The sequence below is a fragment of the Vibrio sp. MMG023 genome (genome assembly GCF_021654215.1).
GTDB lineage: Bacteria > Pseudomonadota > Gammaproteobacteria > Enterobacterales > Vibrionaceae > Vibrio > Vibrio jasicida.
Map to the genome: position 1 here is coordinate 403701 of NZ_JAKFZP010000003.1, position 230686 is coordinate 634386.

General features: G+C 45.0%; 210 protein-coding genes, 1 tRNA gene, 1 pseudogene, 1 riboswitch and 1 other annotated feature (2 of these 214 only partly in view). Of the genes and pseudogenes, 141 read left to right on the forward strand and 71 right to left on the reverse strand.

All coding sequences use genetic code 11. The features are described 5' to 3' along the window. From L1076_RS11505 to L1076_RS11520, 4 genes are all read left to right on the forward strand, one after another. On the forward strand, nt 1-532 hold the 3' end of the coding sequence (locus L1076_RS11505; protein WP_237303629.1) for a hybrid sensor histidine kinase/response regulator. It extends 1889 nt beyond the left edge of the window; 532 of the gene's 2421 nt are visible here — the last part of the coding sequence; its start codon lies beyond the left edge, outside the window; its stop codon occupies nt 530-532. Nucleotides 533-972: 440 nt separating this feature from the next. Then, complete coding sequence (locus L1076_RS11510) at nt 973-1422, forward strand: L-alanine exporter AlaE (RefSeq protein ID WP_038875987.1); 450 nt, start codon at nt 973-975, stop codon at nt 1420-1422. A gap of 145 nt (nt 1423-1567) precedes the next feature. After that, nucleotides 1568-1655: transfer RNA gene (locus L1076_RS11515), tRNA-Ser, on the forward strand. 368 nt (nt 1656-2023) lie between these two features. Then, entirely contained in the window at nt 2024-2572 is a 549-nt protein-coding gene (locus L1076_RS11520; protein WP_050568809.1) for a transglutaminase-like cysteine peptidase, read from the forward strand. 60 nt (nt 2573-2632) lie between these two features. On the opposite strand, the gene L1076_RS11525 is transcribed toward L1076_RS11520, so the two are convergent. After that, nucleotides 2633-2989, reverse strand: a complete 357-nt coding sequence (locus L1076_RS11525; protein WP_038875989.1) for a hypothetical protein — start codon at nt 2987-2989, stop codon at nt 2633-2635. A 1092-nt stretch (nt 2990-4081) separates the two neighbouring features. Between L1076_RS11525 and L1076_RS11530 the strand changes: the two genes are divergently transcribed. From L1076_RS11530 to L1076_RS11545, 4 genes are all read left to right on the forward strand, one after another. After that, nucleotides 4082-5092, forward strand: coding sequence for an OmpA family protein (locus tag L1076_RS11530; RefSeq protein WP_237303630.1), 1011 nt, complete (start codon nt 4082-4084; stop codon nt 5090-5092). A 21-nt stretch (nt 5093-5113) separates the two neighbouring features. Next, nucleotides 5114-9292: a tandem-95 repeat protein gene (locus L1076_RS11535; protein ID WP_237303631.1), complete on the forward strand. Its 4179-nt coding sequence runs from the start codon at nt 5114-5116 to the stop codon at nt 9290-9292. Between the two features lie 187 nt (nt 9293-9479). Beyond that, a complete protein-coding gene (locus L1076_RS11540) occupies nt 9480-9617 on the forward strand; it encodes a hypothetical protein (RefSeq protein WP_237303632.1) in 138 nt (45 codons plus the stop codon). A 63-nt stretch (nt 9618-9680) separates the two neighbouring features. Beyond that, a complete protein-coding gene (locus L1076_RS11545) occupies nt 9681-10601 on the forward strand; it encodes a helix-turn-helix domain-containing protein (RefSeq protein ID WP_237303633.1) in 921 nt (306 codons plus the stop codon). A 91-nt stretch (nt 10602-10692) separates the two neighbouring features. Here L1076_RS11545 and L1076_RS11550 read toward each other — a convergent pair whose 3' ends face one another. Continuing rightward, entirely contained in the window at nt 10693-10977 is a 285-nt protein-coding gene (locus L1076_RS11550) for a ribbon-helix-helix domain-containing protein (protein ID WP_038876005.1), read from the reverse strand. Between the two features lie 486 nt (nt 10978-11463). Here L1076_RS11550 and L1076_RS11555 point away from each other — a divergent pair, with 486 nt between their 5' ends. The 3 genes from L1076_RS11555 (at nt 11464) to L1076_RS11565 (ending at nt 17780) form a co-directional block, all read left to right on the forward strand. Further along, nucleotides 11464-12657, forward strand: a complete 1194-nt coding sequence (locus tag L1076_RS11555) for a hypothetical protein (RefSeq protein ID WP_237303634.1) — start codon at nt 11464-11466, stop codon at nt 12655-12657. 70 nt (nt 12658-12727) lie between these two features. Beyond that, nucleotides 12728-16525 carry an RHS repeat domain-containing protein gene (locus tag L1076_RS11560; protein ID WP_237303635.1) on the forward strand — a complete coding sequence of 1266 codons (3798 nt, stop codon included), beginning with the start codon at nt 12728-12730 and terminating at the stop codon, nt 16523-16525. A 1-nt stretch (nt 16526) separates the two neighbouring features. Beyond that, nucleotides 16527-17780 carry an RHS repeat-associated core domain-containing protein gene (locus L1076_RS11565; RefSeq protein ID WP_237303636.1) on the forward strand — a complete coding sequence of 418 codons (1254 nt, stop codon included), beginning with the start codon at nt 16527-16529 and terminating at the stop codon, nt 17778-17780. 234 nt (nt 17781-18014) lie between these two features. Here the strand turns inward: L1076_RS11565 and exsE2 are convergent, their stop codons facing one another. Both exsE2 and L1076_RS11575 read right to left on the reverse strand, forming a co-directional pair. Continuing rightward, nucleotides 18015-18314 carry a T3SS regulon translocated regulator ExsE2 gene (exsE2, locus tag L1076_RS11570; RefSeq protein ID WP_237303637.1) on the reverse strand — a complete coding sequence of 100 codons (300 nt, stop codon included), beginning with the start codon at nt 18312-18314 and terminating at the stop codon, nt 18015-18017. A 7-nt stretch (nt 18315-18321) separates the two neighbouring features. Beyond that, a complete protein-coding gene (locus tag L1076_RS11575) occupies nt 18322-18768 on the reverse strand; it encodes a CesT family type III secretion system chaperone (protein WP_005537110.1) in 447 nt (148 codons plus the stop codon). A 358-nt stretch (nt 18769-19126) separates the two neighbouring features. Between L1076_RS11575 and L1076_RS11580 the strand changes: the two genes are divergently transcribed. From L1076_RS11580 to L1076_RS11665, 18 genes are all read left to right on the forward strand, one after another. Further along, nucleotides 19127-19534, forward strand: a complete 408-nt coding sequence (locus L1076_RS11580; RefSeq protein ID WP_237303638.1) for a YscW family type III secretion system pilotin — start codon at nt 19127-19129, stop codon at nt 19532-19534. A gap of 600 nt (nt 19535-20134) precedes the next feature. After that, a complete protein-coding gene (locus L1076_RS11585; RefSeq protein WP_061034974.1) occupies nt 20135-20995 on the forward strand; it encodes an AraC family transcriptional regulator in 861 nt (286 codons plus the stop codon). A 143-nt stretch (nt 20996-21138) separates the two neighbouring features. Then, nucleotides 21139-22119, forward strand: coding sequence for a T3SS regulon anti-activator ExsD domain-containing protein (locus tag L1076_RS11590; RefSeq protein ID WP_275424155.1), 981 nt, complete (start codon nt 21139-21141; stop codon nt 22117-22119). A 12-nt stretch (nt 22120-22131) separates the two neighbouring features. After that, nucleotides 22132-22560: a YscB family type III secretion system chaperone gene (locus tag L1076_RS11595; RefSeq protein ID WP_038866855.1), complete on the forward strand. Its 429-nt coding sequence runs from the start codon at nt 22132-22134 to the stop codon at nt 22558-22560. Continuing rightward, nucleotides 22560-24431 carry a type III secretion system outer membrane ring subunit SctC gene (gene sctC, locus L1076_RS11600; RefSeq protein ID WP_237303640.1) on the forward strand — a complete coding sequence of 624 codons (1872 nt, stop codon included), beginning with the start codon at nt 22560-22562 and terminating at the stop codon, nt 24429-24431. Before L1076_RS11595 ends, sctC begins: the two co-directional genes overlap by 1 nt. A 5-nt stretch (nt 24432-24436) precedes the next feature. Continuing rightward, nucleotides 24437-25738, forward strand: a complete 1302-nt coding sequence (gene sctD / locus L1076_RS11605; RefSeq protein ID WP_237303641.1) for a type III secretion system inner membrane ring subunit SctD — start codon at nt 24437-24439, stop codon at nt 25736-25738. Further along, nucleotides 25725-25931 (forward strand): EscE/YscE/SsaE family type III secretion system needle protein co-chaperone, encoded by a 207-nt coding sequence (locus L1076_RS11610; RefSeq protein WP_039975158.1) that lies wholly within the window; start codon nt 25725-25727, stop codon nt 25929-25931. Before sctD ends, L1076_RS11610 begins: the two co-directional genes overlap by 14 nt. 16 nt (nt 25932-25947) lie before the next feature. Continuing rightward, nucleotides 25948-26196 carry a type III secretion system needle filament subunit SctF gene (gene sctF, locus L1076_RS11615; RefSeq protein ID WP_005426103.1) on the forward strand — a complete coding sequence of 83 codons (249 nt, stop codon included), beginning with the start codon at nt 25948-25950 and terminating at the stop codon, nt 26194-26196. Between the two features lie 3 nt (nt 26197-26199). Beyond that, nucleotides 26200-26556, forward strand: a complete 357-nt coding sequence (locus tag L1076_RS11620) for a YscG family type III secretion system chaperone (RefSeq protein WP_038876023.1) — start codon at nt 26200-26202, stop codon at nt 26554-26556. Next, nucleotides 26556-27218: a YopR family T3SS polymerization control protein gene (locus tag L1076_RS11625; protein WP_237303642.1), complete on the forward strand. Its 663-nt coding sequence runs from the start codon at nt 26556-26558 to the stop codon at nt 27216-27218. Before L1076_RS11620 ends, L1076_RS11625 begins: the two co-directional genes overlap by 1 nt. An 8-nt stretch (nt 27219-27226) precedes the next feature. Then, complete coding sequence (gene sctI, locus L1076_RS11630; protein WP_005426285.1) at nt 27227-27571, forward strand: type III secretion system inner rod subunit SctI; 345 nt, start codon at nt 27227-27229, stop codon at nt 27569-27571. Between the two features lie 17 nt (nt 27572-27588). Further along, entirely contained in the window at nt 27589-28335 is a 747-nt protein-coding gene (sctJ, locus tag L1076_RS11635) for a type III secretion inner membrane ring lipoprotein SctJ (RefSeq protein WP_029388702.1), read from the forward strand. Next, the gene (vscK, locus tag L1076_RS11640) at nt 28328-28993 is read left to right on the forward strand and encodes a SctK family type III secretion system sorting platform protein VscK (protein WP_038866862.1); all 666 of its coding nucleotides are present in this window, start codon (nt 28328-28330) and stop codon (nt 28991-28993) included. Before sctJ ends, vscK begins: the two co-directional genes overlap by 8 nt. Continuing rightward, nucleotides 28972-29607 (forward strand): HrpE/YscL family type III secretion apparatus protein, encoded by a 636-nt coding sequence (locus tag L1076_RS11645; RefSeq protein ID WP_095759923.1) that lies wholly within the window; start codon nt 28972-28974, stop codon nt 29605-29607. Before vscK ends, L1076_RS11645 begins: the two co-directional genes overlap by 22 nt. 209 nt (nt 29608-29816) lie before the next feature. Continuing rightward, nucleotides 29817-30248, forward strand: a complete 432-nt coding sequence (locus L1076_RS11650) for a CesT family type III secretion system chaperone (RefSeq protein ID WP_237303643.1) — start codon at nt 29817-29819, stop codon at nt 30246-30248. A 3-nt stretch (nt 30249-30251) separates the two neighbouring features. Then, entirely contained in the window at nt 30252-31412 is a 1161-nt protein-coding gene (locus tag L1076_RS11655; protein ID WP_237303771.1) for a VopS family T3SS effector adenosine monophosphate-protein transferase, read from the forward strand. Nucleotides 31413-31756: 344 nt separating this feature from the next. Beyond that, a complete protein-coding gene (locus L1076_RS11660) occupies nt 31757-32215 on the forward strand; it encodes a CesT family type III secretion system chaperone (protein ID WP_237303644.1) in 459 nt (152 codons plus the stop codon). 11 nt (nt 32216-32226) lie between these two features. Continuing rightward, nucleotides 32227-33705 carry a cation transporter gene (locus tag L1076_RS11665; protein ID WP_104034910.1) on the forward strand — a complete coding sequence of 493 codons (1479 nt, stop codon included), beginning with the start codon at nt 32227-32229 and terminating at the stop codon, nt 33703-33705. 153 nt (nt 33706-33858) lie between these two features. Here L1076_RS11665 and sctU read toward each other — a convergent pair whose 3' ends face one another. The 8 genes from sctU to vscN are packed head-to-tail and all read right to left on the reverse strand — an operon-like array spanning nt 33859 to nt 40731. Beyond that, entirely contained in the window at nt 33859-34899 is a 1041-nt protein-coding gene (gene sctU / locus L1076_RS11670; RefSeq protein ID WP_237303645.1) for a type III secretion system export apparatus subunit SctU, read from the reverse strand. An 18-nt stretch (nt 34900-34917) separates the two neighbouring features. Next, nucleotides 34918-35700 carry a type III secretion system export apparatus subunit SctT gene (gene sctT / locus L1076_RS11675; RefSeq protein ID WP_045424042.1) on the reverse strand — a complete coding sequence of 261 codons (783 nt, stop codon included), beginning with the start codon at nt 35698-35700 and terminating at the stop codon, nt 34918-34920. Then, nucleotides 35697-35963: a SctS family type III secretion system export apparatus subunit VscS gene (vscS, locus tag L1076_RS11680; RefSeq protein WP_005426136.1), complete on the reverse strand. Its 267-nt coding sequence runs from the start codon at nt 35961-35963 to the stop codon at nt 35697-35699. The genes sctT and vscS overlap by 4 nt, the downstream gene beginning before the upstream one ends. Before the next feature lie 13 nt (nt 35964-35976). Then, nucleotides 35977-36627, reverse strand: a complete 651-nt coding sequence (gene vscR, locus L1076_RS11685) for a SctR family type III secretion system export apparatus subunit VscR (protein WP_038866882.1) — start codon at nt 36625-36627, stop codon at nt 35977-35979. Then, nucleotides 36624-37589, reverse strand: a complete 966-nt coding sequence (gene sctQ / locus L1076_RS11690; RefSeq protein ID WP_237303772.1) for a type III secretion system cytoplasmic ring protein SctQ — start codon at nt 37587-37589, stop codon at nt 36624-36626. The genes vscR and sctQ overlap by 4 nt, the downstream gene beginning before the upstream one ends. Then, on the reverse strand, nt 37589-38941 hold the full coding sequence (locus tag L1076_RS11695; RefSeq protein ID WP_237303646.1) for a type III secretion system needle length determinant: 1353 nt from the start codon (nt 38939-38941) through the stop codon (nt 37589-37591). The genes sctQ and L1076_RS11695 overlap by 1 nt, the downstream gene beginning before the upstream one ends. Nucleotides 38942-38950: 9 nt before the next feature. Further along, nucleotides 38951-39412: a YscO family type III secretion system apparatus protein gene (locus tag L1076_RS11700; RefSeq protein ID WP_237303647.1), complete on the reverse strand. Its 462-nt coding sequence runs from the start codon at nt 39410-39412 to the stop codon at nt 38951-38953. Next, nucleotides 39409-40731, reverse strand: coding sequence for a SctN family type III secretion system ATPase VscN (gene vscN / locus L1076_RS11705; protein ID WP_038875771.1), 1323 nt, complete (start codon nt 40729-40731; stop codon nt 39409-39411). Before vscN ends, L1076_RS11700 begins: the two co-directional genes overlap by 4 nt. A 186-nt stretch (nt 40732-40917) precedes the next feature. Between vscN and sctW the strand changes: the two genes are divergently transcribed. Genes sctW through vopD form a run of 12 tightly spaced genes read left to right on the forward strand, consistent with a single transcriptional unit; the run spans nt 40918 to nt 50578 of the window. After that, a complete protein-coding gene (gene sctW, locus L1076_RS11710) occupies nt 40918-41811 on the forward strand; it encodes a type III secretion system gatekeeper subunit SctW (RefSeq protein WP_237303648.1) in 894 nt (297 codons plus the stop codon). Next, a complete protein-coding gene (locus tag L1076_RS11715) occupies nt 41792-42076 on the forward strand; it encodes a TyeA family type III secretion system gatekeeper subunit (RefSeq protein WP_005426113.1) in 285 nt (94 codons plus the stop codon). The genes sctW and L1076_RS11715 overlap by 20 nt, the downstream gene beginning before the upstream one ends. Further along, the gene (sycN, locus tag L1076_RS11720; protein ID WP_038875764.1) at nt 42063-42437 is read left to right on the forward strand and encodes a type III secretion chaperone SycN; all 375 of its coding nucleotides are present in this window, start codon (nt 42063-42065) and stop codon (nt 42435-42437) included. The genes L1076_RS11715 and sycN overlap by 14 nt, the downstream gene beginning before the upstream one ends. Continuing rightward, on the forward strand, nt 42434-42811 hold the full coding sequence (vscX, locus tag L1076_RS11725; RefSeq protein WP_038875761.1) for a type III secretion system protein VscX: 378 nt from the start codon (nt 42434-42436) through the stop codon (nt 42809-42811). The genes sycN and vscX overlap by 4 nt, the downstream gene beginning before the upstream one ends. 5 nt (nt 42812-42816) lie before the next feature. Further along, a complete protein-coding gene (gene vscY / locus L1076_RS11730) occupies nt 42817-43155 on the forward strand; it encodes a type III secretion system chaperone VscY (RefSeq protein ID WP_237303649.1) in 339 nt (112 codons plus the stop codon). Further along, nucleotides 43139-45265: a SctV family type III secretion system export apparatus subunit VcrD gene (vcrD, locus tag L1076_RS11735; RefSeq protein ID WP_343231848.1), complete on the forward strand. Its 2127-nt coding sequence runs from the start codon at nt 43139-43141 to the stop codon at nt 45263-45265. The genes vscY and vcrD overlap by 17 nt, the downstream gene beginning before the upstream one ends. Next, a complete protein-coding gene (locus tag L1076_RS11740; RefSeq protein WP_038866895.1) occupies nt 45265-45678 on the forward strand; it encodes an LcrR family type III secretion system chaperone in 414 nt (137 codons plus the stop codon). Before vcrD ends, L1076_RS11740 begins: the two co-directional genes overlap by 1 nt. A gap of 60 nt (nt 45679-45738) precedes the next feature. After that, nucleotides 45739-46029 (forward strand): LcrG family type III secretion system chaperone, encoded by a 291-nt coding sequence (locus L1076_RS11745; RefSeq protein ID WP_005426293.1) that lies wholly within the window; start codon nt 45739-45741, stop codon nt 46027-46029. 10 nt (nt 46030-46039) lie between these two features. Then, nucleotides 46040-47857 carry a virulence-associated V antigen gene (locus L1076_RS11750; RefSeq protein WP_237303651.1) on the forward strand — a complete coding sequence of 606 codons (1818 nt, stop codon included), beginning with the start codon at nt 46040-46042 and terminating at the stop codon, nt 47855-47857. Between the two features lie 12 nt (nt 47858-47869). Continuing rightward, nucleotides 47870-48361: a SycD/LcrH family type III secretion system chaperone VcrH gene (gene vcrH, locus L1076_RS11755; protein ID WP_005426175.1), complete on the forward strand. Its 492-nt coding sequence runs from the start codon at nt 47870-47872 to the stop codon at nt 48359-48361. A 3-nt stretch (nt 48362-48364) separates the two neighbouring features. Next, nucleotides 48365-49564 (forward strand): type III secretion system translocon subunit VopB, encoded by a 1200-nt coding sequence (gene vopB / locus L1076_RS11760; RefSeq protein ID WP_237303652.1) that lies wholly within the window; start codon nt 48365-48367, stop codon nt 49562-49564. A gap of 9 nt (nt 49565-49573) precedes the next feature. Continuing rightward, on the forward strand, nt 49574-50578 hold the full coding sequence (vopD, locus tag L1076_RS11765; protein WP_237303653.1) for a type III secretion system translocon subunit VopD: 1005 nt from the start codon (nt 49574-49576) through the stop codon (nt 50576-50578). A 63-nt stretch (nt 50579-50641) separates the two neighbouring features. On the opposite strand, the gene L1076_RS11770 is transcribed toward vopD, so the two are convergent. Next, nucleotides 50642-51013, reverse strand: coding sequence for a zf-TFIIB domain-containing protein (locus L1076_RS11770; protein WP_005528920.1), 372 nt, complete (start codon nt 51011-51013; stop codon nt 50642-50644). A 381-nt stretch (nt 51014-51394) separates the two neighbouring features. On the opposite strand from L1076_RS11770, the gene L1076_RS11775 reads away from it, so the two are divergent. The 8 genes from L1076_RS11775 to L1076_RS11810 all read left to right on the forward strand — a co-directional run bounded on the left by L1076_RS11775 (nt 51395) and on the right by L1076_RS11810 (nt 60199). After that, on the forward strand, nt 51395-52159 hold the full coding sequence (locus L1076_RS11775; protein WP_054755798.1) for a nitrilase-related carbon-nitrogen hydrolase: 765 nt from the start codon (nt 51395-51397) through the stop codon (nt 52157-52159). Nucleotides 52160-52189: 30 nt separating this feature from the next. Next, nucleotides 52190-52633, forward strand: coding sequence for a DUF3291 domain-containing protein (locus L1076_RS11780; RefSeq protein WP_054755800.1), 444 nt, complete (start codon nt 52190-52192; stop codon nt 52631-52633). An 882-nt stretch (nt 52634-53515) separates the two neighbouring features. Beyond that, on the forward strand, nt 53516-53755 hold the full coding sequence (locus tag L1076_RS11785; RefSeq protein ID WP_054755804.1) for a hypothetical protein: 240 nt from the start codon (nt 53516-53518) through the stop codon (nt 53753-53755). Nucleotides 53756-53939: 184 nt separating this feature from the next. Further along, a complete protein-coding gene (locus L1076_RS11790; RefSeq protein ID WP_009707066.1) occupies nt 53940-55487 on the forward strand; it encodes an arylsulfatase in 1548 nt (515 codons plus the stop codon). A 385-nt stretch (nt 55488-55872) separates the two neighbouring features. Beyond that, the gene (locus L1076_RS11795) at nt 55873-56388 is read left to right on the forward strand and encodes a hypothetical protein (protein WP_054755808.1); all 516 of its coding nucleotides are present in this window, start codon (nt 55873-55875) and stop codon (nt 56386-56388) included. A 349-nt stretch (nt 56389-56737) separates the two neighbouring features. After that, on the forward strand, nt 56738-58231 hold the full coding sequence (gene ascF, locus L1076_RS11800; RefSeq protein WP_237303655.1) for a PTS cellobiose/arbutin/salicin transporter subunit IIBC: 1494 nt from the start codon (nt 56738-56740) through the stop codon (nt 58229-58231). A gap of 63 nt (nt 58232-58294) precedes the next feature. Next, nucleotides 58295-59722, forward strand: coding sequence for a 6-phospho-beta-glucosidase (locus L1076_RS11805; protein ID WP_054755810.1), 1428 nt, complete (start codon nt 58295-58297; stop codon nt 59720-59722). 141 nt (nt 59723-59863) lie between these two features. After that, nucleotides 59864-60199 carry a zinc ribbon domain-containing protein YjdM gene (locus tag L1076_RS11810; protein ID WP_005426222.1) on the forward strand — a complete coding sequence of 112 codons (336 nt, stop codon included), beginning with the start codon at nt 59864-59866 and terminating at the stop codon, nt 60197-60199. A gap of 75 nt (nt 60200-60274) precedes the next feature. On the opposite strand, the gene L1076_RS11815 is transcribed toward L1076_RS11810, so the two are convergent. Continuing rightward, a complete protein-coding gene (locus L1076_RS11815) occupies nt 60275-60961 on the reverse strand; it encodes a cyclic nucleotide-binding domain-containing protein (protein WP_054755812.1) in 687 nt (228 codons plus the stop codon). 212 nt (nt 60962-61173) lie between these two features. On the opposite strand from L1076_RS11815, the gene L1076_RS11820 reads away from it, so the two are divergent. Beyond that, nucleotides 61174-61980 carry a class I SAM-dependent methyltransferase gene (locus L1076_RS11820; RefSeq protein ID WP_054755813.1) on the forward strand — a complete coding sequence of 269 codons (807 nt, stop codon included), beginning with the start codon at nt 61174-61176 and terminating at the stop codon, nt 61978-61980. A 3-nt stretch (nt 61981-61983) separates the two neighbouring features. Continuing rightward, a complete protein-coding gene (locus tag L1076_RS11825) occupies nt 61984-62307 on the forward strand; it encodes a cupin domain-containing protein (RefSeq protein ID WP_009698239.1) in 324 nt (107 codons plus the stop codon). A gap of 80 nt (nt 62308-62387) precedes the next feature. Here the strand turns inward: L1076_RS11825 and L1076_RS11830 are convergent, their stop codons facing one another. Together L1076_RS11830 and L1076_RS11835 are read right to left on the reverse strand one after the other, a co-directional pair. Further along, the gene (locus tag L1076_RS11830; protein ID WP_054755815.1) at nt 62388-63257 is read right to left on the reverse strand and encodes a nickel transporter; all 870 of its coding nucleotides are present in this window, start codon (nt 63255-63257) and stop codon (nt 62388-62390) included. Next, on the reverse strand, nt 63257-63922 hold the full coding sequence (locus L1076_RS11835; protein ID WP_237303656.1) for a DUF1007 family protein: 666 nt from the start codon (nt 63920-63922) through the stop codon (nt 63257-63259). Before L1076_RS11835 ends, L1076_RS11830 begins: the two co-directional genes overlap by 1 nt. 259 nt (nt 63923-64181) lie before the next feature. Between L1076_RS11835 and L1076_RS11840 the strand changes: the two genes are divergently transcribed. The 13 genes from L1076_RS11840 (at nt 64182) to L1076_RS11900 (ending at nt 78618) form a co-directional block, all read left to right on the forward strand. Continuing rightward, nucleotides 64182-64478 (forward strand): DUF2607 family protein, encoded by a 297-nt coding sequence (locus L1076_RS11840; protein WP_275424157.1) that lies wholly within the window; start codon nt 64182-64184, stop codon nt 64476-64478. Nucleotides 64479-64758: 280 nt separating this feature from the next. Next, entirely contained in the window at nt 64759-66345 is a 1587-nt protein-coding gene (gene nikA / locus L1076_RS11845; RefSeq protein ID WP_237303658.1) for a nickel ABC transporter substrate-binding protein, read from the forward strand. Nucleotides 66346-66453: 108 nt separating this feature from the next. Next, a complete protein-coding gene (gene opp1B, locus L1076_RS11850; protein ID WP_038866927.1) occupies nt 66454-67398 on the forward strand; it encodes a nickel/cobalt ABC transporter permease in 945 nt (314 codons plus the stop codon). Further along, nucleotides 67395-68219: a nickel/cobalt ABC transporter permease gene (gene opp1C, locus L1076_RS11855; protein WP_038866929.1), complete on the forward strand. Its 825-nt coding sequence runs from the start codon at nt 67395-67397 to the stop codon at nt 68217-68219. Before opp1B ends, opp1C begins: the two co-directional genes overlap by 4 nt. Next, a complete protein-coding gene (locus L1076_RS11860; RefSeq protein ID WP_237303659.1) occupies nt 68216-69022 on the forward strand; it encodes an ABC transporter ATP-binding protein in 807 nt (268 codons plus the stop codon). The genes opp1C and L1076_RS11860 overlap by 4 nt, the downstream gene beginning before the upstream one ends. After that, entirely contained in the window at nt 69022-69804 is a 783-nt protein-coding gene (locus tag L1076_RS11865; RefSeq protein WP_237303660.1) for a dipeptide/oligopeptide/nickel ABC transporter ATP-binding protein, read from the forward strand. Before L1076_RS11860 ends, L1076_RS11865 begins: the two co-directional genes overlap by 1 nt. Further along, complete coding sequence (locus L1076_RS11870) at nt 69801-71105, forward strand: MATE family efflux transporter (RefSeq protein ID WP_045453154.1); 1305 nt, start codon at nt 69801-69803, stop codon at nt 71103-71105. The genes L1076_RS11865 and L1076_RS11870 overlap by 4 nt, the downstream gene beginning before the upstream one ends. A gap of 172 nt (nt 71106-71277) precedes the next feature. Beyond that, nucleotides 71278-72039 carry an ATP-binding cassette domain-containing protein gene (locus tag L1076_RS11875; RefSeq protein ID WP_009707060.1) on the forward strand — a complete coding sequence of 254 codons (762 nt, stop codon included), beginning with the start codon at nt 71278-71280 and terminating at the stop codon, nt 72037-72039. A 20-nt stretch (nt 72040-72059) separates the two neighbouring features. Beyond that, nucleotides 72060-72908, forward strand: coding sequence for a dipeptide/oligopeptide/nickel ABC transporter ATP-binding protein (locus tag L1076_RS11880; protein ID WP_009698234.1), 849 nt, complete (start codon nt 72060-72062; stop codon nt 72906-72908). Continuing rightward, nucleotides 72898-74412, forward strand: a complete 1515-nt coding sequence (locus L1076_RS11885; RefSeq protein WP_237303661.1) for an ABC transporter substrate-binding protein — start codon at nt 72898-72900, stop codon at nt 74410-74412. The genes L1076_RS11880 and L1076_RS11885 overlap by 11 nt, the downstream gene beginning before the upstream one ends. Before the next feature lie 46 nt (nt 74413-74458). Further along, nucleotides 74459-76168, forward strand: a complete 1710-nt coding sequence (locus L1076_RS11890) for an ABC transporter permease subunit (protein ID WP_237303662.1) — start codon at nt 74459-74461, stop codon at nt 76166-76168. Between the two features lie 164 nt (nt 76169-76332). Continuing rightward, entirely contained in the window at nt 76333-76800 is a 468-nt protein-coding gene (locus L1076_RS11895) for a hypothetical protein (protein ID WP_054755825.1), read from the forward strand. Between the two features lie 180 nt (nt 76801-76980). Then, nucleotides 76981-78618, forward strand: a complete 1638-nt coding sequence (locus L1076_RS11900) for a methyl-accepting chemotaxis protein (protein WP_039975126.1) — start codon at nt 76981-76983, stop codon at nt 78616-78618. 91 nt (nt 78619-78709) lie between these two features. Here the strand turns inward: L1076_RS11900 and L1076_RS11905 are convergent, their stop codons facing one another. Together L1076_RS11905 and L1076_RS11910 are read right to left on the reverse strand one after the other, a co-directional pair. Next, nucleotides 78710-79042, reverse strand: coding sequence for a hypothetical protein (locus L1076_RS11905; protein WP_227742632.1), 333 nt, complete (start codon nt 79040-79042; stop codon nt 78710-78712). A gap of 43 nt (nt 79043-79085) precedes the next feature. After that, nucleotides 79086-79730, reverse strand: a complete 645-nt coding sequence (locus L1076_RS11910; RefSeq protein ID WP_054755827.1) for a winged helix-turn-helix domain-containing protein — start codon at nt 79728-79730, stop codon at nt 79086-79088. Between the two features lie 497 nt (nt 79731-80227). On the opposite strand from L1076_RS11910, the gene L1076_RS11915 reads away from it, so the two are divergent. The 3 genes from L1076_RS11915 (at nt 80228) to L1076_RS11925 (ending at nt 85137) form a co-directional block, all read left to right on the forward strand. Next, nucleotides 80228-81364, forward strand: a complete 1137-nt coding sequence (locus tag L1076_RS11915; protein WP_039975123.1) for an efflux RND transporter periplasmic adaptor subunit — start codon at nt 80228-80230, stop codon at nt 81362-81364. A gap of 2 nt (nt 81365-81366) precedes the next feature. Continuing rightward, entirely contained in the window at nt 81367-84528 is a 3162-nt protein-coding gene (locus L1076_RS11920; RefSeq protein WP_061034948.1) for an efflux RND transporter permease subunit, read from the forward strand. Nucleotides 84529-84684: 156 nt separating this feature from the next. Then, nucleotides 84685-85137, forward strand: a complete 453-nt coding sequence (locus L1076_RS11925; protein ID WP_005437051.1) for a MarR family transcriptional regulator — start codon at nt 84685-84687, stop codon at nt 85135-85137. Between the two features lie 28 nt (nt 85138-85165). On the opposite strand, the gene L1076_RS11930 is transcribed toward L1076_RS11925, so the two are convergent. Then, nucleotides 85166-85912: an FCD domain-containing protein gene (locus tag L1076_RS11930; RefSeq protein WP_237303663.1), complete on the reverse strand. Its 747-nt coding sequence runs from the start codon at nt 85910-85912 to the stop codon at nt 85166-85168. Nucleotides 85913-86150: 238 nt separating this feature from the next. Between L1076_RS11930 and L1076_RS11935 the strand changes: the two genes are divergently transcribed. From L1076_RS11935 to L1076_RS11945, 3 genes are all read left to right on the forward strand, one after another. Continuing rightward, complete coding sequence (locus L1076_RS11935; RefSeq protein WP_237303664.1) at nt 86151-87398, forward strand: M20 family metallo-hydrolase; 1248 nt, start codon at nt 86151-86153, stop codon at nt 87396-87398. A 133-nt stretch (nt 87399-87531) separates the two neighbouring features. Further along, nucleotides 87532-88923 carry a TIGR00366 family protein gene (locus L1076_RS11940; protein ID WP_237303665.1) on the forward strand — a complete coding sequence of 464 codons (1392 nt, stop codon included), beginning with the start codon at nt 87532-87534 and terminating at the stop codon, nt 88921-88923. Nucleotides 88924-88944: 21 nt separating this feature from the next. Continuing rightward, a complete protein-coding gene (locus tag L1076_RS11945; protein WP_237303666.1) occupies nt 88945-89646 on the forward strand; it encodes a DUF1028 domain-containing protein in 702 nt (233 codons plus the stop codon). Nucleotides 89647-89710: 64 nt separating this feature from the next. On the opposite strand, the gene L1076_RS11950 is transcribed toward L1076_RS11945, so the two are convergent. The 5 genes from L1076_RS11950 to L1076_RS11970 all read right to left on the reverse strand — a co-directional run bounded on the left by L1076_RS11950 (nt 89711) and on the right by L1076_RS11970 (nt 97402). Beyond that, nucleotides 89711-90520, reverse strand: coding sequence for a fumarylacetoacetate hydrolase family protein (locus L1076_RS11950; RefSeq protein WP_237303667.1), 810 nt, complete (start codon nt 90518-90520; stop codon nt 89711-89713). 87 nt (nt 90521-90607) lie between these two features. Continuing rightward, the gene (locus L1076_RS11955; RefSeq protein ID WP_186174716.1) at nt 90608-91564 is read right to left on the reverse strand and encodes an AEC family transporter; all 957 of its coding nucleotides are present in this window, start codon (nt 91562-91564) and stop codon (nt 90608-90610) included. A 179-nt stretch (nt 91565-91743) separates the two neighbouring features. Beyond that, entirely contained in the window at nt 91744-93360 is a 1617-nt protein-coding gene (locus L1076_RS11960; protein WP_237303668.1) for a polysaccharide lyase 6 family protein, read from the reverse strand. A gap of 58 nt (nt 93361-93418) precedes the next feature. Then, the gene (locus tag L1076_RS11965) at nt 93419-95206 is read right to left on the reverse strand and encodes a transporter (RefSeq protein WP_063344570.1); all 1788 of its coding nucleotides are present in this window, start codon (nt 95204-95206) and stop codon (nt 93419-93421) included. Nucleotides 95207-95620: 414 nt separating this feature from the next. Continuing rightward, nucleotides 95621-97402 carry a transporter gene (locus L1076_RS11970; protein WP_237303669.1) on the reverse strand — a complete coding sequence of 594 codons (1782 nt, stop codon included), beginning with the start codon at nt 97400-97402 and terminating at the stop codon, nt 95621-95623. A gap of 1403 nt (nt 97403-98805) precedes the next feature. Here L1076_RS11970 and L1076_RS11975 point away from each other — a divergent pair. From L1076_RS11975 to L1076_RS11985, 3 genes are all read left to right on the forward strand, one after another. Continuing rightward, on the forward strand, nt 98806-100065 hold the full coding sequence (locus L1076_RS11975) for an alginate lyase family protein (RefSeq protein ID WP_237303670.1): 1260 nt from the start codon (nt 98806-98808) through the stop codon (nt 100063-100065). A 71-nt stretch (nt 100066-100136) separates the two neighbouring features. Continuing rightward, nucleotides 100137-100853: an oligogalacturonate-specific porin KdgM family protein gene (locus tag L1076_RS11980; RefSeq protein WP_020195684.1), complete on the forward strand. Its 717-nt coding sequence runs from the start codon at nt 100137-100139 to the stop codon at nt 100851-100853. A 154-nt stretch (nt 100854-101007) separates the two neighbouring features. After that, entirely contained in the window at nt 101008-102456 is a 1449-nt protein-coding gene (locus tag L1076_RS11985) for a lytic transglycosylase F (RefSeq protein ID WP_237303671.1), read from the forward strand. 104 nt (nt 102457-102560) lie between these two features. Here the strand turns inward: L1076_RS11985 and L1076_RS11990 are convergent, their stop codons facing one another. The 4 genes from L1076_RS11990 to L1076_RS12005 form a co-directional block, all read right to left on the reverse strand. After that, the gene (locus tag L1076_RS11990; RefSeq protein WP_042605038.1) at nt 102561-103445 is read right to left on the reverse strand and encodes a DMT family transporter; all 885 of its coding nucleotides are present in this window, start codon (nt 103443-103445) and stop codon (nt 102561-102563) included. Between the two features lie 18 nt (nt 103446-103463). Then, nucleotides 103464-104180 (reverse strand): 3'-5' exonuclease, encoded by a 717-nt coding sequence (locus L1076_RS11995; RefSeq protein ID WP_041055069.1) that lies wholly within the window; start codon nt 104178-104180, stop codon nt 103464-103466. Then, the gene (locus tag L1076_RS12000) at nt 104180-106042 is read right to left on the reverse strand and encodes a putative nucleotidyltransferase substrate binding domain-containing protein (RefSeq protein WP_038866979.1); all 1863 of its coding nucleotides are present in this window, start codon (nt 106040-106042) and stop codon (nt 104180-104182) included. The genes L1076_RS11995 and L1076_RS12000 overlap by 1 nt, the downstream gene beginning before the upstream one ends. A 173-nt stretch (nt 106043-106215) precedes the next feature. Next, nucleotides 106216-106935 (reverse strand): FadR/GntR family transcriptional regulator, encoded by a 720-nt coding sequence (locus tag L1076_RS12005; RefSeq protein ID WP_038866981.1) that lies wholly within the window; start codon nt 106933-106935, stop codon nt 106216-106218. Between the two features lie 367 nt (nt 106936-107302). On the opposite strand from L1076_RS12005, the gene L1076_RS12010 reads away from it, so the two are divergent. From L1076_RS12010 to L1076_RS12025, 4 genes are all read left to right on the forward strand, one after another. After that, nucleotides 107303-108079: an SDR family NAD(P)-dependent oxidoreductase gene (locus L1076_RS12010; protein ID WP_005437107.1), complete on the forward strand. Its 777-nt coding sequence runs from the start codon at nt 107303-107305 to the stop codon at nt 108077-108079. 119 nt (nt 108080-108198) lie between these two features. Continuing rightward, on the forward strand, nt 108199-108915 hold the full coding sequence (locus L1076_RS12015; RefSeq protein ID WP_005437108.1) for a FadR/GntR family transcriptional regulator: 717 nt from the start codon (nt 108199-108201) through the stop codon (nt 108913-108915). A gap of 114 nt (nt 108916-109029) precedes the next feature. Then, a complete protein-coding gene (locus tag L1076_RS12020) occupies nt 109030-110388 on the forward strand; it encodes an MATE family efflux transporter (RefSeq protein ID WP_275424158.1) in 1359 nt (452 codons plus the stop codon). Nucleotides 110389-110648: 260 nt separating this feature from the next. After that, the gene (locus tag L1076_RS12025) at nt 110649-111719 is read left to right on the forward strand and encodes a polysaccharide lyase family 7 protein (protein ID WP_042605032.1); all 1071 of its coding nucleotides are present in this window, start codon (nt 110649-110651) and stop codon (nt 111717-111719) included. 472 nt (nt 111720-112191) lie between these two features. Here the strand turns inward: L1076_RS12025 and L1076_RS12030 are convergent, their stop codons facing one another. Continuing rightward, nucleotides 112192-114357: a heparinase II/III family protein gene (locus tag L1076_RS12030; RefSeq protein WP_237303673.1), complete on the reverse strand. Its 2166-nt coding sequence runs from the start codon at nt 114355-114357 to the stop codon at nt 112192-112194. 2 nt (nt 114358-114359) lie between these two features. Beyond that, a complete protein-coding gene (locus L1076_RS12035; protein WP_237303674.1) occupies nt 114360-116525 on the reverse strand; it encodes a heparinase II/III family protein in 2166 nt (721 codons plus the stop codon). Nucleotides 116526-116945: 420 nt separating this feature from the next. Here L1076_RS12035 and L1076_RS12040 point away from each other — a divergent pair, with 420 nt between their 5' ends. The 4 genes from L1076_RS12040 to L1076_RS12055 all read left to right on the forward strand — a co-directional run bounded on the left by L1076_RS12040 (nt 116946) and on the right by L1076_RS12055 (nt 121489). After that, on the forward strand, nt 116946-117281 hold the full coding sequence (locus L1076_RS12040; RefSeq protein WP_005450851.1) for a cupin domain-containing protein: 336 nt from the start codon (nt 116946-116948) through the stop codon (nt 117279-117281). Nucleotides 117282-117315: 34 nt separating this feature from the next. Beyond that, nucleotides 117316-118248 (forward strand): sugar kinase, encoded by a 933-nt coding sequence (locus L1076_RS12045; RefSeq protein ID WP_054755842.1) that lies wholly within the window; start codon nt 117316-117318, stop codon nt 118246-118248. Between the two features lie 78 nt (nt 118249-118326). Beyond that, nucleotides 118327-118950, forward strand: a complete 624-nt coding sequence (locus L1076_RS12050) for a bifunctional 4-hydroxy-2-oxoglutarate aldolase/2-dehydro-3-deoxy-phosphogluconate aldolase (protein WP_005388506.1) — start codon at nt 118327-118329, stop codon at nt 118948-118950. A 781-nt stretch (nt 118951-119731) separates the two neighbouring features. Further along, nucleotides 119732-121489, forward strand: coding sequence for a sodium:solute symporter family protein (locus L1076_RS12055; protein ID WP_038866999.1), 1758 nt, complete (start codon nt 119732-119734; stop codon nt 121487-121489). A 154-nt stretch (nt 121490-121643) separates the two neighbouring features. Here L1076_RS12055 and L1076_RS12060 read toward each other — a convergent pair. The 3 genes and pseudogenes from L1076_RS12060 to katG form a co-directional block, all read right to left on the reverse strand. Then, nucleotides 121644-122458, reverse strand: a pseudogene (locus L1076_RS12060) (alpha/beta hydrolase fold domain-containing protein). A 102-nt stretch (nt 122459-122560) separates the two neighbouring features. Then, nucleotides 122561-123451 (reverse strand): NAD(P)-dependent oxidoreductase, encoded by an 891-nt coding sequence (locus L1076_RS12065; protein WP_258071394.1) that lies wholly within the window; start codon nt 123449-123451, stop codon nt 122561-122563. A 357-nt stretch (nt 123452-123808) separates the two neighbouring features. Then, nucleotides 123809-125989 (reverse strand): catalase/peroxidase HPI, encoded by a 2181-nt coding sequence (katG, locus tag L1076_RS12070; RefSeq protein ID WP_237303675.1) that lies wholly within the window; start codon nt 125987-125989, stop codon nt 123809-123811. Between the two features lie 799 nt (nt 125990-126788). Here katG and trpS point away from each other — a divergent pair. After that, the gene (gene trpS, locus L1076_RS12075) at nt 126789-127811 is read left to right on the forward strand and encodes a tryptophan--tRNA ligase (RefSeq protein WP_237303676.1); all 1023 of its coding nucleotides are present in this window, start codon (nt 126789-126791) and stop codon (nt 127809-127811) included. A gap of 194 nt (nt 127812-128005) precedes the next feature. Then, nucleotides 128006-128560 carry a hypothetical protein gene (locus L1076_RS12080; RefSeq protein WP_038867161.1) on the forward strand — a complete coding sequence of 185 codons (555 nt, stop codon included), beginning with the start codon at nt 128006-128008 and terminating at the stop codon, nt 128558-128560. Nucleotides 128561-129074: 514 nt separating this feature from the next. Here L1076_RS12080 and L1076_RS12085 read toward each other — a convergent pair. Together L1076_RS12085 and L1076_RS12090 are read right to left on the reverse strand one after the other, a co-directional pair. Continuing rightward, nucleotides 129075-130034 carry a chromosome partitioning protein ParA gene (locus L1076_RS12085; RefSeq protein ID WP_237303677.1) on the reverse strand — a complete coding sequence of 320 codons (960 nt, stop codon included), beginning with the start codon at nt 130032-130034 and terminating at the stop codon, nt 129075-129077. Beyond that, nucleotides 130031-131359 carry a sphingomyelin phosphodiesterase gene (locus L1076_RS12090; protein WP_237303678.1) on the reverse strand — a complete coding sequence of 443 codons (1329 nt, stop codon included), beginning with the start codon at nt 131357-131359 and terminating at the stop codon, nt 130031-130033. Before L1076_RS12090 ends, L1076_RS12085 begins: the two co-directional genes overlap by 4 nt. 340 nt (nt 131360-131699) lie before the next feature. Here L1076_RS12090 and L1076_RS12095 point away from each other — a divergent pair, with 340 nt between their 5' ends. The 4 genes from L1076_RS12095 to L1076_RS12110 all read left to right on the forward strand — a co-directional run bounded on the left by L1076_RS12095 (nt 131700) and on the right by L1076_RS12110 (nt 136866). Further along, a complete protein-coding gene (locus tag L1076_RS12095) occupies nt 131700-132557 on the forward strand; it encodes a YDG/SRA domain-containing protein (protein WP_237303679.1) in 858 nt (285 codons plus the stop codon). A gap of 16 nt (nt 132558-132573) precedes the next feature. After that, complete coding sequence (locus tag L1076_RS12100) at nt 132574-133788, forward strand: DUF3644 domain-containing protein (RefSeq protein WP_038867023.1); 1215 nt, start codon at nt 132574-132576, stop codon at nt 133786-133788. Nucleotides 133789-133841: 53 nt separating this feature from the next. Continuing rightward, nucleotides 133842-134180: an aldehyde-activating protein gene (locus L1076_RS12105; RefSeq protein WP_038875638.1), complete on the forward strand. Its 339-nt coding sequence runs from the start codon at nt 133842-133844 to the stop codon at nt 134178-134180. 247 nt (nt 134181-134427) lie between these two features. After that, a complete protein-coding gene (locus tag L1076_RS12110) occupies nt 134428-136866 on the forward strand; it encodes a M9 family metallopeptidase (RefSeq protein ID WP_237303680.1) in 2439 nt (812 codons plus the stop codon). Nucleotides 136867-136954: 88 nt separating this feature from the next. On the opposite strand, the gene L1076_RS12115 is transcribed toward L1076_RS12110, so the two are convergent. From L1076_RS12115 to L1076_RS12135, 5 genes are all read right to left on the reverse strand, one after another. Further along, nucleotides 136955-138445 (reverse strand): tripartite tricarboxylate transporter permease, encoded by a 1491-nt coding sequence (locus L1076_RS12115; protein ID WP_038875634.1) that lies wholly within the window; start codon nt 138443-138445, stop codon nt 136955-136957. A 9-nt stretch (nt 138446-138454) separates the two neighbouring features. Then, complete coding sequence (locus L1076_RS12120) at nt 138455-138868, reverse strand: tripartite tricarboxylate transporter TctB family protein (RefSeq protein ID WP_054756138.1); 414 nt, start codon at nt 138866-138868, stop codon at nt 138455-138457. A 159-nt stretch (nt 138869-139027) separates the two neighbouring features. After that, a complete protein-coding gene (locus L1076_RS12125; RefSeq protein WP_042601880.1) occupies nt 139028-139954 on the reverse strand; it encodes a tripartite tricarboxylate transporter substrate binding protein in 927 nt (308 codons plus the stop codon). 22 nt (nt 139955-139976) lie between these two features. Continuing rightward, entirely contained in the window at nt 139977-140450 is a 474-nt protein-coding gene (locus tag L1076_RS12130) for a hypothetical protein (protein ID WP_343231849.1), read from the reverse strand. A 313-nt stretch (nt 140451-140763) separates the two neighbouring features. After that, on the reverse strand, nt 140764-142107 hold the full coding sequence (locus L1076_RS12135; RefSeq protein ID WP_237303682.1) for a polysaccharide lyase family 7 protein: 1344 nt from the start codon (nt 142105-142107) through the stop codon (nt 140764-140766). Nucleotides 142108-142661: 554 nt separating this feature from the next. On the opposite strand from L1076_RS12135, the gene L1076_RS12140 reads away from it, so the two are divergent. Both L1076_RS12140 and L1076_RS12145 read left to right on the forward strand, forming a co-directional pair. After that, nucleotides 142662-142919, forward strand: a complete 258-nt coding sequence (locus tag L1076_RS12140) for a hypothetical protein (protein WP_038867037.1) — start codon at nt 142662-142664, stop codon at nt 142917-142919. Between the two features lie 158 nt (nt 142920-143077). Then, nucleotides 143078-144106, forward strand: a complete 1029-nt coding sequence (locus L1076_RS12145; RefSeq protein ID WP_042601874.1) for a metal-dependent hydrolase — start codon at nt 143078-143080, stop codon at nt 144104-144106. A gap of 128 nt (nt 144107-144234) precedes the next feature. On the opposite strand, the gene L1076_RS12150 is transcribed toward L1076_RS12145, so the two are convergent. Continuing rightward, complete coding sequence (locus tag L1076_RS12150) at nt 144235-145014, reverse strand: tRNA isopentenyl-2-thiomethyl-A-37 hydroxylase MiaE (RefSeq protein ID WP_237303683.1); 780 nt, start codon at nt 145012-145014, stop codon at nt 144235-144237. Between the two features lie 123 nt (nt 145015-145137). Then, a complete protein-coding gene (locus L1076_RS12155; RefSeq protein WP_038867041.1) occupies nt 145138-145902 on the reverse strand; it encodes a hypothetical protein in 765 nt (254 codons plus the stop codon). A gap of 354 nt (nt 145903-146256) precedes the next feature. Between L1076_RS12155 and cysB the strand changes: the two genes are divergently transcribed. Continuing rightward, entirely contained in the window at nt 146257-147231 is a 975-nt protein-coding gene (gene cysB, locus L1076_RS12160; protein WP_038867045.1) for an HTH-type transcriptional regulator CysB, read from the forward strand. A 53-nt stretch (nt 147232-147284) separates the two neighbouring features. Continuing rightward, a complete protein-coding gene (locus L1076_RS12165; protein ID WP_237303684.1) occupies nt 147285-148481 on the forward strand; it encodes a methyltransferase in 1197 nt (398 codons plus the stop codon). 93 nt (nt 148482-148574) lie between these two features. Here L1076_RS12165 and ald read toward each other — a convergent pair whose 3' ends face one another. Further along, complete coding sequence (gene ald, locus L1076_RS12170; protein WP_038867050.1) at nt 148575-149699, reverse strand: alanine dehydrogenase; 1125 nt, start codon at nt 149697-149699, stop codon at nt 148575-148577. 156 nt (nt 149700-149855) lie between these two features. Between ald and lrp the strand changes: the two genes are divergently transcribed. The 8 genes from lrp (at nt 149856) to L1076_RS12210 (ending at nt 159004) form a co-directional block, all read left to right on the forward strand. Continuing rightward, nucleotides 149856-150350 carry a leucine-responsive transcriptional regulator Lrp gene (lrp, locus tag L1076_RS12175; protein WP_009842652.1) on the forward strand — a complete coding sequence of 165 codons (495 nt, stop codon included), beginning with the start codon at nt 149856-149858 and terminating at the stop codon, nt 150348-150350. Between the two features lie 151 nt (nt 150351-150501). Further along, complete coding sequence (locus L1076_RS12180; RefSeq protein WP_237303685.1) at nt 150502-153771, forward strand: DNA translocase FtsK 4TM domain-containing protein; 3270 nt, start codon at nt 150502-150504, stop codon at nt 153769-153771. 74 nt (nt 153772-153845) lie between these two features. Continuing rightward, nucleotides 153846-154472, forward strand: coding sequence for an outer membrane lipoprotein chaperone LolA (gene lolA, locus L1076_RS12185; protein ID WP_039975081.1), 627 nt, complete (start codon nt 153846-153848; stop codon nt 154470-154472). Nucleotides 154473-154538: 66 nt separating this feature from the next. After that, entirely contained in the window at nt 154539-155828 is a 1290-nt protein-coding gene (locus L1076_RS12190) for a replication-associated recombination protein A (RefSeq protein WP_239032711.1), read from the forward strand. A gap of 91 nt (nt 155829-155919) precedes the next feature. Continuing rightward, nucleotides 155920-157227, forward strand: a complete 1308-nt coding sequence (serS, locus tag L1076_RS12195; protein ID WP_042605009.1) for a serine--tRNA ligase — start codon at nt 155920-155922, stop codon at nt 157225-157227. A 366-nt stretch (nt 157228-157593) separates the two neighbouring features. Continuing rightward, on the forward strand, nt 157594-158166 hold the full coding sequence (locus L1076_RS12200; RefSeq protein WP_237303686.1) for an ATPase: 573 nt from the start codon (nt 157594-157596) through the stop codon (nt 158164-158166). Beyond that, nucleotides 158160-158600: a hypothetical protein gene (locus L1076_RS12205; RefSeq protein WP_237303687.1), complete on the forward strand. Its 441-nt coding sequence runs from the start codon at nt 158160-158162 to the stop codon at nt 158598-158600. The genes L1076_RS12200 and L1076_RS12205 overlap by 7 nt, the downstream gene beginning before the upstream one ends. A gap of 137 nt (nt 158601-158737) precedes the next feature. Continuing rightward, complete coding sequence (locus L1076_RS12210) at nt 158738-159004, forward strand: DksA/TraR family C4-type zinc finger protein (RefSeq protein ID WP_005437185.1); 267 nt, start codon at nt 158738-158740, stop codon at nt 159002-159004. A gap of 104 nt (nt 159005-159108) precedes the next feature. On the opposite strand, the gene bioA is transcribed toward L1076_RS12210, so the two are convergent. Then, nucleotides 159109-160386 (reverse strand): adenosylmethionine--8-amino-7-oxononanoate transaminase, encoded by a 1278-nt coding sequence (bioA, locus tag L1076_RS12215; RefSeq protein ID WP_237303688.1) that lies wholly within the window; start codon nt 160384-160386, stop codon nt 159109-159111. A gap of 130 nt (nt 160387-160516) precedes the next feature. Between bioA and bioB the strand changes: the two genes are divergently transcribed. The 4 genes from bioB to bioD are packed head-to-tail and all read left to right on the forward strand — an operon-like array spanning nt 160517 to nt 164193. Further along, nucleotides 160517-161569 carry a biotin synthase BioB gene (gene bioB / locus L1076_RS12220; protein WP_038867063.1) on the forward strand — a complete coding sequence of 351 codons (1053 nt, stop codon included), beginning with the start codon at nt 160517-160519 and terminating at the stop codon, nt 161567-161569. Continuing rightward, nucleotides 161556-162707: an 8-amino-7-oxononanoate synthase gene (bioF, locus tag L1076_RS12225; RefSeq protein ID WP_237303689.1), complete on the forward strand. Its 1152-nt coding sequence runs from the start codon at nt 161556-161558 to the stop codon at nt 162705-162707. Before bioB ends, bioF begins: the two co-directional genes overlap by 14 nt. After that, entirely contained in the window at nt 162707-163513 is an 807-nt protein-coding gene (gene bioC / locus L1076_RS12230) for a malonyl-ACP O-methyltransferase BioC (protein WP_237303690.1), read from the forward strand. Before bioF ends, bioC begins: the two co-directional genes overlap by 1 nt. Beyond that, nucleotides 163510-164193, forward strand: a complete 684-nt coding sequence (gene bioD, locus L1076_RS12235) for a dethiobiotin synthase (protein WP_038867069.1) — start codon at nt 163510-163512, stop codon at nt 164191-164193. Before bioC ends, bioD begins: the two co-directional genes overlap by 4 nt. Nucleotides 164194-164286: 93 nt before the next feature. Here bioD and L1076_RS12240 read toward each other — a convergent pair whose 3' ends face one another. Continuing rightward, nucleotides 164287-164454, reverse strand: coding sequence for a hypothetical protein (locus tag L1076_RS12240; protein ID WP_095759866.1), 168 nt, complete (start codon nt 164452-164454; stop codon nt 164287-164289). Nucleotides 164455-164843: 389 nt separating this feature from the next. On the opposite strand from L1076_RS12240, the gene htpX reads away from it, so the two are divergent. The 9 genes from htpX (at nt 164844) to L1076_RS12285 (ending at nt 172069) form a co-directional block, all read left to right on the forward strand. Then, nucleotides 164844-165713 carry a protease HtpX gene (gene htpX / locus L1076_RS12245; RefSeq protein WP_038867070.1) on the forward strand — a complete coding sequence of 290 codons (870 nt, stop codon included), beginning with the start codon at nt 164844-164846 and terminating at the stop codon, nt 165711-165713. A 222-nt stretch (nt 165714-165935) separates the two neighbouring features. Further along, entirely contained in the window at nt 165936-166355 is a 420-nt protein-coding gene (locus tag L1076_RS12250) for a nuclear transport factor 2 family protein (protein WP_038867072.1), read from the forward strand. Continuing rightward, nucleotides 166352-167077 carry an SDR family oxidoreductase gene (locus L1076_RS12255; protein WP_042605002.1) on the forward strand — a complete coding sequence of 242 codons (726 nt, stop codon included), beginning with the start codon at nt 166352-166354 and terminating at the stop codon, nt 167075-167077. The genes L1076_RS12250 and L1076_RS12255 overlap by 4 nt, the downstream gene beginning before the upstream one ends. A 12-nt stretch (nt 167078-167089) precedes the next feature. Next, complete coding sequence (locus L1076_RS12260; RefSeq protein WP_237303691.1) at nt 167090-168400, forward strand: NAD(P)/FAD-dependent oxidoreductase; 1311 nt, start codon at nt 167090-167092, stop codon at nt 168398-168400. Between the two features lies 1 nt (nt 168401). After that, nucleotides 168402-169220, forward strand: coding sequence for a DUF1365 family protein (locus L1076_RS12265; protein ID WP_038867076.1), 819 nt, complete (start codon nt 168402-168404; stop codon nt 169218-169220). Continuing rightward, nucleotides 169214-170470, forward strand: a complete 1257-nt coding sequence (locus tag L1076_RS12270) for a cyclopropane-fatty-acyl-phospholipid synthase family protein (RefSeq protein ID WP_186174682.1) — start codon at nt 169214-169216, stop codon at nt 170468-170470. The genes L1076_RS12265 and L1076_RS12270 overlap by 7 nt, the downstream gene beginning before the upstream one ends. A 6-nt stretch (nt 170471-170476) precedes the next feature. Further along, nucleotides 170477-170989 carry a DUF2878 domain-containing protein gene (locus tag L1076_RS12275; RefSeq protein WP_237303692.1) on the forward strand — a complete coding sequence of 171 codons (513 nt, stop codon included), beginning with the start codon at nt 170477-170479 and terminating at the stop codon, nt 170987-170989. Then, on the forward strand, nt 170949-171533 hold the full coding sequence (locus tag L1076_RS12280; RefSeq protein ID WP_237303693.1) for a chalcone isomerase family protein: 585 nt from the start codon (nt 170949-170951) through the stop codon (nt 171531-171533). Before L1076_RS12275 ends, L1076_RS12280 begins: the two co-directional genes overlap by 41 nt. Nucleotides 171534-171550: 17 nt before the next feature. Then, nucleotides 171551-172069, forward strand: a complete 519-nt coding sequence (locus tag L1076_RS12285; protein ID WP_038867167.1) for a DUF3833 domain-containing protein — start codon at nt 171551-171553, stop codon at nt 172067-172069. A 248-nt stretch (nt 172070-172317) separates the two neighbouring features. On the opposite strand, the gene purB is transcribed toward L1076_RS12285, so the two are convergent. The 3 genes from purB to mnmA all read right to left on the reverse strand — a co-directional run bounded on the left by purB (nt 172318) and on the right by mnmA (nt 175612). Beyond that, complete coding sequence (purB, locus tag L1076_RS12290) at nt 172318-173688, reverse strand: adenylosuccinate lyase (protein WP_038867096.1); 1371 nt, start codon at nt 173686-173688, stop codon at nt 172318-172320. A 153-nt stretch (nt 173689-173841) separates the two neighbouring features. Further along, on the reverse strand, nt 173842-174459 hold the full coding sequence (gene hflD / locus L1076_RS12295; RefSeq protein WP_038867098.1) for a high frequency lysogenization protein HflD: 618 nt from the start codon (nt 174457-174459) through the stop codon (nt 173842-173844). 10 nt (nt 174460-174469) lie between these two features. Next, on the reverse strand, nt 174470-175612 hold the full coding sequence (gene mnmA, locus L1076_RS12300; protein ID WP_038867100.1) for a tRNA 2-thiouridine(34) synthase MnmA: 1143 nt from the start codon (nt 175610-175612) through the stop codon (nt 174470-174472). A gap of 190 nt (nt 175613-175802) precedes the next feature. Here mnmA and L1076_RS12305 point away from each other — a divergent pair, with 190 nt between their 5' ends. Beyond that, on the forward strand, nt 175803-176072 hold the full coding sequence (locus L1076_RS12305) for a hypothetical protein (protein WP_038867102.1): 270 nt from the start codon (nt 175803-175805) through the stop codon (nt 176070-176072). A gap of 116 nt (nt 176073-176188) precedes the next feature. Then, nucleotides 176189-177493, forward strand: a complete 1305-nt coding sequence (locus tag L1076_RS12310; protein ID WP_038881454.1) for an inosine/guanosine kinase — start codon at nt 176189-176191, stop codon at nt 177491-177493. A 133-nt stretch (nt 177494-177626) separates the two neighbouring features. Here the strand turns inward: L1076_RS12310 and L1076_RS12315 are convergent, their stop codons facing one another. Continuing rightward, a complete protein-coding gene (locus L1076_RS12315; protein ID WP_038867108.1) occupies nt 177627-178034 on the reverse strand; it encodes an H-NS family nucleoid-associated regulatory protein in 408 nt (135 codons plus the stop codon). A gap of 599 nt (nt 178035-178633) precedes the next feature. After that, a riboswitch (Lysine riboswitch) is annotated at nt 178634-178814 on the forward strand. 109 nt (nt 178815-178923) lie between these two features. Between L1076_RS12315 and tet(35) the strand changes: the two genes are divergently transcribed. The 9 genes from tet(35) to hisIE all read left to right on the forward strand — a co-directional run bounded on the left by tet(35) (nt 178924) and on the right by hisIE (nt 188086). After that, nucleotides 178924-180525: a tetracycline efflux Na+/H+ antiporter family transporter Tet(35) gene (gene tet(35) / locus L1076_RS12320; RefSeq protein ID WP_038881452.1), complete on the forward strand. Its 1602-nt coding sequence runs from the start codon at nt 178924-178926 to the stop codon at nt 180523-180525. A gap of 180 nt (nt 180526-180705) precedes the next feature. Next, nucleotides 180706-180844: a sequence feature (His leader region), on the forward strand. A 53-nt stretch (nt 180845-180897) separates the two neighbouring features. Next, nucleotides 180898-181794 carry an ATP phosphoribosyltransferase gene (hisG, locus tag L1076_RS12325; RefSeq protein WP_038867112.1) on the forward strand — a complete coding sequence of 299 codons (897 nt, stop codon included), beginning with the start codon at nt 180898-180900 and terminating at the stop codon, nt 181792-181794. Nucleotides 181795-181799: 5 nt separating this feature from the next. Continuing rightward, nucleotides 181800-183110, forward strand: coding sequence for a histidinol dehydrogenase (hisD, locus tag L1076_RS12330; RefSeq protein ID WP_038881450.1), 1311 nt, complete (start codon nt 181800-181802; stop codon nt 183108-183110). 12 nt (nt 183111-183122) lie between these two features. Then, nucleotides 183123-184163, forward strand: a complete 1041-nt coding sequence (gene hisC / locus L1076_RS12335) for a histidinol-phosphate transaminase (protein WP_237303694.1) — start codon at nt 183123-183125, stop codon at nt 184161-184163. A 71-nt stretch (nt 184164-184234) separates the two neighbouring features. Continuing rightward, nucleotides 184235-185308, forward strand: coding sequence for a bifunctional histidinol-phosphatase/imidazoleglycerol-phosphate dehydratase HisB (gene hisB / locus L1076_RS12340; RefSeq protein ID WP_038867120.1), 1074 nt, complete (start codon nt 184235-184237; stop codon nt 185306-185308). 26 nt (nt 185309-185334) lie between these two features. Continuing rightward, complete coding sequence (hisH, locus tag L1076_RS12345; RefSeq protein WP_017821716.1) at nt 185335-185949, forward strand: imidazole glycerol phosphate synthase subunit HisH; 615 nt, start codon at nt 185335-185337, stop codon at nt 185947-185949. Nucleotides 185950-185961: 12 nt separating this feature from the next. Then, nucleotides 185962-186699 (forward strand): 1-(5-phosphoribosyl)-5-[(5-phosphoribosylamino)methylideneamino]imidazole-4-carboxamide isomerase, encoded by a 738-nt coding sequence (gene hisA, locus L1076_RS12350; RefSeq protein ID WP_042604995.1) that lies wholly within the window; start codon nt 185962-185964, stop codon nt 186697-186699. Further along, nucleotides 186681-187454, forward strand: a complete 774-nt coding sequence (gene hisF, locus L1076_RS12355; protein WP_004749837.1) for an imidazole glycerol phosphate synthase subunit HisF — start codon at nt 186681-186683, stop codon at nt 187452-187454. Before hisA ends, hisF begins: the two co-directional genes overlap by 19 nt. Beyond that, nucleotides 187451-188086, forward strand: a complete 636-nt coding sequence (gene hisIE / locus L1076_RS12360) for a bifunctional phosphoribosyl-AMP cyclohydrolase/phosphoribosyl-ATP diphosphatase HisIE (protein WP_038867126.1) — start codon at nt 187451-187453, stop codon at nt 188084-188086. The genes hisF and hisIE overlap by 4 nt, the downstream gene beginning before the upstream one ends. A gap of 281 nt (nt 188087-188367) precedes the next feature. Here hisIE and L1076_RS12365 read toward each other — a convergent pair whose 3' ends face one another. From L1076_RS12365 to L1076_RS12380, 4 genes are all read right to left on the reverse strand, one after another. Next, entirely contained in the window at nt 188368-188877 is a 510-nt protein-coding gene (locus L1076_RS12365) for a YchJ family protein (RefSeq protein ID WP_063344748.1), read from the reverse strand. A gap of 352 nt (nt 188878-189229) precedes the next feature. Beyond that, entirely contained in the window at nt 189230-190444 is a 1215-nt protein-coding gene (locus L1076_RS12370; RefSeq protein WP_237303695.1) for an EAL domain-containing protein, read from the reverse strand. Between the two features lie 99 nt (nt 190445-190543). Then, nucleotides 190544-191281, reverse strand: a complete 738-nt coding sequence (gene lpxH / locus L1076_RS12375) for a UDP-2,3-diacylglucosamine diphosphatase (protein ID WP_038881441.1) — start codon at nt 191279-191281, stop codon at nt 190544-190546. A gap of 58 nt (nt 191282-191339) precedes the next feature. Next, nucleotides 191340-191834 (reverse strand): peptidylprolyl isomerase, encoded by a 495-nt coding sequence (locus tag L1076_RS12380; protein ID WP_038867134.1) that lies wholly within the window; start codon nt 191832-191834, stop codon nt 191340-191342. A 204-nt stretch (nt 191835-192038) separates the two neighbouring features. Here L1076_RS12380 and cysS point away from each other — a divergent pair, with 204 nt between their 5' ends. Continuing rightward, nucleotides 192039-193421 (forward strand): cysteine--tRNA ligase, encoded by a 1383-nt coding sequence (cysS, locus tag L1076_RS12385; RefSeq protein WP_237303696.1) that lies wholly within the window; start codon nt 192039-192041, stop codon nt 193419-193421. 87 nt (nt 193422-193508) lie between these two features. Next, on the forward strand, nt 193509-194087 hold the full coding sequence (locus L1076_RS12390; RefSeq protein ID WP_038867139.1) for a thymidine kinase: 579 nt from the start codon (nt 193509-193511) through the stop codon (nt 194085-194087). 75 nt (nt 194088-194162) lie between these two features. On the opposite strand, the gene L1076_RS12395 is transcribed toward L1076_RS12390, so the two are convergent. Genes L1076_RS12395 through L1076_RS12405 form a run of 3 tightly spaced genes read right to left on the reverse strand, consistent with a single transcriptional unit; the run spans nt 194163 to nt 196529 of the window. Then, nucleotides 194163-194801 (reverse strand): YdcF family protein, encoded by a 639-nt coding sequence (locus L1076_RS12395; RefSeq protein ID WP_038881439.1) that lies wholly within the window; start codon nt 194799-194801, stop codon nt 194163-194165. Then, a complete protein-coding gene (locus L1076_RS12400) occupies nt 194798-195625 on the reverse strand; it encodes an NAD(P)H-binding protein (protein ID WP_237303697.1) in 828 nt (275 codons plus the stop codon). The genes L1076_RS12395 and L1076_RS12400 overlap by 4 nt, the downstream gene beginning before the upstream one ends. A gap of 28 nt (nt 195626-195653) precedes the next feature. Next, the gene (locus L1076_RS12405) at nt 195654-196529 is read right to left on the reverse strand and encodes a LysR family transcriptional regulator (protein WP_038867146.1); all 876 of its coding nucleotides are present in this window, start codon (nt 196527-196529) and stop codon (nt 195654-195656) included. Nucleotides 196530-196618: 89 nt separating this feature from the next. On the opposite strand from L1076_RS12405, the gene L1076_RS12410 reads away from it, so the two are divergent. Continuing rightward, nucleotides 196619-197044: a PACE efflux transporter gene (locus tag L1076_RS12410; RefSeq protein ID WP_038867149.1), complete on the forward strand. Its 426-nt coding sequence runs from the start codon at nt 196619-196621 to the stop codon at nt 197042-197044. An 82-nt stretch (nt 197045-197126) separates the two neighbouring features. On the opposite strand, the gene L1076_RS12415 is transcribed toward L1076_RS12410, so the two are convergent. Further along, nucleotides 197127-197363 carry a TIGR02647 family protein gene (locus tag L1076_RS12415; RefSeq protein ID WP_038873668.1) on the reverse strand — a complete coding sequence of 79 codons (237 nt, stop codon included), beginning with the start codon at nt 197361-197363 and terminating at the stop codon, nt 197127-197129. A gap of 299 nt (nt 197364-197662) precedes the next feature. Here L1076_RS12415 and focA point away from each other — a divergent pair, with 299 nt between their 5' ends. Then, on the forward strand, nt 197663-198523 hold the full coding sequence (gene focA / locus L1076_RS12420) for a formate transporter FocA (RefSeq protein WP_038873665.1): 861 nt from the start codon (nt 197663-197665) through the stop codon (nt 198521-198523). 58 nt (nt 198524-198581) lie between these two features. Here the strand turns inward: focA and L1076_RS12425 are convergent, their stop codons facing one another. After that, nucleotides 198582-198719 (reverse strand): hypothetical protein, encoded by a 138-nt coding sequence (locus L1076_RS12425; protein ID WP_102389571.1) that lies wholly within the window; start codon nt 198717-198719, stop codon nt 198582-198584. Between the two features lie 256 nt (nt 198720-198975). Then, nucleotides 198976-199770: an ABC transporter permease gene (locus tag L1076_RS12430; protein WP_237303698.1), complete on the reverse strand. Its 795-nt coding sequence runs from the start codon at nt 199768-199770 to the stop codon at nt 198976-198978. A gap of 464 nt (nt 199771-200234) precedes the next feature. Between L1076_RS12430 and torE the strand changes: the two genes are divergently transcribed. From torE to L1076_RS12450, 4 genes are all read left to right on the forward strand, one after another. Beyond that, on the forward strand, nt 200235-200414 hold the full coding sequence (gene torE / locus L1076_RS12435; RefSeq protein ID WP_005450728.1) for a trimethylamine N-oxide reductase system protein TorE: 180 nt from the start codon (nt 200235-200237) through the stop codon (nt 200412-200414). Nucleotides 200415-200464: 50 nt separating this feature from the next. Further along, entirely contained in the window at nt 200465-201649 is a 1185-nt protein-coding gene (gene torC / locus L1076_RS12440; RefSeq protein ID WP_038873660.1) for a pentaheme c-type cytochrome TorC, read from the forward strand. 25 nt (nt 201650-201674) lie between these two features. Further along, entirely contained in the window at nt 201675-204137 is a 2463-nt protein-coding gene (torA, locus tag L1076_RS12445) for a trimethylamine-N-oxide reductase TorA (RefSeq protein WP_038873657.1), read from the forward strand. A gap of 199 nt (nt 204138-204336) precedes the next feature. Then, nucleotides 204337-206076 carry an alpha-galactosidase gene (locus tag L1076_RS12450; protein WP_237303699.1) on the forward strand — a complete coding sequence of 580 codons (1740 nt, stop codon included), beginning with the start codon at nt 204337-204339 and terminating at the stop codon, nt 206074-206076. Nucleotides 206077-206149: 73 nt separating this feature from the next. Here the strand turns inward: L1076_RS12450 and L1076_RS12455 are convergent, their stop codons facing one another. Then, on the reverse strand, nt 206150-207364 hold the full coding sequence (locus tag L1076_RS12455; protein WP_237303700.1) for a putative manganese transporter: 1215 nt from the start codon (nt 207362-207364) through the stop codon (nt 206150-206152). Nucleotides 207365-207572: 208 nt separating this feature from the next. Here L1076_RS12455 and L1076_RS12460 point away from each other — a divergent pair, with 208 nt between their 5' ends. Together L1076_RS12460 and L1076_RS12465 are read left to right on the forward strand one after the other, a co-directional pair. Continuing rightward, the gene (locus L1076_RS12460) at nt 207573-208478 is read left to right on the forward strand and encodes a manganese-dependent inorganic pyrophosphatase (RefSeq protein WP_038873640.1); all 906 of its coding nucleotides are present in this window, start codon (nt 207573-207575) and stop codon (nt 208476-208478) included. Between the two features lie 77 nt (nt 208479-208555). Continuing rightward, nucleotides 208556-208945, forward strand: a complete 390-nt coding sequence (locus tag L1076_RS12465; protein WP_005437260.1) for a DUF2750 domain-containing protein — start codon at nt 208556-208558, stop codon at nt 208943-208945. Between the two features lie 94 nt (nt 208946-209039). Here the strand turns inward: L1076_RS12465 and L1076_RS12470 are convergent, their stop codons facing one another. The 6 genes from L1076_RS12470 to pspF form a co-directional block, all read right to left on the reverse strand. Next, the gene (locus L1076_RS12470; RefSeq protein ID WP_038873635.1) at nt 209040-209822 is read right to left on the reverse strand and encodes an ABC transporter ATP-binding protein; all 783 of its coding nucleotides are present in this window, start codon (nt 209820-209822) and stop codon (nt 209040-209042) included. Further along, entirely contained in the window at nt 209819-210814 is a 996-nt protein-coding gene (locus tag L1076_RS12475) for an oligopeptide/dipeptide ABC transporter ATP-binding protein (protein ID WP_038873632.1), read from the reverse strand. Before L1076_RS12475 ends, L1076_RS12470 begins: the two co-directional genes overlap by 4 nt. Beyond that, nucleotides 210814-211701 (reverse strand): ABC transporter permease subunit, encoded by an 888-nt coding sequence (locus tag L1076_RS12480; protein ID WP_237303701.1) that lies wholly within the window; start codon nt 211699-211701, stop codon nt 210814-210816. Before L1076_RS12480 ends, L1076_RS12475 begins: the two co-directional genes overlap by 1 nt. Beyond that, the gene (locus L1076_RS12485; RefSeq protein WP_038873626.1) at nt 211688-212650 is read right to left on the reverse strand and encodes an ABC transporter permease subunit; all 963 of its coding nucleotides are present in this window, start codon (nt 212648-212650) and stop codon (nt 211688-211690) included. Before L1076_RS12485 ends, L1076_RS12480 begins: the two co-directional genes overlap by 14 nt. Beyond that, nucleotides 212650-214269, reverse strand: coding sequence for an ABC transporter substrate-binding protein SapA (gene sapA / locus L1076_RS12490; RefSeq protein WP_038881421.1), 1620 nt, complete (start codon nt 214267-214269; stop codon nt 212650-212652). Before sapA ends, L1076_RS12485 begins: the two co-directional genes overlap by 1 nt. 308 nt (nt 214270-214577) lie before the next feature. Continuing rightward, on the reverse strand, nt 214578-215588 hold the full coding sequence (gene pspF, locus L1076_RS12495; protein WP_237303702.1) for a phage shock protein operon transcriptional activator: 1011 nt from the start codon (nt 215586-215588) through the stop codon (nt 214578-214580). A gap of 233 nt (nt 215589-215821) precedes the next feature. On the opposite strand from pspF, the gene pspA reads away from it, so the two are divergent. The 7 genes from pspA to L1076_RS12530 all read left to right on the forward strand — a co-directional run bounded on the left by pspA (nt 215822) and on the right by L1076_RS12530 (nt 223131). Continuing rightward, nucleotides 215822-216493: a phage shock protein PspA gene (pspA, locus tag L1076_RS12500; protein WP_038873620.1), complete on the forward strand. Its 672-nt coding sequence runs from the start codon at nt 215822-215824 to the stop codon at nt 216491-216493. A gap of 14 nt (nt 216494-216507) precedes the next feature. Continuing rightward, on the forward strand, nt 216508-216741 hold the full coding sequence (gene pspB, locus L1076_RS12505; protein WP_038873617.1) for an envelope stress response membrane protein PspB: 234 nt from the start codon (nt 216508-216510) through the stop codon (nt 216739-216741). Then, nucleotides 216734-217123, forward strand: a complete 390-nt coding sequence (gene pspC / locus L1076_RS12510; RefSeq protein WP_038873614.1) for an envelope stress response membrane protein PspC — start codon at nt 216734-216736, stop codon at nt 217121-217123. Before pspB ends, pspC begins: the two co-directional genes overlap by 8 nt. Before the next feature lie 156 nt (nt 217124-217279). Continuing rightward, complete coding sequence (locus tag L1076_RS12515; RefSeq protein WP_038873611.1) at nt 217280-218311, forward strand: efflux RND transporter periplasmic adaptor subunit; 1032 nt, start codon at nt 217280-217282, stop codon at nt 218309-218311. A gap of 1 nt (nt 218312) precedes the next feature. Then, nucleotides 218313-219398, forward strand: coding sequence for an efflux RND transporter periplasmic adaptor subunit (locus tag L1076_RS12520; protein WP_042601833.1), 1086 nt, complete (start codon nt 218313-218315; stop codon nt 219396-219398). Next, complete coding sequence (gene vmeI, locus L1076_RS12525; RefSeq protein ID WP_237303703.1) at nt 219395-222499, forward strand: efflux RND transporter permease subunit VmeI; 3105 nt, start codon at nt 219395-219397, stop codon at nt 222497-222499. The genes L1076_RS12520 and vmeI overlap by 4 nt, the downstream gene beginning before the upstream one ends. A gap of 71 nt (nt 222500-222570) precedes the next feature. Then, nucleotides 222571-223131, forward strand: a complete 561-nt coding sequence (locus L1076_RS12530; protein WP_237303704.1) for a DNA-3-methyladenine glycosylase I — start codon at nt 222571-222573, stop codon at nt 223129-223131. A 76-nt stretch (nt 223132-223207) separates the two neighbouring features. Here L1076_RS12530 and L1076_RS12535 read toward each other — a convergent pair whose 3' ends face one another. From L1076_RS12535 to cls, 5 genes are all read right to left on the reverse strand, one after another. Further along, complete coding sequence (locus tag L1076_RS12535; protein WP_237303705.1) at nt 223208-224794, reverse strand: SgrR family transcriptional regulator; 1587 nt, start codon at nt 224792-224794, stop codon at nt 223208-223210. Nucleotides 224795-225174: 380 nt separating this feature from the next. Then, entirely contained in the window at nt 225175-226026 is an 852-nt protein-coding gene (locus L1076_RS12540; protein ID WP_045407715.1) for a lipase secretion chaperone, read from the reverse strand. A 13-nt stretch (nt 226027-226039) separates the two neighbouring features. Then, nucleotides 226040-226942, reverse strand: coding sequence for a triacylglycerol lipase (locus L1076_RS12545; RefSeq protein WP_009705784.1), 903 nt, complete (start codon nt 226940-226942; stop codon nt 226040-226042). A 280-nt stretch (nt 226943-227222) separates the two neighbouring features. Then, entirely contained in the window at nt 227223-228428 is a 1206-nt protein-coding gene (locus L1076_RS12550) for a cystathionine beta-lyase (RefSeq protein WP_038881407.1), read from the reverse strand. Between the two features lie 194 nt (nt 228429-228622). Then, nucleotides 228623-230083: a cardiolipin synthase gene (gene cls / locus L1076_RS12555; protein WP_038873594.1), complete on the reverse strand. Its 1461-nt coding sequence runs from the start codon at nt 230081-230083 to the stop codon at nt 228623-228625. Between the two features lie 372 nt (nt 230084-230455). Here cls and L1076_RS12560 point away from each other — a divergent pair, with 372 nt between their 5' ends. Beyond that, nucleotides 230456-230686, forward strand: the 5' portion of a protein-coding gene (locus tag L1076_RS12560; protein WP_038873593.1) for a sodium-dependent transporter. 1197 nt of this gene lie beyond the right edge of the window; the window shows 231 of its 1428 coding nt (coding positions 1-231); its start codon is at nt 230456-230458; its stop codon lies off the right edge, out of view.

Consider the following 230686-nt stretch of genomic DNA (forward strand, 5'->3'; position numbering starts at 1 on the left):
ACAGCAAGCGGTCGAGCAGGTCGCCAAGCAAGAGTTCGATTTGGTCTTAATGGATAACCATATGCCAGTGCTCGATGGGGTAGGGGCAATCGCTGTGATTCGTTCTATGGACTCGCCTGCAAAATCTGTGTTGATCTTCGGTTGTACAGCCGATGTATTTAAAGAGACACAAGAGCGGATGCTCGATGTTGGTGCCAACCACATTATTGCTAAACCTATTGTTGAGTCTGAGTTGGATGATGCCTTGTATCGCCATTCTTCAATCCTCTACCAATATCAAAATAAGCAGGGAGACGAGCCAGCGAAGCCGCGTAATGTAGAGGCATTGCTTTTGAATTTTTACATGGCGTTAGATGATGGCAACTTAGAACAAGCGATGACAACGCTCGCTCATATTTTTGATAGTGTTCAACCGAGCGTCACGCAGGAGTTAAGAGGCGTGATCGAACGTATTGAAAGTCACTTGATCAACGCATTATCTCCTGAACAAGAAGACATCGATCAGCTCACCATTTTATTGGCAGATCAATAACCTCACTCATAAAGAGAAAGCCGCTTGAACAGAGGTTCGAGTTGCTTCTTCTGTCCTTGTCCATTCATAAAATCTCACAAACTTCGCATTTACTCTGAAAATCCTTCTCCAAGTAGCATAAGCCGATCTTTTTGAAATTCGCTTACCAGACATTCGTCTGGTTTTTTGTGTTTTAGCGCGAGCTAAGTCGTTCGTTGGTAAGTGAATTACGTTTTTTAACTTCATTTTAGGTCCTTTAGCGGTACCTTTTATTGTTTTTGGTGAAAGCTGCTACTTTTAGTCTTAAAGTTGGTTATTAATTTACAACTGAGATTTTAAAACGGAATCATAAACTGAAAATATTGTGTTCTAATAGCGCCATTAACTGCTATTTGGTTTTAAATGCAGTAAATCATTTTATAGATGTCGTTTTTAATAGTGTTTGATTTTAGAGGTTGTAAATGAAGTCTCGTGGACCATTTTGTATTCGTAACGCCGCAGCGGATACCTTTGCTATGGTGGTTTTTTGTTTTATCACAGGGATGATCATTGAGATTTTGATCTCGGGTATGACGTTCGAGCAGTCTTTGGCATCGCGTACGTTGTCTATTCCGGTCAACATCGCAATTGCATGGCCTTATGGCATGTTCCGTGACTGGGTATTGCGCCAAGGCAACAAGCTTTCACCTTCATCTTTCATGAAGAACGTATCTGACTTGATGGCCTACGTGCTATTCCAATCTCCGGTTTATGCGGGCATTCTGCTGGCTGTAGGCGCTTCTACTGACCAAATTATCACAGCAGTAGCGAGTAACGCAGTTGTGTCTTGTGGTATGGGTGTACTTTACGGTTACTTCCTTGACCAATGCCGCCGTTGGTTCCGAGTACCTGGCTACTATCAAGAAGCATAATTGCCCCTGTTTTATGCAATTTAGCTAGATAGTGAGCAAACAAACGCAAAAGGGCGCTTTTTTTTCGTGTTTAGCCTTGACCATCAGGCACATAATCATTAAATTAGCGCCTCGTTAGCCAATGATGCTAACCACAATTTGATTCGGTGAGTTGTCCGAGTGGCTGAAGGAGCACGCCTGGAAAGTGTGTATACGGCAACGTATCGAGAGTTCGAATCTCTCACTCACCGCCACATTCATAAAAAAAGACGTCTTAGGACGTCTTTTTTTGTATCAAATTTTACCTATCAACAAGGTCCATATCTCTCAATAAAATCCACTGCCTGAATCAATGGCGCGATAAAACACGGTTGATTAAAGTTCTTGCCTCAATTGATCGTATAGTAACAAGGTTTAGAGGAGAGGCATTAATTGTTAATTAATGTGGTCTTTCTCATAGCTTGGTTTCGTACCATTGGGTTTAAACAACATAAGCGTTCTCAAAAACTAATAAACAACTATAAAACTGGTAAAGCGTCATAGAGTTAAAGTTTAAGATTGCTTACGAGTTTATCTTCTACAATTAAAACTACGTGAACCTTGAGTGTTAAAGTTGAAGGTTATGATGATTGTCAGGTTTATTTTGGTTTTCTCTATATACTCTACAAACAGCGTTCTTTGCTTTGCGCAAGGCGTTGAAACGCTCATGTATACTCAGTCAACATACCAGAGAATTCAGTATGTTGAAGATGCAGTTCTCTGGGGAATCAGTGATTATTGGGCGACTCCGGTTGAGACATTAACAAAACAACAAGGGGATTGCGAAGATATCGCTATTGCTAAATACTTTTCGTTGTTAAACAAGCGTGTCCCTAAAGAAAAACTGAGATTAGTTTACGTGCTAAAAGGTGACTCCGTACATATGGTATTGGAATATTTCGAGGGTGACCTGATATATGTTCTTGACAGCAGATATGAGCAGATTTATTTGGCAGATAGGTATTATAAGGGGACACGATTAGCATCATTTAACCATGATTACTTATGGGTTAATGAACATGTGTTTAGAATTACTGAAATCACTTTGCATAAATGGTCAGAACTGTTAGATAAAATGGATTTCAGGCATCAAGCCAGATTTAAAGAGTTAGAAACGGAAGTTTTTAGATAGTGGGTTATATCACTATTAAATTGGATTATAAGCTTCCGTTTGAGCCACTTAACGGCAGACTCAAAATTGCTCTTCAAGGAAAATATCGCATACACGAATTGCTGTAGTCTTACAAAACATAGGCGATAGTAATGCAATCATTTCGGGTTTGTGGGTGCAAACGGTTTTAAGTGAGCCTAATTGAGCACTTTTTTCATGCTGGTGCCACTCTTTGATTTTCTGATAAACCTCTTTTTCAGAACTTATATTCTTTAGTGAATGCTCTAATATATTAAAAGCGTTCATTAATTTTCCTTCCAGAACAAAATTCTGATGTTTTCTAGTTTCTTTGAATAGGTAAACAGACGTTACCCACCCAGATAAGCTAAGAGAAAGCATTAACCACACAGATAAAGCGTTACTAAATTTCGTCTTCATATAAAGTCTTCTTGTTCATTTTTTGTGCGTACTGTTCACAAAATTTTACATATTCTCACCTTTTTGATTTTGATATCAATAGCGTTTGGTTATTTTTATGTCAGGTTAGTTTGAAAATATTATCAGAGTCTATTTTTTGCTTTTTACAAAATCTAGTTGTGATTTTATAACTTCATGTTTTTAAAGCATAAGGATGCGTTATTCATATATGAGATACATTAGTTTCTTAATTGTGAGATAGGTGTCTTAATGGTAGGTGAATGTTATTTTTCAAATTTGATTATTTACTCTAATTGAGGTTTGAGTAAAATTATTGTTAATTAAAGTCGGTAATAGAAAATAAATATAATTAAAACAAAGAGGTAGCTCAATATTATGTTTTTCGAAAGTACTAAAGGAAATTTCTTTTCATTGACAATGGTAATCATTAGCCTTTCTGGTTGGATTACTTCAGTGTACTTATATAACGATTTACTAAGGTATCAGTTACGAGTGTCTGAAGGGAAAATAATTAATGCTTACAACATCTTAGCCTCTGCTTTTAAGCGCTCGATTTCAGAAGATGAAATCTATTCGACGGTAAATGATTGGGTGCTTAAGGGGGACAGTGCTGAAGTCGGTTCTTTGACTACAATGTGTGATAACAATCCTTCCGTTTTGGTGAAAATGTCCCCTGCCTTTACAGAAACATCTATTCTAAGAGTGTGCAGCACTATCAAACGATAATGCACCTCATTATCAGTCTTAAAGTTAAGACTCGACCTAATTGAACCTTGTTTTTTTTATTTTTATTGATATTTTGCTTACTTTCTAATCTTAAAACTAACCAAGTTTTACGTTTCTAGATGTTAAGTAACAATTGCTACATAAAGAAAACTCTCTAACTCACTGTTATATAAGTTTAATTTCACCTTTCTTTCTTAGTTATTGCTAGTTTAGTTTTTTCTTATGTTTTTTTGTGAAGTAAGAAGCTAATTTGAAATAAAAACGCTTCTCTAACAGCATGTTGAGAATACTTTGCTATATTTTTTATAAGCATATCGGTGTACATACGATAAATCCATTTAAGTGAATGATGTATGGTAGATAAATATGAGAATGACCAATAGACATATTTTGTGTGTCTTAACTTTTGTTTCCACAAGCTTTCCATTGCAAGCATCCGAAAGTGATTCCCAGCAATATTGGTATGTTGGTGGAGGTGTTGGGATCGGTGATTATGGGGATGTAAAGAATAAAGATGCCTATGACAGTGCGACCTCTCGCTTTGCCGGGGATGCACACTTGGGGTTTGCTATAAACAAATACCTTTCTTCTGAACTTAGCTATCAGTACTTAGGAAGTGCGTATGCTAAGTACCCGCAAGGCGAGATCGATGGGGAGTTCCAACAACTTGTGTTGAGTGCCAAAGTTGGTTATCCATTGGATAGCGCTTTTTATCCATATGCACGAGTCGGTGGGGCGGCATGGTTTGGTGAAAGCCGCGGACTTAGAGAGGCGGATGAGCAAGGGTTTGCGCCAGTTATAGGTGCGGGCATCGAATATGCCTTTAGCTCTTCATTAGTGGCTCGGTTAGATTACCAGTACACGGATAGCCTCGGTGATGAGAACGTTGGTTACACTAACCACCATCTGTTGACAGTAGGCTTTGATTGGCGCTTTGGCTTTATAAAAGAGCAAACCGAGGCTGTTGTTGTAATGCCAATAGAAGAGATCGAGATAAAAGAAACAAAAACTTTTGTGTACTCTGAACAAAAACAGAACCACCTTTTTGCGTTTGATTCAAGCCGGTTAAATAACACTGCAGCATTTTCTGATGTTTTGGAATTTTTGGAGCAACACCCTGAAGTTAGTATTGTGATCGAAGGGCATACCGATAATGTTGGCTCTGAGCATTATAACCAACAACTGTCTGAAGACCGCGCTAATGCAGTTAAAGATTACTTAGTCTCTGAAGGAATAATTGAAACGAGAATTTCTACTCTTGGTAGAGGTGAAGAAAGTCCAGTTGCTAATAATGACACCTCGGACGGACGTGCGATGAACCGTCGTATTGAGATTACTATCCCTGATGTTGTTGTTTCTACAGAAACTGAAAGGTAAGAATTTAAAGTTGGAGAAAGTATGCCTAATAGGAAGTTTTTACCATTAATGGTAACCGTTTTAGCAACGATGGTGGTTGGCTGTGACGGAGACGATAAAAAAGACCAGTTTTTAGAACCTGAACAAAAAGTGACTCGTTTGGTTGCATTTCCTCAGGCTTTTGTCTTGAAAAAAGGTCAAGTTCAGAGCGTAAACATTTCGAATTCAGTGTTGGCTGAAAACGTACCTAACTGGAAGTTAACATCGCTAGATGACAAGAGCGAGTTGGGAGAAGTTTTATCCCAAGACGAGCGATCGTTTGACTATTCTGTCGAAAACGCCGGAGTAGGACACTTAAATTATACGGTTAGCGACAGAAATTTAACCTCAAGCTCACAAGTTGTGTTGGCTGTTAATGATGGAAGTACGGTTGGGAATAACCCACCAGTTGCCCAAAATATCACGTTAGAAACAAACGACGGCTCTAATGTTAGCGTGGACTTACGCAACTTTATTTCAGATGAAGATGGCGATACGTTACAAATAACGAGTCTTATCTCTGGAACGGGACGTTTCGTATTGGCTGAAGATGGTTACCAAGTAACCTTTACGCCAGGTGATTATGTTGGAATTGATCAAGCAGTCTATAGTGTTGATGATGGGAAAGGAGGCTACGCTTTAGCGTATATCATTGTAAATGCAGGTGACTCAACCAGCGCCAACACCCCACCGGAAGCGGAAGATCAAGCGGTAACAATGGATGTTGCAGATCAGGCGAATATTAACATCGATTTATCAGATTTGGTGAGCGATGCCGATGGTGATACTTTGGCTGTTGATAATCTATACAGCACCAACAACCGAGCAATATTATCCAGTAATAACAACGTAGTATATACGCCTGGAGATTTTCGTGGTGTCGATCAATTTACTTACAAAGTAACAGATGGACGCGGCGCGAATGCGCTTGCAACCATTACAGTGACGGTAGTTGATTCTGCAGTTCAACCAGAAGAACCAACACTCACAGCTTATCCTCAGACACTCAGTGTGGAACAAGGTGCCTCTGTGATTGTAAACGTCAGTCAATCTGTAACTTTCAATAATATTGATGGATGGGAACTGACGAGTGTTGAAGATGAAACGGGTTTGGGTGTGGTATCGGATGTCAACTCACCATCGTTCAACTATCAAGCACAAACTCCAGGTGTTGCTACCCTAAATTACAGAGTCAATGGTGGTGATTTAGAAAGCATGTCAACCATTATTGTCGTGATTAATGGACCTCCATCTCCGGACAATACACCACCAGTAGCCAAGAATATTGCGTTAACAACAACTAACGATACAAGTGTAAGCGTAAATCTGGCTGACCAAGTGTCCGATACTGATGGTGATGCATTAGTTATTAGTAGCTTGATTTCTGCTTCAGGTAGATTTTCATTGAATGGTGACACAGTTACGTTTACCCCAAATGGTTTTGTTGGCGTGGATCAAGCGTCTTACATTGTTGAAGATGGAAAGGGAGGGTTTGCTTCAGCTTATGTGGTTGTAAACTCGGAAGACTCAAATCCATTATCACCAAATTCACCGCCAGAAGCGCAAGATTATAGTTATGTATTGGATGCAAATGTTCTACCGACTTGGACGTTTGATCTAATAGATTTAAATCTTATTTCTGATGCGGATGGTGATCTATTAACCATTGAAAACATCTACAGCACCGATGGCAGAGCAGTTAAAGTTGGTGATACAGGAATAAGTTATTCTCCCGGTAGTTTCCGAGGGCTAGATCAATTCACCTATACGGTCGTTGATGGCAATGGAGGCACAGCGATTGGCTCAATAAATGTAGCTGTGAATGACTCAACACCAGATAACACAATTCCGACAGCAGGTGCTATTTCTACAACAATGTCAGACACTGAACTTTCGAAAACAATTTCAGTGTCTGGAAGCGTGTCAGATGCCGATGGAGACCCGTTAGAAATAGTTGACCTTATTGCATCTATTGGTGAGGTGAATGTAAATCCGGACAATCCGCTAGAGATAATCTATGAGCCAAATGGCTTTGTGGGTGAAGATAAGTTCGTATACGTGATCAGCGATGGCCAAGGTGGATTGGCAATGGCAACAGTAACGGTCACAGTTGTTCAAAGTAACCCTAACCCACCGGTAGCGAATATTGTACAAATAGAAACTACACCTGATTTAGCAAAAACGGTTGATCTATCTGCTTATATATCAGACAGCGAAACACCAACGTCTGAATTGTTGATTACCAATGTAACGTCAGCAACCTCACCCGCAGTAGTAACATTGAACGGACAATCAATCACGTATACTCCAAACGGATATATTGGTGTAGATACGTTAATATATAAAGTATCTGATGGGGAATTGACTGATACTGGTGATATTGTAATTATATCCTCACCAGACGCAGGCCATGACCTCAATGCCAATGACGTCAGTGTGACTACTGACGCCGGTGTAACCGTCGAGATTGACTTAAGTTCACAGATCAGTACATCTGACACAACTGCAGAACCACTAATACTCGTAAGTGCTGTTGGTGCATCTCTAGGTGACGTAGTTATTGATGATGCCAACAAGAAGCTGATCTACACGCCCAAGGTAGGAGACTATGGTAAGGATGTCTTTGTATACAATATTAAAGACAGTCATGAACCAGCTCATTTTGCACAAGGCTTAGTGTCTGTTGATATCTTACCACCACCTCTGCCCGAGATTACATCTCTAACTGTTTCAGGCATACCTACAATTGGCGGCGTGCTCAGTTCAAATGTGATTTGTACAACCTGTAATGCCTCACAGTATGAATATGAGTGGAGCATTGATGGATTGGTTGTTGCGACAACATCAACATATGCATATCAAGCTACAAACCCAGATTTGAGCATTCGCTTAGAGGTCACCGGACGAGACATTTATGGTCAAACGACTTCTGAGTACAGTGTTTACAGAGTTAGCGTCACAACAGAAATCTACTCAGCAAGTCGCTCTTTTGCAGCGCTAAAAAATGATGGCTCTGTAGTTACTTGGGGAACCGGTTTGGGGGCTGACAGTTCTGGTGTGGACTTATCTAGTGAAGTCGAGACGATATACTCAAACCAAACGGACTATGCTGCGCTGAAAAGTGATGGCTCTGTAGTTACGTGGGGAAGAGGGTTTACTGGTGGCGATAGCAGTAGCGTTAGCACTGAGCTTAGTGAGGGTGTAGTTAAAATATATGCAGCAGACTTTGCTTTCGTGGCGATAAAAAATGATGGTCAAGTTGTTACATGGGGTTCTGCCGATGATGGTGGCGATAGTAGTGGTGCTGACCTTACAGGTACCGTGTTGGACATAGCGTCGGTTTCTAGAGGCTTTGCCGCCTTGAAAGAAGATGACACCGTAGAGACATGGGGAAGAGCCTTACCAAACAGAACGAGTGGGGTTGATTACAATACGGGTGTTAAAGAAGTCTATGCCAATGGCGTAGGATTTGTAGGAATAAAATACGACGGAACCCTAAGCTATTGGGGGCAAGGGGATGGCATGACAACCTTCCTAACGTTGGATTTTTCTGCAGGAGTGAAAGACATAATGTCAACGAGCAACTCGTTTCTAACTCTTCTGGGCGACAACTCTGTTTTGGCGTGGGGCTCAAGCAGTCGAGCAGGTGTAATTCCAGCTACAGTTGATACTACCAATGTTAGAAGTGTATATTCAAACACCAATAAATTTGCTCTGTTAAGATGGGACAAAACCGTTTCTTCGTGGCAATTTTCTACTGAAGACACCTTTCCTCTGACATTGACAAATATCGAGACTGTTATTCCCACTAATAGTAACTCTGGTTTCTCTGCTATTGCTGGAGATGGCTCAGTTTATGCTTGGGGAAGCGATTTTACCGATGGACAGGTTTCTGGTGTGAGCCTCCTACCAGACGCAGTAATCAGAGCAACAAATGAGGCTTTTGCTGCGATAGACCAAAATGGAGATGTGGTTACCTGGGGTGACCGAAATAAAGGCGGGCAGGTACCTAACTCTGTAAACAATGAAGGTAATGGTATTCGAAGCCTTTATTCTAGCTTAGACTCATTTATGGTTATAAAAAATGATTGGAGTGTTGAAACATGGGGTACATTATCTGATGATCCCCCTGCATTAGCCCAACCATATATAGCGATAGTCGAAACATCTATTGCGCCTTAGAAAACTCACTCTTAAAAAAAGGAAGCTATTTAGCTTCCTTTTTTATTTTTAATAATTATCTTTATGACACTTTCTTTACACTACTCTTTCATGATTATTTCATATGCTTTTATTTTATGTATTAAGTTAAATTAATCCTTATTGATAATGATATTTAATTTAGTGGGTAATAAACAAGGATATAAAAATGAAAGATCTGGAATTTCATAGTAAAAATAAAAAATCCAAGAGAGTGCATAAAGAGGAGTTGAGTAAATATAAGGTAAGAAAACGAGTGGAAGAGATATTGGAAGATAGAAAGCTTAGAAAAGAATTTGAGTTATAAGGATAATAGATAGGTTAAATAAGATACTGTCATTAATTTCAAGTAAGTGGTCAAGGGATTAATATGGATTTTGGATATTATTTAAAACAACTTAGAGTAGCAGAAGGGCTTACACAAAGCGGCTTGGTGGCACGTTTAAATCTATCTGATCAAGAACTACAACATTTGGATTCAGTCACAATCAGTCGATGGGAACGAGGTATAACTAAACCAAGCATTTCTAAATCGATAAAAGTACTTAGAGTGCTTACTAATGATTTAACACCATACTTAACCAATTTGGAATATGATGAGAGTGACGATCTGCTAAGGGAAATAGCGAAAGAGAGATTCCATTCTTCAGAGTCGATGTTAACGAGTGCATCATATATGGAACGTTTACAAGAAGGATTACAAAAGAGTTATAAAATCGTTGATTTTTCTTGTAAAACAAGAAGTGTTAGTGCGGAGCTTAGAAATTTTTTAAGCAACGTAAACTTTGATGACACTAAAATTTCTGATATAGATGTTATAGAATATCAAAACAGTGGAAAATTATTTGCAAAAAAAATAATTGACTCGACGAGTAATCATATGGTGGGCCATTCTATTTCGTTTATCTTTGATCAAAAAGAAATAAAGAGCCATTTTTGTAGTCCTTACAAAACTATACCGTATTCAGCTTCAAAGAAATATAATGAAGTTGACAAGTTCGCAATATGTATTGTTAGCCGATTTGCCCTGTTTGAATCGGTATATTGGATTTTAAATAAGTTGGTGCCTGAATACATATCGTTGAGAGGGAATATACATGACGTCTATTTTTATGTTTTTGATAAGTGGTCAGTCGGTTACATGGCACATCTTGAAGCAGAGTTAGTTGCTTATGATGAGCTTGATAGCAATGGGTTGATTAAAGTGGGTAAAAGTAGATATAGGAATGGGTTATATCGAGTTGACTCTGCGAAATTTTTATCTAAGCAAGAAATATACAAACTTATTTAAAATAGAAAGAAACAAAAAAGTACTCACTAATATTTATAGTGAGTACCATATCAATTAATTATATTGCTATTTTAGTCATTGAAGCGAGTTTCTATGTCTTAACTTCTATTCTATCTTTATTTTCTATATAGATTACGCAGATTATCCTTAGTAAAGATGTAAAGTTAATAAATTCCATTCCTTCATCTAGAGCTTTAGCATAAATAAAAGATATGAGTTCTCCTCGGCTCAATCTCTCTTTTTCTGAAATCTCATCAAGAATTTCCCAATATTTGTTCTCAAGTCTTATACTGGTAGTTTGCCCCAAGATTCTCACCGAACGTGACCTTGTAGTATATATGTACTGCGGCTCGTCAAAGAAGGACTTTCCAACCATAATCAGCCCTCTGTTTATAATTTTAGCTTTAACTTAACTAATTAAAACTTACTTTATAGTTGTGTAACTTATAAATAGCACAAACAAAAGTTATTGTTAATTAAATTAGTAGTTAAGAGCATTTGATTGCTGTTTATGATTCGATAATGAGAGTTTCGTTCTCAAAAATCACTAGTATATATATATATTCTTGTCATCAAATTGATTGTCAATAATAAGTAAAATTAAACAATTTAATATATATTTGCTACCACTATTTATTACTGAGTAAAAATAAATATGTACTACCAACATAGATTAAACTAGCCGTAATCTACTTTCGTACATCAGCTTTATTAATCTATAAGTAAGGGAGGAGGCATAAATATTTTTAAAGAATAAATACGTTTAAAATTTGATTGTTATAAATGTAAAGCACTACTTTAATTGTTGTGTTTAAATTAATTTTATGAAATGACACATGCTGTCAATAGGAATAAGTATATTATGATTAAAAATATCCCACTGTTTTTTGTAGCTACGCTGCCGTTAATTTGTATAGCAAGTGAAGGACCACCGATAGCGGAAATAGAAAACATTCAAATAGAATGGAGTCATGGTGATGGTAAAATTTTTGCCAATAGTAGAATGCAAGCGGGGGCTTTAGTCTCCTTTGATATTCCAGATGGAAGTATTCTGAATAACGGATATCACGCTGCTTTTGGTTTAAGAGAGTATCAAACTTCAGCTAACCTTTCGCCAGAAGTTAAATTTTCATTAACAGAAAATAGATATTCTCATCTTATCACCAACAAGAAAAAAAATAAAATTCCAAAGAACGATAAGAGTGTCTCAATAGTTTATTTCAATGATGATGAGAAACTTCTATCATTAGAATTGAATAAAGAATCAGAACATCAAACCGTAGATTACTGGATTACCTCGAATAAGGAAAATAATACATACCAGCTATGCCCTGTTATTTATGCCATAAATGATGATGATCCGCTTGATATGTTTGAAATTGGTGATACGTGTACTGGTAGTGCACAAAATAAAGATCATGTAGAACTAGCTACAATAGCACCGATTAGATATACAGAAAGCGATTTTGATATACATAGTGAGGAACCTTATCATAAAAATTACGCCATTACGAAGCATAGAATGAAGTTCTTTTATGTTGATGAGTATTCTGAAAGGTCAAAAAATCTAGTGTACAAGGATACGCCGACATATACATCTAGTGATGGCTACGTGTCTGCATGGCAGTCCGATCCATCTTTGTTGGTTAACACTAATGAATCAACTTGGGATTCACTTACATATTTGCATTATCCAACCGATAAAACTAGCCAAGTTATAAAGCATTTGGATACGTCCAACTATTGGGTTTCACCTATATCACATCAAAGTACTACGTTATCAACGCCAGCTAAACGTTTGATTAATGTCGTTGGAGTATATTATTGGAATCATGGATTTATGGCTAAAGGTTACCTTTGTGTCGATAAGCCAAGTTATTATCGATGTGGCCATCCAACCACTGGTAGCTCGCTGTATCACTATAACTCTATGTCACGGTTTACTAAGAATACTGGATATGTGGACTTATATGATTACTGGGGGAATCGAGCTCCCTTTATTTATGAGAACGCGAATAAAGATTTTGATTCATTAAAAATTGGCTTGATAAAATAAAAACGTAAGCACTCAAATACGAGTGCTTTATTTCATGATTAGTATAATAAATGCGTGTTAAGGAAATAATATGTCTAACGTTACTAGTAATGCGACAAACTTCATCGATAGTACGAGTACAAATGTAGATCCTAGAACAGGTATGTTTAATGCTCACATTAATATCACTAAGTTGTTGTCATCTAAAACATCTGGAGCTCCCTATGATTTTTCTATTAGTTATAACTCATCATCAAACTTTGACTTAGGATTTGGTCGTGGTTGGGGGTATTCCTTAAGTTCTTTTGACCTGAAAAGCAAAAGATTGACCTTATCTTCAGGTCAAGTGTTTGAGATAAAGTGGGACGATACTCTAGGCGAATTCATTGCACCATATAGAAAACTAAAAGACATCAAGATACTATACCTTGAAAAAATTGATAATGAGCCGTCATCTATAGTCCTTCATTTCAAGGATGGAACGAGTGAATATATAAGCTATGAAGAAGGAATATTATATAAAAGAGTCTCTTCTAATGGTCTTGTTGTTAACTTTGAGTATGCGAATTCTTATCAACCTAATAGCTTTGGTCTTACTTTATGGAAAATTTCAGACGATAGTGGTCAATCAATTGAGATTGATTGGTGGACCAATGAATATAAAACAACAGTTACTCACAATAGTTTTGGTTCTGTTCTTAAAACTTGCTCGATATTAAAGATAGGCCGGGGAGATTGGAAAGGTCTTGGCTATATTTACTTCGAAGAAGAGCCCTATACTGAGTTTCAATACCGATGGATAGAAAGTTGTAACTATGAAGTTATTGAAAAGGTGATTCATGGTACAGGACTTCAAGAAGAAATTACTTATTTAGATAACGGTCATTCGTTACCAGATGGAGCCCCTATATCAAAGGTTCCTTTCGTTACAAAACATATTTTATATCCTGGTGAAAATCAAAATATTAAAAAAACTTTGTATTATTACTCTGACATGAACTACTTAGGGTTCGGCAGTGAGCAAAGTTGGCAAAGCGGAGAAGATACTCTTTTTGAAGCAAAAAGTGATTATAAGTATACAACTAAGGAAGTGATTAATGATACGATTCAAATAGAAAGAACCTTCAATAAATATCATTTAATGGATTTGGAATTACATACTTGTAATGAGAAATTGTTTAAGGAAGTTGTTTATTCCTATTTTGCAGATCTATCAAAAGGTATCGAATCACAGCCTGGGATATATACTCTAACTAAGAGTGAGATATTAAAGTTTTATAATGATGACAATGGCTATAAATCTTTTAAAACAGAATATGATTACGATGACTTTGGTAACCTACTAAAGCAAATAAATCCTGATGGTTCAATTATCGAACGTAAATATTACCCTAAAGAAGGTGATTCAGACTGTCCAGAAAACCCCCATGGCTTTGTAGCCCAGCTAAAAGAAGAATCTTTTATTCCAAGATCAAGTCAATTTAATATTAGGAGAAGAAATTTTACCTATACCAGTCTCCCTAGGCTAGACGATAACAGTAGATACTTTGTCCTTTTAGATAGTAGCAGTTCAAATTACAGTAAAATTACAACTAGAAATCATTACTTTGACAATAATGAAAATATTTATACGTATGGACGTGTTAAGACAGTAATCAAAACTTTTGAGGGTAAGGAAACATCATACAACTTTGATTATGAGTTTTATGATAACTCTTTAGAAATCAACCTAAACGTATCCAGCTTCGATGGGCTAAACTCAACATCAAGTAACACGATAGATTTACTTTATGGGAATTTGATAAAATCGATAGATAGTGTAGGCGCAGAAATTGTCTACCAATATGATCCATTGGGAATAAAGATTAGTGAGGTTTTTGCTCCAAATACAGACTATGAGGCAACCAGATCTTATAGTTATATAAGAGGAGAAAACCAAAATTCGGTTACAATAATAGAATCTATTGGTAATGTTATGGTTATAAATTTTAATAATGCCGGAAAACATGTTAATAGTTATTTGAATGGAAAAAGAGTTAACTCTATACGCTACGATGCTTTTGGTCAGGCAATAGAAGAAGATGATATAGACTATCTTTCAGACAAGATTATAACTCTTACAACTAAATACAATTATGATTCAAATCGTCAGATTAACAGAGTTGAACATCCAGATGGAAGAATAGAAAACATCGCGCAAGATATCCCTACCCTGACAAGCTTTACGGAAATCGTGGGCTTAGTTAAGGAAAAGGTAAGTTACAATATGTCTGGAAACCCAGTGTTCCGTGAAACTCAAGATATAAATGGTAAATCGGTCTTGAAGTCATCTTATAATTATGATGGCTATCAAAATATCATTTCTATAATCGACACAAATAATCGAGAGACACAATTTGAATATGATGATCTAGACCGTTTAGTCACGACAAAAAAAACAATTGATGGTGTCCTTGTAGCAGAAAGTCTAACTTACCCTACTTTTGTTGAAATGGATACACCAGCTACTATAGCACTAGATAAGAGTATTCTAGGGTCTAGAGCATTCGACGGATTTGGAAGGGTTACAACAGAAGACTCGGCTAAAGGACTACGTCATTGGACATATACGAACGGGAACCCTTTTCCAAATACGGAAATAACACCTACTGGTCAAGTATTATATCCTAAATATGACCTTTATTTGGGCGCTCAAACAAGCCTTGAAGTTGAGAGCGATGAGAAGTTAGCTAGACTATATCAATATGATAAGGCGATAGGAACTCTTAAATCTTCACAAAATATACATGGTGAACATACATTCACCTACGATTCATTTGGGCGAGTGACAAAAGAAGTTGTCACGTTAAATGATAATATCCCTCGTGAAGCAAAATATTCCTATTCACTCCTGGGGAAACTCGAAGAAAAATGGGATTTTTTTAATAATAAGACAGTTTATAAGTATGATGATCTTGGTAGGGTTAAAACTATCAGTCAAGAGATTTTAGGAAATAATTACTGTACGGAAATAACCTATGACCAGTTTAGTAGACCTTACTTTTATACTGTAAAGAATGGAAAAGAAACTTCTGCGACAGTTGAGGTTGTATTTGATTTTTTAGGCATGGAATTAAGTCGTTCTTTTGTGACAAGAGATTATTCAAAAACTATTTCGAATACTTTTAATAGTGATCAGCTTATTTCAAATCGTGTATTTACTGACTCAGAAGGTATCAATATTACTGAATATTATATGTATGATGATATGTTGAGATTGGTTAATTACCGTTGCTCTGGTAATAGTGCTCCAAAAGATGAGTACGGGAATGCGATATCAGAACAAATTTTTAAATATGATACTTATGGTAACATAACCCAGACTACTTCTACATTTGTTGACAAAACCTATAATCAGATGGATCTAATATATGATGAGAAAACCCCAAGTCGTTTAGTTAACATTGTTAACACCCATCAAAGTTATCCTGCCTCAATTGAATTTAATTACGACGCATCAGGTAATTTACTTAATGATGAGCAGGGTTTAAATTATGAATATAACGCCCTCGATCAAATATCTTCTATTACAAATAATAGTAGTACGCTATCGAATTATGGGCATGATGAGTTTGGTCAACTAGTTTCTCAAACAATTGAAGATATTCATACATACCTTTTGTATCAGCAGGGAGAGCTGCGGCATGAAATATCAGAGGGTACTCATACAATTTTGGAGAATGCGGGTTTAACGCTTCGTCGTTGTACCGTAGATAATCAAATTAAACAGGAAGACTTACTGCTACTCGACACCCAAGGTAGTGTTACTACCGAAGTTACAAAACATGAAGATGGCTCTTTGACAACTAAAAGCCACCTTTATACAGCTTATGGTGAAGAGGGAAGATAAAATGAAGAAGAATATATTTAATAAAGTACTGCCGATGATACCTTTGAGCCAAGAAAGGCGTTCATTCATGAAAAAATCTGCAGCTGTCAGTGCTTTAGCGCTGGGAGGTGGCGTGCTAGCACCTAGGCAAGTTCGAGCTCAAACTTCAAACCCCTTACTAGCAAGCTCTATAGGTTATACCGGTGAGCGGAGAGACCCCGTAACCGGATGCTATCATCTAGGAAATGGTTATAGAATGTACAATCCAAGGATTATGCGTTTTCATTCAGCAGATAGCGTTAGCCCATTCGGAAGAGGTGGTATAAATTCCTACGCTTATTGTCTTGGTGACCCAGTAAACAGGACAGATCCCAGTGGCCACTTTGCATTACTGAGTATAATAACTGGTGCTATTGTAGGTGCGGTTGTCGGTGCTACAATATCGGCTGCTGCTGAAGGTATCAGGTCTGCAACTTCTGGTCAAAGTTTTGACTGGAAGCAAGTAGGTATTGGGGCGGCATTAGGTCTTATTAGTGGTGGGTTTGGTACAGCTGCAAAAGGAGCTACGACTGGTGTTAAAGTGGGCTTAGCAATCGCAGATTCGATAACTTCAAGTGCTACAGAGTTTGGCCTGAATGTTGCGACGGGTATGCCTACTAAGCAAGCTGGTATTAGTGCTGGTGTTGGTGCTATCGTAGGGCTGGGAAGTTATGGTGTAGGACAGGGCACTACAAGATTTCGTAGATCAACCCAACGTCGTTTACCAATGAGAAGTAATACCAAGCACCCCATGAGTATAGAGGGACAGGGGGCCTACGGCCCTTGGCCTAGAGGATATACTGATAACTTTCGTGACACAGGCGAAGAAGCGATTTTATTGCACGGTGACCCAGATGGTAAAGTATATGTGGGAGAAAGAGCCTATAAAGACCCAGTCACTAATAAGTGGGAGACAGATTATAGTAATCTTACTGCTTTGACGGGGTCTCAACTCGCACAACACATGAAGAATAACGAAGGGATTGATTTGTATAAAGGTTTACCAACATCTCCCGTTCATTTGTTAAGCTGTTATGGAAAACTAGGAGCAGCTCAAGATTTAGCGACAGAGATAGGTCGACCTGTTATTGCTTATTCTAAGCAGCCTACGTGGACTCATAACCTGGACACTATAGAGTCTCCAGCGTTTTCTGTAGGAGCATCTTTTGGTAAGTGGGACCCTCGAGGTTGCTTTTGGGATAGGCATGGTGCTAAGCCAAGAAGATTCACCCCTTAGTTTCGTCATATCAAGAGTTTATTGAACTTTTACTCTTACCGTAAACCACCTGCGTGAGTGGGTGGTTGTTAGCATATATTTCTCCTAAGAGGCTGATATTGTTATAACTTCGTATAGTTTCTCTATATTTGGTTGTGTATGTTTGCTAATCACTGCTTTACATCTTTGCTTTAAGAAAGTAGCAATGCCCCGAAACCTCGGGGCTTTGCGTTTCTTGCAAAGTGAGGTCTACCCCTAGCGCATTGGCCTATTGGTCGCGATCACTTGGACCTTTCTATTCAACAGGCTTTGTGCTGTATTCGAGTCTTTTTCAAAGCTTAAAATCGCGTTGGAGAGCTCAGTATTGGCAAGCATAGAAAGCGTCTCGCCTAGCTCCAGTTTTGAGTTAGTACGGTTTTGCTCTCGCTCGTTTGGATTTATCTGCACCACGGTTCTGCCTAAAAAGTTTCCCTTCTTTACAGACTCAGTCTGGCTATTGCTCTCGACCCAATCGATAGATAACTGCTTTTGTGTTGGTTGGATGTCATTGGACATAGATTACCTAAACTCTTAAATCCGAGCTCTGAAGCTGAGAGGGCAAAGCTTCCATGGCGATGTGGGCGGATAACAAGTCTTCCCAAGATTCGCTCTGTGTGAGCAGCTCAGCCAGTGCATCTTCAAACAGTTCGTAGTCGAGTGATTCTGCGTGAAGCAGTCTATTTAAACAAAGCTTGTGCCTGTGGTTATCTAAGCTAAAAAACAATTGATGCTCAGACCAATGGTAGTTGAATGCGATAAAAGAACGGTAAAGATCAGAATTAACAATTTGTAGATCGACGATCTCAGCTTCTAATTGAAGCATCCCTGTCGTTGGGTGAAAAATCACATGCACTCTTAAGTTGTCATCAAAAGCTAAACCCAATTCGTCTTCAATCAACTGTAATTTAGGTAACCCTATTTGATGAGCAAATTTAAGTAAAACCTCATCTACGATTTGGCGCGCAGACATAGAAGTCATCCTTTTTAGAATTTTAAGGGTGAAGTTATGGCAAGTGAATTTCGATGTTTATCAAAATTGGTTGGATTTTTTTATATAAACGTTTTTTCTATAAGGTTAATAAAGAAAGTATTGATGGTGTTGCTTATATCATTAGTGCATATAAATTTCACTTATATAATATTTGATTATGTGCTTGGAACTAATGTCAAATTTTAAAACAAATCAAATCCAGTGTAATTAATGGTTTCTTATTTTTGAGAATTTATTTTTTGAGTCATTTATAAAATACAGGTTGATCTTTTATATATTTCTGTACCAGAATTGCGACTGTCATTTTTAATAAAAAGATAAGTAGATAGAGTACGCGGTGAAATCTAGAACGCTTATTGGGTTGCTAAGCCTGTTGTTTTTGAATGCTTGCACTCACAACAATTCCTCAAACGGCGGCTTTGCGAGCTCTTCCCAAGCTGTGCTGTATGGGTGGGTGGCTTTTGATGAGTATATTGCGCCCGTGAGTACATCGGTTGATATTGATGTGTGCCAAGTAACCACAGAACGGTGTATTACAGTCGCAAAGCAGACATATCAGGGGGTTCAGCTGCCTGTGCAGTACTCTTTTGTTATTGCGCCTATACAAGCAGGTAAGGGTGAAATGAAGATCCGCGCAGTGTTACGTTCTCAAGGAAAAATCATAGCCAGTAAAGAAGAAGGCTATATTTTTACGCAAGGCAGAGTACATAAGGACTTAAAACTAGAAGCTTACAATAATAACTAGAAAAGTAATCGTTTTCATTTTTTCTATTTTAATAAAAAATTAAGTTGAATGAAGCGAATAATTCAGCGCTTAAACCCTAATTATTATTGGGTTTAAGTCATCGGTTCAGTGCTTCTTTATATGAATATCAGTTGCACTTACTGCAATTTTTATGTTTATATCCCCCGCTTCTGAGAAGTTGGCTAGATAGAACGGTTTAAAAATAAACACTTCGTTTTTTGTGGAAATACCAATATTAATGAAAGTAGGCTTAAATATTAGTACTTTCATTTATTCTAATATAATAAGAGCTTTGGTTGTTTGAGTATCACTAGTTATAAGTTGAACTTTAGCAAAAGCTTATTAATTCTCGAGAATATCACATAACAATATCGAGACGTTTTTCCAAGATTATTTTTTGCTGCTACAGGCAGTTTTTGAGCTATTTATAATTTATTCGGGGAGTATGGTCGTGCTATCGCACCTATGCTCTTTTCTTTGCTTCTTTAATTGACATCGTTTTGATTACACATCCGCGTGTACGTTTTCGTATTGGGTGTGAGTCAGGCTATGGCATTTCTCTAGTGGGATTAGAGAAATTAGAATTATGAAGGGTAGAAAATGGATGTGTTAGGCCAACTAAACACAGAAAGGGTCAACTCGCTATCGCGAAAAATCCATAGTGCTTGCTACTATGAAAAATACGATGAAGTATTTCATTCTCGCCAGTCTCACATTGTTGTCGTTCACAATGGACAATTGAGAGTTCAGACGGGGGACTGCACGTTAGATGTGGTCGCTGGTTGTGGGGTGTATCTCTCTCAAGGGGATTACTTACTAGAATACACACCAGTAGATGGCCAATATACGGCGTCAGTGATCGAATTCGACAATGAACTTGTCAGTCAATTTTTGCAAAAGCACAGTGATTTACTGATGTCGTTACCAAAAGTTGAGAACGTTCAGTCTGGATTATTCCCGTTTACTTTCAATTTGTTGATAGAGCAGGCCTTATCAGGGATGAAGACGCTAGAAGAGCAGTCTTATCCTGACACCATCATGCGCTTAAAATACGAGGAAATGCTCATCTTATTGCTCCACGGTGAGCAAGGTGAGAACCTGTATGCGTTATTATCACAGCTGACCAACAAAACCTCAGACCGACTGCGTCGCTTTATGGAACTCCATTACCTGAAGGAGTGGAAGCTGACCGACTACGCTCAAGAGTTTGGCGCGAGCCTGACGACGTTTAAAGAGCTCTTTAATGAGCACTATGGCGTTTCTCCTAGAGCGTGGATCAGTGAGCGCCGTTTGCTGCATGCCCATAAGTTATTGCTTACCAGCAAAATGAGCATTGTCGACGTCGCAATGGAAGCGGGCTTTTCTAGCCAATCTTACTTTACGCAAAGCTACCGACGCCGTTTTGGAACGACACCAAGTCGTGTACGTTCTGGGGATGAACAAGTCGCTATTGCTAAGTGAAATGTCTGACGACTAAAATTTTCTGACTAATTTTGAAAGGCATCAACTGGCGTAAACTCTATTATGCTCAGCGTAACAACGAACAAAACTATTACCTCTACTTCCTTCTGGATTGTTCGAAGTAGATGCGGAGAACAACACCAATGAAAAAGCTGCATTGGCGACGCCGTTCGCTTTTTCCTAACAACATTGTGACGCAAAGGAAGGTCACTGTATTGCAGAGAGGCGCAAGATACGAAGGTTTAACCCAATCATCGCAAGTGCCCAATGTTGTTAATGTCAATCACCGACAACTTCTTAGTGAAGACGTTCTGAGTTCAGAACAATTGTCTTTGCTACAACGTTTGCTTGACCGCAATGTCGTTGATTGCTTATGTGCAAGCCAAGTGGTGAAAACCTATCAAAGGTTTGGTACCTCTTTAGACCGGTTTGCCATGCGCCTCTTTCTCGAGGTGGGTGGGCAACTGAGTGATAATCACGTGTTGAGCTCTTTTGAGCAAAGGCTGGATTACATTAACAGCCGATTAGGGTTTCGCTTCAATTTGGCGTCACCTAAAACGCTGATTCTTTCAATGTATTTAACCCTGAATGAATGGGTGAACCGAAAGACAGATCAGACGGTGTTACATGACACCATAAAGCTAGAGCAGTTGATCAATCAGCTGAGTATTCAGAAAGACTACTGGTTGAGGCTGTCGACAGAAGAGAACAGTGCGATTTTTGCAGAGCAGCAATTGGCATTGATTCAGAGTCAGCAGAGTGAATTGTATGAGCAGCTTGATGTTCTCAATGAACAACAAAATCAGGCGGTTGAATCCCACCGAGCCATGGTAGAGGAGTGGAAGCCAACGCTTGATAAGCTCAAAGGTTTATCTCAGTACGGTGAGACCTCAGATAAGTTTATCTCTGAATGGAAAGTCTGGTGTGGCGAAGCTCGAGTGCAAGCGCCGGAACTCAACGACGTGTGGGACGCTTGTGACCTTGTGTACAGCGACTTAAATGCGGTTGCGAAGATTTGGCAGTGGTTTCAAGACATGCACACTGTTGGCAATGTGGATCACTACTATTTTGATATTCAGAGTAACCAGTGCGGTCAAGCTTGTAACCATCTCAGCCAGATTTAAATAGAGCTAAATATGTTAGATCAAATGATGAAATCCCTCGCGGCAACGCTTGGGGTTGGGGATTTTATTGCCTCAAATAATGGTTCCTACGATATTGAAGTCGACCAGATGCTGCTTAACATTCGGCAGCATTCATCATGGGTCTTGTGGGAAACCGTGCTCCCATTTCAGTTTGAACAGCACCTCGATTACCAAAAAGAGCAGACGCTTAAACATTGTATGCAGCTCTCTTTGAAGACACTGCGCGACACGAGCAGCACACTGACGGTGAATGATAACGAGCAGTTGATTGTGCAAGGAAAGATGAATATGGAAAGCGTTACCACAGAAGCATTATGCGCCCAGCTCTCCCAGCATGTGAATTTGGTGGAGCAGTTTAGTGGTGTGCTAGAGCACCAACGCGTTAACCATACCGTCAGCCACAGTATTTGGATTCCATAATGCTTGCCGTTTTAAAAAAACAACTACGCCGACTTGTTTGGTCTGTTGCATGTACTTTGAGTTTGTTGGCGGCATTGCCTTTACACGCATCAGAGTTGAATTGGCCTGATCAGCCGTTTCGTTACTATGCCGACAATGACTCTTTAAAAGAACTATTGAATAACTTTGGCGCTAACTATCGCGTTTCGGTGTCGGTCAGTGACAAGGTAAACGATCGAGTTAGTGGTCGATTTACGCCAGAAGACCCAGCCGAGTTTCTTGATTATCTAGCACAGGTCTACAACCTGATGTGGTATTTCGATGGCGCGGTGTTGCATGTGTACAAAGCGACGGAAACCCGTTCGCGACTGTTACAGCTTGAACTTCTTACTGCCCGTGAGCTACGAAGTACTCTGATATCAACAGGGATTTGGGACTCTCGCTACGGTTGGCGTGCGGCAGAGAACAAAGGGCTGGTTTACTTAGCGGGGCCACCCAGATACGTTGATTTGGTTGTGCAAACGGCCGAAGCGCTGGAAAGCCGATTGGTTCAAAAGTCGAACTCTACTGATGAGCTGTTTGTTGAAATTATTCCTTTGAAATATGCCTCGGCGACGGACAGAGAAATCACTTATCGCGATCAAGCGGTGACGGTACCGGGCATTGCATCGGTATTGAGCCGAGTATTGTCGGGTGTTCAAACTCAGATCAAGGCAACTAAAGAGAGTGAAGAAGCGGACAGCAATACGGCTGCAACCACGACGAAGAATGTTTCTGTACACGGCGGTGCGTCGGTTGAAGCAGAGCCAGGTTTAAACGCCATCATAGTGCGTGATACGCAAGCGCGCCTGCCTTTGTACCGCAAGTTAGTCGCTCAGTTGGATCAGCCACAGTCACGAATTGAAGTGGCACTCTCTATTGTCGATATCAGCGCGAACGATTTGAGCCAACTGGGTGTGGATTGGCGAGCGGGTATTGAGGTCGGTAACAACAGTATTTTAGACATCAAAACCACGGGTGACGTTGATGGTGGTGATGTGACGCTAGGTAGCGGGCAGACTTTTAAGTCACTGCTTGATGCGACCAACTTAAACTACTTGTTGGCTCAAATTCGTTTGTTGGAATCTCAAGGTAGCGCTCAAGTCGTGTCTCGACCGACTTTGCTAACTCAAGAAAACGTTGAAGCGGTCCTAAACAACAGCAGCTCGTTCTACGTCAAGTTGATTGGTAAAGAAACTGCAGCGCTTGAAGAAGTGACCTACGGCACCTTACTGCGTATCGTCCCACGCATCGTCGGAGACCGATTTGTTGAAAGACCTGAAATCAACCTGAGTTTGCATCTTGAAGATGGTGCGCAAATTCCAGATGGCGGTGTTGATGATGTGCCATCTATCCGAAAAACAGAGATCAGCACGTTAGCGACCGTGAAGCAAGGTCAGAGCCTACTCATCGGTGGTGTATACCGTGATGAAATCAGTCATCAACTGCGTAAAGTGCCTTTGTTAGGGGACATCCCATACCTTGGTGCCTTGTTTAGAAGTACGACCGATACCACCAGAAGAACGGTGCGCATGTTCATTATTGAGCCGAGAATTGTTGTCGATGGCATTGGCGACAACGTGCTTATCGGTAATGAGTATGACTTGAGGCCGAAGCTCGGCACCTTGAACAATATTTCAAATAACAGTGCAGATCTGAAATCGGCACTCGCGCTCTACAGCTGTACATCTCAAGTACAAGCGGAGCGTCATCAACAAGATCTATTGTCACAGGGCAAATCTTCGCTGTTATCACAATGCGAGCTGCCTTCAGGGCAAAAAGGATGGCGAGTGCAAATCAAAGAGTGTGATGGCTCAGAGAACCATTGCGTTCGACCATTAGAGGAGCAATAGCCTCAATGCAGCAATGGAAAATTCGTATTCTCTCTGGTGTTCATGCCGGAGTAGAGGTGACCTTACCCAATGATTCATTGGTGTTGGGGAGCGATGACTTTACCGCCGATCTTGTGTTGACCGATTCGGACATCAAGGCGAGTCACCTTGTATTGGTATGCGATGGCGAAACCGTCTTACTGCGTGATTGCGATGAGGTCTCGATCAATAACGAGAGCGTTACCGTTGACGCTGATGGGTTTAAATTATCGCGTAACGCCTTGGTGTCGGTTGGCCGCTTAAACTTTGCGGTGGGACATCTTGAAGACGACTTGGTTATCGATATTGCAACGGAAGCCGCAGATAAACATGTGGCACCGGTCAGTCATAAACCGTCGTCAGGTTGGAAGAGAACGGTCTTGATCGGCTTGATGTGTAGCCTGATCCCAAGTGTGATATTTGCCGGTGTTTGGTATAGCCAAATCCGAGCCAGCGACAGCGATGCTATTACTGAAGCGGAGCCCATCGTTTTGGTGCGCAATATTCTGAGCGAATTAAAGCTCGATGATGTGCGAGTTGAATGGAATGCCACGGCAAGGCAAGCAGTACTGGAAGGGTATGTCGAAGACAGAACAGCAAAACTGCAACTGCTGGGAAGAATTGACGAGTTAGGGATCAACTACAAAAGTGACCTGCGAACCATGGAAGAGATTCGTCGCGGCGTGCGCTTTATCTTGCGTAACCTCGGTTATCACCAAGTCAAAGTTGAAAATGGTGAAGAGACCGGCACGCTGCTCTTAACGGGGTACATTGATGATGCGAGCCGTTGGAGCCAAGTCGAGCAGATATTAGAACGTGATGTCCCGGGGTTGGTCGCTTGGAAGGTCGAACTGCAAAGAGCGGGCGCCTATATGGATACGCTCAAAGCCTTGCTTGAAAAAGCTGAGTTATTAAAGAAAGTTCAGTTAGTAACAAGTGGCGATCGTATTGAAGTACGCGGTGAGTTGGATGACATCGAGACCACTCGCTTCTATGGCGTTACGAGGGATTTCCGTGAGCAGTATGGCGAGAAACCTTACTTGGTTTTGAAGTCCATTCCGAAAGTAAGCAAGGGAACCAACATCGATTTTCCGTTTCGTAGCGTGAACTTCGGTCAAGTCCCTTATGTGATTCTTACGGACAATGTTCGTTACATGGTTGGGGCACGCACCCCTCAAGGGTATCGCATTTCTAGCGTCACCCCAGCAGGAATAGAGCTTGTGAAAGGCGGGCGAGTGATCACGATCGATCTAGGGTATGAAGGTGGAAATACCAATGACAAATCTTGAACAACTACTACAAAGCGACTCGGGGCAGGAGCAGAAAGAAGCCATTATCCTCAAGTTCAAGCAAGCGCAATCTGCAGTTAAGCGCCAGCTCGATCTTGGCTGTGCTCCCCAAGAATATCAGTTGCTACTCAAACAGCATGAGGCGTATCAAGCGGCCTTAGCTGTGATTGAAACTGTCGAATGCAATAAATAAACAAGAGGCGATACCTATGTCATTTTACGATGCGAGTAACAGTGTTTATCTCGATGATGTTAAAGCGAAACTAGAAGAACAAGCAAAAGCGGCGAATGAAGCCGTGAATGAAGCGATCAAAAACCTAGAAACCAACGCTGATGACCCGTCAAAGCTGGCTGAATTGCAGCACACGATCAACAAATGGTCGGTGGTTTACAACATCAATGCGACCACGACTCGTGCTATCAAGGATGTGATGCAGTCGATTCTGCAGAAGGTGTAAGTTATGGAAAAAGACATGCGTTTGCTGCTGGCCGAAACGGCTTTGATGGCAACTGGTATGCATCGCCACGAAGAGGCAGAGACGATTGCGTCTTGCCTTGAATCCCAAGGGGATACCGAAGAAGTCGTGGCAATGATTCGCTCTATGAGTTTGATGAATCGTGGTCGCTACGAAGAGGCGCATCGCCTGCTTGAACCGATGTGCGTGAACTCTCCTGACTTAGTCTGCTTAGCGGCTCTGGCGGCGGGTAAAGCAGGGTTAGCGAGTAAAGCGGAATCTTGGCTGGCGATGGCTTCAAAAGGCAGTGAAGAAAACCAAGCCTTTGCAACGAGCTTCTCTCAGGATATCAGGAACCTTTAATGAAGGTTGAAAACAACTCGCTCAACTATGTACTCAGTCAGGTTCAGCAGCCATCCAGAGTTGATCTGCACGAGGCAAACAAGATGAACCGTTTGATGAGTGAAAGTGCATCAGACAACAGTGCATCAGACAGCAATTCATCAAACAAGAGCATATCGCCAGTGCAAAAAAGCACGGACATCGTCTCTCAGTCTGAGGCCAAAGTGACGGCAATTAAAGAGTGGTATGAAGCGCTCAAGAGTTCCGGAAACTTTAGCTCAACGGCTCTTAGCCGCTCACTTGACGGAGCACTTACTTCTCCAAGCGAGCAGAAAGAGGCGTTGTGGTATGCGCTTAGCCAGGAAAGAAGCGTAAAAGGCACCGATAAAGCGTCACCAGAACTACTGGCTTCACTCGAACAAGAGTTACTGGGCAGCTTTTCAGGACGTTTGCTGGCCGATCCTCCAAAAGACCGTGAGGAGCTAAAAGTGCTGCTGTCTGAGCATTTCCCTCTGGGGGCGCAAAAGGAACAAGCACTTTGGCATAGCTGGGCCGAGTTGAAAGACATTCCTGATCAAGAGCCATTGTTAGACATGGTTCGGGAAGAGTTGAGCTTTGTTATACAAATCAACTCAATGGTCAAAAACATGCTGACTTACAGCCACAAACTAGAGCTCTCATAGGAACGCAGATGATCAATACGCAATACACCGAAGTCATGCAGACGAATCTAGAGCAAGTGCAAGATGCGCAAGCTCAGGATGGGCTTAGCGAACGTTTCGAGCAAGCGATGTTGGCCCCGGAAGGAAACAATGGTTTAGAAGGTGGTTTGTTAGAAAACATTAGCGAACTGAAAAATACCATCGATAACGCAAAAAGCAGTTTAACCGACAGTATGAAAATGGTGGGTGACGATCCTGCTCAGCTTTTGCAAATGCAATGGGCGTTGACTCGAATTACCTTTCAAGAGGAACTGATCGCCAAGACGGTAGGTAAAACGACGCAAAACGTAGAAACACTGTTAAAGGCACAGTAGTCACAATGAAGTCAGTCATCACAAGAAAAACAATGCGTGCAGTAAGCATGTTACTGGTTCTATTTTTGGTGGGTTGTCAGACCGAACTTTACACCGGTGTGAGCCAGAAAGAAGGTAACGAAATGTTGTCAATCTTACTTTCTGAAGGTGTCGTCGCCACCAAAGAACCGGATAAAGACAACACCGTCAAGTTGATGGTAGATAACGCACAAATTGCGTTTGCGGTTGATGCGCTTAAGCGCAAAGGTTACCCAAGAGAGCAGTTCTCGACACTAAAAGAAGTCTTCCCGAAAGACGATCTGATTTCGTCTCCGCTTGCCGAGCGAGCGAGACTTATTTACGCGAAATCGCAAGAGCTGTCGTCCACATTGTCACAAATTGATGGTGTGTTGGTCGCTCGCGTTCACGTGGTACTTGAAGACCAAAATCTTCGTCCTGGTGAGCGCCCAACGCCAGCATCGGCATCTGTGTTTATCAAACATGCAGCGGATGTGGCGTTGGACTCTTATGTTCCTCAAATTAAGCTGTTAGTAAACAACAGTATCGAAGGGTTGAACTACGATCGTATTAGCGTGGTGATGGTGCCATCTTCGGAAGTTCGCGTGACGTCTCAAGGTAATCAATTCGAAAGCATTCTGTCGATTCAAGTGACCAAAGACACCGCAAGCCATCTGATTGCTATCCTTGTTTTCTTGGTACTGCTGATCATTGGCTCTAACGCAGCAACGTTTGCTTGGTGCCGCAGGAACGTGAAACGTGGTTAATTCCGAAACGCCAGTTTCCCAAATTCAGCATCAGTTTAACTATTGCCCTTGCAGTTATATTGACGAAAGTTGGGTAATGGAAAAACAGCCTTGGTTGTTAAAACTCCAAGGCTGGAGAGACCAAGCGGCCATCAATCAGTGGTGTATTGAAGACTGGGCGTTGTCGCCAATTACGGACCATGCTTTTAATCATCCATACAACAGTCTGGCTTTACTGCCTGTAGAGGCAACAAATCGACTGCTGTTGATGATTGGCGGAATCATGCATTGCCAAGCGATGCGCCAAGTGGTGCTAAAGCAACCTAAACAATGTCTTAATCAGGTCTTTGGGGTGGATGAAACGCGTTTTTTGATCCAACAAGGACCGATGATGATTTCCAACTGGCCCAGCGGTTGGCAAAAGCCACTGCCAACCAGCCTTGATGAAAAAAGCTTTGAAAAGACAGCCCGAGAGCTGGGTTATTTATGGGTCACGTTCTTACTGGCAAAGTCACCATCAGAGTTAGTACAACGATGGCAATTTAAGCTCGATCGTCAACTGACGCTAACGGATCGCAGTGCAGATTGGCTGGATGACGCGCATCGTGATCTCGCATATCGACTTATCAAGAAAATCGCAAAACAGGTAATTCCTCAATGGTTTCATTTGTTGAAATAAAAACCGACAACTTGCAATTGGCGCCGGGCTTAAAAGTGCTCAAAGCAAAAGACTATGTGAGTTACTTAGATTCGCAGCATTTGGTTGAGGCGGCGCACTCAAAAGCAGAAAGTATCATTGCGAAAGCGGACGAAGCCTATGAGCTAGAGAGGCAGCGAGGTTATCAGGACGGCATCGATCAAGCGAAGATCGAGAACGCCGAAACCATGCTGGCAACACTTGCTCGATGCAACGAGTACTATTTGCAGGTCGAGCAAAAAATGACAGGCGTTGTGCTCGATGCCGTCAGAAAGATCATCAACAGCTTTGATGATGTGGATACCACTGCAAGTGTCGTGAGAGAGGCGCTCCAACTTGTCAGTAACCAGAAGCAAGTGATTCTGCACGTACACCCAGAGCAGGTTACTGAAGTGCGGGAGAAGGTTTCCTCCATACTCAGTGATTTCCCTGAAGTGGGGTACGTTGAAGTCATTGCCGATGCACGTTTAAAAAACGGCGGCTGCATATTGGAGACCGAGGTCGGTATTATTGATGCGAGCATCGACGGGCAGCTACAAGCACTCAAGCATGCCATCACCAAGCAATTGAGCGAACGCCAGCAGATGCAGCCTTAACGCGTTTATTTTCGTTCTCCGTAAGTCCAGCTATGCTGGGCTTTTTTTAGGTCATCATATGCCTTGTTCTAAACGGCTTAAAATGAAAAAAAGCCGACCATATCTAGCATATTCCCCCATCCGAATTCAGCATAATCACTCCATCAGCCAATACTCTGCTCTTATCTAAACCGCAGAGATGTAAATACAAAAATAGGAATGTAAACCAGATGGTCAACGGATTTATATCGACCCTTCTAAACGACTTTGCAAAGCGTTGCCAAATAGAAACGCTGGAATTTGATGAAGAAGGCTGTTGTCGCTTAATTATTGATAACGAAGTGGCGATTACACTTCGAACAAATGAAGAGAAGCTGACGCTTATTGGCTTAATTTCCGGTGAGAAACCACAGCCCGATGTTTATTTTCAACACATGAAGGCGGCATTAACCAAAGATGAGCCCTACGTATGTTGGGATGAAGGTGCTGGCTACATCGGTTTTATTCACATTCATCAAACGATGTTAACCGAGACATATTTTGAAACGTCGATTGCTCAATTTGTTGATTGGTTAAAGCTGTCAGCAAGCCCGCAGGAGCAAGCGATGCAAGAACAAACACAGACAATAGATGCGGCTCAATTTGCCACACTAAGGGTATAAATGATGATTAGTTTTGGAAACGTAAGTGCGCTACAAGCCGCAATGCCGCAAGCGCGAAATGATATTCTCAATGAAGGCAAACTCAATGTTGGTGGCAAGGAATATAAGGTCGATGCAGATACTCAGCAGTTTGTTCGTTCAAACCCAAGTAATAGTGCAGTCGCTCGATTCTTTGAAGCAACGGGTAAGCTTTTTAGAGAAGGCAACACAGACTCAGTAGCGAAAGCGATTACGAAATCGGTATTCGATAATGAACTTGGACAAGCTCAGCGCTTGCAAACCAGTTCTTCTGTTGAGCACGGTCAAATGCTGTTTAAAGATGCCAGCATTAAAACTCCGGCCGATGTGTTAAATGCCTTTAGCCGACTTGATGCTCAGGCGATTAAGTCAGACAGTGGTGAACTTAACCAATTGGCTGAGCGCGCGATGTCAGAAGCGCTATTGGATACGAAATCAGGACAGGACTTGAAGTCACAAATTGGTGAGGGTTCAACAAAAGCATTAGCTGGCAAAGTTGTTAAAGCTTTTGGTGGCGGTGCGATGGGCGTGAAGAACAACCCAAATACCGCGATGGGCTTGGAAGTTGTATTTGAAACCGAGGTTAAGAACTTAAAAGCGGCACAAGCACATATTGAAGGTTTGGCAAACACAGATTTGAGTTCGGGTGTTTATGCCGATTCGCTAGCAGAAGAGAAATTCAATAAAACGGGCACGACGAACAATCTTGAACGCGCGGCGGCTTGGATCATTAACGCATCGACTTCGAAAGGAAACGATGCTGATAATATTACCGCGCTTCTTAAAGAGTACGCGGCCAATGATAAAGACTTGCTGAACATGGATAACTTAAAAGAGCTTCATGCGCGAGCGGTGCCGAATATTGAAAGAGATTACCGAGGCCCAGCGACGGCTGGTGGCGCACTTCCATCAAGCATTGGTGGTGAAGGCATGCTAAAACAGCACATAGAGGGCTTTTTGAAAGAAAACTCAGTGGCAGATAAAGACCTTGGAAAACAGTTGTTTGCTGGTGTGATTGGCTACCATGGCTTCACGGATGGTAACGGTCGTATGGGACGTATGCTGTATGCGATTGCTGAGTTGAGAAATGATGCATTTACGCCTCTTGCTTTAAGTGCAGAGCTTAGCCTTCACGGGATTAAGTAAATATCCTCACCATATTTAGAGCGGCGAAAGTCGCTCTTTTTCGTTGTGAGTTATATATATTAACATTGAAGTGTGAAACCGAAGTAATAAGTTTTTTCATTAATAGTTTTGATGTTTCACCCTTGGATTAATCAATTGAACTTATTGGCGGATTCTTATCTTTAAATAGCTTGTTTAAAACGAATTTTTATATTCACTCCGCTAGGTTTTATTTAAGTATTTATTTCTATTATTTTGTGCAGTAGTTCACGAGAGGTAATGGAAAACAACAAAATAAAAGCTAATTTCGACATCGCAAACTTTCTATTTACGTTTTACTAGAGAGAGTAAATTGAGGAGTTGCAATGAATACACTACAAGTTCTATTAAATGAGTTTTGTGAGATAAATGAGCTACCGCCACTGAACTTTTCTGAAGAAGGTCGCTGTCAGTTATTAGTTGATGACCGTTACGTGATTTACTTTAGCGCAACAGATAATCATGATCTTATTCTTTCCGTGGCTTTTGGTGGACTCAAAAAAAATGGTGAACTAAGGGTGAAAGGTCTTGAGCTCATAGCTCATGCCAATTACTTCGCCATTGCAGAAGGGGGCCTAACCCTGTCACTGACACCAAATGGCAGGCAGCTTGTTCTCGCGGGCAGGAAGCCAATAGAGCACTTAGATGCCGCGAGTTTGTCAACTTGGTTCCATGCGCTCAATGAGCAAGCTCAGCTCTGGCAAGCCCGATTTGCGATGCTAGACCAAGACATCACTCCATTACCCAACACACAGCTATCTCACGTACAGACCCTTCGAGTCTAAGGAGTTCATCCATGGTAAATCCAACGAATAAAATCAGCCAAAGCCCGGTTCCTAACTTAGACCAATTTCGTTCTGTTGCGGCGCAAAAAGATGACCGAGTGATTAGCAAGCGTGGCAAGGTAAAAGAGCCGTCGACTTTCCATAAAGGGCAAAAATTTGCAGCAGTGAGTGAACATTTACTGCGCTCAAAATACCCAAAGTACTTTCAAGAAAATATTAAGACTCATCTTGATTTAAAGCAGGCGTTATTAAAACAAGAAAAGCCAGAGACGGCATTGTTAGCTTTCTCCCTTGTCAGCCCATCAGGGTACCGAGGTGAACCGCTGACGGAACGAAAGATCCTTGAAGTAGTGAACTTGTTGGAAGAGGTTAAGATTGACGGTAGCGCTTATGAAAACCTCAAAGGTACGTTTGATTCGATCAGTCACGATCCTCGCTTACAGGTGAGCATCGAAAATCAATATCCAGGAAAAATGGACGGCTTTGGGGCAGAGTTGCTTGAGATGGCAAAAGATAAGCTCAAAGGCACTGGTGTGAATGCGGCGATTAACCTTGCCTTGCCGGGCGTTGGATTGCTGGTGGCGACAGGTCGTGAGTTGCACAAAGCAGCGGTAAATGGCGATGCAGAGGCTTACCATCATCAATTGGATCAAATTGCGCAACTGCCCGGTCGTGATCAGAGACTTGCGTTGCCGATGCAACAAGCCTTAGCACACGGACACGCCACCTTGTCGACTGAAGGTGCTGTTACAGCAACATTAGGGATGGCTACAGGCAGTCTTGGTGCTTTTGGAGTCAACTCTGTGGGGACGGCGGGTGTGCTTCCTGTTGCAAAAGAAGCATTGGGCAGTGCTGCGGCATCAGGCTTAATCAGTGGTTCTGGTTTTGTGGCAGGTCAAGCGGGCTCGTATGGTTTGAATAACGAAGCTCAAGAGGTGTTTCGTCAAGATCCCATGTCTGGTGTGCTACCACGTATTGAAGTGTCTAACAGCAAAGGAGACTTTACCTTTAGTATGCAAGATTCCGCGTCAGTACGTGCTTTGATGGCGTATTTAGGCCCAAAAGAGGACAAGTCGATGACGTCTCCTCAAGCGCCGAAAGAAGCACAGGAAATGGAAACAGCGCGCTTAACGCTCAAGAAGATGCTGGGCTCTGAAGCCAGTGAACACTTGGTGCCAGATGTCGATCCTATGCTTAAACTGAGTGTGGAAGATGCTCCAAGTCAAACTGAATCCGTGGCGAATGGTGCGTTTAAGAAACTGCTTAGTGAAGATTGGGACTGGTTGATGCCAGCCGTCCGAGCCATTGATCAAGGTAAGGCACAGGACATCAATAAGACCTTGACCTACAAACTGCCTCTCGATGCAGAAAATGGACGAGTGTACTTGGATAAAAGCCCGAACCTGAGTGAAGGGCAATTATTAGCGTTAGAGAAGCTAGGCTCACCAAGCCAGTTAAGATTGATGTACTTAGCAGAAGGCTGGGTTTAATCCGTTGAGTTTAAAAGCTCGCGGCTAAATCGTAGTTAAGAAGAAAAGCAAAAGGGAGCGTAAGCTCCCTTTGTGTTCAGTTAAATTCCTTAAAAAACAGTGCCAATGCCTGTTCCTATAAAGACAAAATAAATCCGTTTCCCGTTATTCCTCTTACTGCTCAAGAGACGCAACCCAACGCAGGATCTCGGCGGTGGCTTCAATAAGATCGCCAGGAATGTATTGGTTTAATTGACCATCGGCATAAAGGGCACGTGCGAGCGGCACTTTTTGCATCACAGGGATGCCTTCTTCGTGGGCTATCGCGATCATACGTTTCGCCATCGCATCGGTTTCTTTAAGGGTTATCACAGGCAGCGGTGTTTCGCCCTTTTTGTAGTACAAACCAATAGCGATGTGGGTTGGGTTCGTGACCAACACATTCGAACGTTTAACGTTATCTCTTTGGTTCGAAGCTTGCAGCTCTTGGTGTAACTGACGACGCTTACTCTTGATTTCCGGGCTGCCCTCCATCTCTTTATATTCGCGTTTAACTTCGTCTTTAGTCATCTTTAGTTGCTTGGTGTGGTCGAACTTTTGGTAAGCGTAATCGGCAGCTGCAATCACAATAAAGCCGACGGAAGAGATGATCATGAGTTGTTTCACCAATACGCCGGTGATGGTCGGTACACACTCTAATCCGCATGTCGGGATTTGCAGTAGCGTGTTTAAGTTGCCTTTCAGTGTTACCCAAATGATGCAGGAAAGGAGCGAGACTTTAAGAATTGACTTAATAAACTCAATGATGCTCTTTAGCGAGAAAATTCGTTTCGCCCCTTCGACGGGGTTGATCTTTTTGATATCTGGTTTGACGGATTCACCACTAAATAGCAAGCCGAATTGCCCCATGTTCGACATGATGGCAATCAATGCCGCCACGATCAGGATCGGTGCTAGTAGGTAGACCATTTCTTTGGCAATAGCGATGGCTACGTCAAGCAACGCATCCTGAAACCCTTGATAAGCCAACTCACTAGGTAACAAAAGTAGGGCAGAGATGTGCGACATATAGTAGTCAGCAAAGGCAAATAAGACGGCAATTAGGGCTAGGATTAACGCCGATGAGACGACTTCCTGACTTTTGGCGACTTGCCCTTTTTGCCGGGCATCCCGAAGTTTTTTCGGGGTGGGGAGTTCTGTTTTTTCTCCGCTCATTGCTCTTCCTGTCTGTTATTACCAAATGGTATTGAGCTGTTCTCTGAAAAGTACGATTTCAGAGAAAAGGGCTTGAAAGTGGTCCATCATCAATGCCAAATAAACAATCAATAGCACGCTGGCAATGGCACTTTTGATCGGCATGGCTAAAGAGAAAACGTTCAGCTGTGGGGCGAAGCGGCTAATCAGCGCGAGTCCAAACTCGGCAAGGAACATGGCTAAAACCAAAGGCGCAGACATCAAAACGCCAAGCCACATAAGTTGCTCGAACTGAGCGTAGAAAAAGTGCACCCATTCCTCAGTGACGGTTGGGAAAAAGCTAATCACAGGCCACGACGCATAGCTGTTAAACAGTGCATAAATAAAAGCGACAAAGCCACCACCGGAGAAGAACAAGGTGATCAGAGTTTGAGTCAATAGCACGGCCGTTGGCGTTGACTGAGAGCCGAGAGTGGGGTTAAACATACTTGCCATCGCAGCACCACGTTGGTTATCCACCAAAAAGCCTGCTGCCTCAATAGCCCAAAAAGGGATTGCTGCAACAAAGCCAATCAGCATACCCAATAACACCTCTTTGCCTAAGATGACCATCAACCAAATCCCATCCGTTTCTGCGGGCAGGTCTTGTTGGTTGATCATTGGGAAGATAAACAGTGCAAGCGAGCACAAAACACCATTTCTTACCAAGGTACCACCCAGCATTTGCTTGTTTAAGATCGGCAAAAATATAAAGCAAGCCATTAGCCTAGGGAGCGTCAAGCTGTATAGGAACAGGGCTTGGTGCAAATCATCGTAACTCATCGTATTTGCGGGATTTTATCCAAGGTCAACGTGGCAAATGAATGCAGCTCGGCGCCCAGCCATTGTGTGGTAACAAATAGGGTAATGATGACGGCGATCAGTTTGACGACAAAGCCTAACGTCTGTTCTTGTACTTGTGTTAGCGCTTGGACGAGAGAGACCAAGGTACCGACAAGTGCCGCAACCAAAATCGGTGGCAGCGACAAGAACAGAACAAGCGTTAGAGCCTGAGTGGTGAAGTGGATGATTTCAGCCGGATTCATGCTTCTCTCCTCATTATCCGTAACTGAGCACTAGGCCATGGGTCAACTTGGTCCAACCGTCTAGCAACACAAAGAGCAACAACTTGAATGGCAGTGAGATGGTCATTGGCGAGACCATCATCATGCCCATTGCCAGCAAGATGTTGGATACGATCAGATCGATAGCGATGAATGGCAGGTACAACAAGAAGCCAATCTCAAACGCTCTAGTGAGCTCACTCACGGTAAAAGCGGGGAGCAACAACAATAAGCTGTCTGACTCTAAACGGTCGACGTACTTTTGTGGCCACAAGGTTCTTGCTGCATCGGTAAAAAAGACCGATTCAGTTTCACGGATGTGCTTTTTTAAAAACTCACGATACGGCTGCAATCCACTTTCGATTAAACCTTCGATGCTCTCTGAATCTTCAAGTGAGATTTCGTGCTGGGTCACGTAGTCATAGGTTTCAAACCCTACTGGCGCCATGATGAAGATCGACAGAATGATCGCCAATCCGTACAAGGCCATATTGGGTGGAATCTGTTGTACACCTAGTGCATTTCTTAGCAGAGAGAAAACCACGGCCAGTTTAACGAAGGAGGTCGCCATCATTGCAATGAAAGGAACCAGAGCAAGAAGGGCAAGTGTGACGATGAGGTTCAGTTCATCAGGTAACTGGATCATGCTGGCTCCTGACTGCCGCCAAACAGCTCGAGCACGCGCACACCCAAGCGTTCATTGATGTTCACAAGCTCGCATTCCCCAATGATTTTTCCGTTTGCTCGCATGGTGACTGGGTTAGAAATTGGTTGGTTAAGCTCAAAGATAAACCCTGGTTGCAGTGCGTTAAGTTGTTCTAAAGTAATGGTTTGCTGACCAACATCGAAAGTCAGTTCAATTGGCAATTGCTGGTGGTCGGTAAGTGCTTCAGAGCTGTTGATATCGTTCATATTGGTTTCTTTTTTTTGGATATGGAGTGTCGTATTGTCGAGTTGGCATCGCCAAAGGTTCTGATTCGAGACCTGAAGCAGCACTTGGTGTTGCGCGATGTAGCAATCATCGAAAAACACCACATCGCCCAGTGCCAGTTGCTCAAATTGACTGAGCGCCAAACGCGTTTTTCCAAAGCTCAACCAGAAGGGCAGTGCGATGTTTTGGCTCAGGTAAGAGGTCGCTTGTGGCAGAGTGTCAATCAACACATCTCGACCTTCATGGACCCACAGGCTAAGAGAGACATCATCGCGATTGATTGTGAGCATCAACACGTTTTCTTCTGGTGTAGGCTGCTCATGAACTTGCAACTTGCTCAATACCGGAAGTTGTCCAAATAAGCGCTTAATCACGTCGGTGTAGGGCTCAATTTGGCTACTGAGCAGCGCCAATTGCAATGAGTTTGGCAGTGATTCAAATGCCGTCGAGTCAAGAATGCCATGTAACCATTGCTGTAATTGCGCACCGCTGAAATCGATTTGAATGGTTTGCCCACCAATGAGTAGCATTAAACGATAGCCAGAAAACTCCGGTTTTTGGCCAAGCGTGACCGATAAGCTATTGCTCTGACTATCTTGAAAGTGGCACTGTTTTGCGCACAGTTGATTGCTCAGCGCGATGCTTGAAGGTTCGACCTTTGGGAAATCTAATATCATCATTCGTCCTCAGGCTTCCATTCATCGTAAATGCTGCGTTGTTGTCGTGAGCGTTGTTGGTCTTGTTGTTGGTTCATCTGTTCGCTGACTGCAATTCGAATTGGTTGGTCGATGCCTAAACGTTGCAGACGCTCGGTCAACTCTTGCTTAGCCGTTTGGTTGATCAGCGAAAGAGCGTGCTCTTGCTTAATCAGCACGCTGTAGCCAGAACTGTCCTGCTTGATGGAGATCTCGCCGCCTTTTAATTGGCCTTCATTCAGAAGCAGGCGAACTTCTTTCTCGTTTGCTGAAGGAAGAGACACGTAGATTTTGTCGACTAACTTATTAATCAATTCGTTTACGTCTTGAGCTCTGTTCTGGGGTGCGTGTGTCTCTACGTTTTTAAGGATGACGTCGCCTTGCGCTGTCGATTGGCTTAGGTTGCCCGTCGGGTGAAGCTTAGCGTCCGACTCTGAACTTAGATGACGCTGTTCGATGTGCTTCACCGGCTTAACCTTCTCTTCAAGTGCGGACAATGCGGCTTTCGAGTCGACAATTTTCGAGTCCACAATAGCAGTAGCGTCTTTTGTGGTTGGGTCGAGTTTGTGAGCCGCTGCATCCAATTTATGCAGTTGACCTTGCAGCACACTCTGCACGGTTGATGGCTCAGCTTTGTTCCGCAGATTGGCTTGGTCAGTCTGAATCGGTAATACCTGATCCTTTAGAGCGTTAGGCAAGCTGGTCATCGGTATTTTAGGAGCACGAGACGAACCATTATCTAATGGTGCCGTGCTTACCGAGCTGACTTGCTTATTGTTCGAGTCTTTTTCTGCCGCGGAATTAGAAGGCAACAGCTGTGATTTATCCGCTTCTTTACTTCCTAACGACTGCTCGATTAGAGAGTGTGGCTTTACGGGTTTGGCAGTATCTGAATGTGGCTCTTTCGTAGGGCGCTCTGAAGCCTCGCTATGGCTCTCTTCGTTTTTATCTTTGTTGTCCATTACCTGCACGGTTTCTCTTTCTGAGAGATCGTGACTTGGCTTTTCTGGGTGCAAACCAGCGTCTGACTTCTCATTAGCAGGCTGATCTTTCAAGTTTTCAGGGTGCTCTTGGCCACCCTCGATCTGCTCTTTCCCCGCATCAGGAATAGAACTGCTGACCTTGCCTTTGTGCTTCATGCCATCGAGCTTATCTGCGTTCAATACAGCAGCGAATAAGCGAGAGGTCTCTGACTCATGTTCGCTCTCTGCTTGCGTTGGCTTAAGTGCATTATTAAAGCGAGATTCGAGCTCTTCTGAGATTTGGTTGACTGGCCTCTGTTGAACCTGTTGCGGACGTTCAGTTGTGTTTGGATGATCGTTTTTGACTCGCATCTTTACCTTCTATGAAACAACAACGCTGCGAAACTCTTCTTGTTCGAGCTCTTCTTGATACTGCACTTGGCGTGCTTGCTCAGCGATTTCTTGTTCGTTTAATTGAATGAATTTTTCTTTGGTTTTATGGGCGGCCAGAGCTTCTTGCTTGCTTTCCTTGAGTCGCTGGTTCTCTTGTTCCAATGCCTTTTTATCTTCTGCAGCTCGTTGTTTTAAATCGGCTTCTCTTTCCCTTAACAGCGCGATTTCTTGCCGCAATATTTCAAGTTCTTTTAGAACGACAGTTTTCTGTTTGGCTTTCGCAAAGCGCCGTTCTTCTTCCTCTTCGCGCCATTGACGATAATCAACGACAGACTGTTCCGCCTTTCGGAGTGAGGCTCGTGCGTTATTGACTCGATACTCTTGTTGCTGAACCGCGCGATCGGCACGGTCTGCACGAATTTTTTTTATCTCTAGCAATTGCTCGATCATAAGCCTGCAAGCCCACGCAGCTGTGTGACGGTCTCTTCGAGCTCACTTGGCTCGTGCGTGCCTTGGCGTAAGAACGCTCGGATATCATCTCCCTGTGCGATGGCCATATCCGCGCGACTGTCGGCGCCGTGTTGGTATTCACCAATTTTGATCAGCAGTTCGACTTCTTCATATTTGGCCAGCATTTCACGCATGTGAGCCGCGGACGCTTGATGAGTTTTATCGACGATTTGGTTCATCACACGGCTAGCTGAACGAAGCACATCAATGGCTGGATAGTGGTTCATCGCCGCCAGTTTGCGAGAGAGAATGATGTGACCATCGAGTATCGAACGCGTCTCATCGGCCACTGGCTCAGTCATATCGTCGCCTTCCACAAGTACGGTATACAGCGCGGTGATGGAGCCTTTGTCTGATTGACCTGCACGTTCCATCAGTTTTGGTAGTGCAGCAAAAACAGAAGGCGGATAGCCTCGTCGTGTTGGCGGCTCGCCAGCTGCCAAGCCGATTTCACGTTGAGCTCGGGCAAAACGCGTCACCGAATCCATCAGCAGCAGGACACGCTTACCTTGGTCGCGGAAGTACTCCGCGATGGAGGTTGCAACGAACGCCGCTTTGGCTCGTTCCATTGCTGGCCGGTCTGAAGTTGCGACAACCAATACTGACCTTGCCATGCCTTCTTCGCCAAGGTCGTGCTCGATAAATTCTCTTACTTCACGGCCCCTTTCACCGATGAGGGCAAGCACGGTTACATCGACATCGGCAGAGCGAATAAGCTTGGCGAGCAGGGTACTTTTACCACCGCCAGCCGCAGCAAAAATGCCCATCCTTTGTCCTTCACCACAGGTGAGCAATCCGTCGATGGAGCGCACGCCCATCGAAATCGGCTTTTCGATCAGCTTTCTCTGCATTGGTGGCGGCGCATCACGATAAACCGGATACCAAGCGCTCGGTTCAGTGCTTTGAGAACCATCGAATGGCCGGCCCAGGCCATCGAGTATTTTCCCTAACAGATGATCGCCAACGCCGACTTCGTGCATTTTTCCAAGCGGGCTCACTTCGGTATTGGAGGAAATACCAAACATGTTGCCAAGTGGGGTAAGCAACGCATGGTGTTGCTGAAAACCCACCACTTCCGCAAGCAGCGACAAGGTTTGATCGGGGTTACGTAGCTCACAAAGCTCGCCGACACGAACACCAGGCACAACGGCTTTGATAATGGTGCCAGTAACCTGAGTCACGCGACCACGGATTTGGATCAAACGCGTTTGCTTGATGGCCGATTGTTGAGTTTCGGTGATGTATGAGAAGTCGTTCAATTTAAGAAAACATGCGCAATAACTGATGCTGGGAGAATAGAAAGGATGGCGCCGTATTTATAGTGACTATTGGTCGGGAGTTTTTAGAAAACTTAAAACGCCCTAAAAAAACACGTCTGATTTTGACAGCCGATTAAAAATGCAATTCCTATAATTCGCTCTTATTGTAGGAAGGAGTGCAAATCAATGAGCACTATCAATAGCCAAATTTTAACGGGCAACAAATTTGACGCGCCAATTCGAAGTAACCTTGAGTCTTCCCGCACGGGAGCCTCAGTCAATGGTAATTATCGAGGTGAAACTGTCCGCGTACACAATGCAACTCAGTCGTTGTTTGATGCAATGGAAGAGCTGACGGCGTTAGGTTCAGAAAAAGCAGAAAAAGATCTCACGAAACGCAAAGTGAAAGACGGCAGCATTCGCGTGAATGAAGCGCATGAGCTGGTTTCTGATTACCTAAGAAAAGTGCCTGATCTTGAGAAGAACCAAAAGATCAAAGACCTTGCTACCAAAATGGCAAGCGGCAACTTATCAACGATTGCTCAGTTACAGGCGTACCTCAACGGATTCTCTGAAGAGAAGAGTCATCAGTACCTCGCGCTGCAAGCAGTGAAAAAGTTCCTCGGAGCCAATCCGGAAAGTAAGAACCTATTAGCGCTGATAGACCAAGCCATTCTGACCTTTGAGCAGAACCCGGACTCTTGGGCTCAGATTGATACTGAAATTCGTGTTTCAAGCTTCGCGGATGAATACAGCCAAGAGCAAGGCTTTAGCAGTTTGCACCAATTGCGTGGTTTCTATCGCGACACGGTACATAGCTACGAAGGTTTAGGCTCAGCATACAAGGATGTGGTTGAGCGTTTTGGTGCAAAAGAGGTCTCCACGGCGGTCGATTTTATGTTGCAGGGCATGAGCGCAGATTTGAGCGTTCAAGGTAGCAATATTGACTCCGTTAAGCTTCAGCTTCTGATGTCCGATATGCAAAAACTTAAGACGTTGAATACGCTTCAAGACCAAGTTAGTAACCTCTACCAGATGTTCAAACCTCAGCAGGCAAACTATGGCTTATCAAGTTACTGATTTGATGTCAGATGTCATCGCTTTGGTTGAACAGCGTTGGGTTGGAAGTGCCGAGATATGGAACCTAGTGAACGCCATGGAGTTGGCATCCACGGAGCGAAAAATTAGCTTTTTTAGGGAACTGCACAAACTGATTCGCCATATTCCAATTGATGTATTTAACGACGAAGAACAGCGACAAAACCTAATACAAGCTGTGCAAAAGGCGCTTGATGAAGCGATTGATTTAGAAGAAGAGGAAATGTGGGACGATGAATTGGATTGATGCGTCAGTGGATGATTTTTGCCGAGGAATGGGACTTGAAGCGGTGGACTTCTCGTCAGCAGGACGTGTTCAACTGAGCTTCGAGCAAAGCGGCACTCTGCATATCGAGAAGCATCAGGACTGCCTGTTTCTTATGCTGGCGAAACCGCTGCCTTGGCACCAGTCGAATGAGCCGATTAAAAAGGCGTTGAGTTTTTGCCATGCAGGTCAAGGTTGGCCATTTCTCATTAAGACTGGGTTGCTGGATGAACAGACACTGGTCTTCTCTGCACAAATTGAAGGGGATGAAGTGACCTTGCCAACCATCGAACAAGCGTTCGCTCTACTGGCTCGTTTACATAAAGATGTGGCGGATTCATGAGTCGCATCAGTACATTAAACGTTGGTATTGAAGGCTTTACTCACGTTTCACTTGAACAAGTTGAAAACGACTTCCCACAGCGCTTTCAACTGTTGCCTGATGGTCAAGCCATCGCGACTCACCTAGAGAAACTGTACGAGCTTCGCCCCTCTGAGCAGTACTTGATGTCGCTTGCCAAGCCAAAGTTGACGCATTCGGAGCTACTTCGCCCAGACAAATACCGTCAACAGTTTGATACCACTCAGCTGCGGCTTCAGGAATTGGCGCAGAAAAATGGTTCGCACGCGCTCAATCAGGCACTGGAAACACTGCAAAGTACCCAATTAGACCAACGTTATCTCACCATGGCGTTGAATCTACTGATTCAGGTTTAAGCCCCATGTTGCAAACGAAAGACGTGGAGCTGTTGCTTATCCACGCTGCACTCCAAGTTCAATATCAAAAGCCGGAACAAGCGATTACCTTGCTTGATGCACTGCTGGAAATCGAACCTCAGCATCAAGAAGCTCGCCAAACATTAGCAGTGGCATGCCTGAATTCGGGTCGATACACACGTTCAATCGAGTTGTGCGAAAGCTTATTGAAAACCGAACATTCAAATAAAGCGGGCTTGTGGTTTTGCCTAAGCCAAGCTCGCTGGAAACAACAGGATGTTGAAGGTGCCCGCCGCGCGCATCGACATTATCTACAATCTCTAAATAGTGAATCAAATGAATAAGTTGATCGATATTCTAAACAAAGTCGGACAGCGTAAAGACATCATGCTTGCCGTGATGTTACTTGCGATCGTCTTTATGATGATCTTGCCTTTACCTACGGCACTCGTGGACGTTTTGATCGGTACCAACATGAGTATTGCGGTCGTCTTATTGATGTTGGCTATCTACATCACGACACCGCTGGAATTCTCTGCATTCCCAGCCGTGCTTTTGATCACCACCTTGTTTCGCTTGTCGCTTTCTATTACGACAACGCGACTTATCTTGCTGCAAGGCGATGCAGGCCAGATCGTATATACCTTTGGTAACTTCGTGGTCGGCGGTAACTTGGTGGTGGGTATTGTTGTTTTCCTGATCATCACCATTGTTCAATTTATGGTGATCACCAAAGGTTCTGAAAGGGTTGCGGAAGTCAGCGCTCGATTCTCTCTTGATGCGATGCCAGGTAAGCAGATGAGTATCGACGGCGATATGCGTGCTGGGGTTATTGATGTTCATGAGGCGCGTCACCGCCGTTCATTGATCGAAAAAGAAAGCCAAATGTATGGCTCGATGGATGGTGCGATGAAGTTCGTGAAAGGCGACTCAATCGCGGGCCTGATTATCATCGTGGTAAACATTCTCGGTGGTGTCACCATCGGTGTGACTCAAAAGGGCATGTCTGCCTCTGAGGCACTTGAGCTGTTCGCAATCCTAACCGTCGGTGATGGTCTGGTTTCGCAGATCCCTGCACTATTTATCGCTATCACGGCCGGCATCATCGTTACTCGTGTTTCAAACGAGGACTCTTCTGACTTAGGCTCAGATATTGGTGGTCAGGTGACTGCTCAGCCAAGAGCTTTGTTGGTTGGTGGCGTTCTGCTTATCTTGTTTGCTCTTATTCCGGGCTTCCCGAAGGTTACCTTCCTGATTCTTGCCGCGATTGTTGGCGGTGGTGGCTTCTTCTTGTTCTACCAACAGAAAAAACAACACGAATCCGACAGTTCTGATTTACCTAGCTTCGTCGCCCAAGGTGCTGGTTCGCCAGCGGCTAAGCCTAATAAACCGACGCCATCTCGTAATAGCAAAGGCAAGCTGGGTGAGCAAGAAGAGTTTGCGATGACAGTACCGCTGCTCATCGACTTGGATTCTCGCTTACAAGAGAGTTTAGAAGCCGTGGCTCTGAACGATGAGCTTGCACGAGTCAGACGTGCGCTTTATCTCGATCTCGGTGTGCCGTTCCCCGGTATCCACTTACGCTTCAACGAAGGAATGAGTAACGGCGAGTACTTGATTCAATTGCAAGAAGTCCCCGTTGCTCGTGGGCGAATTGAAAGCGAAAAACTGCTGGTGACAGAAGGTAATGAACAGATTGATTTGCTGGGCATACCTTACGAAAAAGATGACGATTTTCTGCCGGGCATTACGAGTATTTGGGTCGATCAAAGTCATCACGAAAAGCTGCAAAACAGCCATGTGGGCTTTTTAACCCCCGATCGCATTCTGACTTATCACTTGTCTCACGTTTTGAAAGAGTACGCGCAAGACTTTATCGGTATTCAAGAGACCCGCTATCTGCTTGAGCAAATGGAAGGCAGCTATTCCGAACTAGTGAAAGAAGCGCAACGTATTGTGCCTCTGCAAAAGATGACGGAAATCCTGCAGCGTTTGGTTTCTGAAGACATTTCTATTCGTAATTTACGAGTGATTTTAGAAGCCATGGTGGAGTGGGGCCAGAAGGAGAAAGACGTGGTACAGCTGACGGAATATATCCGCTCAAGCTTGAAACGCTATATCTGTTACAAGTACGCCAGCGGTCAAAACATGCTGCCAGCCTATCTGTTGGATCAGAGTTTGGAGGATACGATCCGTAACGGCATTCGCCAGACTTCTGCGGGCAGTTACTTGGCGCTTGACCCTTCTGTCACTCAGCAATTTGTCAGCGACGTTAAGCAAACCATTGGTGATTTAAGCCGCATGCCAAATAAGCCTGTGCTGGTGGTGTCGATGGACGTGCGTCGTTACGTACGCAAACTGATTGAATCTGAATACTACGAGTTGCCGGTGTTGTCGTTCCAAGAGCTGACGCAACAAATCAATATTCAACCGCTTGGCAGGGTAGGTATGTGATGAAATGCCTTCTCACTCAGTCTCTAGTGGCGTCAGGCATCGAAGTGACGCCCTACTTTTGGCAGAAAAGTACCATCTTACTTGGTCATCGTTATGAATGTGATGGGATGGAGCTGGTCTTTCGTGTCGAAGAGGGCGAAATCATCATCGTATTGCTGCGAAGAATCAGCCCAAACCAAGGTCTAAGCAACCCTTTCTCCGCGCTATTTATGCTCGCAGAACATGCCATCCGTTTGTACCCGCTCGACTGGGCTATCCGTGGCAACGTTGATGTATTGCGAGGTAGCAACATGAGCAGCCATCGGTTAGCACAATTCTACTTACGCGCCTGTGGGGCGAGCCATGATGAACAAGAAGATTGGTACTTCTTGCGCCTCAGTGATTACCGCCCACTTAAAAAGAGAAAAAAGTAAAAACTCTCGACTGTTACTGACAGCATCCCAGAGATGCTTCGCTTTAAGATAGGACCCAAGATGAAGCAACCCTTTACTGAAACCATTGAAAACTCAGAACTTGCTATTCGCAATGCAGAAGACAGGACTGACGTATTCAATGAACTACTCGAAGGATTAGGCGTTGGTCCGGTAGCAGGCAACATTCTGCTCGATGGGTTAAACGCTTCGCCTCAATTGATGAAGCAAGCAGAGCATGAGCTGCTTGAAGAAGTACAACGCCGCAGACAACAACAGCATCAACCGCAAGCCGCGAGCACCAAAGGCACTAGGCGCAAGCGACCGACCATGATGCGTGGCATGGTGATCTAGAGGTTTTTACATGACGGATATGACAGCCATGAACTCCATCACCGGAGTTCTCAATACAACAGCCAATCGTGATTCTCAGATCGCATTCCAGCAGAGTTTGGTTAAGACCCTTTCTCCCATTCTAAGCGATGCCCGTATCGACCCGAATCAATTGGAGTCATTGATTCGCCAATTACCTATGGTCGTTGGGCGCACCGAACAAGAAAGCTTGGATCTTTATGCAGACTCATTGGAAACCTTGTTAAAGAAGCAAGATGCCTTTACCGGGACTGCTGCCGCTGAGACCGCTGCGCACTGGATGCAGTCACTGCAACACCAAGCGTTGAATGGTCAGATCGCACCTAAAGAAGTGGAGATGGGCGTTAATACTACGCTCGCACATCAATTCCAATCTTGGTTTAGCACACAGCTAAAAGACAAGGTCGACAGCTCGCTTCCGACCGATTTTGTCGCTAATTTCCGTTTGGGAAGCCAGAGTAACCAAGCACTGCAAATTGAAGCTTTAGATACGAGCGCCCTTAAAGCAGCAACGGCAGAGATTAGCTCGTTTGTAAATGCACTGGCAGTGCAAATGAGTGCCAGTGAGGTTCGTGAGAGTGCTATTCCGTTCTTGCGAAATGCCTTTGGTAATCTTGGTTCGGTCAACCTTAATGAGCTTAAGAATTCAGACTACTTCTTAACAGAAGAAAGCTTTAGAGCTGCTGTTACCGCTCAACTTGTTGCCTCTTTCAATAACATTGGGATCACCATCAGCACCGATGATGCACAGGCCTTGGCGAACAAGATTGCTTGGATTCCAGGCATGTCTAAGCAGGAACTTACCGATGCGCTAAATGGCTTAGCGACACAAGTAAAAGGACAGTTTGAAAATGCTTACGGCGCAGGTGGTGTTGCTCAACTGCAAACTATCCTTGATGCCGAAATCGCGAGAATAAAATCGGATCCTAGTGCGATCACCTTATCGAGTTTGTTCTCCAATATAGCCATTGCGCTTATCAACACTCAGATCGATGCGTTCTATAACGGCTTGCTCGATGTCCAGGTCACTCAAACAACACCGGAGCAACTTGAGCGGATTAAACAAAACACCGCACAAGATATCCGACTCCTTTTCGACAAAATAGTCGCAGGCCAAGACATCGGGACGGATTTCATTGCTCGTCATCAAAAAATGATGGAGAACCTAGAAAAGCTCAATGATCGTTTGGGCAAAATCACACCAGAGGAAGTTAGCAGTAAAGAAGTGAATGCCGAGCACGCATTGACCGCTCGTGACCTACTATCGGTGATTGAATCTAGTATCGGTGACCGCTTTGATGAACGCGTCTTGTTTGCTCTAAACGAGCGCCGAGTCGACCGCCTTGAAAAGCGTAACGAGCAAAAAGAACAACTCGAAGATCTAACGATCCAATTGAAAGTGTTTAGTGTCGTTCAGTCAAAAATACACTCGACCCAAAGTGTTGATGGCACTTACAAGCCGGGTGATTCAGCGAACAACTTTAAAGCCAGCGATTTTGGCTACGACAATGACGCGGCGTTTAAGGCTTCTCCTGAATACAAATACTTAAAAGACAACAACATCACCAACCATAAAGACTTTTTAGTAAAACAGGGAATGGAAGTTGGAAGCGACTCTTTCAAAGGGGACAAGCTGTCTAATTTCTCCAGTTCTGTCACCGCAGAATCTAAAGTGCTCAACGATGAAGTGCAGATTAAAACGACCGAGTTAAACGACACCAGTTCTCAGTACAACGCAACCGTTGAAGCGATGAACAAATTTGTTCAGAAGTACCACAGTATTTTACAAGAAATCCTACGAGCCCTTTAAGGATAAATAACCATGACTACACAAAACGCGCCAACTGACCCATCTCAAATGCAAGCAGAGGAACTCCTTTCATTTTTGGAAGAGGGGGGCACGCTAAAAATGCTGCACGATGTATCAGCAGACACCATCGAGCACATTTATGCGGTTGGATACAACTTTTTCCAGTCAGGCAAAATAGAGCAGGCTGCTAAGGTATTTCAGCTGCTTAGCATGCTTGATCACTATCAAGCGCGATTTTTCATTGGTTTGGGTGCGGCTCGTCAGGAACTGGGTGAGTACCTGCAGGCGCTTGACGCCTACAGCTACGCTGCGCTTGTGGACGTAAATGATCCACGCCCACCTTTCCACTCTGCAGAATGTCACCTCAAGCTTGAGCAACTGACGGAAGCGGAGAGTGGGTTTTACAGCGCGAAGGAGATGTCTGCTGGGAAATCAGAGTATGCAGACTTGCATCAACGAGCAGGCATCATGTTAGAAGCGGTGAGAAACAAAAGGAGTAACTAGAATATGAATTCTATTGCACTTGACCGCATTCAGAGTCAGGTATACACGCCTGATTCTGACCAAACTACGTTAAACAAGGTTAACAAGACCGCTGCTCATGCATCGCCGTCAGTAACCGTTGAAAACGTAAAAGGTAAAGATGCTGAAGCATTGAACACCGGTAAGGTAAAAGTTCAGCTTGATGCACCAAATGCCGCAGTCAGCGATAAGGTGAATGACCTTACGCTTAAAGCCATGGAGCAGCTACAAAAAATCGTAGACTCAATTGCCAAGGTTTTACACGCGGTTGCCGACAGTACGGGCTCGCTAGCAGTGAAAATCATCTCAGGTTATGCAGATGATTTTGAAGTTGAACTGGCTGCTATCACAGACAAACTGAAAAGCGCTCAAAACGAGCTCAAAATTCAGGAAGTGAAGGTAGCGAAAGCGAAGCACGAACAAGAAATGGCAGAAAACCTAGAGAAGATCAAAGAGTCTGAAGCGGCAGCGAAAGAAGCACAAAAATCGGGCTTAGCTTCCAAGATCTTCGGTTGGGTTAGCGCTGTGGTTTCTATTGTCGTTGGTGCAATCATGGTGGCGACGGGTGTTGGTGCGGCAGCTGGCGCATTAATGATCGCAGGCGGCGTGATGGGCGCAATCAACATGACTCTGCAAGAGCCTGCTGTTCAAGAGGCGATGAAAGAGGCCGGAATTAACGTCGACATACTTAATAAAGTCGTCATGGCGTTAGAGATTGCGACTGCCGTCATTGGCGCCGTAGTTACATTTGGTGGTGCAGCTGCGAGTGGTATTGCGAAGTTAGCGGCGAAAAGTGCAAGTTCAATTGCACAAAAAGTCACTGATATCGCAACCAAAGCGGCGACAAACATGGCGAAAATTGCCGATATGGGTTCTAAAGCGGCGACAACCACCGCGAAGGCAATCCGTTACGGTGCTGAGACCGTCGACCTTACTGTTAACGTAGGTAAGGGGACCACGGATAGTATTCATGCCGCGAACAATGCGCATGTAACTGAAATCCAAGCTGACATTACAGATTTAAGGGCGAAGATGACGCTTAGCCAAGCGGTGATCGACAAACTTAAACAAGAAATCGCCAAGCTGATGGAAGATTTCCAAGAGCTAATGAGTGTCATCATGCAGATGATTCAGGCGAAAGGCGAAACGATGCAAGCGGTAATGAGTCGTCCAGCGACGGTTTAAGGAGCAACCATGTTAGATAAAATTAGTAATACTGGACGCGCTGACCTTTACGGTTTGGGTGAACTAGGCAAAACAACTCAGGCCGAGAAAATGCCTGAGACGAAAGCCGAAGCTGCTGCTGTCCGTGGTAACAATGATCGTGCAGTAACGGGTGCGAAGAACTACCAATTGGATAGGCCAAAAGCCCCTGCGATTGGCGATCAAGCTCGTGTGGTAGAAAAGCTGATGAGCGCGTTGGCTCCAACCGTAAATCTATTAATGCAAACCACAGAAAAAGCACTGAATGGTGAGCAAGTGGTTAAGTCACCATCGGATACCATTTCGCAATCACTGTCTCTGATTACTCTGCTTTACCAAGTGTCTAAGCTAAGCCGTGAGCAACAGGTTCTGCAACGTGAAATTGCCGTTGAAGCAAACGTTGCAAGCATCAAGAGCCAAGCGGAAGAGTTGAACAACTCTGCTAAAGCGATGATCGCGATGGCGGTAGTATCAGGCGTATTGGCTGGTGTGACTGCTATTATCGGTGCCGTGGGTTCTTTCAAAGCGGGTAAAGAAATCAAGGCAGAGGTCGCGGGTAACAATGTATTGAAGACGCAAAAAGCAGGCTTTGATCAGGTTGAAGAGTTAATGGGCAATACTAACTTGTCGAAAACTCAACAAGATCAAGTGAGACGTGCTCATGCGTTCGCAAAAGATAGCATTACTGATACGACAAATACTTTGTCTAGTGGTGGCCGCAAGTTCGACAAGATGATGGGCGCAAACCAATCGAAGAACGCGGTATTGCAGGGACTTGGCCAAATGGCGAATTCAGCTGCAAATGTAGAGCAGACGAAAGCTCAAGCTCGAAGCAAAGAGGACGAGGTATTAGCAACTCGTGCTCAAGCAGACAAACAGAGAGCCGATGAAAACATTGGCTTCCAAGAAGGTTTGCTAAAAGAGCTGCGTGAGCTTTTCCGCTCTATCGCTGATAGTCAAAACCAAGCATGGCGTGCCTCTATCCCTACGGTATAGGTTTGCTATCAATCATCAAGGCGCTGGGAATGCAGCGCCTTTTTTATGGAAAGAAGAAATAAGCTACACGCGCTCAACCAAGCCAAATTTCTTGAAAAAATCAGATAGGTCGAGTGTCGCTAGATCTTTAAATTCACCGGCGTCATAGAAGCGGCCTTTACACGTAGGACAGCTTTCAAACCAGATATGTGGCTGTTTTGGATCGACCAATCGAAGCAGTTGATTGTTTGGGCATACAGGGCAATCGATACGATCAATCGCATTGAAGGCTTTTCCGATTTCTTCGTCACCTGAGTCAATCACATCAGCTAACGGCTTCATCGCTTCCACTTCGTAGGCGTCAATCCATAAGCCTTTACATTCAGTGCAGCGTTCGACATCGCCTAGCGGAGTTTGCAGTTGTTCAAAGTCAGAATTGCATTTTGGGCATTGCATTTTGTTTTTCCTTTTTATTTTCTAAAGAGAAGCGAGCCTAGTACTCCCAGCTCTCTTTGACGACAAATCAAAATACGACATCTCTCGTGCCATACGTTTTGAATCTTTTTTAGTTGTTTAGATTGTTTTTTTAGCAATGACGAGTCCATGATTGCTTGAGCCTAATAAGCAGCGTTCTCGGTGATGAATTCTTTTTAGAGAGCTTCTATCTTCGCTGGATGTCACGCTTTTGAATGAATCCGTTTGTTCATAAACTCATTGCTTATTTGAATGTGTTAAAAGGTATTGAAAAGTTATTTGAATTGAAAGGGTTGGCACGTCGAAGTGAGACGAGTAACCGAACAATCCTATAAATTTGAAAGGTCAGGGAGGTGGCTAAGAGTGAAGGTTGGTGTAGTTCAGATGAGGATGAGTTGGACGGTCCGAGAAAATCTAAAAACAATCGTTTCTCATGTTGAGAATATGAGGGCGTTAGATGCTCTGGTTTTCCCTGAACTCAGCCTTAGCGGTTTCCATCGCAACATCAAACAGGAATCGGAGCCTCAAACTATTCATCACGCTATTCAGACGTTATGCGAGCTTGCTTTCGATTACAAGACCACGCTTTTTATTGGTGCGCCGTTAACGGAAGGCGAGCGTATATTTAACAGCTACCTATGTATCGATGTTAATGGTGACGTCGTAGCGCAATGGAATAAAGTCGGGCTAACGGAAAGTGAGGCCAAGTTCTTTGCAATAGGCGAAAGACGTGAACTGCTTAACTTGGCGCAATCATCAATAACGAGTGTCATGTGTCGAGAGGTTGATGACATCGAATGGTTTTTATCTGAGGTACAAGAACAAGCCAGTTTGATCCTTTGGCCCAGCTACATCGGTCAACAATCGCAAGAGCAGCAAACGCAGGGCTACTACGAGCGAGCATCTCTTATTGCAAAAGAAGCAGGCGCTTTCGTCGTGCAATGCAATTGGCCTCATGCCTTGAATGACCCAAATTTGATAGGGATGGGAGGGAGTCATATTTATGATGATTCCGGCCAATGTATATACACAATGCCGGTCGACAAAGAGTCAGTTTGTATCTTGGATTTGAACCAAGGAACGGTAGAGCTTTTGAAAGCGGGATTAAAATCACTGAGTGAGTCGTAATTCTCAGTAATAAGGGCAAAGGAGGACGAAATGAAACTTGCTCAATTGAATATTGCTTTAGCGAAGTACCCACTCGATGCACCAGAGATAAAGGATTTCGTCGATAATCTCGACTTGGTGAACGGCATAGCGGAACAGAGTGAAGGCTTTGTTTGGCGACTCAAAGACGAATCCGGCGATGCCACCAATATTAAGCTATTCGATGACCCAAATATGATCATCAATATGTCGGTGTGGGATAACGTGGATACGCTGAAGAATTTTATGTTCCGAACCCATCATCGTGATTTCATGCGTCGTAAGGGGGAATGGTTTCATCGTTTAGTCGAAGATACCTATGTGCTTTGGTGGATTGAGGATAATCATACCCCAACAGCAGAAGAGGCTTTAGCTCGTCTACAGTCCCTTCGTGAAAACGGTGATACACCATATGCATTTACCTTTAAAGCAAACTTTACGTCTAATGATTTGTAAATCCGTCCACCAGTTAACAAGGATTCTAGTTAAGTTGCTCGAATAATACTTATCTGCTTTCGGGATATTATTGGTTCCGTGTTTAACTGAAATCAGTAAAGGTCGAATTTGGTTTAATAGGTAGATGGTAAAGTATCGATGGACATGTAATGCATGTGGCTTCGGAAATGCGGCAGAGGCGACTCATTGCAGTGAGTGTGGGTGTGTCGCAACTGCTAGTGCTGAGGAAATTGAAAGAGTTAAAGACCCAAAAAAATATTATCGCCAGCGAGTATTGACGGATTACAGGGGACGTATTCAAGGACTTATTGGAATCGAGACATTGCCTCTCATTTGTATAGCACTGGGTGGGCTCGATATACTGCCACTATCTATAGCCTCATGTATCTTGGAATAGCCATTTTCTTCCCGCCTACTTTTGAGTTTTTATTTTTGGAACAAAAAGGTTTGCTCTTGTGGCTTATGATAAGTCAGGTAAGGACTTATATCTAAAGTACTATCGAGAGGTAGGTAAATCGGTAAAAAATCTGAAGGCGCGTACTTAAATAATGGGTAAAGGGAAATTCATCACCGTCATTTCTTTATATATTGGTATTTAGTTCGCTAAATATTTTATCAATGTAATAATACGATATATTAGATTAGTAAACTCTTAATTTCCTTTATTAATTATACGCTTTTAGTCTTATATATTAAGTTATAGTTAATATAACTTTTGGTTTTAACATTATCATTGTTAATTTCCTGTCCAATTTGGAAAGGTGATATTTCCTTGTTTGTTTTAACTTCTCTATATCATTATATCGATAAAGCTTGAGTAATCATTGTCGCTCAAGTTATTAGCAAGACACTATTTCAATAATAGAGTAAGAGAGGTTAGTTATGAAAAGGCTGATAATCCTAGGTCTCGCAGTTTCCTTTGGTAACGCAGCTGTTGCTGGAGAAGACGCATACACGGGTACGATCGATATGACTATGCCGCAAGGCAATCAAGTGAAGTATGAACGAGTGGTTGACGCTGGTATCAAATTAAAAGGACGAAATGAAGATCGTGCTGGTGGCTTAGTCACTAAGAGCCAAGTGGATGAATCTCAGCCTATCGTGTTGAGAGGCCGTAGCTAAACGTTAAATATCTATTCTTAAAGCGGTGGATGTATTGAATATATCCATCGTCTAATTCCAAATATAAATAATGTTGTTCGTGAATCGTGAATCGTGAATCGTGAATCGTGAGAGTGGATTGCTTTTCCTCATTTTAAAATACTCATTAATTCACTCAACCAAGAACCATTATAGAAATAATATTATGAAGATAAATAAATCTACACTAACGCTTGCGATGGTGGCCGCCACATCATCGGTTGCAGCCCACGCGGCTTCTAAACCAAACATGCTGGTTATTTTTGGGGATGATGTCGGTTACGGCAATATTTCTGCATATAACCAAGGTATGTTGGGTTACGAGACGCCAAATATTGACCGTATTGCTCAAGAGGGCGCTTTATTTACCACTTACTATGCACAACAATCTTGTACCGCAGGACGCAGTACATTTATCACAGGTCAGATGCCAGCTCGTACTGGTTTGACTAAAGTTGGTCTACCTGGTGCCGCGCAAGGCATGCAAATGCAAGACATCACCATGGCAACAGCGCTAAAAGACATGGGCTACGCCACGGGGCAATTCGGTAAAAACCACTTGGGCGACAAAGACGACATGTTGCCAACCAATCATGGTTTTGATGAGTTCATGGGGAACCTGTACCACCTCAATGCAGAGGAAGAACCAGAAAACCCAGACTACCCGAAAGATCCTGAGTTTCGTAAGAACTTTGGCCCGCGTGGTGTGATTCACTCCTATGCGGATGGCAAGATCGAAGATACAGGGCCGCTGACGCGAAAACGTATGGAAACGGTCGATGAAGAAACCCTTGATGCCGCGATGAACTTCATGGAGCGTCAGGTCAAAGCCGATAAACCATTCTTCTTATGGTATAACGCAACGCGCATGCACATCAGCACTCACGTGAAAGCAGAGCACCGCACAACAGGGCTTGGCGAATACGCAGACGGCATGGTTGAGCACGACAACATGGTTGGGGATTTGCTTGATAAGCTCGATGACTTGAAGATTGCGGATAATACCATTGTGATTTACACCACGGATAATGGCCCAATGAATGCGACGTGGCCAGATGCCGCATTTAGCCCATTCCGTGGTGAGAAGAACACTGGTTGGGAAGGGGGCTTCCGAGTACCCGCAATGATTCGTTGGCCTGGTCATATTCAGCCAAACACCAAGCTGAACGACATGTTCGCGAGTGAAGACTGGTTCCCAACGCTACTATCCATTGCTGGTAATGACACCATCAAGCAAGACTTGCTAAAAGGATATAAGTCTTCTTCGGCAGACCAGACTTACAAAAACCACCTTGATGGCTACAACCAAGTTGATTTCATTACGGGTAAAACAGACAAATCAGCGCGTGATGAGTTCTTCTATTGGTCTGACGATGGTGAGCTGCTTGCTATGCGTGATAAACGATTCAAGATGCACTTCAAGATCCAAGAACACGAAGGCTGGGATGTTTGGACCAAAGAGCTGACTAACTTGCGTTTACCAATGATCTTCGACCTTCAAGTCGATCCACTTGAGAAAGGCGATCAAGGCTTTGGCTACAAGAAATGGCAGTTTGAGCATGTGTTCTTGTTGGTTCCTGCTCAACAGAAAGTCGCAGAGATGTTGAAGTCATTTAAAGAGTTCCCTCCACGACAAGAGATCCCAAGCTTCTCAGTCGACAAAGTCATGGAGCAAATGACTAACTTACGTAAGTTGGAAGAAGCGAAAAGCTAGCAATTACTTCACCTCAACTAAAGTAAAGCCAGAGAATGACTCTGGCTTTTTTTGTTTCGAAATTAACGTTTTATAAATGTTACTTGCTCTATTTATTGAAAAATGACATGTTACAAACTTCATTGATAAGCAACCTCTTGATTAAAAGTGTGAGAAGTTCACGGTAAGGAAATGAGATGAGCGTAATTCCTGGAGCAATAGTGACCGCAATTATCATAATTGCTTGGTTCGTGCCGTTTATGATAATTACCACCTCTCGACAAACGGGAAGGCCTGAAAAGTTTCTATGGGTTTGTGCATTGTTGTTTGTGTCATGGTTCTGCTGGATTATTTACTGGCTTGTTGCACCACTCAAGCCAATTCACGATGAGGGTTGGGAGAGGAAATGAACTATGTCTTATCATTCATGCGTTTCCTCAACCCTAATTACATCAAAACACACCTCTACTTGGTGGCGTTAATCTTACTCTCCATTGTTGGTCTGATCGTCTATCAAGTTAACTCAGGACCAACCAAGGAAGAAGTCAAGTACTATAAAGGAACGGTCACACACGCATCAGGTGGTGTGGTGGTTTTTGATGTCCCGCCTGAAGGATTTATTGTCTCGTCTGGCAGCTATTACGATCTGGAAATCCACCCGAATGGATTGATTGTGGAAGCACTGACTGACTCTGGCATCGCAGACGGACTGCTCAATCAAGAGGTGAAGTTTGGTGTGATCTTCGCAACAGGCAGACATGTTGCTGCGCCCTATAAGTTGGTTTATCTAGAGCAAAATCGACAGGTAATTGTTTCTCTGGAAGAGGGCTTGGATAGCCGTTTTAGTTGGCTCTATCTGTGCTTGACCATATTTGCGCTGCTCGCGTTGATGCTACGTGTTAGTCGAATGACATTTCATTAGTTCTCGTTTGAACCTACCTTACATTTATCTGCTTAATCCTCTCAAATGATGGTTTCTTGCTCATATGCAACATCATTAGCTTCATCAATGAAATAGCGGATCAGATTTACGTCTTTGAGAACGTGAATCATGTTTAGATTTCGCTGTTTCATTCACCTTGCAGTGGATTCCAGCCATTATCCCACTTTGAACTTGTTCTCCGAATACGCGGTTTATTTACTTATAGTTACCAGTAACATGTTACCGGTAACTTGGTTGTTGTGTTCGATTTCGTTGATTCTCATTTGAAGGTTCGCAGCAAGAAAACAACCTCCCTACAGGTTGATGAATAATAATTGGAGTGAGAAAGATGGCGAAAGATTACGGCATCATTGCTCGTTCAGTACTAGAGAAGCTGGGCGGTGCAGAAAACGTAGTGGCACTAACACACTGCATGACGCGATTGCGTTTTGTATTAAGCGATGAAAGTAAGATAGATGCAGAAGCACTGAAGGGCATCAAAGGTGTGATGGGTGTGGTTCACAATGGTGATAAATGTCAGGTCATCATTGGTAATAACGTCTCTTATGCGTACAAAGAAGTGATGGCATTGTGCAACCTTTCTTCATCAGAATCGAGTAAACCAGAGAAAAAGGTCAAGCTTACTCCAAAAGTGATTGGCGCTAAGATCCTTGATGCGTTGGTCGGTACCATGTCACCACTGATTCCGGCGATCATCGGCGGCTCAATGGTGAAGCTGCTGGCTATGGTTCTTAAGATGACAGGCTTGCTTGATGATGATTCTTCAACACTGATCATCCTCAATGCGATTGGCGACGGCGCGTTCTTCTTCCTACCCGTTATGGTTGCCGCGTCTGCTTCAATTAAATTCAAAACCAACATGTCACTGTCCATCGCGATTGCGGGCGTGTTGATTCACCCAAACTTCATGGAGTTGATGGCGCAAGCGGCTGATGGCGAGCACGTTGACTTCTTCAGCATTCCAATTACTTCGGTGAAATACACTTATACCGTTATTCCTGTGTTGGTGATGACTTGGGCGCTGTCTTACATCGAACGTTGGGTTGATAGCATCACACCTGCAGTGACGAAGAACTTCCTAAAACCGATGCTGATCGTATTGATTGCAGCACCACTAGCCATTGTTTTGATTGGTCCACTAGGTATTTGGATTGGTACTGCGCTTTCAGCATTGGTTTACACCATTCACAGCACTCTAGGATGGTTGTCGGTTGCGATCATGGGCGCTCTTTGGCCACTATTGGTTCTGACCGGTATGCACCGCGTATTTACACCGACCATCATTCAAACCATTGCTGAAACTGGCCGTGAAGGCATGGTTATGCCATCGGAAATTGGTGCCAACATCGGCATGGGTGGCGCTTGTCTTGCGGTTGCATGGAAAACTAAAAACCGCGAACTAAAACAAACCGCGAGTGCGGCGGGGGCGTCTGCAATTTTTGCGGGTATCTCAGAGCCTGCACTTTACGGCGTGCTTGTTCGTCTGAAACGACCACTCATCGCGACCATGATCACTGGTTTCATCGTGGGTGCGCTGGCCGGCATGGCAGGGCTGGCGAGTCACTCAATGGCAGCGCCGAGCTTGTTCACCAGTGTGCAGTTCTTTGATGTGAACGACCCGATGAGTATCGCTTGGGTATTTGGTCTGATTGCTCTGTCGATTGTGCTTTCTTTTGCTCTAACTTTAATCCTTGGGTTTGAGGACATCCCGAACGATGAAGACGAAGAGGGCGAAGCTATCGCAAATAAAGACGTCGCAAATAAAGAAAAAGCCGAAGAACAAGAAACGGTGTTAGAGCCTGCAAAGCCAGCTTCCGCATAACCAAGATTTGAATAGTGGATAGAGCCGCCTTTGCTGGTGGCTCTATGTTAAGAGGTAAATAAGATGTCTAAATCTGTGTTCCCAGAAAACTTCCTATGGGGTGGGGCTATTGCAGCAAACCAATCTGAGGGTGGCTACCGAGAAGGTGGCAAAGGGCTCACGACCGTGGATATGATCCCCTATGGTGACAACCGAATGCCAATCAAACTCGGCCTTGTCGATTCGGTGGAATTGAGCGAAGAAGAGTTTTACCCAAGCCACCAAGCCATCGACTTTTATCACCGTTACAAAGAAGACGTCGCACTTCTAGCGGAGATGGGTTTCAAGACCTTTCGCATGTCGATCGCATGGAGCCGAATCTTCCCGAAAGGCGATGAACTAGAGCCAAACCAAGCAGGCATTGATTTCTACCGCAGCGTATTTGAAGAGTGCCACAAGTACGGTATTGAGCCGCTTGTCACACTGTGCCATTTCGATGTGCCAATGCATCTTGTGAACGAATATGGCTCTTGGCGAAATCGTAAGATGATTGGCTTTTTTGAACGCTACGCAAGAACCTGTTTTGAAGCTTTTGATGGGCTAGTGAAATACTGGCTGACGTTCAATGAAATAAACATCCTTCTGCATAGCCCATTCTCTGGTGCGGGTTTGTTGTTCCAAGAGGGTGAAAACCGTGATCAAGTGAAATATCAAGCCGCGCACCATGAGCTTGTTGCAAGCGCGCTGGTGACTAAGATTGCTCATGAGATCAATCCAGAGAACCAAGTTGGCTGTATGCTCGCGGGGGGTAACTTCTACCCATACAGCTGCAAGCCGGAAGATGTGTTCACCGCGATGCAAAAAGATCGTGAGAACTTATTCTTTATTGATGTTCAATCTCGTGGCTACTACCCATCTTACGCACAGAAAGTGTTTGATGAAAAAGGCGTGAAGCTGGAGATTCTTGAAGAAGATTACGAGACGCTGAAACACACAGTCGATTTCATCTCATTCAGTTACTACGCCTCACGTTGTGCATCAGCAGAGATGAATGCCAATAACACCAGTGAAGCCAACGTCGTGAAGTCGATTAGGAACCCGCATTTGCCTGCCAGCGATTGGGGGTGGGTGATTGACCCGCTTGGCCTGCGTATTACTATGAACACCCTTTATGATCGCTACCAAAAGCCATTGTTCTTAGTAGAAAACGGTCTGGGCGCGAAAGATGTGCCGGATGAAAATGGTGAAGTACAAGACGATTACCGCATTGATTATCTGCGCCAACACGTAGAAGCCATGGCCGATGCGATTACCGATGGTGTTCCGCTGATGGGCTTTACACCGTGGGGTTGTATCGACTTGGTAGCGGCATCAACGGGTGAGATGAGTAAGCGCTATGGCTTTATCTATGTAGATAGAGACAACCTAGGCAACGGCACACTAAACCGAACGCCAAAGAAGTCTTTCCACTGGTATAAGCGTGTTATCGCGTCTAACGGTACAGAGCTTTAATCGAACAGAAACACGCCCTTATCTTAAATGCCTTACCAAAGAGGGAAGGCTAAGCTGTGAGGGCGTTTTTTGACAAATCTACTCGATAAGGTGAACAATACCCTTTACCATAACGGCAAATTCATTAGCTCGTAATTACTTATGTCTCTACCTCCTTGCCCAAACTGTAACTCAGAATACGTTTACCCAGACCAAGACCATCTTGTTTGCCCAGAGTGCGCCTACGAGTGGAACCCGACTCAGGCGGCAGATGAAGATGCCGTAAACGTGAAAGATGCCAACGGCACGTTGCTGCAAGAAGGTGATAAGGTCACGTTAGCGAAAGACTTAAAAGTAAAAGGCAGTTCGCTGGTACTTAAGATCGGCACCAAAGCGGTGATTCGTCGCATCAAAGACGGCAAAGATCACCAGCTAGATTGCAAAGTTGATGGCGCTGGTGAGATGATGGTGACGGCGCAGTTTGTGAAAAAGGCGTAAGATCTGCACTGGAATATCGCTTTCAGAAACAATAAAAAACAGCTCACTAGGAGCTGTTTTTTTGTTTTAGGGCGTTTAAGCTAAATCTTGCTGGAATATTTCTGGAGCTAACTCCACGGCTTCGCACATGGCGGGAATATCTAGCAGCGTGATATGACTTTCGCACTCAGTAATAAAACCATCGTTTTTCAGTTTTTTGAACGTTCTAGAAAGCGTCTCTGGCGTCATTCCTAACTGTGTTGCGAGCAGCTTTTTTGTCACGGGTAACGTGATTTTCCCTTCACTTCTTGATTGAGCGCGATAGAAGTCAGCCAATTTCATCACCAGTCTTTGGTTCGCGTTTACTTGCGTCAAAATGTTCACTGTATCCATAAGCTGGTGGATGCGATTGGTCATGTAGTTCATGACTTTTAATGAAGTCTGCGGAGACTGAGTAAACACCGTTAACACATCTTGGTAGTGGAACACAGACAACTCCGTGTCCTGATCTACGCGGGCACTCATCGGATAGGTTCTTGGGGACATAAACATCGCCATTTCCGCAATCATTTCTCCCGCCATAAACACCCGAAACAGCTTTTCGTCGCCGTTTGGCATCAAACGAAACAGCGAGACTTTTCCTCTCTCTACCAAATACATATTTTCCGCAGGTTCCCCACGTTCAAACAGTTGATGTCCAGCATCGCAATGCAAAGGCGAGCGTTTTGAAAAGAGTTGCGTTTTTTCTTCTTCGTTAAGGATCGAAACAATAGAGCCGGGCACGCTGTTTTCCTTAGCTTGATAATTATCAAGCAGCAAATTCGGACTTGGGGGATAAGATACAAATAATAATCATTATTGATTGATGTGCCAACTTATCCAACCTGAGAAAGGAGAACAGTTATGGACGGTATTAGCCACGTATTTCGATGGGTTGCCTTGTGCGGTCTGGTCGTTCTTTTTGTTCCCGTCGCCATCTTTGCTTAGGAGTCATTATGTCTAAACGATTAGCGATGCCCAATGAAGGGCGAGAAGTGACAAAAACACCGGGACACTGGGTACTCGCTCAACTGGGTAAGAAAGTACTGCGTCCTGGTGGCAAAGAGCTGACACAAAAAATGTTGCAAGGGTTGGCAATTACCCGTGATGACCGCGTTGTCGAATTCGCGCCCGGTATGGGTTACACCGCACGCTTGTGCTTGGAAAAATCCCCTGCAAGCTACACCGCTGTAGAACAAAATGAGCAGGCAGCCGAGATTGTTCGCTCTTACTTACAGGGTGCAAACCAACGTTGTCATGTCGGGAATGCACAAGAGACAGGGTTAGAGCCAGAATGCGCTTCTGTGGTTTATGGCGAAGCTATGCTGACGATGCAATCCGATGCGCGTAAAAACGAAATTATTGCTGAGGCTGCTCGAATCCTCGCGACTCATGGGCGTTACGGTATCCATGAACTGTGCATTACGCCAGATACTATCGATGAAGATAAAAAGCGCGCAATTCAAAGAGAAGTTTCCGAGACCATTCAACACCCCGCAAAACCCATCACACCCGCAGAGTGGAAAGCACTGATGGAAGAGAATGGTTTTGTCGTTGAATTTGAAGCTGTTGCTCCAATGCATTTACTCGAACCAAAACGCGTTATCGCCGATGAAGGCTTGAGTGGGTTCTTAAAAATCGTGAAAAACGTACTGACTAAACCGCAAGCGAGAAAGCGTGTGTTAGGCATGCGAAAGATTTTCCGCAAATACGAAAAGAACCTATCTGCGATAACGCTTGTCGCAAGAAAGAAGGAAAGCTAAATCATGTTTGAATACACCTTATATGAAGATCTCGCCAGCGAAGTGGATATCCCCAAAGCAGGTATCACAAGTTGTCCTGTGTACAAAAGTGAGCGTTTGCGAGGTGTTATTTTCGGGTTCGCCGAGGGTGAAGAAATGAGTGAACATACTGCAGCAGTACCAGCGATTGCACAAATACTCGAAGGAGAATGTACGTTCACATTAGAAGAAGAGGCGAAGGAACTAAAAGCTGGTGCTTGGTTGCTAATGGATGCGCATTTGCCTCACAGCATTATCGCAAAAACGCCCTTGAAGCTGATGCTGTACCTGTTGCGCGAGCCTAAGTAACACGCAGTATCGAGATACAAACCAATGTAAATTTAGCCCCAACCAAGTGTTGGGGCTTTTGCGTTTATTGTTGTCGGTACTTATCTGACGAAGTTCTGCAATCCTGCCACGCTGGCAAAGTTATAGAGAATAAAACCCGATGCCACCATAGTAACTGCCAAAACAAGGTTAAGCGTATCGCTCAAGTTGGCATTAGGTTTGGCGTTGTGGTTTTTCATTTGGCGTTGAATCGTTAAAGCGTTGAACACCAATATCGAGTTGGTCATTGCTGTTCCTAAAGCCATCACGAATGTCGCGATCATGCCCCACATTAAGCTGCCTAACATGTTAGAGAGAAACAGAACCAGCACCGCGCCAGTACAAGGGCGGAAGCCGATAAGCAGTAGTGCTTTCCATGAAATATTGCCATTGGAATCTGCGGAATCATCATCTTCTGGAGAGGGAGTTTGCTTGAGGCGGCGTTTAACCACAGACGCAAACTCTTTCAACGCCAGCAGAATAATAAAAACCGCACAACCTTGCGTTAGCAGACGAACATTATCGGAAAGGCTGAAAGCAAACTGCTCTGCAATCTTATCGGTAATCACGAAAAGAATGCACGCGCTTGCGGCTTGCAGGGCGGCAATAATCACGACCAATACAAGCGCTTGTCGACGACGGTAGCCATGAATAAGGCTCATTGATGTCACTGCCGTTTTACCGTGCCCAGGGGCAACTGAATGCAACAAACCATACAGAAAGCTAAAACCCAACAAGTACCAACCGTACAACAGTTGCCCTTGGCTGATGAGCATCAGGTATTCACTGAGCGAGTTTACCGTGTCACGTTGAAGCCGAATCAACTGCATCCAGTAAGCAGGGAAGTGATTCCAAATATGCAGAGTAATGGCTAACAGCACCACGCTAAACACAGCGAACAGGGCACGTTTGAAGGCTAACGAGTTTCCCATTAGTTCTCCTCCGGATCACAGGTGAAGAGGGCTTTTTGGGTAAATAGCTGACCGAGTTCGTTATCTGGGTCAGCATCAACAGAGAGTGACATCGCGTAAGTCACTTGCTCTGGTGTTGGGTTTGGTTCAACCACGTCGATATGACAACGATCAGCGTAAGGCTTATTGATGGTGATGGCATGCTTATGTTCCCAACTCATATCTACGAAGTAACTTGGATCAAAGATAAGTAGACGCAGATCAGGCGTGTAGATACTGGTGGGTTTAGCGAGTTCAAGATTGAACTTCAATGTTGCTTTTGCACCATTCATCTCGATAGACCCTTCTTCCACCATCTTGTAGCGAATCGGTTCATCGTCGGCATAAAAGTAGGTGAAGTAATGGCTTGATAACAGGTTGTAAATCACCTGACTAGAGAGGGGCGAAAGTACCTCATCTCGATTTTCGTCGGTGAGTTTCTCCCCCGCGAGCATGTAAGCCGTGGTCATGGCGTCAAACTCCCAGTTCATTGAGAGCGATTGAATCTTATCTTCTTTGATATTGATTTTGGTTTCCATCGTCACCCAAGAATGAGGGTGGGCGTGGACAAAACAAGAAAACAGCAGCGAGAAAGCAGTAAGAGTTAGGCGTAATCTAGAAAGAGAAAACGATCCAAAAATGGACATCCGATTACCTATGTGTGAAGCAATATGAAAAGTGGAAATTGTTATAACATAACATTTTGGTGATTTGAACGCGGTTGATTTTTTATCACTAAATTTTATAAGGATTTGCCTGTTTGAGGAGAGATGGCTAGGTTTGATGAATATGTATCGAAAGTAAGATTAATTCTCATTATTTTTCAAACTTAAGGTGTTAACTTGATCTAGATAAAGATTTAGCACGCAATGCGGTGTTACATTTCGCCCCATCATCATCACTGAGATGTGGAATTTGAACTACTTTTCTCGCTTTACCAACAATGTGCTGTTAATGCTCGCACTGCTCATGCTGCCTGTCGGTTTGAGTACGTTGTCGATCGTGCACGATTTGGAAATGGAGCCAGAAACGCATCTTCAACATCAGTGCGAAATCTATGACGCGATTCAAACGGCTGTTCACTGCAGCGATTTTGAATTGCCTGTCGTCAATCAAACCCCAGAATATCATCATACAATTCTGACCGAAGCGCATCTCAATGTTTATGAGCTGCCACGTACTCGGTCGCCCCCTCACGCGTAATTGCGTGCTCATTTCCTATCAGCTTTAGACTTCTGTTCGTCTGCCGTAGCTGCGAGATTGCGGGACTTGACGCCGGTGTTTTCAGCATGTTTTCTGGTGACTTTGCCAGATACGCCCACGAGCACAACTAAATATTTTTCTATCTAAATCATTGTCTTATTTTTGTATGAGCCAATGACAGTCAGTTTGATGCCATTAAGGGCTTGATGATTGTTGCCCTTATTGTAGTATTAATATAATTAAAGATAATAATTATCATTAACATTTAAAGGTTTTGTTTATGCCGTCTAAAAAACTGATCGCCGTGGTTGCGGTAGCTGCTTCCGCCATTCTTCCCATTCAAAGTGCTTTCGCAGAAGAGAGCACACTGACGTTTGCCAACTACCGCGACATTCGCGACCTTAACCCGCATCTTTATGGCGGTGAGATTTTTGCGCAAAACTTGATCTTCGAAGGTTTGGTTCACCTTGGTGACAACGGCGTTCTTGAGCCTTGGTTAGCAACCAGTTGGAGCACGTCTGAAGACGGCAAAACCTACACATTTAAGCTGCGCGATGACGTCACTTTTTCTGATGGTACAAAGTTTGACGCTAACGTCGTGAAGGCAAACTTTGATGCATTGCTAGATAACGCAAACCGTCACACTTGGCTTGAGTCGATTCGTCTAATGGTTGAAGTCGAGAAGTCAGGTAAAGAGAGTGTTCGCGTGGTGGACAATAACACCATCGAAGTTGAGTTTGCCGAATCCTACTACCCATTCCTTGTTGAGCTTGGTGTGACACGCCCGTTCCGTTTCCTTTCTCCAAAATGTTTCAAAGACGGCACAACCAAAGATGGCACGAATTGCTACGTCGGCACGGGTAGCTATGTCCTAACGGACAACGTAGTAGATCAACGTGCAACGTTTGAACGCAACGAAAACTACTGGGGTGAGAAACCTCAGGTTGACAAGATCATCGCGAAAGTGATCCCAGACAACCAATCGCGCCTATTGTCACTGCGCAGTGGCGAAGTAGACATGGTTTACGGTTTGCAGCTAATCAGTGCTCAATCATTCAAGCAGTTTGAAAAAGATCCACGTTTTGGCACTAACCTGTCAGATCCGGTTTCTACACGTATGCTGATTCTGAACTCAGCGAGTGAAAGCCTGAGTGATACGCGTGTTCGCCAAGCGTTGAGCCATCTAACCAACAAAGCGATCATTGCTGAGCGTATTATGCTAGGTCTTGAAAAACCAGCAGACACGCTATTGGCGCAAAACGTACCTTACGCAAACATCGAGCTGACGCCATACCAATACGACGTTGCTCAAGCAGAAAAACTGCTGGATGAAGCGGGTTGGAAGAAAGACGGCAAAGTGCGCAAGCTAAACGGTAAGCCTTTTGAAATCACGCTTTCTTACGACAGTGACAAAGTGGTTGAGCGTACTATCGCGCAATACCTACAAAGTGAATGGTCAAAAGTGGGTTTGAAAATGAACCTTGTTGGTGAAGAAGAACAGGCACACCGTGACCGTTTGAAACAAGGTGACTTTGACCTATCGTTCAACATCTCTTGGGGTACGCCTTACGATCCTCAATCGTTCCTAGGTGGTATGCGTAAACCGGTTTACGGCGATTACGCAGCGCAGCAGGGCATTCCTGAAAAAGCAGAAATCGATAAGAACATCCTTGAAGCACTAGAAGCGATTGATGAAACAGAGCGTCAAGCGCACTACACCTACGTATTGAAAACACTGCACGAGCAAGCGATCTACATCCCGATCAGCTACGAGCAAAACCGTGCGATTTTCAACAAGCGTGTAGAGGGTGTGGGCTTTAACCCATCTCAATTTGAGATTCCTTTGCAACGTATGTCTGTTAAGTAATCTCACCAGTCGGTGGACCACACACTGACTCAAAGTATCACGACTGGCACTCTGAATTGGGTGTCAGTCTTTTTACTTTTCTAACTAAAACGTAGAGAAAGTATCTGCATGGCGAAATACATAATCAAGCGGCTACTGAGTGCAAGCGTGACACTTTTCTTTGTCTCCTTTATCGCTTTTGCCTTGGTCAATATTATTCCCGCTGATCCTGCCGAAGTTGCATTACGTGTTAACGACACGACGCCAAGCCCAGAGGCGATTGAAGAAATCCGCCAAGAGCTTGGTTTAGATAAACCATTTTTGGTGCGATACGCTAATTGGCTGGTGGCATCACTACAAGGTGACTTTGGTGTGTCTTACACCAACACCAACCGCCTCGTGTCTGAAGAGTTGGCGCGCAGTTTCCCGTACACCTTAAAGCTTGCAGGATTGTCGCTGATTCTACTGGTGTGCGTGAGTATTCCGATGGGCGTGCTCAGTGCGGTGTATAAAGACCACTGGTTTGATCGCATTGTGCGAGTGTTTATCTTTGCCAGCACAGCGATGCCAAACTTCTGGCTCGCGTTTATTCTGATTTGGTTCTTCTCAATTTACATGTACTGGCTGCCAAGCAGCGGGGCATCGACCTTCAGTCATTTTATTCTGCCATCGATTACGTTGTGTATGGCGTATGTGGCAACGTACATTCGTTTGATCCGCAATTCGATGTTGGATTCGATGAATCATAACTACGTGGTTTACGCCCGAGCGCGTGGCATTCCTGAATATCGCGTGGTGTGGAAACACCTTCTTAAGAACTCGCTGCAAACCTCTATGACGGCTTTGGGTATTGGTATTGTGCGATTGATCGCGGGAACCGTAGTTATCGAAAGCATCTTCGCCATTCCGGGATTAGGGCGTCTTGCACTCGCAGCAATCTTCAATCGAGACTACCCAATCATTCAAGCTTACATCTTGGTGATGGGCAGCTTGTTCGTGGTATCGAACTTACTGATCGATATCTTACATACGGTGGTGGATCCTCGCCTGAAATCAGGAGGTAACAACCAATGATGCAACGTCTCTTTAGCAACAAAACCGTTGTCGCCTGTTTGTTTATTCTTACCGTGATTTGTTTGATGGGGGCATTTGCGCCTTATCTTGCGCCGCACGATCCAAACTTAGCTGATGTGATTAACACCTTGATGCCAATGTCGGCGGAATACCCGCTGGGCACTGACCATTTAGGTCGTTGTATTTACTCACGCCTTCTTTTTGGTATTCGCACCACGCTTTACTACTCCTTGTTGACCATGGTGATCACCGCTTTGGTCGGTGGCTTTATTGGTGTGGTTTCTGGTTACGTGCGCGGCAAAGTTGATGCTCTGATCATGCGCGGTTGTGAAGTCATGCTGTCTTTTCCTTATGAAATCATCGTGCTAAGTATCGTCGGCATCATGGGGCCGGGCATCACTAACATCATCGTGGCAAACTTCATTGCCAAGATTGCATGGTATGTACGCATCGTGCGTAGCTCGGTTATCGCGTTTAATCATCAGAACTACATTATGTATTCGCGCACGGTAAAAACACCGCAAAGCTTCATCTTCCGTAAGCATTTGGCGCCGAATATTGCTGCTGAGGTCATTATTCTCGCTACCTTGGACTTGGGGTGGATCATCCTAAGTATTTCGACGCTGTCTTTCTTGGGACTGGGTATTCAACCGCCGACACCAGAGTGGGGTGCAATGCTCAGTGATGCCAAAGAAGTGCTGTTCTCTAACCCTGAACAAATGTTGATTCCGGGCGCGGCGATTATGGTGGTCGTAGCGTGTTGTAACTTGCTCGGTGACTCACTGCGTGATGTGTTAGACCCAAGAACGGAGCAACGATGATGTTAGAAGTGAAGAATCTTGCTGTGACATTGGAGAAACCTACTCATCGTGAATTGGTTTCTGACGTCAGCTTCACCCTAAAAGAAGACCAATGCTTGGGCATTTTAGGTGAGTCGGGCAGTGGAAAAAGCTTAACTTGTAATGCGATTAATAGCTTGTTAGGTGAGCACTTTGCTATCTCTGGAGAGGCTATTTTTGAGGGTGAAAATTTATTCTCAATGCCACAAAAGCAGCGCCGCCAAATGCGTGGTGAAAAAATCTCGATGATCATGCAAAGCCCAATGACGGCGTTCAATCCGCTGTTCACGATTGGCAATCAAGCCGTCGAGACGATTAAACAGCACTCAGCGATGAGCAGTAAAGACGCGACCGAGTTATTCTGCGATGTGCTCACCCGAGTGAACTTAAAATCGGTGCAATCTTTATTGAAGAAATACCCGCACGAGCTGAGTGGCGGCATGCTGCAACGCATCATGGTGGCGCTGGCTTTAGTGCTAAAACCTAAGCTGATCATTGCCGATGAGCCAACTACAGCGATCGATTACATCTCACAACGAGAGGTCATTAAAGAGCTGCAATTTGTGCGAGAGCAGTTTGGCACTAGCCTGATTTTCGTCAGCCACGATTTAAGTTTGGTTTCGCACATAGCCGATAATGTGATGGTCATGAATCAAGGAAAGGTCGTGGAATATGGCGACACCAAGCAAGTGTTTACCAACCCACAAAGCGAGCACACACGTTATTTGGTTGATACCCGTATGGCGTTGATTAATCGTTTTAAATCCGTGATGGAGACTGCCTAATGCTGATTGATGTTCGAAAAGTTACCAAGGCTTTCAAAAACGATGACAGTTGGTTGTTCCCAAGCTATCAGCATGTTCTCAATGGTGTGTCGATTACCGTAAATGAAGGTGAATGTGTCGGTATCGTTGGCGAATCAGGCAGCGGAAAAAGCACCTTGGGCAAAGTTGTTTTAGGCTTGGAATCTGCCGACAGTGGTGAGGTGGTACTAGGCGAAGCGATTGCTAGCTTACCGACACACAAAGCCATCAGTGTGGTCTTTCAAGATTACAATACCTCGGTGAATCCACGCTTAACCGTGCGTGAAATCATTAATGAACCGCTGATTACTGAAGCAATGAGTAAAGCGCAGCGTGAAGCTTTGCTGACTCAATTGCTCGAAGAGGTGGGGCTAAAAGCAGAAATGCTAGAACGCTACCCGCATCAATTGAGTGGCGGTCAATTGCAGCGCGTTTGTATTGCGCGTGCAGTGGCACCAAACCCAAAATTCATCCTGCTTGATGAAGCGGTGAGCTCGCTGGATGTGTCGGTTCAGGTACAGATCCTCGATTTGCTACAAAAGCTCAAACAAGAGCGCAATATTTCGTACCTGTTTATCACTCACGATATTGCGGTAGCGAGTTTCTTATGTGATCGTCTGATGTTTTTCAAAGGCGGTCAGATTGTTGAACGCGTTGATGACATGCGTAATCTCAAGCACGTACGCGACCCATATACGAAAGAACTGCTAGAAGCCGCTGGCTACCTAGAAATCCCATTTGAAACTGAGTTTAACCAAGAATGAACCTGACTCATAAAGACTATTTTAAAATCGCATTTCCTTTCATCGTTTCTACTGTTACCCAGCCATTATTGGGGGCGGTGGACACCGCGGTGATCGGTAAACTTGGTGTGGCTGAGATGATTGGTGGTGTGGCGATCGGCACCGTCATCATGAACACCTTGTATTGGTTGTTTGGCTTTTTCCGCGTAAGTACTACGGGGCAAAGTGCAATCGCATTAGGTAAAAATAGCCCAGAAGATCAAGCGAGCAGCTTATTCCGTCCTTTCGTGCTTTCGCTCTGCCTTGGCTTGATTTTCATTGCGTTGCAGTCCGTGATTTGGATGGGGGCAGAGCTGATTATCTCCCCTGATGCCGTCGTGGCCGAAAACGCGAAGATTTACTTCGATATCATGATCTTTGGTGCACCGTTTGTACTGCTGAACTACACCGTGATTGGTTGGCTGATGGGGCAGGCGAAAGCCAAAGAAACCTTGTTCACGCAAGTGTTTGGTAACGTGCTGAACATCGTGCTGGATATCGTCTTTGTGTTGTACTTCGATATGGGCATCGCTGGTGTTGCGGTGGCGACACTTATCGCGCAAATCTCGACGTTTGTTATTGGTGCGGTGCTTGTGTTGAAAACCTGTCGCTTTCCGCTGTTTGATTACATTCAGACCGCAAAAATGACGCGTAAAGATCTCAAAGTTATCGCGTCTTCCAATATGGATCTGCTGCTTCGTACTGTGTGTCTATTGGTGTTCTTCAACATGATGGCGCGTGTAGGCTCTCAGCTTGGTTCTGATGTGCTTGCGGCGAACGCAATCTTGATGCAAGTGACCTTCATCGTCAGCTACATGTTCGACGGTGTGGCGAATGCGTCGAGCGTCTTTGCAGGTAAAGCCGTAGGGCAGAAGAATCCGACATTGCTTGGTAACGTGATTAAGCTAAACACGCAATGGACTGCGGCGTTCGTTGTTGTATTGACCTTGTTGTTGGTGCTGTTCAAACACCAAGTGGTGTCGTTATTTACCACTTTGCCAAACCTTGTTGAGCTGTACCTAGACATGAGCCCTTGGTTATTGGCATTCCCGTTGGTTGCTGGTTTTGGTCTTACGTTTTACGGCATCTTTACCGGCACAGGGACAACGCGACCAGTGCGTAACTCTACCTTCCTAACCATGGTGTTGTTCCTAGTGACGCAATTTATTGCGGTGCAATACTGGGGCAATCACGGTTTGTGGCTGGCATTCACTTTGTTCTACGTTGGGCGCTTTGTCTTCTTGTTCCCATACCTCGATCAAGTTAAACAAAAGTGTCAGTAATTCACGGTTTTACAAACTCGGTTATTTAGATGCGCTACCACAAGGGCGGAGCCATCCGCCCTTGCTGATAAAAGCGTGAAAAAGATGATGAAATAACCCCTCTGAGTTGTTTTCTTGCTCAGACCTGCGTGATACTATCGTTATGTTATATTGTTACATTTAGTTTGATGTCGTGATTTCTCAACCAATACTCTCCGTTAATAATCTCAGCCTTACAGACTCAGAACGCACACTCTTCAAAGACATTTCTTTTGAGCTGTTTCAAGGTGAAGTTCTTGCCATTATGGGACCTTCCGGCATTGGTAAATCCATGTTGTCGAAAGCCGTCGCAGGTTTTTTGCCGTCTGATATTTGGGTAGACGGAAGTATCCAGCTTAACAGCAGTGAAGTCGCACAAACTGTCATGCTGCAACGTAGTCAATCGCAGCGTCCCGCGGTTATTTTCCAAGATGCACTTAAAGCGCTGAATCCATTGGCCTCTGTCGAGCAACAACTGTGTTTGGCATTGACGGGCAACAAAACACGCTTGTCTTCAGCAAACCGAGAAACGGTGACGACCTTGTTGTCTCAACTCGGATTTGCGGATCCAAAAGCAGCATTAGCGCAGCATCCAAGCCAGTTATCTGGTGGTCAGCGCCAGCGTATTTGTATTGCGATTGCGTTGCTTGGTAGTGCCAACTTGATCATCGCTGATGAGCCCACCAGTGCGCTCGATCCAATCACCGAAGCGGAGATCCTCGAGTTGTTTCGCAGTAGTGTTCAGCAACGCAACATCAGTGGTTTGTTGATCACGCACGATCTCTCTGCGGCTTTGGCGTGTGACAAAGTCTTGGTGATTGCGGACAACACCATGGTGGCTTATGGCGCACCATGGCAAGCCATTCAGCAAAGTTCGCATCCTTTCTGCCAACAACTTGCGCAACTGCTGCCTTAACCTCATCTCTGGAGCCTATTTTGACTAAGCACAACTTGAGCGGGCACACGCAGCCTAAATCGGCGGAAGTTCGCTTTGAGCAAGCCAGTGTTCACTATTACTCCAAACCAAGTTGGTTAGGGGGCAAACCGTTCAAAGCGCTCGAACAATTGGATCTTGCCATCGACACAAAGAACATTGCGATTGTTGGTCCTTCTGGTGCGGGTAAATCGACCTTGATTGAGCTTTTGTTCGGTCTTCGTAAGCCCACATCTGGTGAAGTGTATGTGTGTGGCTATCCGCTATCGCGTAGCTCGGCTAAGCAGCGACAAGAGTTGTGTCAGCACATTCAACTGATTCCGCAAGAGCCGCAGTCTAGCTTGAATCCGTACTACACCGTTCGCCAGATCTTACTGGAGCCGCTAAGCAATATTGGTTTAACGCAAGAGCTCAACGAGAAGGTGGAAAAGGTCTTGGCGGATGTCGGTTTGGATCTCACATTGTTAGATCGTAACCCTCAGCAGTTATCAGTTGGGCAAGCCCAACGTGTGGCTATCGCCAGAGCTTTGATTGTCGAACCTTGTGTGTTGGTTGCCGATGAGCCAACCAGCAGCCTAGATCCCGTCAGTCGTAAACAGATTCTCGACTTGTTGGCAGGCATTCAAAAGAGTCGTCAGATGCGCCTGATTTTGGTGACGCATGACCTCGATGCGGCACAAACCCTATGCGATGAAATCCTAGTGTTAGACAAAGGACGCGTTGTCGAGCACGGCACAGCACAAAACGTGACAAATAACCCATCACACTTGATCACGAGAGCCTTGATGAGCGCTCAACACAAAAGTAATGAATTCACAAAAACCATTGGAGAGGTTTCTTATGCACCTTAGCACTCCCAAGTTAGCTTTGTCGCTGGCTTTAAGCGCACTGCTGACGGGTTGTTTTGACTCTGGCGAAAGCAAGCCAGAAGCGGAAAAAGCAGCTGCACCGCAAGCAACGGAAATTCGCGTTGCCATGATGCAACCACCACGCACAGGTTTGTCGCCACTTTCAGATGACGCGTTCAAACTGTCACGTTGGAGCACGGCAGAAACGCTGGTGAACCTAAACGATCAGTCTGTAGCAGAGCCTATGCTGGCAACAGAGTGGGAACAAGTTGACCCGATGACGTGGCAGTTTACGGTACGTAAGGGCGTGAAATTCCACGATGGTTCTGAGCTTGATGCCAACGCGGTTGTGAACTCTCTACAAAAAGCATTAGATGCCGCACCAAAACCACGCATTTTGGATGGTATCGAATGGCAAGTTCGCGCACTGGACGACTTCACTGTTGAAATCAAAACGACCTTTAACGATCCATTGTTGCCAAGCCGTCTATCTAGCCCACAGCTAGCGATCCTTTCTGGTGCTGCATATCAAGACAACGGTCGCGTCGTGCCAATCAATGCGGGTACGGGTCCATTCGTTCTGACAGAAATCAACGGGACAACCAGCGCAAAACTGAAGCGTTTTGACGGTTACTGGGGTGAAAAAGCAAAAGTAGACAGTATCTTTGCTGAATACGTACCAAACGGTTTTGCTCGTGCTGCAGCGCTGCGTACCGGTGAGGCGGATGTAGTTGAAGCGGTTCCTGTATCGCAAATCGCGATGATGGAATCTTCACAGCTGCACGAAGTCGCAATGCCACGTACCAACACGCTTTACCTAAACAACAAATCAGATGTGTTTAGCCAGTTCGGTTTGCGTAAAGCAGCAGCTCAAGCGGTTAACCGTGAGCAAATCATCAAAACGGTTTACGAGAACCACGCCGATTCAGCGAAAGGTCTGTTAGGTCCGGCATTGGCATGGGCTCAACCAATTCGTGACGCGAACCCTCGTATGGAAACCATGGAAATGCGCCACGCGAACGGTGAGAAGATCACCATCGGTACATTTACCGACCGTGCTGAGTTGCCAGAAGTAGCGGTGCTGCTAAAGCAGCAACTTGAAGCGGCTGGCTTTGTGGTTGAGCTAGATGTTCGTGAATACGCACAAATCGAAAACGATGCACTAGCAGGTAAGTTCGATGCGTTCTTGTTGTCACGCGCAACGGTGCTGGATTCTGGTGACCCAGTGGCGTACATGCAAAGTGACTTTAGCTGTAAAGGTTCTTACAACCTAGGTCAGTTCTGCTCTGAAGAAGTGGACGCAGCCTTGAAACACGCCGACCGTCAGCCGTTGGGTGAGAAACGCCAACAAGCGATCATCGAAGCAGAAAGCAAAATCCTTGAGCAATACGCTGTGATTCCACTGCTTCACGAGCGTGTAATCCAAGGTGAGAGTGACCGCGTGAAGAACGCACAACGCGACCCACGTGAGCGTCGCCTGATCGACCAGTTTACTGAGGTGAACTAACTCGATGTCGTCTGTTGCCAACATGCGCTCTCGTTGGAGCGCTTGTATGCCTGAATGGTTTACGCGTTTTTTGTCGCGCTTCCTGTCTCTCGGGGTAGTGGTTGTGCTGGTGGGTTTGATGCCGGATATTGCAGGTATCGATCCAAGCCAATCAATCCTCCGTGCCCGTGCGGGTGCTCAACAATTGCTGACGGCGGAAGCTCTGCAAGCCATTCGAGAAGATCTTCAACTTGACCGCAGCGCTGCTGAGCGACTGTGGGATTGGTTGACGCTTGCCATGCAAGGTGACTTAGGTGTCTCTTGGGTGAGTGGCGCATCTGTGATGGAGAGCGTTCAACAAACCGCAAAAACGTCACTATTACTGATGCTTACAGCGCTAGGCATGGCATTTGTAATGTGCATGGCGAGCGTACTTTACACTGTGCGTCGTTGGCAACAGAATCGTTTAGACAAGCATCATGACACGCTCAGTTCGGTGTTGGTTTCATTGCCTGAATACGTGATTGCTTCGTTGCTGATCATGGTGTTTTCCATCTGGTTGGGCTGGTTCCCGCCTTATGGCTGGCAAGGCGTGCAAAACCTCTGGCTACCCAGCTTGGCAATGGCATTGCCTGCTGCTGGCTTGTTCGGGCGCTTGCTCAATGACAGCCTCAAGCGTGTACTAGATGAGCCTTGGGTGATCACTTGGCTATCGGCGAACGTCAGTAAGTTTCAAATCTTACGCTTTGCCTTGTGGCGTGCCGTTAGTAACTTGATTCCTCAAATCGCAATGACGGTGATTGGTTTAACCGGCGGTGCGGTTGCTGTGGAACAGGTGTTCTCCATTCCAGGTATCGGACGACTAATATTAGGCGCGGCGAAGTCACAAGATCTGCCGATGCTACAAGGTGGTTTGTTAGTGTTGCTGGTGTTCTCGATGTTGATCAGCAGTGCGAGCATCTTATTACAGCGCTGGTTACTCGGGCACAGTGTCACAAGTGGCAAGTTGATCAGCAGTCACAGCACGTTCCGTTTTACCCAAAGCACCACCAAACGCATCGTCAGTGCCACAATCTTTGCCTTGCTGATTGGTTGTGCGGGATGGGCGTTAATACGCGATCCTTACACCATCCAATTTACTCGCCTTGAATCGCCTAGCTTAGCAGCACCGTTTGGTGCCGATGCGGTCGGGCGAGATCTGCTTGCTCGTGTTGGCGGCGGTATGATGTCGACAATCAAAATGGGCATCATCGCAACCTTCCTAAGTTTGGTGATTGGTTTGCTGCTCGGCTTCGTGACTCGTTATAGCCAAGGCCTAATTGAGATCACCAAAGGTGTGCCATACATTGTGGCTGGTCTGCTGATTGCTGGTCTAACGGGGATGAACCCAAACAGCGCTTTGATTGCGATTGTTATGGTGTCATGGGCACCATTAGCGGCGCACTGTGCGAGCTTGTTGATGGAAGCCAAAGCGCAGCCTTACACGCATCTTGCGCCCATTTGGGGAACCAGTCAGTGGCGAGTACTCCGTTACTACTTGTTGCCTTACGTACTGCCGCCATTGATTCGTCACGCGTTTCTACGTTTGCCATACATTACGCTCAGCCTGACGTCTCTGAGTTTTATCGGACTTGGCGTTAAGCCACCAGAACCTGAGTGGGGCTTATTGATTGCAGAGAATCTGCCTTACATCGAGCGCTCACCATTGGGTGTCTTACTGCCAATCTCAGGTTTAGTTTTGATGGCAATTGCAATCAACTTGTTGTTCGACGATTAAACCGGACTCGTGAACTTTCCAACAGCCTCAATAGCGATATTGAGGCTGTTTTCTTTCTGTTTCATTATTCGCCATTGTGCGTCCCAAAAGCCACGCGCACATTTGCGCTCTGGCGTGCCATTCTTAAGCTGACTTTCTCGGTTTTTATCTTGATAGGAAAGGGCATGAAGGAATACGCGCCGCAGTACAGCAAAAAAGAAAAGATCATCAGAGTCGCTATCGCTGGCGTATTTGGCCTTCTAGTTGGCGTGCTGTTTAAGCTTAAGGGAGAGCCTCTTCTGCAAGCAGTCGCCGAAGCGCCGGAATGTTATGAAGTGTTCGGTATGTCAGGTTTGGAACTTCTGGTTCACATACTGTTCTTTTGGATGCCACTGTCCGTGTTTTTACTTACTTCGGTATTGATGTTGCCACTTGGCGTACGTGGTTTGATCGAAGGTCAGTTTCCACCTAAAGGTGTGAAGGTATTCAGACCCACTGTGATTCAACGCGGCAAGCTCGGTACGTTCAAATCCCTTATTCATCTCTTGTTCCCCTTATTGTGCTTTGGCTTTGTTGTATGGGGGAATGTTCAAATCGAACCCATGATGGAAATGTTCCAATCTAACCAAGGTATATCGAACTGTACCGATTGAAGTTATGTGACCTTGCTTCCTAGAAAAATCGTCCAATAAATCAGTTATTTGTTGAATCTAAAATATTACTCGTAAAGATAAAAATTATTATAATACGTTGCACTGTATATGAAATTACTTGTGCTGTCTCTTTGTTATAATTGGGCGCGATTTGAACAAAATAACAAAAGGTATCTATTCATGTTCAGCAACCTGTCTATCAAGCAAAAGATAGTTCTCCCTCTATCTTTGATGATTGCATTACTGACCGTTAGCTCGGTATTAAATGTTCTCACCATGTGGAAACAAACGGAGCTAAGCGACACACTTAATGAGCAAATCATTCCAAATCTATTTACGATAGAAGATGCTTACCGCGATCTTTATCAAGCGACTTCTGCTATTCAAGCCCTAGCATTGGCAGAAACACCGCAAGAGATCGACCATCACCTTTTTGAATATAAAGACAATGCTTACAAAGCCTTGCCACGCATGCAGAAAGCGCTCGAACTGACTCAAGCTGGTCTTCTGCCTGCCCATCAAACAATAGAAATTAATAAGCTTGTGTCATTGGGTCAAAAATGGCTCGATAGCTATGAAGAGATGATTAACAGCCCACAAACACAATGGCCAAGTTACTACAGCGAGCACAAAGGATTATTTGATACTCAGTTTGTTGCCGTTCGCAAGCAGTTAAACGTGGTTAAAGATGCTATTGAAGTCAAACAAAAGGCACTGAAATCGGACATCAATGCAGCAGGTTTGCGTGCAGAGTTCATCCTAGAGGCCGGCATCGCGATCGTGATTATCGCTGCACTGGGCATGATGGTATTGCTGCTTAGAACCGTGGTGAAGCCAATCAACAATATCAAAGATGCGATGGTGCAAATTGCTTCTGGCGAAGGCGATCTAAGTCAGCGTATTAACGTCCATTCTCAGGATGAAATCGGTCAATTGGCTGGTGGCTTTAACCAATTCGTGACTAAGATCCAAGCGACGGTGTCACAAGTGGTGGAAAGCGCTAATACACTGCGCCAAGAGATGAACAACCTAAACTCACTGACTTCGACCATCGCAGATTCAACCGTTGGCCAACAGCGTGACAGTGAAGCCGTTGCTGCAGCGGTACACGAGATGCAAGTGACCAGTCGTAATGTTAGCGACAGTGCGACTGAGGCTGCACTTGCTAGCCAAACGGCCAATGAAGAGCTCGCAAATACAAATATCATTCTTGAACAAACTGTGGGTGCTATTCGCGACCTAGCGGGTGAGATTGAAAGCGCGAGCCAAGTCATCAACACCTTGGATAACGATGTGAGCAATATTGCTTCGGTATTGGATGTTATCCGTGGTATTGCAGAGCAGACTAACTTGTTGGCATTGAACGCGGCGATTGAAGCAGCGCGTGCCGGTGAACAAGGTCGTGGTTTCGCTGTGGTTGCAGATGAAGTTCGTTCCCTAGCAAGCCGCACGCAAAAGAGCACCGGCGAGATCCAAACCATGATCGAGAAGCTGCAAGCGGGTGCATCTCAAGCAGTGGAAGTGATGCAGGGCAGCAAAACCAGCAGTGAAGACACCATTCAATCGGCAGGTTTGGCGACAGAATCCTTGGCAGAAATCCTCAACGCGATCGCACGCATGAATGAGATGAACACGCACATTGCGACAGCAGCGGGCCAACAAAGCTCAGTGAGTGATGAAGTGAACAGCAACGTTCAAGGTATCGCAGACAGCAGTATGTCGATTGTAGATGTAGTGAGCCAAGCACAACAGTCATTGTCTATGTTGTCTGAACAGACACAACAGTTAGACAAGCAAGTCAGCCAGTTCCGCGTTTAATCTCAGCGGTAGACTGATCTAACTAAAAGAAAAAAGGCATCTTGATTATCAAATATGCCTTTTTTATAAACATTACTGGATGCTGATTGGATTAATATGAACAGCGGAAAGACATGTTTGATAGCGTTCTTTTGGCTCTACCGGAGAAAAAGATATTGCATTGGTCATCAATGTAATAAACACGGTTGTATCGCACGCTTACTGGTTTGTCATCACCTACTACAATGTAATCCTTCCCTTTTGATTTGGAATACTCGTAGTGATATTCCATAAACTGGTAGCTGTCTTCCGCAGAATCAAGCGTAGAGTAATGAATTTGGGAATCCATGCGGTTTTTATACAACTTGGTGTAGGTTGTCCAACGATAGCCTGATGCTTCTACTTTGCCGAACAACTGTACTTTTGATTGATGTGCAATTAGCAATAGAACTCCATTTAACACGATCACTAGTGCTAATGCCTTATATTTATTGGCATTCAAGTAAGAGTTCATCTTTGTGATAAATACATTCATGGTTATCAATTGTTACGGTTATTGTGCCATCATCTGAACGTTGGGCTTCTGGGTATGGCGCGGCGCTAAGTACTTTTTCGAAATCATGTTTGTAATAAAGTGCGCTGGCGGTATTCCATAAATTAAACATGGTTACGATTAACAAGACTGCAAACAGAATCCGCCACGACTTTAGGTTTTGGTGATGAGCAGCCTTCATACCCAGTATTGGAAGCACGTCATGCTTGGGCTCGATGTGTTTTTCAGAAGTAAGTTCTTCGTCCTCAGTAACATCGAAGTTTAATGAATAGCCAACACCAGGAATGTTGATGAGAATTTTCTTATCATTGTCTTCAAGCGTTCGTCGAGTGCGATTGATCAACTGAGGCAAACTCTCTTGAGATATGTGCTCATAGCCCCAAACCTGCTGAATAATCTCTTTATTACTGATCGTGCTTGGGTGCGCGTCAACTAAGCAGTTCAATAATGCTTTTTGCTTGTTGGTGAGCTTAACGGTGCCTTGCTCTTTTGTTCTGCCACTCAAAAGGGAGGGCTGTAAATTGTGAGTCGTCCTGTCCCATGTGAATTTCCCTAATACTATTCTATTGTTGTTTTTCATAACCAACTTATTTCGTATATTAGGTTGTTTAGGGGGAGCGAATTATAGGGTAATGAATACGGAAATCAACGCCTATATTTGCAATTTATTTAATCAAAGCGCGCTCTAAATGTTCAATTGGTGATTAAATGTTATGCGAGTGTAAATTCTTGTGTTTTCACTTATTTTCACGATATTTAATAAACTTTCTTTTTCTTCGTAGCAGCAACGCATCCTCCAAAATACTTTGCTTTGTCACGATTTCTCTCGCTTTGTCCACTCTTTTTTCTTGTTTTTATTAGGAAAAATCTGTTTTCGATTGCTCACAGAAAATTTATTTTTCCAATATAAATGCGTTCAAATTGAGAGATCAATAACAGGTTTCGAGCAAATATTTTTGTCTATCGTAAAGAGCGGTAAATTTTGTTGTATGTACAACATTGAGTAATTATCATCCCGAATAATATTTGCTGACTTTTTATTGGGTCACTGTTTTTATTTAGGAAGAGAGAAGTTTCATGAGACGTAGAACCACGCTATCACTTCTGATTGCGTCGAGCTTATTTTTGGCTGGATGTGAACAGAGTCAAGATGGACAAGCACAAGGTGGTCCCGCGCCAACACCGGAAGTGACTGTCATGACAGTTGAACCGGTTCGCCAAGCGCTAACGGTGGAATTGCCTGGTCGTAGCCGCGCATTTAAAGAAGCAGAAGTTCGCCCACAGGTAACGGGTATTATTTCTGAGCGAAATTTTGTTGAGGGTGGCGTGGTAGAGAAGGGTCAATCGCTATACCAGATTGATGATTCTACTTTCCAAGCTGATTTATTGAGTGCAGAGGCGGAACTGATCCGTGCGCAAGCATCGGAAGAATCAACGTACTCAACAGTGCGTCGTTACCGTGCATTGATCACTAAAAAGTCGATCAGCCAACAAGCATTGGACGAAGCAGAAGCGGCTTATAAAGAAGCGAAAGCGCAAGTGTTAGTCGCGAAAGCGAAGATCAACACAGCGAAGATCAATTTGTCTTACGCACAAGTAAAGGCGCCAATTAGCGGTGTGATCAGCAAGTCTAACGTAACGGCGGGTGCGCTGGTAACGGCAAACCAAGCGGCGACGCTGACGACTATCCAACAGTTAGACCCAATCAATGTTGATATCGTGCAATCTTCTGCTCAACTACTCCGTTTGAAAGCAGCGATGTCACAAGGTCACTTGCAAAAAGATGAGACAGCTCAAGTCACGCTGACGCTCGAAGATGGTTCGACATACGCGCACAAAGGTGCAATGAAGTTTACTGAAGTGAACGTAGACGAAAGTACCGGAAGCGTAACGCTACGTGCAGAATTTGCGAACCCAGATGGCTTGTTGCTACCGGGTATGTTCGTGCGTGCGACGGTAACGGTTGGTGTCGACCCTGTTGCTATTCTTATCCCGCAAAATACAGTAACGCGTGATGCAACGGGTAAAGCCTCAGTAATGACGGTAGGTGAAGACAACAAAGTAACAATCACTCCGGTAACAACGGCTGAGTCTATTGGTAATCAATGGCGCATCACTGACGGTCTGAAAGTGGGTGATAAAGTCATCACAACAGGCCTACAGATGATCCAACCGGGTAACCCAGTGACCATTCAATCAGGTGAGCAGGCATAATCATGGCACGATTCTTTATCGATCGTCCGGTATTTGCTTGGGTTCTTGCGATTCTGACCATGTTGGCGGGCGTAATGTCCCTGTTCAACTTGCCGGTTTCTCAATACCCGACGATTTCACCGACCACGATCTCAATCAATGCCCGTTACCCTGGTGCTTCTGCGAAAACCGTAGAAGACTCAGTGACTCAGGTTATCGAGCAAAACATGACGGGTCTGGACTACCTACGCTACCTAAACTCAAGCAGTGATGCGTTTGGTAACGCGACCATTACGCTGACGTTTGACAGCGAAGCTGATCCAGATATCGCGCAAGTTCAGGTGCAGAACAAACTGCAATTGGCGATGACGTCACTTCCGATGGAGGTACAAAGCCAAGGTATCATCGTAAACAAATCCAACACCTCATTTTTGATGGTTGTGGCGGTTTACTCTGAAGACCCTGAATTCACAGAAAACGACATTGGCGACTTTGTTGTAACCAATATTCAAGATCCGATCAGTCGTGTTACGGGTGTAGGTCAAGTGCAAGCGTTTGGTTCTCAATACGCAATGCGTGTTTGGCTAGACCCATTCAAACTGACTCAGTTCAACCTAACGGCAATCGACGTTGCGAACGCGATTCGTGAGCAGAATGCACAGGTTTCTTCTGGTCAGTTAGGTGCTGCACCTGCTCAGTCTGGTCAGTTGCTTAACGCGACGATTTCTTCAGCAAGTCGTCTAACCAGTGTGGCTGAATTCAGAAACATCATTCTGAAATCAGAAGCGAACGGTTCGAACGTTTACCTAAAAGACGTGGCGCGTGTTGAGCGCGGCGCAGAAAGCTACGATATCAAAGGTCAGTACAACGGCTTCCCAGCGGCAGGTCTTGGTATCTCGCTAGGTACTGGTGCGAACGCGCTAGAAACGGCAGAAGCAGTAAAAGAACGTCTTGGTCAGCTAAGTGCGACTTTCCCAGACGGCTTGAAGATCGCTTACCCGTTTGAGACAACGCCTTTCGTAGATGCGTCGATCAAGGAAGTAATCAAGACACTGCTTGAAGCAATCGTGTTGGTATTCTTGATCATGTATCTGTTCTTGCAGAACTTCCGTGCAACGATCATCCCAACGATTGCGGTACCTGTTGTATTGCTAGGTACGTTTGCCGTCTTGTACGCGACGGGCTTTAGTGTCAACACCTTAACCATGTTTGCGATGGTTCTGGCAATCGGCTTACTGGTGGACGATGCGATCGTTGTGGTTGAGAACGTGGAACGTGTAATGCACGAGGACGGTCTCGATCCAAAAGAAGCAACCAAGAAGTCAATGGGGCAGATTACTGGCGCACTAGTGGGCGTTGGTTTGACGTTGTCTGCGGTATTCGTACCGATGGCGTTCATGTCTGGCTCAACCGGTGTGATCTACCGTCAGTTCTCCATCACCATCGTAGCGGCAATGACGCTCTCGGTATTGGTGGCGATCATTCTTACTCCGGCACTTTGTGCGAGCTTGCTGAAAAAAGGTGACGCAGAATTTTCGGATAAGAAAGGTTTCTTTGGCTGGTTCAACCGTAAGTTTGATGCGGCAACGGCGGGTTACGAAGCGGGCGTAGCGAAAATGCTAAAACGCACTGGTCGTATGCTGTTGGTATTCGCGGCAATGAGTGCGGGCGCAGGTTGGTTGTTCATGAACCTACCAACGTCTTTCCTACCGGACGAAGACCAAGGTACTGTGTTCTCAATGGCAATCTTGCCACCGAACTCGACTCAAGAGCAGACAGAAAAGACGCTAGAAAAAGTCCGTAACTACTTCCTAGAAGAAGAGAAAGACAACGTCGCGTCAGTGTTCTCGGTAGCGGGCTTCAGCTTCGCGGGTCAAGGTCAGAACATGGGCATGGCGTTTATCGGTCTGAAAGATTGGTCAGAGCGTGAAGCGCCGGGTTCGGATGCGGCTTCGCTGACAGGTCGTGCGATGGGTTACTTCTCAACGATTAAAGAAGCAATGGTGTTTGCGTTTGCGCCACCAGCGATTCAAGAGTTGGGTAACGCGACTGGTTTCGACTTCTACCTACAAGACTCAACTGGTAACGGTCATGAAGCGCTTGTAGCGGCTCAATACCAAATCCTAGGTATGGCAGCACAAAACCCGAAACTGGTGGGTGTGCGTCCAAATGGTCAAGCAGATGCGCCGATGTACCAAGTTCATATCGACCACGTGAAATTGCGTGCGCTGGATGTGAGCATTAATGATGTAAACCAAATCCTAGCTTCGGCATGGGGGGGGGCATACATCAACGATTACATCGATCGCGGACGCGTGAAGAAGGTAATGGTGCAGAGTGACGCAGAACACCGTATGCAACCGAAAGACTTCGACTCATGGTACGTGCGTAACTCACAAGGCGAGATGGTGCCATTCTCGGCATTTGCAACGGGTGAGTGGACTTACGGTTCTCCGCTATTGCAACGCTTTAACGGTCTACCTGCGATGAACATCCAAGGTGGTGCGGCTCCGGGCGTAAGTACTGGTGAAGCGATGGCAGAAATCGAAGCCATGGTAGAAAAACTGCCTCCTGGCTTTACGGTGAACTGGAACGGTATCTCTTACGAGGAACGTCTGTCTGGTAACCAAGCGCCAATGCTTTACGCGCTGTCGATTCTGGTTGTCTTCCTTGTACTAGCAGCACTTTATGAGAGCTGGTCAGTACCATTCGCGGTTGTGCTTGTTGTACCTCTAGGTGTACTAGGTGCGGTACTTGCGGTCATGACTCGCGGTATGGATAACGACGTATTCTTCCAAGTAAGCTTGTTGACCACTGTTGGTCTGGCAACGAAGAACGCGATCCTTATCGTGGAATTTGCGAAAGAATACTACGAGAAAGGCGCGGGCTTGATTGAAGCAACGCTGCACGCGGTACGTGTTCGTCTTCGTCCTATCATAATGACCTCGCTTGCGTTTGGTCTGGGTGTAGTGCCACTAGCGATCAGTGCGGGTGTAGGCTCTGCAGGTCAGAACGCGGTAGGTACGGGCGTACTTGGCGGTATGGTAAGTGCGACCTTGCTTGGTATCTTCTTCGTGCCTGTGTTCTTCGTTGTGGTTGAGCGTTTGTTCGACCGCCGCGCAAGAAAAGAAGCACAAAAAGAGCAAGTGGAATCTACTTCACAGCCAACGGCAAGCCAAGAGTAGGACTTAGCGCTAAAGACTAAGTTATACTATTGCTAATAAGTACAAGAAAAGGGCGCTTCGGCGTCCTTTATTTTTGGATTCAATTGGATAGTTTGGGTTTGAGGCAAACACCAGACTATCCAAATGAAAACAAAGCCGAAAGTAGAATAGGCAAGTATGAAAGATCAGAAGATTTCTCCGATATCCGTGTTGGATCAAAGCCCGATGTTTGTGTGCAGCGTGATGAACCGAACCTTCCGCAATCGTGCTCAAGCAGAGCTATCGCGTCAGGACTTAATGACGTTGGAAATGGCGAGTGCCTTGGCGGCGTTAGAAGAGTTTCAACCGATGAGCCAGCAAGAGTTGGCGGATGCGGTTCTGACAGAACGAAGCGTCGCAAAACGCATGGTGGATAACTTAGAGAAACGAGGTTTTGTTAAAGTTTCAAAGAGCGAAACCAATCAGAGATTAAAGATTCTGACACTCACCAAAGAAGGCGTAGAAGCGGTACGCAAAGTGCACCGCATCATGACCAACCTCAAGCAAGATTTCTTCTCTTGTTTGACGGAAGAGGAATCCGACGAATTCTTCCGTTTGGTCCGTAAAATGACCTTAGCCAATCACGCTTAATTCTGCGTTTCAAACGATGGCGAACCAATTAGCTTTCTGTGAGAAAACGGTTCGCCACTTCAGCTTCTTGCTTTTTCATCAATTGATGCGCGGTCAGCATGTGTTGTTCCATCACTTGTTTGGCTTTTGAAGTGTCACCTTTACGCAATGCCTCCACCAGTGCACGTTGGCTTTGCACGCCCGTTTGCCACAGTTTGTGGTTTCCCGGTTCATACAGTTTGCGATAAATCGTTAGCTCGGTAAGCATCTGTGCAGTAAAGCGAACCACAAACTTCAGCAGCTCATTGCCAGAGTAACTGGCCAAGAGGCTGTGAAACTCAATCGATGCAATGTGGTGCTCGCGCTCTTGATACACGTCTTCTGGTGGCGTTTGGTACTTATCGATTTGCTGATCGAGACGAGCAAGTTGCTCATCGGTCAATGTGCCCGCCAATGATGCCGCGATCTCTGGTTCAAGTGACAAGCGGATTTGGTACAGATCAGAAATCGAAACGTCTTTGAAGAACAGGTAGTTGCTTAGCAGTGCCTGAGCTTTGTTCTCACTCATTTCGCTAACAAACACACCGCCTTTTGGCCCTGTCTTGGTCGAGAGAATACCTTGCGCCTCAAGGATTCGCATGCTTTCTCGCACCGTGCTTTTGGAAGCATCAAAGATTTCCATGACTTCGATTTCACTCGGCAGACGATCGCCGGGCTGCAAAGCTTGATCGACGATCCAAGTTTTGATCGACTCGGCCAGTTGTTGAGTTCTACGTCCTTTCGCGCTGCTTGCCACATTTTCCTCGCTGGGTTATCTCGCGGTATCTATTGAATTTTGAAGGAAATTCAAAGGATGTCACCTGTTTTCTGCCTTTCATTTTCTGAAAAACGAACACGGTTTTAGTTATGAAACCATCCGATTATCGATCGAATCGTACTCACAAAAAAGTCTATTTATCATGATAAATGTCTTTCATTTGATATTTATCATGATAAATTAAAAATGAACATGGTTAGAAATAGAGCGATTCAAGATGGAAAAATTTGTAGAAACGGCCAGTCTAGCGTGGGAATGGTTGGAAGATATTGCTCAATGCAGCCAAACCAATGACCCAGATAGCGAAGGCGTGACGCGTTTGTGTGCCAGTGAAGAGCACGCAAAAGCAAATGAAAAGCTACGCGAGTGGATGTTGTTGTCTGGCATGGAAGTGCGCATGGATAACGCGGCTAACCTTATTGGTCGTTATCACAGCCCGAGCCCAAATGCGCAGACGCTGATCTTTGGTTCTCATCAAGATACCGTGCCAAATGGTGGCAAATACGATGGTATTTTAGGTGTCATCCTACCTATCGCTTTGGTTCATTATTTCCATCAGCATAAATTTGAATTTCCTTTCCATATCGATGTGATTGCCTTCAGTGATGAAGAAGGCACGCGATTCCAATCGACATTACTTGGTTCAAAAGCCATTGCCGGAACGTTTGACCCGAGCGTTTTGGAGGCACGCGACGCTTACGGTATTACGATGCGTGAAGCTCTGACTTCATTCGGTTGCCATCCAGAACTTATTGCGCAAGATGCTTACGACAAAAATAAGGTGTTGGGCTTTGTGGAACTCCACATTGAGCAAGGCCCGCAACTTGAGCAAGCGAATTTGCCTGTGGGTGTGGTTACGGCCATCACCGGTATCGAGCGCCATACTTTGTCGGTTTTAGGTAAAGCTGGTCACGCGGGTACCGTGCCAATGAACATGCGCCAAGATGCGCTAGTTGGGGCTGCGCAGGTCATCCATATGTTTGACCAACTGTGTAAGCGTGAAGACGACCTTGTGGGTGTGGTGGGCAAAATTGCCAACTTCCCGAACGGTGTGAATGTGATTCCTCAGCAAACGGACATCACTATTGAACTGCGCTCGCCAAATGATGCTTCTCGTATTGCCGCACGACAAGAAATGTTGGCAAACATCGAAACCTTAATGACGCAGTACAACCTAGCGTATCGCCACGAGCAAACTTACGAGCAAGCGGCGGTCACTTGCTCTGATTCGCTTTCCTCGGCACTGACTCAGGCGATCTCGCTATCCAATATTGAAGCTAAGCATCTATTTAGTGGTGCAGGGCATGATGGTCTTGCGGTATGTGAATTAACGGACATTGCGATGCTATTTATGCGTTGTACGGATGGGGTTAGCCATCATTCTGATGAAGCGATTTTGCAACAAGATCTAGTAGCAGCAGTCGAGGTTCTGAACCATTTCTGCATGCTGATGAAACACCAATAAAAGCGAAATAACACAAGAGAGGGTGGGGATTCATCCTCTTTTTTACTTTCAAAACCAAGACTTGGTTTTAGCTTGTGAACGTGAAGGCTCATACCAATGGGTTTTCATTCCTATACTAAGGAGAGATTTTGTTATGGATATGACAAAAAAGATGGAGACAACAGAGAAGAAGGCTTGGTACAAAAGTATGCCGGACCCAATGGTCCTGATCTTTATGATTTTGGTGGCAACGTATCTACTGACTTTTGTTGTGCCTGCCGGGGAGTTCTCACGTGTTGTGGTGGACGGTCGTACTACCGTTGTGCCTAACTCATTTGCTTATCTGAGTGATGTGCCTGCGGTGCATTTCTTTGATATTTTTGTCGCGATTCCGAAAGGTTTGATCAGTGCGGCGCCTTACTTGTTCATCGTATTTATTGCTGGTGGCTTGTTCCACATCTTGCAACGTACCGGAGCATTAGAGAACGCAATTGGTGTGGCGGTAAACAAAGCGGGTGTGAAGAACCGTAATTTGATCATCACCATCGGCACCTTTATCTACGGTTTCTTTGGCGTGGCGGTAGGCTTTGAGAACAACATCGCACTTGTTCCGGTTGCGGTTCTGATTTCTGCTGCGGTTGGTTACTCCAGCCTTGTCGGTACGGTAATGGCAGTGGGTGGTATCGGTGTAGGCTTTGCACTGTCACCAATCAACCCTTATACCGTAGGTGTTGCTCAAGGTATTGCTGAACTGCCTACTTTCTCGGGCGCTTGGCTGCGTGCTGCGATGGTGATTTCCTCTCTTGCATTACTGTCTTACTACATCTGTACTCGTGTAGCGAAGATGGAGTTTAAAGAGCCAGATTCAGCAGAGGGCTTAAGTAAAGATCTTTCAGAATACCACCTAGAGAAGAAAGACAAACTGACGCTGGGCGTATTCCTAGCAGGCCTAGGAGTGATGCTCTACGGCGTATTTGCTAACGGTTGGTACATCAACGAGATCGCGGGCTTGTTCTTATTGATGGCGATTGTGATCGGCGCAGTCAACGGCTTAAGCGCCAATGGCATTGTGAAGCAGATGATGGAAGGTGCATCGGGCGTAACTGCAGGTGCATTGGTGATTGGTGTTGCGGCATCGATTCAAATCATTCTCGACCAAGCACAAATCATCGACACCATCGTTAACGCGCTAAGCTCACTTATTCAAGATATGCCGATTGCTATCTCTGCGATTGTTGCGAGTGTGGTGCAAGGTGTGATCAACCTATTCGTACCATCGGGTTCTGGTCAGGCAATGGTGACCATGCCGATCCTAATTCCTGTGGCTGACCTTACTGGCATGAGCCGCCAGCTGATGATCACCGCATTCCAAGTGGGTGACGGTCTGACCAACCTTATCGTACCGACTTCTGGTGGTACGCTAGCGATGTTGGCGCTTGGTCGCGTGTCTTACGAGCAGTGGCTCAAAGCCATCATGCCATTCATGGCGTTCGTTTATGTTCTATGTTGGGTAGCCCTGTTTGTTGGACAAATGGTTGGTTACTAACGTCTTTTATACTGAGAATCTATGACGATTTCACTTATACACGTTAACCCAGAAACAGGGTTATCGGCTTCCATTACAGCGACTGGCGGCGTTGCCGTCGGTGGCTACGTAAACCACAGTTGGCGTGCGATTGGCGCGTGTGCCACCCAAGGCTTGTTTACTAATCCTTGGTATGCCGACAACGCTAAGCGATGGTTATCCCAAGGGCTTTGTTGCCATGATGTGGTTGAGCGTTTGAAAGAGGGCGATGCTGAATTTGCTAAGCGCCAATGCATGGTAATGGATAAACATGGCCACGCGGCGTTTATCAATGGTGAAGAGAACATCGCGCACGTGGGTTCTCTTGCTTTTCAAGATCTCGCCGTTGCTGGCAACATGCTAGAAAGTGACGCGGTTATTGAAGCTTTTGCGGATTCATTTATGGCTCAAACAATGCTGAATGCTGAGCAAGTGAGAGCAGGGGACAAACCTCAATATCATGAGAACTACGAAGCAAGGTTAGCGGAAGTGCTCATAACTGCACTAGAAGCCGCGTTGGAAGCAGGCGGCGATAAGCGCGGTACGTATTCGGCTTCGCTTCGTATTGAAAGCTACACGCAAGCACCGATTGATATTCGTGTTGATTGGTCTGACGATAGCCTAATTGAAGACATGAGAAAGGTACTGAGTCGCGTACAAGCACCGAGCTTCCAAGAGTTTCTCAACGGATTGCCGAATCAGTAAGAGGATTCATGTCGCGCGAAATAAAAAGCCGAACTGTTATTGCTGTTCGGCTTTTTTGTATCGGTTAAAACATAATTTTGTTTTCAACTTTAACGATGCCGTTGAGTGAAACAGAAACGACATCGTTATCTTTCACTTCAACAGTGTGAGTTGGTAAGTCGATGTAAATTAAATCGCCTGGTTTGAGTGTAAAATACTGGCTGAGTTCACTCACAACTTCTGCTGGAGAATAGGTCATTTCTGCCAAGGCATCATCGTTAATTGCTTTACCGTTGATTTTCGAAGAAACATGAATCCGGGTGAAATCGAGTCCGCGAACGATCTCATTCGCAATTGGGGCAAAACCGTCGGCACTTTTGGCTCTTAACGAATGGGCATCATGCTGCAGCCAGTTTGGTTCCGTAAGATCGCCCCCAACGGTGAGTCCAAATATGGCGGCTGACGCTTGCTTGGTATCGATATTCTTACTTTGCTTTCCTATCACGACGACTAAGGAGCTGGAATACTCTATGTTCTTCGCATCGGTTGGTATTTGAATAGGAACACCTTTCGATATTAAGGCTGAGGGGAGTTTAAACGAAAATTGATAATCGTTTGCTTGTGTTTCACCAAGCTGTTTTTGGGCTTGAACAACGAATACTTTTTCAGGCTTAGTTGGAAGTAACAGGTTTACATCACGGACAGACATTTTTCGGGATGAAAGGGATGAGTCAGAGAAAATATCCCCCTTAAGAGGATAAATTGAGTCTTCAACGAGCTTACCGTATCCGATTTTTCCGAGGTGTTGATAGCGAACATATGTCGTTGAAGAGGCATTCGCGGCAAGGCTAACAACACTTAAACACGCACCTAAACATAATGCGATGAGCTTCATTCTAGAAATCCTTATTTTTTAGCGCATTATATCGGTTAATTAAAGGGAAGCGTATGCCGATATCTCCCACTTGGGTATATGTTTCGATTAAATGAGACTGTAACTCTTAAGGATGACGATACCCAATGTGCAAGTGATTGTAGAGAGCACAGTCGTCAAAGCAATGATGTTCGCTGCTAAGACGGAGTTGCCTCCCATCGAACGTGCCATAACATAACTTGCTGCCGCCACAGGAGAGGCGTTCATAAAGAACAGAATGCCAAGCTCAATCCCTCTAAAGCCGACTAAATACGCACCTGTGGTAATCACGATAGGGGCGACGATCAGTTTGTAGCTACTGGCGAACCAAGACGGTCCTTTCTCTTTCTTCATCAAACTTAAATCGAGTGAGCCACCAGTACACAAAAGGGCGAGGGGAAGCGTCATCTTGGATAGATAGTTACCGGCATCAATCGCCACATCCGGAACCGGAATCGACAGAAGGTAGAACACCATGCCAGAGACAATCGCGATGATCAGAGGGTTGCGCGTTAAGGTTCTCACCATCATTTTGGCGGCTTGAGATCCAGACGTTGCCCCTTTTGGAGACAAACAAATCACCGCTTGCACGTTATAGATAAAGGTGGTCACCGCAACATAAAGCGCGGCTAGAGCGACACCTTGTGAACCGTAAGCATTCGCCACATACGCAATGCCGATGATGCCCGTATTGGCACGAAAGCCACCTTGGATTAAAACGCCTTGGTCGGGTGAAGATTTGAAGAACAGTTTGACAGAGATAAAAGTGAAGATGAAAAACGCGATGCTGGCAACAATGCCGTAATTGACGAAGCCGCTAGCCGCAGAGAAATCATGCTCGGAGACGACGATACTCAAGAACAACATCGCAGGCAGCGTGACCTGAAACACCAGTTTAGACCCGACTTCGATAAAGTTGTCGTTGATAAGCCCTATGCGTTTGAAGATTACGCCCAATACCAGCATTAAGCAGATGGGGCCAGTGATCGACAACGAGAATTGCAACTGATGTAAAACAGCATCCATGAGTGTATCCGCAACAAAAGAAAAGAGTTTTATAATTGTCATACAATTAAACCACAACTCAATCTTGGGAGACAGTAGGGTGGTGAAATTTTCTTCAGTTATTGTGGGGTTACTGGTGAAAGGAGAGGAAAACCAGTCTGGCTTGGATCACCAGACTGGAAGCAAACTCTAAAGCATAATTACTTTTGAGCGTTTGAAAGGAGGTAATCAGGCCCTGCTGTTTCCGCCGTTACGACAGACAGCTTGCTCGTATCTGCACCAACGCCTTGGTATTGAGTAAAGCCTTTCATTTGTTCGCTTTTTGGTAGTTCTACCGAGTAAGAAGCGATTTGTTCTGCGTTCGTCACCGTGCCGACGTAAACTTCGTTGTTGTAGGTAGGATTCACCAGCGGCAACTCTTCTGTCGCGCGTACGCTGACGAATTGCTCTTGCTGGTGGTTATCAACCACGTTGCTATCGAAGTGAACATCCACGCCAGCGAAAATGTTCTTCACTTCACTGTTGTTGAACAGGCTAACACGGTGCGTTTGGTTACCGTAGACAATGCCCCATTCCGTATCTACAAGGGTGTTGTTACGAATGGTGATGTTCTTTGGTGTCCATTGTTTGTTGAGCTCTTTGCCTTTCACTGCTTGGTCGAGCTTTTCGCCGTTTGCGACATCAATGATGCCGGTATTGATCACGATGCCGCCGCGCAGATCCGCATTACCTTCAATTTTGCCATCACGGCCGCGCGTGCCAGTGATGTAGTTGTTCTCAATCACGTGGTCTTCATCGTAAATACGCATACCGCCAGTCAGCAGTTTTTCGTTACCTAGAATCACGTTGTCTTTCACCACGTTCGCTTTACCGTGACGAAGAGAAATCAGAGAGGCACTTTCAAAGATAGTATTGCCAGAGATTTCATTGCCGCCTGACTTAATCGAAATCAGCTCGCGCTCACCATCCATATCGATCATCAGGTTGTTGGTGAACTTAGAGTTTGATGCCCATTGAGAAGATTTAGAGTCACCAATTCGAATCGCTTCCCAGCTGTTGCCGTTGTAGCGAATCGCTTCTTTGATATCGAATTCATTGAACTGGTTTGGTTTTTGGTCCAAGAAAATGTTGTTAGCAATAAGGTGGTTATCTGGTGTGTCGTCTTTTTGTACGCCAATTAAGGTGCCGCGCTTTTGCTTACCTTCAAAACGGTTATTGATCACCTTGCCATCTTTACCCCAAAGTGAAACCCACAAGTATTTCGGGTATTCAGAGCGACGTTCGTCCGGTTGGTATTCGTAAGCGTGGTTGAAGTAGTAGAACGTAGAGTTTTGCAAAGTGTTGTTGTTACCCATCATACGCACGCCGCCGAAACGTTCAGCAGGGCCGCCTTCGGTAAACACCAAACCGTCGACAGTGATGTTGTTACCTTCAAGACGAAGCTGAGCCAAACCCGTTAGCCAAACGCTGCCAGGTTGCTCCGCCTTGATGGTAATGTCGTTGGCTTTTACCGAGACGATATCAAGATCCGCGTATTTACCCGCAGGAATCGTAATTGTTGTACCGTCTTCGGCATTCTCCATCTGTTGTTTCAATGCTTGTACAGCGTCTGCTGATTGCGCTTCAAGTGCGCTGCCATCCACTGTGTTTAAGCGATCCGTAGCAAGCAAGTAATCGCGAGTGATGTCATTCACTGCGGTTTCAACAACAGCGGGACCCGCAGCTTCCGTCGTTTGAGAAGGTGAAGTGTTACAACCTACTAGGGTCAGGGCAGAAATGGACGCGGCAACCACGCCAGCAAGCATTGTTTTTTTCATAATGTATCTCTTTGTAGAAGCACAAAAAGCGGTTGAATACTCAACCGCTTGTTTCTCGTTATGAGTTCTCCGTTATCGGAGCCCCCTCAGAAGCGCGCTCTGCGTTGCCATCGACTGCTCTCATCAGCGCCACGCCGACGCCAAGAACAATCACACCACAGAACACGAAAATCATGCGTCCCCAGAATGGGTTAGGCAGTAAGAACATCGCCATCACACCCACACCAGACACGGCAATCAACGAACCCAACATTTGGCGTTGTTTGTTATCCAGTTTTTTCTGTTCCGTTGAGTCAGAAACCAACGGTGTTGCTAAGTTATTGAAGAAGCGGTCAACGTCTTGTTGGCGTTTCTCTTCAAGCGGTTTGTAGAACAGTGTCGACAGAGCAAAGAAGCCTGCGGTAAACACCAAGTGACCAATCAAACCAACCGCAACTTTTAGATCTGACCATTCACGGCCTGTTAGAGGCTGAAGATCAAACCAGTTTTGAATCATTTCCGGTGTGATGACAAAACCAACCGTGTAAGACACGATGCCACCTACCACCAATGTGCCCCAGCCAGCCCAGTCCGGTGTTCTCTTGATGAAGAAGCCACAGAACGCAGGAATCGTCATTGGGAAACCAATCAACGCGCCAACGTACATCATGGTGTCGAACAGGCTCAGACCTTTTAGCGAGTTGATGAACAGAGCAATCAAGATGATCGCGATGCCGAAGAAGGTAGAGGTGATTTTCGATACGATCATCAGCTCTTTTTCTGTCGCGTTCGGGCGCAGAATCGGCAAGTAGAAGTTCATCACGAAGATGCCTGAGTTACGGTTCAAACCTGAGTCCATTGACGACATCGTCGCTGCAAACATCGCTGAAATCAGCAGACCAACCATGCCCGCTGGCATGTATTTCTCAACAAAGTACAAGTAAGCAAAATCACCTGCTTTTGAACCTGCATCTGGGTAGTGCGCCGATAGGTCAACACCTTGGCTTGCAATGAACCAAGAAGGGGTAAACCAAATAAATACGCCCACTGTCATTAGTACACACGCAAGCAATGCAGCTTTCTTCGCATTTTTAGAGTCTTTTGCCGCTAGGTAACGGTGACAGTTCAACATGTTGTTGTTGATAGAGAACTGCTTTAAGAAAATGAACACTGCCCAGATACCAAAAATACTGAGGTAGTTCAGGTTGTTACCCGTTACAAAAGACCCGTTTTCTTGAACAGGGAAGTTCGCAATGATTTCTGTGATACCGCCGCCTTTTACTACCGCAACCACAGCACACGTCACTGTTACTGCCATGATGATGACCATCTGCATAAAGTCAGATGCGATAACCGCCCAAGAGCCGCCCGTTACGGACATCATCAGTACCACTAAACCCGTGATCCAAATGGTGGTTGTCATATCGAAGCCGAAAATGCCCGATGCGATGATCGCCAAACCATTCAACCAGATACCCGCAGAAATCACGCTGCTTGGCATGCCAGACCAAGTGAACACTTGCTCGTTAAAGCGACCAAAGCGCATGCGAATCGCATCAATCGGCGTGATAACGCGCAGCTGGCGGAATTTCGGTGCGAAGTACAGGTAGTTCATCAAGTAACCGAACGCATTCGCTAAGAAGATAGTCGCTACAGCGAAGCCATCGGTGTACGCTTTACCGGCCGCACCAGTAAATGTCCAAGCACTGAACTGGGTCATAAACGCCGTTGCGCCTACCATCCACCACAGCATGTTGCCGCCCCCGCGGAAGTAGTCACTGGTGGTGCTTGTAAATGTTCTAAACATCCAGCCTATCGCAATGAGGAATAGGAAATAGATGCCAACAATCAGGGTATTGAGTTCCATTTTTCGACCTTCTCATAGTCATTGATTTCTGCCAGATATATTATCCGTTCGATTATTTATTTGTACTACAATAATTCAATTGTGTGATGAAGTGATTAATACTGGAAATCGGATTGACCCATTACATTCTTCTGTTTCTATCTGCAAGAACTGATTGTTGTGAACTTAAAATCGATTATTCAATAACTTATGATGAGTTTTGTCAGTATGGAATCCCGTTAATTACATTCGCTTATCGTTTCAACAAGAAACTTTGGTTATACATTTTGCTTATTTTGTATGATTATTTCTTTGTTAAATTCGCTGGTTATTTAATGTCTCAACCGCAACGGACTTAACAAAAAAGTAAACAAATAGACCTGAGTGATAAGGGAAGAATGAAGCGGCTGAGTACAACCGCTTCATAAGGCAGATTTAGCTTTCGGTTACCGCTTGTTGGGTTTGAGTACCGTTGTCGTCGACTGCTTTAACAAGTAGCAGACCAACGCCACCAACAATGGCACCACACAAGATGAAGACTAAGCGTCCCCACATTGGGTTTGGCAGTAGCGCCATCAGCATTACGCCTACACCAGCGACTGCGATGAGTTTGCCAAGCATTTGACGTTGCTTGTTATCAAGAACTTTCTGTTCTGCAGATTCAGCAACAAGTGGTGTTGATAGGTTGTCGAAGAACTTATCTACGTCTGCCTGACGTTTCTCACTTAGAGGCTTGTAGAACAGCGTTGATAGAACAAAGAAGCCACCTGTTAGCGTAATGTGGCCAACTAGACCAATCGCGACTTTAACGTCTGACCATTCACGACCAGTAAGCTGCTCAAGACCGAATGCTGAAGAAACCATGTCAGCAGTGATAACGAAACCAACAATGTAAGAGACAAGACCACCGACAATCAGCGTGCCCCAACCAGCCCAGTCAGGCGTCTTCTTAATAAAGAAGCCAAGGAATGCAGGGATTGTCATTGGGAAGCCGATCAAGGCACCTACGTACATCATGGTGTCGAACAGGCTCAGACCTTTTAGTGAGTTGATGAACTGCGCAACCAGGATGATGGCAATACCAAATACCGTTGACGTAATTTTCGATACCGTTACTAGCTCTTTCTCTGATGCTTGGCCACGGCGAACTACTGGTTCGTAGAAGTTCTTAACGAAGATACCAGAGTTGCGGTTTAGACCTGAATCCATTGAAGACATGGTCGCGGCAAACATTGCTGCTACGAGAAGGCCAACCATACCTGCTGGCATGTATTCTTGTACGAAGTAAAGGTAAGCGAAGTCGCCTGCTTTGCTACCTGCATCTGGGTAAGCGGCTGATAGGTCTACGCCTTGACCCGCAATGTACCAAGAAGGCATGAACCAAATGAATACACCGCCTAGCATTAGAACACACGCTAGCAATGCTGCTTTCTTCGCGTTTTTCGAGTCTTTTGCTGCGAGGTAGCGGTAAGAGTTCAACATGTTGTTGGTAATAGAGAACTGCTTAACAAAGATGAAGAACGCCCAAATGCTAAAGATGCTTAGGTAGTTCAGGTTGTTACCAGAGACGAAAGAGCCGCCTTCTGCGACAGGGAAGTTATTGATGACTTCAGTAATGCCGCCGCCTTGAACGATCGCAACAACTGCACAAGTTACCGTTACCGCCATGATGATGACCATCTGCATGAAGTCAGACGCGATAACCGCCCAAGAGCCACCCGTCACTGACATCATCAGTACCACCAAACCGGTAATCCAGATGGTTGCTGTCATATCAAAGCCGAAAATACCAGAGGCGATGATCGCCAGTGCATTCAACCAAACACCAGCAGATACCACACTGTTTGGCATTGAAGACCAAGTAAAGACTTGTTCGTTCGTGGTGCCGAAACGCATACGAATCGCTTCAATTACCGTCACTACACGTAGCTGGCGGAACTTTGGTGCGAAATAAGCAAAGTTCATGAAGTAACCGAATGCGTTTGCTAGGAAGATAACCGCAACCGCGAAACCATCGTTATAAGCTTTACCAGCAGCACCAGTAAACGTCCATGCAGAGAACTGCGTCATGAAGGCCGTTGCACCAACCATCCACCAAAGCATGTTGCCGCCGCCTCGGAAATAGTCACTAGTCGTATTGGTAAACGTTCTGAACATCCAACCTATTGCAATTAAGAATAGAAAGTAGATGCCTACAATAAGGGTATTGAGTTCCATCTTTAGACCTTTTGATCGTTATTTAATGTCTTGAGGCAATACTAACTATCAGTTTGCTTATTTGTAGTACAATAATTCAAAAGCGTGACGAATGATCCGGAATGGGTCATTTCAATAATCATACAAGTGATCGTGATCGGATATTGACATTGCACTCAAAAAAGGGAAGGGTGCACCAAGTCAATATCACGACAAGTTATCAATGGCTTTGGCATGCACTCGATTGGTTCAATAGCGTTTATAGCCTTAGATAATAAGGGCTATAACGGAGTAAGAAGGTGTGAACTATTGTCAGATTTGTATGACTATTGCAGATAAAAAAACGCCCACGACATGCCTGTAATGCGTGGGCGAAAAACGGTATTGATACCGTCTGAGCCAAGGGCTCTGTTGGATTGCAATAGAACAGTGAAACGGGGTTCTGGATGTAGCTGAAAGATACTCGAGGGGTATATCTCTCATCGCTGCTAAGCACGTTACGCTGTAAGATCTTCGACAATCATTGCAAAGTTCAACAAAGCTAGGCTCTGTAAAGTGTTGTTATGATATGGGAGCAACTATACCAATCGACACAAAACATCCTCGTCTGCTCGATCTCGGCGTTTTACCTATGCCGATTGGTATTAAAGACTTCCCAATTAATTAACGGCTCCTAAAAATAAACTATTCATAACCAATTAAGCGTTTTCCTTGCTATCTGTTGATAGCGAAATCAGCTTGTTGATTTGTCTCTATAAGTGTCTGTTACAAAAGACAAACCGCTACAGCCATTTAAGTCCAATGAGAACTACAACCGTTGGAAGCAACAACAAGCTGCTTAGAACCATCAAGACTTGAGCAACAGCGAGTAGGGATGACAAAACAGTATTCTTCAATGTCGAAAGTTTCACTGGTCGCATCCATTTTGTTCGCTGTACTTTGCTTCTATTGCTATTTCTTGTGCTTACTTAATTCTTCTATCCACTTATGCCTCAGCCTGACATAAGTGACCTCTGCTTATATAGCCTCGGCCTTTCTCATTTCGTCTCTATAACCAAGCGATGCTTAACCTGTTATTGGACTCTATGTAGAAAAGGGCAGAGCGAAAAAGAGCGCGTCAATAGCAATTTGATGTTCTGTGTCTCAAAAACTTGAAATAATTATATTGTATGACAAATAAAAATGAACTCATTTGGTGCAAAAATATGCGGTAGAGCACATTTTTAGCCTAAATATTAAGACAATTAATGAGCGTAAATATCTGTAATATATTTAATATCAATAAGTTAATGTCAGCTTTGGTGGTTGTAACAAAGTTTGATAGCGTGGATAAATCATACAATTAGATCTAATTCACAGAACGCTCAACATCGGCTAGGTACTATATTTGTAGTATTTTAACTCAAGATATAAGGCCGATAATAATGAAACCCCTACGACCTCTACATCTAGCAACCTGCCTCAGCGCCATTCTTTTCAGTGCTAACACTCTTGCTGCAGACTTTGTGTTCCTTGATGAAGCAACGCTTGAACAAAACCGCGCTGTTTTACAGTCCGATAAAGCGAGCGATTCAATGAAAGACGCGTACGACCGTCTTATTGAAGAAGCAGAACTGGCGATGAAAGATGGCCCGTTCACGGTAACAGCGAAAGGTATGACGCCACCAAGCGGTAGCAAAAACGATTACATGAGCATCAGCCCGTACTGGTGGCCAGATGAATCGAAAGAAGATGGCCTTCCTTGGGTTCGTCACGATGGCAAAACTAACCCTGCGTCAAAAACAGCTGAAACAGACTCTAAACGTATTGGTCACTTCACTCGTTCTGTTCGTGCATTAGCATTGGCTTATTACTTCAGCCAAGACGAGAAATACGCCAAACAAGGTATCGAATACGTTCGTACTTGGTTCATGAATGATGAAACTAAGATGAACCCGAACGTGAATTATGGTCAGGGTGTACCTGGTCGTGCAGAAGGTCGTCGTGGCGGCATTATTGATACGCGTACTCTAGCAGACCGCATGCTGGATTCGATCGCCATCCTTTCGCTTTCTCCTGCTTGGACGGAGAAAGACGAACAGCAAATTACACAGTGGTACGGCGAATACCTAGATTGGTTGATTGTTGACGACCTATCAGGTGGCCCGAAAGGCGAAGCTGCTGCGGCAAACAACCACGGCACTTGGTATGACTTCCAAGTCGCCAGTATTGCTTACTTCTTAGGTAATGAGCCTCTCGCAAAGCAGATGGTTCAAAAAGGCAAGATGCGCGTAGACACTCAGTTCGAAAAAGACGGCTCTCAGCCTCATGAAATCGAACGTACTCGTGCATACCACTACCACTACTTCAGCTTAGATCCATTGGTCGGCATCGCTCAAATCGGTGACAAAGTGGGCATCGACCTATGGCACTACCAAAACAAGAAAGGTGGCTCATTAGCGCAAGGTATTCAGCTAATGGCGACTTATCAAGATCCTGCGTCTGACTGGCCATACACCGCGAAAGACAATCCACGTCGCGTAGAGCGCATGACACCGATTTATCTAAAAGCAGGTGTGGCGATGGAGAAACCTGAGTGGGTGAAACTGGCAAGCGAAACTGACTTTAGCCGCTTCACAGTGAAGAAGAACTTGGCAGAAGTTTGGGCTCAGCGCGATATCGAATTGCTTTACCCAAAACAATAAAACCCTAAAAAGGGCGGCGTGTATGCGCGTCGCCACTTTGAAATACAATTTATTTACAGTGGAACATTACTATGACATCTAAAAAACAAATTGCTTTAGCGATCGCGACAACCCTTTTTGCAGGTAGCATTTCAGCCGCGTCACTAGACTTCCGTGAAGAATACAAACACGATTCAGAGCAGTGGGCAGGCCGTATCAAAATTGGTGGCAGCACAGGTAACCATTACTACGGCGTTGAAATGAAGCACACTGGTAACTTAAGCGAGCTTCAACGTGGTGATAGCGAATTCGAATACGGCTACCACTTCAAATTTGATAACAACTGGCGTGTAACCACATCGATGCCAATTACCTTTGGTGACGAAGCAGTAACGTACAAACCTCAGGTTCGTGTTCAATACAAATTCGATTCTGGTATCACAACCAAACTTCGCTACCGTCACGAGTTCCGCAACTACGCATCTGGTAAAACATCAACAGGTCTAGACGGCAAACAACACGATTCACTGAACGCGAGTAAAATCACGGGTAACATCGATTACAACTGGAACGCTTGGCAATTTGGTTTTGAAGCAAACTACAAAGAAGATTTCTTCAGCGATGAGTGGAAGCTAGGAAACCGCGACGGCAAGTACGAATGGGACTACAACTTTAAACTAGGCTACAAAGAGAAAGGTTGGGATTGGCGTCCATATGTAGAATTCGGTAACGTTCAATGTAACAGCTCTTGTGATGACAGCTCATCACGTCAGCTACGTAGCCGTGTCGGTGTAACGTACAGCTTCTAATCCAAGCCACAAATAAATTAAGATTCTTTCCAATAGCCCGCCCCCGAAGCGGGCTATTTTTATTTCTCGAACAAGGTCAGACTCAGACCGAAGACATCCCCTTGAGCTTTTATTGCTAAAATTATCATTAATGATTTAGCGAACGGATAAGCTCATGGTGGGTCAAATACTTTGCATCGTCTTGTTTCTCTGGTCTTTCTCTCACTCCAGTGCCGCATTGGAACTGTCTCCTTTAAAGTCTGATCCCTACGTGGGGGACTTAGAGACGCTAAAGGAAAAGAAAGCCGTTCGTATTTTGGTGTCTGCTGATCTGGGTTTTTACTACATCCAAAATGGTAAGCCAAAAGGCATTATCTCTGAGCTTATTTATGAGTTTGAACGCTATTTAAGGAAGAACAAAAAGGCGATCAACATTCAGGTTATTCCGGTCGCAAGAAACGAACTCATCCCCAAATTGATTGCAGGTTATGGTGACGTCATAGTCGCGAATCTAACCATTACCAATGAGCGCAAAGAGCAGATTGCGTTTAGCGATCCGGTACGAGAAAACGTCTCAGAAATCATTGTTACCAACAGCAGATACGCGGACATCAAAACCGTGGATGATTTGAGTGGACTGGATGTTTGGGTGAGAGAAAGCTCGAGTTACCATAAGAGCCTAACCAAGGTAAATAACTACTTCACGATACAAAACAAGCCGCTGATTAATATCTTGTTTCTTGATGAGATCATGCAAGATTATGAGGTTCTCGAAATGGTCAGTGCGGGCATTATCGATATCACCGTACTCGACCGACACAAGACGGGGATGTGGGGGAATATCTTTCCCGGCGTGGCGTTCCACAATCAAATCACCATCAGGGAAAATGCACAGATTGGCTGGGGAATACGACAAGATTCGCCTCAGCTAGAAGAGGCGGTGAACAAGTTCATCAAGGAAGTTCGGATAGGAACTTTGTTCGGCAATGTGGTCAATGAAAGGTATCTCGAAAACGACAAATGGTTAAGAAAGTTCCTTAACCGAGACAATGCAGTTCGTTCTAAAGAATTGCTAGATATCTTCTACGCGTATTCTCAGGAGTATCAATTCAACCACCTGTTGATGTTGGCTCAAGGCTTTCAAGAATCCGGATTGAACCAAAACGTCATTTCTCACAAAGGGGCGGTGGGCATCATGCAGATCTTGCCGACTACGGCGAGAGATAGAGCCATCAACATTTCCAATATTTACGAGAAAGAACCCAATATTCACGCTGGTTTGAAGTACATGCATTATCTTCGAAAGTATTTCTTTAACGATGAAAACATCAGCGACAACGACATCATTTACTTCTGTCTTGCTGCTTACAATGCAGGGCCGGGAAACATGAGGAAGATGAGAAGAATCGCCAAAGAGAAAGGGTATGATCCCAATGTCTGGTTCGGCAATGTGGAAGTGGTGACGCGGCAATACATCGGACTTGAGCCGATACGCTACGTCAGCAACATTAACCATTACTTTATTGCCTACAAGCTGCTAGAACGACTCAACAATCGTCGTAGTGAACTTGAACATTACCTTCATCCACCATACAAACTCGAGACTATTAAGCTCTATTACTAACGAGAAAAGTGTTCGTGGCACAGGTATTCGCAAGATAGCTTAAGCACAATAAAAAAGAGGAGCGCTGTGCTCCTCTTGAGTATTCATCGTATTGCTTGAGGCTGTTAAGACACTTCTTGCGCAGTTGGCGCTCGGCGCTTGTTCCCCAATAAACGCTGCCAATTGAGCGGCATCATCGGCAATACAATCAGGATGATACCGAGCGCGGTAAATAGGTCGGGTATTTCATCAAACCACATCACGCCAAACAGTGTTACAAACGCCAGTCCGGAATACTCAGCCAATGCAATCTGGCTCGCAGGAGCACGCTTAAACGCTTTGACCACCAAGGCATGGTATGCAAGCACAAACAAGTTAATCGCTACAATCCACATCAGGTGTTGCCAGGTAATGGCTTGCCATTGAGGGTAGGCGAGCAATAAAGCGACCGGTAATGTCATTAACGTTGTCCAAAACAAGGTGCACACCAAAGGCTGTTCTTGTGGCATACGGCGAATAAGGATGTTGCCCACACCGATGGCAAGCGCGCTGCCTAGAGCAATGATCGCCGCCCAATGGAAATGTTCAGGGCGAAGCACAATTAAGACGCCACCAAAGCCAATCAAGGTGCCGAAAATCTTTCCTTTGGAGGGCTTTTCTTTGAGGAAGATAACCGAGAGCGGCAGCACCAATAATGGGCCCACATAGAAAATCGCATTCGCTGTCGCCAATGGCAGATGCGTGATTGCTACCATAGCGCTGGCACTGCCTATCAGAATCAATTGCGCACGCCAGAAGGTGATCCAATCGCATCCCATTTGACGCTCTCGTTTATCCAAACGAACCCAAAGAGGTAAAAGCAACACCAGACTGATTAATTGGCGAATAAAGACGTATTGAAAAGTGGGCACTTCGCCATTGAGCATTTTGAGGGAAACGTCAGAAAGAGACGCAACCAAGTTCGCCGCCACCAAAAGGAAGATGGCGCTAGAGACATCAGATTTTTTCATATTGGAATGGTTAGAGAGTTAGAGACTCAATCGATAAAGGGTACCGATGGTGGTTTTTCCTTGAGGAGTAATGCGAGTTTTTTGTGCCAACAACAGCTCTGCCGTCGCAACCGCATCCGCTAACGCATTGTGCCCATTGTATTCTGGCAGGCCATAACGAGCGCGAGTGCCAGAGAGAGTGACATCAATTTCGTCACGAGGATTTATCGCTTTCTGTAGATGCTTTTCAATGCACATGGTGTCGAGCCAAACCAAAGGCGGTTCGCTGAGTTTAAACACCCGCTGTAGATATTGATTGATGAACTGGGTTTCGACCACACAAGCGTGAGCGACCAAGATCTTGCCTTTGGCGGCGTGGAAAAACGCTCGCATGGCGTCATGGATAGAAACGCCTTCGGACAGCATTTGCGGTGTAATATGGTTGATCACCGCGGTTTCTGGTTTGATTTGCGAATCACTATTGATGTACATGTGCTGGCTGGTGGCCAGATCCACTTTGCCATTCGCAATGTCTACCCAACCGATCGACAAAATCAAATCTTCTTCACTGTCTAAGCCGGTTGTCTCCAAATCCAGCACAATGTAATTGGCGTCTTGTGCGAATTGCGCTGCTTCCAGACGTGGCGTTTGAACCAGCGCTTTGATGTGCTCTGGCATGGTTGTCTGTTTCACGTATTGCTCGCGCTTTCGATTCAGGCGCGAGCAAGGATGAAAGTGTTCTAAGATTCGTTTCATTAACGGCTCCCAAAACGTACTTTCGCCGCTTCTTGCAAATCAGCAATAATACGGAAGGCGTCTTTCAGGTGCTGGCGTTCAAAGCTACCGAACGTATTTGGGTCGATGTGGTTATTTGGCTCTTCACCGCGTTTCAGCGCTTCTAACTGATGACCAAAACGGAACGATAAGATGAACTGGTAGGCGTTCAGGATGTTCTTGTACGCATCTTCACTTAATACGCCCGCTTCATTCGCTGCTTTGAAACGCTCGTCGGTTGCCGTCAAATCACACTCAACCGCCAAACCGTAAATGCGCGCCAAATCAATGATCAGATTGATGGCGTATTTCTTCACATCGAGCGTCTTTTTGTTCTCACCCGACTTCTCCAAAACCAAACTGTTGAAGATGCCCAACGGTGGGTTAGTGTTCACCGCATCGTTAACAAGCATGGAGAGAAACTCACGATTGCTGCGAATGTTGGTATGCAGTTCATCTCGCAAGATGCTTTCGTAATCTTTATTGCCGTAAAGGGTACGAATTTCCAAGAACACGCTGATGTTTAGCAAGCGCTCGTACTCTGGGTTGGCCACCCATTTTTTGTAGTACTTCTTCCAGACGCTCAGAGGTTGGCACCACTTTGGCGTTGCGGCCATAAACTTGCCAGGACACAAAGGGTAATCACAGCTTGCAAGACCGTTACTGACGATCATTGCAAGGTGCTTGAAGTAAATTCGGTCGTTCTCCGTCGCGTGGTCAGCAAGGACAATCGCACTGTCTTGATCCGACAACATGTGGACTTCGTTACGAGCGTGAGAGCCTGCCACAATCCATGAGAACTTACATGGCGGAGGACCAAGCTTATCAATCGCGATTTGAATCAAACGGCGCGTGTAGGCATCCATGATCATCGTCATCACTTTACCGATGACTTCTGGTGAGACGTGCCCATCAACTAGCGCTTCAAAGATCGCTTGGCGCTCTGGAGTAAAGCTCGACAGGGATTTCACGCTGCCTGCGTATTTGATTTTCTCGATCAAGAAGATGGCTTGCACACGGTGGTTTTGCACAAGGTGTGTCGTAGTCAGTACGCCGACGACCTTGTTGTTTTCCACTAATGGCAGGTTGCGAATATTGTGCTGCATCATCATCGATGCAGCATGCAAGACGAGATCATCCGGTTTGATGGTTTGCGGATCGTGTGTCATCACTTCAGAAATAGGGCGGTCAGTGCTTACCCCTTGAGCGATAACGCGCTTGGTCATATCGCGGTCAGTAATCAAGCCGACGATTTTGTCGTTCTCGTAAACCACGGCGCATGGCGAGCATTTGGTTAGCATCTCGTTTGCAACGGTTTGAATCGACTGGTCGGCAGTCACCACAGCAACGCGACCGCTGGCAACCTCACCAACGCGGCGAATGAACAAGCCTTTTTCTTTGTTTGACCACACCACATCCAGCGCGGATTTCAAACGAACTTGTGCCTGAGAAGCAAAGTGTTCTGCACATTCAGGGTGGGTTTCGAACAGCTTTTTAAGGGCCGAGTTGGGAATCACATAAACCAATGAGTTCTCAATTGCGATGGCGCGGTAGCCTTTCGTGCTGTCGATTTGGCTGCCAAGAAAGGTGAAACCGAAGATGTCTTCTGGCCCCAGTTTCGCCCGCAGCACACCATCGGACTTTCTTTGCTCCATGGAGCCAGTTCGTATGATGTAGAGCGACTTCTCTTGGCCTGTCACGCATTGGTCAATGACTTCACCTTTGCCCAGGTAAGTAATCTGCACGTGCGATGCGAGTTCACGTAAAGCGGGTTTTGGGATCTTGTCGAATGGGTCGACTTGCCCAATAAATTGCAGGATGTTTGGCAGCAAAGATTCAGTCATAACACAGCACTTTAATAAATTTAATTTGTATTATTATATATCTAAATTCAATCAAAGTATCACTGAATAAGAAGTTTTTTGTGAGGATTGATAGGATTCTGGCTAAAGCAAGAGGGGAGTAGAGACAAAAAAGCACGCGAAGGACGCGTGCTTTCAATGGTTTGTCGCTGAACTTATTTTACTGGCGCTAAGCGGTGCTTAGAGTCTAACAAGTGATTCGCTGATGCTTGGCGCGCTTTGTCAGCATTGCCTGCCATGATTGCATCGTAAATCTGACGGTGTTCTTTGATACAAGTGCTGCCTTCTTCCGAAGAGTGCGCAATGAAGTTAACGAACATTGTCGTCAGGATATTACCGAATGGTAGGTAGAAGTCGTTACCCGTTGCGTTGAAAATCAGGCTATGGAAACGAGTGTCAACTTCCATCCATTTTGCCTGATCAAACTCTTCCGCTTCTGCAACGTCGACCATCTGCTGGAAAGTTTCAGATAATTCAATGCGTTGTTCCGCAGTCGCGTGGATAGCAGCAAGTGCACATGCCTCTGGCTCGATCGCACGGCGTAAACCAAGGAATTGACCACAGAACTGGTCAGTATCTGCAAGACCGTCCATCCATTCAATCAGCTGAGGATCTAAGAAGTTCCAGTAAGCGCGGTTGATGACGCGAGTACCAACTTTAGGACGCGACTCAAGTAGGCCTTTCGACGTTAGCAATTTCACTGCTTCACGTAGTGCAGTACGGCTGATGCCAAATTGCTCACAAAGAACCATTTCGCCAGGTAGGATAGAGCCCTGAGGAAGCTTACCAGACAAAATACCACGTGCGATTTCACGCGCTACTTGCACATGAAGGCTTCGCTTAGAGCCTGAGATAGAATGAAATTCGCCGGACATAATCTTCACTTCTTATTAAATATGTATTATTTAAGCCGCACTATAGCACTCTTACCCCTACCTACCAAGCAGATGTGAACGTAATATAAGAGGGTTCACAGAACGCACCTTTTCACTAGACACAATCAATGATTGCGTTGACTTGACCGCTTCTTCAATATCGTTTTCATCGCTATCAAGTTGTCAAATTATTCATACAAATAATAGCTGTAAAATCCTATTTGCTGTGACCCAAACCACAAATGCAACGCAAAACTGACGAATTTTGCCAGATCTCGCTCAATTGGGCGCAAATACGCTTGCGACCGAAAGATCTTATTGTATGATTTATTTCGAAAGCACGAATAACTAACATAGGTAAACCGTCATGTTTAACGATTTGAAAGGTAAGCGCGTACTTATCACTGGTTCTACGTCAGGTATGGGCCTAGCGGCGGCACGCGTGTTCGCAAAATACGGCGCTAAAATCGGCATTAACAGTCATCAAACCGGTCCTGACGCAGATGCAGCAGTGACTGAGCTAACCGCACTTGGTGGCGATGTTAAGTTTTTCCAAGCGAACCTTATGGTGACCGCAGACTGCGAAAAACTGGTTAAGGAATTTACCGATCATTTCGGTGGCATGGACGTGCTAATCAACAACGCTGGTGGTCTTGGCGGTCGTGAAAACCTAGAAAACATCGATGATGAGTTCTACAACCGTGTTATGGATCTGAACGCTCGTTCTGCGTTGATGACAACCAAATATTCCATCCCGCACCTTCGTGCATCCGCAGCGGAATCTGGTGAGACAGCATGTGTGATCAGCACTGGCTCTATTGCAGCTCGTGAAGGCGGCGGTGTTGGTGCTGGTATCTACGCAGCATCAAAAGCGTGGTTACACGACATTCACCGTAACTGGGTGAAAGAGTTCACTAAAGACAACATCCGTTTCAATATCGTTTCTCCAGGCACTATCGACACCGCATTCCACGATGGTAAATCTGACGAGTTGAAAGCAGCAATCGCAAGCGGTATCCCTATGGGTCGCTTCGGTCGAATCGAAGAAGTAGCACCAACGTTTGCTTTCTTCGCTTCACATGCATGTTCTGGTTACATCACTGGCCAAGTGCTGGATGTAAACGGCGGACAAATGGCGCCATAAGCGCTGACTTATTTCGTTTCAGACGAATACACTGACCTCAAAAAGCCAGCTTCGTCTGGCTTTTTTTGATCATTTATCAAGTGCTATGGCACTGGAAGCATAATTATAAGGAGCGTCAAATGGCAAAGTTTTCTCTTGTGGAGGATTCACACCGCAAGATCCATGTGCAAGTTGCCAGACAAATCGCCCGCAAAATACTGTCAGGTGAGCTAAACCAAAATGAAAAGCTACCCAATGAGATGGATCTCTGTGACGCGTTTGGCGTGAGTCGCACAGCATTACGCGAGTCAACCAAACTGCTCTCAGCAAAAGGGTTAATCGAGTCAAAGCCGAAGGTGGGCACGACGATTCGTGCGCGCAACCATTGGCATTTTCTCGACCCTCAACTCTTGGAATGGATTCAAGATTTAGAAGATACCGAGCCGTTTTTGGCTCAGTTTTTGGGGTTGCGTAAAGCGATTGAACCAGAGGCTTGTGCCTTAGCGGCGAATAACGCAACAGCAGAGCAACGCAAAGAGTTGTCGGTTATTTTTCAGCGTATGACCATGGCAGCCAATCGTTTCGATTATGACGATTGGACGGTCAACGACCACCTGTTCCACCAGACAATATTCCTTGCAACAGGCAATCAATTCTACATTCCGTTTAGCAATATCTTGTCGACCATCTTCAAGCAGTTTATCGATCATTCAGCTGAAGGCGGTCGATTCTGTATTGAAGAGCATCGCGCGATTTACGATGCCATTATGGCAGGGAATGGAGACCAAGCTCGCATCGCGTCGCATACATTGCTGAACGATGAAAACCAAAAACTGGCTCAGGTCGTCAACGGTTGATGAATCAACGTGTATTTGGCTTTGCTCTAACGGTGAAAGGATAGGGCAAGGCCAACGTTTAGCGGCAACGGCTTGCTTGCTAGTTGCGCTTGTGACAACTCCGAAAGGTCTACCATGTCTTCCCAACCCTATATAAGAAAAAATCTGTCCCTTGCTTGGCCGTTGGCCTTGAACGCATTATTAATGCAGTCGATGTTAATGATCGACACCTTCCTTGTCTCACCGCTCGGTGAAGTTTCCCTTGCCGCCATGGGTATTGCCACCACCATCGTCTCCTTTGTTTTAGGTATCCAAATGGCGTTGGCGAACGGCTCACAGTTGGTACTCAGTCGTGCAGTTGGGTCTGGGCAACACCTATCTCTGAACAAAGGCTTCTGGGCGGGCTTAATTATCAACGTTTTGGTCGCGGTTGTGTTTTGGACACTGATTACCGCCTTCGACAAAGCGTTGATAAGTAAGTTGACCGACAACGTTGCTCTTTATGCAGAGACCGAACGTTACCTCTCTGTCGCCAAGTTCATCATCATCTTCAACGCGATTACCCAAGTCATGATCGCCTTGTTTAATGCCCTTGGCCGAACCAAAGTGCCTTTCAAAGGTTACTTGATTGAGCTGCCCGTCAACATGGCAATGTCGTACGTGTTGATTCATGGCTTTGCTGGTTTTGAGGGGATTGGTGTGCAAGGCGCGGCAGCAGGCAGCTTAATCGCCATCACCATTCGATTGCTGTACTTAACGCTTTGCATTCGATGGGATGATTCCATCGTCTTGTCGATTAAGAACTTAGACGCCTCACTGAAGGCCAACACGCTGAATCACTTTAAAGAGATTTTCCCCGTTGCAGCAAACGTAACCATGTTGCAAACCGGCGCAACTATCTACATGTTGCTGTACTCACAGCTGACATTGAACGCCTACGTAGCGATGACCATCGTGATGCCTTGGATCAAAGCGGGGACTCAGTTCATCACGGCTTGGGCACACTCGTCGGCGATCACGATCAGCCAAGCGATTGGGTCACGACAAATGGATGAGCTGCGTAAGAATGTTGATATCAGCATCGACATGGCTGTGATGATCTCATTTGTCTCGGCGGCGTTCTTCTTGGCCTTAAGTTTTGTTCTACCGGATTTATACCTGGATCTAGATCCAAGCACCTACGTTGCCCTTGCTTCCATCGCGCCGTTATACATCTTTCTGCCGATTGTTCGTGGCTATAACACGGTACACGGTCACGTGTTGCGCGCGTTGGGTAAGACCACAGAAGTTTTCAAGATCAACTTCACTGGCCAGTGGATTGTGTCCATCCCATTGTGTGCGTTGATCATTCTGCACTGGGATCTCTCTTTCTTTTGGGCATTCGCCGTTATGCCATTTGAAGAAATAGTGAAAGCACTGCCATTTAGGCACTTGGCGCGTAAATCACTCAACGAGTTTGATCTGAAGAAAGCTGAGAAGCTTATGTATGATTAATTTGTCGTTTTTATTTTGATTTTTCGTCTAGTAAAGAGCCCTCAATGATGAGGGCTTTTTTGTCTCTAAAGTTTACTGCTGAGTGTTTAGTTTAAATAACCTGCTTTTATCTATCACTTTTTCTTAAAGTTTGATCCAAGTAGAACTTGCAATGATCAAACTGTGAGCGATTTTACACACCCGACTTTCCGTTCGGTTTAATCTCTGGATTAATAATTAATATGTACGACAATAATACATAAATAGGGAAATCCAAATCCATGTGTAATAGCAAAAGACTGAACAAGAATCTCCTCGCTGCCGCCTTACTGACTACGCTACCAATGACCGCTTTGGCCCATAATCAGACACCTCATCCAGTGCCTGCGGATAAGTTCGACATGATGAACTGGAAAATCACCTTGCCAATGGACAAAGACAACAACGGTCGAGCGGATGAAATCGAAGGCGTGGCAATGCTCAGTTACTCACATCACCAATTTTTCTTTTTAGATGAAAACGACAATATGGTCTTTGAAGTGCCGAACATGGCCGTGACAACAAAGGGCTCTACAAACGCGCGTTCTGAGCTCCGTCAAATGGGGCGAGGTACTGATGTCGATATCAGCGTGAAAGCGCCAGAAAACAACTGGGCGATTGCTGCGCACCCTCAAGCGGAATCATTCAGCGCAGTAGGAGGAACATTAGAAGCGACGTTAAAAGTAAACCACGTTGCTACGCGCTCTAAGAATCCAGAAAAATACCCAGCGTATTCCGTCGTGGTAGGGCAGATTCATGCAGGCAAAGACCCGGTTCAGTTAGAGGCGAACACAGGGTTTGGACACGGCAACGAACCACTAAAAATCTTCTACAAAAAATGGCCTAACCATAAGATGGGATCGGTGTTCTGGACGTACGAACGCAACCTAGCGAAAGCGGACCCTGATCGCACAGACATCGCTTATCCAGTATGGGGTAATACATGGGAAAACAACGTCGAGCCGGGAGATAAAGGCATCGCACTTGGTGAAGAGTTCAGCTACAGCGTAATAGTTGAAGGTAACATTATGCAGCTTGTGTTCGAAGCCGAAGGCCACCCAACCGCGAAGTATGAACTCGACTTGAGCAATAACGTCGACGCTTATGGAAAAGTGGATAAGAAAGATTTCGCCAAAGGTTATGCGAACGAGTGGTTCTACTTTAAAGCGGGCGCTTACGGACAATGCAGCGTGAAAACTGGCGATAACTTCTGGGCGACAGGTTGTGAAGGAACGGGAGATTTCGAGACGGATAAGAAGAACGGCGATTACAGCAGCGCCACCTTTTCTGAGTTGAAGCTAAACGGCAAGTAAGATATCGCTTTAACGTCCCTAATCATTGGATTCCAGTGGTTAGGGATTTTTTATGCCTCCAACAAAACATGTACAAACGATTTGATTGGTATTGATAAAACGAAGAGGGGGCTGTTGATGGAAGTAAACAAAAAAAAGCCGAACATGACGTCCGGCTTTGAATTAGTTCCCGATTTTTACATTAATGTTTAGTAACTAGGGTCTGTTGACCTTTCGTGATGATTTTTGCAGCAGTTTGTAGGTGTTTTATACAAGGCAGAGGCTTTGATATGTAGTTGTTCTACCTGATAAGCCGATAACGCAGTAGAAAGCACCTACAAACGCTACCCAAAGGGTTCGGCTAAAAGCGTTTTACTCTTTGTTGAGTCAATTTTACTTAGAACCACTAGGCTTCAATCGACTCGCCGCGATTAAAACGCTTTTATCTCGAACAAAATTTAACCACGAAAGATAAACAGACCCTATCTAAAGATTAAATTTGTGCGAATGCGCCTTCCCAAGTGTAAGTCACACCGTCGAACTCAACGCGATGTGCAGCGTTCTGTTTGTCTTCGTCTAGGTTGCAGATAGCGAAGTGGTAAGTGTTGCCTGTTGTGGTTTGCAGACGAATCACGGTACCCACTTCGTTGTTGCCAACGACGATTACTGACTCTACTAAACCACGAGCGCCAACCGATGCTTCGATAGACTCGTTGAAGTAACCGTGTGTCTCTAGCACAGAAGCAAACACGTGGTTTTGACCAGATTGACGTAAGATCAGTGCTGGTTCGCTCTTCAAGTTGAAGTCTGGATCATTTGCGCCAGTGCGAGTGAAGAACACTTTGCCGCCGTTTGTTGCGCTTGTGATTAGCGAGTAGTAGCTGTTGTCGTGCAACCAGCTTACAAGCGAGCTGCCTTGAACTTGGCCTGAACCCACATTCCATAGATGCTCGTAACCGTTGTCTTCGCCCATTGGACGCAGTGTGCTTTCTACGTCGTATTCAAAATCCGTACGGATGATTTGACCAGAGTAGTGCACTGGCAGGTCGTATTGGTGCTCTTGACCTGCTTCGATGCGGTAAACATCAATCACAAGTGGTTTTTCGAATTCTGGCAACTCAGCAAGAATGATGCTGCGCTGCATGTCTACGCCGTTGTAGTAACCAGAAATACGACCGCTCATGCCTTGCAGTTTTTCATCGTCCGCTTTGAAGAAATGCTTAGAACCGTATTTTGATTCCGCTAGAGCCGTGTCGAAGTTGTTTTGCGTCTTTTGGTCAACCGTTACTGTGTTGTGCGCGACTGTCTGCTTACAGTAAGACTTGTTCTCTGGGATGTAACGACCGCCAAATTTAGGCTCAACGTTTACCCAGCGACCAAAGCCGTAATCGTGCAGCACTTCATGACCGCGGTTAAACACACTCAGGTGCAGACCATCGTAGTGACCGTGGTCTAGTGCAGAGTGGTACTGGTGATCGCTGCCGTGTTGACCAAACCAGATAAGCGCCATGGTGTCGTCGTCTTGCTCGTCACGGTGACGAAGAATGCTTACGCCGCCTTTTTCGCCTTCTGGGCCGTCTGTTACGAATAGGCTACCCCAGTTGAACGGTTTGATGTTGTCTGTTGTTGCAACTGCGTCAGACAATGTCTTGCCTGAGATATGAACCCAAACATCTTGCTGGTGGTCAGCCATGCCAAGTAGCGTTTCAGTTTGTTCGTAACGGTGGTAACACACAGACGTGGCCATGATTACGCCTTCATCGTTGATCGAAATCGTCTTCGATGAATCGTTCAATGCTGGCAAAGTACCATCTGGGAATGCCGTCTTAAATACTGCGTAAGACGTGGTCTTGATTACCGAATCGTTGAACTCGTAGATACCAAGCTCAGGCTGACGACGTTCAATCGCTTCTGCGAATAGGTAGATTGGACGCAGCGAGAAACGGTGGTAGTAAGGACCTTCCATGTAGTAGCCATCTGGCGAGAACAGTTGGTCTAGCTGAGCTAGGAAGCCGCCGCTAACTTTGTCCAGTTTCAAGCCGTAAAGCGCTTTGTCTACTGCATCTTGATCGTTAATTGCGTAACCACAGATACCTACTGCTGCTACAGCCCACAGACCGTGGTTGTGTACGATGTCAAAGTCGTGACCGTAAGTGACTACGAACAGCTCAATCATTTGCTTGAACAGATCGTTTTCAATCAGTGTTTTTTGCTCTTCTTCCAATGTGTGGTAAATGCAGCTGTACGCACAAGACGCGTATAGCATCCACATGTTCTCGTTCAGAGTTTGGTGGAAGATCTTACCCGGAGGGTTAGAGTCACGGCTGGTGTTGCTCTCTAGCGTCGGGTATACCTTCGCGTAAGCCGTTAGCATGTCCACGATGTAATCGCGGTACTTCTGTTCGCCAGTGATAAGGAATAGGCGACCCGCTAGATCAATGTGGATGTAGTTTTGCTTGTGACGGTTATGCTCGTAACCGCCGCCTTCGCCGTGACCTGGAACTTCAATACCCACCTCGGCCATGTAAGCGTCAGTTTGTTTGATGTCACGTGCTAATGCATTTCCTAATAGGCTATCCGTGCCAAGTGCTTTGCTTAGTTCTGCCGCTTCTTCAAAGTTCATTAATAGCGGTTGGTAAGACTGGGTTTGGTAGCTCATTATTATTTCTCCTGCCCGAATGCGTTCACTTCTAGAGAGTAGAAGCCATTCCAGCTGTAGGTTTTACCGTTCAATTCTACTTGGTGTGGGGTTTGGTCGTCAGCGCCTAGCACATTGCTGATCATCACAGTAACCAGTGATTTTTCAGTCGTGATTTCTACGATGCTGCCAACGGCGTTGTAACCCACGACGCGGATATCTTTCACCTGACCACGTGCATTCACCGACTGCTCAAACTCTTCATTGAAGTAGCCGTGTGTTTCTAGCACAGAAGCAAATAGCGTCGATTCGCCCTTGCTGCGCAGAATGAATGCTGGTTCGCTACGTAGGTTAAAGCTTGGGTCATTGGCGCCAGTGCGAGTGAAGATCACTTCATTATCGCCGTTCTGTTTCGCGCTGCTGCTTGTGCCTAACCAAGTGTAGTAGGTGTTGTTTTGTAGCCAGCTAACCAGCGCCGTACCTTGCACTTTGCTGCTTGCTACTTTCCAAAGGTGTTGGTAACCGAAGTCATCGCCAAGCGTGCTCAGTTCACCAAAGCTTTGGTAATCGAAGTTAGTACGTACGATTTGACCATCGTATTGATGAGAGTAGTCGTACTGATGTTCGCCTTCACCTTCGATGCGGTAAAGGTCTAGCAATAACGGTGCTTCAAGCTCGTCTAGGCTAAGCATGAACACACTGCGCTGCATGTCTGTATTCGGGTAATGGTCGTTCGCAAACGCACTCATACCGTTGATTTCAGTGCCTACTACTTTGAAGAAGTGAGGCAAACCATGTACCGAATCAGCGCGGTCTACATCGAAACCATTCTGACATTGCTCATCAATCGTTACCGCGTTGTGCGCGATAGTTTGACGTGCGTACGATTTGTTTTCGTCTAGGTAACGACCGCCGAATTTAGGCTCTACGTTTACCCAGCGACAGAAGCCGTATTCACGCAGCACTTCTTGACCACGGTTGAAGAAGGTAATGCCAAGCGTATCGAAGTTACCATGTCCCATGCCGTGTTGACCGTAGTTCATCACAAGCTGTGACACATCACCGGTTTTATCCTGCATACGGATAAAGCCTTGTGCACCGTTGTTACCAGTTGGACCTTCGTTAAGTTCCACGCTCGGCCAGAAAGGCATGCCGATTTCACGGTCTGCGATTGCTTTATCGTAAGCTTGAGAAAGCTCAAGACCACAAGGGTGCATCCAAACGGCGTTTTGAATCTTCGCCATGCCAAGGATGTTGTCATCCAAGCCGTAGTGCTTGCTGTAAACACTCACTGCAACTTGAACACCCATGTCGGTAATGCTCATGGTACGAGATGCATCGTTTAGGGCAGGGAACTCACCATTCGGGTAAGCCGTTGCCAGCATCGCTTGTACTGTGTTGCCAATCACTTTGTTTTTGTAGTTGTAGATGTCTACTTCAGGCATGTGACGGTGTACTACTTCTGCAAATACACAAGTTGGACGAATCGCATAACGATGGTAGTACGGACCTTCCATGTAGTAACCAGAAGGGGCGAACAACTGTGAGATTTGCGCTAGGAAGCCACCGGTATCATCACGGTCTTGACCGTATACCGACATCTCTAGATATTCAGGTTTGCCAATGGCTAGGCCACAAATACCAACAGCAGCAACTGCCCAGATACCGTGGTTGTGAATACGGTCGAAATCGTGCGCGTATTTCACTGTGAACATGTCTAGCATTGGTTCGAAAATGCGCTCAACAACAGCTGTGCGCTCTTCTTCTGTCATCACTGATGCCACGCAAGAGTAAGCAAGGCTAGTAAACATTAACCAACAGTGTTCATTAAGGATCTGGTGGAAAAGACGACCTGTTGGGTTAGTGTTTTTCTGTACGTGGAAATCAAAAGTGAGGTACTTCTCTGCGTAAATAGCGAGAAGATCTTTAACGAACTGCGCGTACTTTTCTTCTTGAGTGATCAAGAACAAACGACCCGCTAAATTCATGTAGGTATAGTTTTGTTTGTGGCGGTTGTGCTCGTAGCCACCCGCTTCGCCGTGACCTGGTACGTCTAGAGGCAGACGCATAAAGGCTTCAAGTTCCTTGCGATTCGCTTCAATGGATTTACCCATTAAGCTCAGCTTTCCGACTTCCTTTCTTAGTAGTTCGACTTCTGCTTCAGTCAACAAAATCGGTTGTGTAGTCATTTCTTTACCACCCTCAGATGAAGTGTGTTGTTTTCTTAAACTTCCTATAAAGTAATACAATATTAGGTTTGGGTGTAGTTTTTGTGGCAAAAAGGGAGAGTGAAATCACGCGAATTTAGCTAACTCATTGATTTGTATTGGTGTGATAATCCTTGTTGTGGCTGATGTTTCGACGTTATCAATCGTTAAGTGGAATGCTTTAGCGAGCACCATTTGATGAATATCACATATTTTTAGATATATTGTATGACAATTAAGATAGATCGGATATGCTCGTTACCAATTCGACAGCGGACCTTTCGCTTCGCGTTTCACTTTTATCAATACGACGCTTTTTTAAGAGAACCTTTTAATAAAAGCATGGTTAAGAATTAAGTGCCGTAGGGTTCGCTTTAATAGAGACTTTTTAGGAGTATGACGATGAATTCTTTCTTTGTATTAGATGAGAACCCGTGGGAAGAGCTAGGCGGCGGTATCAAACGTAAAATTGTTGCTTACACAGATGACCTAATGGCGGTTCACCTATGTTTCGACAAAGGCGCGATTGGCGCTCCGCATACTCACGAAATCCACGATCAAATCGGTTACGTAGTACGTGGCAGCTTTGAAGCAGAAATCGAAGGCGAGAAGAAAGTACTAAAAGAAGGCGACGCATACTTTGCTCGTAAGCACATGATGCACGGTGCGGTTGCACTAGAGCAAGACAGCATTCTTCTAGACATCTTCAACCCAGCACGTGAAGACTTCTTAAAATAATCTATAGCGCAACCTCAGTTGCTAAGGTGACAACATGAAATCATTAAACATCGCGGTCATTGGCGAATGTATGGTTGAGCTACAGAAGAAGGAAGGTCAGCTAAAGCAGTCATTCGGTGGTGATACGTTGAATACCGCACTGTATTTATCTCGTTTGACCAAAGCTCACGATATTAAAACCAGCTATGTAACGGCTTTGGGTAACGATCCTTTTAGCCAAGAAATGCTATCAGCATGGCAAGAAGAGGGCATCGATACTAGTCTGGTTCTTTCTGTTAAAGAAAAGCAACCAGGTATCTACTACATCGAAACCGATGAAACTGGCGAACGTTACTTCCACTACTGGCGCAACGAAGCGGCCGCTAAGTTCCTATTCGAGCAAAACGAGTCTCCGCTATTAGTCGACAGACTTTACTCGTACGATGCGGTTTACTTGAGCGGTATTACATTAGCGATTCTTACTGAAGAAGGTAAGACGCAGCTGTTTGGCTTCCTTGAGCGCTTCAAGGCACAAGGTGGTAAGGTTGTTTTTGATAACAACTACCGTCCTAAATTGTGGGAAAGCCGCGAGAATGCTATGTCTTGGTACCTTAAGATCCTTAAGCACACAGATATCGCACTGCTCACATTTGAAGATGAGCAAATGCTTTACGGTGATGAGCATTTAGAACAGTGCATTGAGAGAACCTCTGCACTGGGCGTGGATGAAATCATCATCAAACGTGGTAGCAAAGATTGCTTGGTTGTGGCGAATGGCGAAGCGCAATACGTGGCGCCAAACAAAGTCGACAACGTGATTGATACAACAGCGGCAGGTGATTCTTTCAGTGCAGGCTTCTTGGCGAAGCGTTTGACTGGCGGCAATGCAGCTGAATCGGCTTACTCTGGCCACTGTATGGCTGGCGCGGTAATTCAACATAAAGGTGCCATCATTCCACGTGAAGTGATGCCAGATCTTCCTTTGTAATTCTTTTGCGGAGCGTTGAGTAATCGGCGCTCCGCAGTGATTTATTGAACTCAAGTTAACGACGACGAGTACACTCTTATGACGACATTAAACGAACAATTAGCAAACCTAAAAGTAATTCCTGTTATTGCCATCAACAAAGCAGAAGATGCGATTCCTCTAGGTCGCACTTTGGTTGAAAACGGTATGCCTTGCGCAGAAATCACGTTCCGCACAGAGTGTGCTGCAGAAGCGATTCGTGCTATGCGCGCTGAGTTCCCAGAAATGCTGATCGGTGCAGGTACTATCCTAACTAACGAACAAGTTGACCAAGCGATCGAAGCTGGTGTGGACTTTATCGTAAGCCCAGGTTTTAACCCTCGCACGGTTCAATACTGCCTAGACAAAGGCGTGGCTATCGTACCTGGCGTAAACAACCCAAGCCTAGTTGAGCAAGCGATGGAAATGGGTCTGCGTACACTTAAGTTCTTCCCAGCTGAGCCATCTGGCGGTGTGGGTATGCTTAAAGCACTTACGGCGGTTTACCCAGTGAAATTCATGCCAACAGGTGGTGTGAGCCTAGGTAACGTAGACGAGTACTTGTCTATCCCTTCAGTGCTGGCATGTGGCGGTACTTGGATGGTGCCAACAAAACTTATTGATGAAGGTAAGTGGGATGAACTAGGTACACTGGTTCGCGACGCAGTAGCTCACGTAGCATAAGTGTCGTAATACCCCGATAAAACTAGCGAAAGAACGAAAAGCGAGCCTCAGTGCTCGCTTTTTTTGTGTTTGAAAGTTTGAAAGAGGCGAGATGGGAGAATCGAGATGCGAGAAAAGCAAACAAGAGATTAGAATCGAGAAACGAGATTTGAGAAGCTAAAACGGAAAGCGCTGAACCGTCCTTGCATCGTTCTCGATAGCGGCGAAGGAGGGGGGGATGGGAGTCTTGGATCACCTAATCTACACGGAACTTGTTAGGGAAAAGAGATTTCCTACTCAGTCATTCCTCCTTCAGGGAAATGACGGGAAGGATTAGGGGAAAAGCTGAGAGGTGAAGCATGAGGTTTGAGAGCTGGAAGTGGGAAGCGCTGAACTTTCCCTGCGTCATTCTCGAGAGCGACGAAGGAGCGAGTCGGGGACCTTGCTTGTTGCATTCATCTAAATCCCACTTTCTATCCTATGCCTTCGAAACATCTCATTACGTTTCCTACAAATAAATACCACGCATTTTTGATCTTCAGACAAAGCGTGAAGAAGAAAAATATTCCATACTTTAATGAATTTGCAATAGATTATTTGTATTACAATATAATTACTTGTTGAGTGATGGTTATTCTGACTTTGAATGCCAGTATCCCTATAAAATAAGGGCTTTGTCGCCAATTTTTCAATGAAATAACTTATGTTCCAGATCACAATTAAAGCTTATTGTAGTACAAATAAAATAATGAACAGAGTAGTCTAGGCGTTAGAAAATGATCAAACTTGAAAGGCTGAAAAAATGACTATTGATACTCTTGTTGTTCTTGCCTACTTCTTCTTCTTAGTTGCAATTGGTTGGATGTTCCGTAAGTTCACTACCTCAACCAGTGACTACTTCCGAGGGGGCGGTAAGATGTTATGGTGGATGGTAGGTGCTACCGCCTTCATGACGCAATTTTCAGCATGGACGTTTACAGGTGCCGCAGGACGCGCGTTCAACGACGGTTTCGTTGTTGTAATCCTATTCTTAGCCAACGCATTTGGCTACTTCATGAACTACCTCTACTTTGCTCCAAAGTTCCGCCAACTACGTGTAGTGACGGCGATTGAAGCAATTCGTCAACGTTTCGGTAAGACTTCAGAGCAGTTCTTCACTTGGGCTGGTATGCCAGACAGCTTGATCTCAGCCGGTATTTGGTTGAATGGTCTTGCGATTTTCGTGGCGGCGGTCTTCAACATTCCTATGGAAGCGACCATCATCGTTACGGGCTTAGTGCTAATGCTAATGGCGGTAACGGGCGGCTCTTGGGCGGTTGTTGCATCTGACTTTATGCAGATGTTGGTTATCATGGCAGTGACGATCACTTGTGCGGTGGCGGCATACTTCCACGGTGGCGGTATTGGCAACATAGTGTCTAACTTCCACGGCGACTTCATGCTGGGTAACAACCTGAACTACGTCAGTATCTTTATCCTTTGGGTAGTGTTCATCTTCGTTAAACAGTTCGGTGTAATGAACAACAGCATCAACGCTTACCGTTACCTATGTGCAAAAGACAGTGAAAACGCACGTAAAGCAGCAGGCCTTGCATGTGTGCTGATGATTGTTGGTCCTATCATTTGGTTCCTACCACCTTGGTACGTTGCGGCATTTATGCCTGATTTCGCAGAGCAATACGGCTCAGTAGGTGGTGATGCAGCTTACCTAGCATTCGTACAAAACGTAATGCCAGCAGGTATGGTAGGTCTTCTGATGTCAGCAATGTTTGCGGCGACCATGTCTTCAATGGACTCTGGCCTTAACCGTAACGCGGGTATCTTTGTGATGAACTTCTACAGCCCGATTGTGCGTCCACAAGCGTCACAAAAAGAGCTGGTTATCGTGAGTAAAGCAACGACTATCGTGATGGGCTTCATCATCATTGGTATTGGTCTATTCATTAACTCACTACGTCACTTGAGCCTGTTCGATATCGTACTGAACGTGGGCGCATTGATTGGCTTCCCAATGTTGATTCCTGTACTACTTGGTATGTGGATTCGTAAGACGCCGGACTGGGCTGGTTGGGCAACACTGGTTGTTGGTGGCTTTGTTTCTTACATCTTCGGTATTTCACTACAAGCAGAAGACGTGGAGCGCCTATTCGGTCTAGAGCAAGCGTTTACAGCACGTGAGTGGGCAGATCTGAAAGTTGGCTTGAGCCTAGCGGCACACGTTGTCTTCACTGGTGGATTCTTCCTACTGACAACACGTTTCTACAAAGGTCTGTCGCCTGAACGTGAGAAAGAAGTGGATCAATTGTTCGAGAACTGGAACACGCCTCTTGTGGCTGACAGCGAAGAGCAGCAGAACCTAGATACAAAACAGCGCGGCATGCTTGGTAAGCTTATCAGCGTAGCGGGCTTCGGTATCCTAGCGATGGCTCTGATTCCAAACGAACCATCAGGTCGACTACTGTTTATCTTGTGTGGTGCGATTGTTCTCTCGGTGGGGGTTCTATTGGTGAACGCAGCACGAGGGCCTAAAAGCCCAAAGTTAGCTAACGCGAAAAGCTAAGTCCCACTTAACTCACTCTTCCTAATAAAAATCCCACGGTGTCATCACTGTGGGATTTTTTCTATTTGTCGGCTTGCCTCTCTACACAGATCCTGCTTTTTGATTCTTTGCCCAATTCGCCCAGTTGTCATTAGGCATTGGGAAGTACTTCATTTCAAATCAGTAGTAATGGGGAATGCTCGATTTGGTTTGAAACCGCAGTGATGCCGCGTCTTGCTGAACCACTTACTTTAGAAAGTTGAGAGAAGCTATGAATGGCCCCAAGTAATGCTCCCTTCAGACTTCGACACCATAACAGAGCATGAGTTTGTAGAGCTGTTCGCCTTCGTTACGTAGCGGATCAAACTCAGCGGTGATGATCGTGTTTAGGTAGTTCACCGAAGTCACTGCTTAAAAGGTTAAGATCCTGTTTGGTTGTGGTTCTGGATTTTCCGTGTGTGTATAAATCGAAACCAGAAAGAAGCATTTTGGCGGTAATACCACAGTCGAGCCCGTTTCTGCGTCGCTTTGTGAGAGGCCTTAGGAGCTAAAATTGGGTGGATAATTTGTTGGCTCGGCAACTAATGTCGCAAGCACTTGAGCCTAAGCGTTGTCGCTAACGCCAATTGGCCTAAAGCGCAGCACGACTTGTTAGGTATCGCCACCATATTTATGGTCATCTTTTTTCATGCCAAGCCCCGCCTGATAAACATCATCATGTGCCCTAGGATAGGTATGTTCAGGTGCCGCTGATATTTAATGCAGATAACAATTGCATTGGAAAGAAGGGCGGCTTGTAAATTTTAACTTCAATGCTATTCCTCACATCTAGGCATTTGCTGCGCAATGTTGGCTTTCGCCTGCTAAAACATTAGCGCCAATATAACCCGCGCGACGTTGGGCGACGGCTTGTTTTTAAAGGCTGGGCTTACGATTTGTTTGGAATGCGTCGACTAGCTCTTTGATGCCACCGTTAGAGCGCAGAAAAATAAAGAATGGAAGAATGGAAGAATGGAAGAATGGAAGAAGAAGAACAAAAAAGCCTTGCTACTAGGTGAGCAAGGCTTAGAAAATTTGGTTTAGAAAGGGTTATTAACCTTCTAGTTCAGCAAAGTAGTCAAAGATAACTGGAACGTCGTTTTGACCAAGGCCTTGGTCTACTGCTGCTTGAAGGCTCTTAGAAGTACCTTCAGCAATAAGAGACTCAGTACCTAGGTCTTTAACCATTTCTAGGAAGTAACCTAGATCTTTGTTTGCGTTTGCGATTGAGAAACCTAGCTTCTCTTCGCCGTCTACAGCGTAGAACTTACAGAACTGCATAAATGGTGAGTTTGATGGACCTGCAGACATGATGTCGAATAGCTGTTGGCCATCAACGCCAGCACGCTTAGCAACAGCGAACGCCTGAGACATAGTTGCTACTGTTGTCATGCCCATGAAGTTGTTCACGAGCTTCGTTACGTGACCAGAACCTAGAGCACCAAGGTGGAATACGTTTTCGCCTTGTTCATCAAGCACTGGCTTAACTTTGTTGAACGTTTCGATGTCGCCAGCAGCCATGATGTTTAGTAGACCATCTTTCGCGTGAGCTGGAGTACGGCCAAGAGGCGCATCAATCATGCCTGCGCCTTTCGCAGCAAGATCAGCACCGATCTTACGAGTCGAAGCTGGGATAGAAGTACCGAAGTCGATCAGAGTCGCGCCTTCTTTGATACCCGCTAGAATACCTTCTTCACCGTAAACGATCTTTTCTACAACTTCAGAAGTCGTTAGACACAGCATTACGATGTCACTTGCTTCAGCAAGTTCTTTAGGTGTGTTTGCCGCTTTAGCGCCGCGAGCAACACAAGCTGCCACAGCGTCTTTATTCAAATCCATTACGTTTAATTCGTAACCACGGTTTTGTAGGTTCTCAACCATGTTTCCACCCATCAGACCAAGGCCGATGAAACCAATGACAGGTTTTGTCATATCAGACTCCAAATATCGTATTGTATGATTATATGGCTTTATCTTAAGTCCTCAGTTGGATTTTGCAATCGGAAAATGCAATGAATAAGGTTTTATCGATGTTTTTTGGCAAAAGTGAGAGGTTGGTTTGGCTATTGGCTCGATTTCTCTTGGTTTCTGGCGGGTTTTAGTGTCTCAAGTAATAAGTGTATCTATGCCAAATATAACCAAGAGATTCGCTTTAACTACGCAAATGTTTGTTCAGTGAATAATGTTAATTGTATTACAATTTATCTAGGGGGAGAGAAAGGAATCAGTGACAGTTAGGATGAAAAAATAAGAGCTGAGGTCATCAGCTCTTTTGGAAGATAATGGATAAAAGCGCGCTCTTTATAAGTCGAAGCGATCGTTGTTCATCACTTTCACCCAAGCTGTGACAAAGTCTTGGACAAACTTCTCTTTGTTATCGTCCTGAGCGTAAACCTCAGCGTAAGAGCGCAGTACTGAGTTAGAGCCGAATACTAAGTCGACACGTGACGCTGTCCATTTGGTTTGGCCTGAAGCGCGTTCGCGGATTTCGTACTCGTTGTCACCGGTTGGATGCCATGTGTAGCTCATATCAGTGAGGTTAACGAAGAAATCATTGGTCAGTGCGCCGACGTTATCGGTGAATACGCCTTGGCTCGTACCACCATAATTGGTGCCAAGAACACGCATACCACCAATGAGCACCGTCATCTCGACAGCGGTCAGTTGCATCAATTGGCTTCTTTCCAATAAGAGCTCTTCTGCCGTTACCACGTAATCGGATTTCAGCCAGTTGCGGAAGCCATCGTGAATTGGTTCAAGCACGTCAAACGAATCGGCGTCGGTCATGGCGTCCGTCGCATCTCCACGTCCTTGGCTAAATGGTACAGAGACATTTATACCTGCGTTGGATGCCGCTTTCTCGATACCTACGCCACCCGCCAGCACAATCAAATCCGCCATGCTAATTGGCGAGTTGTGTGTGGTGCGTATATCGTCGAGCACGCTCAATACTTTCTGCAATCTTTCTGGCTCGTTACCCACCCAATCTTTTTGCGGAGCAAGACGAAGTCGTGCGCCATTAGCACCACCGCGACGGTCAGAACCACGGTAAGTACGAGCGCTGTCCCATGCGGTAGAAACCAGCTCAGCAATGCTCAATTCGCTATTGAGAATCGCCATCTTGAGCGCGTCGATGTTCTCTTCAGATAGATGGTAAGAAACAGGTGGCACCGGATCTTGCCAAATCAAATCTTCTGCTGGCACATCAGGGCCGAGGTAACGAGATTTAGGGCCTAGATCGCGGTGAGTCAGCTTAAACCAAGCGCGGGCGAAGCAATCTTCGAAGTACTTAGGATCATCACGGAAACGCTCTGCAATCTTGCGGTATTCCGGATCAAACTTAAGCGCCATATCCGCATCGGTCATCATAGGATTACGGCGGATGCTTGGGTCTTCCACATCCACTGGCATGTCTTCTTCTTTGATGTTCACCGGCTCCCACTGAGCAGCACCCGCAGGGCTCTTAGTAACCCACCAGTCGTAAGTAAACAACAAGTGGAAGTAGCCGTTATCCCATTTGGTTGGGTTAGTGGTCCACGCACCTTCCACACCACTGGTGACGGTATCACGTCCTATGCCGCGAGAGGTTTTGTTCAGCCAACCAAAGCCTTGGTCTTCGATTTCTGCGCCTTCGGGTTCAGGGCCGAGTAGGGAAGCATCGCCATTACCGTGTGCTTTACCTACCGTGTGACCACCCGCGGTGAGCGCAACGGTTTCTTCATCGTTCATTGCCATGCGCGCAAAGGTGACACGCATATCGTGTGCAGTTTTGATTGGGTCAGGTTTGCCATCGACCCCTTCAGGGTTTACGTAAATCAAGCCCATCATTACGGCTGCAAGTGGGTTTTCTAGATCGCGTTCACCAGAGTAACGATTGTTCTCGCCGCCACTTGGTTGCAACCACTCTTTTTCTGCGCCCCAGTAGATGTCTTTTTCAGGATGCCAAATGTCTTCACGACCGCCAGCAAAACCAAACGTCTTAAAGCCCATGGATTCATAAGCCATGTTACCAGCAAGAATCATCAAATCGGCCCAAGACAATTTGTTGCCGTATTTTCTTTTGATTGGCCAAAGTAGGCGACGTGCTTTATCTAGGTTGCCGTTATCTGGCCAACTGTTGAGTGGAGCAAAACGCTGATTACCTCGGCTTGCGCCACCACGACCATCCGCAATTCTATAAGTACCCGCAGAGTGCCACGCCATACGAATCATTAAGCCACCGTAGTGACCCCAGTCCGCTGGCCACCAATCTTGGCTGTCGGTCATCAGATCTTTGAGATCTTTTTTTACTTCCTCTAAATCGAGAGAGTTAAAAGCATCGGCATAGTTAAAATCCGCGCCCATCGGGTCGGTTTTTTGGTCATGTTGATGAAGAATGTCGAGGTTGAGGGTTTTCGGCCACCAATTGAATTCAGCTGCCTGTTGGTTGGTATTCGCTCCATGCATGACAGGACATTTGGAGTGATTGTTTTTGTCGCTCATCTCTTGCTCCCTAACTGGGGTTAGTGTTCCCAAAGTTTAGTTACAGGTTGCGTATTTCGCCCTTGCGGTTTTACGTTATATTTTGGGATTTTGTTCAAAAGATGATCAGTGTCATTCTTATCTAATTTAACAGTATTTAATGCCAAATAAGTGCAGCTCGTATCTATTAAAAATCGAAATAATGGGTTTCTAACCGAAGACGCTAAACTACGTTATTTTTAATAGACACGTCTCTGTAAACCTTGTCGGCTTTCATTGAACTTGTTCCAACTTCATCACACTTCTTGGACTAAGTGGTTTAAGTTTTCGCCAAAAATCGTAACGCTGTGTGCAACAGAGTGAACCGAAGATTGTTTGGCGTATCGATTCACCGGAAAGGATTTATCACTGTTCAACTTAGTATCAGAGCGGAGCAATCAGCGTTGCTCTACGTGCTCTAAAGTCGAGAAGTAAAGGATGAGAAGCAAACAGAATAAAGCGGTATTGTGTGCGTTTGTATCGGGTAGCCTATTTGGTGCTGCACTGGTCATCGCCATGTATATCCAGATTTGATGCCGTGCAGGCAAAGCGTGCCAAAACTGAAAAATCAAATTGTACAAGGAGTAGGGTTGTTTTCAGCTCTGCTCCTTGTTAGTTTTAAAAGCATGAAAACGACATTCACACCTTCATCAAACTTCTTCTGGTGGCGCTCTAATTAGAGCGGCGCGGAATCTTTACATTCTTATGCTGCTGGACGGTAGCTAAGAGTGTCATGTCTTTTTATCTCCAGTAGCGATCTATTTTTATTCGGAGATAAGTTATGAACACCACACAAAACACTCAACAACGCGAAGTCATTCTCACTGGCGACCGAGCCACTGGGCCTCTGCATTTAGGTCATTACGTAGGTTCATTACAACAGCGAGTTGCGCTACAAATTCAGCACGATCAAACTATTCTCGTTGCGGATATGCAGGGCTTAACCGACAACGCGCACAATCCTTCCAAGGTCTCTTCCAATATCTTGAACGTCGTGGCGGATTACCTTGCCGTTGGCATCGATCCGATTCAAACCACCATCTGCTTGCAGTCTCAAGTTCCGGCGCTTGCTGAGCTAACCATGTACTACAGCAACTTGGTTTCTATCGCACGCTTGGAGCGTAACCCGACGGTGAAAAACGAAATCCAAAGCAAAGGGTTTGAGCGTTCCATTCCGGCTGGATTTTTGACTTACCCAATCTCTCAAGCGGCCGACATTACCGGATTTCACGCGACACTTGTTCCCGTTGGTGATGACCAATTACCAATGCTAGAGCAAACCAATGAAATCGTGAGAAAGATAAACCATCTTGGCGGGAAAACCATTTTGAAAGAGTGTCGTCCACTGCTCAGTGACGCGCCGCGATTGCCAAGCACGGATGGCAAAAACAAAATGTCGAAAAGCATGGGCAACGCAATCAATCTTGGAGCGACAGAGAAAGAGATCAGCGCAGCAGTGAAATCCATGTACACCGATCCAAACCACTTACGTATTGAAGACCCAGGCCAAGTGGAAGGCAACATCGTGTTCACTTACCTTGATGCGTTCCATGCTGATGAAGCTTATGTAGAAGAGTTAAAAGCGCATTATCGCCGTGGTGGATTGGGTGACGGAACAACCAAGAAAGTGTTGGAAGAGTGTCTGCAAGAGATGCTTCGTCCAATCCGAGAAAAACGCGCCATGTTCTTAGATGACAAAGCACAACTTATCGAAATCTTAAAACAAGGCAGCCAACGTTCACGTGAGAAAACCGAGCAAGTGCTATTTGATGTGAAAGGTGTGTTTGGCTTGAACCTGTTCTGAAGTTACGATCGAAATCCGGTTTGGCTCAAGGAGTTCAATTTGAGTTCAACGGATTGGCATTTCTGATATAGGCACGATCTATTGTAGTGAGCCGTGCCTTTTTATTCTCTCAGTTTTTCTTCAAACTTATTGATAATAATTCTCATTACGTTATGTTTGTGGTCTCAAATACACTCATTGTTGCGGAGACCAACATGGAACACTCGGATATTACTCAACTGCTTATTCCAAAGAGTGATTGGGCATCGCCTGATCTTTTTCTTTATGAAGGGGAAGACAAACTTCGTCTGAGCTTAGAAGGTGCAATTCAATACAGTGGATTGAACAGCATTGGTGGCGTGGTTCTGGGCTTTAGGATGATCCAATACGCGGTGCAACTGGCGGCGGGTGATCAGTCTTTGCAACGAGATGGCATCAGTATTTATACCGCGTTCCCTGGTCGTGGTGCTCAAGATGTCTTTGAATACACATGCCGCGCACTACGTGATAAACGCTATTGCTGCGATACCACATTGCACCATCCAGCAGCGCAAACCGGGCAACGCGGTCAGTTCCTATTTACGATTCGTTTGAATGAACAATCGATGGTGATGACACCAGCAAACGGACTACCAAGAAAAAGCTACTTTGAAGCCGACCGACATTCACAAGACAGCCGAGAAGCAGCATTGAAATGGCGTGATGAGAAGATCAACTTCGCTAACACGCTGCTTAGCTTACCTCCGGAAGAGTGCTTACGAGTGTTGTAACTCTTGATCTGCACCAAAGAATCAATAACAAAAGGTCGTTCGCTTTCAATTGAGCGACCTTCTTGTATCAAGCATTCGCGGGAACCAGATTCCTAGTCGCGCTTAGGCTTGCTGGAATGACACGGTTTAAGTTTTGGGGTAGTGGGGGGGGAGGTATTTGGTGTCGATGACCACGAACTCAAACATCGTCATTGCTTAGAGCGAAGATGAATGAGTAGGAAATCTTATTCCACACTCATGTTTTAAATACCGTCATTCTGAAAAACGAGGGACGAGTGTAATTCAGAATCTACTCACCAAGTGCTGTTGAATCTTGTGTTCTCGCAAATCTAAAGTTCGTTGGAACCAGATTCCTAGTCGCGCCTAGGCTTGCTGGAATGACACGGTTTAAGTTTGATTTAGCAGAGGACTTATCTGCTGTCGATGACCACGCACTCACACATTGTCATTGCCTAGAGCGAAGAATGAGCGAGCAGGGAATCTCTCACTTCCAATTGCGCAGACAAACGAGCCGTTAACCCGCAAAGAACTCGCGACGAAAATTCGCCACCTCTTTTTGGTAATAACGCTGCCATTCCGAGTCCGATAAACCCGCGTGGCTGGTGGCTCTTTGAGTTGCCAGTTTGGATTCAAGCTGCTGCAACTCACTCTGATAATCGCGCACTTGCTGCTTTTGCTCTGCGACTTGTTGTTCGCGAGCGTGTATCTCTTCACTCTCTTGTTCAGAAAGGTAAGTTTGTTGAAGCTCCTCAATCAAAGCCTCACGCTCTGTTTGGCTCACGTTATCCGGAATTAACGCCACCGCACGCTCATACTTAGCTTGCTCGCTGGCTAGTCCCAACGTTTCCTCATTGCCTTGCCACTCTTGAACTAAATCCCCAAAGGCTTGCACGTAGTCTTGAGCAGGAGTCGAATTCAACTGCTTTGCCTGCAAACTAAAATCGTAAAGGGCAAACTCATCAGCAAAAATCACTTCGGCCAACTCACCCCATATCTTTCTTGCTTCCGCTTTGAGAAGAGCAACACGAGAGGCGAGCGGTTGCTGTTCATCAAACAACAAATCACCCACACTTTGCTGCCATAAACTATTGAGCTGATGGTAATTCGCCAGTAAGGCAAAGCGCTCACCCGACATATAACTTTCCAGTTCAGCCAGCTTAGATTCGCAATGATGATCAGACATACATGTATGCCAGAATGTCTCTATTTCGGCTTTTAATGCGCGACCTTTGGCGTCATTCAAACGTCCAGCAATGGCTTTAATTGGAGAAGGGGTATCTTTGGCTTTCGGTACGACTTTTTTATCGGCGTTTTGGTTTTCTGGTGAAGAAGAATGATCTCTAGTATCTTGCTCAGCACGCCCTTCGAATACAGAAGAAAACGGCAACAAGCTTTCACTCTTATCGCCCGCTATTGAGAACCAAATCGTGCCCGCCACAACGGCGGACACAGTAATTAACGCAACACGCTTCATGGTTTGATCACAGCGCTAACAGGGAAGTGATCCGACAGATTGAAGTGTTTCCACAAACTCTCTGCGGTAGAGCGCGGAACGTCGACACGGTTATCGTTAAACGACTTCACGCCATACTCATTACTTACCATCACGTAGTCGAGGTACTCAACATTCTCACCACCAGATAAAGCCTCTCCGGCAAAATTGTTAATGCGAGGGTCGAAGGTGGAAGCCGTATAACCTGAGTACTGCGGCTCGATTGCACTTAAGTTCGCAATCATCTGTTGATAGTCATCAGGGAACTTCAACTTATTCACATTGAAGTCGCCACTGTAAACCACAGTTTCACTCGTTGGGATATTCAAAGACTGAGCCATCGAACGCATCTGTTTAAATTGGCGTTGGCGATAGTCTCGTGCCGTGTCCGTATCAAAAGAGGCGGTATGCGTGGCAAACACATGGTAAGCCTGACCACCTTTGATTATCTCCGCATAATTCACGCCCTTGTCGGCAAAACAGTCGGTGCCGGTGCAATCAGGGAAGACGTATTGAGCCTGATTCACGATAGGGTAGCGGCTCACGATGATCACACCGCCGTCGTAAATGTTGAAACCCTCTTTATCCAGCATCTTAGTCTGGTAAGGGTATTCTTTTGCAAGTTCTCGTAAGAACGCATCACGACCATTGGCAAACACCTCTTGTAGTGCCAGTACATCGTAACCTTTGACGTAATCAGGAATTAGCGCGTAACGATCGCCAATATGTGAAGCAATCGCAGGCAGAGCCCAGATGTTATAAGTCATCAGTTTCAGGTTTTGCTCATTATTATCCGTTGCTTCATCTACCTTGCTAGGGGTGATGGTGTAGTGCAAATCGTCGTACCGGGCTGTCTTGCTCGATTTGAATGCGAGCTCTGTATTGCGAGTACCAAAAGATCCCGTATAAGAACGGTGGACGTTACGGTCATCTTTCAATGCTAAACCGACATCAGCAGCCGACAGGCCATATTCCATTGTCGAGTTATACCAATGGCCCTCCACCACTTGGTTGAATGTGACACTCTCACCTTGTGGGTTAGACACCACAGTTTCAAAGCGATAGTTCTGGCCAGATTTCACGCCTTCCCAGCGATTAAAGCTCAGTATCGATTTGGTTTCCCAAGGACCAAGTAATTGCACATGTTGCTGCCATTCTTCACCGTATTCCAGTAAATCGCTGCCTTCATGTTTTACCTGAATGGTTAACGGTTGGTCTGAGTTATTCGTAAGGTATACATCTGTGTCTGCCAAGCTCGGTAATGCGAGTAAGCCACTTAGCCCAACAATCCATTGTGTCAATTTCATCTGTCTGTCCATAAGTCGAATTAGAGTGATTATTCTTATTGATAATTATGACTAGCACGTTAAATATGGATGACAGAAAACCGCACGTCGGACTTTGATAATAAGTTGTGATCTTTGTTTTGTTTGAGATGCAATATTGACCATGTTGTTTACCCGGTGCTGTTCGCTATGTATATGAAAATAAACGATTGTCACCATAAAAACTTCTTGTGAAAAATGAGAAGGTTTCACGCATATAAACCTGATTGACTGTGATACCGTTAGCGTATGTATCAGTTGGAAATTCGTCACTTTTCTCGACACGTTCTCCCACTGAGTAATACACATACAAGGGTTTACTATGAGAGTTTTTGGACACATACCCGATACTGAAGTCGGTGACATGTTCGAAAATCGAGCCGCGTTAGCCAAATCTGGCATCCATCCTCCAACGCAGGCTGGTATTAGTGGCGGCGCGAAAGAAGGCGCTGACTCAATCGTACTTTCCGGTGGTTATGAAGACGACGAAGATTTTGGCGACGTGATCATCTATACCGGAGCTGGTGGCCGTGACGAAAACACCAACAAACAAATTGCCGATCAAAAATTAGAACGCACCAACCTCGCTCTGGCTAGAAACAAGCTGGAGGGTTTACCCGTCCGTGTTACTCGAAGTCATAAACACCAAAGCCATTATTCTCCAACCAAAGGTTACCAATATGCGGGTTTATACCGCGTTGAAGACTATTGGTGCGAGCGTGGATTGTCTGGCTTCAAAGTATGGCGTTACAAACTTGTCCAAATTGATTCGGAACCTGCGGCAGAGGTGCAAGACACAAGCAAAGCACGTTATGAGGTAACGTCTCGCCAAGCCGTTACGGTCAACAAGATCGTCCGAGACTACAAAAAGGCAAAGCAGGTGAAAGATTGGCATCAATACCAATGCCAAGTATGCGGTTTGGCCATTGATACTGGAGCAGGGTACTACGCAGAAGCTGCACACATTCAACCGTTGGGTGAGCCGCATCGCGGACCTGATGTGGTCGAAAATATCCTGTGCTTATGTCCAAACCATCACGTGATGTTTGATAACGGTGTGTTCTCAATCGCGGATGATTTCAGTTTGATTGGCCTAGACGGACAGTTAACGTTGAGCAAAAAGCACAAGATTGAACAGGCGTTTCTTCAGTATCACCGAGAGCATTATTTTAAGTCTTAATAGAAGGTTAAGTCTGATGTCAGATAAAAAGTGGTTACAAGTCGATAAAGCCTATTCGTTTTTTTTAAGAGCGTATCGAGAGGGGCTTGAATTTAATCTGGAAGACCTTGCTGCAGAGACTGGTTGGAGTGTTTCTACTGTAAAAACATACTTACGCAAAAAGTGGGAAACTTTATTGGATGATTCTGGAGATAAGTTAAAGGTTACCGAAGCTATTACTAAGTTTAATGAGACTACCTTTAGACAGCATCAAAGCCAGAAAAATGAAATTGAAAAATTACTGCATCAGATCATGCTGGAAAAGTCGATCTCTGCTTGTATTTCAGCAATTGAGATATATAACAAACCTAACTTTATGCATCGTGAAGAGACGTTTTCTATCCTAATGACTAACGCTTGGGAGCTCTTGTTAAAAGCTAAGCTCGTCAAAGATGGGGATGAAGAAGCACAAGCGATACATATTTTTTCGAAAGATAAACCAGTAATCTCCCCTAGTGGAAATCCGAAAACAATATCTTTGGGGACAGCTCTCAATCGATTGTTATCAAACGGCTCTGTTCCGCATGTAGTTGGGGATAATATTCGTTTGTTGATGAATATCAGAGATGACTCTGTGCATTTTGTTTGTGGCGACCTAGAACTTAGCACGAGCATACAAGAAATAGGAACAGCGTCTCTCAAGAACTATATGACGTTAACAATGAACTGGTTTAATTATGACTTTAGTCGTTACAATTTCTACCTAATGCCAGTATCGTTTTTTCATCTTTCGGATGTAACAAGCTTTAGTGTCGATAGTGATGTTAAATCTAACTTATTAAAATATCTTAAGTCAGTTGAGAAGGAACACGAGCGAGATAAAGACGCTCATTATGCAATTTCACTTAAGCTACACACCAAACTTGTCAAAACTACTAATGATGAGGCATTGCAAGTAAGACTTACAAATGATCCAGATGCTCCAGAAATTATGTTGTCGGAAGAGGATGCGCTAAAAAATTATCCGCACGATTACTATGAACTTCTAGAAATACTAAAGTTCCGTTATACAAACTTTAAGCAAAACAAGGTGTTTCATGACCAAATGAGGACTTTGAAAGCCGAGGGTGAACGTTATTGTAAAGTTAGGAGGTTAGATCCAACCAACCCTAACAGCATCAACAAAACTTTTTATCATAATCGTGTGATTGATCAGTTTGACCAATGGTATGAGAAAGCAACAGTAAAATAGTATCGAGAGTATAAACAGGGTTTAAAGCTCGTTATGGAGACGAGAGGCTGAATATGGAAATCACATGCCATTGCGGGAACATCGTTGTTCAAGCTGACGTACCGAAAGAGATAGCATCATGTAATTGCTCTATCTGCCGTCGATACGCAGCTTATTGGGCTTACTACTCGCCCGAGCAAGTATCAGTTCGTTACGTTAAAGAGCCTTCTGTCTTTTATATTTGGGGTGATAAAGAAGTCGAGTTTCACCGCTGCAACCTGTGTGGGTGTTTGACACACTATGTAACGACAGAGAAATGCGACGCTGATATCGTCGCCATCAATATGAGGATGGCAGAAGAGGAAGTCTTGAAAGATATCCCGCTGAGACGCATTGATGGTAAGCGCTACTAACCTAAAAGCCAGACACATGTCTGGCTTTATTCTTTCTAGCTAACTGACTTTATCTTTGATATTTCAATCAGTTGTGTAACGTTTTCGGAGAGAGATAATCTGCAAATCTGGCAATTGGTTTATAAATTAGAGTATAAATTCTATTTCCTGAACTGGCTTCATAAATTTTATGCAACTCAGTTCTCCGCATTGATTGTAAGGAATATAACAGCGCCCTCAAATATATAACTAATTAATGAGTGTTGTTATGTCTCATACCCGTCTATTCCCACGTCATCGCTTGGCGCTAGCTTGTATGCTTGCCAGTGTTTCCAGTTTCTCATTCGCTCAAGAACAGTGTGATATTCCTGATCTTCAACAGGCGCCTGATCTTGCTTTAGCCGTTTCTGAAGCGACTCATCATTGCTATGGTGCTTGGTTCTCTGCACCTGCAGATTCACTAAACGATATCTACAGTGAAGCGAGTTTAAGCCGTATTCAAATCGCGTTAAACCAAGCCATTGCAAGTTACCGCGGTGAGGCAGAACAAGCGCGCAAACTCGAAAACCTTGGTGAGTTTGTCCGCGCGGCTTATTACGTTCGTTACAACGCGCAACAGCCGGACTTTTCTCAAGCACTAGGGCAACGTTTTGCTCAGTCGATTAATGCGTTCTTAGCGAATCCACACGCGCTAGACCAAGGACGCGAACAAGTCGGGGCGATGAAAAGCTTGACGTTGATGGTCGACAATGTGAAGCAACTTCCTCTAACGATGGAAGCACAAGTTGCGGCACTGCGTCACTTCAATCGTGAAACGGCGCAAGACACACAGTGGGTCGATGGGTTGAATAACCTTTTCCGTGCGATGGCTGGCCATGCTTCGCGAGATGATTTCTACCAATACATGGCAAGCCATACGCAACACATTGATACGTTAGCGGCGTTTGCTCGTGATAATGCTTGGGCATTGGATACGGATGCGAGCTTCTTGGTTTACAACGCCGTTCGCGAAACCGGACGTTTACTAGCCAGCCCAAATCAAGCAACCAAAGAGAAAGCGCTGCGTGTGATGCAACAAGTGATGGAGCAAAACCCGCTTGGTAGTGAACACGATAAACTTTGGCTAGCCGCAGTCGAGATGATGAACTACTTCGCGCCAGAGGGTTTGAATGGTCTGGATTTAGATCAAGCGAAGCGTGATTTGGCGGCTCGCGTGCTACCGAATCGTCATGAGTGTGATGGTCCGGCCATCATTCGTTCTCAAGATTTAACCCAAGCTCAATCTATTGAAGCTTGTGAGGTTTTAGCCGCAAAAGAGGCCGACTTCCACCAAGTGGCGAACACGGGGCATCAACCTGTTGCGGACGACAACAACGAGCGAGTGGAAGTAGCTGTGTTTGCGAACAACGGCAGTTACGTGGATTACTCGTCTTTCTTGTTTGGTAACACGACGGATAACGGTGGTCAGTACCTTGAAGGTAACCCGGCACAAGCAGGCAACGTGGCGCGCTTTGTCGCTTACCGTTATGACAATGGTGAGGCGCTTTCTATTCTCAACCTAGAGCATGAATACACCCATTACCTAGATGCACGATTCAACCAATATGGTTCATTCAGCGATAACTTGGCACATGGTTACATTGTTTGGTGGCTAGAGGGCTTTGCTGAGTATATGCATTACAAGCAAGGTTACGACGCGGCGATTGGGCTGATTGCCGATGGCAAGATGAGCTTATCAGACGTGTTGGCGACCACTTACTCTCACGATACCAACCGCGTTTATCGTTGGGGCTACTTAGCGGTTCGCTTTATGTTGGAAGAGCATCCGCAAGAGGTAGATAGCTTACTGGCGCTTTCTCGTTCTGGTCAGTTTGCTGAATGGGCAAAACAGGTTCAATTATTGGGTGAGCAATACAATGGCGAGTTTGACCGTTGGTTAGATTCAGTCTCAAGTGACCCTCAGCAGCCTGATCCGAACCCAGACCCAAATCCGGGTGAGCCGACTGAGCCTTCTGATCAAGTAACGCAGCTTGTCGCAAATCAAAGTGTGGTACTCAGTGGTGCAGCATACAGCGAGCAGCTGTTCTATGTGGATGTGCCAGAGAACACAACTCACTTTGACGTGGCGATTCATGGCAATAGCCAAGGCGATGCCGATTTGTACATGAGCTTTGAGAAAGAAGCCCATTACTATGACTTTGAGTTCAGCCAATATGGTGATGGCAGCAACGAGATGGTGACGTTTGAGCCGGAGCAATCGGGTTATATCAAGCCGGGTCGTTACTACATCAGCATTGCGGGTCGTTCGGACTTTAATGACGTGACGTTGCAGGCGTCATTAGTGACAGAAACCCCAACGCCGCCAGCACAAGAGCAAGATGACTTAACCCCAGTGGTATTGGAATCTGGCCAAGCACAAACCTTAACGGTGCACCAACAGCGTTACGCAGCGGTTTATGTACCGCAAGGAGTACAAGAGGTGCGAGTGTGGCTAACCGACAAAAACGGCAACGCAGATAATGGCAACGTTGATCTGTATGCGAGTAAAGCGTATTGGCCAACAGTAGGGCAACACGAATACGCATCAAACTACTGGGGCAGTAATGAATACCTGCAAATCCCAGTGACAGAAGAAGGCTATGTCCACTTCTCTTTAAATGCTGAGCTGCAAGGGGATGAGGTCGAGATGCTGGTTTACTTCTACTAACTCGCTGTATCGAAATCAAACCCTCATAAAACCAAAGCCGGACATCAGAGTCCGGCTTTTTGTTGTGTTATTCGCTATGAAAACTTTCCTAGGTTGCTGCTTGGGGTTTGGCTTTCTTCTTCATTTTCAGTGTTGAGTAAACCGAGAAGATCGCTAGCAACACGAAGGCCAGTGCGATTGGTCGTTCATACAAGAATGACCACGAGTTGTCGTACATGAGTAAGGCTTTGCGTAAGTTGGTTTCTGCCATTGGCCCCAAAATGATGGCCAACAATATTGGCGAGGATGGAATGTCCATCTTGCCGAGGGCGAAGCCCAGCAAACCAAACGCGATAGCGATGCCGACATCAAACATGGAGTTGTTAATCGCATAAGCACCAACCACAGACAGGAAGATGATGATTGGAATCATCAGTATTTTCGGAACTTCGATGATGCGACAGAAGAAACGAATACCAAGTAAGCCAACTAGCAGCATGACGATATTAGCGACCAACATCGAGCTAAAGACGCCATAAACCACCTCAGGGCTTTGGCTAAACAACAGAGGGCCAGGCGTTAAACCTTGCACAATAAGTGCGCCCAACAAGACTGCTGCAACGGCATCACCCGGAACACCCAGTGTGAGCAAAGGGACTAATGAGCCACCGGTTACGCCGTTGTTACCGGATTCAGCTGCGGCCAATCCATGAAGTGACCCCTTACCAAACTCCTCCGGTTTTTTCGCTGAACGTTTGGCTTCGTTGTAGCAAACAAAAGCCGAGACATCCGCACCAGCACCGGGTACAGAGCCAATCGCAGTACCAATCAGGCCGCTTTTAGTCGCTGTAGGCAGGATTGTCTTAAGGTCTTTCTTACTTAGGATTTTACGATCAAACGTGGGTACTTCTGCATGCTTCTCATTGATGATCTTCTCGATCTGATTGATGGCTTCTGACAAGGCAAACAAGCCAATAAGCACCGGAATAACATTGATGCCGCTATAAAGATCCATCATTCCAAATGTGAAGCGCGGAACACTACTGATAGGGTCAAGGCCAACCGTAGACACCAATAAACCAATGCTACCAGCCAACAAGCCTTTCAAAATGTTTTGAGAAGAAACGCTAACAATAATGGTTAGGCCAAACAGAGCGAGCGCAAAGTACTCAGGCGCGTTAAAGCGCAGTGCAAAGTTTGCCAAAAGCGGGGAGATGGCAATCAAGACGATCGTACTCAGTAGTCCGCCGACAAACGAGGCCACCGCAGAAATACTGAGCGCGCGAGCAGCTTGTCCTTTTGCTGCTAAGGTGTGTCCATCGAGTACCGTCGCGGCCGAAGCCGGTGTACCCGGTGTCTTTAATAGAATGGCGGCAATCGAGCCTCCGTAAATACCACCGATATAGACGCCAATAAGCATCACCAGTGCTGGTGTGGAATCCATGCCAAAGGTAAAAGGCAATAGAATCGCCACGCCCATGGTGGCCGTTAGTCCGGGTAGTGCGCCTAAGATGATTCCGCCAACAACACCGAAAATTAAGATGGGCAATACTTCTGGGCTAAATGCGGTTAGTAGGCCATTGAGTAAGTGTTCAAACATAGCCTCTCCTTAATAGTACAAGCCTTGGGGTAGAGCGATGTAAAACACCTCTCCAAATAGGTAATACACCCCAAATACAAAACACCAAGCAATAAGGTAATACAGCGGCTTTGTGACTTTGAAAAAGACCAAGTAAGCGGTGAACGCGATTAAGCTTGCGATCAAATAACCGACGATATGAATCAGCAGCGTATAAGCCACGAGAAAGCCGATTCCAAATATCGCCATTTTTGAAAACATAGGAACGGCAGGCGGTTGAATGGATGCTTTTAGCTTTCGTTGGACGATAAGAGCGATGCAAATGATGATTTGTGCAATTGCGATAGCGCTAGGAAAGAATTGGGCGTTAACGCTGGCGTCTTGGTAGTGTGGTTCATCGAATTGGCTGATGAGCACAAGTACGATGCCGCTAATGACGATCATCAAAAGCGGGAAAAAGATCTCTCTATCCAGTTTTGATGAGGGTTGGTTTTGAATGGGTTCTGTGGGCTGCGAGCCGCTTTGTTGTAGGCTGTTTTGACTCATGCTGATTCTCCTCAACACGAAGAGCACCGGGGTGATGCTCTTCGCTTAAAACATCACTTACTGAATTAGTTTTGCGAGTGCTTTGCTATCTTCATCAACAAACTTGGTAAACGCTTCTGCATCCATGTTATGAATCGACATTGCGCCTTTTTCCATAAACTCTTTGAATTCTGCCGATGCCATCGCTTCATCAAAGGCTTTACCCAGCGTTTCAATAACTTCATCTGGCGTGTTCTTTGGTGCGCCAATACCGCGCCATGTACCAGTGACGACATCAACACCTTGCTCTTTCAAGGTTGGAACATCGGCGATGTATTCAATGCGTTCGTCTGACATGACGCCCAATGCTTTCAATTGACCTGAACGCAACTGAGCAATGGCTTCTCCTGGCGTTACCATGGTGACGTCTGTGTGTTTACCAAGTACCGCGGGAATCGCTTCCGATGCACCGTTGTATGGAATGGCGTTAAGTTTGATTCCTTGGTTCTGCTCTAATGCCATCAGGTAGAAGTTTGGCGCTGCTGTCGATGCAAACTTCACTTTACCTTCGCCTTTTTTGGCTTCGGCGATCAGGTCATTGATGGTGTTGAAAGGGCTGTCTTTATGAACCAAAACCACGGCAGGATCGAGGTTAACCATTCGAATCAATTTAAAGTCACTCGCATCATGTCGCATTAAACCCATTTGAGGGAGAGAAGCGATTTCACGAGTGACAACGGTAAGCGTGTACCCATCTGGACGCTGCTGCGCACCAAAACTCATGCCCACCGCGCCAGCGCCTCCAGTGCGGTTCATCACGGCGATGTTTTGTCCTAGTACATCTTTTGCGGAGTTAGCCAGAGTTCGACCGACGGCGTCTGTACCACCGCCTGCACCAAACGGAACAATAAGACGGATGTTTTTCGTTGGATAATCCGCGGCAATAGCCGTTGCAGAGACCATGATGCCAGCGGCGACAAGTAGAGATTTAAGAAGCTTGTTCATAATAATCGACCTTTTGTTTCCGTTAGTTTTTGTATGCTTGTGTAGGGTGGTTTGTTTTATTGTTTTGATATTCGCTCATGCAGAGCTGCTCAAACGCGACGGCGATCCAGCCGCTTATGAGCATGTCATACCATTGCTCGACACCACTGCACGCAACGACGACGTCGCCATGTACAAATGAGCCGAAGAACAGCAAGTCGTTTTCTTGTAGAGAAGAGGTTTGGGTGGTTTGGTTATGAATATTAGGGCGGCCGTTGCGCCACGCTTGTTGCGCTTTGTTTCTCGCGAACTCATCAAATGGAATGGTCCATTCTTGTGGTTTTCCCAGAGATGTCTCGTAGAGAATGGCATCAGTAAAAGACGCTTCCCACGGTTTGACTCTAGGATCCATCACCACGATATGAAGTTCTTTTCGATTGCTTCGTTCGAATAATCGTTCTATGGATGGCTTGACTAACTCGACAGCATCCATGGCAATTTCAACATGACTTTTCATCATTGATTCCTTTTGATGTTCTTACCTGAACTTGCAAAAGAAATGATATTGTATGACAAGTAAGTGCGAAACGTACGAAACGATTAAATGATGGTCAGATCACTTGTGAATCAAGAGAATAGTGCGAGGGATCTAACTTTAATAAGGATATGGGTTATAAAAGTGAGGGCTGAATCAAGTTTTATAACTAAGACAATAAAGTGGTATTCATCACGATAAATTTTACGTATAAACCGTTTTTTATTGTTGCTAATGCCATCACTAAGATGGAAAGTAGCGGAAGGGAGTTAACCTTCCGCTTGGCTTTATAGATCTAAGGGAACTCGTATCCTTCATGGCTGTTGGTGAGGTAGTAGAACGTTGCTTGTACGTAGTCTGTAGGGTCACCAGAGTTGTTTTGGTTGTAAACCCCTGCCTTGAAGTACATGTACTGACCGCCAACATCGTAGCCACTCGTGCTCATGTCGACAGTTTCCGTCACGTCTTCATGGTCATCTCGCTGAATTGTCACGATCAACTGGTTACCTTGAACTTCAATGCGATAGAAGAAGAGTTCATTAAGGGCGATACCATCAGAAGGTTCAGAGGCATCATCTGCAGAGCTGCCGATTAGGTTGATGAACTGCTCATCGTCTGGAGAAGCGTCTGCGTTAGGTTCATGAGCAAAGTACAATGAACCTTTGCTGTGACCGGGGAGTAAGCGATAATAAAGTCGGATCGGCTCGTCATTGTTCGCGTGGATTTGACCTATAATGATACGTCCTATTTGACTAGTATCACCAGTAGAACTTACAGCGTTCACCGCAAGCGTTGCTTCAAGAACACCATCGACACCACCGGAGTTATCTTGCTCACTACTTGGTGCGCTAGAGAACACCCAGTTGTTTTTTGAAATCCCTTTGGTAGATACACTTGTGTCGCCACGTCTTAACATTTCACGCATTTCTGAGCGAGTGTATTTAGTGTTGGTTGATGTCTTAGCCCCTTCAACTGGTGAGATGAACACCAGTCCACCATCGTCACCAGTATAAAAGAACTCAGTATTTTCATAACCACTCGAAAGTTCTTTTTCTTTAACCTCTAGAGCCTTACCGGAAATACTACCGTTTTCGTCTACAGGTAGGTCGAGTTTCCAATCTGATAAATCAAAGTTACCTGATGGCGGCAGAGCTGGGTCGAGGTCGAAGGTAGGAAGTGAAGTGATAGGTGGAGCGATGATATCTGAAGAGCTTAGCTGGAATAAATCCACGCGCCCCTCTGCACCATCGTATTCACCGAAAATGGTGACTTGTGAATGATCTCCTGAGTTGAATGTTACGTTGACCTGCGCCCAATCTGAGTTGGACGTTGCTTTACTGAACGTGTCATTGCCCACGGTGACACCAATGTTTGCGGTTTTCAGAACGTAAGCACTTAGGGTGTACTCGGTGTTTTTTGCAACTGTAATTGTTTGTTCAAGCCTTGCTCCAGTGCCGCTAAACTTTGCCGACTTTGCACCATCAAAAGCGACACCAGAAACTGCTGTGGGGTCAATTTCAGTCCAGCCAGAAAAGTCCTCTTCAAAACTTGGGTTTATTAAATTCACTTGAGCGCTGTGCGAGGCAAATGTTGTTAGTAACAACGCACTACCGACAATATTCGTGAGTGTGATCTTCATATTGTTCTCCATGGTTAACGTCATTCTTCGTGACATACAAAGAAAGTAATATTGCTTGTATTTAAATAACACAAATATGCGTAGTGTTGACTATGTTAAGTATGAAGTGGAGGGGAAAAACACAAATATTGAAATTGAAATGGACGAAAAAGTGACCACTGCCAGTTGTTGACAATGTAACCAACTTTCTATGCTGCTCAGACTATGATTTTGCTTCTGAAATTGGATGTTTGAATAGTATGGCGGTGATTGATTGGAGTGAGAAAACAACCTATATAATATGATTTATGTGATCGAGAGCGAATTTGTACTCAATAGTAAAATTGGCAGAAAGGCGAAAAGTTTTTTATTGGGAAGAAGTGAATGTGTGTCTTTGTACTTCAGAGCGGTAAATTATTTAAGCAGATGAGTATCTTTTTGTCGTAAGTTCGTTTCATGTTATTGCTAATAAATGACTTTAGGCTGCAATAACGTTGTCATGTTTGGTCTATAAGTTGTGCGACTTGAAAGCCCAACAGTATGGCGGGCAACGCAAACTTTTAGATTGGAACCCCATGACACGAGCAGTAAATCAAACCGATGAAGCCATCATCAAATTGTTGCAGAGCCAAGGCCTTATTAAAAGCGAAGCTGAAGCGCGATTAAAGAAAGACGTGTACCGTTTACACCCGAGTGAAATCGAAAAAGTGAAAAATTACGCTCAACACTTTGGCATTAGTGCGAAAGAGAAATTGATTGATGAGATTTTAGATCTTCGACGTGAAGCGTTAATCAAGAAAATTTCCCGCCAAGAGACTGCTTTTTTTAAGTAAGTCACCTTCAAACTATCAAAGACATTTGATCGCCCCTTAGTGTGTAAAAGTAAGTAAATAAGAGACATAAAGTGGGTGACTGGTTTGACACATATGGAAATGCGTTTTAGTTTTCGAACCAATCAATCTTTGTCATGAATGAGTATAGATAGCGGGATATGGATTCAATCACACAAGCTGCACTAGGAGCGACCGTCGCTGGCGCAATCGCAGGTAAACGCTGTAACGCGAAGGTGCTACTAATGGGGGCTGCCCTCGGAACCTTGCCAGATCTGGATGTGATTCTGGACTATGGCGATGCCGTGCAAAACACAATTAAGCATCGTGGTTTTAGTCACTCTTTACTTGTTTTGCCTCCTTTCGCTTTGCTGATTTCTTGGCTCTATTGCCGCTGGCGACCAGATACGTTTTGGACACTTTCTCGTGTGTTCTTTTTAACCGTGAGCGTGTTTGTTACCCACACTTTGCTGGATGCAATGACAACGTATGGCACGCAGTTGATTTGGCCATTTGAGGGCTATTTTGAGCTGCGGAACGTGTTTATTATCGATCCGCTTTACACGCTGCCTTTATTGCTGGCGATTGGTGTGGCTCTGTTTTCCAAAACTCGCGGCGGACGCTGGTGTCAGAGCGTGGTGTTGATTTCGACGCTTTATCTTGGTTGGGGTTACGCATCGCAGCAAATGATCGCGTCTCGCGTGGAACAAAACTTGAGTGCGCAGAACTTACCTAATCAACAAGTACTGATCACCCCAACACCGTTCAATACCGTTTTGTGGCGCGTCGTCGTAATGGATGACGGCCAATACTATGAAGGTTTGGCGTCAGTCCTCGATGGTAGTGATCACATTGATTTTGTCTCGCACCCGCTTGGGAGTTGGCCATTGGAAGACAAGCCAGACACATTGAAAGGGCTTAAGGCTTTCTCTCACGACTACCTAAACTACCGTATTGAAGACGATGCGTTGATTGTGACTGACTTACGTTTGGGCATGTCCAACAACTTATCGTTCGAGTTTATCTTTGCGGAGAAGGGGAAAGATGGACAATGGCAGTTGTTGGAATCGACGGAGCGTTACCCAAGTGAACGTAGTTTGGATTTACTTGGCCAGCTTTGGGAAAGGCTGAAAGGTGACCAGAGTATTGATGCAAATTTACAACGTATTGAGTTGAGTGCGCGTTCTTAGTTTGCGTGTATGAGATCCCCAACTCGCACGTGTCTCGCTCTTGAGGATGAAGATACGAGATACTGGATTAGATACAGAAAAGCCGGACGTGATGTCCGGCTTTTTGCTATTTAACGTTAGGCTGCAGCCTATGCCGTTAACACTGGAACGCCACTGTGGAATTTGAAATCTTCATCTGGTGTTGAAATCAGTGCTGCTTCGATGCGACCAAATTCCGCCACACGCTCGCTGATGTCTTTACCCGCTATTTGCTCTGCCAGAATCAAGTAATCTTGATAGTGACGCGCTTCTGAGCGCAACAGAGATACATAGAACTTCGCGATATCGTCATCCATGTGCGGAGCCAGTTTGGCGAAACGTTCACACGAGCGAGCTTCGATGTAGGCACCGATGATGAGCTTATCAATCAACGTTTCTGGCTCGTATGTCTTCATGTGCGAAATCAGCGTTTTGGCATAGCGGCTTGCCGGAATGTTTTTGTATTCCACACCACGGCTTTCCATGATTTCTAGAACTTGGTAGAAGTGGTGTAACTCTTCTTTGATCAGCAGAACCATCTTATCAATAAGATCTTGGCTGTATGGTGAATCCGACTTAGCAATGATCGCTTTAGAAATGTTGCTCTTACCTTTTAAAGTCTCGAGTGAGCCAGTTTTGCGGTAAGCGAAGTCCTCATAAGGTTTAAACCAATCAAGTAGGGCAAGTGAGCTTGCGTCGTCTACTGCGTATTTACGGATTAAAAGCATAGCAGACTGACCTGCTTTGAGTTCACACAGTAGGTGATCTACTAAAATCGTTGGCAGGTTTTCCGGTTTCTTTGCTTCCTCAACCCATTCATCTGGGGTGCTGCATCGCAAGAATTGGTTAATGGGAGCAAGAAGGTCCTGATAGGCGTCGAGATTAATCATTTTAGTTCTTAGTACGTTGTATTCTATTTTGGTGTAACCATCGGCATCTTGAGCAAATACAAGATACAAAAAAGGCCGCAAACGCAGCCTTTAATCGAGTAGTGCGAAAAGCTTGTGGAGAGTTTACCACTTTTTCTTTTCACCGAAGAGCGCATCCATATCACTGTCGCGTTCTTTATCGGCAAGCTGCTGCATTTCTGCTTCATTCTTGTCTTGGCGTTTCTTGTCTAGGTCACCAAGCATTTCTTCCAGCTTTTGTTTTGCTTGAATCGAGTACGCATCGTTCTTTGTACTTAGGGCATCAATGCCTTTACGAAGCAGTTGCAATGCGGTGCCAGGTTGGCCACGAGCAATAGAATCGTTTGCTCGCTTGATAACGTTTTCGATGTTAATACGAATCTGCATAGTTTCCAGACGCGCGTTCTCTGTGACATAAGTTTGCGTATCTAAACGGCCTTTGTTGTGCTCATTACGAACTGCATCACGAAGACGTTTGACGAGCTTTAACATTACAATGGCTTGTTTATCGCTGCTCGGCATTTTGAATGTGGTGCTTTCACCGTTTGCGCTGCTCTCATTCAATTGAGAAATTTGCTGCTTCATGTTTTCGATGCGCTGAACAAGCTGCTTGTTCTTTGGATCAAGGTCGCGCATGCTTTCGAGTGCATCAAGAATACGGTTGTTAAGACACAGCAGTAAGTCCTTGCTGAAAGGAATATGATGAGCGTGCCCGATGAGCTCTTCAGTACCGTCAATCAGCGCCACATAGCGAGCAGACTCCTGTCTTTTCGCGGTCTCTACTTTTACCTTGTACTGCAACATGATGTTATAGCCAAGGATCAATACCAGTAGGATGGCAACCAAAGCGATTATTAAAGTCAAATTCATATCTTTGCTTCTACTACTTGTTACTTTTCTGTGTCCAGCGTTCAAGAATACATGAATCTTATCTTTCTCGGCACCCTATTTATCTGATTATTTTGCTCCAAACACGTTTTCCTGTGGAAATCAGCAGGGAATGCGGTGAGCTCCTGAAAAAACCTATTTTCAATGATTCAACCCTTTGCATATTGGTAGCGTTGAACGACCTTGCTATGAGCTTCGGGTATAAGTTAGAAATTACTGTTCATTTAGTTGCTAACACGTTATAACTAAACATTATATCGTGTGCATTCATATGCTCGGGAGGGCGGCCACGATGGGTATGACGTTATTATCTCGATAAATGAGTAAGGGATTACGATGAAGCTGCAACAACTGAAGTACATTGTTGAGGTTGTGAACCATAATCTGAATGTTTCTGCGACGGCAGAGAGCCTATACACATCCCAACCGGGTATCAGTAAACAGGTACGTTTGCTGGAAGATGAATTGGGTATTCAGATCTTCGAACGAAGTGGTAAACACTTAACGCAGGTGACACCTGCTGGTGAAGAAATCGTGCGAATTTCTCAAGAGATCCTCGCTCGCGTTGAAAGCATTAAAGCGGTCGCAGGGGAGCACACCCACCCTGAAATGGGTACGCTGAACATTTCTACTACGCATACCCAAGCACGTTATGCGTTGCCTGATGTGATTAAAGGCTTTACAGCGCGTTACCCGAAAGTGTCACTTCACATGCACCAAGGCACACCATCCCAAATGTCTGAGGCTATCGCGAAAGGCACGGCGAATTTTGCGATTGCAACGGAAGCGCTTCACCTTTATCAAGATGCGATCATGCTGCCTTGTTACCACTGGAATCGCTCTATCGTGGTACCAAAAGACCACCCACTAGCGAAGAAAGATAAAGTAACGATCCACGATTTGGCGGCGTATCCGCTGGTGACTTACGTGTTTGGCTTTACGGGTCGCTCGGAGCTTGATACCGCATTCAACCGAGAAGGTCTAACACCACGAGTAGTATTTACCGCTACGGACGCAGATGTCATTAAGACTTACGTTCGTATGGGGGTTGGTGTTGGTGTGATTGCGAGCATGGCAGTCGATCACGACCAAGATGGCGATTTGGTGGCGATTGATGCGAGCCACTTGTTTGGTGCGAGTACGACCAGCATTGGCTTCCGTCGCGGTACGTTCTTACGTTCTTACATGTTCGACTTTATGGAGCGCTTTGCGCCGCACTTGACTCGTCCGGTTGTGGAACAGGCGATCTCGCTTAAATCTAATACGGAAATCGAAGAGATGTTTAAAGACATCGAGCTTCCGGTCAGATAACACTTCATTCAAGTTTCGATTCCCTCTACAATGCGCTCGTTGTAGGGGGAGCTATGAAAACGCAATTTCAATTTATTAATGACTGCTTAATCGAGAATCAATCGTTGTGGCGATTTGAGCCCTTTAAAAGCAGCATTCACGCATCATTACCTTGGCAAGAGCAACACCCTCAGTTGTGTCAATGGTTAGCGTCTCTTACTCCTTCTCAGATCGAAGAATACAAATCAGAACCTGAGCTTTTATTTAAAGCGATCGGAACTTGTTTACCTGATCTTGAACCGCTCGCCGCTCTTACTCGCTTAGAAACACTTTCATTAAATGGATTGGAGCTTGCTCGCGGTTTAGACAGTGGTATTCCTGGCCGCAAGTTAGAGCAAATAAGTTCGATGGGCGAAGCGGCTATTCAACATCATCATGGCAAAGAATGGTTAGAGTGGTGTTCAGGAAAAGGCTATTTAGGGCGAATTCTTACCACACAAACGAACCAGCCAGTGACGAGCTTCGAATTCCAACAAGCGCTGTGTGATTCAGGGCAACAAGCGGCGAATGAACATCATTGGAACATGACGTTTATTCAAGGTGACGCGTTTGATTCTGCGGCAAAAGCTGTGTTCAAGCCGACACAACATGCGGTGGCATTGCACGCATGTGGTGATCTCCATGTTCGATTAATGCAGTACGGCAGCGAAAACGGCATCGCCGCGATGACAATCTCGCCTTGCTGTTACCATTTGATTCAGTCTGAGCAATATCAGCCAATGTCGGAGCAGGGCAGAGCTTCTTCTCTTTCTTTGTCTAAGCAAGAGCTTCGTATTCCTTTACAACAGACTGTGACTGGAGGTGAGCGTGTCCGCCGTCATCGTCAGCAAGAAATGGTGTTTCGCTTAGGGTTTGATTTGATCACGCGACAAGCGTTAGGGTTGACCGAATATCAACCAGTACCGAGTATTCGTAAGTCGCAATTAAGTGATGGTTTTGAAGCTTTGTGCCATTGGGCCGCAGAGCGAAAGGATATCGAGTTGACTCAAGATATTGACTTCTCGAAGTTCGAATATTTGGCTGAGCAGCGTTTTTGGCAGATGGAGCGTTTGAGTTTGGTTCAGTTGGTATTTCAACGACCATTGGAGATTTGGCTTGCTTTAGATAAAGCACTTTATCTTGAAGAACGTGGTTACCGTGTTAGATTGGCAGAATTTTGCGCTAAATCAGTTACACCTCGAAACATTTTAATTTGCGCTTATAAGTTTTAGATCTTTTTTATAATTAAATGCTCTATACAAAAAAGCCCACTTCTTAGTGGGCTTTTGTAAACAAAACGTGACAATTTGTGCGTTATTTTGTCATTAGTTGAACATTGCGATAGCTTGCGCTGGTTCAACGTATTCTAGGTCAAAGCTCTCAGCAACCTCTTTACAAGTCACTTTACCGTGGATAACGTTCAAGCCTTCTAGGAAACCGTTATCTGCTAGAAGCGCTTCACGGTAGCCTTTATTCGCGAGTTTTACGATGTAAGGTAGTGTGGCGTTGTTCAGTGCAAATGTTGATGTGCGAGCAACGGCACCCGGCATGTTAGCCACACAGTAGTGAACAACTTCGTCAACGATGTAAGTTGGCTCTGCGTGTGTCGTTGCGTGAGAAGTTTCAAAACAGCCACCTTGGTCGATTGCTACGTCAACGACCGCTGCGCCTGGCTTCATCTTAGCGATGTGCTCTTTTGTTACTAGTTTAGGAGCGGCAGCTCCAGGGATTAGAACTGCACCAATCACTAGGTCAGCTTCTAGAACATGCTTCTCAATCGCGTCTTCTGTAGAATAAACCACTTTCGCGCGGCCTTGGAATTCTTCGTCTAGTTTACGCAGTGTATCTACGTTGCGGTCTAGGATTGTTACGTCAGCACGAAGACCAACAGCCATACGAGCTGCGTTCGCACCAACGACACCACCGCCAACAACAACGACTTTCGCAGGCTCAACACCAGGTACACCACCTAGTAGTAAACCACGGCCACCGTGTGATTTTTCCAGCGTTTGTGCACCAGCTTGGATAGACATCCGACCTGCTACTTCTGACATTGGTGCTAACAGTGGCAAACGACCCATATTATCTGTTACAGTCTCATACGCTATACAGACAGCTTTGCTCTTGATTAGCTCATCAGTTTGTGGAAAATCTGGTGCTAGGTGTAAATAAGTAAATAAAATCTGCCCTTCGCGGAGCATTGCTCTCTCGACGGCTTGTGGTTCTTTTACTTTTACAATCATGTCTGCTTTCGCAAAGACGTCTGCAGCAGTAGGAAGAATGGATGCGCCTACAGCGATGTAATCATCGTCTGAAAAACCAATGCCGGCACCTGCATTGGTCTCAACTAAAACTTGGTGACCATGTGAGATAAGTTCTCTCACGCTAGCTGGGATCATTCCCACACGGTATTCGTGGTTTTTGATTTCCTTAGGTACGCCAATGATCATCCTGTGTCCTCTTTCTAAAATGGTTGTATTAACTGTTTGTAGGGTGTTATTGTCGAATTAATATCTAGTATAGATGTTGATTTGTAATATTTGGCACCAAATATTAAAAAGTTGTAGTATATTTTTTTGCAAGGAAGTAATAAGGTGGAATAAAAAATGGCAGAGAACTATAAGAAGCCGTCCAAGGAACTAGACCGTATCGACCGCAACATTCTTAATGAACTGCAGAAAGACGGTCGTATTTCGAACGTTGAACTTTCAAAACGTGTAGGACTTTCTCCAACGCCGTGTTTGGAGCGTGTGCGTCGCTTAGAGCGTCAAGGTTACATCACAGGTTACACTGCGCTATTAAACCCGCAGTTCCTAGATGCATCACTATTGGTATTCGTAGAAATTACGCTTAACCGTGGTGCGCCAGATGTATTCGAACAGTTTAACGCAGCTGTTCAAAAGCTAGACGACATTCAAGAGTGTCATCTAGTATCAGGTGATTTCGACTATCTTCTAAAAACCCGTGTATCTGATATGGGTGCTTACCGTCGACTACTTGGCGATACGTTACTACGTCTACCTGGCGTAAATGACACTCGCACCTACGTAGTTATGGAAGAAGTGAAGCAAAGTAACCAGCTTGTGATTAAAACTCGTTAAATTCTTGCAAAGAAAGCGGTAAATGCTTCCGCTTTCTCGATAGAGTAATTGGGTTTTTCTCTTTGATATGGTTAAATCAATTTACCGAGCGGCTTTTGCCGCTCGGAATGTTTTGCTTATTCCTAATTCATTTCCATATTCAAGTTGATTTATGTTCAAAGAGAACGCAAAGAAAGTCGAAACCATCATCAAAACCAGTGAAGAGCCTCAGTCTTCGCGTCTTAATGGCTTCCAACGCTTAAAAGAGTGCTGCTTTATCGTTGGCGTTCTTAGTTCGGTATTGTTGGCCGTTGCACTATTTACGTTTAGCCCAGCCGATCCGTCTTGGTCCCAAACTGCTTGGGGCGGAGAGATCGATAACGCTGGTGGTTTGTTCGGCGCTTGGCTTGCCGACACGCTATTTTTCACATTTGGTTCCCTCGCGTACCCACTGCCATTCTTGCTTACTGCAGGGGCATGGGTGATTTGTCGTAAACGCTCAGAGGATGATCCAATTGACCTAATGCTGTGGGGAACCCGTCTATTAGGTTTAGTTATTCTTATTCTTACCAGCTGTGGTCTTGCAGACATTAACTTTGACGACATTTGGTATTTCTCTTCTGGTGGTGTTGTTGGTGATGTGCTGACGAGTCTCGCGTTACCAACGTTGAATGTGCTTGGCACAACCTTGGTATTACTGTTCTTGTGGGGCGCAGGCTTTACGCTATTTAGTGGTATCTCTTGGTTAAAAATTGTCGAGTGGCTTGGCGATCGCGCTTTGGGTCTGATTGCTGCAGTCACTAATAAGGCACGTGGCTCGGAGCAAGAAACACTAGAACCACAATTGGATGAGTTTGTTGACGATCGTGTTATGACGAAACGTCGTGGTGACGATCTGGAAGATGAGCCGCTACCGCACTTAACCGCGTACGAAGTGGATGAACCAAAAGAGTCGGTCCCTGCGCATGAGTACCCAATCTACATGCCTCAATCCGCGGCGGCAGAACAAGCTACATCTCAGTCTGTTTCACCGAAACCGGCCGAGCCTGCTCCGCAGTCAGTTGTTATCCCTGCCTCTATTGCTCAAACTGCTGCTCAAGCGGCACCTGTTCAAGCACAGCCTGTTGAGCCCGTTCAAGCAGTAAACACTGACAACGTGGACCCAATGGTTGAACGCACTAAACAACTTAATGTCACGATTGAAGAGTTAGAAGCCGCGGCACAACAAGCAGATGACTGGGCGGATGAAGTTCAACCAGTGCCAGTTGTACAAGAAAATGTCGCAGCGCCGATACAGCAACCTATTGAGCCGACACCTGTTCAGCCTGCTTATGCTGCGCAATCAGAACAAGCTTCATACCAAGCGTCAGTTCAACCTCAAGTTGACGTTCAGGCAGAACCGTATGTGCAACCTGAGCAGACCGCTCAAACTGAACCGTTTGTTTCTGAGTCTGTTGAGCATGAATCAATGTACTCTGAATACGAGCAGTTCGAAGCGGAGCAAATTCAGCAGTCTTATGTTGCTCAAGACACAGTACATCAGCAAGATGAGCCAATGATTGATTCGGCGTCTCTTGACAACATCACTGAACAGACAGAGCCGAACCAACACATCGAACCAACGATTTCTAACTTTGATGTATTGGATGAAGAAGATGAATTCGTAGCACCGCAAACTGTTCATCAAGCTCAACCTGTTCACGCTGAACCACAGCAATCAACGGTAGCACCAACTCAGAATGTCCAACCGCAAGTTGCCGTTCAACCTCAACCGCAGGCACCTTCGGCAACGTTTGAACCTGCTCCTCAAGAAGTTGAGGTAGAAGAGGTTCAAGAAGGTGATCAAGACGTAGCAGCGTTCCAAAATTTGGTTTCGAGTGCTCAAGCGAAGGTCGCGGCGAAGCAAAACCCGTTCTTGGTACAGCAAGATCAAAACTTGCCAGTACCAGAAGAGCCACTGCCTACTCTTGAATTGTTGTACCACCCTGAGAAACGTGAAAACTTTATTGATCGTGATGCGCTAGAACAAGTGGCTCGTTTGGTTGAAACCAAGCTTGCAGACTACAAAATCAAAGCGGATGTTGTTGGGATTTACCCAGGTCCGGTTATCACCCGTTTTGAGCTAGATTTGGCTCCGGGTGTGAAAGTAAGTCGAATCTCTGGTCTATCAATGGACTTAGCGCGTGCACTTTCTGCTATGGCCGTGCGTGTTGTTGAAGTAATTCCGGGTAAACCATACATCGGTCTAGAGCTTCCTAACATGAGTCGTCAGACGGTATTTCTATCTGATGTAATCAGTAGCCCTCAGTTTGAACAAGCCACGTCACCAACAACGGTCGTTCTTGGTCAAGACATCGCGGGTGAAGCTGTGATTGCCGACATTGCGAAGATGCCTCACGTGCTGGTTGCTGGTACCACTGGTTCTGGTAAATCAGTCGGTGTAAACGTGATGATCTTGAGTATGCTTTACAAAGCGTCTCCAGAAGACCTACGTTTCATCATGATCGACCCTAAAATGTTGGAGCTTTCAATCTACGAAGGTATTCCTCATCTTCTTTCTGAAGTTGTAACTGATATGAAAGATGCGTCTAACGCACTACGTTGGTGTGTAGGCGAGATGGAGCGTCGTTACAAACTGATGTCTGCATTGGGCGTGCGTAACGTGAAAGGCTTTAACGAGAAGTTGAAGATGGCAGCAGATGCTGGCCACCCAATTCACGACCCATTCTGGCAAGAAGGCGACAGTATGGATACTGAGCCGCCGTTGCTAGAAAAACTGCCTTACATCGTTGTGGTTGTCGATGAATTTGCCGACCTTATGATGGTTGTGGGTAAGAAAGTTGAAGAACTGATTGCGCGTCTTGCTCAGAAAGCTCGTGCAGCAGGTATTCACTTAATCCTTGCGACTCAGCGCCCATCGGTTGATGTAATTACTGGTCTCATTAAAGCAAACATCCCAACTCGTGTTGCGTTTACGGTATCGACGAAGACCGACTCACGTACCATTCTTGACCAAGGTGGCGCAGAGTCGCTACTTGGTATGGGTGATATGCTTTACTTACCGCCTGGTTCTAGCCATACGACACGTGTTCACGGTGCTTTTGCATCGGATGATGATGTTCACGCGGTTGTAAATAACTGGAAAGCGCGCGGTAAGCCAAACTACATTGATGAAATCATCAGTGGTGACCAAGGTCCTGAAGCTTTACTACCGGGTGAACAAATGGAATCTGACGAAGAAGTCGATCCTCTGTTCGATCAAGTTGTGGAACACGTCGTTCAGTCTCGTCGCGGTTCTGTATCGGGCGTTCAACGTCGATTCAAGATTGGTTACAACCGAGCTGCGCGTATCGTAGAGCAACTGGAAGCACAAGGCATCGTGAGCGCGCCTGGCCATAACGGAAACCGCGAAGTCCTTGCTCCTGCGCCACCAAAAGATTAATGAACTTGTCTTACTCACCTCAGTCCAACTGAGGTGAGCAACTCTAGGTCTTTGACCCTCTGATAGGTATCTGAATGAAAAAACTATTTTCAGCGAAACTATTCTCTGCGCTTGTTTTAAGCTTCTCTCTCTTTTCAACTGCACATGCAGCGTCTCCAAAAGATGAACTAAGCAAACGCCTAGCGATGAACGAAGGCTTCAGTGCGGATTTTTCTCAACAGGTCATCAGTCCTGAAGGTGAAACCGTCATGGAAGGGGAAGGAACGGTTGAAATTTCTCGTCCAAGTCTGTTCCGTTGGAGCACCACATTCCCGGATGAGAACTTGCTTGTCTCTGACGGTAAAACGTTGTGGTACTACAGCCCATTTATCGAGCAAGTGAGTATTTACTGGCAAGAACAAGCTACTGAGCAAACGCCATTTGTTTTGTTAACTCGTAATCGTGCAAGTGATTGGGATAACTACAAGATTTCGCAAAAAGGTGACGAATTCACCCTCATTCCTACGGCGGTAGACTCCACACAAGGTCAATTCCAGATTAATATTGATGCCAAAGGTGTGGTAAAAGGCTTCAATGTAGTGGAACAAGATGGGCAAAAAGGCTTGTTCACGTTCAACAATGTGAAGCTTGGTAAACCCAAAGCAGACAGATTTACATTCACAATTCCAGATGGTGTGGAAGTGGATGACCAAAGGAATTAATAGGTAGTGAGCAATTACACATTAGATTTCTCGGGGGACGAAGATTTTCGTCCCCTTGCTGCACGTATGAGACCGGAAACGATTGAACAGTACATCGGTCAGCAGCACATTTTAGGTCCTGGTAAGCCGCTACGCCGTGCGTTAGAGGCTGGGCATATTCACTCCATGATTCTGTGGGGGCCTCCGGGCACAGGTAAGACGACGCTAGCGGAAGTGGCGGCAAACTACGCCAACGCAGAAGTAGAGCGTGTATCAGCTGTGACCTCAGGCGTAAAAGAGATTCGTGCTGCTATCGAGAAAGCACGTGAGAACAAAATGGCGGGCCGTCGTACCATCCTATTCGTGGATGAGGTGCATCGCTTCAACAAATCTCAACAAGACGCGTTTTTGCCGCATATTGAAGATGGCACGGTTACCTTTATTGGAGCGACGACAGAAAACCCATCGTTTGAGCTGAATAACGCATTGTTGTCTCGTGCTCGCGTGTACAAGCTGACGTCTCTCGACAAAGATGAAATCTCGTTAGCGTTGAACCAAGCGATCAGTGACAAAGAGCGCGGCTTGGGAAATACGCCCGCACACTTTGCTGATAACGTATTAGACCGCCTAGCAGAATTGGTAAACGGTGATGCACGCATGTCTCTCAACTATCTTGAGCTGCTTTACGATATGGCAGAGGACAACGAGCAAGGCGAAAAAGAGATAACCTTGAGGCTGCTTGCTGAAGTGGCGGGAGAGAAGGTCTCTCGCTTCGATAACAAAGGCGATATCTGGTACGACTTAATATCTGCGGTCCACAAGTCGATTCGTGGCTCAAACCCGGATGCTGCGCTGTATTGGTCTGCGCGTATGATTGCTGCTGGTTGTGACCCTTTGTATATTGCTCGACGCTTATTGGCGATCGCTTCTGAAGATGTCGGTAATGCTGACCCTCGCGCAATGCAAGTGGCACTTTCTGCGTGGGATTGCTTTACCCGTGTTGGTCCAGCAGAAGGTGAACGTGCGATTGCACAGGCGATCGTGTACTTAGCGTGTGCGCCAAAAAGTAATGCGGTATACGTGGCGTGGAAACAAGCGCTCACAGACGCTCATAACTTACCTGAATATGAAGTGCCGCATCACCTTAGAAATGCACCAACCAGTTTGATGAAAGACATGGGTTATGGGGCAGAGTATCGTTATGCTCACGATGAGCCTGGCGCTTACGCTGCTGGTGAGCAATATTTGCCACCTGAAATGGGCGATCGTAGGTACTATCAGCCGACAAATCGTGGTCTAGAGACCAAAATCGGCGAAAAGTTAGATTACTTGGCTACTTTAGACGCAAATAGCCCACAAAAGCGCTATGAAAAGTAGGCGTTTTTGGATACATTTGTTCAGTAAATTTTTTTAACGCGTACGCTTGGAAAGTGCGCGTGATTTCACAACAAAAAGCATAGGATTAACAATGCTGGATTCTAAATTACTTCGTACAGAGCTGGATGAAACAGCTGCTAAACTGGCGCGTCGTGGCTTTAAGCTAGACGTAGATACTATTCGTAAACTTGAAGAACAACGTAAGTCCATTCAAGTAGAAGTAGAAAATTTACAATCCACGCGTAACTCCATCTCCAAGCAAATCGGCCAAAAAATGGCGGCTGGCGACAAAGAAGGCGCAGAAGAGATCAAGAAACAAATCGGTACGCTAGGTAGCGATCTTGATGCGAAGAAAGTTGAACTTGAGCAAGTAATGGCTCAACTAGACGAATTCACGCTTTCTGTACCAAACATCCCAGCAGATGAAGTGCCAGATGGCAAAGATGAAAACGACAACGTTGAAATCTCTCGTTGGGGTGAGCCAAAGACTTACGACTTCGATCTGAAAGATCACGTTGACCTAGGTGAAATGGGTGGCGGTCTTGATTTCGCAAGTGCAGTTAAGATCACTGGTGCACGTTTCATCGTGATGAAAGGCCAATTTGCTCGTCTACACCGTGCGATCGCTCAGTTCATGTTGGACCTTCACACAGAAGAGCACGGCTACACTGAAATGTACGTACCTTACCTAGTTAACTCTGACAGCCTATTCGGTACTGGTCAGCTTCCTAAGTTTGGTAAAGATCTTTTCCACACTGAGCCGCTAGTAGAAAAAGTAAACGACGAAGAACCACGTAAATTGTCTCTAATCCCGACAGCAGAAGTACCTGTAACGAACCTAGTTCGTGACACGATTTCTGATGAAGCGGATCTACCACTTAAGATGACAGCTCACACGCCATGTTTCCGTTCAGAAGCCGGTTCTTACGGTCGTGATACACGTGGTTTGATTCGTATGCACCAGTTCGACAAAGTTGAGCTAGTACAAATTACTAAGCCAGAAGATTCAATGAACGCGCTAGAAGAACTGACAGGTCACGCTGAGAAAGTTCTACAACTTCTAGAGCTTCCTTACCGTAAAGTGGTTCTATGTACAGGTGACATGGGCTTCGGCGCTCGTAAAACTTACGACCTAGAAGTGTGGGTTCCTGCTCAAGAAACTTACCGTGAAATCTCTTCATGTTCTAACATGTGGGACTTCCAAGCTCGTCGTATGCAAGCTCGTTTCCGTCGTAAAGGCGAGAAGAAACCTGAACTTGTGCACACGCTAAACGGTTCTGGTCTAGCTGTAGGTCGTACCATGGTTGCTATTCTAGAAAACAACCAAGAAGCAGACGGTCGTATTGCAATCCCTACAGTACTTCAGAAGTACATGGCGGGCGCAACGCACATCGGTTAATTCATTAACCACTAGAACAACAAAACCCAGCCTTAGTGCTGGGTTTTTTGTTATCTGCGTCGAGTGAAAACGTACTGTTTTGTATATTAATGCACCGTTTAATGATGAGTTCGCCCAGAATCTGATAGTGCGTAATAAATGATATTTTTCTAAGCGGTTTTCAACGTGACAAGGTAATGGCTTCATTTGCCCTTATTGTTAAACGTTATGCCAGTAAATCATCTTTCATTTCTCGTAACTTTTGCGCTTACCTTACTCGTTAGTGAGAGTGTTATCGCAAGTAAACTTATTCAACCTCAATACTTAGATAGTGAGAGAACCGAACGCTTTTTCGCGCGCGAAATAGTGCAACCTTCAAAAGAAAATATGCAGCTTCGTAATTCACTCGACTGGGGATACGAGCTTGAGTTGGCAAGTGCGGCTGGTGACACGGAATCGGTGTCTAATTGCAAAGACTTAGCTACTGCAAACTCTGCGGGCTTTACTGCGGCTAAAGCTTATGAATACGGCGCGTTTAAAGCGTATTTAACTCAGTGTCAAACATGGAGTGAGATGGCAAAGTTAGCTGCCTCTAAGCGCTCATATATATCGAAATTTAAGTTAGATGATAGCTTTCCTAGTTTAGCTCCAAGTGCGCTTGCTTTTGTTATTTCTAACGAAAGAGCTGAGAAAGCAAAGACACTATCAACGTGGGATGAAGCAGACCATATCCAAAGAACTCATGTCTCCAGTGAAGTGAGAGCAGAGTACTTCGACGCGACCGATGGCTTTCAAGTCGTTACGATTGTAGCAAAAGGTGATTACAACGCTGACGGCATCGAGGATGTCGTTATTGAGAAAGAGAATAGTGTACTCAGTGGCTCGTATTCTTCTTCACACGGCTATGTATTAACTCGCATGTCTGAGCAAGCGCGATTTACTGTGTTGGCTGAATGGTAATGACACGATTGGTGGCCATTTGGGGTTTTAGTGTTGCTATGATGAGCACATTTGCTGTTGCTAGCGCCTTGCCCAGAAAAGTCTTTGAATGTTCAGTAAACCAAACTATGAACTTTAGTATTTCGATAAAACAAGGCAAAGGTGGGCTTATCTTTAATAAGTTCATTGTGAATCAAAGCCCAGTTTTACTGCGCATTAAACCTCAAGATTATCGTATCAAACATTACCATCGAGCGTTGGTAGATGAGAAGTCACTGGAGTTTAGTATTGGTGAGCGCGTCATATTAGTCAGTGAGTACTTTAGCGAGGAGTTTGATGAGGTAGAGAAGATGCTCAGTGTTACTTTGAGAGAGCTTGAGCAAACACAGTATTTTGAATGCGAGGAAGGGAGTATGAGTAACCTTGCATTGCTTTTCCACGAGAGTGCCGAATAATCGATTACAGAGTAATTATTACTAAAACGTAATAGTGTTTTCGAATTTACCCTAATTGTCTTGTTATTTGTAATCGATATAATCATCCACCTTACCACGGTAAGTAGATTTTCTCATTCAAGTAACGAGGAGGGCTTATGGCCGTAGGGTGGGCAAACGACGATAGCGTCAGCCAACAAATTCAAAACACAATAGACGACGAGATTTCCCGTGTTCGTGGCAGTATCACAAAGGGTGAAAGCGCCCATTATTGCGATGAGTGTGGTGATGAGATTCCGGAAGCGCGTCGTCTTGCGATGAAAGGTGTTCGTTTGTGTATCGAATGTCAGTCAACAATCGAATTGGTGTCTCAACGCCAAGCATTATTCAATCGACGAGCGAGTAAAGACAGCCAACTGCGCTAACTTTACTTTTTATCACGTGAATAGAGAAAACGGTTTGAGTTGTATACTCAAACCGTTTTAGCATTTATTCACTGAACTTGTTCTTTGTATTAGTCGAGAACGTATCAAGCGAAGCAATCTTGATGTTGAAGCGCCGCATCAATCGCGCTAACTAATTTCTCAATATCTTCCGGCTTGCTGATAAATGGCGGCATCATATAAATCAGTTTGCCAAATGGGCGAATCCAAACACCGTGCTCAACAAACAGTGCTTGGATGGTTTCCATATTCACTGGGCGATGCGTTTCTACAACGCCAATGGCACCCAACCAACGGGTGTTCTTCACCAACTCGTATTCTTCAAGTTTTGGTAGTAACTCAGAAAACAGCGTTTCTATTTGTTGAGTTTGTTGTTGCCAGTTACCTTGTTCAATTAATTCCAAACTTGCAGTGGCAACAGCACAGGCGAGTGGGTTACCCATAAAGGTTGGACCGTGCATAAAACAACCAGCGTCACCACCACAAACGGTATCCGCAACGTGTTTGCTCGCCAGAGTCGCAGAGAGGGTCATGTAGCCGCCGGTGAGTGCTTTACCAACACACAAAATGTCTGGTTGAATATCTGCGTGTTCGCAAGCAAACAATTTACCGGTACGCCCAAATCCGGTTGCGATTTCATCTGCAATCAATAACAAACCGTGTTTATCACAAAGCCTACGCACGCCTTTGAGAAATTCTGGATGGTAGATACGCATACCGCCTGCTCCTTGAACGATAGGCTCTAGGATCACCGCAGCGAGTTCTTGATGATGCGTTTCAATCTTGTGCTCAAAGTCAGCAAGATCTTCTGATTTCCACTCATCCCAAAAACCACAAGTTGGTGACTCCCCAAAGATATGCTCAGGTAAAAAGCCTTTATAGAGGGAGTGCATCGAGTTATCTGGGTCGGTAACCGACATTGCCGCGAAAGTGTCGCCGTGATAACCGTGTCGCAAAGTAAGAAACTTTGGTCTGCGTTCGCCCTTCGCATGCCAATATTGCAGCGCCATTTTTAAGCTGACTTCTACAGCAACAGAGCCTGAGTCGGCAAGGAATACATGTTCAAGGTTACTTGGTGCGAGGGATAGCAACTTCTTACACAAACTGATTGCTGGCTGGTGGGTAATCCCACCAAACATCACGTGGGAGACCTGATCGATTTGCTGGTGAGCGGCCTGATTTAAGTGCGGGTGGTTGTAGCCGTGGATCGTTGACCACCAAGAAGACATGCCATCGACAAGCTCTGTACCGTCTTCCAATTTAATGTGAACACCGTTTGCGGATTCTACTGGGTAGCAGGTCAGAGGTGTCAATGTCGAAGTGTAAGGATGCCAGATATGCTGGCGGTCGAAGGCGAGATCCATGTGCGATTCCAATAATAATTAAGATTAAAAAATAAACAGATGTAAACTTTGTTCTTTTGTGTTGTGTTGACAGTTTATCGAGACTCAGTAGACTGTCAACACAACAACAAAAGTGATTAAAGGAATACACGTGGAAGTTCGTCATAACTGGACGCATGCTGAAGTGCGCGATCTCATGGAAAAACCATTCATGGATCTCCTATTCGAAGCGCAGCTTGTACATCGTCAATATCAACAAACCAACCATGTTCAAGTAAGCACGCTTCTGTCGATTAAGACAGGTGCTTGTCCAGAAGATTGTAAGTACTGTCCTCAGAGTGCTCGTTACACCACAGACATCGAAAAAGAGCGTCTGATGGAAGTTGAACGTGTACTCGATGCTGCACAAAAAGCGAAAAACGCTGGCTCAACCCGATTTTGTATGGGCGCAGCATGGAAAAACCCGAAAGAGCGTGACATGCCGCATTTGACCGACATGATCAAAGGTGTGAAGGGCATGGGTCTAGAAACGTGTATGACGCTTGGAATGTTAACGCCAGATCAAGCTAAGCAACTGGCAACCGCTGGTCTGGATTACTACAACCACAACCTTGATACCTCACCTGAGTTTTACGGCAACATCATTACCACACGTACTTACCAAGACCGTTTGGATACCCTGTCTCACGTACGTGATGCCGGAATGAAGATCTGTTCTGGTGGCATTATCGGCATGGGCGAAAGTGCCAATGACCGAGCAGGTTTGTTTGTGGAACTGGCTAACTTACCAACACATCCGGAAAGCGTGCCAATCAACATGCTCGTGAAGGTGAAGGGCACACCACTGGAAGAAGTGGATGACGTTGAGCCCTTTGACTTTATTCGTTTGATAGCAATTGCCCGCATTATGATGCCTATGTCTGCGGTTCGTTTATCGGCTGGCCGTGAAGATATGAACGAGCAGATGCAAGCGCTGTGCTTTATGGCTGGTGCAAACTCCGTCTTCTATGGCTGCAAACTTCTGACCACACCAAACCCTTCTGAAGACAAGGACATGATGCTGTTTAACAAGCTCGGCATCAACAGCCAAGAGGTGTCTCAAAAACCTGATGAAATCGAAGAAAACGAGTTGCTGGATCGCGTCGTAGAGCGCGTTGCTGCACGTCCGACTAAAGGCGATCTTTTCTACGATGCCAGCGTTTAAATCTCGTATCGAATCCGCCCTTGTTGAGCGTAAAACGCAAGGGTTAAATCGTTCTATGAATGTGGTGTTTGCCGGTAACCAGTCCGTTTTGGAACACGAAGGCAGACGCTACATTAATTTCTCAAGTAATGATTATTTGGGCTTGGCAAACGACCACGCGCTCGTTCGTGCATGGCAGCAAGGTTTAAGCGTATACGGAAGTGGCAGTGGAGCATCACCAATGGTGACTGGCTTTAGTGCAGCACACAGCAATTTAGAAGCCGCACTGACCGAATGGTTGGGCTACGACAGAGCAATTCTGTTTGGCTCTGGGTTTAGTGCGAATCAAGCGTTGCTTTTTACTCTGCTAGAAAAATCAGATGTGTTGATTCAAGACCGTTTGAACCACGCGTCTTTGATGGAGGCTGGGGCGTTGTCACCAGCTAAGATGAAGCGTTTCAAGCACAATGACATCGAGCATCTAAAATCGCTGTTGAATAGCGAAGACAACCATCTAGTTGTGACTGAAGGGGTATTCAGTATGGACGGTGACTGTGCGCCGCTCAGCGATATAACTGAAGTCACTCGCAGTCATGATGCTTGGTTTGCTGTCGATGACGCTCATGGCATTGGTGTTCTTGGTGAATCTGGTGGTGGCTCTTGTGAATTAGCGATGGTTAAGCCCGATATATTGATCGTTACCTTCGGCAAGGCATTTGGAATGTCTGGCGCTGCCATTCTATGTGATCACGCAACGGGAGACTTTTTAACTCAGTTTGCTCGTCACCATGTGTATTCCACAGCAATGCCTCCGGCACAAGCCTACGCGCTGACACATGCTGTCTCGATGGTTCAAGAGCAGTCTTGGCGACGTGAAAAGCTTATAGAGCTTAGCGAAGTTTATCGAGATAGCCTCAACGATCTCGATGGTTTTGTCGAAACGCAAACTTCGATTAAGCCATTTATGATTGGTGAATCGGAACTGGCCTTACAGGTTGCAAGCGCTTGTCGTCAAAACGGTATTTGGGTGAGCGCGATTCGCCCACCAACGGTTCCGAAAGGGACCTCACGACTCCGAATTACACTGACGGCCAATCACACTAAAGAACAAATACAAACGCTTTCAATGGCACTGAAGCAAGCATTAGGAGCGCAGTAATGGATAATGCAGAGCACATTGCGTTAGACAATTTCCAGCAAGATAAAGAGGCGATAGCGTCGTCTTTTGGCAAAGCAGCAGATACCTACGACCGGCATGCCGCGTTTCAACGTGATGTGGGACAAAGACTATTACAAAAACTGCCTGACGACTTAACCAATAAACGAGTCTTAGACTTGGGGTGTGGTACGGGCTACTTCTCTCAACTGCTCCAACAACGTGGCGCCGAAGTGGTTTGTGGTGATATCTCACAAGCTATGTTAGATAAAGCGAAGCAGCGTTGTGGTACACAGCAAATGCAGTACCAGTTAGCTGATGCTGAAAATTTGCCTTTTGAGGACGATAGTTTTGATTATGTTTTCTCCAGCTTGGCATTGCAGTGGTGTGCGGATCTCAGTTACCCACTCAGAGAAATTCGTCGTGTGTTAAAAAAGGGAGGCACTGGCTGCTTTTCGACACTAATGGATGGCTCTCTGTATGAGTTGCGCGAATCGTGGTCAAAAATTGATGCATATCAACACGTGAATAACTTTATTACCCACAATCAGGTAAAAATTGCGTTAGCGCAATCTTGGTGCCACAACCATCATCTAGACTTGACCCCCATCACAGTTTGGTACGATTCAGCGTTTTCTGTCATGCGTGATCTCAAAGGCATTGGTGCAAATCACGTAAGCGGGCGCTCACATGGCCTAACGAGCCGTCGCACTTTGTTGCAAGTTGAGGGCGCGTACCAAGCATTTAGAAATGATCAAGGTCTTCTACCTGCAAGTTATCAGGTTTGTTTTGGAGTAATACATCTATGATTGATGCTTTTTTTATTGCTGGTACGGATACTGATGTAGGCAAAACCGTAGCGTCTAAAGCCATTCTGCAAGCATTAGCGGCAAAAGGGCTAAATACCATTGGTTATAAACCAGTGGCAGCAGGAAGCGATAAAACTGAGCAAGGTTGGCGTAATTCTGATGCGTTGCATTTGCAAAAAGCGGCAACGCTAGATATCGCGTACGATGATGTAAACCCATACGCTTTGGAATTACCTGCTTCTCCTCACATCGCCGCAAAGCATGAACATGTAGAAATTAAGTACGAAGTATTGAGTGATAAATTGGCTCAACACAAAGAGCAATCAGACATTGTTCTTGTGGAAGGGGCTGGTGGTTGGCGTGTTCCTGTGTCTGATACAGATAGCTTGTCGACTTGGGTACAGCAAGAGCAGTTACCAGTTGTATTGGTTGTCGGTATTAAACTGGGCTGTTTGAGCCATGCTTTGCTCACTGCTGAGATCATCAAAGCGGATGGTTTGAATCTCGTAGGTTGGGTAGCAAACCGAGTAAATCCGGGCACTGAGCACTACGCAGAAATCATTGATATGCTTGAAGAACGCCTAGATGCACCAAAACTCGGTGAGATCCCTTATATCCCGAGTGCAAAACGTAAAGAGCTGGGCAAATACATCAACGTGGACCCGCTACTGAACGTTTAGCTGCTGACTTTTTATCAGAAATCAAAAGGGCTGCATCATGCAGCCCTTTTTTCATGTAAATTTTTGTGTCTGAATAACAAATAACGATTCTGGTTATTTTTCTTGGCTCAGACCCATCAAAGCCGACTGTGTTTCAGAAACACGTTTTGCCATTTGAGCTTCTGTTGAAATACCCAGTTGCTGTTTTGCCTCATCCTCTGAGATACCTAGGTGACAGCAAAGTAAATCGATAGCCATTTGATAGTCGTTAGTTTCTACCATGATTTTTCCCTCAAGACATGGAAGTTTAGAGCTGCTTTATTGTCCTTTAGAGCATGCTCCGTTTCGTTCATCTGACCCGAATTTAGCATGTACAGAAAGTCGCACAATAAGACCAAAGTCTATACCGACGATAAAGTACTGATTTAAGAGTGTAAAAAGGTGTGTATTATTTCAGTCTCGAAAACAAATGTTGCAATTTATTGCTTAACCTTGTTTTTATCGCGGATAGACTATATCTATAACGCAACGGAACACAAAACCAAGCAGAAATGCCTTTTGTAGCGTTCTGTTTCTTATAACAAGGTGTTCTTATAATAATCCGTTTTAAAAATAGGTGTCTTGAAAAACAACCTGTTCTAAAAAACGATAAGCTTCCTCGGAGAAAAGTAATGAAGCGAATTATGTTATTCCTAGCAACTAACCTAGCCGTTGTGCTGGTTCTTAGTGTTGTTCTGAATATTGTTTACGCTGTAACTGGAATGCAACCAGGCAGTCTGTCTGGTCTACTTGTCATGGCCGCAGTGTTCGGCTTTGGTGGTGCGTTTATCTCATTAATGATGTCGAAGGGCATGGCGCTACGTTCTGTTGGCGGTATGGTCATCGAGAGCCCACGTAATGAGACTGAGCATTGGTTGTTGGAAACTGTTGGTCGTCAAGCTCAACAAGCGGGCATTGGTATGCCAACGGTGGCAATTTACGATGCTGCAGATATCAACGCATTTGCGACAGGCGCAAAGCGTGATGACTCTCTGGTTGCGGTTTCTACTGGTCTGTTACACAACATGACGCGTGATGAAGCTGAAGCAGTATTGGCACACGAAGTGAGTCACATTGCTAATGGCGACATGGTAACCATGACATTGATGCAAGGCGTGGTGAATACATTCGTTATCTTCCTGTCTCGCTTTATCGCAAACATCGTGGCATCTAATGATGATGAAGAAGGCCAAGGCACTAACATGATGGTGTACTTTGGTATTTCAATGGTGCTAGAACTGGTATTCGGTTTCCTAGCAAGCTTCCTAACCATGTGGTACAGCCGTCACCGTGAATTCCACGCTGATGCGGGTGCTGCTCAATTGGTCGGTAAAGAGAAGATGATTGCTGCGCTTGAGCGCTTGAAGATGAGCCATGAATCTCAACTAGATGGCACAATGATGGCGTTTGGTATCAATGGTAAGCAATCTATCACAGAGCTTCTTATGAGCCACCCACCACTAGACAAGCGCATTGCTGCACTTCGTAGCCAACAATACTAACTGCTCGTAATTATTCAGCAGATAAATAGTTAATTCTATGAAAAGGCTTGGTTTTTTAACCAAGCCTTTTTTTGTTTCTGTTGATCGCTACCGTACTTCATCACGTATCACTCTACAGAAACAAAGTTATACAAAAATATTTTTGTACAACTTTTCTTGTTTGGTCTATCTTGTACATATAATAATTTTGTACAACTGTTGAAGTAGCGTAGGAGTATAGAAATGGACATTCAGTCAGTTGGCAACATATATCAGAAGTTGAGCAAAGCGAATTTGCATTTGCTTGAAGGGGTATACCACCAGGATGTGGTGTTTGAAGATGCTGCTCATCGCCTAGAGGGATGGCCTGCGCTTTCTGATTATTTTCAGTCGCTATATTCCAATGTAATACGCTGCGACTTTGTTATTCATGATCACCAACAAGTTGGAGAAACTGGGTTCTTGACATGGACGATGGATCTTCAGCATCCAAAGTTGCAGAAAGGCGCCCCGATCCTTGTTAACGGCGTATCGCATCTTAAATTTTGCGAGGGACAGGTTATTTATCACCGGGACTATTTCGATTTGGGTGAGATGCTTTATGAAAACTTACCTTTGCTAGGGTCAGTAGTGAGAACCATTAAGCAGAGGTTAGGGCAATGACAGAGTCGGTTTTGATAACTGGAGCAACGTCGGGTATCGGCAAACAACTCGCACTCGATTACGCCCTAGCTGGATGGAAGGTGATCGCTTGTGGTCGGAATCAAGCGGTTCTGTCAGAGCTAGAAGCTTCATCTCAAAATATCGCTACATTGCGATTTGATATAACTGACTATGAACAAACGCAGACCGCACTCAATGCGTTGCCGTTTACACCCGAGACATGGATGTTTAATGCGGGTGACTGTGAATATATGGATGACGGTTTGGTAGATGCACAACTTATGGCGCGTGTTATGAACGTTAATGTCGTTGGTGTCGCGAATTGTGTCGAAGCGTGCCAGTCGCAATTCGAACGCGGCCACCGTGTTGTGATCGTCGGCTCTATTGCCTCTGAAATCGCGCTGCCTCGCGCTGAAGCCTACGGAGCATCGAAAGCTGCTGTCAGTTATTTCGCACGCACACTTGCCGTAGATTTGAAAGCGAAAGGCATCAAAGTCGTAACCGTATTTCCTGGCTTTGTAGAAACCCCTTTAACAGACAAAAACACGTTTGATATGCCGATGATTATCTCGGTCAATCAGGCTTCTGAAGCTATCAGAAAACAATTGGATGCAGGCAAAAGCTATATTTATTTCCCAGCGAGATTCACCGGAATACTACGTTTTATCTCGTTGCTTCCATACAGCTGGCAAGCTCGGCTCACTGCAAAACTCGTATCATAAGAAGGAAGAAGCATGAACACGGTAGGAAGAAAAAAAGTCGCGATTATTGGAACGGGTATTTCTGGCCTGACTTGCGGTTACTACTTACACAAAGAACATGACGTGACGTTATTTGAGGCCAACGACTACATTGGTGGACACACCGCCACTGTCGATGTGAACGTTGCTGGCAAAGACTACGCTATTGATACTGGGTTTATCGTTTACAACGACCGTACTTACCCTAATTTCATCCAAATGATGAACGAGATAGGTGTGGAAGGGTTACCAACACAAATGAGTTTCAGCGTACGAAATGACAGCAATGGGTTAGAGTATAACGGCCATACGGTTTCAACGCTGTTTGCGCAAAAGCGTAACTGGGCAAACCCTAAGTTTTATCGTTTCATTTTCGAAATTCTTCGCTTCAACAAACTGGCAAAACGTTTTGCCAATGAGCAATCAACAGATTCACAGACGCTGGGCGAGTTTCTTGACGAGCACAAATTCAGTCCTTTCTTTTCTGACAATTATATATTGCCGATGGGTGCCGCGATTTGGTCGTCGACGTTAGCGGACATGCGTGCGTTTCCACTCATGTTCTTCTTACGTTTCTTCTTAAACCACGGTTTGTTAGATGTGACGAACCGACCGCAATGGTATGTAATAAAAGGGGGGTCGCGTGCTTACATCCCACCACTGACCAAAGGCTTTGCAGATAAAATTCGACTCAATAGCCCGGTTGAGAAAGTCGTTAGAAGTGACAACGGTGCAGGTGTTCAGGTAGATGGTGAGACGTATTGGTTTGATGACGTTATCTTCGCCTGTCACAGTGATCAAGCGATGAAAATGCTCAATGAAATCTCGCCTCTAGAACAAGATATTTTGGGCAATATGACTTATCAAGCGAATGAAGTGGTTTTACACACGGACATTAGTTTGTTGCCAAAACGCAAAGCGGCGTGGGCGGCATGGAACTATTTGTTGGATGGCAGTGACGGCGAGCAGCAACGTCTACCTTCGCTGACTTATAACATGAACATTCTTCAGCACGTTCAATCAGAGAATACGTTTTGCGTAACGTTGAACAGTAGCAATCAAATCAACCCAAACAAGATTCTACGCTCATTCACTTATCATCACCCTGTATTTACCACGGAGTCGATAGCAGCGCAGCAGCTCAAAGATGAGATGCAAGGAAAGCAAAGCTCTTGGTTCTGTGGCGCTTATTGGTACAACGGATTCCATGAAGATGGTGTACGTAGTGCACTTGACGTAGTGAAAGGCTTGGAAGAAAAGTACCGCGATCAAAATGTGGTTCCTTTTGAAAAAGGCGCGGCGTGATATGGGGAGCGAGATGAACAGCAGACTATTTATTGGCAATGTTCGTCATCGCCGATTTACCCCAGTTAAGCATGAACTGAACTACTCTCTGTTCATGCCTGCGATTGATGTCGATGAGCTTGTCGAGTTAGAGAAGAATGTATGGGGCTTTGGTTCACGTTGGTGGCACTGGGCTCGTTTCAAGCGCAGCGATTACATTGGTGAAGGTTGCATTAAATCAGCAGTACAAAACAAAGTTGAAACATTAACCGGTGTTCGTTGTTCGGGGAAAGTTATTGCTGTTTGCCACTTGCGCTATCTCGGTCTTTATTTTAGCCCTGTGAACTTTTACTACGTTTACGATGATAAAGGCGAATGGCAGTACCTTCTCGCAGAAGTGAGCAATACCCCTTGGAATGAATGCCATTATTACGCGGTTGCTGCGGATAAGGATGATGAACACTTTGGTTGGGAACAAGACAAAGCATTTCACGTCTCGCCATTTAACCCTATCGACCAGCGTTACCATTGGAAGATAAAACCGTTGACCGACAAACTTAATATCCATCTCGAGTGTCACAAAGGCGAAAAACACTTTGACGCGACGATGGCGATGAAAGGGCAACCTTTTTTGAGTAAAAGCTTACTTAAGTGCTTGATCGTTACACCGATTCAAACGGTAAAAGTAATGGTTGGCATTTATTGGCACGCACTAAAACTCTGGATTAAAGGCGCGCCTTTTTACTCACACCCTAAGTATGCTCAACCAGACACAGCTGTACCTGAGCAAGTGAGTGAAGACGAGAAAAATAATAAGCATAAGGAGAACTCTGCATGTTAAATACGACTTCTATGGCGATGCCGCGAGAATTGACGACGACACAAAAAGCGGCTCGTGGGGTTCTTTTTCAGTGTCTACAGAAAATGGAAATCGGCTGCTTAACTGTGATTGAAAGCTTCAAGACAGAAACAACCGAGCGCAGTGAGAGATTTTCTACACCAAATGGTGATTACAAAGGTTCGCCCGTCGTCGCAACGATAGAGGTGAAGCATCCTGGTTTTTACTCCCGCATTTTGCAAGGCGGGAGCATTGCAGCGGGTGAAGCTTACATGGACGGCTGGTGGGATAGCCCAGATTTGACTGCACTGATGAAGCTAATGGCGCTCAACATGCGAGCCCTCGATAGACTTGAAGAGCAAGGCAGTTGGTTGACTAAGATATTGTATAAATTTAGTCACTGGACAAACCGAAACTCTCAAGAGAATTCGCGCAAGAATATACACGCACATTACGATTTGGGTAATAACCTCTATGAAGCGTTTCTTGACACCAACATGCTGTATTCATCAGCACTCTATAACCAAGAGAGCGACTCATTGGAACAGGCACAAATCAATAAGATGGATCGTTTGTGCCAACAGCTCGAACTCAAACCTAGCGATCATGTTATCGAGATTGGCACAGGGTGGGGCGCTATGGCGATCTACATGGCTGAGCAATACGGTTGTAAAGTTACGACGACAACCATCTCTGAAGAGCAACATGCTTACGCTGAGCAGAAAATCAAAGAGCGTGGCTTAACAGACAAAGTAACGCTGCTGAAAGAAGATTATAGAAACTTAACCGGAACGTACGATAAGCTGGTTTCTATTGAAATGATCGAAGCGGTCGGTAAACAGTTCTTACCGTCGTACATTAAGAAATGTGAATCTTTGCTGAAGTCAGGTGGTTTGATGGCCATTCAAGCGATAACTATTGCTGACCAGCGTTACGATTACTACAGCAACAACGTCGATTTTATTCAAAAGTACATTTTCCCTGGGGGCTTTCTACCTTCGGTAACATCGTTAACACAAGCGACAACCAAGCACAGTGATTTGGTGGCTCGAGATTTGTTCGATATCGGTCTAGATTATGCGAAAACGCTTAATGAATGGCATTTCCGATTCAATCAAGCAGAGCATGAAGTCAGAAGCTTTGGCTACGATGACCGATTTGTACGAATGTGGCGCTACTACTTGAGCTACTGTGAAGGGGGCTTTTTAGCTCGAACCATCAGTGCTGTGCATATGACCTTTCAACGTCCGTAACCCTTTATGAGACTGTTTATTGCATCAACATGGTTTCAACTCTGCTGGTTCGCCGCCGTGCTTGGAACCTATCAATGGCAATGGCTGACGTTAGTGCTTACGTTACTAACGTTGGTGTATTGTTGGAGAGTCGAGCCTTTCACTCTCAAAAGTGTTGCCATAGTCGTGTTCATGGGCTTGGTACTTGACACCCTCAACAAGCAACTGTCTGTCCTCCTATTCCCAACTGTTTGGTTGCCCATGTGGCTTGTCTGCTTGTGGGTTTTATTTTCTTGGTATGCCTACCAACTCCAGTCAATTTTGTACCGTTTCCCAAAAAACTACGTATCAGTAGTAGGCGGCATCGGAGGAACAGCGAGCTACTTTGCTGGTTACAAGCTCCAAGCCGTTGAATTTGGATTCAACACAAGCATTACCCTCGCAATTTTGTTTGTCGAATGGTGTTTAGTAATGCTTTTGATACTCAGGGTATACGGAAATGAAAAGCTTGAAGAGAAATTGGAAACAGAACCTGACTAACAGTTTGTTGATGACGGCTTTACTTTTTGTGATGTCTTCACAAGCTCAGACGATTACAGGAACAAGCGCTTTACCGATGTGGCAGCAGTGGCAAACGGTTGGAGAAGCACAACTTACTTGGTTCGTTTTTGATGTTTATAAGTCAACCTTGAAAGCACCAGACGGACAGTACCTCGTCTCTAATGACGTTTCTCCTCACCCATTTGCGCTCGAAATTAATTATCAAAGAGACATTAGTAAGCAGCAACTTCTTGATGTGACGGATGAACAATGGCAAAAGCTTGGTTTCACGCAAGCTTACCGTCAGGCTTGGATCTCTAAATTTGGCACCATGTTCCCTAACATCAAAAAAGGCGATGAGCTTACCTACCTCACTGATGGAAAAACAGGGCGACTTATCTATCGACAAGCGGGCAGCAAGCCTTATCAGATAGTTGGTTATGTTAAGGATGAGCGACTCAATGATGCGTTTCTATCCATTTGGTTATCACCAAAAACTGAATTTCCTAAACTTCGTAAACAACTTATTGGGCAGGTAAGGTAGTGAAAGTACTAAAGCGTATCTTAAAAACTTCGATTGTCGCAGCGGTAACACTGCTTGGCGCATGTTCTGCTGATATCGACAATTACCAACCCGCTACTCCAGCCTTCGATTTGTTCGGCTATTTCGAAGGTGATGTCAAAGCATGGGGAATGGTGCAGGATTACACCGATAAGCAAACGCGTCGCTTCGAGGTCGACATCGTCGGTACAGTGAAAGGCAATGAGCTAACACTGGTGGAAGATTTTGTCTTTGATGATGGCGAGCTTGACCAGCGTATATGGGTCATTACCAGACTCGAAGATGGTACTTATCAAGGGAAAGCGGACGACATTATTGGTGTAGCGACCGGTAAAGAGATGGGTAATGCGCTGCAATGGCAATATGACTTCGAGTTGAAAATGGATGATTCAACTATCACGGTATCGTTCGATGACTGGCTTTACCGCCAAGATGAAATGCACGTGTTTAATCTCACCAAGATTAAGAAGTTCGGGGTCGAGGTAGGGACGATTACTCTTTTCTTCCAGAGGCAATAGAAATAAAGAATCGAGATGTGAGATCGCTTCGTTCTGGGAGTCGAGAGTAGCGCGCTATTATTCCAGTAAATGGAAGTTAAGTTTGGGATGTGTTGGCAAAGGTGTCTTTTGAATGGATATAATCGAGTCTTATCCCTCATCCATCACCCCTAAGCGTAGCGTTCTGTAGGGCGAAGCCTGTTACCCCAAAAATAAAGAAAGGGTTGACGCTTTCACGTCAACCCTCACGACTTTTGGAATTCCGAATCTTACAGCTTGTCTGTCAGCTCGATTGCTTGACCGATATAGTTAGCTGGTGTCATCTCTTTCAGGCGTGCTTTCTCGTGCTCAGGAAGCTCAAGGCCGTCAATGAAGTTACGCATTGCTTCGCCGTCTACACGTTTACCACGAGTCAGCTCTTTTAGCTTCTCGTATGGCTTCTCGATGCCGTAACGACGCATTACTGTTTGCACTGGCTCTGCTAGTACTTCCCAGTTCTTGTCGAGTTCAGCAAGAAGCGCTTCACGGTTTACTTCTAGCTTGCTGATGCCTTTTAGCGTTGAAGTGTAAGCGATGATTGCGTAGCCAACACCAACGCCAAGGTTACGTAGAACCGTAGAGTCAGTAAGGTCACGTTGCCAACGAGAGATAGGCAGTTTCTGTGCTAGGTGACCGAATACTGCGTTCGCAAGGCCTAGGTTACCTTCAGAGTTTTCAAAGTCGATTGGGTTAACTTTGTGAGGCATTGTGGAAGAACCGATCTCACCAGCAATGGTTTTTTGCTTGAAGTGGCCTAGTGCAATGTAACCCCAAACGTCACGATCGAAATCAATCAGGATTGTATTGAAGCGTGCAACCGCATCGAATAGTTCTGCGATGTAATCGTGAGGCTCGATCTGAGTTGTGTAAGGGTTCCAAGTTACGCCTAGAGATTCAGTGATGAACTCTTCAGAGAACTGGTGCCAATCTAGCTCTGGGTAAGCAGAAAGGTGTGCGTTGTAGTTACCTACTGCACCGTTGATTTTTGCTAGGATCTCAACGTTTTCGATTTGCTTGAATTGACGCTCCATACGGTACGCCACGTTTGCCATTTCTTTACCCATTGTAGATGGAGAAGCTGGCTGGCCGTGTGTACGAGACAGAAGTGGGATGTCGCGGTATTCAACAGCAAGCGCTTTGATTGCGTCGATTAGGTTGCGAATTTCTGGAAGAATCACAGTTTCACGCGCTTCTTTAAGCATTAGAGCGTGTGATGTGTTGTTGATGTCTTCAGAAGTACATGCAAAGTGGAAGAACTCGTTTACTGCGTGCAGTTCAGGAACGTCTGCTACTTTCTCTTTGAGGAAGTACTCAACCGCTTTAACGTCGTGGTTAGTTGTACGCTCGATCTCTTTGATACGGCGTGCATCTTCTTCAGAGAAGTTTGCAGCAAGGTCGTCTAGGAATTGGTTTGCTTCTGTGCTAAACGCTGGCACTTCTGCAATTTCAGCAGTAGCAGCAAGCTTTTGTAGCCAGCGGATTTCAACGATAGTACGGTACTTAAGTAGACCGTACTCACTGAAAATTTCGCGTAACGCAATTGTCTTGCTTCCGTAACGACCGTCTACTGGTGAAACAGCAGTCAATGCTGACAGTTCCATGATGTTCTCCTGAATTGGGTTTCTAAATTTCGTGAGCTTTATACCAATAACTGTGGCAATTGTCACGAATATTGCGCAAACGTTTGCGCGGGATTTGTTTTGGTAGAAAAAAATGAGCTCGCGATAAACGCGAGCTGCTTATTTATTACCTTATTACATACGAGCAAGAAGAATTTGTGCTTGCTCGACCATCTTTTTGCGTCCAAAGATTAAGTGGCGACGTTTACCGCCAACTTGGCGCCAGAGTACTGCACTACGGATACCTGATAACAACAACGCGCGAACTTTGTGTTGGTTAGAGGTTTGTTGCAGCACGGATGGGGTACCGGTAACTTGAATGCGAGGGCCGATAGGGCTAACAACATCCAAGTAAATGCTTGCTAGGTTGCTGATCATTTGATCGTCCAGCAATTCAAAATGTTCCGTTTGACGCTGAGCCATTTGGATACGGTCACCAAGTTGTGACATTGCATCGTTGCGGCCTGTTAGCTTGCGCTCTAATGCCATTAGGCTAATGATGTAGCGAGTAACTTCACTCCCTGACGGGGTGCTATCAATCCCTTTCACTAAGCACTCAAGACCCAGCTTTAAGTCGGATTCACGACCAAAGACACCAATAGTGTTCGCTGGGTTTGTATTGATAATGGCGTTAATTGACGTTTCAAAGGCATCTTGATCACAATGTCCGTCTTTCGCTGCCTGTTGAACCAATGCAACAGCTTGGCAAATGCCTGCGAAAGCGATAGTACGGTCATAAAGTGTATTCGCCACGTAACGACTCCTAAGCTTGAGAATATTTAATGCGTTGCTCGATGATGCCGCCACCTAGGCACACGTCATCTTTGTAGAACACGGCCGATTGACCTGGCGTCACGGCAATTTGTGGTTCGTCAAAGATCACCTTAATGTTCTCATCATCGATAGGGATGATTGTACAAGGAATATCTTCCTGACGGTAACGTGTTTTCACTGTGCACTTCATAACATCGCGAATTGGTTCACGATCTACCCAGTGAAGTTGTGATGCAAGTAGACCTTCTGATTTTAGCATCGGGTGGTCTTTACCTTGTACCGCGATCAAAACATTACGCTTTAGATCTTTCTCGCCAACGAACCATGGGTCTTCGTTACCGCCGCCGCCTTTACGTCCACCGATGTGAAGACCTTTACGCTGACCAAGCGTGTGGTACATCAGGCCTTGGTGTTGACCAATCACTTCGCCTTCTGGTGTTTCAATGTTGCCAGGTTGCGCAGGTAGGTATTTACCGAGGAACTCAGTGAACTTGCGCTCACCGATGAAACAAATACCCGTCGAGTCTTTCTTCTTCGCGGTGATTAGATCTTGCTCTTCCGCAATGCGGCGAACTTCTGGCTTCTCTAGGTCACCAACAGGGAATAGGCTACGTGCAATTTGCTCGTTGCTTAATGTGTACAGGAAGTAGCTTTGATCTTTGTTGCCATCGAGACCACGTAGCATCTGTGGTTTTTCCTGTTCTTCACCAGATAAAGCGTTCTCTGGGAATGAACGACGTACGTAGTGACCCATTGCAATGTAATCTGCATCAAGCACTTCATCAGCGAACTCTAGGAATGCTTTGAACTTGATTTCTTTGTTACAAAGAATGTCTGGATTTGGTGTACGACCAGCTTTGTATTCTGCAAGGAAGTACTCAAATACGTTATCCCAGTACTCAGCAGCAAAGTTGATGGTGTGTAGGTGAATGCCCAGCTTGTCACATACTGCTTGAGCATCAGCAAGGTCTTCTGCTGCTGTACAATATTCTTCGTTGTCATCTTCTTCCCAGTTCTTCATGAACAGGCCTTCTACTTGGTAGCCTTGTTGCTTTAGAAGATACGCAGAAACAGATGAATCAACGCCGCCGGACATACCGACGATGACTTTCTTTTGGCTGTTATCAGACATTACTAAACACCACTTAAATAAACGGGACGCAGATTCTAACAGAATCCACAGACCGGTGACAGATCCGAGATCGAAATCACACTTCGATTTTGGCTTAAATTTATCCAAATACGAACGTGAGCGTTAAATTCGATAAGTATAGAAGGGTTATATATGGCATAGTTGGCAAAAATCCAAGAGGAAAAATCAAATGACTGAAGAAAACCAATTTATGCAAGAAGCTGAGTTGATTGAAATTGTAGAGAATCAACTTGAAGATGGTAACCCTATTAAAGTCAAAGAGACGTTAATGCGTTTGATGATGACTGGCACACCACGTGAAGATGCGGTTGCGATGATGGCGTGTGCTATGTCTATCGAGATTTTCGACGTGATGAAAAATGAAGGTGAATTCAATCTAAAGCGCTATACCGAACACCTCGAACAGCTGCCTGATTTGGGTTTCATGGAAGGCGAATAGAGCGTTAGAAAATAAAAAGCAGGGTGCAAACGTTTGCTATAATCGCTTTTATTGCTGCTTTATTGTCAGCGGTATAGAATCCATTCTCCTTTTCATCCCTTACTCAGACTAACAATATGAAATTTCCTGGACAACGCAAATCGAAGCACTATTTTCCTGTTCATGCTCGTGACCCATTGGTGAGCCAAGCACAAGAAAGCAAAAAGATGACGCGCACTCACATCATTGGTATTGATCAGACTCTGGTTGATATTGAGGCGAAAGTTACAACGGATGTGATTGAAAAGTACGGTTTGAGTAAAGGACACTCGTTGGTAATTGATGACGCAACAGCAGAAGCGCTTTATCAACAATTAAAAGAAGAATGCCTAATTACCAATGAGTATGCAGGAGGCACGATTGGTAATACGCTACACAATTATTCTGTGTTGGCAGATGACCGCTCAACGCTTCTGGGTGTAATGAGCCAAGATATCAAAATCGGCAGCTACGGTTACCGTTACTTATGTAACACATCAAGCCGCATGGATCTGAACTACCTACAAGGTGTTGAGGGTGCAATTGGTCGTTGTTTTGCTCTTATTACTGAAGACGGTGAACGTACTTTCGCTATCAGCGAAGGTCAAATGAACCAACTTCACCCAGACAATATCCCTGAAAAGATTTTCAAGAGTGCGTCGGCTTTAGTACTGACTGCATACCTTGTTCGTTGTAAAGAAGGCGACCCAATGCCGGAAGCAACGATGCGTGCGATTGAATACGCGAAGAAACACGATGTACCTGTTGTATTAACGCTAGGTACCAAATTCGTTATTCAAGATGACCCTACATTCTGGCAAGAGTTTATTCGCGATAACGTTTCTGTTGTTGCAATGAATGAAGATGAAGCGGAAGCATTAACGGGCGAATCTGATCCTCTAGCAGCATCGGATAAAACGTTAGATTGGGCTGATCTAGTGCTTTGTACTTCTGGCCCTGTTGGCCTATTTATGGCTGGTTACACTGAAGATAGCGCGAAACGTGAAACTTCTTTGCCATTACTTCCTGGTTCTATTGCTGAATTTAACCGTTTCGAATTTAGTCGCCCAGCGAAGAAAGATACGTGCGAGAATGCAATTAAAGTATATTCACATATCTCTCCATACATGGGTGGCCCAGAAAAAATTAAGAACACCAATGGCGCAGGTGATGCGGCATTGTCTGCAGTTCTTCACGATATGGCGGCAAATAAATACCACAAAGAAAATGTGCCTAACTCAAGCAAGCACAGCAATGAGTATTTAACTTACTCTTCATTCTCTCAAGTTTGTAAATACGCAAACCGTGCAAGTTATGAAGTGTTAGTTCAACACTCTCCACGTCTTTCTCGTGGCCTGCCGGAGCGTGAAGATAGTTTGGAAGAAGCATACTGGGAACGTTAATTAATCACGTTGAATTAGGTAATTCCTAGCATACGAAAAATGGCGCATTCCAAATGCGCCATTTTTGTATCTATTTACAGATAAATAAAAAGGTTCCCATTTGGGAACCTTTTTTAATTTCATAAATCTTTTATTAGATTAGGAAATCGTCTAGAGATTTACCTGCATCAAGTTGCTCTTGGATTGATGAAGGTGTACGACCTTGACCCGTCCAAGTTTTTTCTTCGCCGTTAGTGTCAGTGTACTTGTACTTAGCTGGACGAGGAGCGCGTTTAGCTTTCGCTTTAGTCTTCGTTTCGCCAGATAGTGCACTGATTAGTGCTTCAACGTCGATACCGTCTTGAGCGATTTGCTCAGCGATAGCTGCAAGTTTTGCTTCTTGCTCAGCAAGTGCTGCGCGGTCAGCTTCTTCAGCTTCTTTACGCTCTTCAACAACGATAGTTAATTTATCTAGAGCTTCTTCCAATTGTTCTAGAGTCAGCTCACGAGAGAATGCACGAAGGCTACGGATATTTAGAAGTGTTTTAGTCAGCTCTGACATAACGATTCCTATTAATAGGTTAAAAGGTTCAACACTAGTTATCGATACGATTAATTAAATGCTAAACGAGAAATAAAACATAGAGTCCTTATATTTAACTTTATCTTTCTCATATGTGCAAATGCTAATTCATGATTTAGATTAAATTTCTTGGGTTTTTTCGTAATAAAGCAATATTAATTTACAGATATGAATTCTTAATTGAGTTTAACCTCAGTTTTTTCATTATAGATACTGCGTTTTTCTCGATTAGTGGTTTCTTTATTTATATGTTGAATTCTATTTCTCTCAATCTGACAGAAAAGTAGGAAAAGAGGGAAAACCGAATGTCATATTTCTTTCATTTATTGTTAGAACACAAAACATGAAGAATTGATGGTAGTAATAAAGTTTCATAAAAGACAGCATTGTCGTGATTGCAGTTGCTCAATCTATAGGTAGCTCACATTCTATTTATAAATCAAAATTGCGATTATTTATTCATTTAATTTAGTTTGATGTGTTGCATTGGAGGTCTTCATGAGTACAATGGCTGTCACCTGATGCAATATTGCAGATAATTTGTTGTTAATTTGTACAATTAATGGTTAATTATTTGTTGTTGCCGTAGAGGTGCAGTCTCGAAGAGTAGCTATTATTGGGGTGATGCCAATGAATAATAGTGGAAGGCGAAGATTGCCGAAGTAAGTGGCCTATCAAAACCACTTGCTGGGGTTGTCTCTGAAAGGAACAACACTGCCATAGTATATTTACATTAAACTATGGAGCGCTACTGTAGGGTTGGGTGGAGTGTTCGCTTCCCTGTCGCTAAGTTCAACATGAGCACGTACCGTATGCTACGTGACTTGTCTGCAGTAGATCTCTAGCCAAACTTTGGTTTTTGAAGATCATGAATTTAATAGATTTTGCACATTCTCCTGTTTCGTTACTACCGCCGATTGTCGCTTTGACACTGGCGATTTTAACTCGACGCGTATTAGTTTCTCTTGGTGTAGGTATCGTACTTGGTGCGATTCTGCTTAATGATTGGTCTATCGGTAACACGATAGGTTATGTGAGTTCTCAAGTTTCTTCTGTCTTTATTGAAGACGGCGGTCTTAACACTTGGAACATGAGTATTGTCGGTTTCCTAATTCTTTTAGGTATGACAACGGCGCTATTGACGCTATCTGGTGGTACTCGCGCTTTCGCTGAATGGGCGCAAACACGAGTTAAAAGTAAACGTGGCTCTAAACTTCTTGCTGCCTTCTTAGGCGTGTTCATTTTTGTCGACGATTACTTTAACAGTCTTGCTGTTGGTGCGATTTCTCGTCCAGTAACAGACCGTTTCTATGTGTCTCGCGCTAAACTGGCGTACATTCTAGACTCCACCGCAGCTCCTATGTGTGTGATTATGCCTGCTTCAAGCTGGGGTGCTTACATCATTACGATCATCGGCGGTATCTTGGTGTCACACGGCATCACTGAATACTCAGCACTCGGTGCGTATGTTCGTCTTATTCCAATGAACTTCTATGCTGTATTTGCTCTACTTATGGTATTTGCAGTAGCGTGGTTCGGTCTTGATATCGGTAAAATGCGTGAGCACGAAATTGCAGCCTCTCAGGGCCGTGGTTTTGAAAAAGACAAAGAAAACGACACGCAAGAAGCACATGAACTAAACGAAGAGCTAGATATTCGTGAAAGCGAGAAGGGTAAAGTTTCTGACCTAGTTCTCCCTATCGTTACGCTTATCATTGCTACGATCGCTTCTATGCTTTACACCGGTGGGCAGGCCCTAGCCGCTGATGGTAAAGAGTTTGCGCTCCTTGGTGCGTTCGAGAACACTGATGTAGGTACTTCTTTAGTTTACGGTAGCTTGCTGGGCCTTGCGGTTGCACTATTTACCGTACTTAAGCAAGGCATCCCAATGGCGGAAATTGGCCGCACACTTTGGATTGGTGCGAAGTCAATGTTTGGTGCGATCCTTATCCTTGTGTTTGCTTGGACTATCGGCTCTGTTATCGGTGACATGAAGACGGGTTCTTACCTATCGACTATGGCTCAGGGCAATATTAATCCGCATTGGCTACCAGTCATCCTATTCTTGCTATCTGGCCTAATGGCGTTCTCGACAGGTACGTCGTGGGGCACGTTTGGTATCATGCTCCCTATCGCGGGCGACATGGCAGGTGCAACAGACGTAGCGCTTATGCTGCCAATGTTGAGTGCAGTACTGGCAGGTGCGGTATTCGGTGACCACTGTTCACCAATCTCTGATACGACCATTCTGTCGTCGACAGGTGCCCGTTGTAATCACATTGATCACGTATCGACTCAGTTGCCTTATGCATTATCAGTCGCGCTTGTTTCATGCGTGGGTTTTATCGCTCTTGGTATGACTGCATCTATCGTATTCTCTTTCATTGCTGCGTCGATTACTTTTGTTATCGTTTGCGCAATTTTGTCATGGCTTTCTAAGTCAAAAATGGCATCATGTCAGAACGCTTAATTGCTTGATAATTAAAATAAAATAAAAGGGGGCTTCGGCCTCCTTTTTTATTTGTATTATACAATTCGATTTTTTTTAAAATTAAGGGTTGAAAAAAAGAATCAGCTTGGTTAGTGTGGTTACTAACAAAGCAACTAAGACGAGCCTTGAAATAAGTATGCGCAATTTTGTAATGAACATTCATCACCATCATCACCCAATTTAGTCTTTCGGGAGATGCGCGCATACCCGGGAGACAGGATACTCCCGGAGGTGAAAATCAAAGTGTAAACAGATTTCAAACCCTCGGGAGACCAAAATCTCTCGAGGGTTTTTTAGTTTTACTGGTTTATAAAATATTTAGATTATCGAATCTGGCACAGGGATAAAGCAATGCAAACACAACGCTTAAGAATCGCAATTCAGAAAAAAGGCCGCCTAAGTAAAGAGAGCCAAGCTCTATTGAAAAAGTGTGGTGTGAAATTCAATGTAATGGGTGAGCGTCTGGTCGTTCATTCTGAAAATATGCCCATTGATTTGTTATTAGTTCGCGATGATGACATCCCAGGTTTAATTATGGATGGTGTTGTTGACCTAGGTTTTATTGGTGAGAATGAATTAGAAGAAGTTCGTTTAGACCGTAAAGCTTTGGGCGAACCTTATGACTTTGTTCAGCTTCGTCGTCTTGATTTTGGCGGCTGCCGTTTGTCTATCGCAATCGACAAAGACGAAGAATATAACGGTCCTCAAGATCTAGCAGGCAAACGCATCGCAACCACGTACCCGCAACTGCTAAAAGCTTACATGGATGAAGCGGGTGTACCGTTCTCAACTTGTATGCTGACAGGCTCTGTAGAAGTTGCGCCTCGAGCTGGTCTAGCAGATGCTATCGCTGACTTGGTTTCTACTGGCGCTACGCTAGAAGCCAATGGTCTAAAAGAAGCCGAAGTTATCTTTAAGTCGAAGGCAACGTTAATTCAACGCAAAGGTGAGTTTGACGCCGATAAAGTTGCGCTTATCGATAAGCTATTGACTCGTATGCAAGGCGTGCAGCAAGCAAAAGAGTCAAAATACATCATGCTACATGCGCCTGCTGAGAAGCTTGAGCAAATTAAGTCTCTATTACCGGGTGCAGAAGACCCAACGGTATTGCCTCTATCTGCTGACAAGCAAAAAGTTGCGGTTCATTTGGTAAGTACTGAAAACCTGTTCTGGGAAACCATGGAACAGCTAAAGGAACTGGGTGCGAGCTCAATTCTGGTACTACCAATTGAAAAAATGATGGAGTAATCGCAATGAGAACAGTTGTATGGCAATCGCTGAGTGAAACTCAACAAGACTCGATTCTAGAACGTCCGGCAATCGCAGAAGGCGCAAACATCACTGCTGCGGTTTCTGAAGTAATCGCAAAAGTTCGTAAAGAGGGTGATGCTGCATTATTGGAGCTGACTGAGAAGTTTGACCGTGTGAAGCCGGAATCCATTCGTGTATCAGCTCAAGAAATCGATGAGGCGTCTGCTCGCCTTTCTGAAAAGATGAAAGGCGCGCTTGAGCAAGCTTATGCAAACATCTCGAAGTTTCATAAAGCACAAAAGCCACAACCAATTAAAGTAGAAACTCAGCCGGGTGTCCTTTGTGAGCAGGTAACGCGCCCAATTCAAAAAGTGGGTTTGTACATTCCTGGCGGTAGTGCGCCATTGCCTTCGACTGTTCTAATGCTCGGTGTTCCTGCAAAAATTGCAGGTTGTCGTAAAGTGGTGCTTTGCTCTCCACCGCCAATCGCTGACGAGATTCTGTACGTAGCTAAACTGTGCGGCATTGATGAAGTGTACAACGTTGGTGGTGGCCAAGCCGTCGCTGCAATGGCTTATGGCACAGAGACTGTATCTAAAGTTGATAAGATCTTTGGTCCAGGTAACGCTTATGTGACGGAAGCAAAACGTCAGGTTAGCAATGATTTCCGCGGTGCTGCGATTGATATGCCTGCAGGTCCATCTGAAGTGCTTGTGATTGCTGATGAAACCGCAGATGCAGACTTTATCGCTGCGGATCTTTTGAGCCAAGCAGAGCACGGTCCTGATTCTCAAGTGGTACTTGTGACGCCTTCTCCTGTTATTGCGGATCAAGTGACGGATGCGGTTCAACGTCAGCTTAAAGAGCTATCTCGTGCGGAGATCGCCGAGCAAGCATTGGCGTCAAGCTTGATTATTATTGCTGAGTCTCTCACTCAATCTATTTCGATTTCAAATTACTACGGTCCTGAGCACTTAATTGTTCAGACTAAGAACCCTCGTGAGCTTCTACCTCTATTAGATAACGCAGGTTCTATCTTCCTAGGTGATTGGTCGCCTGAATCAGCAGGTGATTACGCATCGGGCACCAACCACGTTCTTCCTACTTACGGCTACACACGCACGTATTCAAGCTTAGGTTTGGCTGATTTCTCCAAGCGCATGACGGTTCAAGAACTGTCTGCTGATGGTCTAAAGAACCTTGCGCCAACAGTGGTAACGATGGCGGAAGCAGAAGGTCTGGATGCGCACAAACGTGCAGTGACAATCCGTACTGAGAAACTAACCCGCACAGAAAAGCTGGCAGCTAAGTAAGAGGATATTGAGATGGAAAAGCTAGCGCGCAAACAAGTCCAACAACTTACCCCTTATATGTCGGCTCGTCGAATTGGTGGTACAGGTGACGTATGGCTGAACGCCAACGAATCGCCATTTAACAATGAATACAAAACAGACTTCGCTCGCCTTAATCGTTACAGCGAATGTCAGCCTAAAGAACTGATTTCTGCTTACGCAGCCTATGCGGGTGTAAAACCAGAACAAACGCTGACTTCTCGTGGTGCAGATGAAGGTATTGAATTACTGATTCGTGCATTCTGTGAGCCGGGTGAAGATGCGATTTTATACTGTCCACCGACTTACGGTATGTACGCTATCAGCGCAGAAACCATTGGTGTCGAGCGTAAAACCGTGCCACTAACGTCAGATTGGCAACTAGACCTTGCAAGCATCGAAGCCAATCTAGATAACGTCAAATTGGTTTTCGTATGTTCACCAAACAACCCAACAGGTAACTTGGTCAAGCGTGAAGACATCGTCTCTCTACTAGAAATGACAAAAGACCGTGCAATCGTGGTGATGGACGAAGCGTACATTGATTTTTGCCCGGAAGCTTCAACGGTAGACTTACTGGCGCAATACCCGAACCTTGCGATTTTGCGTACTCTGTCGAAAGCTTTCGCGCTTGCTGGCCTGCGTTGTGGATTTACGCTTGCGAACGAAGAGCTGATTAATGTACTTCTTAAAGTTATCGCACCGTATCCAGTACCAGTACCAGTGGCAGAAATTGCGACTCAGGCGCTTTCAGAAGCTGGTTTAGCGCGAGCCAAGTTCCAAGTGCTCGATTTGAACGCGAACCGTGCTTACTTGCAAGTTGGCCTTTCAATGATTCCGGGTTTGGAAGTGTTTGAAGGATGGGGTAACTACCTATTGGTGAAATTCCCAGATGGCGATGATGTTTTCAAAGCAGCTTGGGATACGGGGATTATCCTGCGTAACTCGCCAATCGAAGACTGTGTGCGTATCAGCGTGGGTAACCGCGACGAGTGCGAAAAAACGCTTGGATTTATTAGAAACTACTACGCATAAGTAGAGATAAAATTAATCGCTCTCGCTCAATAGCGGGAGCGCCAAAAGAATAGCAATAAGGAAGTTCTCGAGTGAGCAAACAACAAAAAATCCTTTTTATTGATCGTGATGGCACCTTAATTGTTGAGCCGCCGATTGATTTTCAAGTCGACCGTTTAGACAAACTAAAGCTAGAGCCATTTGTTATCCCAAGCCTGTTGTCGTTGCAGGACGCTGGATACCGTCTAGTGATGGTCACGAACCAAGATGGTTTGGGTACTGACAGCTACCCACAAGAAGATTTTGATGCACCACACAACATGATGATGGACATTTTTGAATCTCAGGGTGTGAAGTTTGATGACGTGCTGATTTGTCCTCACTTCGATGAAGATAACTGCTCTTGCCGTAAGCCTAAATTAGGCTTGGTCAAAGAGTACCTTCAAGGTGGCAAAGTTGATTTTCAAAACTCCGTTGTGATTGGCGATCGTCAAACCGATCTTCAACTTGCAGAAAACATGGCAATTCGTGGCATTCAATACAACCCAGAAACCATGGGTTGGAAACAGATCCTCAAAGATCTCACAGTGAAGGCTCGCGTTGCTGAAGTGGTTCGCACCACAAAAGAAACAGACATCAAAGTATTCGTTAATCTTGATGAGCAAGGCGGTAACGATATTTCTACAGGTCTTGGCTTCTTTGACCACATGCTGGATCAAATCGCGACGCACGGTGGATTCCAAATGGTGTGCAAAGTGGAAGGTGACCTGCACATTGATGATCACCACACAGTAGAAGATACCGCTCTTGCGTTGGGTCAAGCGTTGAAAGAAGCACTGGGTGACAAACGTGGTATTGGTCGCTTTGGCTTTAGTCTTCCAATGGATGAGTGTTTAGCACAATGTGCACTAGACCTATCTGGTCGTCCTTACCTCAAGTTCGACGCGCAGTTTAGCCGTGAGCAAGTAGGTGATCTTTCAACAGAGATGGTGGTTCACTTCTTCCGCTCTCTGACTGACACATTAGCGTGTACGCTGCACCTGTCTTCTGCGGGCAACAATGATCACCACATCATTGAAAGCTTGTTTAAAGCGTTTGGTCGTACTTTGCGCCAAGCAATCAAAGTAGAAGGCACTGAGCTACCAAGTAGTAAAGGCGTGCTTTAAGGCTAACGTTAGCAAGGAGAAAAACAGTGACAGAACAGAAAGTTGTCATTATCGATACTGGCTGTGCCAACGTCTCTTCGGTGAAGTTTGCTATTGAACGCCTAGGCTATGACGTAACTATTTCAAAAGATCCGCAAGTTGTATTGTCGGCAGATAAGCTATTCCTACCGGGCGTGGGAACCGCTAGCGAAGCGATGAAAAACCTAGAAGAGCGCGATCTGATCAGCTTGGTAAAACAGGTAGAAAAGCCGCTGTTAGGTATCTGTTTAGGCATGCAACTGTTGGGCAAAGTGTCTCAAGAGAAAGGGCAGAAAGCCGACGAGTTGGTTGAGTGTCTTGGGCTTTGTGATGGCGAAGTGAAGCTACTACAAACTGGCGATTTACCGCTGCCGCACATGGGTTGGAATACAGTGTCTGCAAAAGCAGGTAATCCACTTTTCAAAGATATTGAAGAAGGTGAGTACTTCTACTTCGTGCACAGCTTTGCAATGCCTGTTGGGGATTACACGATTGCGGAATGCGAGTACGGCAACCCGTTCACAGCAGCAGTACAAAGCGGTAACTACTACGGCGTACAATTCCACCCTGAGCGTTCTTCAAAAGCGGGCGCGAAGCTTATTCAAAACTTCTTAGAATTATAAAAGGGATTTAGTGTGATTATTCCAGCTCTTGATTTAATTGAAGGACAGGTGGTTCGCCTTTATCAAGGTGATTACGGCCAAGTAACCGAGTACAAAGTCGACCCAGCAGAGCAGTTCAACTTGTACCACCAAGCGGGTGCTAACTGGCTGCACTTGGTGGATTTAACTGGCGCGAAAGACACGACAGCACGCCAACTTGATTTGATTGCAAAGCTACTAGCAAGCACACCAGCGAACATCCAAATCGGTGGTGGTGTGCGTACAGAGCAAGACGTGATTGATCTGTTAGAAGCCGGTGCGCAGCGTGTTGTCGTTGGCTCAACAGCAGTAAAACAGCCAGAGCTTGTGAAAGGCTGGATGGAAAAGTATGGCGCAGAGAAAATCGTTCTCGCGTTAGACATCAACATCGACCAAGACGGCACACGTAGAGTAGCGATTTCTGGTTGGCAAGAAGATTCAGGGGTGACCATCGAAGCTCTGATCAACGATTACTTAACGGTAGGTCTACAACACGTGCTTTGCACGGACATTTCTCGTGACGGTACGCTAGAAGGCTCAAACGTAGAGCTTTACGTCGACCTATGCAAACAGTACCCACAAGTGCAGTTTCAATCTTCAGGTGGCATTGGCTCATTAGCGGATATCGAAGCGCTAAAAGGCAGCGGTGTGGCTGGCGTTATTGTTGGTCGTGCGCTGTTAGATGGTAAGTTCACAGCAGAGGAGGCGTTTGCATGCTGGCAAAGCGAATAATTCCATGTCTTGATGTTCGTGATGGACAAGTGGTAAAGGGTGTCCAGTTCCGTAACCACGAGATCATTGGCGACATCGTTCCTCTGGCACAGCGTTATGCGGAAGAGGGCGCTGACGAGCTTGTGTTCTACGATATTACCGCTTCAAGTGATGGTCGTGTTGTAGATAAAAGTTGGGTCGCTCGCGTTGCTGAAGTGATTGATATTCCTTTCTGTGTGGCTGGTGGTATTAAATCAGCGGAAGATGCAGCGCGCATTCTTGAGTTTGGTGCAGACAAGGTGTCTATCAACTCACCTGCATTGGCAAATCCGCAGCTGATTACTGACCTAGCTGATAAATTTGGCGTTCAATGTATCGTTGTTGGCATCGATTCATACTACGACAAAGAGACGGGCAAGTATCAGGTTTACCAGTTTACTGGTGATGAAGAACGCACCAAAGCAACTCAATGGGAAACACGTGACTGGGTGCAAGAAGTACAAAAGCGTGGCGCTGGTGAAATCGTATTGAACATGATGAACCAAGACGGCGTGCGTAACGGCTACGATATTGAACAACTTAATATGGTGCGTGAAGTGTGTAACGTGCCATTGATTGCATCGGGTGGTGCAGGTGCCATGGAGCACTTCGCAGAAGCCTACCAAAAAGCAAATGTGGATGGCGCGCTTGCCGCATCGGTATTCCATAAGCAAGTCATCAATATTGGTGAACTAAAGCAGTATTTGAAACAACAAGGCATTGAGGTACGACTATGAGTGTGAAAGCCGCCGAAGTAAGTTCGCTAGCTGAGCGAATCAACTGGGAAAAGGTGGATGGTCTGGTACCTGCCATCGTACAAGATTTCCAATCAAGCCAAGTGCTGATGATGGGTTACATGAACCAAGATGCGTTGGCAAGAACGGGCGAAACGGGTCAAGTGACGTTTTTCTCTCGTACCAAGCAACGTCTTTGGACGAAAGGTGAAACCTCTGGCAACGTATTGCAATTGGTGAACATTCAGCTCGATTGTGACAACGATACGCTACTGGTGAAAGTGAATCCCATTGGTCCTACGTGTCACTTGGGTAACACAACTTGCTGGGATGTGGACCCTCAAGAGGAGTCACAAATGGTGTGGCTTCATCAACTTGAGCAGCTATTGGCTGCCCGCAAGAGTGCCGACCCAGATTCCTCTTATACTGCCAGTCTTTATGCCCGTGGCACCAAGCGTATTTCGCAAAAAGTGGGCGAAGAAGGCGTTGAAGTCGCGCTTGCGGCGACGTCGGGCGATAAGGCGGAGTTAGTGTGTGAATCGGCAGACTTGATTTACCACTTAATGGTATTGCTTCAAGACCAAGGTCTATCGATGAATGACGTAGTGAATAAACTGAAAGAGCGTCATAAATAAGCCTGTTATAAATAAATGAAAGCCCCTATGGCTCAAGAGTCTAGGGGATTTTTTAATCTAATATTCTTGATTCGATGGGGAAACCTGACAGCAGAACCCACGGTGATTAGATTCTGAATCACGCTTGTTCTTCGTTGTTGAGAATGACGATATACTTTGTAATGGTACTTGAGACCGCGTTACTTATTTCAAATCGAAGAACACTTTACGTCATTCCGACGAGCCTAGGCGAGATCAGGAATCTCATTAACGCAGGCTTAATAAGCTAGGCGTGGGTGCGATTACCCACAACACTTCTTAAATTTCTTACCGCTTCCACATATACACGGATCGTTACGACCGACCTTTAGGCTGCTTACCGGTTGGCTTAAGCGAGGATCTTGTTCAGGCTCTTTCTCGTCTTCTGGAAATGTGCCGTCAATGTAGTACCAAAGCCCATCTTCTTTCACGAAACGAGAACGCTCGGTCATGCAGTAGCGTTTGCCGTCTTCGTCAAAGTAAGCGTTGAATTCAACAAAACCTTCATTCTCGTTGCTACTCGCTTCGGCTTTTACTACCTCAAGCTTGCACCAATCGCTTTCGATGGATTGGGCAATGCCTTCACGTTGCTCTTCTGCATTACAGCTTGGGTGGTACGTGTTCACCACGTAATCCACTAGACCTAACACATGTGCACTGTAACGAGAGCGCATTAACTGCTCTGGAGTGGTGACGTCAGCATGGTTATTGTGGGCAATTTCACAACACTGTTGGTAGGTGCGGTTAGAGCCGCAAGGACAAGAAGAAGCCATAAAATGAAATCTCGATTAATTAAGCGGTAAAAACAAACAATCTTATATACCCAAGTGACTTCAGGATGCAGGATTCAGAGCGTTGTCATTGCCTCGAGTTCAAGGAAAACAACGAAGCGGAATAGCAAGCTCTTTCCAAGTTGTTTGACACAGAAATCGGGTCAATGACACGCTCCCAGAGGGCGAGTTGACTAAGTTTCTATATTTTGTTGTCGATTCTTGATTTAGAGCCACTAAACTTCTAAATTGCTGTCGAGTCAACAAGCCAAGTCATTCTCGCTGAACCTAGCATCGCGAGGTTACTTGGGTATATCAGTGAGGTTGCAGGTATTCTTTGGGGCATTATAGCCGTTTAGGGCGTTTGAGACAGCAGTTCTTGAGCCCAAGCCGTGGATTGGCTAAACGCTTTGGCTAATTGTGGCTCAGTGAGTTTTAGGGCGGTACAGTATTTCTCTGTCATTTCCCAATCTGCTTTCTCGTAAGCGATGATCATTGAGAGAAGGTAACCCAAAACACCTTTGTGCCCAGTTAAGGCATGTTTAATTTCTTCATCGACAGGTATATCACTGATGACATCTTCAAGAGGTTGGTCGAGGAGAGAGCCTAACAGTGAAAACATCCCAGTAAGAAATGCCTGACCTGGGTCATATTTGGTTTTCATTTGGCTTAACAAAATCTCACACATACGTGCGCGTTGAATCGCTAATGAGTATAGAGAGTCAGGCTTGTCTTCATGTACCGAAGCAATTGCAACAAGAGAAATAAAGCGTCTTAAACGTTCTTCGCCTAGATAAACCAATGCTTGACGGAAAGATTTGATCTTAGTGGTGAGCGTGTAGCCAGAATTGACATAAGTCAGAAGCTTGTACGACAGCGTGACGTCGATAGAGAATAAACGCTCGACTTCGTTAAAGTTAATCGGCTTGTCGGCAATTTCTTTACACAACTGAATCACCGTTAGAAACGCTGGATTGAGGCGTTTCTTCTGAATCATTTCTGGTTTGCTAAAAAAGTACCCTTGAAAATAGTTAAAACCCGCGTCCATTGCTTGCTCGAATTCTTCATAGGTTTCAACTTTCTCGGCCAAGAAATCAATATCAAAATGAGACAGGGCTTGAATATAAATGGCGGCCTTGTCTATCGGCACTAAGCGAATGTCGAATTTGATGATAGCGACGTAAGGTAAGAAGCGTTTCCAAGCTTTGGTTGGAACAAAGTCATCTAACGCTACGCGATAGCCAGAAGAATGAAGGTGTTTAATGGCATTCAACAACTCATCCGTCGGTTCACAGTCTTCGAGAACTTCAACCACTAAGGATTCATTTGGGAATAAAGTTGGTACAAGGTTAACTAAGCTTTGGTAGGGAAAGTTAACAAAGCCAAGTTTATCGCCCAGCGTGCTGTAGTGCGTTGATAGGAAATGATCAGATAGAAGTCGACTAGTAGCCAGCTCAGGTTCTACTTCTGGGAAGGTATTTTTCGGACCGTCACGAAAGAGAAGCTCGTACCCAATGGTACGTTTTTCTCTATCCAGAATCGGTTGGCGAGCTACGTATGAATACTTCAATGCGGTATTATGTTCTGTTTAACTTAGTATTACGATGATAGCGATTTTCTGCAAAATTTCTATGCTTTGAGCGTCAATCTTTTACATGCTTGGCAGGCTTTACTTCATTTCTGTGTGAAACGGCCGTGTTTGAAGGTCAAAACCACCAGAATTTACTTGTAAAACTGAGCCTTGGGTATACCAATCACCTAAGACAATGCGAGTGGTTTTAACACCATTTAGCTCGAAAAAATGTGTATTTGGGCGATGAGTGTGTCCATGAATCATCAGGTTGACGCAATTCTGAGACAGCACGTGTTCAACTTCACCTTGGTTCACATCCATGATATCGAGAGACTTAGTCTTTTTGTCATCGCGAATATTCGATTGAACTTTAGAGACAATTCTTTTTTTAACAAACCATGGAATACGATTAAAAAGCCATTGTAACCAAGGTTTGTGAACCGTCTTGCGAAACTCTTGGTATTTGATGTCGTCAATGCAAAGGGTGTCGCCGTGCAAAATGACGGCTTTTTGGCCGTAAAGATCAATCGTGCACACGTCGTCGAGTAATGTGATGCCGGTTTCCTTACAAAAGCGTTTGCCCAATAAGAAGTCTCGGTTACCTTGGATAAAATAAACAGGGACGCCCATATCCGTTAGTGTTTTAAATTCCGCACGGATTTGGTCTGCAAAAGGGGTGTTATCATCATCGCCAACCCAGAATTCGAATAAGTCACCAAGTACGTACAGGGCTTCAGCCTTGATGGCTTCTGTTCGCATAAAAGTCTCGAAGCATTCGGTAATGTCCGGACGGGAAGGGGCGAGGTGAAGATCAGATATAAATAATGTCGTCATAGAAATAAGGGGAGGCGATGCCTCCCCACTAACTTATCTCTTTGGTAATTCGTATGAATTACTCTTCGATTGTTGTACCAGTGATCGTTACGTCTTCTAGAGGTACGTCTTGGTGCATGCCGTAAGAACCAGTGCTAACGCCTTTGATTTTGTTTACGATGTCCATGCCTTCGATTACTTCACCGAATACACAGTAACCCCAACCATCTAGGCTTTCGCTACGGAAGTCTAGGAACGTGTTGTTGTTTACGTTGATGAAGAACTGAGAGCTTGCTGAATGCGGCTCCATAGTACGTGCCATAGCAAGTGTACCCACTTTGTTGCTAAGACCGTTGTTTGCTTCGTTCTTGATAGGTGCACGTGACGCTTTTTCACGTAGACCAGACTCCATACCGCCACCTTGGATCATGAAGCCATCAATAACACGGTGGAAAAGTGTGTTGTCGTAGAAACCGTCGCGGCAGTACTGAAGGAAGTTTGCGCTTGTTTCTGGCGCTTTCTCTTCGTTTAGTTGAATCTTGATGTCACCAAAATTAGTGTGAAGGGTGATCATGCTACTTTCCTTTACTATGTTGTATTCAAAGAGGGATTCTAGCCTAAGTTAATACGCATGGAAAACTCAGGATCATCAAAATATACGCTTTGTGCTTGAAGTTTAGCCGATTATCGTTTTATCCGTTAATTGCTATTACCTAATAAGGTCGGAGTTGATATACTCCTTGTTCTCGTAATTCATTCACAAGCATAGATAGAGATCATGTTAAAGATATATAACACACTGACAAGACAGAAAGAGGAATTCAAACCAATTACAGCCGGCAAAGTTGGCATGTATGTCTGTGGAGTTACCATTTACGATCTCTGTCACATTGGTCACGGTCGTACGTTTGTTTCTTTTGACGTTGTGTCTCGCTACCTTCGTTACCTAGGTTACGATCTAACATTTGTACGTAATATCACTGATATTGATGACAAAATCATCAAGCGTGCGGCAGAAAATGGTGAGTCTTGTGATTCTCTGACTGAACGTTTAATCGGCGAAATGCATGCGGACTTTGATGCACTAAACATGCAGCGTCCGGACGTTGAGCCTCGTGCAACTGAATTTATCGCAGAAATCATCGAGCTGGTTGAAAAACTAATCGAGCGTGGTTTTGCTTACGTTGCAGACAATGGCGACGTCATGTTTGAAGTAGGTAAGTTCAACGAATACGGCAAGCTGTCTAAGCAAGACCTTGATCAGCTTCAAGCTGGTGCTCGTGTTGATATCGAAACTGCAAAACGCAGCCCGTTAGACTTCGTACTTTGGAAGATGTCTAAACCAGGTGAACCAACATGGGAATCGCCATGGGGCGCGGGTCGTCCAGGTTGGCACATCGAATGTTCTGCAATGAACTCGTCAATCCTAGGCAACCATTTCGATATTCATGGCGGCGGTTCTGACCTTCAGTTCCCACACCACGAGAACGAAATCGCGCAATCATGCTGCGCTCATGACACGCAATACGTGAACACATGGATGCACAGCGGCATGGTAATGGTCGATCGTGAGAAGATGTCTAAGTCTCTAGGTAACTTCTTTACTATTCGTGACGTTCTAGGTCATTACGATGCTGAGACAGTTCGTTACTTCCTAATGTCTGGTCACTACCGTAGCCAGCTAAACTACAGCGAAGACAACCTAAACCAAGCACGCGCGTCTCTTGAGCGTCTATACACATCTCTACGTGGTCTGGATCTAAATGCTGCGCCAGCCGGTGGTGAAGAGTACGTAACTCGCTATACAGCAGCGATGAACGATGACTTCAACACACCAGAAGCTTACTCGGTACTGTTTGACATGGCGCGTGAAGTAAACCGTCTGAAGACAGAAAATCTAGAGAAAGCGAGCGAACTAGGTGCGCTAATGCGTGAACTGGCTGACGTGATCGGTATTCTTCACCAAGATCCAGAAGCTTTCCTAAAAGGTGATGCTGGCGACGACGATGAAGTGGCTGAAATCGAAGCACTAATTAAGCTACGTAATGATTCTCGTGCAACAAAAGATTGGGCTAACGCAGATATGGCTCGTGACAAGCTGACGGAAATGGGCATTGTTCTGGAAGATGGTCCAGAAGGCACAACGTGGCGTCGTAAATAACGATTGAATCTTAAAAAGGGGCTGATGATTCAGCCCTTTTCTTTACAAGCTTTTATAAATTCTAAACTTTAACGAAGGTAGTGCTCTGTGGCTCAGATGTATTTCTATTACTCGGCGATGAACGCGGGTAAATCAACGACTCTTCTTCAATCTTCTTTCAACTACCAAGAGCGCGGTATGACGCCAGTGATTTTCACTGCGGCACTTGATGATCGCTACGGTGTTGGCAAGGTAAGTTCACGTATTGGTTTGCAATCAGACGCACAGCTGTTCCGTCATGATTCCAACCTATATCAAGAAATCGCTGCACTGAATGAAGTGGAAAAACGCCACTGTATTTTGGTTGATGAATGTCAGTTCTTGTCAAAAGAACAGGTTTACCAACTAACTGAGGTGGTTGATAAGCTTCATATTCCAGTACTTTGTTATGGCCTTCGTACCGATTTTCTTGGCGAACTTTTTGAAGGCAGCAAGTACCTATTGTCTTGGGCTGACAAATTGGTCGAATTAAAAACTATCTGTCACTGTGGCCGTAAAGCAAATATGGTGATTCGTACTGACGAAAGCGGCGTTGCTATCAAAGAAGGCGATCAAGTTGCTATTGGTGGGAATGACAGCTATGTCTCGGTTTGTCGCCAACACTACAAAGAAGCACTTGGCAAGTAAACGGCTCTTGATAAGAGAAAGCCACCAGATTTGGTGGCTTTTTTATTGTTTGTTAGCAGGTGGTTGAGTGAAGGATTACACTAGACCAAATTCAAACTTTTCTTGCAGTGCTTGATAAGAGGATTCAACGTGAGCAGGAATTTCTTGCTCGGTTTGAAAGCCTTTTTCTGGGTAGGTTTTAATCCTAGAAAAATCTTCCATTAACGCGGCTAAAACCATCATCAACGGCATGTCTTCATTGATGTATTCAAAGAAAGGATGTGCGGTTGAGGTCACTAGTAGTTGTGAATATGAAGATTGCCACTGTTTTTCGAAAGTGGCGATGGCGCGTCTTTCCATAAATGGCTTCTGAACTAGAATCAGAGAATCACAGCTGATCCCTTTTTCTATCAACAACTGTTCAGTGAATCGAACATTCTCGCCGCTGTTGCTCGATTTTGTCTCTACAACAATGGACTCACTTGGGACGCCAGCGATTCTCGCAATTTCAGCAAAGGTTTCGGCTTCGCTTTTCTCAAACAAGCCATCTGTAAATCGCCCTTCACCTCCAGAAAACACAATCAAGGGCGCAAGTTTTTGGTGGTAAAGCTTAGCGGCGTATTCAGCAACACGCAGGTCATTACTGCACATAACAAACAAGCAGTCAGCCGATTTTAAGTCATGTTTGAGCTGCATGTAGTCCCACAAGGTTTCGATGTGTTGATAGAGTTTCATAGTGCATCCAGCGTTGAGTTGAATTGGAACTGGTAGCCAAGCGCAATAAGCTTGTCAGCAAGGATTCGTTTATCGGCAGTTTCAGTGACTGGTGGGAGGGCAATATCTAAATCACTTCTTGTAATGGCCGCTTGGTAAAATTCGGCTTTGCTGACGGTATTCGGCGTTGTGGCGTTTACAACTTCATTGCTGATTTGATTGAGAGCGAAAGCCGTTGCCGCCACAGCATCGTTTTGATGCACCATATTCGCAGGGGCTTTACGGCTCACTTGTTTCAATCGCAGTGCAAAGCGAGAAGGGTGGCGGTCAGAGCCGATTAAACCACTACAACGGACGATGGCGTAATCGATACCGGAATCAATCACGTATTGCTCAGCTTGTAGCATAATGTGGGCGTTGTCAGAGAAGTGTTCTTTCGTCTGGGCCAATGCCAATGTGGCGTCTTCTTCTTTCATATCGACGGCTAGGTTTGGGTATACCGTCGTTGAGCTGACCATCAAAATCTTTTCAACGCTACTCACTTTTACCGCTTTACTTAAGCGATGCCATTGCTGTGCGTACTCTTGCCCATTTCCTTTACGAAAGCCAGGAGGGAAAGCGCCGACAATACGTTCGATATGGTGCTGTTTGATGATATCAATGAGTCGCTGCTCAGAGTTCGGTTCATTGAGATCGAGCAGAGCAGTTTGAACGGAAGGTATTGGAAACTCATCCAATCGAGTTTGGCTGCGTCGAGTGACGATAACTTGATGTCCTTGGTCAATAAGCGTTTGTGCAAGTGGTGTGCCTAACCAGCCTGCGCCGACGATCAATGTATTTGCCATCTGTAAGTTCCTACTTCTTCATCCCTGATTAAGATTCAAACAGGGTTTGTAATTCTAATCTGGCTTGTTGGTGTAGAGGATCGGAGTGCCATTTCTGATGTTGTATCAGATCGATGTTGACTTGCCATGCCAGTTTTGTGAATTCTTCGCCAATTTTGATCAGCGTATTGGGTGCATGTGACACCAAATGGTTTGGAAGAAAACACCAACCAAATCCCTTATTTGCCAGTTCTAATAAGATGTAATAATTATCAGCGTACCAGATATCTGGGCTAACCGCCTGATTGAGTCCGCTCGTATCGGTATTTTTTGAACGTATAACCAGTTGTCTATGCTGCTTTAACTCATCGATATGACGCACTTTTTGTTTCGCTAAAGGATGCTGGGAAGAAACAAAAACGTCAAAACCGATATTACCTAGGTTTGAGTAATCGATATTCTGTGGCATTTGTAAGTCGCTGAGAATAATACCTGTGGTTGCTCGGCCTGATTTAACGAGTTCGATGATATCTGGACTGGAGCCTGTTAAACATTCAACTTGGATATATGGGAATTGTTGCTCTAGATTTTTGAGTGCTTGGGGTAGGTTAGTCAGAGGGATACCTTCGTCAACCGCAAGAATAAACTGCGTCGCGTGTGGTGAAAACAATTGAGATGCTTTGTTATTCAGTCGGTCGAGTTGACTGATGGTGGCTAACGCGTAGGGCAAAAGTTCATGGCCTTTTTCGGTGAGTTTTGGGTAGCGTCCTGTTCTATCAAACAGGTCGACGCCACAATCGAGCTCCATGTTCATCACGTGTTGGCTTACCACGGACTGAGCTCGTCCAAGTTTTCGTGCAGCTGCAGAGAAAGATCCTGCTTCAGAAGTTGCGACAAAGGCCTGTAGTTGTTCAATAGTAAACATATCGTTTTTACCGATGGTATCTAACTTTTACTTATCTAGATGATAGATAAAATGTCAGCCATTGAGTAGAACAATTTAGGTAAAAACACATGGCACGTAACGAACGTATCTTTCACGCTATCCTATTTGAGCTGTTTGCATTGGCGATGATTATCCCAGCGGCTTCACTTGTCACAGGGAAAGGCTCAAGCGATTTGGCTGTCGTTGGTATTGGGTTAAGCTTGTATACGGTAGTCTGGAATTACATTTACAATTTGTATTTTGACAAATGGTTTGGGTCAAACCGAGAAGAAAGAAGTTTAATGGTGCGTATTGGTCACACGGTTGGATTTGAAGGTGGGTTGATATTTATCACCATTCCGGTCATTGCGTGGTTCTTACAAATTACATTGCTGCAAGCACTCGCATTAGAAGCTGGATTCTTAATCTTCTTTTTGTTTTATGCAACTGGCTTTAATTGGGTTTATGACAAGGTCAAACCTTACGGCAAAATGAAAAAGCTGATCGCCCAATAAGAATTCAGAACGAATGACAAAAACAGAAAAGCCACCGAAAAGGGTGGCTTTTTACTAAGAAGATTGGAACAAACTTGTGAGATTACTCTGCTGAAAGAACTCGAAGGATCTTGTCGGCATGTTCTGCAACTTCGATTCCTTCGTCGGTTAAATAACCACCATCAGGCTGAGTGCATAGTTGTTTTTCGTATAGGCGGGCAACCGCTGCCTGCATGTCTTCTGAAGCTTCTTTGTGGACTTTAATGCCCGTAGCTGCACTGGTTAAGTCGAATTGAAGAAGTAGGTTCAGTTCGGCGATGTGGTCAGCTGAATATTTCATAGGTAATTCCTTTGTGCTTTTTTATCCAAGCTAGTCTGAAAACTTAGGTTGAGCAATAGAAAACCGTGAGAAGTGTTAAGTGTGGCGCTATCGGCCTGATATAACGCGGAATTTTTATTCGATGGTAAACATCGCTCCCAAATATTAATGATGGTTAAGACAAGAACTCATAGTTGAGTTTTATCGATCACTCTCTCAGCAACAACAAATTTAGTAAACATGAAAAATAGCCCTTGAAAAACTCTGGAAATGGAGCGATTATCCGCGCCTCGTTAATTGTTTCTAAATGTTACACTTCCATGAACTTCAATCAGTTTGACTCACTCTTACCACCTCAGGCTGCTGAACGTGCCGCCGAAGTAGGTGTTGGCAAAGCGACTAAAGCCCCAATGAAGTCTTTTCTGCTCGCTATTTCAGCAGGTCTTCATATCGGTATCGCTTTCATTTTCTATACAACCGTTACCACTGGTGCGGGCGATATGCCTTGGGGTATTACTCGCTTAATCGGTGGTTTGGCTTTTAGTCTTGGTCTTATTCTAGTCGTGGTGACAGGTGGTGAGTTGTTTACCAGTTCTGTACTCACACTGGTTGCACGCGCAAGCGGCAAGATTTCATGGAAAGCCTTAATGAAGAATTGGCTGGTTGTGTACTTCGGTAACATGGTTGGCGCAATATTGCTGGTGGTATGTATGTTGATCACTAAGCAATATATGTTCGATGGTGGCCAAGTAGGTCTGAATGCGATGGCTATTTCTCAGCACAAACTGCATCATGGCTTCTTCCAAGCGATTGCGCTGGGCATCATGTGTAACGTTTTAGTTTGTATCGCGGTTTGGATGACCTTCAGTGGTCGTACGCTAACAGACAAAATTGCCGTTATGATTCTGCCTGTAGCGATGTTTGTATCAGCAGGTTTTGAACACTGTATTGCAAACATGTTCCAAGTGCCGATGGCGATTGGTATTAAATACTTCGCTCCAGAATCGTTCTGGCAAATGACAGGCGCGAATATCGCAGATTATGCAGATTTGAATATGGTTGGCTTTATCATGAACAATCTTATTCCTGTAACGATTGGCAATATCATTGGTGGCGGTGTCTTCGTAGGCATGTGGTATTGGATGATTTATCTACGCGATGAAGATAAGCACCTTAAATAGAATTGAAAAAGGCAAGCCAACTTGGGCTTGCCTTTCTTTTATCTGCCGTTTGAAAGGGTTAGATTAACTCTTCGTTAATACCAAACTCCTTCGGATTCCAGTGAGACGTTATTTCTCTTGGCTCTTGTACCAACCAGTCCACTGGTGAATCTGACAGCAATTCATCTGCGTTTTCCTGCATGATTAACTTATCCATAGTGACTCCTCCCTTTGTGGTTAACTGCACTCTAGAGTCTCCATATGTCAGTTGAATGACTGCTTTATGACCATTTGGGGGGCGTGGGAGATAATGGCTTCTAATTGATGTTATGTTTCTGGTTGCTTATGGGTTTTGGTGGTTTATCCACATTTTCTGTGGATAACCTGTCTTAAAGATCGTGTGTATCTTTTTGGAACAAGAAAAATTCATAAAATGAGACGCTTATGTGGTCATGTATTCGCCATTCGACTAGTTAATCCTTGTTGATAAACTTAACTTTCACGCGACCTTCTCTTGTTTGTACACAGCTCAATGTCATTTCCAATGTAATCGTAACAGACACACTTAGCATGACGAAAATCGCCAACATGATTACCAATTGATACTTAATTGCCACCATTGGGCTAGCTCCACCAAGGATTTGGCCTGTCATCATCCCAGGAAGGGTCACTAACCCCGTTGTTGCCATAGAGGCGAGGATTGGGGCAAGCGACTTACGTAGTGCTTCTTGAAGGAAAGGGAATGACGCGTATTTTGGTGAAGCGCCAAGTGAGATAGCGGCTTCGTACTCGGATTTTCGTTGTTCAAACGCAGTGAATAGGTTTTGCAAAGCAACAATATTACTACTCAAACTGTTCCCTAACAGCATACCAGCTAAAGGAATTAAGTACTGGGCGTTGTAGAAGGGGACCGGTTTTACCAAACCTAAGATTATGCCAGCGAGTAGGGGAAAAAGGCTGCACGTTAAGCCTGTGATGAGAGGGAGCATTAGCGGTCTTTTGGGAAGGTTCGCTTTGCCTACAATCGAACTCGCCCCAACGACAATCATGACCAACAACCAGACAAGATTCACAGTTAAGCTATTCAGTTTAAATAGGTACTCAAGATAAACACCCACTAAGAGCAGTTGTACGGTCATACGGGCAATACTGATGGCAGTGTCTTTGGTTATGCCTAATTTGTATCGAGTATTAATGGCAAAGGGAACGATAAGGATCAAACTAAAAAGTGCGAGCTCAAACCAATTAATATCTACAACTTGATTCATAAATGTTCCCCCAAAAACAACGCTTTGATTCTAACGAAGTAGTATGGGTTTATGAATTGCTAAGCTCTGTTTTTTTGCAAACTTATCGACAAAAAAGTCAGTCGGATTCTGTGAATTTTTCTTAACATAACGTTCACAAGGTATTGTCTTTAGTCGAAAAAATAGCGGTTTAGTAGCACGAAAAAATCCATTTAAATGTAAACAAAGTTATCTTTATGTTGTATCTTTAACAAGGTTGCAAAAGACTTATTTTTTCACATCTGTTAATAATTCTAAATAAAGAATATCAATCAAACACATCTCTGGATGAGCTCAAAAAAGTGTTGGATAACAAGGTATGAAGCGTCAGATTTGATTGAACCTTACTGATAGTATGGTCTAACATTTTCCAATAGAGATTGTAAAAAACTTAAGCTTGGTAAGACAGGCTTTCCAATAACACTAGATACAAAATAGGCAAATGTATGAGTGATGTTAACAAAATTGAGAGTGGTGAAAAACGCTCACTGGAGTGGAAGTCTTTCCTCTTCATTGCAGTTGTTCTCTTCCCAATTCTGAGTGTGGCTTTCGTAGGTGGCTACGGATTTATTGTTTGGGCACTTCAAGTGTTCTTCTTTGGTCCCCCAGGTGCGCACGGCATGTAAGCCAGTGAGCTCATAACCACATTTTAGAAAAGATTTTAAGAGAGCAAATAATGAAATCATTAATCATTAAACTGTGGCGTACTATGACGCGCCCGGCAGTTCATATCAGCCTTGGTGTGCTGACTATGGGCGGTTTCATCGCTGGTGTTATTTTCTGGGGTGGCTTTAACACAGCCCTAGAAGCAACCAACACAGAAGAATTCTGTATCAGCTGTCACACAATGCGTGACAACGTATACGTTGAACTACAAGACACTGTTCACTGGAAAAACCACTCTGGTGTTCGTGCAACTTGTCCTGACTGTCACGTTCCTCATAACTGGACAGATAAGATCGCTCGTAAAATGCAAGCGTCTAAAGAAGTATTTGCACAAGTATTTGGTAACTATGATGAACCAGGTGTTTTTGAAGAGCGCCGTATCGAACTTGCTAAACACGAATGGGATCGTTTCTCTGCAAACAAATCTCTAGAGTGTAAAAACTGTCACAACTACGACTCTATGGATTTCGAGCAAATGTCTCCAACAGCTCGCATCCAAATGAAACAAGCTGCTGAAAAAGATCAGAGCTGTGTTGACTGTCACAAAGGCATCGCGCACAAACTTCCAGCTGGTATGGACAGCATCGGTGGTATTGTTGGTGACCTAGAAGGTATGGCATCTAACACAGATTACGGTGTAGGTCAGGAGCTAGTAAGTGTTCGTCACTTACCAATCTACTTCGACGATAAAGGTGCGAAAGAAGCAGGTCTTCTAAACCCAGCATCAACAGTGAAAGTTCTTGAAGAAAAAGGCGACTACGTTGAAATCGAAATCGACGGCTGGCGTAAAGCGAAAGGCTTTGGTCGTGTAATCCAAGAAGACTTCGGTAAAAACATCGCAGTAGCTTCTCTACTTAAAGACGCTGCAACAGACGCTGACGTTGTAACGGCTGGTGAGAAGAAAGTGGATGAGCTAACAGGTCTTCCTTGGGAAAAAGTGGCTGCGAAAGTATGGATCAAGAAAGAATCTATGCTGAACGACATCACGCCTGTATGGGAAAAATCAGCAGAAGCATACAAAACAAACTGTTCAGTATGTCACACACAACCAGCTGAAGCGCACTTCGATGCGAATACATGGCCAGGTATGTTTGACGGTATGCTAGCGTTCGTTAACCTAGATACAGACAGTGAAGCACTGATCTTGAAGTACCTACAGAAGCACTCTTCAGATTATGCTGAAGGCCACCACTAATAAGCGTCGGATTGGAGTAAATTAAATGGCTATTACACGAAGAAGTTTTCTTAAAGGTGTAGCAACCACAAGTGCAGCGTCAGTTATCGGTCCAAGCTTATTGGCTTCAGCATCTGCAAATGCAGCTGAGACTACGGGTACTTGGAAAGTAACAGGTTCACACTGGGGCGCGTTCCGCGCCCACATCTACGCGGGTAAAGTTCAAGAGATCAAACCGCTAGAACTAGATAAGAACCCAACAGAAATGTTGAACGGCATCAAGGGCATCATTTACAGCCCATCACGTGTTCGTTACCCAATGGTTCGTCTAGATTGGCTTAAAAAGCACAAATACAGCGCGGAAACGCGTGGTAACAACCGTTTCATCCGTGTTACATGGGATGAAGCTCTAGACCTGTTCTACCGTGAGCTAGAGCGTGTTCAAAAAGAATACGGTCCATGGGCTCTACACGCAGGTCAAACAGGTTGGAACCAAACTGGTGCGTTCAACAACTGTACTGCACACATGCAACGTGCGGTAGGTATGCACGGTAACTTCATCACTAAAGTAGGTGACTACTCTACTGGTGCGGGTCAAACCATCATGCCTTACGTACTTGGTTCTACAGAAGTATACGCACAAGGTACGTCTTGGTCTGAAATCCTAGAGAACTCAGACAACATCGTTCTTTGGGCAAACGACCCAGTGAAAAACCTACAGGTAGGTTGGAACTGTGAAACGCACGAGTCGTTTAAGTACCTAGCGCAACTGAAAGAAAAAGTAGCGAAAGGTGAGATCAACGTTCTATCTGTAGACCCAGTGAAGAACAAGACTCAGCGTTACCTTGAAAATGACCACTTGTACATCAACCCGCTAACAGACGTAGCATTTATGCTTGCTGTTGCGCACGTGTTGTACAATGAAGACCTATACGACAAGAAGTTCATCGAGACTTACTGCCTAGGTTTTGAAGACTTCATCAAGTACGTTCAAGGTGAAACGAAAGATAAAGTTGTTAAGACGCCTGAGTGGGCTGCACCTATCTGTGGTGTGAAAGCGGACAAGATTCGTGAATTCGCACGCATGTTAGTAAACGGCCGTACACAAATCCTGATGGGTTGGTGTATCCAGCGTCAAGAGCACGGTGAACAACCATACTGGGCAGCTGCAGTTGTGGCAGCAATGGTTGGCCAAATCGGTCTACCAGGTGGCGGTATCTCTTACGGTCACCACTACTCAAGTATCGGTGTTCCTTCAACTGGTTTCGCGGGCCCTGGTGGCTTCCCTCGTAACCTAGACACAGGTATGAAACCGAAGTGGGATAACAACGACTTTAACGGTTACAGCCGTACTATCCCTGTTGCACGTTGGATCGACTGTCTTCTAGAGCCAGGTAAAGAGATCAACTACAACGGTGGTAAAGTTAAGCTTCCAGACTTCAAGATGATGGTGATCTCAGGTAATAACCCATGGCACCACCACCAAGATCGTAACCGCATGAAGCAAGCATTCCAAAAGCTTCAGACTGTAGTAACTATTGAGTTTGCGTGGACTGCAACATGTCGTTTCTCTGACATCGTTCTACCAGCTTGTACTCAGTGGGAACGTAACGATATTGATGTATACGGTTCATACTCGAATAAAGGTTTGGTTGCTATGCACCGCCTAGTGGATCCATTGTTCCAATCTAAGCCAGATTTCCAAATCATGAGTGAGTTGACTCAACGCTTTGGTCGTCGCGACGAGTACACTCGTGGCATGAGCGAAATGGAATGGATCCGTAGCCTGTACAACGATTGTAAGAAAGCGAACGACGGTAAGTTCGAGATGCCAGAATTTGAAGAGTTCTGGGAACAAAGCGTATTAGACTTCGGTGAAGGTAAGCCTTGGGTTCGTCACGCTGACTTCCGTAAAGATCCAGAAATCAACCCACTGGGTACGCCTTCTGGCTTCATCGAGATCACTTCTCGTAAGATCGGCCGTTACGGTTACGAGCACTGTCAAGAACACCCAATGTGGTTCGAGAAATCAGAACGTTCACACGGTGGCCCTGGCTCTGACAAACACCCGTACTGGCTACAATCTTGCCACCCGGACAAGCGTCTGCACTCTCAGATGTGTGAATCTGAAGATTTCCGTGCTACTTACGCTGTTCAAGGTCGCGAGCCTGTATACATCAACCCAGCTGATGCGAAAGCAAAAGGCATTAAAGACGGTGACTTGGTACGTGTATTTAACGACCGTGGTCAACTTCTTGCTGGTGCGGTTCTAACAGACAGCTACCCACGTGGTGTTGTGCGTATCGAAGAAGGTGCATGGTACGGTCCTCTAAACGAGAAAGTAGGTGCAATCTGTACTTACGGTGACCCTAACACACTAACTCAAGATATCGGTTCTTCTGAGCTAGCACAGGCGACTTCTGCGAACACATGTATTGTAGACTTCGAGAAATTCACTGGTAAAGTTCCACCAGTGACTTCATTCGGTGGTCCAATCGAAGTTGCTTAATAACAACACTAAGCTTTAAATGAAATACCAGCCTTCGGGCTGGTATTTTTTTAACCAAAATTTCAGTGAGCATTCTCTCAATACTTATTTGATATAATTAGGAACGATGTCGATTCGTGATGTCGATAACGATTTGGGGGAGAGAAGCAAAGGATAATGAAGGAAACAACACAATAATAATCAAGTGAGTAGATTTTCTATGGCTCAAACCATTCAATTGGCCAATCACACTGAAATAACGGTGATGGATAACGATCTTCAGTTCGAAGTCGTTGGTAACCAACTGCACTTTTCGTTTGCGGGGATTCACAACAAAACCTACAGCGAACGAGAAGTACTATTTGAAATGCCTTTCTTATATGAGCAAGGAGCGACCGTTATAGGTGACGGCTTCCAGATGCTCGCTCAAACTTCGGGCACCATTTCTCACCCCGTCGATATTGGCCGCTGTCCTGATAACAATGTGTCGTATCGAATCTATCCGGAACATGCGCCAAAACGTTACTACAACTATCTCGTTGTAGAAGATGCTGCAGGCTATACCTTGTTTGGTTTCACCTCATGTCATCGTTTTGCGGGTTATTTTGATGTTGTTCAACATGGTGATCATTGGATTCTATCTGCTGCTCTCGATGGTGAAATGACACAAGTGGCCGACTGGGCGCACAATACCCTTGAATCTGTTGCCGTTTTACGTGGTGATTCTCTGTCTGAACTCTACGCTGAATACAGTGAGATGATTGCAGAACATCACTCCGTGCGTAATGGTGTTTTACAAGATGCGCCAATTGGGTGGTGTTCTTGGTATGCGTATTATGCGGAAGTGACTGAAAATAACGTCCTAGAAAATGTTGAATGCATGCAAGATAAGCTGTCTGAGCTTGAATGGGTATTGTTGGATGATGGCTACCAAGCTTTCATGGGCGATTGGTTAACGCCTTCTGATAAGTTCTCTGGTGGTGTAAAAGAGCTTATTCATAACATTCGCGCGAAGGGCAAGAAGCCCGCGATCTGGATGGCACCATTCATTGCCCAACCAGAATCAGAAATCTTCAAAAAGCATCCTGAATGGTTTGTGCGTCACGAAGACGGAGACCTCCTGAAAGCTGAAGATGTCACCTATGGTGGTTGGCGCTGTACACCTTGGTACATTCTCGATACTTCAAACCCTGAAGTTCAAGATCACTTAACTTACGTCGTATCTGTCATGCGAGAAGAGTGGGGTGTTGAGCTATTCAAATTAGACGCAAACTACTGGGGCACTTTAAAAGGTAAGCGCAGTCAATCGGGCGTAACCGGTGTAGAAGCCTACCGCATGGGGATGGAAGCGATCGCCAAAGGGGCAGGGGATGCATGGCTATTAGGCTGTAACGCGCCAATGTGGCCTTCTTTGGGCTTAGTCGATGCAATGCGTGTGTCTGACGATGTCGAGCGCCATAGTCATCGCTTTGAGCAAATCGCTAAAGAGACTTTCTTCCGCAGTTGGCAACATCGTAAGTTGTGGCAAATCGACCCTGATTGTGCGACGTTTACTTCACTTCCAAACCAAGCCGCTTCCCGAGAAGACTACCAATTTCATCGTAATGCTCTATTAGCTTGTGGTGGCTTACTGCTTTCTGGTGATCCTTTGCCAGAGATTACGTCATTTGCGAGTAAGACACTCTCTAAACTAATGCTGCGCCAGCGTCGAAATCAAGAGGCTGCCAAGTTTACTGCGTTAGGCTTAAATCACGCATTTTTGCCGCTGACCTCCAAGAATGACCTACATTGCTTGTTTAACTACACCAATGATGAACCTATGGAATTTACCCTCACAGCCGACCAACCTACCGATTGGTACGATTTTTGGACCGGAGAAAAAATCAACCAAGAACCGTGTCAACTATTGTTGGTCAGTTTAGACAAAGGCCTCAATGCTAAAGCTATCGTGACAGCTTAACCTTGCGCGCTTCCAAAAAACAAAAGAGCCTCGATTGAGGCTCTTTTTGTATCCATTGCATCTGAACTTAAAGCTAGTATTCGAATAGGAAAAAGTAACCGTATCCGACAATCAAGGCTGGTATCGCAGAGTAGATAGTGGCGACAAGCGCAGCTTTAGGAGCCATTGCAATCGCAGGGAATAAGGCATCACCATCATTGGAAATGGCATTAGAAAGTTGTGCTGATAATGGCGCTGCGCCGGATATATAAAGACTCGTTACGAGAATTTGCGGGCCACAGCCTGGCAAAATACCAATAGCCAAACCAACGAGAGGCATCCAGAACCCCCAGTTTGAGAACGTCGCTCCCAAGTCTAAACCCGAGAAATAGGTTGTAAGCTCAAAGGCTAAGAAAGCCAAAATAACCCATGCACTAACAAAGTTTGTGTCTTGCGCCGCTTTTTGAATTGGGTGTGAATCGATGATTTTGTCATCTTCAGATACCGTTGATTTGTAATCACCCAGTTCTTTGGTCATCGCCCACAAAAACATACTGACAATCGCAAATGTCGCGCCTAACCATTCCATACTGTTTTCTTTGAGGCCAAGTAATTGGTTGGTATCCACTTGGAATGAGCCCAGAATGGCAATGATACTTGCAGGTATGAGCAGCCATTTCCAGAATGTTCCTTGAAGATTGATAGCACGTTGCTCAACTGGTGTGTGCGTATCATTATGGCTATTACAGCATTGAGCTTGTGGAACATCCTCCTTTTGCTTTGGGCGCAAGAAGTCATCAGCGTGGAATGCATTCACTGCCCACCCAGATATTGCACCTACGACAATACCTAAAGCAATAACACCAAACCCTGTTGCAGGTTCTGCTGCAAGTAATAAGAAGGCGGCATCACCCATGGTCGAGGTTAATACTGCAACGATAGCACCAAAGCCAACTCGGCCACTGATGAACTGAGTGGTGACAACGATAGCACCACCACAACCAGGCAAAGCTCCAAGGAGTGCTGCAAAGAAAACTTGATGGCTACGAGATCTGTGGTAAAGCGCAGTGAGTCGATTTGTCTTCGACATGAAGTTCGAAAGGTAATGGTAGATAGCTAAGGTAGCTGCAACGTAACAAGAAACCGCCCAGAAAGAATCAGATAGGGTAGCGACGGTGACTTCTCTTGTGGTTTCACTAGCTAACAGAGCGAGCAATGCGATAGGCAGCAATAGCCTTTTATAGGCCAGACGAAATTGAGTTGGCTGCAGCAGCTGATGCGCCGAGTGGAAAATTTTTGTTGCGTTCATAGTAAGCTCAAATGCAAATAGGAATGATTCTCATTATATGAAAGTGGGAATTATTCGCAATAGGCGGTAACAACTTTTCTTCGTGTCAATTTCCCTCAAATCAGGTAAAGTATCGGCCTTTGTGAGCAAACCCGCTTCCAAGGTGTCATTCACTATGCAATACACCCCCGTTCGGAAGCGTATCAAACTGACTTGAATAGGAAGAAACATGATTCTAGTTGTAGGTCATAAGAACCCAGACAGTGACAGCATCTGTAGTGCACTAGTTGCAACTGAACTTCTAAAGGCACGTGGTACTGAAGCGATGCCAATCCGCCAAGGCGAAATTAACCGTGAAACTCAGCACATCCTTGAAGTGGCTGGCGCAGAAGTTCCTGAACTTCGCACTTCAGTCGCGGGTGAAACTGTTTGGCTAGTAGATTACTCAGATCTAGCGCAAGCACCAGACGATATTGCTGAAGCAGAAGTTGCAGGTATTGTTGACCACCACCGTCTAGGTGACGTGATGACAGTAAACCCAATGGAAGCATGGATCTGGCCTGTTGGTTGTACTAACACAGTACTGTTCAACATGTTCAAGATTGAAGGTCACGAGATCAAGCCTCAAATCGCTAAACTAATGATGTCAGCTATTCTTTCTGACACTGTAGGTTTCGCTTCTCCAACTTGTACTCAAAAAGACAAAGATGCTGTAGCTGAGCTAGCGGCTATTGCGGACGTACAAGATGTTGACGCATTCACTAAAGATCTTCTAATCGCTAAGACAAACATCGAAGGTCTATCTGCGGCTGAACTTGTTGAAAAAGACCTGAAAGGTTACCCATTTAACGGTCGTGATGTAGTAGTAGGTCAGGTTGAACTTGCGACTCTAGACCAAGTTGACGGCATGATCGAAGCACTAGAAGCGGACCTAGAAGCACGTTGTGCAAACGACAACCTAGCATTTGCTGCTGTTATGCTAACAGACATCACTACTGCGCAAACTCGTCTTCTTTACAAAGGTGAGTGGGCTGAGAAGCTTGTTAAGCACGAGAAAGACGGCATGCTAATGATGGAAAACACTCTAAGCCGTAAGAAGCAAGGCTGGCCTTGGCTTCAAACTGAGCTTGTGTAATTTCATTATTACCAACGTATACTTTAAATGCCCGCCTATAGGTGGGCATTTTTCTATGGGAAAATAGGAGACGAGAAATGTCCGAAGCATTAACCCAAGAGCAGATGGATACCATCAACCGCTACAATGAAGAGCAGCGTTTGAAATACTGTGTGAAAGAGATTGTCGCAAACCGCAAAGTGTGGATTCTGAAGGATGAACACGGCTGTGTGATGCTGAACACCGAAGACGACGATTGTGTTCCAGTATGGCCAAATGAAGAATTCGCACAGCAATGGGCGACGGGTGATTGGGAAGAGTGCGAGCCAGAAGCGATCTCGCTGAACAAATGGCACAGTCGCTGGACATCGGGTCTAGAAGATGACGAACTGTCTGTTGTGGTGTTCCCAAACCAAAATGAAGAAGGCGTCGTGCTGTTTCCTGACGAGTTTGATTTCGAGCTTCGTAAACAAGAGAGCCGTCGTTAATTGACGCGTTTATGAACAACTGTATAGATACGTTAAAGCCTGCTGTGATAGCAGGCTTTTTTGTTTTTTGATCACTGTCAGTGTTTGTCGACTTTTAGTGAGTTGGAGCTTTATAGAAGTGGCTTTCCACCAGACGCTGGGTAATTGCATGCTCTGGGTTGGTGAGTACTTGATTGGTTTCACCAAATTCTACTACTTCACCTTCGTGCATAACCATGACCTTATCAGTAATGTGCTTCACTATGCCGATATGCTGTGATACGTAAACGAAAGACAAGCCCATCTCCTCTTGTAATTCTAGGAAGAGATTAATGATTTGCGAGCGCATCGCCATGTCTAAACCGTTTAATGCCTCATCGGCAACAATGATGGAAGGTTGTAGAATCAAAGCACGAGCAAGACACACACGCTGTTTCTGACCTGCTGCTAGCATTTGAGGATAAAAGTAAGCATGCTCCGGAAGCAAACCCACACGAAGTAAGGTTTCTTTTACACGTTTCATGCGTGCGTCTGGTGGCATGTTCGTGTTTCGCTTTAACGGACCTTCCAAGATTCGACCAATCTGAATGCGCGGATTCAATGAGGTATTTGGATCTTGAAAAATCATGCGGATCAGCTTACAACGCGTCGAATAGTCTTTGTGTTCTAAGCGCTCACCATTAACGCGAATCTCCCCAGAGCTTGGTTCGACAACGCCAGCAAGCATGCGCGCTAACGTTGACTTGCCAGAGCCATTTTGACCAATAAAGCCGATAGTTTGTCCAGGCTCTAAGGAAAAGCTCACCGGCTTAACTGCTTCTTTGACTGTGCGTTTAAACAGACCAGAGCGCGTGACGAACTGTTTCGATAGGTTATCGACTTCAAGCAACGCACTCATGAATGTTTCTCCGTATTCAGTGGGAAGTGACAGCTAAATTTATGGTTTTTGATACGTTTAGTATGTGGAATTTCGACGCATTGCCTCTGAGCATAAGGGCAACGAGGTCCTAAGCGACAACCGATCGGCAGATGCTGAAGTGGAGGGATAGAACCCGGTAGAGATTGCAGCTTTTGCTTGTGCGGAATCCAGTCGTTAAAGTCAGGCATGGCTTTAAGCAGTGCCGCAGTATAAGGGTGCTTGGGAGCGGCGACCAACTTCTCTGTATCAGCTGATTCAACGGACTGCCCACAGTACATTACCGTAATGCGATTTGCCCACTGAGTAATGGTGGTTAAGTCGTGACCAATCAGCACAATCGTTGTGTTGTTGAGTTGGTTCATGCGGCTCAGCAAACGCAGAATTTGAGATTGAGTAATCGGGTCTAGATCGTTGGTTGGCTCATCAGCAATCAAGATTTTTGGCTTGGTTGCAATCGCCATCGCAATCATGACTTTTTGACATTCACCATCGGTCAACTCATAAGGATAACTGCCCATCAAACGACGGTGATCTTTGATACCCACTTTATGGAGTAGGGCAACTGCTTGCTTCCTGCGCCACTTGAAGCGCTCCCACCATTTACCTTCAAACGATCGAGAAGGGATGGATTCAATTAACTGTCTTCCGACTTCTTCCGACGGATCCAAACAAGTCGATGGCTCTTGGAAAATCATCGCAATGTCACGTGCAATCACACGGCGGCGCTCTTTTGGCGTTAGCTGAAGCAGATCAATATTGCCAAGACGCATTCGGTCTGCAGTCACTTTCCAGTTGTCTTTACAAACACCCACGATAGCCTTTGCAACCAAACTCTTACCGGAACCAGATTCACCAACCAGACCACGAATTTCACCTTCATTCAAGGTAATGCTCATGCGATCAACGGCTTTGACTAAGCCCGATGGTGTTTCAATTTCAATGGTTAAATGTCGAATATCTAATAATGGCATTATTCGATCCCCGCATTGAGTGCTTGGCGTACACCTTCACCCACTAAGTTTAGAACAACAACGGTAAACATAATGGTCAGACCCGGTAAGGTAACGGTCCAAGGTGCGATGTATATCAGTTCAACAGAGTCACCCAAGATCGCACCCCATTCCGTACTTGGTGCTTGTGCGCCTAAACCTAGGAAACCAAGCGCAGTGATATCTAGAATGGCGACCGAGAGTGCCAGGGTTATTTCTGCTGCGATGACTGTTAATACGTTCGGTAGAATCGAGTTCCAAAGCAAGTAGAAGTCGTTAGCGCCATCCAAACGGGCAGCCATGATGTAGTCTTTTTCGACTTCGGTGTGCACGGCGATGTAAACCGAGCGGATAAAGCGTGGAATTAAAGCCAGACAGATCGCCAAAAGGATATTGAACTCACCAAAGCCCAAAAACGCCACAAAGATAATCGCCAGCAGTAATGATGGAATGGACATGACTGTGTCGAGCAAGTGGTTAAGCGTACTGGATAACAGACCTTTGGTCATGCCCGCTAACACACCAATAATACAGCCGATGAACGCAGCAATAGCAGTAATTGCTACGGCAGCACCAAAGGTGAGCTGAGAGCCCATAATTAAACGAGATAAGATATCGCGACCTAGGTCGTCAGTACCTAAAAAGTAATCGACGGTTCCGGCTGGCGCCCACGAAGGCGGCACTAACAATTCGCCAGATTGAGCTTGTGGATCGTAAGGCGCTAAAATAGGGGCCAATATGGTGATTAAGACAACAAAGCCAAGGCACCAAAGGCCAAACATTGCCAAACTGTTCGCGCGGTAACTGCGCCAGAATCGTTCAAACTGGGTTGGAATGCGCTCTTCCTGATAAACGTTATTTGTTAGCATACCATTCCTTTCTCACCAGAGGGTTAATCATGGCACCAATCAGATCCGATAGGATATTGGCGGTTAAAACAAGCGTCGCTAACACCATGACACCTGCTTGGATGGAAGCGTAATCTTGATTTGCAAGTGCATCCAATAACCAACGTCCAATGCCCGGCCAGTTAAAGATGGATTCTGTGATGATCGCCAAGGTAATCATGCTCGAAAGCTGAACGCCAACTTTTGGGATGATAGGCGGAATCGCATTCCGAAGAACGTGTTGAGTGACGATCTCACGGTTGGATAAACCTTTGATTCGTGCGGCGCGAATGTAGTTTTGACTCATCACTTCTGCCACTGATGCACGCATCAAACCAATGACTTGTGTTGTTGGTGTCAATGCGAGAACCAAACAAGGCAGGATCATATGCTCAATCACGCTTTGTAACGCGTGAGCACGGTATTCACCTTTGGCCATAAAGGCATCAATAATTGCAAAGCCTGTTACGTGGTCAATTTCGTAAAGTAAGTCATAACGACCCGCCACAGGGAATACGTGGTATTGCAGGGAGAAGACCATAATCAGCATCAGGGCAACCCAGAAGATTGGCGCCGAATACCCTGACATAGAGACAAATGAGATGCTGGTGTCTAGCCACTTGCCTTGTTTCATGCCTGCTACGGTCCCCAAAGGAATACCAATTAATAGTGAAACAACGAAGGCGAAGAAACACAACTCTAACGTCGCAGGGAATACGACCGCGAGCTCATCATAGATTGGGTTCCCATTCTTACTGATACCAAAATTAAGATGTGAAAGCTCAACAAGGTAGCTTTGCCAGCCTGACCAAAACTCCACGTTTGCCCAGTGTGATGTCGGATCAAGACGTAGCAAAGAGAAGCCCACTAAAGTGAGGATCATCAAAGTGATGACAAAGAGATTAAGACGTCTTACGGCGTACCAAAACATTAATGAACTCTCTCAACTTTATCAAAAGGTTGTGCATTGAAAGGGCTCGATTTAAAGCCTTTCAACGATTTATCGTGCACACGGAATTGAACGCCGTGAGCTAATGGAATGACAGGAAACTCTTCATTGAGAATATTCTGCGCTTGGCGATACAAGTTTAAACGATAACGTTGTTGCTCGGTTTCTAATGCCAGATCCAACAAGAAATCGAAGTCGTCGTTACACCACATGGAAACGTTAAGGCCAACACGTTCAGATTCACAAGAAAGCAGAGGGCGGAAGAAGTTATCAGGATCGCCCGTATCACCAATCCAACCTGTTAGCAGTAAGTCCACATTATTGATGTTTTCGAGCTGAGTTCGTTCAAAGCGATCATCGGTTAGTAGTCGTACTTCGACGCCGATATCAGCAAAGTTCGCCTGAATCAACTCAGCGGTTTTACGTGGACTTGGATTGAAGGCTCTAGGTTCTAGCGGCACCCACATGGTTAATTGCAGACCTTTCTCATACCCAGCCTCTCGCAGCAACGCCAATGCGTAATTACGATCATAACGGATCTTCACGCTGTCTTTCTGGTATGCCCATGAGTTCGGCGGCAGTAGTGTATAAGCTTGAGTACCCGTGCCGTAATATACGGAATCAAGGATATTTTGACGGTTGATAGCAAGGTTGAGAGCTTGACGAACTCGCGCATCTTTCAGTGCCGGATGACCAGTATTAATCGCGATAAAAGAGACGTTATTAGCAGGCGTTGCGGTTAATTCAAGGTGCTCGGTTTCTTGTATGATTGGAATTTGGCTAGAGATTGGCGAAGCAAGTACATCACATTCATTGCGTAATAGTTTTGCCAACGTGCCAGTACCACGATGTGAAATATCAAACACGACCTGTTCCATTTTCGCCGGCGTTTTCCAGTATTTAGGGTGACGCTCTAAACGAATCAAATCATTCACTTGGTATTCTTTTAACTGGTAAGGACCGGTACCGATAGGTAACAAGTCAATTTGTTCTTTTTCGTCTTTGGCCGCAAGTTGTTGCCCATATTCTGCTGACAGCAGCACGGCGTGACTGGTGGCAATATTGGCTAAAAAGGCAAAGTTAGGTTGAGAGAGAACAAACTTAACGGTGTGGTCATCAAGAGCAATCACATCTTGCACGAGATTTTGGAAGTCTAAACCTGCAAACCATGGATAAAAACCACCACCGACGTCGTGAAACGGATGGTCTACATCAATGATTCGCTTAAAGCTGAATACCACATCTTGTGCATTAAATGGACGAGAAGGGGAGAACCAAGGAGTTTTTTGAAATTGCACGTCCTGCTTTAAGTTAAAGGTGTATTCCGTACCTTCCTCATTTACAGACCACTTTTCTGCAAGGTTTGCAACTGGTTGGTGAGATTTAGGATCGAGTGTAAGCAGCGTATCGTATAGCTGAGGGCTAAGTGCTTCGGCAGTGATGCCGCTGTCAATGAGCTGAGGGTTAAACGTGGTTGGCTTACCCTGCCCACAAAACACAAATCCATTCTCACGAATATCATTGTGATCGATTTCGTCACCACAAGCGGTGAGTAAGCTAATCCCGATAAGGCTCAGCGATAGTTTGATAAAAGCTTTCATAATATGAAATGGTCATTGGATCTTGCTTGTTTCTATGCGGTTGAAGGCGAAGAGTGACAAGCGAAAATGATCTCGCTAATTTATCACCTTTGCTAACTCGCTCCAAATACAAAATCGTTGAGTCGCAGGGTGTTAGATCAAATTACCGCATCATTTACTGATAATGACCAAATTTGCCTCTTGAGTGCTCGCTACTATGTATTATTCCAGTCGTCATGAAGTTCCGCTCAATTCCCCCTAATTCGATAAAGGGGGCTGTGTTTTAGTATAGTGAGCGATTCAAGGATGATGCCATTTACGTCAAAGACTTAGCTTTGTCCAACCAATCCGTATTTTCTTACCATCCCCCTAAGTTGATGGTAACTGAGTCCAAGTAAGTCCGCTGCTTGTCGTTGATTAAATTTGGCCTCTTCTAATGCGCGGTTAAGAAGAGTGATGTCTTGTTCTTCTTGCCATTGTTTGTAGTCCAGCGGGAAGTTAATTGTTGGACCAACATGAGGTTGCTCCGTTTCCTGCTCTCCTTGCTCTGAAGAATGACCAAGTGCGTTTTCCCAACCGGTTTCAAATGGATTAAACACCAAGTACTCGATTGGATCGGCATTGAGTCCGTGGCGATAAATAGCTCGCTCTATTACGTTCTTGAGTTCACGCACATTACCAGGCCAAGCGTAATCTAATAGAGACTGTTGTGCTTCTTCTGTAAAGCCAACAAAGTACTCCAGTTGCAATTCACGACACATTTTTATGGCGTAGTGCTCGGCGAGAGAAAGAATGTCTTCTTTGCGTTCTCGCAAGGGTGGCAACATGATCACATCAAAGGCCAGTCGGTCGAGCAAGTCCGCGCGAAAATCACCGCGCTCTGCCAATTGTGGAAGGTCAGCGTTGGTAGCACACACCAAACGAACGTCTGCAGTTAATGCGGTATGGCCTCCTACACGCTCATACTCGCCGTATTCGATTACTCGCAATAGTTTTTCTTGTACCAAAAGCGGGGCTGTCGCGAGTTCATCGAGGAAAAGCGTGCCCCCTTCGGCCCTCTCAAAGCGTCCCTTGTGTTTCCCTTTCGAACCGGTAAATGAACCAGGTTCATGACCAAAAAGTTCAGAATCAATCAAGCCTTCGCTTAATGTCGCACAGTTTAGAGAAAGCAGTGGCTTATCCCAACGTCTTGATAAATAGTGTAAACGTTGTGCGATGAGTTCTTTACCTGTGCCTCGTTCTCCGATTATGAGGACCGGTCGTTCAATCGGCGCGATTTGTGATACTTTATCTAACACAGAGAGAAAGGCGGGTGATTCACCGATTAGGTTCTGCTTCATAAAGTCCTTCTTATTTTTTATCTGACCATGATTTACAGTATTGAAGTTGGTGAAATTTACCAACTGTTGGTAAAAAACATCATAGCATATCAGTGTGCTACAACAACAAAATGATTAACTCATTGTTTAGTAAGGGAAAACAAAGTTGGCATGCTACTTGATATAGGTAAAGGGAGACACAAGGTAAATGACCACCTTGTCGAGTTTAAATAGGAAGAAAGAGGAGTTCCGTTATGGGTATTTTTTCTCGTTTTGCAGATATCGTTAACTCAAACATCAGTGCATTGCTAGACAAGGCGGAAGATCCTGAAAAAATGATCCGTCTTATCATTCAAGAAATGGAAGACACACTTGTTGAAGTGCGTACCAACTCGGCTAAAGCGATTGCAGACAAAAAAGAGTTGGCTCGCAAAGTGGAAGCACTAGAAGAGCAAATCACTGAGTGGGGCCAAAAAGCGAGCCTTGCACTAGTAAAAGAGCGTGAAGATTTAGCGCGTGCTGCTTTAATTGAAAAGCAGAAACTTGAGCACGTAATTAAAGGCCTTCACACTGAGCAAACACTCGTTGAAGAAACCATCGAAAAATTGACGGGTGAAATCGGTAAGTTGGAAGCCAAAATTACAGAAACTCGAGCGAAGCAACAAGCGCTTGCGATTCGTAACCAAACGGCTTCTAACCGACGTGATGTTCAAAAACAATTGCACGCAGGTCGTACAAACGAAGCGATGGCAAAGTTTGAACAATACTCTCGTAAAATTGATGAGATGGAAGCAGAAGCGGATCTTTACGCAAAGACTGGTAATGCTAAATCGTTAGACCAAGAGTTTGCAGAGCTGCAAGCACAAGATGAAATTGAAAAAGAGTTGGCAAAACTGAAAGAACAGATGTCATCGAACGATAAATAAGAAAGGAGCCATTCATGTCGACATTTATTATTACTGGACCATTGATTGTCTTTTTAATCTTTGTCGCTCCACTATGGCTCTTCTTACACTATCGCAGCAAACGCAAAGCAGATAGTGCACTGTCGGGCCAAGATCTAGAGCGTCTTCAGGTACTGTCTGAAAAAGCGGAGGCGATGCAATCTCGCGTTGAAACATTGGAGCGTATCTTAGATGCAGAATCCCCAACGTGGAGACGAAAGTATGATTAAACGAGAGCTGTATCGCGACCCTGTTAATGGCAAAATCTCCGGTGTGTGTGCCGGAGTCGCGAACTACTTTGGTGCGGAAGTTTGGTTGATTCGGATCGTCGTGATATCGGCAGCCTTACTTGGTGGTACTTTTCTCGTGTTGCTGGCTTATATTGCAATGACATTCATGTTGGAAAAGCAGCCCGTAACTTATACTGAGAATATCAAGTCACGCCAAGAGCATACGTTGAAGAGCAAACCATGGCAGAAAGGCCAGAGCCCAGACCAACTGTTGAGTGTTTTAGAAAGTGACTTTAGCCGCCTTGATGGAAAAATCCGTAGTATGGAAGCGTATGTCACGTCCGACGCATATCGTGTAAACAGAGAATTTAATAAGCTCTGATAATTAATTATGATTTTATTGATAAAGCAGGCTTCGGCCTGCTTTATTTTTGTCTCAAATTGCTATTTTTAAAGAATTTTTTTGCTCCGATGCTCTAGAAGAACACCATAAATTCATCTACCTTAAAAGGAATGGATCTTAAATGGATGAATTAACATGAGAAAAGCGCTCATTCCAATCGCTGTCATGACGGTTCTCTCTGGGTGTGGAAAAGAGCTACCACCAGTCCCAGAACCGGAATCTCGGCCCGCTAAACTCTTTACGGTCACTGTAGGCAATGCACAGTTTGAAAGACACTTTCCTGCCACGACAGAAGCCGGAGACCGAGCCGTTCTCGCATTCCGAGTGCCTGGTTTGCTTCAATCGATCGAAGTCAATGCCGGACAAATGGTGAATAAAGGTGATGTGCTTGCCGTACTCAACCCTGACGAATACTCGCTACTCGAAAAACAAGCCCGAGCAAATTACACCCTTGCTGATGTTCAATACGAACGCTCGAAAAAGCTTCGTAAAGAGCAAGTGGTTTCGGAACAAGACTTCGATGCGGCGAAAGCCAATCACAATTCAGCTAAAGCTCAGTGGAATCAGGCCAAAGCTAACCTGAGGTACACAAAGCTTGTTGCGCCTTACGATGGCACGATTTCGTATCTGCCAGCAGAAAACCATGAGTATGTGGCGGCAAAAGAAGGCGTCATGAATATTCAAACCAATCAAGTCATGAAGGTGTTGTTCCAGCTTCCTGATCATCTACTCAGCAAATTCACACAGGGTGCGAATGCTTATGCATCAATGACATTTGATGCGTTTCCTGAGCGCGCTTTTGAGGTGACATTCCAAGAAATTGATACCGAAGCCGATCCTAAAACTGGCAGTTACAAAGTGACAATGGTAATGGAGCGTCCTGAGGGCGTTGGCATCCTACCAGGAATGTCCGGTAATGTTCATCTTGTGTCTGAAAACGCGGGTGCGACTAAAATTCCTGATTCAGCCCTGTTTACCGAAGATGGCAAAACCTGCGTTTGGCGTGTTAATGATCAAGGCATTGTTGAAAAAGTCTCGGTTTCTTTGAACGACAAGCAGCAAGTTGAAAAAGGGCTAGAGGATGGAGATCAAATCATCATCTCTGGTGTCAATGTCATTGAGCCGGGTATTAAGGTTCGTGAGTGGGTTAAGGAGCGAGGATTATAGTATGAAAGGAATCATAGCTTTAACCACGCTTTGCTCTGCCGTGTTACTTGCAGGCTGTGGTGAAAAAGGCCCAGAAAGAGAATTGGAGACCCCTCGTGTTCGTGTTGCTTCTTTAGAAGGGCAGCGCGTTGATGACAACTTATATTTTCCTGCGATAGCCAACGCTGCCGATCGTTCACATTTGAGTTTCCGTGTGGCAGGTGAGGTAAGTCGTGTTTTGGTCAAAGAAGGCGATAAGGTCATTAAAGGTGATGTCATTGCTAGGCTTGACCCAACCGATTATCAATTGGACGTAGATAACGCATCTGCGCGTTTTTCTGTGGTAGACAGCCAATATCGTCGTTCCGCACCGCTGGTTAAAAAAGGTTTATTAGCTAAGTCCCAATTTGATGAGATTGCGGCACAACGCCAAATCGCGCTCGCTGAGCTTGAATTGGCTAAGTTGCGTTTGTCTTTCACTGAGCTTAAAGCGCCAGTCGACGGCATTATTTCCCGTGTTAATGTCGATCAATTTGAAAATATTCAAGTTGGTCAATATATCGTTAACATTCACAGTGTTGATCGCGTCGAAGTCCTTATTCAGCTCCCCGATCGTCTTTACGTGAACCAACCTCCTACTGAAGAGCGTTTGACGGCAATTAATGCTGTCGTTCGTGTGCCAAGTGGCAATGAATACAAGGCGAAAATCAAAGAGTTCACGACAGAACCTGACCCTGATACAGGCACCTTTACGGTGACGCTATCACTGCCAATGCCGGAAAACGAATACATTCTTGATGGTATGGCGGTAGACGTGACATCGAAAGATGAAAAGGTGGGTCTTGAGCTTAACGTCGGCATTAACGTTCCTATTGAAGCGATCTTTAATGCCGATGGAGATGATCTGAGCCGTGAAAATAAATTCGTTTGGGTTTTAAATGATGATAATACCGTGAGCCGCAAACAAGTGCGTGCAGGTAAAGCGTCACAAACCTCAGTTCAGATTCTTGATGGCCTAGAACTTGATGACAAAGTCGTTGTTGCTGGTGTATCCCGATTAAGAGATGGCATAAAAGTGGAAGTGGTTAAGCAGGAGGCAACGCAATGAGTGAACAAAAAAATACTGCGCCTCAAGATGATGATAACGTAACTGGCATTGCGGCCTATTTTATTTGTAACCGTGTAATTAGTTGGATGGTATCGCTGATCTTCTTAATCGGTGGTATCTCTGCGTTCTTTGGCCTGGGTCGTCTCGAAGACCCAGCCTTTACCATTAAAGACGCAATGGTTGTTACTTCTTATCCTGGCGCGACACCGCAACAGGTCGAGGAAGAAGTAACCTATCCAATCGAAAAAGCGATTCAGCAATTAACCTATGTGGATGAGGTTAACTCCATTTCCAGTCGCGGTTTATCGCAAATCACTGTGACCATGAAAAACAACTATGGTCCGGATGACTTACCGCAGATTTGGGATGAGTTACGCCGTAAAGTCAACGATCTAAAAGGCACGTTACCGCCGGGTGTTAATGATCCATCGGTTATCGATGACTTTGGTGATGTATACGGTATCTTGTTGGCCGTAACTGGTGATGGCTACAGTTATAAAGAGCTGCTCGACTATGTTGATTATTTAAGGCGGGAACTCGAACTTGTTGACGGCGTCAGCAAAGTTTCGGTTTCTGGCCAGCAACAAGAGCAAGTCTTCATTGAAATCTCGATGAAGAAGTTGAGCAGTCTTGGCCTATCACCAAATACGGTTTTCAATTTACTTTCGACTCAAAACGTCGTTTCCGATGCCGGTGCAATTCGAATTGGTAATGAGTACATTCGTATTCAACCGACGGGGGAGTTCCAAAGTGTTGATGAGCTAGGTGATTTGTTGATCACGGAATCAGGTGCTCAAGGTCTTATCTTTTTAAAAGACGTTGCTGAAATTAAACGTGGCTACATGGAAGTCCCGACGAACATCATCAACTACAACGGTGAACTGGCGTTGAACTTGGGCGTCTCATTCGCTCAAGGTGTGAACGTTGTGGAAGTGGGTAAAGCATTTGATCGCCGTGTTGCAGAACTGAAATACCAACAACCCGTTGGTGTTGAAATTTCAGAAATCTACAACCAGCCGAAAGAAGTAGATAAGTCAGTGAGCGGCTTCGTTATCAGCCTAGCTCAAGCGGTTGGTATCGTAATTATCGTTTTGCTGTTTTTCATGGGGCTGCGCTCGGGTCTGCTTATCGGTCTAATTCTGCTTTTGACCGTGCTTGGCACTTTCATCTTCATGAAGTATCTGGCCATCGATTTGCAGCGTATTTCGTTAGGTGCCTTGGTTATTGCTCTAGGTATGCTGGTGGATAATGCCATCGTTGTCGTGGAAGGGATACTCATAGGTACCCAGAAAGGGAGAACGAGACTGCAAGCTGCAACGGATATTGTAACGCAAACTAAATGGCCGCTATTGGGTGCAACGGTGATCGCGGTGACGGCGTTTGCACCAATCGGTTTATCAGAAGACTCGACGGGTGAATATTGTGGCACCCTGTTTACCGTGTTGCTTATCTCTCTGATGTTAAGTTGGTTTACGGCGATTTCGTTAACCCCATTTTTTGCTGATATCTTCTTTAAAGGGCAGAAAATCAAAAGTGGTGAAGGCGAAGACAACGACCCATACAACGGTATTGTTTTTGTTATGTACAAGAAGTTCCTCAGCTTCTGTATGCGCCGAGCTTGGTTCACCGTGGTTGTTTTGGTGGCAGGTTTGGCCGCGAGCGTTTACGGCTTTACGCACGTGAAACAAGCATTCTTCCCATCTTCAACGACACCTATCTTCCAATTGGATGTTTGGTTACCGGAAGGCACCGATATTCGAGCGACTGACGATACGTTGCAGGAGTTAGAAGGTTGGTTGGCAGAACAGGACCATGTAGACCACATCACGACGACGGCGGGTAAAGGTTTGCAACGTTTCATGCTGACCTACGCACCAGAAAAAAGCTACGCGGCTTATGGTGAGATCACTACTCGAGTTGATAACTACGAAGCACTAGCCCCGTTAATGGAACGTTTTAGAGAGCATTTGAAATCTGATTACCCAGAGATCAACTACAAGCTGAAACAAATTGAATTGGGCCCTGGTGGCGGTGCGAAAATTGAAGCACGTGTTATCGGTTCTGATCCAACAGTGCTACGTACTATCGCTGCGCAAGTGATGGATGTGATGTACGCCGACCCAGGTGCAACAAACATTCGTCATGATTGGCGTGAACGTACTCAGGTACTTGAGCCTCAGTTTAATGAAAGCCAAGCACGCCGTTACGGTATCACCAAATCAGATGTGGACGATTTCCTTTCAATGTCGTTTTCGGGCATGAGCATCGGTCTTTACCGAGATGGTACAACGCTAATGCCAATTGTTGCTCGTCTACCAGAAGATGAGCGTATCGATATTCGCAACATCGAAGGGATGAAGATTTGGAGTCCAGCACAGAGTGAGTTTATTCCATTGCAACAAGTGACCATGGGTTACGATATGCGTTGGGAAGATCCAATCATTGTGCGTAAGAACCGCAAGCGTATGCTAACGGTGATGGCAGATCCAGATATCTTGGGTGAAGAGACGGCGGCAACATTGCAAAAACGCCTACAACCTCAGATTGAAGCGATCGAAATGCCACCAGGCTACTCTCTAGAGTGGGGTGGTGAATATGAGTCTTCTGGTGATGCTAAAGCATCGTTGTTCACCACGATGCCGATGGGTTACTTGTTCATGTTCTTGATCACCATTTTCTTGTTCAACTCAATCAAAGAACCTTTGATTGTTTGGTTAACGGTGCCTCTGGCATTGATTGGTGTGACGACAGGTTTATTGGCCTTGAATACACCATTCGGTTTTATGGCGCTGCTGGGCTTCTTGAGCTTGTCTGGTATGGTTCTGAAGAATGGTATTGTACTGCTTGACCAGATCGAGATTGAGATGAAGTCGGGTAAAGAAGCGTACGATGCCGTAGTTGATGCCGCGGTGAGTCGTGTGCGCCCGGTATGTATGGCGGCAATCACTACCATTCTTGGTATGATTCCTCTACTACCGGATATCTTCTTCAAACCAATGGCAGTAACCATCATGTTTGGTTTGGGTTTTGCGACCGTACTGACACTAATTGTTGTACCAGTGTTGTATCGTCTATTCCACAGAGTAGCATTACCAAAGTAACCGCTTAACTCAGTTAAGTTTGAAAAACGCCTCTGACCGATTGTCAGGGGCGTTTTTATAAGGATAAAAGTATGGAACATAGAACGTGTGCATGGGCGATGAACCACCCACTTGAACGTGAATATCATGATGCGGAATGGGGAGTACCTGTTCATGATGACAACGTATTATTCGAGTTCATTACGCTAGAAGGCGCGCAAGCCGGCTTGAGTTGGATTACGATTCTGAAAAAGCGAGAAGGCTATCGTGAAGCGTTTGAGCACTATGATTTAGAGAAGTTGATTCAACGCGATGAAGAGCGTACAGAGTTCATCGTTGAGAACTTCGATGTGGTCAAGCATCGCGGTAAAATCAATTCGGTATTTAGCAATGCCAAAGCGGCCAAGCAATTGATTGAAGAAAACGGAAGCCTTTCCGCTGCGCTATGGCAATTTGTTGATGGCAAGCCAATTGTGAATCATTGGACAGACATGAGCCAAGTGCCAGTCTCTACCGAACAGTCCAAAGCGATGAGTAAGTTCCTTAAGAAGAAAGGCTTTAAGTTTGTTGGTGAGACCATTTGCTACGCCTTCATGCAAGCAGTAGGCATGGTCGATGACCACATTGTTGGTTGTCCTAAGAAGGTCAACTAACCTTAGTAAGAGAGGTAACCAGCCAGAGTTAACGTTATACGATAGGCATTTGCATACTCTGGCTGTCATTGTTGAATCAAAAACTGGGCTTTATCCATAATTTGGAAAAGTCACACCAGCCTAGGCCATTAATATCAACGCCCTCAACTCTTGATGGAACCGTTAGTGTCAGATCTTCTGAGGAAAGAATTGAAAGGATATTGTCTTCAGTTAAGTCAGCTATTAATTGATTTAACAATGCTTCGCGCTCCTGACTACAGGTGCTTTGGCGAACGGATTGCAATGTTTGATTTAAGTGCTCGTGTTGGCGCCATGTCATGCAATTTTGCCAGTAGGGGTAGAGTTTAAAAAAAGCATACAGGCTGGCACTCTTATCTCCTTCTATTCGAATGCCGCCCAACGTGAGATCTTGTTTCGCCAAGGTTCGGCCAAAACTGATTTGATTCGCAGAAACAGAATTCCCGAGCCGAGAGAAAGCGGCCGTTAGTTTTGCTGCAAAATGTCGGCTTTCATTGTTGTTTTCAAAGCTAAACGTCACAGGGAAACGTAAATCTAGGTCGGTTGTTGCTGCATTCCTAAACAAGTCAACGAATGCTTGTTTTGTCGACTCGTCTTGAAGGCCTTGATGATTGAACAAAATAAAGAAATAGCCAATTTCTTTCGTTGAGATTTGGTAGTTCTGTTCTCCGCTTTCAAGGAAGAAGAAGTTCTCTTCACACTTCTTATCTGATGCCCATTCTTCATGAATCCAAATTTCAATGTGTTCTACAAGCGCACTTTGGCCGCAATAGTGTTCATTTCGATTTAACCTAAATAATTTGTCAGAGTTAACATCAACGCTAAATGGTCCAGACCCCACTGGCGAAAAAGCGGTTCTATCAGCGCAAACATAGCGCTTGGGCATTATGGAAGCTTCGGCTCTACTTAGCAGAGAAGGTAGGTTTGGGTCTGGTGTGTTTAAATGGATCTCAAGACAATGTGGCGTCACTGCGCTTATCGAGATAATGTGATCATACAAGCGTCCCCAATGCGCTGACGTTACTAGTGTGTTGATGCTGCTGACGACATCGTCAGAAGTGACGGGGGTTTGATCATGGAATACTGCGGCTGGACTCAAATGAAATCGCCAACAAGTGTCGCCTGTTTCACTTTCCCAATGGTGTGCCAAGTTTGCACTGAACGATTGCCCATTATTGCTTACCAAGGTTTGGAAAACTTCATGGATTAAATGGCGTTCCGTCCTGCCAGTCACGTGATGAGGGTGAAGCCAATCCAGTTTGCGGTGAAAGGGCGCATAAATTGTATTTTCACTTTTATGCGCGGTGCGAGCCAAATAGCGTTTTAGGTTAGACGCAATGCTTCGGTCATGAAAACCAATCAACTGATGAGCGAGGTCATATCGTTCTTGAACAATGGCTTGATCGACGGCTTGAAAGCAAGCCGTGAGTGGTTCAAGTAAACAAATCAGTTGCCCTTTTTGTCCTCGCCCTTTCATCGGCGACCAAGTGAGCCATTGATTTGCACTCATTTGTTTTAGTAATGTGCGAGCATGTCGCTCACTGCAATGAAATGCACTGGCGATGTCACCAATATGAACGTTGGATAAACCAGGGCCGACTTTTTTAAACAGATCTTCATAAAGTTCCAGCTTACGTTTATTCATTCTTTTCTCTATGGTGTTGGCGTTTTGTACATATTTTGTCTGAATTCGAGATTCTGGCTAATGCGCTTTCACTGAACTGAGTGGTGTCAAAGATATCATCCAGTCGCTGTATTCTTGCCGAAGGGGACAAGTAAAATAACTTGCTTAACCAACTGCATTTCGCCTCATGTTTATGGCTTGCTTGAATATAGTTTACGATAAAGCGATGTATTGTCATTATTCGGTTCCTCTTTGCTTTTATAGCAAGGAGGTTAAAGCTGCGTGTAAAAATAAAACCGGAACAGATATTCAAGCTGTTCCGGTTTTTTAGTTTTAAGATTTCCTAGGAAAGCCATGTAGTACTCGGCTATCTAGAATTACTGGGTGGGTGTTTTGATAGCTCACTGTTCACTATCATGAATTCTTTCTAAAGCTTCCACACGACGCCATTGGTGTTGCTCGAAGCTTTGCTCTCTTAATCCGGCGATTTCTGTTTTCTTTTCTTCTTCACCGAGGAAATCATTGTTGATGATCTCCGCTCGTTTCTCTAAATAATCGCTGAGTGAAGCATTAAACGAGGCTCGTTGCTCGTCCAAAGCCTGTAGTCGTTCGGCGCCTTCTTCGCCCACCAAATCAATACGAGCCAAATACTTCTCCTGTGCAGTCATTTCTGAGGTCTGATTTAGTTCAATCACTAGCGCGTTGTTGCGTTCACTTTGTTGAATGTAATCAGGTTGAGAGGCGAGGTTTTCTTCGAGCATTTGTTGTTGAGAATCCGCGTCTAATTGGGTTTCTCGAATGGCGAGTTTATCTATTGCTAACTGGCGTAAGCGATTTTCTTCATCGAAAAGTTGAGCGATTTGTTCGTCAGTAAAAAATTCGCTCTGCATCGACAAGATGGCGTTGTTCAGTTGTTTCAACTCCATCAATGACAATGAATTTCCTTCAAACGGTTCTAGCTTGGATAACGCTTCTTTGTAGGCGAGGTAGGTTTCGAACAATTCTGCGTTGATATCCAGTGAATTTGATTGTGATTCTCCGGCTTCTACGTTGGCTTTGATTTCTGCAAGGCTTTGCTCCCCAAGACTGCTCAATGAGTACTCAAAGAAGTCTTTCTGGGAGGAAAGATCAACTGTAGTGTCTTGTTGTGAATGCGCCTTTATTGGCTGCGCTGACTGAGGTTGATACAAATAAACCGCTCCTACACTAATGAGTGATACAACGGACACAATGACAAGAGCGGCTTTCTTCATGATAAGTTCCTTTTTATAGACCTTGCAGTTTCAAGCGATTTGCATGCTGACGATACAGTGTGACTGGGTCAGTTTCGAACAAGTGATGAATACCAAGCAATCCGTTGATTTCATCCAGATGATTCATCTTGTAGTTGTCTCGAATCACCTTACCTAGGTGAGTACTGCATGCCCCGACAAGGCCATCGTTCGGACCATCAAATGCTAAGCCTAAGACGACCATTGCGCCGTCAGTAGGGTCAAATAGATTGGTAAAGTTCGAAGAGCCCGTCCATGAGTAGTAATACACGCCATTGGATGCCAACAAATCACCATCTCCGCATTCACTGGTAGGGATACCTTCTGGGTAATACTGGTTGAAAGCCAAAGAACCTTCGGTGGTTAGAGCTTCTAAAGAGGCCAATGGATCTTGGTCGAGGTCTGTGCCACCAGAAAGTAGGTTAATCAATGTCACTAGCCCTTCTGCCAACTTCACAGCCACGCCTTCACTGATAGAGCCTTCAGGCACCGTACCGCGCACAATATCTGCAACTTTAGAGCCCTTATTTACTCCTCCGATACTGGTAACGGATGCTACTAAGTCTGGGCGTATGGAGGCGACATAACGTGTTGTTGGACCACCGTGACTGTGTCCAATCAAGTTGACCTTCTGTGCTCCTGTTGCAGCAAGCAGCGTTTCAACCTGTGCTAATAGCTGCTCACCGCGAGCTTCACTGCTGTTGGTCGCAGACACTTGGGCAACATAAACCGTTGCGCCATCTTTGGTCAGAGAGTGTGGTATGCCATAGAAGTAATCGACACCGGCTAAGGTATCAAAGCCAAACAACCCATGAACAAGAACAATGGGATATTTAGTCTCCGTGTACCCACTGGCGTTGGCAGATGCAAAGGGTAGGGTGCTTAAAACGAAAAGCATTGTTGTTATGAATCTGAGTTTCAAAACTATCTCCTTGTGGTATGACCTCTTGTGAGTTTTATAAAATAGGAGATAAGTTTTGCGGTTGAGAAGTTCGTTTGTGGCACATTGTTTTAATCTGTGATTACTCAAAAGAAAATCAACAGATATGATTAACATTGAATTTATGAATATTAGAATGTTAGTTAATTCTAATTAAGACAATGGGTTATTAACTCTGTAATGAGCGGCAAAAAAATAGCCTCGCAGTACGAGGCTATTTAATAATTGTTCTGAATGCTTATAAAGAGGCTTCTTTTTCGAGTACGAGCGCGTTGTATCGCTCGAAGCCAGCTTCAAGGTCGGCAATGAGATCTTCAACATCTTCAAGACCGATGTGCAGACGGACAAGTGTGCCTTCGAAGTTTGGATTCGCCACTGTGCGCAAACTGTTAAAGCTCTTTGGCTCGTTAGCTAAAATCAAACTCTCAAAACCACCCCATGAGTAACCCATGCTGAAGTGTTTCATGCCATCCAACAATGCTGTGGTTGCTTTCGGGTACGAGCTTTTCAATATGAATGAGAACAAGCCATTCCCACCAGTAAAGTCGCGTTTAAAGAACTCATGACCTGGGCAGGTTTCTAGGGCAGGGTGACGAACGTGATCGACTTCAGGGCGGCTTGCCAACCACTGTGCGACTTTCAGGCTGTTCTCTGCATGCTGGCGTAAGCGAACATCCAAAGTACGAATACCGCGCAGACCAAGATATGCGTCATCAGGAGAAACGCATTGTCCCATAAGGTAGCTTTGTTCGCGCAGCTGGTCCCAGTATTTCTCAGACGCAACCGCCGTACCCAGCATTACATCTGAGTGACCAACAATGTACTTGGTTGCTGCTTGGATAGAGATATCAACACCGTGCTCGAATGGTGAGAAATTCACACCGGCACCCCAAGTGTTATCAAGCATTACGATGATGTTTTTTTCGTGTGCAATGCTTGCTAAAGTCGGAACGTCCATGACTTCCATAGTGATAGAACCCGGAGACTCAAGGAAAAGTACCTTGGTGTTTGGCTGAATTAGGTCGCGGATACCTTCGCCTATCATAGGATCAAAATAAGTCGTTTCGACCCCCATTTTTTTCATAATGGTATCGCAGAAATCGCGGGTTGGTTCGTAACAAGTATCCACCATCAAAATGTGGTCGCCGGTTTCGATAAAAGACAGAATCGCATTCGAGATTGCGGCCGTGCCACAAGGGTAAAGTGCACAGCCAGCACCACCTTCGATTTCCACCATCGCATCTTGGAAAGCAAAGTGAGTATTCGTACCACGACGTCCGTAAAACAGTGTTTTGTTGGTTCGGTTAATCATTGCTTGGTTCTTTTCAGCAACTGTATCAAACACGATAGTTGAAGCTCGTTGTACTGGTGGGTTGACCACGCCATTCGTCCACTTCTTATCACGGCCTGCAGTAACGAATTTGGTCTTTTTGCCCTCTGACATAAAATTTCCCTGTCTAATTTACGATTTTCAATATTTAAAACATGGACGATGGGTGGTTTGCAAGGGAAAACTTAACTTCAAACGACTCCTCCGAGGATAGGTCGAAAAACAGAAGCATTGATTGAATAAGAAAAAGAAAACCGACAGTTTATGGCTGTCGGTTTTCGAGGAAGTTTTGTTATTTTAGGTACTTGCTACAGCAATGGATTAAACAGATAGAAAACACGCTCTAAGAAGCGAGAGAAAATACTGCGTTTTTCCCACTTATCTCGATCAACGGTATGGGACTGTTTGATATAGCTGTCTTGCAGCCACGACATCTGTTTTGTGAACTCTTCATCATCGACAGCCAGTGTTACTTCGAAGTTAAGCCACAAACTGCGCATGTCCATGTTTACGGTACCCACCAAACAGAATTGCTCGTCAATCACGACTGATTTTGTATGCAGTAACCCGCCATAGAATTCGTAAATCTTCACCCCAGCGACGAGCAACTCGTCATAGAATGCCCGCGAAGCCCATTGAACCATCATAGAGTCATTCTTGTGTGGGATGATAAGTTCTACTTCGATGCCGCGCTGCGCGGTCATTTTCAGAGTCTCCAATAGATCGGCACTTGGCACGAAGTAAGGCGTGGTGATTCTGACGGAACGATTCGCTTGGTTGATGGCTAATGTGAGTACTTGGTAGATCAAGTATTCTGGCATACCAGGGCCAGACGGCACCACTTGGATTGGATGCTGAAACTCGTCTTCTTTATTGTCGATTCTACATTCTGGATGCTTAGGAAAATAACGCTCACCAGTTTCTACTTCCCAATCCCAACAATGAATAGCGCTTAAAACATTTACCGTCGGTCCGGTGACTCGCACCATAATATCGATCCACTGCCCAACCCCACTGTTCTGCTTGAAAAAGGCGGGGTCAACCAAGTTCATCGAACCGGTGTAAGCGATCTCATCATCAATCACGATGATCTTACGGTGTTGGCGTAAATCCAAACGACGAAGGAAGATACGCCACATTTTTACTTCTAACGCTTGCACAACATCGATGCCTGCGTCTTTCATCATTTTATACCAATGACTGCGAAAGAAGCGTGGACTGCCCGCTGAATCGAGTAGCAGTTTTACGTCTACGCCACGTTTAGAAGCGCGAATCAAAGCCGAAGCAACAGCGTCAGCTAAACCACCGGGATGCCAAATATAGAAAACCATGCGAATACTGTGTTCAGCATTCTCGATGTCTTCGATAATCGAGTGGAGAATTTCGTTAGGCGATTGTTGTAGAGAAAGCGTGTTCCCACTTAATGCAGGTAAACCAAGACGATTGTTGCACAGCTCATCAATACGATAGATATGGCGTCCCATTGCTTCAGGGACATGCGCATTGCAGTCATTTAACTGAGTGAACCATCGCTGGAATGGTGAAAACATCTCTTTTGCGCGTTCTGCACGTTTGCGGCCGAGGTTGAGCTCACCGAATAGAAAATAACAAGCGACGCCAAGCACTGGCAGAATATAAATGATCATCAGCCATGCAAGAGAAACACTAACAGCGCGACGTTTTAATACGACACGGATCGTAACACCAGCAACCAAAAACCAGTAAAGGCCGATGCCAGTTAGAGTGAGAAAATGATAGAACTTGTCCATAGTCGCCAAAAGTAATAAACCCAATATGGATATTAAGCGTAAATGGCGGAACGGGAAACTATTTTCATACCACTAGAGGAGGATGATTTTGTATCGTGAAATGAATTTTATAACGAGACGTTCTGTTACTAAGGTGTGAAAAGTTGGAGGAAACCTTAACTTTTGCGTAAAAAAGCAGCATTTAGCGTGAACAATGATACATTTGTGCGATAAATGTGCTGATCGGGGTTCCAATTTTAAATTGAAACTGCTTTACTTGCCATACATAGAGCGTCATACAAACATCTTATAAAGTGTACATTATTTTTTACACGAACATATTCTAGACGCCTATCTCTATGCAAACACAACAAAACATTTTGGAGAAAAAGCGTGGCTACAAATACAGCAGCACCACGTGATACGTGGGGGTCTAAACTAGGCTTCGTCATGGCAGCAGCGGGTTCCGCTGTCGGTTTAGGCAATATATGGAAGTTCCCTTACACAGCAGGTGAGAGCGGCGGCGGCGCGTTCGTAGCAATTTACCTTTTATTCGTTATTTTTATCGGCTTTAGCGTCATGCTGACAGAATTCGCTATTGGTCGTAAGACAGGTCTTTCAGCA

What these genes read in the sequence shown, in the direction of transcription:
- L1076_RS11510 (WP_038875987.1), top strand. Translation starts at nt 973, where the DNA reads ATGAAGTCTCGTGGACCATTTTGTATTCGTAACGCCGCAGCGGATACC.
- lpxH (WP_038881441.1), bottom strand. Translation starts at nt 191,281, where the DNA reads ATGACGACATTATTTATATCTGATCTTCACCTCGCCCCTTCCCGTCCG.
- L1076_RS12140 (WP_038867037.1), top strand. Translation starts at nt 142,662, where the DNA reads ATGACACGAGCAGTAAATCAAACCGATGAAGCCATCATCAAATTGTTG.
- L1076_RS12105 (WP_038875638.1), top strand. Translation starts at nt 133,842, where the DNA reads ATGGAAATCACATGCCATTGCGGGAACATCGTTGTTCAAGCTGACGTA.
- torE (WP_005450728.1), top strand. Translation starts at nt 200,235, where the DNA reads ATGAGTGATGTTAACAAAATTGAGAGTGGTGAAAAACGCTCACTGGAG.
- L1076_RS11870 (WP_045453154.1), top strand. Translation starts at nt 69,801, where the DNA reads ATGAACCTGACTCATAAAGACTATTTTAAAATCGCATTTCCTTTCATC.
- L1076_RS12310 (WP_038881454.1), top strand. Translation starts at nt 176,189, where the DNA reads ATGAAATTTCCTGGACAACGCAAATCGAAGCACTATTTTCCTGTTCAT.
- L1076_RS12520 (WP_042601833.1), top strand. Translation starts at nt 218,313, where the DNA reads ATGAAAGGAATCATAGCTTTAACCACGCTTTGCTCTGCCGTGTTACTT.
- vopD (WP_237303653.1), top strand. Translation starts at nt 49,574, where the DNA reads ATGTTAGATAAAATTAGTAATACTGGACGCGCTGACCTTTACGGTTTG.
- L1076_RS11610 (WP_039975158.1), top strand. Translation starts at nt 25,725, where the DNA reads ATGACAAATCTTGAACAACTACTACAAAGCGACTCGGGGCAGGAGCAG.
- mnmA (WP_038867100.1), bottom strand. Translation starts at nt 175,612, where the DNA reads ATGTCTGATAACAGCCAAAAGAAAGTCATCGTCGGTATGTCCGGCGGC.
- L1076_RS12035 (WP_237303674.1), bottom strand. Translation starts at nt 116,525, where the DNA reads ATGACTACACAACCGATTTTGTTGACTGAAGCAGAAGTCGAACTACTA.
- L1076_RS11995 (WP_041055069.1), bottom strand. Translation starts at nt 104,180, where the DNA reads ATGAAACGAATCTTAGAACACTTTCATCCTTGCTCGCGCCTGAATCGA.
- L1076_RS12265 (WP_038867076.1), top strand. Translation starts at nt 168,402, where the DNA reads ATGGGGAGCGAGATGAACAGCAGACTATTTATTGGCAATGTTCGTCAT.
- L1076_RS11545 (WP_237303633.1), top strand. Translation starts at nt 9,681, where the DNA reads ATGGATTTTGGATATTATTTAAAACAACTTAGAGTAGCAGAAGGGCTT.
- L1076_RS12550 (WP_038881407.1), bottom strand. Translation starts at nt 228,428, where the DNA reads ATGTCAGAGGGCAAAAAGACCAAATTCGTTACTGCAGGCCGTGATAAG.
- L1076_RS11895 (WP_054755825.1), top strand. Translation starts at nt 76,333, where the DNA reads ATGAAGGAATACGCGCCGCAGTACAGCAAAAAAGAAAAGATCATCAGA.
- L1076_RS11715 (WP_005426113.1), top strand. Translation starts at nt 41,792, where the DNA reads ATGGCTTATCAAGTTACTGATTTGATGTCAGATGTCATCGCTTTGGTT.
- bioF (WP_237303689.1), top strand. Translation starts at nt 161,556, where the DNA reads ATGCCAGCGTTTAAATCTCGTATCGAATCCGCCCTTGTTGAGCGTAAA.
- L1076_RS11835 (WP_237303656.1), bottom strand. Translation starts at nt 63,922, where the DNA reads ATGTCCATTTTTGGATCGTTTTCTCTTTCTAGATTACGCCTAACTCTT.
- L1076_RS11915 (WP_039975123.1), top strand. Translation starts at nt 80,228, where the DNA reads ATGAGACGTAGAACCACGCTATCACTTCTGATTGCGTCGAGCTTATTT.
- L1076_RS12095 (WP_237303679.1), top strand. Translation starts at nt 131,700, where the DNA reads ATGAGAGTTTTTGGACACATACCCGATACTGAAGTCGGTGACATGTTC.
- L1076_RS12090 (WP_237303678.1), bottom strand. Translation starts at nt 131,359, where the DNA reads ATGAAATTGACACAATGGATTGTTGGGCTAAGTGGCTTACTCGCATTA.
- pspB (WP_038873617.1), top strand. Translation starts at nt 216,508, where the DNA reads ATGTCGACATTTATTATTACTGGACCATTGATTGTCTTTTTAATCTTT.
- opp1B (WP_038866927.1), top strand. Translation starts at nt 66,454, where the DNA reads ATGGCGAAATACATAATCAAGCGGCTACTGAGTGCAAGCGTGACACTT.
- L1076_RS12190 (WP_239032711.1), top strand. Translation starts at nt 154,539, where the DNA reads ATGAGACCGGAAACGATTGAACAGTACATCGGTCAGCAGCACATTTTA.
- L1076_RS12275 (WP_237303692.1), top strand. Translation starts at nt 170,477, where the DNA reads ATGAGACTGTTTATTGCATCAACATGGTTTCAACTCTGCTGGTTCGCC.
- pspC (WP_038873614.1), top strand. Translation starts at nt 216,734, where the DNA reads ATGATTAAACGAGAGCTGTATCGCGACCCTGTTAATGGCAAAATCTCC.
- L1076_RS11770 (WP_005528920.1), bottom strand. Translation starts at nt 51,013, where the DNA reads ATGCAATGCCCAAAATGCAATTCTGACTTTGAACAACTGCAAACTCCG.
- L1076_RS12115 (WP_038875634.1), bottom strand. Translation starts at nt 138,445, where the DNA reads ATGTTTGAACACTTACTCAATGGCCTACTAACCGCATTTAGCCCAGAA.
- hisG (WP_038867112.1), top strand. Translation starts at nt 180,898, where the DNA reads ATGCAAACACAACGCTTAAGAATCGCAATTCAGAAAAAAGGCCGCCTA.
- L1076_RS12400 (WP_237303697.1), bottom strand. Translation starts at nt 195,625, where the DNA reads ATGGCAAATACATTGATCGTCGGCGCAGGCTGGTTAGGCACACCACTT.
- bioD (WP_038867069.1), top strand. Translation starts at nt 163,510, where the DNA reads ATGATTGATGCTTTTTTTATTGCTGGTACGGATACTGATGTAGGCAAA.
- cysS (WP_237303696.1), top strand. Translation starts at nt 192,039, where the DNA reads ATGTTAAAGATATATAACACACTGACAAGACAGAAAGAGGAATTCAAA.
- L1076_RS11795 (WP_054755808.1), top strand. Translation starts at nt 55,873, where the DNA reads ATGAACTATGTCTTATCATTCATGCGTTTCCTCAACCCTAATTACATC.
- L1076_RS12025 (WP_042605032.1), top strand. Translation starts at nt 110,649, where the DNA reads ATGTGTAATAGCAAAAGACTGAACAAGAATCTCCTCGCTGCCGCCTTA.
- L1076_RS12485 (WP_038873626.1), bottom strand. Translation starts at nt 212,650, where the DNA reads ATGTTTTGGTACGCCGTAAGACGTCTTAATCTCTTTGTCATCACTTTG.
- L1076_RS11945 (WP_237303666.1), top strand. Translation starts at nt 88,945, where the DNA reads ATGACGATTTCACTTATACACGTTAACCCAGAAACAGGGTTATCGGCT.
- L1076_RS11655 (WP_237303771.1), top strand. Translation starts at nt 30,252, where the DNA reads ATGATTAGTTTTGGAAACGTAAGTGCGCTACAAGCCGCAATGCCGCAA.
- L1076_RS12460 (WP_038873640.1), top strand. Translation starts at nt 207,573, where the DNA reads ATGATTCTAGTTGTAGGTCATAAGAACCCAGACAGTGACAGCATCTGT.
- L1076_RS12040 (WP_005450851.1), top strand. Translation starts at nt 116,946, where the DNA reads ATGAATTCTTTCTTTGTATTAGATGAGAACCCGTGGGAAGAGCTAGGC.
- torC (WP_038873660.1), top strand. Translation starts at nt 200,465, where the DNA reads ATGAAATCATTAATCATTAAACTGTGGCGTACTATGACGCGCCCGGCA.
- L1076_RS12180 (WP_237303685.1), top strand. Translation starts at nt 150,502, where the DNA reads ATGTTCAAAGAGAACGCAAAGAAAGTCGAAACCATCATCAAAACCAGT.
- L1076_RS12005 (WP_038866981.1), bottom strand. Translation starts at nt 106,935, where the DNA reads ATGTCCGGCGAATTTCATTCTATCTCAGGCTCTAAGCGAAGCCTTCAT.
- L1076_RS11590 (WP_275424155.1), top strand. Translation starts at nt 21,139, where the DNA reads ATGAAAAAGCTGCATTGGCGACGCCGTTCGCTTTTTCCTAACAACATT.
- lrp (WP_009842652.1), top strand. Translation starts at nt 149,856, where the DNA reads ATGGCAGAGAACTATAAGAAGCCGTCCAAGGAACTAGACCGTATCGAC.
- L1076_RS11860 (WP_237303659.1), top strand. Translation starts at nt 68,216, where the DNA reads ATGATGTTAGAAGTGAAGAATCTTGCTGTGACATTGGAGAAACCTACT.
- L1076_RS12210 (WP_005437185.1), top strand. Translation starts at nt 158,738, where the DNA reads ATGGCCGTAGGGTGGGCAAACGACGATAGCGTCAGCCAACAAATTCAA.
- L1076_RS11625 (WP_237303642.1), top strand. Translation starts at nt 26,556, where the DNA reads ATGAAGGTTGAAAACAACTCGCTCAACTATGTACTCAGTCAGGTTCAG.
- L1076_RS11820 (WP_054755813.1), top strand. Translation starts at nt 61,174, where the DNA reads ATGTCTAAACGATTAGCGATGCCCAATGAAGGGCGAGAAGTGACAAAA.
- sapA (WP_038881421.1), bottom strand. Translation starts at nt 214,269, where the DNA reads ATGAAAGCTTTTATCAAACTATCGCTGAGCCTTATCGGGATTAGCTTA.
- L1076_RS11695 (WP_237303646.1), bottom strand. Translation starts at nt 38,941, where the DNA reads ATGCGAGTCAAAAACGATCATCCAAACACAACTGAACGTCCGCAACAG.
- L1076_RS11985 (WP_237303671.1), top strand. Translation starts at nt 101,008, where the DNA reads ATGGTGGGTCAAATACTTTGCATCGTCTTGTTTCTCTGGTCTTTCTCT.
- L1076_RS12020 (WP_275424158.1), top strand. Translation starts at nt 109,030, where the DNA reads ATGTCTTCCCAACCCTATATAAGAAAAAATCTGTCCCTTGCTTGGCCG.
- hisC (WP_237303694.1), top strand. Translation starts at nt 183,123, where the DNA reads ATGGAAAAGCTAGCGCGCAAACAAGTCCAACAACTTACCCCTTATATG.
- L1076_RS11555 (WP_237303634.1), top strand. Translation starts at nt 11,464, where the DNA reads ATGATTAAAAATATCCCACTGTTTTTTGTAGCTACGCTGCCGTTAATT.
- L1076_RS11530 (WP_237303630.1), top strand. Translation starts at nt 4,082, where the DNA reads ATGAGAATGACCAATAGACATATTTTGTGTGTCTTAACTTTTGTTTCC.
- L1076_RS12315 (WP_038867108.1), bottom strand. Translation starts at nt 178,034, where the DNA reads ATGTCAGAGCTGACTAAAACACTTCTAAATATCCGTAGCCTTCGTGCA.
- vmeI (WP_237303703.1), top strand. Translation starts at nt 219,395, where the DNA reads ATGAGTGAACAAAAAAATACTGCGCCTCAAGATGATGATAACGTAACT.
- L1076_RS12395 (WP_038881439.1), bottom strand. Translation starts at nt 194,801, where the DNA reads ATGAAACTCTATCAACACATCGAAACCTTGTGGGACTACATGCAGCTC.
- L1076_RS11595 (WP_038866855.1), top strand. Translation starts at nt 22,132, where the DNA reads ATGTTAGATCAAATGATGAAATCCCTCGCGGCAACGCTTGGGGTTGGG.
- L1076_RS12530 (WP_237303704.1), top strand. Translation starts at nt 222,571, where the DNA reads ATGGAACATAGAACGTGTGCATGGGCGATGAACCACCCACTTGAACGT.
- L1076_RS12010 (WP_005437107.1), top strand. Translation starts at nt 107,303, where the DNA reads ATGTTTAACGATTTGAAAGGTAAGCGCGTACTTATCACTGGTTCTACG.
- L1076_RS12055 (WP_038866999.1), top strand. Translation starts at nt 119,732, where the DNA reads ATGACTATTGATACTCTTGTTGTTCTTGCCTACTTCTTCTTCTTAGTT.
- L1076_RS12380 (WP_038867134.1), bottom strand. Translation starts at nt 191,834, where the DNA reads ATGATCACCCTTCACACTAATTTTGGTGACATCAAGATTCAACTAAAC.
- L1076_RS12050 (WP_005388506.1), top strand. Translation starts at nt 118,327, where the DNA reads ATGACGACATTAAACGAACAATTAGCAAACCTAAAAGTAATTCCTGTT.
- opp1C (WP_038866929.1), top strand. Translation starts at nt 67,395, where the DNA reads ATGATGCAACGTCTCTTTAGCAACAAAACCGTTGTCGCCTGTTTGTTT.
- L1076_RS12130 (WP_343231849.1), bottom strand. Translation starts at nt 140,450, where the DNA reads ATGAAAAGTCATGTTGAAATTGCCATGGATGCTGTCGAGTTAGTCAAG.
- L1076_RS12260 (WP_237303691.1), top strand. Translation starts at nt 167,090, where the DNA reads ATGAACACGGTAGGAAGAAAAAAAGTCGCGATTATTGGAACGGGTATT.
- vcrH (WP_005426175.1), top strand. Translation starts at nt 47,870, where the DNA reads ATGACTACACAAAACGCGCCAACTGACCCATCTCAAATGCAAGCAGAG.
- sctF (WP_005426103.1), top strand. Translation starts at nt 25,948, where the DNA reads ATGTCATTTTACGATGCGAGTAACAGTGTTTATCTCGATGATGTTAAA.
- L1076_RS12415 (WP_038873668.1), bottom strand. Translation starts at nt 197,363, where the DNA reads ATGAAATATTCAGCTGACCACATCGCCGAACTGAACCTACTTCTTCAA.
- L1076_RS11920 (WP_061034948.1), top strand. Translation starts at nt 81,367, where the DNA reads ATGGCACGATTCTTTATCGATCGTCCGGTATTTGCTTGGGTTCTTGCG.
- L1076_RS12365 (WP_063344748.1), bottom strand. Translation starts at nt 188,877, where the DNA reads ATGGCTTCTTCTTGTCCTTGCGGCTCTAACCGCACCTACCAACAGTGT.
- vscS (WP_005426136.1), bottom strand. Translation starts at nt 35,963, where the DNA reads ATGAATCCGGCTGAAATCATCCACTTCACCACTCAGGCTCTAACGCTT.
- L1076_RS12030 (WP_237303673.1), bottom strand. Translation starts at nt 114,357, where the DNA reads ATGAGCTACCAAACCCAGTCTTACCAACCGCTATTAATGAACTTTGAA.
- sycN (WP_038875764.1), top strand. Translation starts at nt 42,063, where the DNA reads ATGAATTGGATTGATGCGTCAGTGGATGATTTTTGCCGAGGAATGGGA.
- serS (WP_042605009.1), top strand. Translation starts at nt 155,920, where the DNA reads ATGCTGGATTCTAAATTACTTCGTACAGAGCTGGATGAAACAGCTGCT.
- L1076_RS12240 (WP_095759866.1), bottom strand. Translation starts at nt 164,454, where the DNA reads ATGGTAGAAACTAACGACTATCAAATGGCTATCGATTTACTTTGCTGT.
- L1076_RS12455 (WP_237303700.1), bottom strand. Translation starts at nt 207,364, where the DNA reads ATGAACGCAACAAAAATTTTCCACTCGGCGCATCAGCTGCTGCAGCCA.
- L1076_RS12515 (WP_038873611.1), top strand. Translation starts at nt 217,280, where the DNA reads ATGAGAAAAGCGCTCATTCCAATCGCTGTCATGACGGTTCTCTCTGGG.
- vscX (WP_038875761.1), top strand. Translation starts at nt 42,434, where the DNA reads ATGAGTCGCATCAGTACATTAAACGTTGGTATTGAAGGCTTTACTCAC.
- L1076_RS11900 (WP_039975126.1), top strand. Translation starts at nt 76,981, where the DNA reads ATGTTCAGCAACCTGTCTATCAAGCAAAAGATAGTTCTCCCTCTATCT.
- L1076_RS11950 (WP_237303667.1), bottom strand. Translation starts at nt 90,520, where the DNA reads ATGAAGCTCATCGCATTATGTTTAGGTGCGTGTTTAAGTGTTGTTAGC.
- L1076_RS11650 (WP_237303643.1), top strand. Translation starts at nt 29,817, where the DNA reads ATGGTCAACGGATTTATATCGACCCTTCTAAACGACTTTGCAAAGCGT.
- pspF (WP_237303702.1), bottom strand. Translation starts at nt 215,588, where the DNA reads ATGAAGCAGAACCTAATCGGTGAATCACCCGCCTTTCTCTCTGTGTTA.
- L1076_RS12425 (WP_102389571.1), bottom strand. Translation starts at nt 198,719, where the DNA reads ATGGATAAGTTAATCATGCAGGAAAACGCAGATGAATTGCTGTCAGAT.
- L1076_RS11740 (WP_038866895.1), top strand. Translation starts at nt 45,265, where the DNA reads ATGAAATGCCTTCTCACTCAGTCTCTAGTGGCGTCAGGCATCGAAGTG.
- L1076_RS11645 (WP_095759923.1), top strand. Translation starts at nt 28,972, where the DNA reads ATGGTTTCATTTGTTGAAATAAAAACCGACAACTTGCAATTGGCGCCG.
- L1076_RS12205 (WP_237303687.1), top strand. Translation starts at nt 158,160, where the DNA reads ATGGTAATGACACGATTGGTGGCCATTTGGGGTTTTAGTGTTGCTATG.
- ald (WP_038867050.1), bottom strand. Translation starts at nt 149,699, where the DNA reads ATGATCATTGGCGTACCTAAGGAAATCAAAAACCACGAATACCGTGTG.
- L1076_RS12410 (WP_038867149.1), top strand. Translation starts at nt 196,619, where the DNA reads ATGGCACGTAACGAACGTATCTTTCACGCTATCCTATTTGAGCTGTTT.
- L1076_RS11805 (WP_054755810.1), top strand. Translation starts at nt 58,295, where the DNA reads ATGTCTAAATCTGTGTTCCCAGAAAACTTCCTATGGGGTGGGGCTATT.
- L1076_RS11935 (WP_237303664.1), top strand. Translation starts at nt 86,151, where the DNA reads ATGGAAAAATTTGTAGAAACGGCCAGTCTAGCGTGGGAATGGTTGGAA.
- L1076_RS12480 (WP_237303701.1), bottom strand. Translation starts at nt 211,701, where the DNA reads ATGCTAACAAATAACGTTTATCAGGAAGAGCGCATTCCAACCCAGTTT.
- hisIE (WP_038867126.1), top strand. Translation starts at nt 187,451, where the DNA reads ATGAGTGTGAAAGCCGCCGAAGTAAGTTCGCTAGCTGAGCGAATCAAC.
- L1076_RS11925 (WP_005437051.1), top strand. Translation starts at nt 84,685, where the DNA reads ATGAAAGATCAGAAGATTTCTCCGATATCCGTGTTGGATCAAAGCCCG.
- lolA (WP_039975081.1), top strand. Translation starts at nt 153,846, where the DNA reads ATGAAAAAACTATTTTCAGCGAAACTATTCTCTGCGCTTGTTTTAAGC.
- L1076_RS12045 (WP_054755842.1), top strand. Translation starts at nt 117,316, where the DNA reads ATGAAATCATTAAACATCGCGGTCATTGGCGAATGTATGGTTGAGCTA.
- L1076_RS12155 (WP_038867041.1), bottom strand. Translation starts at nt 145,902, where the DNA reads ATGAATTTGACTTTAATAATCGCTTTGGTTGCCATCCTACTGGTATTG.
- L1076_RS12100 (WP_038867023.1), top strand. Translation starts at nt 132,574, where the DNA reads ATGTCAGATAAAAAGTGGTTACAAGTCGATAAAGCCTATTCGTTTTTT.
- L1076_RS11535 (WP_237303631.1), top strand. Translation starts at nt 5,114, where the DNA reads ATGCCTAATAGGAAGTTTTTACCATTAATGGTAACCGTTTTAGCAACG.
- L1076_RS11960 (WP_237303668.1), bottom strand. Translation starts at nt 93,360, where the DNA reads ATGAAAAAAACAATGCTTGCTGGCGTGGTTGCCGCGTCCATTTCTGCC.
- nikA (WP_237303658.1), top strand. Translation starts at nt 64,759, where the DNA reads ATGCCGTCTAAAAAACTGATCGCCGTGGTTGCGGTAGCTGCTTCCGCC.
- L1076_RS12145 (WP_042601874.1), top strand. Translation starts at nt 143,078, where the DNA reads ATGGATTCAATCACACAAGCTGCACTAGGAGCGACCGTCGCTGGCGCA.
- vscR (WP_038866882.1), bottom strand. Translation starts at nt 36,627, where the DNA reads ATGATCCAGTTACCTGATGAACTGAACCTCATCGTCACACTTGCCCTT.
- L1076_RS12475 (WP_038873632.1), bottom strand. Translation starts at nt 210,814, where the DNA reads ATGCCATTATTAGATATTCGACATTTAACCATTGAAATTGAAACACCA.
- bioC (WP_237303690.1), top strand. Translation starts at nt 162,707, where the DNA reads ATGGATAATGCAGAGCACATTGCGTTAGACAATTTCCAGCAAGATAAA.
- L1076_RS12465 (WP_005437260.1), top strand. Translation starts at nt 208,556, where the DNA reads ATGTCCGAAGCATTAACCCAAGAGCAGATGGATACCATCAACCGCTAC.
- L1076_RS11575 (WP_005537110.1), bottom strand. Translation starts at nt 18,768, where the DNA reads ATGTCTGCGCGCCAAATCGTAGATGAGGTTTTACTTAAATTTGCTCAT.
- L1076_RS12200 (WP_237303686.1), top strand. Translation starts at nt 157,594, where the DNA reads ATGCAGCTTCGTAATTCACTCGACTGGGGATACGAGCTTGAGTTGGCA.
- L1076_RS11620 (WP_038876023.1), top strand. Translation starts at nt 26,200, where the DNA reads ATGGAAAAAGACATGCGTTTGCTGCTGGCCGAAACGGCTTTGATGGCA.
- sctT (WP_045424042.1), bottom strand. Translation starts at nt 35,700, where the DNA reads ATGAGTTACGATGATTTGCACCAAGCCCTGTTCCTATACAGCTTGACG.
- sctC (WP_237303640.1), top strand. Translation starts at nt 22,560, where the DNA reads ATGCTTGCCGTTTTAAAAAAACAACTACGCCGACTTGTTTGGTCTGTT.
- L1076_RS12255 (WP_042605002.1), top strand. Translation starts at nt 166,352, where the DNA reads ATGACAGAGTCGGTTTTGATAACTGGAGCAACGTCGGGTATCGGCAAA.
- vscY (WP_237303649.1), top strand. Translation starts at nt 42,817, where the DNA reads ATGTTGCAAACGAAAGACGTGGAGCTGTTGCTTATCCACGCTGCACTC.
- L1076_RS12165 (WP_237303684.1), top strand. Translation starts at nt 147,285, where the DNA reads ATGAAAACGCAATTTCAATTTATTAATGACTGCTTAATCGAGAATCAA.
- L1076_RS11660 (WP_237303644.1), top strand. Translation starts at nt 31,757, where the DNA reads ATGAATACACTACAAGTTCTATTAAATGAGTTTTGTGAGATAAATGAG.
- L1076_RS11780 (WP_054755800.1), top strand. Translation starts at nt 52,190, where the DNA reads ATGAAACTTGCTCAATTGAATATTGCTTTAGCGAAGTACCCACTCGAT.
- cls (WP_038873594.1), bottom strand. Translation starts at nt 230,083, where the DNA reads ATGGACAAGTTCTATCATTTTCTCACTCTAACTGGCATCGGCCTTTAC.
- L1076_RS11585 (WP_061034974.1), top strand. Translation starts at nt 20,135, where the DNA reads ATGGATGTGTTAGGCCAACTAAACACAGAAAGGGTCAACTCGCTATCG.
- pspA (WP_038873620.1), top strand. Translation starts at nt 215,822, where the DNA reads ATGGGTATTTTTTCTCGTTTTGCAGATATCGTTAACTCAAACATCAGT.
- L1076_RS11970 (WP_237303669.1), bottom strand. Translation starts at nt 97,402, where the DNA reads ATGGAACTCAATACCCTTATTGTAGGCATCTACTTTCTATTCTTAATT.
- bioA (WP_237303688.1), bottom strand. Translation starts at nt 160,386, where the DNA reads ATGGATCTCGCCTTCGACCGCCAGCATATCTGGCATCCTTACACTTCG.
- L1076_RS12000 (WP_038866979.1), bottom strand. Translation starts at nt 106,042, where the DNA reads ATGACTGAATCTTTGCTGCCAAACATCCTGCAATTTATTGGGCAAGTC.
- L1076_RS12540 (WP_045407715.1), bottom strand. Translation starts at nt 226,026, where the DNA reads ATGAAGAAAGCCGCTCTTGTCATTGTGTCCGTTGTATCACTCATTAGT.
- L1076_RS11840 (WP_275424157.1), top strand. Translation starts at nt 64,182, where the DNA reads ATGTGGAATTTGAACTACTTTTCTCGCTTTACCAACAATGTGCTGTTA.
- purB (WP_038867096.1), bottom strand. Translation starts at nt 173,688, where the DNA reads ATGGAACTGTCAGCATTGACTGCTGTTTCACCAGTAGACGGTCGTTAC.
- sctQ (WP_237303772.1), bottom strand. Translation starts at nt 37,589, where the DNA reads ATGATATTAGATTTCCCAAAGGTCGAACCTTCAAGCATCGCGCTGAGC.
- L1076_RS11910 (WP_054755827.1), bottom strand. Translation starts at nt 79,730, where the DNA reads ATGAAAAACAACAATAGAATAGTATTAGGGAAATTCACATGGGACAGG.
- L1076_RS11975 (WP_237303670.1), top strand. Translation starts at nt 98,806, where the DNA reads ATGAAACCCCTACGACCTCTACATCTAGCAACCTGCCTCAGCGCCATT.
- trpS (WP_237303676.1), top strand. Translation starts at nt 126,789, where the DNA reads ATGAACACCACACAAAACACTCAACAACGCGAAGTCATTCTCACTGGC.
- ascF (WP_237303655.1), top strand. Translation starts at nt 56,738, where the DNA reads ATGGCGAAAGATTACGGCATCATTGCTCGTTCAGTACTAGAGAAGCTG.
- L1076_RS11980 (WP_020195684.1), top strand. Translation starts at nt 100,137, where the DNA reads ATGACATCTAAAAAACAAATTGCTTTAGCGATCGCGACAACCCTTTTT.
- L1076_RS12545 (WP_009705784.1), bottom strand. Translation starts at nt 226,942, where the DNA reads ATGCTTTTCGTTTTAAGCACCCTACCCTTTGCATCTGCCAACGCCAGT.
- L1076_RS11700 (WP_237303647.1), bottom strand. Translation starts at nt 39,412, where the DNA reads ATGATCGAGCAATTGCTAGAGATAAAAAAAATTCGTGCAGACCGTGCC.
- htpX (WP_038867070.1), top strand. Translation starts at nt 164,844, where the DNA reads ATGAAGCGAATTATGTTATTCCTAGCAACTAACCTAGCCGTTGTGCTG.
- cysB (WP_038867045.1), top strand. Translation starts at nt 146,257, where the DNA reads ATGAAGCTGCAACAACTGAAGTACATTGTTGAGGTTGTGAACCATAAT.
- katG (WP_237303675.1), bottom strand. Translation starts at nt 125,989, where the DNA reads ATGAGCGACAAAAACAATCACTCCAAATGTCCTGTCATGCATGGAGCG.
- L1076_RS11955 (WP_186174716.1), bottom strand. Translation starts at nt 91,564, where the DNA reads ATGGATGCTGTTTTACATCAGTTGCAATTCTCGTTGTCGATCACTGGC.
- L1076_RS12110 (WP_237303680.1), top strand. Translation starts at nt 134,428, where the DNA reads ATGTCTCATACCCGTCTATTCCCACGTCATCGCTTGGCGCTAGCTTGT.
- L1076_RS11990 (WP_042605038.1), bottom strand. Translation starts at nt 103,445, where the DNA reads ATGAAAAAATCTGATGTCTCTAGCGCCATCTTCCTTTTGGTGGCGGCG.
- L1076_RS12085 (WP_237303677.1), bottom strand. Translation starts at nt 130,034, where the DNA reads ATGAAGCGTGTTGCGTTAATTACTGTGTCCGCCGTTGTGGCGGGCACG.
- L1076_RS11825 (WP_009698239.1), top strand. Translation starts at nt 61,984, where the DNA reads ATGTTTGAATACACCTTATATGAAGATCTCGCCAGCGAAGTGGATATC.
- L1076_RS12280 (WP_237303693.1), top strand. Translation starts at nt 170,949, where the DNA reads ATGAAAAGCTTGAAGAGAAATTGGAAACAGAACCTGACTAACAGTTTG.
- L1076_RS12405 (WP_038867146.1), bottom strand. Translation starts at nt 196,529, where the DNA reads ATGTTTACTATTGAACAACTACAGGCCTTTGTCGCAACTTCTGAAGCA.
- L1076_RS11865 (WP_237303660.1), top strand. Translation starts at nt 69,022, where the DNA reads ATGCTGATTGATGTTCGAAAAGTTACCAAGGCTTTCAAAAACGATGAC.
- L1076_RS12535 (WP_237303705.1), bottom strand. Translation starts at nt 224,794, where the DNA reads ATGAATAAACGTAAGCTGGAACTTTATGAAGATCTGTTTAAAAAAGTC.
- L1076_RS12250 (WP_038867072.1), top strand. Translation starts at nt 165,936, where the DNA reads ATGGACATTCAGTCAGTTGGCAACATATATCAGAAGTTGAGCAAAGCG.
- exsE2 (WP_237303637.1), bottom strand. Translation starts at nt 18,314, where the DNA reads ATGTCCAATGACATCCAACCAACACAAAAGCAGTTATCTATCGATTGG.
- L1076_RS11785 (WP_054755804.1), top strand. Translation starts at nt 53,516, where the DNA reads ATGAAAAGGCTGATAATCCTAGGTCTCGCAGTTTCCTTTGGTAACGCA.
- L1076_RS11750 (WP_237303651.1), top strand. Translation starts at nt 46,040, where the DNA reads ATGACGGATATGACAGCCATGAACTCCATCACCGGAGTTCTCAATACA.
- L1076_RS11965 (WP_063344570.1), bottom strand. Translation starts at nt 95,206, where the DNA reads ATGGAACTCAATACCCTGATTGTTGGCATCTATTTCCTATTCCTCATT.
- sctW (WP_237303648.1), top strand. Translation starts at nt 40,918, where the DNA reads ATGAGCACTATCAATAGCCAAATTTTAACGGGCAACAAATTTGACGCG.
- L1076_RS11790 (WP_009707066.1), top strand. Translation starts at nt 53,940, where the DNA reads ATGAAGATAAATAAATCTACACTAACGCTTGCGATGGTGGCCGCCACA.
- sctI (WP_005426285.1), top strand. Translation starts at nt 27,227, where the DNA reads ATGATCAATACGCAATACACCGAAGTCATGCAGACGAATCTAGAGCAA.
- L1076_RS11745 (WP_005426293.1), top strand. Translation starts at nt 45,739, where the DNA reads ATGAAGCAACCCTTTACTGAAACCATTGAAAACTCAGAACTTGCTATT.
- L1076_RS11940 (WP_237303665.1), top strand. Translation starts at nt 87,532, where the DNA reads ATGGATATGACAAAAAAGATGGAGACAACAGAGAAGAAGGCTTGGTAC.
- L1076_RS12270 (WP_186174682.1), top strand. Translation starts at nt 169,214, where the DNA reads ATGTTAAATACGACTTCTATGGCGATGCCGCGAGAATTGACGACGACA.
- L1076_RS12135 (WP_237303682.1), bottom strand. Translation starts at nt 142,107, where the DNA reads ATGAAGATCACACTCACGAATATTGTCGGTAGTGCGTTGTTACTAACA.
- L1076_RS12080 (WP_038867161.1), top strand. Translation starts at nt 128,006, where the DNA reads ATGGAACACTCGGATATTACTCAACTGCTTATTCCAAAGAGTGATTGG.
- L1076_RS11540 (WP_237303632.1), top strand. Translation starts at nt 9,480, where the DNA reads ATGAAAGATCTGGAATTTCATAGTAAAAATAAAAAATCCAAGAGAGTG.
- L1076_RS12450 (WP_237303699.1), top strand. Translation starts at nt 204,337, where the DNA reads ATGGCTCAAACCATTCAATTGGCCAATCACACTGAAATAACGGTGATG.
- L1076_RS11830 (WP_054755815.1), bottom strand. Translation starts at nt 63,257, where the DNA reads ATGGGAAACTCGTTAGCCTTCAAACGTGCCCTGTTCGCTGTGTTTAGC.
- L1076_RS12120 (WP_054756138.1), bottom strand. Translation starts at nt 138,868, where the DNA reads ATGATCGTCATTAGCGGCATCGTACTTGTGCTCATCAGCCAATTCGAT.
- L1076_RS12305 (WP_038867102.1), top strand. Translation starts at nt 175,803, where the DNA reads ATGACTGAAGAAAACCAATTTATGCAAGAAGCTGAGTTGATTGAAATT.
- L1076_RS12430 (WP_237303698.1), bottom strand. Translation starts at nt 199,770, where the DNA reads ATGAATCAAGTTGTAGATATTAATTGGTTTGAGCTCGCACTTTTTAGT.
- L1076_RS11810 (WP_005426222.1), top strand. Translation starts at nt 59,864, where the DNA reads ATGTCTCTACCTCCTTGCCCAAACTGTAACTCAGAATACGTTTACCCA.
- hisF (WP_004749837.1), top strand. Translation starts at nt 186,681, where the DNA reads ATGCTGGCAAAGCGAATAATTCCATGTCTTGATGTTCGTGATGGACAA.
- L1076_RS12470 (WP_038873635.1), bottom strand. Translation starts at nt 209,822, where the DNA reads ATGAGTGCGTTGCTTGAAGTCGATAACCTATCGAAACAGTTCGTCACG.
- L1076_RS12150 (WP_237303683.1), bottom strand. Translation starts at nt 145,014, where the DNA reads ATGATTAATCTCGACGCCTATCAGGACCTTCTTGCTCCCATTAACCAA.
- vopB (WP_237303652.1), top strand. Translation starts at nt 48,365, where the DNA reads ATGAATTCTATTGCACTTGACCGCATTCAGAGTCAGGTATACACGCCT.
- L1076_RS11890 (WP_237303662.1), top strand. Translation starts at nt 74,459, where the DNA reads ATGCCTGAATGGTTTACGCGTTTTTTGTCGCGCTTCCTGTCTCTCGGG.
- L1076_RS11525 (WP_038875989.1), bottom strand. Translation starts at nt 2,989, where the DNA reads ATGAAGACGAAATTTAGTAACGCTTTATCTGTGTGGTTAATGCTTTCT.
- hisD (WP_038881450.1), top strand. Translation starts at nt 181,800, where the DNA reads ATGAGAACAGTTGTATGGCAATCGCTGAGTGAAACTCAACAAGACTCG.
- sctU (WP_237303645.1), bottom strand. Translation starts at nt 34,899, where the DNA reads ATGAGCGGAGAAAAAACAGAACTCCCCACCCCGAAAAAACTTCGGGAT.
- L1076_RS11550 (WP_038876005.1), bottom strand. Translation starts at nt 10,977, where the DNA reads ATGGTTGGAAAGTCCTTCTTTGACGAGCCGCAGTACATATATACTACA.
- sctD (WP_237303641.1), top strand. Translation starts at nt 24,437, where the DNA reads ATGCAGCAATGGAAAATTCGTATTCTCTCTGGTGTTCATGCCGGAGTA.
- L1076_RS11520 (WP_050568809.1), top strand. Translation starts at nt 2,024, where the DNA reads ATGATGATTGTCAGGTTTATTTTGGTTTTCTCTATATACTCTACAAAC.
- L1076_RS12125 (WP_042601880.1), bottom strand. Translation starts at nt 139,954, where the DNA reads ATGAACAAGCTTCTTAAATCTCTACTTGTCGCCGCTGGCATCATGGTC.
- torA (WP_038873657.1), top strand. Translation starts at nt 201,675, where the DNA reads ATGGCTATTACACGAAGAAGTTTTCTTAAAGGTGTAGCAACCACAAGT.
- focA (WP_038873665.1), top strand. Translation starts at nt 197,663, where the DNA reads ATGAACTTCAATCAGTTTGACTCACTCTTACCACCTCAGGCTGCTGAA.
- L1076_RS11560 (WP_237303635.1), top strand. Translation starts at nt 12,728, where the DNA reads ATGTCTAACGTTACTAGTAATGCGACAAACTTCATCGATAGTACGAGT.
- L1076_RS11665 (WP_104034910.1), top strand. Translation starts at nt 32,227, where the DNA reads ATGGTAAATCCAACGAATAAAATCAGCCAAAGCCCGGTTCCTAACTTA.
- L1076_RS12015 (WP_005437108.1), top strand. Translation starts at nt 108,199, where the DNA reads ATGGCAAAGTTTTCTCTTGTGGAGGATTCACACCGCAAGATCCATGTG.
- L1076_RS11885 (WP_237303661.1), top strand. Translation starts at nt 72,898, where the DNA reads ATGCACCTTAGCACTCCCAAGTTAGCTTTGTCGCTGGCTTTAAGCGCA.
- L1076_RS11565 (WP_237303636.1), top strand. Translation starts at nt 16,527, where the DNA reads ATGAAGAAGAATATATTTAATAAAGTACTGCCGATGATACCTTTGAGC.